Annotated in this window: 210 protein-coding genes and 1 tRNA gene (2 of these 211 running past the window's edge); 122 read left to right on the top strand and 89 right to left on the bottom strand. The window is 68.0% G+C overall.

What is annotated here, in order from left to right; all coding sequences use genetic code 11:
• From bioB to aceK, 9 genes are all read right to left on the bottom strand, one after another.
• On the bottom strand, window positions 1-818 hold the 5' portion of the coding sequence (gene bioB / locus KR541_RS15250; RefSeq protein ID WP_089488864.1) for a biotin synthase BioB. It extends 202 nt beyond the left edge of the window; 818 of the gene's 1020 nt are visible here — the first part of the coding sequence; it begins with the start codon at window positions 816-818; its stop codon lies beyond the left edge, outside the window.
• A 39-nt stretch (window positions 819-857) separates the two neighbouring features.
• Window positions 858-1580 carry a dethiobiotin synthase gene (bioD, locus tag KR541_RS15245; RefSeq protein WP_050017781.1) on the bottom strand — a complete coding sequence of 241 codons (723 nt, stop codon included), beginning with the start codon at window positions 1578-1580 and terminating at the stop codon, window positions 858-860.
• Entirely contained in the window at window positions 1577-2764 is a 1188-nt protein-coding gene (gene bioF / locus KR541_RS15240) for an 8-amino-7-oxononanoate synthase (RefSeq protein WP_216089604.1), read from the bottom strand. Before bioF ends, bioD begins: the two co-directional genes overlap by 4 nt.
• Window positions 2761-4107, bottom strand: coding sequence for an adenosylmethionine--8-amino-7-oxononanoate transaminase (bioA, locus tag KR541_RS15235; RefSeq protein ID WP_176016582.1), 1347 nt, complete (start codon window positions 4105-4107; stop codon window positions 2761-2763). Before bioA ends, bioF begins: the two co-directional genes overlap by 4 nt.
• A 512-nt stretch (window positions 4108-4619) precedes the next feature.
• On the bottom strand, window positions 4620-5891 hold the full coding sequence (locus KR541_RS15230; RefSeq protein ID WP_050017784.1) for a dienelactone hydrolase family protein: 1272 nt from the start codon (window positions 5889-5891) through the stop codon (window positions 4620-4622).
• A gap of 106 nt (window positions 5892-5997) precedes the next feature.
• Window positions 5998-6435, bottom strand: coding sequence for a YchJ family protein (locus tag KR541_RS15225; RefSeq protein WP_050017785.1), 438 nt, complete (start codon window positions 6433-6435; stop codon window positions 5998-6000).
• Between the two features lie 39 nt (window positions 6436-6474).
• Window positions 6475-7152 carry an SDR family oxidoreductase gene (locus KR541_RS15220; RefSeq protein ID WP_050017786.1) on the bottom strand — a complete coding sequence of 226 codons (678 nt, stop codon included), beginning with the start codon at window positions 7150-7152 and terminating at the stop codon, window positions 6475-6477.
• Between the two features lie 111 nt (window positions 7153-7263).
• Entirely contained in the window at window positions 7264-8031 is a 768-nt protein-coding gene (can, locus tag KR541_RS15215) for a carbonate dehydratase (RefSeq protein ID WP_050017787.1), read from the bottom strand.
• Window positions 8032-8087: 56 nt separating this feature from the next.
• Window positions 8088-9905: a bifunctional isocitrate dehydrogenase kinase/phosphatase gene (aceK, locus tag KR541_RS15210; protein WP_050017788.1), complete on the bottom strand. Its 1818-nt coding sequence runs from the start codon at window positions 9903-9905 to the stop codon at window positions 8088-8090.
• A gap of 303 nt (window positions 9906-10208) precedes the next feature.
• Here aceK and KR541_RS15205 point away from each other — a divergent pair, with 303 nt between their 5' ends.
• The 3 genes from KR541_RS15205 (at window position 10209) to KR541_RS15195 (ending at window position 13428) form a co-directional block, all read left to right on the top strand.
• Window positions 10209-11285 (top strand): MBL fold metallo-hydrolase, encoded by a 1077-nt coding sequence (locus KR541_RS15205; RefSeq protein ID WP_050017789.1) that lies wholly within the window; start codon window positions 10209-10211, stop codon window positions 11283-11285.
• Between the two features lie 76 nt (window positions 11286-11361).
• Window positions 11362-13149, top strand: a complete 1788-nt coding sequence (locus KR541_RS15200; RefSeq protein ID WP_050017790.1) for an SWIM zinc finger family protein — start codon at window positions 11362-11364, stop codon at window positions 13147-13149.
• A gap of 30 nt (window positions 13150-13179) precedes the next feature.
• On the top strand, window positions 13180-13428 hold the full coding sequence (locus tag KR541_RS15195; protein ID WP_176016579.1) for a DUF6429 family protein: 249 nt from the start codon (window positions 13180-13182) through the stop codon (window positions 13426-13428).
• Between the two features lie 13 nt (window positions 13429-13441).
• On the opposite strand, the gene KR541_RS15190 is transcribed toward KR541_RS15195, so the two are convergent.
• From KR541_RS15190 to argS, 6 genes are all read right to left on the bottom strand, one after another.
• Complete coding sequence (locus KR541_RS15190) at window positions 13442-15094, bottom strand: ABC-F family ATP-binding cassette domain-containing protein (protein ID WP_050017792.1); 1653 nt, start codon at window positions 15092-15094, stop codon at window positions 13442-13444.
• 192 nt (window positions 15095-15286) lie between these two features.
• The gene (locus KR541_RS15185; protein WP_089488859.1) at window positions 15287-16882 is read right to left on the bottom strand and encodes an ABC transporter substrate-binding protein; all 1596 of its coding nucleotides are present in this window, start codon (window positions 16880-16882) and stop codon (window positions 15287-15289) included.
• A gap of 421 nt (window positions 16883-17303) precedes the next feature.
• On the bottom strand, window positions 17304-18077 hold the full coding sequence (locus KR541_RS15180) for an SDR family oxidoreductase (protein WP_050017794.1): 774 nt from the start codon (window positions 18075-18077) through the stop codon (window positions 17304-17306).
• A 19-nt stretch (window positions 18078-18096) separates the two neighbouring features.
• Window positions 18097-18735 (bottom strand): thiol:disulfide interchange protein DsbA/DsbL, encoded by a 639-nt coding sequence (locus KR541_RS15175; RefSeq protein WP_011694426.1) that lies wholly within the window; start codon window positions 18733-18735, stop codon window positions 18097-18099.
• Between the two features lie 70 nt (window positions 18736-18805).
• Window positions 18806-19708 (bottom strand): SPOR domain-containing protein, encoded by a 903-nt coding sequence (locus KR541_RS15170; RefSeq protein ID WP_050017795.1) that lies wholly within the window; start codon window positions 19706-19708, stop codon window positions 18806-18808.
• A 121-nt stretch (window positions 19709-19829) separates the two neighbouring features.
• A complete protein-coding gene (argS, locus tag KR541_RS15165) occupies window positions 19830-21611 on the bottom strand; it encodes an arginine--tRNA ligase (RefSeq protein WP_050017796.1) in 1782 nt (593 codons plus the stop codon).
• Between the two features lie 200 nt (window positions 21612-21811).
• On the opposite strand from argS, the gene KR541_RS15160 reads away from it, so the two are divergent.
• Entirely contained in the window at window positions 21812-22135 is a 324-nt protein-coding gene (locus KR541_RS15160; protein ID WP_006489103.1) for a DUF1840 domain-containing protein, read from the top strand.
• Between the two features lie 94 nt (window positions 22136-22229).
• Here KR541_RS15160 and metH read toward each other — a convergent pair whose 3' ends face one another.
• From metH to KR541_RS15135, 5 genes are all read right to left on the bottom strand, one after another.
• Window positions 22230-24947 carry a methionine synthase gene (metH, locus tag KR541_RS15155; protein WP_050017797.1) on the bottom strand — a complete coding sequence of 906 codons (2718 nt, stop codon included), beginning with the start codon at window positions 24945-24947 and terminating at the stop codon, window positions 22230-22232.
• A gap of 41 nt (window positions 24948-24988) precedes the next feature.
• On the bottom strand, window positions 24989-26056 hold the full coding sequence (locus KR541_RS15150) for a homocysteine S-methyltransferase family protein (RefSeq protein ID WP_050017798.1): 1068 nt from the start codon (window positions 26054-26056) through the stop codon (window positions 24989-24991).
• Window positions 26057-26259: 203 nt separating this feature from the next.
• Window positions 26260-26517, bottom strand: a complete 258-nt coding sequence (locus KR541_RS15145) for a BTH_I0359 family protein (protein ID WP_006477667.1) — start codon at window positions 26515-26517, stop codon at window positions 26260-26262.
• Between the two features lie 247 nt (window positions 26518-26764).
• On the bottom strand, window positions 26765-28015 hold the full coding sequence (locus tag KR541_RS15140; RefSeq protein WP_050017799.1) for a DUF3108 domain-containing protein: 1251 nt from the start codon (window positions 28013-28015) through the stop codon (window positions 26765-26767).
• A 113-nt stretch (window positions 28016-28128) separates the two neighbouring features.
• Entirely contained in the window at window positions 28129-28995 is an 867-nt protein-coding gene (locus KR541_RS15135; RefSeq protein ID WP_050017800.1) for an IclR family transcriptional regulator, read from the bottom strand.
• A 129-nt stretch (window positions 28996-29124) separates the two neighbouring features.
• Here KR541_RS15135 and KR541_RS15130 point away from each other — a divergent pair, with 129 nt between their 5' ends.
• The 6 genes from KR541_RS15130 to rfaE2 all read left to right on the top strand — a co-directional run bounded on the left by KR541_RS15130 (window position 29125) and on the right by rfaE2 (window position 35160).
• Window positions 29125-30117 (top strand): fumarylacetoacetate hydrolase family protein, encoded by a 993-nt coding sequence (locus KR541_RS15130; RefSeq protein ID WP_050017801.1) that lies wholly within the window; start codon window positions 29125-29127, stop codon window positions 30115-30117.
• A 140-nt stretch (window positions 30118-30257) separates the two neighbouring features.
• On the top strand, window positions 30258-31085 hold the full coding sequence (locus KR541_RS15125) for an enoyl-CoA hydratase/isomerase family protein (RefSeq protein WP_089488857.1): 828 nt from the start codon (window positions 30258-30260) through the stop codon (window positions 31083-31085).
• A gap of 81 nt (window positions 31086-31166) precedes the next feature.
• Entirely contained in the window at window positions 31167-31907 is a 741-nt protein-coding gene (locus tag KR541_RS15120) for a PhaM family polyhydroxyalkanoate granule multifunctional regulatory protein (RefSeq protein ID WP_204383435.1), read from the top strand.
• A gap of 24 nt (window positions 31908-31931) precedes the next feature.
• The gene (locus tag KR541_RS15115; protein WP_050017804.1) at window positions 31932-33158 is read left to right on the top strand and encodes a patatin-like phospholipase family protein; all 1227 of its coding nucleotides are present in this window, start codon (window positions 31932-31934) and stop codon (window positions 33156-33158) included.
• Window positions 33159-33624: 466 nt separating this feature from the next.
• Entirely contained in the window at window positions 33625-34503 is an 879-nt protein-coding gene (locus KR541_RS15110) for a ferritin family protein (protein WP_011353352.1), read from the top strand.
• A gap of 171 nt (window positions 34504-34674) precedes the next feature.
• Window positions 34675-35160, top strand: coding sequence for a D-glycero-beta-D-manno-heptose 1-phosphate adenylyltransferase (gene rfaE2, locus KR541_RS15105; RefSeq protein WP_012329309.1), 486 nt, complete (start codon window positions 34675-34677; stop codon window positions 35158-35160).
• Window positions 35161-35176: 16 nt separating this feature from the next.
• Here rfaE2 and KR541_RS15100 read toward each other — a convergent pair whose 3' ends face one another.
• The 3 genes from KR541_RS15100 to KR541_RS15090 all read right to left on the bottom strand — a co-directional run bounded on the left by KR541_RS15100 (window position 35177) and on the right by KR541_RS15090 (window position 37334).
• Window positions 35177-35419 (bottom strand): hypothetical protein, encoded by a 243-nt coding sequence (locus KR541_RS15100; RefSeq protein WP_050018166.1) that lies wholly within the window; start codon window positions 35417-35419, stop codon window positions 35177-35179.
• Between the two features lie 197 nt (window positions 35420-35616).
• The gene (locus KR541_RS15095; protein ID WP_050018165.1) at window positions 35617-36417 is read right to left on the bottom strand and encodes a type III pantothenate kinase; all 801 of its coding nucleotides are present in this window, start codon (window positions 36415-36417) and stop codon (window positions 35617-35619) included.
• A complete protein-coding gene (locus tag KR541_RS15090; protein ID WP_050018164.1) occupies window positions 36414-37334 on the bottom strand; it encodes a biotin--[acetyl-CoA-carboxylase] ligase in 921 nt (306 codons plus the stop codon). Before KR541_RS15090 ends, KR541_RS15095 begins: the two co-directional genes overlap by 4 nt.
• Window positions 37335-37824: 490 nt before the next feature.
• On the opposite strand from KR541_RS15090, the gene KR541_RS15085 reads away from it, so the two are divergent.
• Window positions 37825-38430 (top strand): hypothetical protein, encoded by a 606-nt coding sequence (locus KR541_RS15085; protein ID WP_235356331.1) that lies wholly within the window; start codon window positions 37825-37827, stop codon window positions 38428-38430.
• Window positions 38412-39041, top strand: a complete 630-nt coding sequence (locus KR541_RS15080; protein ID WP_080334426.1) for a type VI secretion system amidase effector protein Tae4 — start codon at window positions 38412-38414, stop codon at window positions 39039-39041. Before KR541_RS15085 ends, KR541_RS15080 begins: the two co-directional genes overlap by 19 nt.
• 500 nt (window positions 39042-39541) lie before the next feature.
• Here the strand turns inward: KR541_RS15080 and KR541_RS15075 are convergent, their stop codons facing one another.
• Window positions 39542-40393, bottom strand: a complete 852-nt coding sequence (locus KR541_RS15075; RefSeq protein WP_050018163.1) for a tetratricopeptide repeat protein — start codon at window positions 40391-40393, stop codon at window positions 39542-39544.
• 8 nt (window positions 40394-40401) lie between these two features.
• Complete coding sequence (locus KR541_RS15070; RefSeq protein WP_050018162.1) at window positions 40402-42471, bottom strand: bifunctional 2',3'-cyclic-nucleotide 2'-phosphodiesterase/3'-nucleotidase; 2070 nt, start codon at window positions 42469-42471, stop codon at window positions 40402-40404.
• 292 nt (window positions 42472-42763) lie between these two features.
• Between KR541_RS15070 and KR541_RS15065 the strand changes: the two genes are divergently transcribed.
• From KR541_RS15065 to KR541_RS15020, 10 genes are all read left to right on the top strand, one after another.
• Window positions 42764-43888: an MlaE family ABC transporter permease gene (locus KR541_RS15065; RefSeq protein ID WP_050018161.1), complete on the top strand. Its 1125-nt coding sequence runs from the start codon at window positions 42764-42766 to the stop codon at window positions 43886-43888.
• Entirely contained in the window at window positions 43885-44784 is a 900-nt protein-coding gene (locus tag KR541_RS15060; protein WP_050018160.1) for an ABC transporter ATP-binding protein, read from the top strand. The genes KR541_RS15065 and KR541_RS15060 overlap by 4 nt, the downstream gene beginning before the upstream one ends.
• A gap of 17 nt (window positions 44785-44801) precedes the next feature.
• Window positions 44802-45731, top strand: coding sequence for an MlaD family protein (locus KR541_RS15055; protein WP_050018159.1), 930 nt, complete (start codon window positions 44802-44804; stop codon window positions 45729-45731).
• An 83-nt stretch (window positions 45732-45814) separates the two neighbouring features.
• Window positions 45815-46438 (top strand): ABC-type transport auxiliary lipoprotein family protein, encoded by a 624-nt coding sequence (locus tag KR541_RS15050; RefSeq protein WP_023478104.1) that lies wholly within the window; start codon window positions 45815-45817, stop codon window positions 46436-46438.
• A gap of 43 nt (window positions 46439-46481) precedes the next feature.
• Window positions 46482-47633: a VanZ family protein gene (locus tag KR541_RS15045; RefSeq protein WP_124593440.1), complete on the top strand. Its 1152-nt coding sequence runs from the start codon at window positions 46482-46484 to the stop codon at window positions 47631-47633.
• Window positions 47634-47787: 154 nt separating this feature from the next.
• Window positions 47788-48105 carry a (2Fe-2S) ferredoxin domain-containing protein gene (locus KR541_RS15040; protein WP_050018157.1) on the top strand — a complete coding sequence of 106 codons (318 nt, stop codon included), beginning with the start codon at window positions 47788-47790 and terminating at the stop codon, window positions 48103-48105.
• Window positions 48106-48118: 13 nt separating this feature from the next.
• Entirely contained in the window at window positions 48119-48763 is a 645-nt protein-coding gene (locus KR541_RS15035; RefSeq protein ID WP_124593439.1) for an alpha/beta hydrolase, read from the top strand.
• Window positions 48764-49260: 497 nt separating this feature from the next.
• The gene (locus tag KR541_RS15030; RefSeq protein WP_050018155.1) at window positions 49261-50571 is read left to right on the top strand and encodes a D-alanyl-D-alanine carboxypeptidase family protein; all 1311 of its coding nucleotides are present in this window, start codon (window positions 49261-49263) and stop codon (window positions 50569-50571) included.
• 48 nt (window positions 50572-50619) lie between these two features.
• Entirely contained in the window at window positions 50620-51546 is a 927-nt protein-coding gene (locus KR541_RS15025; protein WP_050018154.1) for a D-amino acid aminotransferase, read from the top strand.
• Complete coding sequence (locus tag KR541_RS15020) at window positions 51546-51854, top strand: HP0495 family protein (RefSeq protein ID WP_011546305.1); 309 nt, start codon at window positions 51546-51548, stop codon at window positions 51852-51854. Before KR541_RS15025 ends, KR541_RS15020 begins: the two co-directional genes overlap by 1 nt.
• Before the next feature lie 22 nt (window positions 51855-51876).
• Here KR541_RS15020 and KR541_RS15015 read toward each other — a convergent pair whose 3' ends face one another.
• Entirely contained in the window at window positions 51877-52866 is a 990-nt protein-coding gene (locus KR541_RS15015; protein ID WP_006485238.1) for a transcriptional regulator GcvA, read from the bottom strand.
• 102 nt (window positions 52867-52968) lie between these two features.
• Here KR541_RS15015 and KR541_RS15010 point away from each other — a divergent pair, with 102 nt between their 5' ends.
• The 6 genes from KR541_RS15010 to KR541_RS14985 all read left to right on the top strand — a co-directional run bounded on the left by KR541_RS15010 (window position 52969) and on the right by KR541_RS14985 (window position 58179).
• The gene (locus tag KR541_RS15010) at window positions 52969-53295 is read left to right on the top strand and encodes a DUF2917 domain-containing protein (protein WP_050018167.1); all 327 of its coding nucleotides are present in this window, start codon (window positions 52969-52971) and stop codon (window positions 53293-53295) included.
• A gap of 84 nt (window positions 53296-53379) precedes the next feature.
• Window positions 53380-54135 carry a lipoyl(octanoyl) transferase LipB gene (gene lipB, locus KR541_RS15005; RefSeq protein WP_050018153.1) on the top strand — a complete coding sequence of 252 codons (756 nt, stop codon included), beginning with the start codon at window positions 53380-53382 and terminating at the stop codon, window positions 54133-54135.
• Window positions 54128-55120, top strand: coding sequence for a lipoyl synthase (lipA, locus tag KR541_RS15000; RefSeq protein WP_012329293.1), 993 nt, complete (start codon window positions 54128-54130; stop codon window positions 55118-55120). Before lipB ends, lipA begins: the two co-directional genes overlap by 8 nt.
• 242 nt (window positions 55121-55362) lie before the next feature.
• Window positions 55363-56379, top strand: a complete 1017-nt coding sequence (gene tauA, locus KR541_RS14995) for a taurine ABC transporter substrate-binding protein (RefSeq protein WP_050014722.1) — start codon at window positions 55363-55365, stop codon at window positions 56377-56379.
• 40 nt (window positions 56380-56419) lie between these two features.
• Window positions 56420-57217: a taurine ABC transporter ATP-binding protein gene (locus KR541_RS14990; protein WP_050014724.1), complete on the top strand. Its 798-nt coding sequence runs from the start codon at window positions 56420-56422 to the stop codon at window positions 57215-57217.
• Window positions 57217-58179, top strand: coding sequence for an ABC transporter permease subunit (locus KR541_RS14985; protein ID WP_050014726.1), 963 nt, complete (start codon window positions 57217-57219; stop codon window positions 58177-58179). Before KR541_RS14990 ends, KR541_RS14985 begins: the two co-directional genes overlap by 1 nt.
• A 126-nt stretch (window positions 58180-58305) precedes the next feature.
• Here KR541_RS14985 and KR541_RS14980 read toward each other — a convergent pair whose 3' ends face one another.
• The 3 genes from KR541_RS14980 to KR541_RS14970 all read right to left on the bottom strand — a co-directional run bounded on the left by KR541_RS14980 (window position 58306) and on the right by KR541_RS14970 (window position 63376).
• On the bottom strand, window positions 58306-60105 hold the full coding sequence (locus KR541_RS14980) for a YadA family autotransporter adhesin (protein ID WP_080334294.1): 1800 nt from the start codon (window positions 60103-60105) through the stop codon (window positions 58306-58308).
• A gap of 346 nt (window positions 60106-60451) precedes the next feature.
• Complete coding sequence (gene ggt, locus KR541_RS14975) at window positions 60452-62326, bottom strand: gamma-glutamyltransferase (protein WP_050014727.1); 1875 nt, start codon at window positions 62324-62326, stop codon at window positions 60452-60454.
• An 87-nt stretch (window positions 62327-62413) separates the two neighbouring features.
• Complete coding sequence (locus KR541_RS14970) at window positions 62414-63376, bottom strand: LysR family transcriptional regulator (protein WP_050014728.1); 963 nt, start codon at window positions 63374-63376, stop codon at window positions 62414-62416.
• A 249-nt stretch (window positions 63377-63625) separates the two neighbouring features.
• Between KR541_RS14970 and KR541_RS14965 the strand changes: the two genes are divergently transcribed.
• From KR541_RS14965 to KR541_RS14925, 9 genes are all read left to right on the top strand, one after another.
• Window positions 63626-65761 (top strand): 3-hydroxyacyl-CoA dehydrogenase NAD-binding domain-containing protein, encoded by a 2136-nt coding sequence (locus tag KR541_RS14965; protein WP_050014730.1) that lies wholly within the window; start codon window positions 63626-63628, stop codon window positions 65759-65761.
• A gap of 29 nt (window positions 65762-65790) precedes the next feature.
• Window positions 65791-66999, top strand: a complete 1209-nt coding sequence (locus tag KR541_RS14960; RefSeq protein ID WP_050014732.1) for an acyl-CoA dehydrogenase family protein — start codon at window positions 65791-65793, stop codon at window positions 66997-66999.
• 13 nt (window positions 67000-67012) lie between these two features.
• Window positions 67013-68158: an acyl-CoA dehydrogenase family protein gene (locus KR541_RS14955; protein ID WP_089488847.1), complete on the top strand. Its 1146-nt coding sequence runs from the start codon at window positions 67013-67015 to the stop codon at window positions 68156-68158.
• Between the two features lie 30 nt (window positions 68159-68188).
• Complete coding sequence (locus KR541_RS14950; RefSeq protein WP_089488939.1) at window positions 68189-69394, top strand: CaiB/BaiF CoA transferase family protein; 1206 nt, start codon at window positions 68189-68191, stop codon at window positions 69392-69394.
• Window positions 69395-69489: 95 nt separating this feature from the next.
• Window positions 69490-69795 (top strand): DUF485 domain-containing protein, encoded by a 306-nt coding sequence (locus tag KR541_RS14945; protein WP_014895931.1) that lies wholly within the window; start codon window positions 69490-69492, stop codon window positions 69793-69795.
• Window positions 69796-69806: 11 nt separating this feature from the next.
• Entirely contained in the window at window positions 69807-71501 is a 1695-nt protein-coding gene (locus KR541_RS14940) for a cation acetate symporter (protein ID WP_050014739.1), read from the top strand.
• 353 nt (window positions 71502-71854) lie between these two features.
• Entirely contained in the window at window positions 71855-73147 is a 1293-nt protein-coding gene (locus tag KR541_RS14935) for a dicarboxylate/amino acid:cation symporter (protein WP_050014741.1), read from the top strand.
• 4 nt (window positions 73148-73151) lie between these two features.
• Window positions 73152-75161, top strand: coding sequence for a sensor histidine kinase (locus KR541_RS14930; protein WP_050014743.1), 2010 nt, complete (start codon window positions 73152-73154; stop codon window positions 75159-75161).
• A 97-nt stretch (window positions 75162-75258) separates the two neighbouring features.
• A complete protein-coding gene (locus KR541_RS14925; RefSeq protein WP_050014744.1) occupies window positions 75259-76611 on the top strand; it encodes a sigma-54-dependent transcriptional regulator in 1353 nt (450 codons plus the stop codon).
• A 79-nt stretch (window positions 76612-76690) separates the two neighbouring features.
• On the opposite strand, the gene KR541_RS14920 is transcribed toward KR541_RS14925, so the two are convergent.
• Window positions 76691-77227, bottom strand: coding sequence for a peroxiredoxin family protein (locus tag KR541_RS14920; protein WP_050014745.1), 537 nt, complete (start codon window positions 77225-77227; stop codon window positions 76691-76693).
• Between the two features lie 157 nt (window positions 77228-77384).
• Between KR541_RS14920 and KR541_RS14915 the strand changes: the two genes are divergently transcribed.
• On the top strand, window positions 77385-77957 hold the full coding sequence (locus tag KR541_RS14915) for a hypothetical protein (RefSeq protein ID WP_050014746.1): 573 nt from the start codon (window positions 77385-77387) through the stop codon (window positions 77955-77957).
• Window positions 77958-78290: 333 nt separating this feature from the next.
• On the opposite strand, the gene KR541_RS14910 is transcribed toward KR541_RS14915, so the two are convergent.
• Complete coding sequence (locus KR541_RS14910; protein ID WP_050014747.1) at window positions 78291-79895, bottom strand: YifB family Mg chelatase-like AAA ATPase; 1605 nt, start codon at window positions 79893-79895, stop codon at window positions 78291-78293.
• Window positions 79896-80167: 272 nt separating this feature from the next.
• Window positions 80168-80419 carry an accessory factor UbiK family protein gene (locus KR541_RS14905; protein WP_216089603.1) on the bottom strand — a complete coding sequence of 84 codons (252 nt, stop codon included), beginning with the start codon at window positions 80417-80419 and terminating at the stop codon, window positions 80168-80170.
• Window positions 80420-80775: 356 nt separating this feature from the next.
• Between KR541_RS14905 and KR541_RS14900 the strand changes: the two genes are divergently transcribed.
• The 7 genes from KR541_RS14900 (at window position 80776) to ptsP (KR541_RS14870) (ending at window position 88217) form a co-directional block, all read left to right on the top strand.
• On the top strand, window positions 80776-81114 hold the full coding sequence (locus KR541_RS14900) for a P-II family nitrogen regulator (RefSeq protein ID WP_006398175.1): 339 nt from the start codon (window positions 80776-80778) through the stop codon (window positions 81112-81114).
• Window positions 81115-81151: 37 nt separating this feature from the next.
• Window positions 81152-82675 carry an ammonium transporter gene (locus tag KR541_RS14895; protein WP_050014755.1) on the top strand — a complete coding sequence of 508 codons (1524 nt, stop codon included), beginning with the start codon at window positions 81152-81154 and terminating at the stop codon, window positions 82673-82675.
• Window positions 82676-82918: 243 nt separating this feature from the next.
• On the top strand, window positions 82919-84208 hold the full coding sequence (gene gshA, locus KR541_RS14890; RefSeq protein WP_050014757.1) for a glutamate--cysteine ligase: 1290 nt from the start codon (window positions 82919-82921) through the stop codon (window positions 84206-84208).
• A gap of 27 nt (window positions 84209-84235) precedes the next feature.
• On the top strand, window positions 84236-85192 hold the full coding sequence (gene gshB / locus KR541_RS14885) for a glutathione synthase (RefSeq protein WP_050014759.1): 957 nt from the start codon (window positions 84236-84238) through the stop codon (window positions 85190-85192).
• Between the two features lie 231 nt (window positions 85193-85423).
• Complete coding sequence (locus KR541_RS14880) at window positions 85424-85894, top strand: PTS sugar transporter subunit IIA (RefSeq protein WP_050014761.1); 471 nt, start codon at window positions 85424-85426, stop codon at window positions 85892-85894.
• 79 nt (window positions 85895-85973) lie between these two features.
• Entirely contained in the window at window positions 85974-86243 is a 270-nt protein-coding gene (locus KR541_RS14875) for an HPr family phosphocarrier protein (protein WP_006477716.1), read from the top strand.
• 201 nt (window positions 86244-86444) lie between these two features.
• Window positions 86445-88217 carry a phosphoenolpyruvate--protein phosphotransferase gene (ptsP, locus tag KR541_RS14870; protein WP_216089602.1) on the top strand — a complete coding sequence of 591 codons (1773 nt, stop codon included), beginning with the start codon at window positions 86445-86447 and terminating at the stop codon, window positions 88215-88217.
• 68 nt (window positions 88218-88285) lie between these two features.
• Here ptsP (KR541_RS14870) and KR541_RS14865 read toward each other — a convergent pair whose 3' ends face one another.
• The 3 genes from KR541_RS14865 to gpmA form a co-directional block, all read right to left on the bottom strand.
• Window positions 88286-89038 carry a HesA/MoeB/ThiF family protein gene (locus KR541_RS14865; RefSeq protein WP_050014775.1) on the bottom strand — a complete coding sequence of 251 codons (753 nt, stop codon included), beginning with the start codon at window positions 89036-89038 and terminating at the stop codon, window positions 88286-88288.
• A 104-nt stretch (window positions 89039-89142) separates the two neighbouring features.
• Complete coding sequence (locus KR541_RS14860; protein WP_050014777.1) at window positions 89143-90696, bottom strand: S41 family peptidase; 1554 nt, start codon at window positions 90694-90696, stop codon at window positions 89143-89145.
• 236 nt (window positions 90697-90932) lie between these two features.
• Window positions 90933-91679, bottom strand: a complete 747-nt coding sequence (gene gpmA, locus KR541_RS14855) for a 2,3-diphosphoglycerate-dependent phosphoglycerate mutase (protein ID WP_050014779.1) — start codon at window positions 91677-91679, stop codon at window positions 90933-90935.
• A gap of 136 nt (window positions 91680-91815) precedes the next feature.
• On the opposite strand from gpmA, the gene KR541_RS14850 reads away from it, so the two are divergent.
• From KR541_RS14850 to KR541_RS14830, 5 genes are all read left to right on the top strand, one after another.
• Entirely contained in the window at window positions 91816-92238 is a 423-nt protein-coding gene (locus KR541_RS14850; protein WP_050014781.1) for a rhodanese-like domain-containing protein, read from the top strand.
• Window positions 92235-92495, top strand: a complete 261-nt coding sequence (grxC, locus tag KR541_RS14845) for a glutaredoxin 3 (protein WP_006477722.1) — start codon at window positions 92235-92237, stop codon at window positions 92493-92495. Before KR541_RS14850 ends, grxC begins: the two co-directional genes overlap by 4 nt.
• 108 nt (window positions 92496-92603) lie before the next feature.
• Window positions 92604-93095 carry a protein-export chaperone SecB gene (gene secB / locus KR541_RS14840; protein WP_006481561.1) on the top strand — a complete coding sequence of 164 codons (492 nt, stop codon included), beginning with the start codon at window positions 92604-92606 and terminating at the stop codon, window positions 93093-93095.
• A gap of 25 nt (window positions 93096-93120) precedes the next feature.
• Window positions 93121-94119, top strand: a complete 999-nt coding sequence (locus tag KR541_RS14835) for an NAD(P)H-dependent glycerol-3-phosphate dehydrogenase (protein WP_050014785.1) — start codon at window positions 93121-93123, stop codon at window positions 94117-94119.
• A gap of 92 nt (window positions 94120-94211) precedes the next feature.
• Window positions 94212-94736 carry an O-acetyl-ADP-ribose deacetylase gene (locus tag KR541_RS14830; RefSeq protein WP_050014787.1) on the top strand — a complete coding sequence of 175 codons (525 nt, stop codon included), beginning with the start codon at window positions 94212-94214 and terminating at the stop codon, window positions 94734-94736.
• Window positions 94737-94770: 34 nt separating this feature from the next.
• On the opposite strand, the gene trmL is transcribed toward KR541_RS14830, so the two are convergent.
• Window positions 94771-95241 carry a tRNA (uridine(34)/cytosine(34)/5-carboxymethylaminomethyluridine(34)-2'-O)-methyltransferase TrmL gene (gene trmL, locus KR541_RS14825; protein WP_050014789.1) on the bottom strand — a complete coding sequence of 157 codons (471 nt, stop codon included), beginning with the start codon at window positions 95239-95241 and terminating at the stop codon, window positions 94771-94773.
• 100 nt (window positions 95242-95341) lie between these two features.
• The gene (locus KR541_RS14820; protein WP_050014792.1) at window positions 95342-96139 is read right to left on the bottom strand and encodes a ComF family protein; all 798 of its coding nucleotides are present in this window, start codon (window positions 96137-96139) and stop codon (window positions 95342-95344) included.
• Between the two features lie 81 nt (window positions 96140-96220).
• On the opposite strand from KR541_RS14820, the gene KR541_RS14815 reads away from it, so the two are divergent.
• The 8 genes from KR541_RS14815 to KR541_RS14780 all read left to right on the top strand — a co-directional run bounded on the left by KR541_RS14815 (window position 96221) and on the right by KR541_RS14780 (window position 103313).
• Complete coding sequence (locus KR541_RS14815; protein WP_050014794.1) at window positions 96221-97186, top strand: methyltransferase domain-containing protein; 966 nt, start codon at window positions 96221-96223, stop codon at window positions 97184-97186.
• Between the two features lie 195 nt (window positions 97187-97381).
• Window positions 97382-97906, top strand: a complete 525-nt coding sequence (locus tag KR541_RS14810; RefSeq protein WP_050014795.1) for a DUF2244 domain-containing protein — start codon at window positions 97382-97384, stop codon at window positions 97904-97906.
• Between the two features lie 55 nt (window positions 97907-97961).
• Window positions 97962-99560: a cytochrome c oxidase subunit II gene (coxB, locus tag KR541_RS14805; RefSeq protein ID WP_124556152.1), complete on the top strand. Its 1599-nt coding sequence runs from the start codon at window positions 97962-97964 to the stop codon at window positions 99558-99560.
• A gap of 43 nt (window positions 99561-99603) precedes the next feature.
• A complete protein-coding gene (ctaD, locus tag KR541_RS14800) occupies window positions 99604-101211 on the top strand; it encodes a cytochrome c oxidase subunit I (RefSeq protein ID WP_050014798.1) in 1608 nt (535 codons plus the stop codon).
• An 80-nt stretch (window positions 101212-101291) separates the two neighbouring features.
• Window positions 101292-101432: a cytochrome oxidase small assembly protein gene (locus KR541_RS14795; RefSeq protein WP_089435671.1), complete on the top strand. Its 141-nt coding sequence runs from the start codon at window positions 101292-101294 to the stop codon at window positions 101430-101432.
• Between the two features lie 35 nt (window positions 101433-101467).
• Complete coding sequence (locus tag KR541_RS14790; protein ID WP_050014800.1) at window positions 101468-102085, top strand: cytochrome c oxidase assembly protein; 618 nt, start codon at window positions 101468-101470, stop codon at window positions 102083-102085.
• A gap of 16 nt (window positions 102086-102101) precedes the next feature.
• A complete protein-coding gene (locus tag KR541_RS14785; protein ID WP_050014802.1) occupies window positions 102102-102302 on the top strand; it encodes a DUF2970 domain-containing protein in 201 nt (66 codons plus the stop codon).
• Window positions 102303-102455: 153 nt separating this feature from the next.
• Window positions 102456-103313 carry a cytochrome c oxidase subunit 3 gene (locus KR541_RS14780; protein ID WP_050014804.1) on the top strand — a complete coding sequence of 286 codons (858 nt, stop codon included), beginning with the start codon at window positions 102456-102458 and terminating at the stop codon, window positions 103311-103313.
• Window positions 103314-103487: 174 nt separating this feature from the next.
• On the opposite strand, the gene KR541_RS14775 is transcribed toward KR541_RS14780, so the two are convergent.
• Entirely contained in the window at window positions 103488-103697 is a 210-nt protein-coding gene (locus KR541_RS14775) for a twin transmembrane helix small protein (RefSeq protein WP_050014806.1), read from the bottom strand.
• An 84-nt stretch (window positions 103698-103781) separates the two neighbouring features.
• Between KR541_RS14775 and KR541_RS14770 the strand changes: the two genes are divergently transcribed.
• Genes KR541_RS14770 through KR541_RS14750 form a run of 5 tightly spaced genes read left to right on the top strand, consistent with a single transcriptional unit; the run spans window position 103782 to window position 107864 of the window.
• Window positions 103782-104492 (top strand): SURF1 family protein, encoded by a 711-nt coding sequence (locus tag KR541_RS14770; protein WP_050014808.1) that lies wholly within the window; start codon window positions 103782-103784, stop codon window positions 104490-104492.
• 60 nt (window positions 104493-104552) lie between these two features.
• The gene (locus KR541_RS14765; RefSeq protein WP_050014811.1) at window positions 104553-105179 is read left to right on the top strand and encodes an SCO family protein; all 627 of its coding nucleotides are present in this window, start codon (window positions 104553-104555) and stop codon (window positions 105177-105179) included.
• 25 nt (window positions 105180-105204) lie between these two features.
• Window positions 105205-106317 (top strand): COX15/CtaA family protein, encoded by a 1113-nt coding sequence (locus KR541_RS14760; RefSeq protein ID WP_050014814.1) that lies wholly within the window; start codon window positions 105205-105207, stop codon window positions 106315-106317.
• 8 nt (window positions 106318-106325) lie between these two features.
• Window positions 106326-107228: a heme o synthase gene (gene cyoE / locus KR541_RS14755; RefSeq protein WP_050014816.1), complete on the top strand. Its 903-nt coding sequence runs from the start codon at window positions 106326-106328 to the stop codon at window positions 107226-107228.
• Window positions 107229-107246: 18 nt separating this feature from the next.
• Window positions 107247-107864: an SCO family protein gene (locus tag KR541_RS14750; RefSeq protein ID WP_050014818.1), complete on the top strand. Its 618-nt coding sequence runs from the start codon at window positions 107247-107249 to the stop codon at window positions 107862-107864.
• Window positions 107865-108005: 141 nt separating this feature from the next.
• Here the strand turns inward: KR541_RS14750 and KR541_RS14745 are convergent, their stop codons facing one another.
• Window positions 108006-108296: a YciI family protein gene (locus KR541_RS14745; protein WP_050014820.1), complete on the bottom strand. Its 291-nt coding sequence runs from the start codon at window positions 108294-108296 to the stop codon at window positions 108006-108008.
• 239 nt (window positions 108297-108535) lie between these two features.
• Between KR541_RS14745 and KR541_RS14740 the strand changes: the two genes are divergently transcribed.
• The 4 genes from KR541_RS14740 to KR541_RS14725 all read left to right on the top strand — a co-directional run bounded on the left by KR541_RS14740 (window position 108536) and on the right by KR541_RS14725 (window position 112386).
• Window positions 108536-110176 carry a methyl-accepting chemotaxis protein gene (locus tag KR541_RS14740; protein ID WP_050014921.1) on the top strand — a complete coding sequence of 547 codons (1641 nt, stop codon included), beginning with the start codon at window positions 108536-108538 and terminating at the stop codon, window positions 110174-110176.
• A gap of 219 nt (window positions 110177-110395) precedes the next feature.
• Complete coding sequence (locus tag KR541_RS14735) at window positions 110396-111211, top strand: MetQ/NlpA family ABC transporter substrate-binding protein (RefSeq protein ID WP_050014823.1); 816 nt, start codon at window positions 110396-110398, stop codon at window positions 111209-111211.
• A gap of 393 nt (window positions 111212-111604) precedes the next feature.
• Window positions 111605-112060, top strand: coding sequence for an STM2901 family protein (locus KR541_RS14730; RefSeq protein WP_081083240.1), 456 nt, complete (start codon window positions 111605-111607; stop codon window positions 112058-112060).
• On the top strand, window positions 112054-112386 hold the full coding sequence (locus tag KR541_RS14725) for a DUF1493 family protein (protein WP_063772900.1): 333 nt from the start codon (window positions 112054-112056) through the stop codon (window positions 112384-112386). Before KR541_RS14730 ends, KR541_RS14725 begins: the two co-directional genes overlap by 7 nt.
• Before the next feature lie 126 nt (window positions 112387-112512).
• Here the strand turns inward: KR541_RS14725 and KR541_RS14720 are convergent, their stop codons facing one another.
• Window positions 112513-112821 carry a VF_A0006 family four-cysteine protein gene (locus KR541_RS14720; protein ID WP_050014825.1) on the bottom strand — a complete coding sequence of 103 codons (309 nt, stop codon included), beginning with the start codon at window positions 112819-112821 and terminating at the stop codon, window positions 112513-112515.
• Between the two features lie 208 nt (window positions 112822-113029).
• Here KR541_RS14720 and imuA point away from each other — a divergent pair, with 208 nt between their 5' ends.
• The 8 genes from imuA (at window position 113030) to nagE (ending at window position 126154) form a co-directional block, all read left to right on the top strand.
• Window positions 113030-113737: a translesion DNA synthesis-associated protein ImuA gene (imuA, locus tag KR541_RS14715; protein WP_050014827.1), complete on the top strand. Its 708-nt coding sequence runs from the start codon at window positions 113030-113032 to the stop codon at window positions 113735-113737.
• Window positions 113670-115166 carry a Y-family DNA polymerase gene (locus KR541_RS14710; protein WP_050014829.1) on the top strand — a complete coding sequence of 499 codons (1497 nt, stop codon included), beginning with the start codon at window positions 113670-113672 and terminating at the stop codon, window positions 115164-115166. The genes imuA and KR541_RS14710 overlap by 68 nt, the downstream gene beginning before the upstream one ends.
• A 6-nt stretch (window positions 115167-115172) precedes the next feature.
• Window positions 115173-118391: an error-prone DNA polymerase gene (locus KR541_RS14705; RefSeq protein ID WP_050014831.1), complete on the top strand. Its 3219-nt coding sequence runs from the start codon at window positions 115173-115175 to the stop codon at window positions 118389-118391.
• Between the two features lie 311 nt (window positions 118392-118702).
• Window positions 118703-119437 carry a GntR family transcriptional regulator gene (locus KR541_RS14700; RefSeq protein WP_050014833.1) on the top strand — a complete coding sequence of 245 codons (735 nt, stop codon included), beginning with the start codon at window positions 118703-118705 and terminating at the stop codon, window positions 119435-119437.
• Window positions 119438-119568: 131 nt separating this feature from the next.
• On the top strand, window positions 119569-120672 hold the full coding sequence (nagA, locus tag KR541_RS14695) for an N-acetylglucosamine-6-phosphate deacetylase (protein ID WP_050014925.1): 1104 nt from the start codon (window positions 119569-119571) through the stop codon (window positions 120670-120672).
• On the top strand, window positions 120665-121690 hold the full coding sequence (locus KR541_RS14690) for an SIS domain-containing protein (protein WP_089488839.1): 1026 nt from the start codon (window positions 120665-120667) through the stop codon (window positions 121688-121690). Before nagA ends, KR541_RS14690 begins: the two co-directional genes overlap by 8 nt.
• Before the next feature lie 15 nt (window positions 121691-121705).
• Window positions 121706-124303: a phosphoenolpyruvate--protein phosphotransferase gene (gene ptsP / locus KR541_RS14685; protein ID WP_089488838.1), complete on the top strand. Its 2598-nt coding sequence runs from the start codon at window positions 121706-121708 to the stop codon at window positions 124301-124303.
• 87 nt (window positions 124304-124390) lie between these two features.
• The gene (gene nagE, locus KR541_RS14680) at window positions 124391-126154 is read left to right on the top strand and encodes an N-acetylglucosamine-specific PTS transporter subunit IIBC (protein ID WP_050014838.1); all 1764 of its coding nucleotides are present in this window, start codon (window positions 124391-124393) and stop codon (window positions 126152-126154) included.
• A gap of 161 nt (window positions 126155-126315) precedes the next feature.
• Here nagE and KR541_RS14675 read toward each other — a convergent pair whose 3' ends face one another.
• The 6 genes from KR541_RS14675 to rpoH form a co-directional block, all read right to left on the bottom strand.
• The gene (locus KR541_RS14675; RefSeq protein ID WP_050014839.1) at window positions 126316-128802 is read right to left on the bottom strand and encodes a family 20 glycosylhydrolase; all 2487 of its coding nucleotides are present in this window, start codon (window positions 128800-128802) and stop codon (window positions 126316-126318) included.
• Between the two features lie 590 nt (window positions 128803-129392).
• Entirely contained in the window at window positions 129393-129515 is a 123-nt protein-coding gene (gene cydX, locus KR541_RS14670) for a cytochrome bd-I oxidase subunit CydX (protein ID WP_060733353.1), read from the bottom strand.
• A 61-nt stretch (window positions 129516-129576) separates the two neighbouring features.
• Window positions 129577-130713, bottom strand: a complete 1137-nt coding sequence (cydB, locus tag KR541_RS14665; RefSeq protein ID WP_216089601.1) for a cytochrome d ubiquinol oxidase subunit II — start codon at window positions 130711-130713, stop codon at window positions 129577-129579.
• Window positions 130714-130744: 31 nt separating this feature from the next.
• A complete protein-coding gene (locus KR541_RS14660; RefSeq protein ID WP_089488835.1) occupies window positions 130745-132325 on the bottom strand; it encodes a cytochrome ubiquinol oxidase subunit I in 1581 nt (526 codons plus the stop codon).
• On the bottom strand, window positions 132312-132596 hold the full coding sequence (gene cydP / locus KR541_RS14655) for a cytochrome oxidase putative small subunit CydP (protein ID WP_176016588.1): 285 nt from the start codon (window positions 132594-132596) through the stop codon (window positions 132312-132314). Before cydP ends, KR541_RS14660 begins: the two co-directional genes overlap by 14 nt.
• A gap of 359 nt (window positions 132597-132955) precedes the next feature.
• A complete protein-coding gene (gene rpoH, locus KR541_RS14650; protein WP_089488834.1) occupies window positions 132956-133891 on the bottom strand; it encodes an RNA polymerase sigma factor RpoH in 936 nt (311 codons plus the stop codon).
• A 359-nt stretch (window positions 133892-134250) separates the two neighbouring features.
• On the opposite strand from rpoH, the gene KR541_RS14645 reads away from it, so the two are divergent.
• Together KR541_RS14645 and KR541_RS14640 are read left to right on the top strand one after the other, a co-directional pair.
• Window positions 134251-134820 (top strand): acyloxyacyl hydrolase, encoded by a 570-nt coding sequence (locus KR541_RS14645; RefSeq protein WP_050014846.1) that lies wholly within the window; start codon window positions 134251-134253, stop codon window positions 134818-134820.
• Window positions 134821-134865: 45 nt separating this feature from the next.
• Complete coding sequence (locus tag KR541_RS14640) at window positions 134866-135249, top strand: nuclear transport factor 2 family protein (protein ID WP_011886076.1); 384 nt, start codon at window positions 134866-134868, stop codon at window positions 135247-135249.
• A gap of 132 nt (window positions 135250-135381) precedes the next feature.
• Here the strand turns inward: KR541_RS14640 and leuA are convergent, their stop codons facing one another.
• Window positions 135382-137028, bottom strand: coding sequence for a 2-isopropylmalate synthase (gene leuA / locus KR541_RS14635; RefSeq protein WP_089488833.1), 1647 nt, complete (start codon window positions 137026-137028; stop codon window positions 135382-135384).
• Window positions 137029-137405: 377 nt separating this feature from the next.
• On the bottom strand, window positions 137406-138380 hold the full coding sequence (gene ybiB, locus KR541_RS14630) for a DNA-binding protein YbiB (RefSeq protein ID WP_124593415.1): 975 nt from the start codon (window positions 138378-138380) through the stop codon (window positions 137406-137408).
• Window positions 138381-138561: 181 nt separating this feature from the next.
• Between ybiB and maiA the strand changes: the two genes are divergently transcribed.
• Window positions 138562-139206: a maleylacetoacetate isomerase gene (maiA, locus tag KR541_RS14625; RefSeq protein WP_050014852.1), complete on the top strand. Its 645-nt coding sequence runs from the start codon at window positions 138562-138564 to the stop codon at window positions 139204-139206.
• A 96-nt stretch (window positions 139207-139302) separates the two neighbouring features.
• Here maiA and ftsY read toward each other — a convergent pair whose 3' ends face one another.
• Complete coding sequence (gene ftsY / locus KR541_RS14620; protein WP_050014853.1) at window positions 139303-140463, bottom strand: signal recognition particle-docking protein FtsY; 1161 nt, start codon at window positions 140461-140463, stop codon at window positions 139303-139305.
• A 215-nt stretch (window positions 140464-140678) separates the two neighbouring features.
• On the opposite strand from ftsY, the gene rsmD reads away from it, so the two are divergent.
• The 3 genes from rsmD (at window position 140679) to KR541_RS14605 (ending at window position 142228) form a co-directional block, all read left to right on the top strand.
• The gene (rsmD, locus tag KR541_RS14615; protein ID WP_050014855.1) at window positions 140679-141293 is read left to right on the top strand and encodes a 16S rRNA (guanine(966)-N(2))-methyltransferase RsmD; all 615 of its coding nucleotides are present in this window, start codon (window positions 140679-140681) and stop codon (window positions 141291-141293) included.
• A 111-nt stretch (window positions 141294-141404) separates the two neighbouring features.
• Window positions 141405-141902 (top strand): pantetheine-phosphate adenylyltransferase, encoded by a 498-nt coding sequence (gene coaD, locus KR541_RS14610; RefSeq protein WP_044847476.1) that lies wholly within the window; start codon window positions 141405-141407, stop codon window positions 141900-141902.
• Between the two features lie 59 nt (window positions 141903-141961).
• Window positions 141962-142228: a YfhL family 4Fe-4S dicluster ferredoxin gene (locus KR541_RS14605; protein ID WP_213345791.1), complete on the top strand. Its 267-nt coding sequence runs from the start codon at window positions 141962-141964 to the stop codon at window positions 142226-142228.
• A gap of 82 nt (window positions 142229-142310) precedes the next feature.
• On the opposite strand, the gene hisC is transcribed toward KR541_RS14605, so the two are convergent.
• From hisC to KR541_RS14565, 8 genes are all read right to left on the bottom strand, one after another.
• A complete protein-coding gene (gene hisC, locus KR541_RS14600; protein ID WP_050014857.1) occupies window positions 142311-143378 on the bottom strand; it encodes a histidinol-phosphate transaminase in 1068 nt (355 codons plus the stop codon).
• Window positions 143379-143495: 117 nt separating this feature from the next.
• Entirely contained in the window at window positions 143496-144095 is a 600-nt protein-coding gene (gene pth, locus KR541_RS14595; RefSeq protein ID WP_050014859.1) for an aminoacyl-tRNA hydrolase, read from the bottom strand.
• Window positions 144096-144215: 120 nt separating this feature from the next.
• Entirely contained in the window at window positions 144216-144821 is a 606-nt protein-coding gene (locus KR541_RS14590) for a 50S ribosomal protein L25/general stress protein Ctc (RefSeq protein WP_011546248.1), read from the bottom strand.
• Between the two features lie 158 nt (window positions 144822-144979).
• On the bottom strand, window positions 144980-145942 hold the full coding sequence (locus KR541_RS14585; protein ID WP_050014861.1) for a ribose-phosphate pyrophosphokinase: 963 nt from the start codon (window positions 145940-145942) through the stop codon (window positions 144980-144982).
• A gap of 44 nt (window positions 145943-145986) precedes the next feature.
• A tRNA-Gln gene (locus KR541_RS14580) sits at window positions 145987-146063 on the bottom strand.
• 55 nt (window positions 146064-146118) lie between these two features.
• Complete coding sequence (gene ispE / locus KR541_RS14575) at window positions 146119-147000, bottom strand: 4-(cytidine 5'-diphospho)-2-C-methyl-D-erythritol kinase (protein WP_050014863.1); 882 nt, start codon at window positions 146998-147000, stop codon at window positions 146119-146121.
• A gap of 27 nt (window positions 147001-147027) precedes the next feature.
• The gene (lolB, locus tag KR541_RS14570) at window positions 147028-147648 is read right to left on the bottom strand and encodes a lipoprotein insertase outer membrane protein LolB (protein ID WP_050014865.1); all 621 of its coding nucleotides are present in this window, start codon (window positions 147646-147648) and stop codon (window positions 147028-147030) included.
• On the bottom strand, window positions 147648-149471 hold the full coding sequence (locus tag KR541_RS14565; RefSeq protein ID WP_050014867.1) for a tetratricopeptide repeat protein: 1824 nt from the start codon (window positions 149469-149471) through the stop codon (window positions 147648-147650). The genes lolB and KR541_RS14565 overlap by 1 nt, the downstream gene beginning before the upstream one ends.
• Window positions 149472-149717: 246 nt before the next feature.
• Here KR541_RS14565 and mutM point away from each other — a divergent pair, with 246 nt between their 5' ends.
• Window positions 149718-150545 carry a bifunctional DNA-formamidopyrimidine glycosylase/DNA-(apurinic or apyrimidinic site) lyase gene (gene mutM / locus KR541_RS14560; protein ID WP_050014869.1) on the top strand — a complete coding sequence of 276 codons (828 nt, stop codon included), beginning with the start codon at window positions 149718-149720 and terminating at the stop codon, window positions 150543-150545.
• 24 nt (window positions 150546-150569) lie between these two features.
• Window positions 150570-151676 carry an A/G-specific adenine glycosylase gene (gene mutY / locus KR541_RS14555; protein WP_216089600.1) on the top strand — a complete coding sequence of 369 codons (1107 nt, stop codon included), beginning with the start codon at window positions 150570-150572 and terminating at the stop codon, window positions 151674-151676.
• A gap of 104 nt (window positions 151677-151780) precedes the next feature.
• Here the strand turns inward: mutY and KR541_RS14550 are convergent, their stop codons facing one another.
• The 11 genes from KR541_RS14550 to kdsD form a co-directional block, all read right to left on the bottom strand.
• Window positions 151781-152416 (bottom strand): LON peptidase substrate-binding domain-containing protein, encoded by a 636-nt coding sequence (locus KR541_RS14550; RefSeq protein ID WP_050014873.1) that lies wholly within the window; start codon window positions 152414-152416, stop codon window positions 151781-151783.
• Between the two features lie 27 nt (window positions 152417-152443).
• Window positions 152444-153352, bottom strand: a complete 909-nt coding sequence (gene rapZ, locus KR541_RS14545; protein ID WP_050014875.1) for an RNase adapter RapZ — start codon at window positions 153350-153352, stop codon at window positions 152444-152446.
• A gap of 74 nt (window positions 153353-153426) precedes the next feature.
• Window positions 153427-154395: an HPr(Ser) kinase/phosphatase gene (gene hprK / locus KR541_RS14540; protein ID WP_006483133.1), complete on the bottom strand. Its 969-nt coding sequence runs from the start codon at window positions 154393-154395 to the stop codon at window positions 153427-153429.
• A gap of 129 nt (window positions 154396-154524) precedes the next feature.
• On the bottom strand, window positions 154525-155037 hold the full coding sequence (locus tag KR541_RS14535; protein ID WP_027806888.1) for a PTS sugar transporter subunit IIA: 513 nt from the start codon (window positions 155035-155037) through the stop codon (window positions 154525-154527).
• A 194-nt stretch (window positions 155038-155231) separates the two neighbouring features.
• Window positions 155232-155591 (bottom strand): ribosome hibernation-promoting factor, HPF/YfiA family, encoded by a 360-nt coding sequence (gene hpf, locus KR541_RS14530; protein WP_006477786.1) that lies wholly within the window; start codon window positions 155589-155591, stop codon window positions 155232-155234.
• Between the two features lie 159 nt (window positions 155592-155750).
• Window positions 155751-157256 carry an RNA polymerase factor sigma-54 gene (locus KR541_RS14525; protein ID WP_089488830.1) on the bottom strand — a complete coding sequence of 502 codons (1506 nt, stop codon included), beginning with the start codon at window positions 157254-157256 and terminating at the stop codon, window positions 155751-155753.
• Between the two features lie 172 nt (window positions 157257-157428).
• A complete protein-coding gene (gene lptB / locus KR541_RS14520) occupies window positions 157429-158205 on the bottom strand; it encodes an LPS export ABC transporter ATP-binding protein (protein ID WP_050014881.1) in 777 nt (258 codons plus the stop codon).
• On the bottom strand, window positions 158202-158867 hold the full coding sequence (gene lptA / locus KR541_RS14515; protein ID WP_050014883.1) for a lipopolysaccharide transport periplasmic protein LptA: 666 nt from the start codon (window positions 158865-158867) through the stop codon (window positions 158202-158204). The genes lptB and lptA overlap by 4 nt, the downstream gene beginning before the upstream one ends.
• A 20-nt stretch (window positions 158868-158887) precedes the next feature.
• Entirely contained in the window at window positions 158888-159502 is a 615-nt protein-coding gene (gene lptC / locus KR541_RS14510; protein WP_012329238.1) for an LPS export ABC transporter periplasmic protein LptC, read from the bottom strand.
• Window positions 159503-159505: 3 nt separating this feature from the next.
• A complete protein-coding gene (locus tag KR541_RS14505; protein WP_050014885.1) occupies window positions 159506-160042 on the bottom strand; it encodes a KdsC family phosphatase in 537 nt (178 codons plus the stop codon).
• Entirely contained in the window at window positions 160042-161025 is a 984-nt protein-coding gene (gene kdsD / locus KR541_RS14500; RefSeq protein WP_089488829.1) for an arabinose 5-phosphate isomerase KdsD, read from the bottom strand. Before kdsD ends, KR541_RS14505 begins: the two co-directional genes overlap by 1 nt.
• Before the next feature lie 126 nt (window positions 161026-161151).
• Between kdsD and KR541_RS14495 the strand changes: the two genes are divergently transcribed.
• The 5 genes from KR541_RS14495 to purU all read left to right on the top strand — a co-directional run bounded on the left by KR541_RS14495 (window position 161152) and on the right by purU (window position 166325).
• Entirely contained in the window at window positions 161152-163158 is a 2007-nt protein-coding gene (locus KR541_RS14495; RefSeq protein WP_050014889.1) for a monovalent cation:proton antiporter family protein, read from the top strand.
• A gap of 77 nt (window positions 163159-163235) precedes the next feature.
• Window positions 163236-163802 (top strand): adenine phosphoribosyltransferase, encoded by a 567-nt coding sequence (locus KR541_RS14490; RefSeq protein WP_050014891.1) that lies wholly within the window; start codon window positions 163236-163238, stop codon window positions 163800-163802.
• A 78-nt stretch (window positions 163803-163880) separates the two neighbouring features.
• The gene (locus tag KR541_RS14485; RefSeq protein ID WP_050014892.1) at window positions 163881-164495 is read left to right on the top strand and encodes a LysE family translocator; all 615 of its coding nucleotides are present in this window, start codon (window positions 163881-163883) and stop codon (window positions 164493-164495) included.
• A gap of 5 nt (window positions 164496-164500) precedes the next feature.
• Window positions 164501-165367: an NUDIX hydrolase gene (locus tag KR541_RS14480; protein WP_216089599.1), complete on the top strand. Its 867-nt coding sequence runs from the start codon at window positions 164501-164503 to the stop codon at window positions 165365-165367.
• Between the two features lie 73 nt (window positions 165368-165440).
• Complete coding sequence (gene purU, locus KR541_RS14475) at window positions 165441-166325, top strand: formyltetrahydrofolate deformylase (RefSeq protein WP_050014896.1); 885 nt, start codon at window positions 165441-165443, stop codon at window positions 166323-166325.
• A 93-nt stretch (window positions 166326-166418) separates the two neighbouring features.
• Here the strand turns inward: purU and KR541_RS14470 are convergent, their stop codons facing one another.
• Both KR541_RS14470 and uvrA read right to left on the bottom strand, forming a co-directional pair.
• Window positions 166419-167501: an AI-2E family transporter gene (locus KR541_RS14470; RefSeq protein ID WP_050014898.1), complete on the bottom strand. Its 1083-nt coding sequence runs from the start codon at window positions 167499-167501 to the stop codon at window positions 166419-166421.
• A gap of 239 nt (window positions 167502-167740) precedes the next feature.
• On the bottom strand, window positions 167741-170626 hold the full coding sequence (gene uvrA / locus KR541_RS14465; RefSeq protein WP_050014899.1) for an excinuclease ABC subunit UvrA: 2886 nt from the start codon (window positions 170624-170626) through the stop codon (window positions 167741-167743).
• A 263-nt stretch (window positions 170627-170889) separates the two neighbouring features.
• Between uvrA and KR541_RS14460 the strand changes: the two genes are divergently transcribed.
• The 9 genes from KR541_RS14460 to KR541_RS14420 all read left to right on the top strand — a co-directional run bounded on the left by KR541_RS14460 (window position 170890) and on the right by KR541_RS14420 (window position 178673).
• Entirely contained in the window at window positions 170890-172077 is a 1188-nt protein-coding gene (locus tag KR541_RS14460; RefSeq protein WP_021162585.1) for an MFS transporter, read from the top strand.
• Window positions 172078-172177: 100 nt separating this feature from the next.
• The gene (locus KR541_RS14455; RefSeq protein ID WP_050014902.1) at window positions 172178-172729 is read left to right on the top strand and encodes a single-stranded DNA-binding protein; all 552 of its coding nucleotides are present in this window, start codon (window positions 172178-172180) and stop codon (window positions 172727-172729) included.
• Between the two features lie 122 nt (window positions 172730-172851).
• Entirely contained in the window at window positions 172852-173382 is a 531-nt protein-coding gene (mug, locus tag KR541_RS14450) for a G/U mismatch-specific DNA glycosylase (RefSeq protein ID WP_089488822.1), read from the top strand.
• On the top strand, window positions 173369-173992 hold the full coding sequence (locus tag KR541_RS14445; RefSeq protein ID WP_050014905.1) for a DNA-3-methyladenine glycosylase: 624 nt from the start codon (window positions 173369-173371) through the stop codon (window positions 173990-173992). Before mug ends, KR541_RS14445 begins: the two co-directional genes overlap by 14 nt.
• A 113-nt stretch (window positions 173993-174105) precedes the next feature.
• On the top strand, window positions 174106-174870 hold the full coding sequence (locus KR541_RS14440; RefSeq protein ID WP_050014907.1) for a ParA family protein: 765 nt from the start codon (window positions 174106-174108) through the stop codon (window positions 174868-174870).
• 497 nt (window positions 174871-175367) lie between these two features.
• Window positions 175368-175952: a TIGR01841 family phasin gene (gene phaP, locus KR541_RS14435; protein WP_050014908.1), complete on the top strand. Its 585-nt coding sequence runs from the start codon at window positions 175368-175370 to the stop codon at window positions 175950-175952.
• A 263-nt stretch (window positions 175953-176215) separates the two neighbouring features.
• A complete protein-coding gene (locus tag KR541_RS14430; RefSeq protein ID WP_204383423.1) occupies window positions 176216-177397 on the top strand; it encodes an acetyl-CoA C-acetyltransferase in 1182 nt (393 codons plus the stop codon).
• A gap of 218 nt (window positions 177398-177615) precedes the next feature.
• Window positions 177616-178359: an acetoacetyl-CoA reductase gene (gene phbB, locus KR541_RS14425; RefSeq protein WP_089488821.1), complete on the top strand. Its 744-nt coding sequence runs from the start codon at window positions 177616-177618 to the stop codon at window positions 178357-178359.
• A 107-nt stretch (window positions 178360-178466) separates the two neighbouring features.
• Complete coding sequence (locus KR541_RS14420) at window positions 178467-178673, top strand: hypothetical protein (RefSeq protein WP_089488820.1); 207 nt, start codon at window positions 178467-178469, stop codon at window positions 178671-178673.
• A 91-nt stretch (window positions 178674-178764) separates the two neighbouring features.
• Here KR541_RS14420 and KR541_RS14415 read toward each other — a convergent pair whose 3' ends face one another.
• From KR541_RS14415 to KR541_RS14370, 10 genes are all read right to left on the bottom strand, one after another.
• Window positions 178765-179094 (bottom strand): hypothetical protein, encoded by a 330-nt coding sequence (locus KR541_RS14415; RefSeq protein ID WP_050016711.1) that lies wholly within the window; start codon window positions 179092-179094, stop codon window positions 178765-178767.
• Window positions 179091-179594 (bottom strand): hotdog family protein, encoded by a 504-nt coding sequence (locus KR541_RS14410; protein ID WP_050016710.1) that lies wholly within the window; start codon window positions 179592-179594, stop codon window positions 179091-179093. The genes KR541_RS14415 and KR541_RS14410 overlap by 4 nt, the downstream gene beginning before the upstream one ends.
• Window positions 179591-180409, bottom strand: coding sequence for a beta-ketoacyl synthase chain length factor (locus KR541_RS14405; protein ID WP_089488819.1), 819 nt, complete (start codon window positions 180407-180409; stop codon window positions 179591-179593). Before KR541_RS14405 ends, KR541_RS14410 begins: the two co-directional genes overlap by 4 nt.
• 8 nt (window positions 180410-180417) lie before the next feature.
• Complete coding sequence (locus tag KR541_RS14400; RefSeq protein ID WP_089488818.1) at window positions 180418-181641, bottom strand: beta-ketoacyl-[acyl-carrier-protein] synthase family protein; 1224 nt, start codon at window positions 181639-181641, stop codon at window positions 180418-180420.
• A gap of 63 nt (window positions 181642-181704) precedes the next feature.
• The gene (locus tag KR541_RS14395) at window positions 181705-182589 is read right to left on the bottom strand and encodes a polysaccharide deacetylase family protein (RefSeq protein ID WP_204383422.1); all 885 of its coding nucleotides are present in this window, start codon (window positions 182587-182589) and stop codon (window positions 181705-181707) included.
• Window positions 182586-185060 carry an MMPL family transporter gene (locus KR541_RS14390; RefSeq protein ID WP_216089598.1) on the bottom strand — a complete coding sequence of 825 codons (2475 nt, stop codon included), beginning with the start codon at window positions 185058-185060 and terminating at the stop codon, window positions 182586-182588. The genes KR541_RS14395 and KR541_RS14390 overlap by 4 nt, the downstream gene beginning before the upstream one ends.
• Window positions 185060-185704: a LolA family protein gene (locus KR541_RS14385; protein ID WP_124595587.1), complete on the bottom strand. Its 645-nt coding sequence runs from the start codon at window positions 185702-185704 to the stop codon at window positions 185060-185062. Before KR541_RS14385 ends, KR541_RS14390 begins: the two co-directional genes overlap by 1 nt.
• On the bottom strand, window positions 185701-186678 hold the full coding sequence (locus KR541_RS14380; protein ID WP_050016697.1) for a lysophospholipid acyltransferase family protein: 978 nt from the start codon (window positions 186676-186678) through the stop codon (window positions 185701-185703). The genes KR541_RS14385 and KR541_RS14380 overlap by 4 nt, the downstream gene beginning before the upstream one ends.
• Window positions 186675-188417 carry an acyl-CoA synthetase family protein gene (locus KR541_RS14375; RefSeq protein ID WP_050016695.1) on the bottom strand — a complete coding sequence of 581 codons (1743 nt, stop codon included), beginning with the start codon at window positions 188415-188417 and terminating at the stop codon, window positions 186675-186677. The genes KR541_RS14380 and KR541_RS14375 overlap by 4 nt, the downstream gene beginning before the upstream one ends.
• 59 nt (window positions 188418-188476) lie before the next feature.
• Entirely contained in the window at window positions 188477-189130 is a 654-nt protein-coding gene (locus KR541_RS14370; RefSeq protein WP_050016692.1) for a COG4648 family protein, read from the bottom strand.
• A 545-nt stretch (window positions 189131-189675) separates the two neighbouring features.
• Here KR541_RS14370 and KR541_RS14365 point away from each other — a divergent pair.
• The 5 genes from KR541_RS14365 to loiP all read left to right on the top strand — a co-directional run bounded on the left by KR541_RS14365 (window position 189676) and on the right by loiP (window position 193947).
• On the top strand, window positions 189676-189960 hold the full coding sequence (locus KR541_RS14365) for a phosphopantetheine-binding protein (protein WP_080334357.1): 285 nt from the start codon (window positions 189676-189678) through the stop codon (window positions 189958-189960).
• Between the two features lie 67 nt (window positions 189961-190027).
• Window positions 190028-190744: a 3-oxoacyl-ACP reductase FabG gene (fabG, locus tag KR541_RS14360; protein ID WP_089488813.1), complete on the top strand. Its 717-nt coding sequence runs from the start codon at window positions 190028-190030 to the stop codon at window positions 190742-190744.
• 37 nt (window positions 190745-190781) lie between these two features.
• The gene (locus tag KR541_RS14355; RefSeq protein ID WP_216089597.1) at window positions 190782-192074 is read left to right on the top strand and encodes a chorismate transformation FkbO/Hyg5 family protein; all 1293 of its coding nucleotides are present in this window, start codon (window positions 190782-190784) and stop codon (window positions 192072-192074) included.
• 125 nt (window positions 192075-192199) lie between these two features.
• Window positions 192200-192982 (top strand): glycosyltransferase family 2 protein, encoded by a 783-nt coding sequence (locus KR541_RS14350; RefSeq protein WP_050016685.1) that lies wholly within the window; start codon window positions 192200-192202, stop codon window positions 192980-192982.
• Between the two features lie 203 nt (window positions 192983-193185).
• Window positions 193186-193947: a metalloprotease LoiP gene (gene loiP / locus KR541_RS14345; protein ID WP_050016683.1), complete on the top strand. Its 762-nt coding sequence runs from the start codon at window positions 193186-193188 to the stop codon at window positions 193945-193947.
• A 112-nt stretch (window positions 193948-194059) separates the two neighbouring features.
• Here loiP and KR541_RS14340 read toward each other — a convergent pair whose 3' ends face one another.
• The 4 genes from KR541_RS14340 to KR541_RS14325 are packed head-to-tail and all read right to left on the bottom strand — an operon-like array spanning window position 194060 to window position 198772.
• Window positions 194060-195760 carry a lactate permease LctP family transporter gene (locus KR541_RS14340; protein ID WP_124681293.1) on the bottom strand — a complete coding sequence of 567 codons (1701 nt, stop codon included), beginning with the start codon at window positions 195758-195760 and terminating at the stop codon, window positions 194060-194062.
• A 50-nt stretch (window positions 195761-195810) separates the two neighbouring features.
• Window positions 195811-197256, bottom strand: a complete 1446-nt coding sequence (locus tag KR541_RS14335) for a LutB/LldF family L-lactate oxidation iron-sulfur protein (RefSeq protein WP_216089596.1) — start codon at window positions 197254-197256, stop codon at window positions 195811-195813.
• Window positions 197253-197978, bottom strand: coding sequence for a LutC/YkgG family protein (locus tag KR541_RS14330; protein ID WP_050016721.1), 726 nt, complete (start codon window positions 197976-197978; stop codon window positions 197253-197255). Before KR541_RS14330 ends, KR541_RS14335 begins: the two co-directional genes overlap by 4 nt.
• Window positions 197975-198772, bottom strand: a complete 798-nt coding sequence (locus KR541_RS14325; protein ID WP_050016677.1) for a (Fe-S)-binding protein — start codon at window positions 198770-198772, stop codon at window positions 197975-197977. Before KR541_RS14325 ends, KR541_RS14330 begins: the two co-directional genes overlap by 4 nt.
• A 128-nt stretch (window positions 198773-198900) precedes the next feature.
• On the opposite strand from KR541_RS14325, the gene KR541_RS14320 reads away from it, so the two are divergent.
• The 5 genes from KR541_RS14320 to KR541_RS14300 all read left to right on the top strand — a co-directional run bounded on the left by KR541_RS14320 (window position 198901) and on the right by KR541_RS14300 (window position 204215).
• Window positions 198901-199617 carry a FadR/GntR family transcriptional regulator gene (locus KR541_RS14320; protein ID WP_050016675.1) on the top strand — a complete coding sequence of 239 codons (717 nt, stop codon included), beginning with the start codon at window positions 198901-198903 and terminating at the stop codon, window positions 199615-199617.
• A gap of 148 nt (window positions 199618-199765) precedes the next feature.
• Window positions 199766-201388, top strand: a complete 1623-nt coding sequence (locus tag KR541_RS14315) for a phospholipase D family protein (RefSeq protein ID WP_050016719.1) — start codon at window positions 199766-199768, stop codon at window positions 201386-201388.
• Between the two features lie 237 nt (window positions 201389-201625).
• The gene (locus KR541_RS14310; protein ID WP_124557574.1) at window positions 201626-202399 is read left to right on the top strand and encodes a class II aldolase/adducin family protein; all 774 of its coding nucleotides are present in this window, start codon (window positions 201626-201628) and stop codon (window positions 202397-202399) included.
• Window positions 202400-202728: 329 nt separating this feature from the next.
• Window positions 202729-203163 (top strand): CHRD domain-containing protein, encoded by a 435-nt coding sequence (locus KR541_RS14305; RefSeq protein WP_124557573.1) that lies wholly within the window; start codon window positions 202729-202731, stop codon window positions 203161-203163.
• 89 nt (window positions 203164-203252) lie between these two features.
• On the top strand, window positions 203253-204215 hold the full coding sequence (locus KR541_RS14300) for an alpha/beta hydrolase (RefSeq protein ID WP_050016670.1): 963 nt from the start codon (window positions 203253-203255) through the stop codon (window positions 204213-204215).
• Here KR541_RS14300 and KR541_RS14295 read toward each other — a convergent pair.
• A complete protein-coding gene (locus KR541_RS14295) occupies window positions 204185-205027 on the bottom strand; it encodes an EcsC family protein (protein ID WP_050016668.1) in 843 nt (280 codons plus the stop codon). The genes KR541_RS14300 and KR541_RS14295 overlap by 31 nt on opposite strands.
• Window positions 205028-205134: 107 nt before the next feature.
• Between KR541_RS14295 and KR541_RS14290 the strand changes: the two genes are divergently transcribed.
• Together KR541_RS14290 and KR541_RS14285 are read left to right on the top strand one after the other, a co-directional pair.
• Complete coding sequence (locus tag KR541_RS14290) at window positions 205135-206730, top strand: MDR family MFS transporter (protein ID WP_050016666.1); 1596 nt, start codon at window positions 205135-205137, stop codon at window positions 206728-206730.
• A 54-nt stretch (window positions 206731-206784) separates the two neighbouring features.
• A complete protein-coding gene (locus KR541_RS14285) occupies window positions 206785-207231 on the top strand; it encodes a MarR family winged helix-turn-helix transcriptional regulator (protein WP_124557571.1) in 447 nt (148 codons plus the stop codon).
• A gap of 138 nt (window positions 207232-207369) precedes the next feature.
• On the opposite strand, the gene KR541_RS14280 is transcribed toward KR541_RS14285, so the two are convergent.
• Together KR541_RS14280 and KR541_RS14275 are read right to left on the bottom strand one after the other, a co-directional pair.
• A complete protein-coding gene (locus KR541_RS14280; protein ID WP_059580784.1) occupies window positions 207370-207951 on the bottom strand; it encodes a DJ-1/PfpI family protein in 582 nt (193 codons plus the stop codon).
• 157 nt (window positions 207952-208108) lie between these two features.
• The gene (locus KR541_RS14275; protein ID WP_124631942.1) at window positions 208109-209389 is read right to left on the bottom strand and encodes an amino acid deaminase; all 1281 of its coding nucleotides are present in this window, start codon (window positions 209387-209389) and stop codon (window positions 208109-208111) included.
• Between the two features lie 118 nt (window positions 209390-209507).
• On the opposite strand from KR541_RS14275, the gene KR541_RS14270 reads away from it, so the two are divergent.
• The 6 genes from KR541_RS14270 (at window position 209508) to KR541_RS14245 (ending at window position 214168) form a co-directional block, all read left to right on the top strand.
• Entirely contained in the window at window positions 209508-210446 is a 939-nt protein-coding gene (locus KR541_RS14270; protein WP_050016658.1) for a MurR/RpiR family transcriptional regulator, read from the top strand.
• Window positions 210447-210448: 2 nt separating this feature from the next.
• Window positions 210449-211930, top strand: coding sequence for an N-acyl-D-amino-acid deacylase family protein (locus tag KR541_RS14265; protein ID WP_050016657.1), 1482 nt, complete (start codon window positions 210449-210451; stop codon window positions 211928-211930).
• Between the two features lie 78 nt (window positions 211931-212008).
• Window positions 212009-212395: a RidA family protein gene (locus KR541_RS14260; RefSeq protein ID WP_050016655.1), complete on the top strand. Its 387-nt coding sequence runs from the start codon at window positions 212009-212011 to the stop codon at window positions 212393-212395.
• A 284-nt stretch (window positions 212396-212679) separates the two neighbouring features.
• On the top strand, window positions 212680-213033 hold the full coding sequence (locus tag KR541_RS14255) for a DUF1493 family protein (RefSeq protein WP_050016653.1): 354 nt from the start codon (window positions 212680-212682) through the stop codon (window positions 213031-213033).
• A 101-nt stretch (window positions 213034-213134) separates the two neighbouring features.
• On the top strand, window positions 213135-213737 hold the full coding sequence (locus KR541_RS14250) for a peptidoglycan recognition protein family protein (protein WP_080334356.1): 603 nt from the start codon (window positions 213135-213137) through the stop codon (window positions 213735-213737).
• Entirely contained in the window at window positions 213731-214168 is a 438-nt protein-coding gene (locus tag KR541_RS14245; RefSeq protein ID WP_124631943.1) for a hypothetical protein, read from the top strand. The genes KR541_RS14250 and KR541_RS14245 overlap by 7 nt, the downstream gene beginning before the upstream one ends.
• 62 nt (window positions 214169-214230) lie before the next feature.
• Here the strand turns inward: KR541_RS14245 and queF are convergent, their stop codons facing one another.
• Together queF and ilvA are read right to left on the bottom strand one after the other, a co-directional pair.
• Window positions 214231-215061, bottom strand: a complete 831-nt coding sequence (gene queF, locus KR541_RS14240; RefSeq protein WP_204383415.1) for an NADPH-dependent 7-cyano-7-deazaguanine reductase QueF — start codon at window positions 215059-215061, stop codon at window positions 214231-214233.
• 12 nt (window positions 215062-215073) lie between these two features.
• Window positions 215074-216597: a threonine ammonia-lyase, biosynthetic gene (gene ilvA / locus KR541_RS14235; protein WP_050016647.1), complete on the bottom strand. Its 1524-nt coding sequence runs from the start codon at window positions 216595-216597 to the stop codon at window positions 215074-215076.
• A gap of 597 nt (window positions 216598-217194) precedes the next feature.
• Here ilvA and KR541_RS14230 point away from each other — a divergent pair.
• From KR541_RS14230 to ubiB, 7 genes are all read left to right on the top strand, one after another.
• A complete protein-coding gene (locus tag KR541_RS14230; RefSeq protein WP_204383413.1) occupies window positions 217195-221220 on the top strand; it encodes a DUF3683 domain-containing protein in 4026 nt (1341 codons plus the stop codon).
• An 86-nt stretch (window positions 221221-221306) separates the two neighbouring features.
• On the top strand, window positions 221307-221750 hold the full coding sequence (locus tag KR541_RS14225; protein WP_011546191.1) for an HIT family protein: 444 nt from the start codon (window positions 221307-221309) through the stop codon (window positions 221748-221750).
• Window positions 221747-222160, top strand: a complete 414-nt coding sequence (locus tag KR541_RS14220; protein WP_050014701.1) for a gamma-butyrobetaine hydroxylase family protein — start codon at window positions 221747-221749, stop codon at window positions 222158-222160. Before KR541_RS14225 ends, KR541_RS14220 begins: the two co-directional genes overlap by 4 nt.
• A 52-nt stretch (window positions 222161-222212) precedes the next feature.
• On the top strand, window positions 222213-222944 hold the full coding sequence (gene ubiE / locus KR541_RS14215; RefSeq protein WP_006477837.1) for a bifunctional demethylmenaquinone methyltransferase/2-methoxy-6-polyprenyl-1,4-benzoquinol methylase UbiE: 732 nt from the start codon (window positions 222213-222215) through the stop codon (window positions 222942-222944).
• A 41-nt stretch (window positions 222945-222985) separates the two neighbouring features.
• Entirely contained in the window at window positions 222986-224020 is a 1035-nt protein-coding gene (locus KR541_RS14210) for a Tim44 domain-containing protein (RefSeq protein ID WP_050014698.1), read from the top strand.
• A gap of 163 nt (window positions 224021-224183) precedes the next feature.
• Complete coding sequence (locus KR541_RS14205; protein WP_027806086.1) at window positions 224184-224810, top strand: ubiquinone biosynthesis accessory factor UbiJ; 627 nt, start codon at window positions 224184-224186, stop codon at window positions 224808-224810.
• Between the two features lie 12 nt (window positions 224811-224822).
• Window positions 224823-225404 carry the 5' end (the start) of a ubiquinone biosynthesis regulatory protein kinase UbiB gene (gene ubiB, locus KR541_RS14200; protein ID WP_050014696.1) on the top strand. The gene runs 996 nt beyond the window's last position, so the window shows 582 of its 1578 coding nt (coding positions 1-582); its start codon is at window positions 224823-224825; its stop codon lies beyond the right edge, outside the window.

The following is a 225404-nucleotide window of genomic DNA, read 5'->3' as shown; positions in this document are numbered from 1 at the left end:
TTCGGCATCGTGATGCGCGCGACCGCGATCGTGCGCACGAACTCGAACGGGTCGAGCGGCGCGGTGCCTTCGAGCGGCGTGCCTTCGATCGCGACGAGGTTGTTGATCGGCACCGATTCCGGATACGGGTTCAGGTTCGCGAGCTGCGAGATCAGGCCCGCGCGTTCGCGGCGCGATTCGCCCATCCCGATGATGCCGCCGCAGCACACGTTGATGCCCGCGTCGCGCACGCGGTCGAGCGTGTCGAGGCGATCCTGGTACGTGCGCGTCGAGATCACCTGGCCGTAGAACTCCGGCGACGTGTCGAGGTTGTGGTTGTAGTAGTCGAGGCCCGCGTCGGCGAGCTGCCGAGCCTGTTCGTCTTCGAGCATGCCGAGCGTCATGCAGGTCTCGAGGCCGAGCTCCTTCACGCCGCGCACCATCTCGGTCAGCGCCGGCATGTGGCGCTCCTTCGGATTGCGCCACGCGGCGCCCATGCAGAAGCGGCTCGCGCCGTTCGCCTTCGCCGCGCGCGCGGCGTCGAGCACCGTGTCGACGTCCATCAGCTTCTCGGCCTTCAGGCCCGTGTCGTGATGCGACGACTGCGAGCAGTAGCCGCAATCTTCCTCGCAGCCGCCCGTCTTGATCGACAGCAGCGTCGACAGCTGCACCGCGTTCGCGTCGAAGTGCTCGCGATGCACCTGCTGCGCGCGGAACATCAGGTCGTTGAACGGCAGCGCGAACAGCGCGACGACGTCGGCGACGCGCCAGCGCTGCGGGGCCGGCGCAGCCACGGGAATCGCGTCGGGTTGCACGGTGGCGGTCTGGGCTTGGGTCATTTCGTTTTCCTGTCCTGGCGGGATGGGGGATCGGTTGGGTCAAGGCCGCGCGGTGCGCAGCGACTCGACGAGCGCGGCGATGTCGAGCATCGCCGCGGCGGATTCGGGGGCGGCCGGCGTCATGTGGGCGATGCGGCCGATGAGCGGCGCGCGGTGCTCGCGCGCGAGCCAGTCGCGAATCGTCGCGACGTTCTCGTCGGCGAACGACATGGCCGGGTCGACATGGTTCGCGACCCAGCCCGCGAGCGCGAGGCCGCGCTGGCGAATCGCATCGGCCGTCAGCAACGCGTGGCTGATGCAGCCGAGCCGGACGCCGACGACGAGCACGACGGGCAGGCCGAGCGCGACCGCGAGATCGGCGGTGTCCTGCGTGTCGTTCAGCGGCACGCGAAAGCCGCCGACGCCTTCGACGACGACGACGTCCGCGCGCGTCAGCGCTTCGCGATGGCACGCGACGATCGTGTCGAGGTCGAGCGTCACGCCTTCCTGCGCGGCGACGATATGCGGCGCGGCCGGCGCCTTCAGCAGGAACGGCGTGCGCAGCTCGGGCGGCAGCACGACGTTCGCGGCCGCGTCGAGCTGGTCCGCGTCCTCGTTGCGCCACACGCCGTCGCGTTCGTACGCGCCGGCCGCGACCGGCTTCAGCGCGGCCGCGCGCAGGCCATGCCGTGCGAAGCCGTGCAGCATCGCGGCCGACACGAAGGTCTTGCCGATTTCGGTGTCGGTGCCGGTGACGAAGACGGACAGCGGGGCGGCGGTCATGCCGCGGCCTCCTCGCTGGCCTGGATCAACGCGGCTTCGAGCCGAGCAAGATCGTCGAACGAATGCGCGGCCGACAGCGACACGCGCAGCCGCGACGTGCCGGCCGGCACCGTCGGCGGCCGGATCGCCGGCACCCACAGGCCGTGCGCGTCGAGCGCGCGCATCGCCGCGAGCGTCGCGTCGTTGCTGCCGACCACGAGCGGCTGCACGGCCGTGTGCGAATCGACCGGCTGCCAGCGCGTATTGCGCAGCAGCGCGCGCGTGCGGCCGATCAGCGCGGCGAGGTGCGCGCGGCGCGCGTCGCCTTCGTTGCCCGCGATCACCTTCAGGCTTGCCGATACCGCATGCGCGACGGCCGGCGGCGCGGCCGTCGTGAAGATGTAGCTGCGCGCGCGCTGGATCAGCCATTCGATCACGGTCTCATGCGCGATCACGAACGCGCCTGCGACACCGGCCGCCTTGCCGAGCGTGCCGACGTACACCAGATGCGGCGAACGCAGCGCGGCGGCCGCGAGCGCGCCGCGACCCTGCGGGCCGAGCACGCCGAAGCCGTGTGCGTCGTCGACGACGAGCCACGCGCCGTGGCGCTCGGCCAGCGCGACAAGCTCGGCAAGCGGCGCGAGGTCGCCGTCCATGCTGAATACGGTGTCGCTGACGATCAGCTTCGTTTCCGCATCCGATGCGTCGAGCAGCGCGGCGAGCGCGGCCATGTCCGCATGCGGATAGACCTGCACGTTCGCGCGCGACAGCCGCATGCCGTCGATCAGCGACGCGTGGTTCAGTGCGTCGGAGAAGATCGTCGCGCTCTTGCCGGCCAACGCCGTCATCGCCGCGAGGTTCGCCATGTAGCCGGTGCTGAAGTACAGCGCGCGCGGCGCATCGGAGAAGCCGCCCGCGAAGCCGGCGAGTTCGTCTTCCAGTTTGGCGTGCGCGCGCGAATGGCCGCCGAGCAGGTGCGAGCCGCCGCTGCCGGAGCCGTAGCGCTGCGCGCCTTCCGCGAACGCGGCGACGAGCGCCGGATGCGCGGCGAGGCCGAGGTAGTCGTTGCTCGCGAAGCCGACGATCTCGCGGCCGTTCACGGTCATGCGCGCGTCGCACGCGGTGTCGGCGATGCGGCGCACGCGGCGCAGCCCTTGCGCGTCGAGGTCGGCGAGGCCGCGTTGCAGGGTGTCGAGCAGGCTCATCGGCCGAGGTCCTCCAGCGTCGCGTCGAGCGTGTCGCGCGTGCGCTGCGCGAGCCACGCGATGTCGTCGTCATTCATCACGTACGGCGGCATCAGGTACACGGTCGTGCCGATCGGGCGCAGCAGCAGCTCGCGTTCGAGCGCGTGTTCGAAGAAGCGCCGCGAGAAGCCGCGCGCCGCGTCGCCGTCGAGCGCGACGTCGAACGCGAACAGCGTGCCGCGCTCGCGCAGATGGCGCACTTGGCGGTGCGCGTCGAGCGGCGCGAGCGCCGCGCGCAGCGTCGCCGATTTGCGCGCGTTGCTCGCGAGCACGTCGTCGCGCGCGAACAGGTCGAGCGTCGCGACTGCAGCGCGGCACGCGAGCGGATTGCCGGTGTACGAATGCGAGTGCAGGAAGCCGCGCGTCGTGTCGTCGTCGTAGAACGCCGCGAACACGTCGTCGCGCGTGAGCACCAGCGACAGCGGCAGGTAGCCGCCGCTGATCCCTTTCGACAGGCACATGAAATCGGGCCAGACGCCGGCCTGCTCGCACGCGAAGAAGGTGCCGGTGCGCCCGCACCCGACCGCGATCTCGTCGGCGATCAGGTGCACGCCGAATTCGTCGCACAGCGCGCGCAGCCCGCGCACGTACGACGGATCGTGCATCGCCATGCCGGCCGCGCACTGCACGAGCGGCTCGACGATCAGCGCGGCGATCCGGTCGCCGCGTTCGGCGAACAGGCGCCGCACGTCCGCGAGCGCGCGGCCCGCGACGTCGGCGGCCGTCTCGCCCGGCAGCGCGCCGCGCGCGTCGGGCGACGCGACCACGTGCGCGTGGCGGATCAGCGGGTCATACGCATCCTTGAACAGCGCGACGTCGGTCACGCCGAGCGCGCCGATCGTCTCGCCGTGATAGCTGTTCGCGACGCAGACGAATTCCTGCTTGTTCGCGCGGCCGCGGTTGCGCCACGCGTGGAAGCTCATCTTCAGCGCGATCTCGACGGCCGACGCGCCGTCCGACGCGAAGAACGCATGACCCAGCGTGCGCGCGGTCAGCGCATGCAGGCGTTCGGCGAGCTCGATCGCCGGTTCGTGCGTGCAGCCGGCGAGCATCGCGTGCTCGAGCGTGTCGAGCTGGTCCTTCAGCGCCGCGTTGATGTCCGGGTTCGCATGGCCGAACAGGTTGACCCACCACGAGCTGATCGCGTCGAAGTAACGGCGGCCGTCACGGTCGACCAGCCACACGCCCGCGCCGCGCGCGACGGGGACGAGCGGCAGGCGCTCGTGGTGCTTCATCTGGGTGCAGGGATGCCAGACCGCGCGCAGGCTGCGCGCGACCCAGTCGTCGGTGGCTGGCGTACTCAAGGCGACTCCGGGGGTAAAACGACCGCGCGGCATCGACGGGATGCCGCGCGGCGGGATACGAAACGCGCAGAGATTAGCGTGTTCCGCCGCGCGTTGCACTAGCGGTTACAAACGCCGCACAGCCTTGCTGGGCGGGAGTTAGACGCAGTTCGGAGGGGCTCGGAACGGAACGCGGCGGATCGGGCGAAATGCGCGCAGATGACGACGTTCGAGTGACGCCCCCGACAGAAAAAATCGCTGGGCGAGGGGCGGCCGGGTGGCGAAATATGGGGAACGATGATGGTGCGGGTTTGGCGGCGACGAGGGGCGGTCTTGCTTCGTGCATCGTCAGTTCGACAGGGGCGCGGAAGGCCCGGACGGCTGGACGAGATCTGGCGCGAATTCAAGTCGATTGCTCGTAAAAACGAGCATTACGCGGCGCGTGCTCGATTTGACGAGCATGCGGCGGAGCACCGCGATGATCTTGAATCGACGGTGCGCAAAGGGGAAGCGAGAGGAACGACAGCCGAGCGTCAGCGCGAAGCCAGCGCGCGCGTATCGGTATCGCGGGTGCGATCGTCGCCGTTGTCGGCCGTCTGCGTCGTGTTGGCGTTCCACACGACGCGGTCGTTGACCGCATACAGCCGGCACGCGCCGGCGCCTTGCTTCGCGCAGTTGTCGAGCGCGAGCGCCATCGGGTCGTCGCCGCCTTCGGCCCACGACCACGCGCCTTCCGACGACACCGCGAACGCGCGGCTCGGATGCTGGTTCAGGAAGCGGCGATAGCCTTCGCGGCCGGCTTCGTCGACGTACGGCACCGCGTTGACCGCATCGATCGACGCGTAGCCGGTGGCCTTCGGCTCGTGCGGGTCCGCGACCGCATAGCGCACCGCGGTCGGCAGGTTCAGTTCGGCGAGGAATGCGTTCACGGCCGGCCACCACACGGGCACGCCGTCGCGATCGACGATCAGCCGGTGCGCATCGTCCTTGTAGCGGCCGAAATCGATGAAGCGGGCCTGCGTGCCGTGCGACACGTATGCATCGTGCATCTGCGCGACCAGCGCGGGCGTCCACACCGAATCGTTGTCGCCGTACAGCCACAGCGACCGCACGGCCGTATGCGCGCCGTAGTGGTCGAACGCGTCGACGAGGTTGCGCTGCCAGCCGTCGCACAGGTCCTGGCGCAGCCCGCCGGAGAAGTTGATGATGCCGCGCACGCCGGCCGCGGCTTCGGTGCCGTACGCGACCGACGCGAGCCCGCCGTGCGACGTGCCGGCGACGACGATGCGCGACGCATCGACGTACGGCTGGCGCGACATGTAGCGCACCGTCGCATCGACGTCGGCGGCCTGCGCGAGGCCGTTCTTGCCGACGTTGCAGCCTTCCTGCTGGTACGTGCCGTCGGAACCGGCGAAGCCCTGGCGATTCGGCGCGATCACCGCATAGCCGCGGCGCACGAATTCGCGCGCGAACGCGAGCGGCCGGCTGCGCGGCTGCAGATGGAGATCGCCGGTATTTTTGCCGTGGTTGAAGACGACGAGCGGGAACGGGCCGGGGCCGTTCGGCTTGAACAGCGTGGCCTCGAGCGTGATGGCGCCCGACGCATCGGCCGGAATGCGAAGGATCTGCTCGTTGAGATCGGCGGCGACCTGCGGCAGGTTCGAGTCGGCGTAGTCGAAATGCTCGGCATGAGCGAGCGACCCGCTGGCGCCCGCACCCGTATTGGCGCTCGGCAGCGTACCGGCCTGAGCGGCCGACAGCGCACACGCCGCCATCCATCCCACCAATACCTTGCTGAACGCCATCCGTAAGCCCTGCCATGCAACATGACCAAGTCGAGCCCATCGTAGCCCGACAAAATCAGGTTGTGCAATGCGGGAATTACCCGGCGTCTGACATGGCAACTATTTGTCAGCGTTCACTTACTTCGCCGTCGACATAGCGCCAGAATCCCTGCTCGTCGCGCTCGAAACGGCTCGTCTCGTGCAGCCGGTAAGCGCGTCCGCCGACCTTGTAGCGCGCCACGAATTCGACCTCCGCGTGCCGGTCGTCGAGCGGTACGTGCCGTTTGACCGCGAGGCCGAGCCAGCGCGGCGCGTCCGGCGCGTCAGGGTCGGTGTCGAGATCGGGCGGGCAGGTGCGCGCGGCCCATGTCGCGCGCAGGTAATCGGTCGCGCCGAGCACGTACGCGCTGTACCGCGAGCGCATCAATTCGAGTGCGGTCGGGGCGGCTTCGCCGCCGTCGATGAAGCGGCCGCAGCAGGCCGCGTAGCGCGGTGCCGGCGCGTTGCCGGCGGGCGCGGGGGATGCGCCGCCGCACGGGCACGCGTCAGGTCGGTTCGAAATCATGCGCAATGTGAATTAACAACGCCCGGTTGCCGGCGCGGCTCACCAACTGAGCTCGATGCCGTCGTACTGGAAGAACCGGCCGTTCGCCTGAGACACGTCCGAACCGGATTCGGCGATCACGCGACGCATGCCGGTCACGCTCGTTTCCGGATCGATCGCGGCCTGCGCGCCGCCCATGTCGGTGCGCACCCAGCCGGGATGGAGCGCAATGCATGCGGCATGGCGCGTCTGCAGCGACGCGATGCGCAGCGCGTCGTTCAGCGCGGCCTTGCTCGCGCGGTACAGCCAGCCGGTCGTGCCGGTCGCCTCGGCGATGCTGCCCATCCGGCTCGACACGACGGCCAGCACGCCGCGCGCGTCCTCGACGAGCGGCAGCAGGATCGGCAGCAACTGCATCGGCCCGCGCACGTTCGTATGCATCACCGCGTCGAAATCCTCGGCGGTGATCGTCTCGACGCCTTCGGTGCGCGGCCCGTACACGCCCGACACGAGCACGGCCGCATCGAGCCGCTCGCCGTCGAGCTTCCAGCCGAGCGCCGCGATCTGCGCGGGCTGCGCGATATCGAGCGCATGCGGCTGCGCGCCCAGCGCACGCAACGCATCGAGCGACGCCGCGTCGCGCGCGGTGGCGATCACGTTCCAGCCGTCGCGCCGGTATTGCCGGACGAATTCGCGGCCGAGGCCGCGCGATGCGCCGACGATCAATACGGTTTTCATGCCGTCGCTCCTTGGGTAGGCGCCGCCGAGGCAGTGCCGGTGTCAGATTCGTTCGATGCGCGCCGCGCCCGCGTGGCAGCCGCCGTCAGGCGACTGGCGCGTCACTGCACGTTACTGCGCATCGTCGCACGGCTTCAGCGTGGCGGCGACCGCCTGCGCGACGTCTTCGAGCCGTGCCGCGTCCGCCGCGACCATGTCGTTGTCCGGCGCGTGCTGGCCGCGTGCGGTCAGCGCCGCCACGCAGCGCTTGTAGGTGGCGTCGAGCGCGTCGAAGTTCGACACGGACATCCCCAGGTTGCGCATCCGGCCGTCGTGCACGCCGTACACGAGCCCGTGCACGGTAAGCGACTGGCCGCGCGCCCACGCGTCGTTGACGATCGTGGTGCGGCACACGTTGACGACCTGTTCGATCGAATTCAGCTCGATCAGGCGGCGATACCGCGCTTCGCCGACCGGCCATTCGTCGAGCAGCGCCGCATGGCGCTCGCGCACGTCCTGCACATGATGCAGCCAGTTGTCGGCGAGGCCGACGCGGCGGTTGTGCAGCGCTGCGTTCACGCCCGAGCAGCCGTAGTGACCGACGACCATGATGTGCTTCACGCGCAGGATGTCGACCGCGAACTGGATCACCGACAGGCAGTTCAGATCGCTGTGCACGACCACGTTCGCGATGTTGCGGTGCACGAACACTTCGCCCGGCGGCAGGCCGATGATCTGGTTCGCCGGCACGCGCGAATCGGAGCAGCCGATCCACAGATATTCCGGCGCCTGCTGGTCGGCGAGCCGTGCGAAGAAATCGGGATCGTCGGCGAGCTGGCGCTTGACCCAGGCATCGTTATTGTCGAACAGATGTGAAAGCGGATTGTCTTGGGTAGTCATCGGTGTGGATTCCGTTGGCGGAAATCAAGTCGATATCGGATCGGGTGTTGCCGGCGTCAGGCGGCGCGCTGCGCGTCGCCTGCGCCGTCGTTGCGGCCCGTCGCGTCGAAGCGCGCGGGGTAGCGCACGCTGAAGCGCAGGGCCGTGTCGTACGGATAAAAATCGGGCAATTCGCCCTGCATCAGCTTGTCCTTGCTCGCCTGCCACAGCACGGGATCGAAAAAGTCCGCGTGATGCTTCATGAAGACGTCGCGCACGCGCGGGTCGCCGAGCAGGAACGGCCCGTAGGTCTCCGGAAAGATGTCGTGCGGGCCGACGGTATACCACGGTTCGCCGGACAGTTCGTCTTCCTCGTTGCGCGGCGGCGGCACGCGTCGTACGTTGCAGTCGGTCAGGTACTCGATCTCGTCGTAGTCGTAGAACACGACGCGGCCGTGGCGCGTGACGCCGAAGTTCTTGTACAGCATGTCGCCGGGGAAGATGTTCGCCTTCATCAGCTCCTTCACCGCGTTGCCGTATTCCTTCACGCCGTGCTCGACGTCCGCGTCGCTGCCGTTCTGCAGATACAGGTTCAGCGGCGTCATCCGGCGCTCGATGTACAGGTGCTCGATCACGAGCTTGTCGTCCTCGTACTCGAGCAGCGACGGCACTTCCTTCTCGAGTTCGCGCACGAGCGCATGATCGAGCCGCGCGAGCGGCAGCGCGACGCTCGAATACTCGAGCGTGTCGGCCATCCGCCCGAGGCGGTCATGGCGCTTCACGAGCTGGTACTTCTCCATGATCTGCGCGCGCGTCGTTTCCTTCGGCGGCGGGAAGTGATCCTTGATGATCTTGAACACGTACGGGAACGACGGCAGCGTGAACACGAGCATCACGAGGCCCTTGATCCCGGGCGCGATGATGAAGCGGTCGCTCGAATGCGACAGGTGGTGCAGCAGGTCGCGGTAGAACAGGTTCTTGCCCTGCTTTTGCAGCCCGACCGACGTGTAGATCTCGGCCTTCGGCTTGCCCGGCATGATCGTGCAGAGGAAATCCACGTACGCGGACGGCACGCCCATGTCGACGAGGAAGTACGAATGCGAGAAGCTGAAGATGATCTGCAGCAGGTCGCGGCGCAGCAGCACGGTGTCGAGCGCGAGCACGCCCGGGCGCACGTGGCGGATCGGCACCGCGAACGGCAGCACGCGGTCGGCGTTGATGATGCGGCCGACGATGTACGCGCTCTTGTTGCGGAAGAACAGCGACGACAGCACGTGGATCTGGAAATTCGGCGCTTCGTCGAAGCGGCCGAATTCGTCGTCGATCGCCTGCATCACGCAGCCGATGTCGCGCGAGAGATCCTCGAACGCCGGCTCGAGCTGGAAGTTCGTGACGATGCGCTCGAGCGTGACCGCGAGCCCGTCGGTGCCCGGATAGTACGCGCGGTAGGTCGGCTTCGCGGCCGGCTCGTCGTTCTCCAGATACTCGGTCGAGATCGCCGGGCGCACGAAGATGAAATCGTTGCTGAAATACGAGCGGTGCAGGATCTTGCAGCACACCGAATTGAAGAAGGTTTCCGCGCACTCGGGCTGGCGGTGCGACGTGAGCAGCCCGATGTAGTGCAGCTTGATCTGCTGCCACACTTCGTCGTCGATGTTCTCCGCGTCGTATTCGTCTTCCAGCACCTCGACGCATTCCTTCACGCGATCGTCGTACGACGTGATCCGCTCGCGCGCGAGCCGCTGCAGCCCGTGCCAGTCGCCGCGCTCGAACAGCGTCTTCGCATCGACCGCCGCTTCGCGGAAGATCCGGTAATGGCGATCGAAGTATTCGAGCATCGTCTGCGCGACGTCGAAACCGATCTGCGACGACAGCAGTTTGGGGAAGTGATTCATCGCGTGCAGGCTCGTTCAAGGGGCTGTAAGCACCCGCCATTTTAGCGCCCAAGTCGGCGTTTCAATGACTTTCGGGGTGACGCGCGAGCGGCCGTCAATCGGCGTGTTGTTCGCCGTTGGGCGCCGTTCGGTGCATCTTCGCGTAAAGATACGGGTACGGAGCCGATTCTGACACGAACTTTTTTGCGGCGGGCCGGCGGTCGTCGAGAACCTGTTTCGCGCGACGGCGATAGAATCGACGCACCGCCCGCCGCGCCTGCCGCCGGCGCGCATTCGCACCGATAACGACGAGACGCCCCACCGATGAACGCCCTGGAACACCAACTCGACTATCCCTTCGCCGATACGCTGCCCGCCGCGGGCGACACGTTCGAGGTCGCGCCCGGCGTGCGCTGGCTGCGCATGCCGCTGCCGTTCTCGCTCGACCACATCAATCTCTGGCTGCTGCGCGACGAAATCGACGGGCAGGCCGGCTGGACGATCGTCGATTGCGGGATCTCGTCCGACGCGATCCGCACGCACTGGGAGCAGATCTTCGACACGCAGCTCGACGGCCTGCCCGTGCTGCGCGTGCTCGTCACGCACTGCCACCCCGACCACTTCGGCCTCGCGAACTGGCTGTGCGAAGGCGGCGACAAGGGCCGCTGGAACGTGCGGCTGTGGATGACGCTCGGCGAATATCTGTTCGGCTGCCTGATGGCGGCCGGCAACGGTTCGAACGCGGGCGGCGCGGCGGCTGCCGAGCACTTCGCGCGCCACGGGCTGACCGATCCGGCCGCGCTCGACAAGCTGCGCAACCGCCGCGGCTATTACTCGGACCTCGTGCCGGCCGTGCCGCCGCGCTACCGGCGCCTGCGCGAAGGCGACGCGGTGACGATCGGCGCGCGCACGTGGCGCGTCGTCACCGGCTTCGGCCATTCGCCTGAACATTGCGCGCTCCACAGCGAAGCGGACGGCGTGCTGATTTCCGGCGACATGGTGCTGCCGCGCATCTCGACGAACGTGTCGGTGTTCGATCTCGAGCCGGAAGCGAACCCGCTCGCGCTGTACCTCGAATCGCTCGGCCGCTACGAGACGATGGCGCCCGACACGCTCGTGCTGCCGTCGCACGGCAAGCCGTTCCGCGGCGTGCGCACGCGCATCGCGCAACTGCGCGAACACCACGATGCGCGCCTGGCCGAAGTGCGCGTCGCGTGCGCGGAGCAGCCGATGAGCGCGGCCGATATCGTGCCGATCATGTTCCGCCGCCGCGAGCTCGACATCCACCAGATGACCTTCGCGCTCGGCGAGGCGCTCGCGCACCTGAACCTGCTGTGGCTCGCGGGCGAGCTCGTGCGCGAGCAGGGGGACGACGGCGTGATTCGCTTCGTGCGACCGTGAGCATGCGCATTGGCGCAGTTGCGCGGCGCGCTTTGGTGCGATTTCCAGATCCCGATCCGAATACCCGTAGCGATCCATGTCTCGCAATACCTCTCTAGCCGACGTCATCACGCTCGCGGAAATACGCGCATTGGCCGACCCGAAATCCTTCGAGCGCGGTACCGCGTACTACCACGACGGCGCCGTCTCGCGGCTGACCGAGCGCGACGGCGAGCTGTCGGCGACCGTGCGCGGCACGTATCGCTATCGCGTCGAATTGTCGGTGGGCGACGACGACACGCTCGGCTACACGTGTAATTGCCCGGTGGGCGGCGAAGGCGCGTTCTGCAAGCATGCGGTGGCCGTCGCGTTGTCGTGGCTCGAAAACAGCGGAGAGGAAGTCTTCCGTGAAGCGGAGCGCGAGCCGTCGTCGAAGCCGCGTCGCAAGCGCAAGACGCAGACGGAGCTGATTCGTGACTATCTGGAGACGCTCGACGAGCGCGCGTTGCGGCACTGGCTGCTCGATGCGGCCGAGCGCGACCGCTCGTTGCGAGACAGGCTGCTGTTCGACGCACGCAGCGCGAATGTCGATGATGTGGCGAGCCTGCGTGCCGCCGTCCGACAACTGGCGCGCGTGTCGCGGCCGCTCGGCTGGGACGAGGCGCACACCTACGGAGAAGGCCTGTTCGAGCTCGCCGACATGCTGCGGCGGCAACTGACGAGATCCCATGCCGCGCAGGTGGTCGAGCTGGCGGAACTGGCGATTGCCGAGGCCGAAGCGAGTCTCGAGCAGATCGACGACTCGGACGGCAGCGTGGCGCCGGGGATTGAGGAACTCGCGGCATTGCATCTCGACGCATGCATTCAGACGCGGCCGGATCCGGTGAAACTGGCCGAACGCCTGTTCCGCCTGCAGGCCGGCGGGCAGTGGGATACGTTTCGCGACGTGGTGCCGGCCTATGCGGAAGTATTGGGCGATGCGGGTCTGACCCATTATCGGGAACAGGTCGAGGCTCGTTGGGCCGAGTTGCCGCCGCTGCTGCCGGGGCGGGACGATCGGGGCTCGTACGAAACGGCGCGCCTGAATCTCGAGCATGCGCTGGAGTCGCTGGCGAGGCACGATGGTGACGTCGACGCGCTGATCGGCATCTGGTCGAAGGATCTGTCCGCTTCGTACCGGTATGCGCAGATCGCGGAACTGTGCGCGGAGCACCGTCGATTCGATGAAGGGCTGGCCTGGGCCGAACGCGGAATGCGCGAGATGAAGGACCGGCACGACGATCGGCTGATGGGCTTCTGCATCGACGAATATTTGCGCCGGCGTGCGTTCGATCGAGCAGACGCACTGGCGTGGGAGCGCTTCGCGGACCACCCGACGGCCGACGCATTCCGTGCATTGATGAAGGTCGCAAAGCGGACGGGGCGGGACGCTATCGTGAAGGCGCGCGCGATCTCGCATCTGCAGTCTGCTGCCCGCAAGCGCGAAGCGGCCGGGAGGCCCGGCAACGGCGCACGACGCTGGGAACCGCCGCCGCGCACCGAGCTGGTGAAGCTCTTGCTTGCGGAGCGGGACGACAACGCAGCGTGGGCCGCGTTCCAGGAGGGGCCGGTCGAAGCCCTCGTATGGCCGGCGGTGGCCGCTGCGCGGGCGAAGACGCATCCCGAGGACGCGATCGCGCTGTATCACCGCTATCTGCCGTTCGCGCTCGACCATGGCGCGGGCAGCGCACGATACGACGAGGCGTTCGGCGTCGTGCGCGAAATTCGCGCGCTGCGCGTTGCGCATCGCCAGCAGACGGTATTCGACGACGAACTCGAAGCGATTCGCAAGACCTACCGCGCGAAGCGCAATTTCATCAAGCTGCTCGGGAAGCTCGACGCGTGATCCGGCTGACAGGCACGGGAGGGCATGGAAATGAATATCGATCTGCAGGCAGTCGACGACACCGTCCTCGCGCTCTTGCGTCTGACGCTGCACGACGGCAATCGCGCATGGAAAGGCTTCGATTGGGATGTGCTGAATCGGTTGCATGAGCGCGGGTTGATCGGCGACTCGATCAACAAGGCGAAATCTGTCCTCCTGACGGAGGAAGGCCTGCGGGAATCGGAGCGTCTCTTCACGCAGAAATTCGTCGTTTCGGGCGGTGCGCGCACAGATAAGTGATCGTCAGCGCCAATCACGCGGCGGGTTCGTAGCGCCACCCGTCGCGATGCCATTGCATCGTGTGCGTCGGTTCGAGCGCCGCGAGAAACGCGGCGTCGTGCGACGCGACCACGATCGCGCCGGGGAAGCCGGCCAGCGCCGCTTCGATCGCGCGCACCGATTCGAGATCGAGGTGATTGGTCGGCTCGTCGAGCAGCAGCAATTGCGCGGGCGTGCCGCGCCACAACGCGCAGGCGAGCGCGGCCTTCAGCCGTTCGCCGCCGCTCAGTTGCCGCGCCGGTTGCGTCGCGCGCGTCGCGTCGAGCTGCAGCAGCGCGAGACGGCTGCGCAGATCGCCTTCGGCGAGCGGCGTATCGAGCAGGCCCAGTTGCTCGACGATCGAGCGCTCCGGGTCGAGCAGCGCGAGCCGCTGGTCGAGATACGCGGCGCTCACGTGCGTCGTGCAGGTACCTGAGCGCGGCGCGAGCTCGCCCGCGAGCATCCTCAGCAACGTCGATTTGCCGCAGCCGTTCGGGCCCGTCAGCGCGATGCGCACGGCGCCGCTCGCCGACCACGTGATCGCGTCGGCGTCGCCCGCGACGCGCCACGGCAATCGCGCGCGCTCGAGCGTGAACAGCTGGCGGCGCGCGCTGACTTCCGTGCCCGGCAGCGAGACGAGCACCGGCGCGTCGGCTTCGATGCGCGCGGCTGCCTCCTGCACGCGCGTGTCGAGTGTCGCCTTGAAGTCGCTCTGATGACGCCGGACCGACCCCATGATCGCGCGCGCCGCGCCCTTGCGGCTCTGGCGCGCCATCGACGACAGGTTGGCCGTCTTCGCGTCGCGCAGCGAGGCGGCCGCGTGGCGCTGGATCGTGTCGTGTTCCTGTTCGAGCCTGCGCCGCACGCGCCCGCGCTCGGTGCGCGCATGGTCGAGCGCCGCATGTGCGGCCTCCTGTTGCGCGTCGCGCTGCGCGCGGTAGAGCGCGTAATTGCCGCCATACGAGCGCGCGCCGTGCGGCGTCAACTCGACGATGCGCTGCACGCCGGCGAGCAGCGCACGGTCGTGGCTCACGATGACGACGCCGCCGCGCCAACCGTCGAGCGCCGCGCGCAGCCACGCGCGGCCCGGGGCGTCGAGATGGTTGGTCGGTTCGTCGAGCACGAGCAGGCCGGCGCCCGACAGCAGCGCGCCGATCAGCGCGACGCGCGCGAGCTGGCCGCCGCTCAGCGCATGCGCGGGCATGTCGGCGTGGACGTCGTGCAGGCCGGCCGCGTCGAGCGCCGTGCGCAGCCGCTCCGCGAGATCCCAGCGATCGCCGATCAGGTCGAAGTCGTGCGGCGTCGCACGACCGTCCGCGAGACGCGCGAGCGCGCCGAGCGGCGCATCGAGCGCCGCGATCTGCGCGACGGTCGGCGGGGCGGCGGCCGCGTCGTCGCGGTCGAGATCGTGCTGCTGGGCGACGTAGACGACGTGCGTATGTCGCTCGATCGTCCCCGCGCTCGGCGTGCGCCGCCCCGCGATCAGTTGCGCGAGCAGGCTCTTGCCGACGCCGTTGCGGCCGACGATGCCGGTCGGCGTGCGGTCGATGGACAGGTCGAGCGAATCGAACAGCGTGACGCCGTCGTCGAAGCGGAAGGAAACGTGATGAAGCGCGACGAGCGCGCCGGTGGGCGTGGCTGCAGCCATAAGCACCTCCAAAAATGCATGAAGACCTTCGCGCGCGGCGTGCGTGGCACGGGCGGCGAAAACATTTCGGGAAGGCTTAGTTGTTCACTTTGGCTGGCGTCCGGTATGAGGAATGAGCGCGCAGTGTAGCAAGCGCGGCGCGCGGGCCGCAAGCGAGCGGCGCGAACGCCGTCGCTTGCGCGCCACGCACGGTTACTGCACGGCGACCGTCGTGAAGTTCTGCCGGCCGAACGGACTCACGTGATAGCCGCTCACGTTCGTGCGCGTCAACGCGGCCGCGGTCGGGTAGCCGAGCGGAATCCACAGCGCCTGATCGTGGATGATCTTTTGCGCCGATTCGTACAGCTTCGCGCGCTTGGCCTGATCCGCGGTCGACTTGCCGTCGGCGATCAGCTTGTCGAGCTGCGCGTCGCAGAAGCGCGCGAAGTTGATGCCCGACTTCACCGCGTTGCAGCTGAACAGCGGCGACAGGTAGTTGTCCGGATCGCCGTTGTCGCCGGCCCAGCCCATGAACAGCATGTCATGCTGGCCGAGCTTCGCCTGCTTGATCAGCTCGCCCCATTCGATCACCTTCACCTCGGCCTTCACGCCGACCTTCGCGAGGTCGGCCTGCAGCAGTTCCGCGCCGACCTTCGGGTTCGGGTTCAGCACGCTGCCGGTCGGGCGCGTCCAGATGGTCGTCGAGAAGCCGTTCGGGAAGCCGGCCTGCGCGAGCAGCTGCTTCGCCTTCGCGGGATCGTACGCATACGGCGCGACGTCCTTCGCGTAGCTCCACGTGTTCGGCGGATACGGATTGTTCGCGGCCGTCGCGGTGTTGTCGAACACGACCTTCAGGTAGGTCGCGCGGTCGAACGCGAGGTTCAGCGCCTCGCGCACCTTGTCGTTGTCGAGCGGCTTCTTCTGCGTGTTCAGCGCGACGAACGCGGTCATGAACGCGGGCGTCTGCACGACCTTCAGCGCGCTTTCGCCCTTCGCGGCGAGCACGTCCTGCGGCTTCGGCGACAGCGCGATCTGGCATTCGCCGGCCTTCACCTTCTGCAGGCGCACCGACGGGTCGGGCGTGATCGCGTAGATCAGCCGGTCGACCTTCGGTTTCGTGCCCCAGTACGTCGGGTTCGCGTCGTAGCGGATCAGCGCGTCCTTCGTATAGCTCTTCAGCACGAACGGGCCGGTGCCGACCGGCTTCGCGTTCAGGTCGGCCTGCTTGCCGGCCTTCAGCAGCTGGTCCGCGTATTCGGCCGAGTAGATCGACGCGAAGCCCATCGTCAGGATCGGCACGAACGTCGCGTTCGGCTCGTTCAGCACGAATTTCACCGTGCTGTCGTCGACCTTCGTGACCGACTTCACGAGCTTCACGAGGCCCATCGACTGCGCATGCGGGAAGCCGCTCGCGCCGGCCACCTTGTGCCACGGATTCGCGTCGTCGAGCATCCGCGCGAACGTGAACACGACGTCGTCCGCATTGAGCGCGCGGCCCGGCTTGAAATAGTCGGTGGTCTGGAACGCGACGTTCGGGCGCAGGTGGAACGTGTACGTGAGGCCGTCGGCGCTCGCTTCCCATTTGTCCGCGAGCGCGGGTACGACTTTCTTCGCGGCTTCGTCGTAGGACACGAGCGTGTTGAAGATCACGTCGGCCGATGCGTTGGTCGTGACGAGCGAGTTGTACTGCACGACGTCGAAACCGTCCGGGCTCGATTCCGTGCAGACGGTAAGCGGCTTGGCGGCGGCGAGGCCGGGGGCGGCAAGGGCGACCGCGAGCGCGGCCACGGCGAACGGCTTGACGTGCATAGGATCTCCCACGTGGCGTGTGTTTTTCGCTGGATGACGGAGGCAGGCGCGGCCCGGAAGCGGGCGGGGCCGCGCGGCTGGCGAATAGGATACCGTCAAAGCGCGCGACGCGTGAAAAAAGGCGTCGGAACGCAGCGAATTGACCGAAAAACGGCTGCGTTCGCGACGGAACGGGTGTTGATGCGGCGGAGCGGGTAGTGCGAGCGCGGCGTGGGAGGCGACGTTCCGGGTCGGGGCGAGGCGGGCGGCTGCGAATGCGCGGCGGAAATGCGCGGCGCCGCGCGCTCAATGGAACCAACAGGTCGCCGCAGCGGTGCGACACGAGGGGAGAGATCCGCACGGATTCGCGCGGTATGGCGATGCAGATCAGGCTGCGGCGCGACAGCGATCCGGCGAGACGCGCGCCGGATCCGCGACGCACTCAGTGCGCGCCGGCCTTCGGCTTGCGCGGCGCCTTTTCGAACAGGCGATCGTACAGCCAGCGCGGCAGCACGTGCAGCACTTTCGCGACGACGCCCATCTGCCACGGAATCACGCGGAACGCGTGCTGCCGAGCGATCGCGCGCGCCGCACGCGCGGCGAAGCGGTCGGCGTCCATCAGGAACGGCATCTTGTACGGGTTGTGCGCGGTCATCGGCGTGCGAATGTAGCCGGGCGCGATCGTCACGACGCCGACGCCGGCCGGACGCAGCTCGACGCGCAACGCTTCCAGATACTTGATCGCGGCCGATTTCGACGCGCTGTACGCGCCGGAGCCGGGCAGCCCGCGCACGCCGGCGACGCTCGCGACGCCGACCAGCGTGCCGTGGCGGGCGGCCGTCATCGGGCCGACGAACGGCTCGAACGTCGCGACCATCCCGTAGTAGTTGATGTCCATCACGTCGCGGAACGTGGCGAGATCGCCCTGGCCCGTGACGGCGCCCTGGCTGATGCCCGCGTTCGCGATCACGACGTCGGGGCAGCCGTGCGCGGCGATGAACGACGCGGCGGCCGTCGCGAGCGCGTCGGCGTCGCGCACGTCGGCGGAATAGACGGAGATGGACAGCTTCGGGAACCGCCGCGCGAACGCATCGAGTGCATCGGTGCGCCGTGCGACGAGCGCGAGCGTGGCGCCCTGGCGGGCGTATTCCTCGGCCATCGCGAGGCCGAGGCCGCTCGACGCGCCGGTGATGAAGACCTTCAGCGGAGTAGTCATGCCGGCGCGCGGGTGGGGATCAGAGCTTCTTGTCCTGAACCTGCTTCACGAGGAAGTCGAGCACCTGCGCGGTACCCGGGATGCTGTTCGTGTAAGCGGGGCCCGTCTTGTACTTGCCCTGGACGACGACCGTCGGCACGCCGTCGATCGCGTAGTCCTTCAGCAGCTTGGCCGACTGGTTCACCTCGCCCTGCACGCTGAACGAGTTGTACGCGTCCATGAACTTCTTCTTGTCGACGCCTTGCGTGGCCAGGAAGTCGGCCTGCGCCTGCGGCGTGAGCAGATAGTTCTTCTGCTTGTGGATCGCGTTGAAGATCGCCGGCGTGACCTTCTCGGAAATGCCGAGCGCGGACACCGCGTAGAACAGCTTCGAGTGCGGCAGGAAATCGTCACGGAATGCGACCGGCACGCGCTTGAAGTCGATGTTGTTGCCCTGTTTCTTCACCCAGGCCTCGATCGTCGGCTCGAATTCGTAGCAATGCGGGCAGCCGTACCAGAAGAACTCGATGACCTCGACCTTGCCGGCCGGCGCGGACACCGGCTGCGGCGACTTCATCACCTCGAAGTCCTTGCCGGCGGCCGGCGCGGCAGGCGAAGCCTGCGCGAGGCCGGCGGCCAGGCCCAGGGACAGAAGGAGCGTGCTAAGTAGTTTTTTCATGTTGTGAACGTCGAATCAGTTGCTCGGGTTACGGAACGTAACGGGTTCTGCGTGGACGCGGCCGGTTGGCTTACTGCTTCGTGAAGCGGATCACCGCCGTGTCGACACCTGCATCGGACAGGCGCTGACGGGCCGAGTTCATATCCTCGAACTTCGAGAACGGGCCGACGCGCACGCGGAAGTAGGTCACGCCGCTGACGTCGCGCTTCGACACCTTCGACTCGAAGCCCTGGAAGCCGAGGCGCGCACGCTGCTGCTCGGCATCGCCTTCCGTCTTGTATGCACCGACCTGCAGGAAGTAGCCGGTGTTCGCGTCGTTCGCGGTCGGCGGCTTCGCCGTGGTTGCCGCGGCGGCTGCGGCCGACGACGTCGGCTTCGGCGTGTTCGCGGCCTGCTGCTGTTGCTGCTGCTGCTTTTGCGCGGCGGCCTGCTGCGCCTGCTTCTGCGCGGCGAAGCGTGCGAGGTCGTCCTCGCCACCTTGCTGCTGTTGCTGCTGCGCTTGCTGCGTCTTCTTCGGCGGCGGCGTGGTGTCGGCCGGCTTCGGTGCGACGGCGACGCCGTTGCCCGACGACGGATTGTTCGACGCGGCGGTGTTGTTCGAGCCGGTGGCGCCGTTCGTGTTGCCCGACGGCGGCACTTCGACAATCTGCGGCTCGGGCAGCAGGCCGTTCTGGGTCTGGTTCGCGGCCTGGCCGGGCGCGGTGTTGGGCGGCGCGGATTGCGCGGCCTGCGGCACCGGCTGGCCGGGCGTCTTGCCCTGCAGCGCGCGGTTCGGGTCGAACTGCTGCGGCTGGCTCGCGCCGTTGTCGGCCGGCGGCGGCGCGACCTTCGACACGAACGGCGACGGCGAACGCGTGATGTACAGCGCCACCACCACCGCGATCGCGAGGCCGACGATCAGGCCCAGCACGATTCCAAGAAATGTCCCTCCTGCTTGTTTCGATTGCTTCGAAGTTCGGCGTGGTTGTGCCATTGCTTGAGTCACCTGCAAAAAGAATCGTGAGAGGGCCGCGGCGGGCATCCGGGCGACGGGCATCCGTCGGCCGGTGCTGCCGCGGCCATTCGCGGCCCGGTTCGGGGCCGCGCTGACATCCTTACATCTTGGCGGGCGCGGATACGCCGAGCACCGCCAGGCCGTTCTCGAGCACCTGCCGGGTCGCGGCGAGCAGCGCGGCGCGCGCATTGCGCGGCGCTTCGTCGTCGACCAGCACGCGCTCCGCATTGTAGAACGAGTGGAATTCGCCAGCGAGATCGCGCAAGTAGAACGCGACCGCGTGCGGCGCCAGCTCGTTCGCCGCGTGCGTGAGCATGTCCGGATACTCGGCGAGCTTCTGCATCAGCGACGCCGCTTGCGCGCTCGTCAGTTGCGACAGGTCGGCGCCCGGCAGTTGCGCGACGTCGACGTTGTAGCGCGACTTCAGTTCGTTGAGCACCGAGCAGATCCGCGCATGCGCGTACTGGACGTAATAGACCGGGTTTTCGTCGTTCTGTTTCAGCGCGAGGTCGATGTCGAACACGAACTCGGTATCGGCCTTGCGCGAGATCAGGAAGAAACGCACCGCGTCGCGGCCGCGCGTGATGGTCGCCTCGTCGATCAGGTCGGGTGCCGCTTCCTGGCCCGCGGCCGCGCCGCCCGACCATTCGATCAGGTCGCGCACCGTCACGTAGCTGCCCGCGCGCTTCGAGATCTTCACTTCCTGGCCGTCGCGCATCACCGTGACCATCTTGTGCAGCACGTAGTCGGGATAGCCTTTCGGGATCCCGATGTGCAGCCCCTGCAGGCCGGCGCGCACGCGCGCGATCGTGCCGTGGTGGTCCGAACCCTGGATGTTGATCACCTTCGTGAAGCCGCGCTCCCACTTCGTCACGTGGTACGCGACGTCCGGCACGAAGTACGTGTACGTGCCGTCCGACTTGCGCATCACGCGATCCTTGTCGTCGCCTTCGTCGGTCGTGCGCAGCCACAGCGCGCCGTCCTGCTCGTAGGTCATGCCGGCCTTGACCAGCGCGTCGACCGTCTGCTCGACGCGGCCTTCGCTGTACAGCGACGACTCGAGGTAGTACTGGTCGAACTTCACGCCGAACGCCTGCAGGTCCATGTCCTGCTCGCGACGCAGGTACGTGACCGCGAACTTGCGGATCGCGTCGAGATCCTCGACGTCGCCCGCGCCCTTCACCGGCTCGCCGTCCGACGCGGCGACCGTTTCGCCGTTCAGGTAGTCGCGCGCGATGTCGGCGATGTACTCGCCGTTGTACGCGGCTTCCGGCCAGCCCGCGTCGCCCGGCTTCAGGCCGCGGGCGCGAGCCTGCGTCGAGATCGCCAGGTTGCCGATCTGCACGCCCGCGTCGTTGTAGTAGAACTCGCGGTGTACCGCATAGCCCTGACTCGCGATCACGTTCGCGAGCACGTCGCCGAGCGCGGCCTGGCGGCCGTGGCCGACGTGCAGCGGGCCGGTCGGGTTGGCCGACACGAATTCGAGCAGCACCTGCTTGCCTTTCTCGCGATCCGACGTGCCGAACGCGCGGCCCTGGTCGAACACGGCGGCGATCACCGCCTGTTTCGCGGCGGCCGACAGGCGCAGGTTGATGAAGCCGGGGCCGGCGATCTCGGCGGCTTCGACGAGGCCTTGCGCGGCCGGCTGCGCGGTCAGTGCGGCGACGATCTGCTCGGCGAGCTGGCGCGGGTTCGCGCCGAGCGGCTTCGCGAGCTGCATCGCGACGTTGCACGCGACGTCGCCGTGCGCGGCGACCTTCGGGCGCTCCAGCGTGATGGCGGGGGCGACGAACGCCGCGTCGGCGCCTTTCAGCGCGTGTGCGACCTGCTTGACGCTATCCGCGAGCAGGGCTTCGAGGGTCTGTTTGTGTGCTGGCAGCATGCTGGTAGAAGGCTTCGTTGGTGGCGGCCGGAAACGCGGGCCCGCCGGCGCGCTTTTTAAGCGCGCGTTTCAGGGATCGCAGAATTTTAACAGGTGCTAATATGCCGCTCAGGCGGTCCGCGTCCGCGAGGCCGGACGCCGGTCTGTCGGCGTTCCCCAACCGCGCCGCGCAGGCACAACAAGATGAAAAGGGAATTGTCATGATTACGTTCAAGAGCAAGGCGGCACAGGATCTCGACGTGCTGAAGGATTTCGCCGTGTATGTGCTGGGTCTCGTCGGCAAGCAGCTGGGCGAGCGCGGTGTCATTACGCACGACGAACTGGACCACGCGATCGCCAAGCTGGAAGGCGCGGTCGCGCAGGCGAAGCAGGAGCGCGCCGAGCACGCCGGCCATTTCCACGAGGACGAAGCCGACCACGCGCACCATGAAGTGCCGCCGAGCCTGGCCCAGCGCGTCGCGCCGTTCCTGACGATGCTGCGCGAAGCGAAGGCCGGCCAGGCCGACGTGCACTGGGGCTTCTGAGCGTCCTTGCCTGGCGGATCGAACGGTTCGCCCGACACGAAAAAAGCCCGCGTTCGAGCGGGCTTTCTCTTTTGTCTGATGAAATTTGCGTCGATCAGAGCTGCGGCGCGAGCGCGCGGCGCGCGTCGTCGAGCGACAGCGCCATACGTTGCGCGTAGTCCTCCAACTGATCCTGTCCGATTTTCCCGACCGAGAAGTAACGGCTGTCCGGATGTGCGAGGTAGAAGCCCGACACGCTCGCCGCCGGCAGCATCGCCAGCGAATCGGTCACGCTCATGCCGATCTCGTCCGCGTGCAGCACGTCGAACATGTCGCGCTTCACGAGGTGGTCGGGGCAGGCCGGGTAGCCGGGCGCCGGGCGGATGCCCGCATACTTCTCGGCGATCAGCGCGTCGTTGTCGAGCGTCTCGCCGCTCGCATAGCCCCACAGCTCGCGCCGCACGCGTGCGTGCATCGCTTCGGCGAACGCTTCCGCGAAGCGGTCGGCGAGCGCCTTCAGCATGATCGCGCTGTAGTCGTCGTGATCGGCTTCGAACTGCTTTTCCTTCACGTCGACGCCGAGGCCGGCCGTCACCGCGAACATCCCGATGTAGTCGGCCACACCCGACTCCTTCGGCGCGATGAAATCGGCGAGCGAACGGTTCGGCCGCATCACGCCGTCGACCACCGGGCGCACGCTCTGCTGGCGCAGATTGCGCCACGTGAGCAGCACTTCCGAGCGCGACTCGTCGCTGTAGATCTCGATGTCGTCGTCGTTGACCGTGTTGGCCGGCAGCAGCGCGATCACGCCGTTCGCGGTCAGCCAGCGGCCCTGGATCAGGCGCGCGAGCATCGACTTCGCGTCGGAGAACACGCGCCGCGCCGATTCGCCGACGATCTCGTCGTTCAGGATCGCCGGGTACGGGCCCGCGAGATCCCAGGTCTGGAAGAACGGGCCCCAGTCGATGTAGTTCGCGAGTTCGTTCAGGTCGTAGTTCCTGAACACGCGGCGGCCGATGAACTTCGGCTTCACCGGCTGGTAGCCGGCCCAGTCGATCTTCGTCTTGTTCGCGCGCGCGTCGGCGAGCGTGACCATCGGCTGCGCCTTGCGGTTCGCGTGCTGGTCGCGAATGCGTTCGTAATCGGACTTCAGCTCGTCGAGATACTTCGCCGCGCCTTCGTCCGACAGCAGGTTCGACGCGACCGACACCGAGCGCGACGCGTCCGGCACGTAGACGACCGGGCCTTCGTAGTGCGGCGCGATCTTCACGGCCGTGTGCACGCGCGACGTCGTCGCGCCGCCGATCAGCAGCGGAATCTTCTTCACGCGGAAGTAGTCGTCGCGCTGCATTTCGGACGCGACGTACGCCATTTCCTCGAGGCTCGGCGTGATGAGGCCCGACAGCCCGATGATGTCCGCGCCCTCGACCTTCGCCTTCGCGAGGATCTCGTTGCACGGGACCATCACGCCCATGTTGACGACTTCGAAGTTGTTGCACTGGAGCACGACCGACACGATGTTCTTGCCGATGTCGTGCACGTCGCCCTTCACGGTCGCGATCACGATCTTGCCCTTCGCGCGCACGTCGCCGCCCGCTTCCGCGAGCAGCCGCTTTTCTTCCTCGATGAACGGGATCAGGTGCGCGACCGCCTGCTTCATCACGCGCGCCGACTTCACGACCTGCGGCAGGAACATCTTGCCCTGGCCGAACAGGTCGCCGACGATGTTCATCCCGTCCATCAGCGGCCCTTCGATCACGTTGATCGGACGGCCGCCGGCCGCGGCGATCTTCGCGCGCACTTCTTCGGTATCCTCGACGATGAAGGTCGTGATGCCGTGCACGAGCGCATGCGAAAGCCGCTTCTCGACCGGCTGGTTGCGCCACTCGAGGTTCTCTTCCTTCTTCGCGCCGCCCGCCTTGAACTTGTCGGCGATTTCGAGCAGACGATCGGTGGAATCGTCGCGGCGGTTCAGGATCACGTCTTCCACGCGCTCGCGCAGCTCCGGGTCGAGATCGGCGTACACGCCGAGCTGGCCCGCGTTCACGATGCCCATGTCCATCCCCGCCTGGATCGCGTGGTACAGGAACACGGTGTGGATCGCCTCGCGCACCGGGTCGTTGCCGCGGAACGAGAACGACACGTTCGACACGCCGCCGCTCACCTTCGCGAACGGCAGGTTCTGCTTGATCCAGCGGGTCGCCTCGATGAAGTCGACCGCGTAGTTGTTGTGCTCCTCGATGCCGGTCGCGACCGCGAAGATGTTCGGGTCGAAGATGATGTCTTCCGGCGGGAAGCCGACTTCGTTCACGAGGAAGTCGTACGAGCGCTTGCAGATCTCGGTCTTGCGCGCGTACGTATCGGCCTGGCCGGTTTCGTCGAACGCCATCACGACCGCGGCCGCGCCGTAGCGGCGGATCAGGTTCGCGTGGTGGCGAAACGCGTCCTCGCCTTCCTTCAGCGAGATCGAGTTCACGATCGCCTTGCCCTGCACGCACTTGAGGCCGGCCTCGATCACGTCCCACTTCGACGAGTCGATCATGATCGGCACGCGCGCGATGTCCGGCTCCGACGCGATCAGGTTCAGGAAGCGCACCATCGCCGCCTTCGAGTCGAGCATCGCCTCGTCCATGTTGATGTCGATCACCTGCGCGCCGTTCTCTACCTGCTGGCGCGCGACGGCGAGCGCCTCGTCGAACTGGCCGTTGAGGATCATCCGTGCGAACGCCTTCGAGCCGGTGACGTTGGTGCGTTCGCCGACGTTGATGAAGAGCGTCCCGGGCGTGACGTTGAACGGCTCGAGGCCGGCAAGGCGCATCATGTGATCGGTCATGGCGGTGCGAATTCTTTTGATGATGGACGTGGGGCGGTCGGTCAGGCGTTGTCGCTGTACTGGTTCGGCCAGCGGCGCGGCTTCACGTCGGCGAGCGCCTTCGCGATCTCGGCGATGTGCTCGGGCGTCGTGCCGCAGCAGCCGCCCGCGAGGTTCACGAGCCCGGCCTGCGCGAATTCCTTCAAGAGGCCCGACGTGACGTCGGGCGTTTCGTCGAAACCGGTGTCGCTCATCGGGTTCGGCAGGCCCGCGTTCGGGTAGCACGACACGTAGGTGTCGCACAGCTTCGCGAGCTCGGCGATGTACGGGCGCATCAGCGCCGCGCCGAGCGCGCAGTTCAGCCCGAACGTGAGCGGCTTCGCGTGACGCAGCGAATTCCAGAACGCCTCGACCGTCTGGCCCGACAGGATCCGGCCCGACGCATCGGTGACGGTGCCCGAGATCATGATCGGCAGGCGCTCGCCGGTGTTCTCGAACAGTTCGTCGAGCGCGAACAGCGCGGCTTTCGCGTTCAGCGTGTCGAAGATCGTCTCGACGAGGAACAGGTCGACGCCGCCGTCGAGCAGCGCCTTCGCCTGCTGGTAGTACGACGTGCGCAGCTCGTCGAACGTGACGTTGCGTGCGCCCGGATCGTTGACGTCCGGCGAGATGCTGGCCGTCTTCGGCGTCGGTCCGATCGCGCCCGCGACGAAGCGCGGCTTGGTCGGCGTCGCGTATTTCGCGGCCGATTCGCGCGCAAGCTTCGCCGATTCGACGTTCATCTCGACGACGAGCGCTTCCATCCCGTAGTCGGCCTGGGCGACGGTCGTCGCGCCGAACGTGTTGGTTTCGACGATGTCGGCGCCGGCCGCGAAGTACTGGTCGTGGATCTCGCGGATGATCTGCGGCTGCGTGAGCGACAGCAGCTCGTTGTTGCCCTTGATGTCGCGCGGGAAATCCTTGAAGCGCTCGCCGCGATACGCGGCTTCGTCGAGCTTGTAGCGCTGGATCATCGTGCCCATCGCGCCGTCGAGGATCAGGATGCGCGATTTCAGCAGCGCGGGCAGGGCGGCGCCGCGCGTGTAGCGCGCGTCGAGCGGGACGGAAGCGGCGAGAGGAGTCGCGGACATGGGCGGAAAATCGGCGAAGACGGGAAAACCGTCATTGTAGCCGGTGCGTCAAGCGGTCGTCGGCCCTCGCCGCATGGGCCGGACGGGCCGCCAAAGGAAAGCCCCCGCCGGCGAGCCGGACGGGGGCAGGATCGGAGTGCACGCGGCGCCGCATCGATGCGCGGCGAATGGCCCGGCCGCGTGACGCGCCGGGCCGCGAGTCGTCAGTGCAGCACGACGGGCATCATCATCAGGCTGTCGAATTGTCCGAGGAATTCGTCGACCTCGTCGAGCGACGGTTCATCCTCGATCAGCTGCTTCACGTGCGCGCGGAATCGTTCGGCAAGTTCGCCGTCGATGAAGATTTCGCGCTGCGCGTTCTTGTCGACGATTTCGTATCCGCCGGCATTCATCAGGTGATGGCCGGCCTGCGGCGCAAATTCGACGACGCAGTAATTGGGGCTGTTGTAGATCATTTGCATGGCGGCACTCCTCTTCGCAGTGGCATCTGGCCTTGTTGTCCCCTAGGTGGGGCAAGCCTTGCCGGTTTCAAGGGGCTTGCGCTGCACACCCCGTTCTCCCGTTTGCGTGGGGTGTATCGGTTAGAAGCCGATGTCTATCAAACGTTTCTCATTGTGAGCCGGTGGACTGAAATAGTTGTTAAAGAATGTCATCGGCCATTTCCGGAAAAACTGTAATCGGTCGAAATTGCCGATTCATGTGCGTTTATCACTGTGTGACAGTCGACGCCGCCGGTGGTTGCATCGTCGCGGGCGGTGTCGATGGCGCCGGTTCCGCAGGCGGCGCAGGCGATGCATGGGGCGTCGACGCCGCGGTGGGCGCGTTCGTTGCGCCGCCGGGCGCTGCATCGGCAGGCACGTTCGGTGCGGCGAGGCGGCCGTGCCACAGCAGCTCGATCTGCGCACCGTTCGGCTCGGTCTGCACGAGCCGCGCGGGCAGCCAGCCGAGCGACGGCGCGAGCCACATGTCGATGCGGCGCGTGTCGCCGTCGCGGCGCGGCAGGCGCATGAAGTGGCGCGCGCCGACGATGCCGGCCTGCGTCTGCACCTGCTCGTCGCCGATCACGGTGATCGGCCAGGTCTCGCCACTGTTGTTGTCGATCACGAAGAACTGCTGCGTGACGCCAGGCTTGTAGGCGGCGGGATTGCCGCGCAGCAGCCCCGACAACTGCATCAGCATGCTGAAGCGGTCCTGCACGCCGTCGGGCAGCGGCGCGTTGTTCGGCGTGCGCGTGAACACCACCTGCCGGATCTCGCGGTTGAAGATCGCGATGTCTTCCGGCCGCTTGCCGCGCTTCTCGACGTAACGGTCGGGCGCGACGCCGAACGCGTCGATGCGGCCTTCGCTGCGATAGGTGAACGGGCCGACGAACGGCACCGGCATCGACACCGACAGGTCGTACGTGTGCCCGTCGGTGCGCCAGTGGATCGTGCCGATCATGTTCTGCATGCCGTTGTAGAACGTGTCGTATTGCAGGTCGCCGGATGGCGGCGCGGCGAACTTCACGCCGCTCGTGGCAGGCCCCGGCGTCGCGGCGCTGGTGCCCGCGGCCGACGCGGCTTGCGTGCCCGAAGCCCCCGATGCGCCGCTCGCCGCGGATGCGGCGGCCGCCGGCGGTTCGCCGTGCTCGGCCGTTTGCGTGGAGGTGAGGACCGGCTCGTGCGACGGCGCGGGTTTCGGCGGGGCGGCCTCCGGCGCGGCAGCCTTGGGTGCGGCCGGACGTTCGACCGGCTTCGGTTCCGGTGGCGCAGGCTGGCGCTCGATCGGCTGCGGTTTCAGCAGTTCGATCTGCACGGGGATCTCAGCGGACGGCGGCGGCGTGAACGATTCGCGGTTGCGCATCAGCCAGAATCCGGCAAGCGCGTGCAGTACCAGTACGGCGACCAGCGCGACGCCCACGCGCAGCCAGCGGCGGGGCAGGGCGTGACTCGGGCGAAGGTCGGCAGGCTGGTTGGGCATCGGAACAGGGTCGGGCGCGTGGGTGACGTCGGGCGCGCGGCGCGCGCCACAGGAATCGGACCGCCGGATGCGCTGCCCGTTCGCGAGGCGTGACGTCGCGTGAACCGGATGTGTCAGGCGTCGCGTGCGTCGGGACTATAGCCGAGTTCGTAAGACAGTTTCTGCGCGCATGCGCGCAGCGCGGTGTCGATCTCGCCGCCCCACGCGATGTCGAACGAGCCTTCCTGGCCGAGCGCGACGATCGCGAGCGCCAGTTCGCCGACTGCGTCGAACACGGGCATGCAGAACGCATGGATCGTCGGCAGCAGCATCCCTTCGACGCGCGCGGCCTGGTGCTCGCGCACGTCGGCGAGCACCGCGTCGACTTCGTCGAGCGTGCGCGGGCCGCCGTGGTGCGGCGAGCGGCGCGTATCGGCGAGTTCGCGCTCGAGCATCGCGGCGGTCTTGCTGCGCGGCAGGTACGCGGCGAATAGCAGGCCCGTCGCGGAGCCGAGCAGCGGCATCACGTCGCCGAGCTTCAGCGACGCCTTCGCCGGATGGCTCGATTCCATCCAGTGCACGATCGTCGGCCCCTGGTTGCCCCATACCGCGATGCCGACCGTCTGGTCGAGACGGTCGCGGAATTCGGTCAGCGCGATCCGCGCGAGCTTCACGCCGTCGACGCGTGCGAGCCGCGCGAGGCCCATCTGCAGCGCGAAGCCGCCGAGCTCGTAGCGGCCCGAGACGGGGTCCTGCGACACGACGCCGAGCCGCGAGAAGCTGACCAGGTAGCGGTGCGCCTTCGCCGGGCTCATGCCCGCGCGCTGCGCGAGATCGCGCAGCATCATCGCGCGCGGCTCGCTCGTCAGCACGTCGAGCAGGCGGAAGCCGACCTCGATCGACTGGATGCCGGAACGGACCTTCTCGCCGTGTTCGCCGGAAGCGGCGTCGTCGGTATCGGAGTCGACGAGATCGTCGTCGGGGAGCGGGCTGGCGGGCATGGGCAACGGGTGCGCGAAAATGCGACAGGAAACGGGGCGAAAACGGCGTGCGCGATCATGGCGCGCCGCAGGGATTCACCATCGTAAAATAGATTCCCTCCATCGTCACTACAACGGCAGATCCTCCCTATGAAACTTGCTTCGCTGAAGGACGGCACGCGCGACGGCCAGCTGATCGTCGTGTCGCGCGACCTGCACACCGCGGCGATTGCCGATGCGATCGCGCCGACGCTGCAGCGGGTCCTCGACGACTGGGCGTTCTACGCGCCGCAGCTGCGCGACCTGTACGACGCGCTGAACCACGGCCGCGCGCGCAATTCCTTCGCGTTCGATCCGGCCAACTGCATGGCGCCGCTGCCGCGCGCGTTCCAGTGGGCCGACGGCTCCGCGTACGTGAACCACGTCGAGCTCGTGCGCCGCGCGCGCGGCGCCGAGATGCCGCCCGAGTTCTGGACCGATCCGCTGATGTACCAGGGCGGCAGCGACGATTTCCTGGGGCCGCGCGACGACGTCGTATGCCCGTCCGAGGAATGGGGCATCGATTTCGAGGCGGAAGTCGCGGTGATCACCGGCGACGTGCCGATGAGCGCGTCGCCCGACGACGCGCTGAAGGCCGTGCGGCTCGTCACGCTCGTGAACGACGTGTCGCTGCGCAACCTGATTCCGGCCGAACTCGCGAAGGGCTTCGGCTTCTTCCAGAGCAAGCCGGCCACCGCGTTCGCGCCGGTCGCCGTCACGCCCGACGAGCTCGGCGACGAATGGCGCGAGGGCCGCGTGCACCGCCCGATGATCGTCCACTGGAACGGCAAGAAGGTCGGCCAGCCCGACGCCGGCACCGACATGGTGTTCCACTTCGGCCAGTTGATCGCGCACGCGGCGAAGACACGCAACCTGCGCGCCGGCTCGATCGTCGGCTCCGGTACGGTATCGAACAAGGACGCGAAGCGCGGCTACTGCTGCATCGCCGAGAAGCGCTGCCTCGAGACGATCGAGCACGGCGCGCCGCAGACCGAGTTCATGCGCCATGGCGACACCGTGCGCATCGAGATGTTCGACGCGGCCGGCAAGTCGATCTTCGGCGCGATCGAGCAGTCGGTTTCCCCGCCCGACGGCGCGGCATAAGCGGCGCGGTACGTAACGCAACGCGACGCGACGGCGAACCCCGGCTTCGGCCCGCGCGCCGGGTTTCGCCCGATGTTTGACCGCGCGGGCTTGGCTACACTCGATTCAAGCGTTCGAGCACCTCGAACAAGGAGCAGCAGATGGCCGATCTCGCCGCGTACGGCGGTTACGAAGCACTGAAGGTGACGCGCCGCGACCATGGGGTGCTCGACATCGTGATGAGCGGCGAGGGCGCGAACCGCAGCGGCCTCGCGACCGCGAACGCGCGCATGCATCGCGAACTCGCCGACATCTGGCGCGACGTCGATCGCGATCCCGACACGCGCGTCGCGGTGATCCGCGGCGAAGGCAAGGGCTTTTCGGCGGGCGGCGATCTCGCGCTCGTCGAGGACATGGCGAACGATTTCGACGTGCGCGCCCGCGTGTGGCGCGAGGCGCGCGACCTCGTCTACAACGTGATCAACTGCAGCAAGCCGATCGTGTCGGCGATGCACGGGCCGGCCGTCGGCGCGGGGCTCGTCGCCGGGCTGCTCGCCGACATCTCGATCGCCGCGAAGGATGCGCGCATCATCGACGGCCATACGCGGCTCGGCGTCGCGGCCGGCGACCACGCGGCGATCGTGTGGCCGCTGCTGTGCGGGATGGCGAAGGCGAAGTACTACCTGATGCTGTGCGAGCCCGTGAGCGGCGAGGAGGCCGAGCGGATCGGGCTGGTCTCGCTCGCGGTCGCGCCGGCCGACCTGCTGCCGAAGGCATACGAAGTGGCCGAGCGGCTCGCGCACGGTTCGCAGTCGGCGATCCGCTGGACCAAGTACGCGCTGAACAACTGGCTGCGCACGGCCGGGCCGACCTTCGATACGTCGCTCGCGCTCGAATTCATGGGTTTTTCGGGGCCCGACGTGCAGGAAGGCATCCGCTCGCTGCGCGAACGGCGCCCGCCCGCGTTCCCCGGCGACGCGCCGTTCTGACGTGCGCGCTATGATCGAATCACGCGCGGCTGCGCGACGCTCGGCGGCCGCCTCGTTCCCCCAGTCAACCAGGATGCCCGTATGACGACCGATGCCTCCGGCGCCAACCCTTTCGCCGGCTTTGCCGGGTTCCAGCCCGCCGACATGATGGACCGGATGTGGGACATGATGCGGATGTCGCCGTTCGGCGGGATGGCGCCGTTTCCGGGCGCCACGCACGGGCTGCCGCCGTCGCTGTCGAGCATGTCCGACATGATGTCGCCGCTCACGAACGTCGAGGAACTCGACAAGCGGATCACCGATCTGCGCGCGGTCGAGCAGTGGCTGAAGCTCAATCTCGGGATGCTGCAGTCCGCGATCCAGGCGCTCGAGGTGCAGCGCGCGACGCTCGCGACGCTGCGCGCGTTCGGCGCGTTCGCGCAAAGCTCGATGTCGGCGGCCGAGGAAGCGGCCGTGGCCGCCGCGCAGGCCGCGAAACCCGCGTCAGCGGGCGAGGCCGCGCCCGCGGCCGATGCGGCCGATGCGGCGGAAGACGACCCCGCGCAGCAGCCGTTCGACCCGTCCGGCTGGTGGAACCTGCTGCAGACGCAATTCAACCAGCTCGCGAGCCTCGCGATGGCGCAACCGGGCATGCAGCCTGCGGCGCCGGACGCCGCGCCGCCGGAGGCCGCCGCCGCGCCCGGGCCCGGGCCCGCGACGAAGTCCGCCGCGGCCGCGCCGCGCAAGCCCGCCGCGAAGCGCGCGAAGCCGTCCGGTTCGGCCGCGGCGCGCGCGGCGGCCGCTTCGTCGCCCGAAACGCGTCCGCCGAAGCGCTCGACGTGATGCGGCGCAGCTAGGCGGTCGATCATGCGACTCGCGCTCGTTCTGATGGGAGGCGGCGCGCGCGCCGCATACCAGGTCGGCGTGCTGAAGGCGCTGGCCGAAATCGCGCGCGAGGCCGATCCGCAGCGGCATACGGTGCCGTTCGCGGTGATCTGCGGTTCGTCGGCCGGCGCGATCAACGCGACGTCGATCGCGAGCCACGCGGACGACTTTTCCCACGGCGTGCGGCGCCTGCTCGAATTCTGGGAGCCGCTGCGCGCCGATTACGTGTATCGCACCGACTGGCTCGGCATCGCGGGCGCCGGCGCGCGCTGGCTCGCGACGATGACGTTCGGCTGGGCGGCCCGCCGCTCGCCGCGCGGGCTGCTCGACAACACGCCGCTTGCGCACCTGCTGCAGCGCGAGCTGAGCTTCCACCGGATCGAGCAGATGCTCGAGGCGCGTCTGCTGCACGCGCTCGCGGTCACCGCGCTCAGCTATTCGAGCGGCCGGCACCTCACGTTCTACCAGGCCGCCGAGCCGATCCAGGCGTGGCGGCGCGCGCAGCGCACCGCGCGGCTCGTCGACCTGTCGGCGTCGCACCTGCTCGCGTCGTCGGCCATTCCGTTCGTGTTTCCCGCCGTGCCGCTCGTGCTCGACGGACAGGTCGAGTACTTCGGCGACGGCTCGATCCGGCAGATCGCGCCGCTGTCGCCGGCGATCCACTTCGGCGCGGACCGGATCGTCGTCGTCGGTGCGGCCGATCCGCGGCCCGAGATCCCGGCCGCGAACGGCACGGGACGGGCCCGTGGCTACCCGACGCTCGCGCAGATCGGCCAGCAGGTGCTCGCGAGCGTGTTTCTCGACTCGATCGGCTCGGACATCGAACGGATCGAGCACATCAACCAGATGATCGAGCACCTGCCGCACCAGGTCGAGATCGACAGCGGCTGGCGGCACGTCGACGTGCTCGCGATCGCGCCGTCCGAGCGCATCGAGCTGATCGCCGCGAAACACCTGAAGCAGATGCCGGCGACGATGCGCGGGCTGCTCGGCGCGATCGGCGGCAGCCAGCCGACCGGCGCATCGTTCGCCAGCTACCTGCTGTTCGAGGAAGCGTTCACGCGCGAGCTGATCGAGCTCGGCTACCGCGACGGCCGGGCCCAGCGGGAGACGCTCGCCGGCTGGATTGCCGGGGCGGACGGCGGCAGCGCGCCGGCGGCCGGCACGCCGCCGGAAGACGGCCTCGCGACCGGCGAAATACGGGTCTGACACGCGAAGGCGCACTGTAAGGTTGCGTTTTCGCGACGGTGGGCCGCGACCGATCGCCGCACCGAGGTAGGCGGCGCGCGACCGGCCGGGCGTCTCGGAACCGTCATGCACGCGTGCTATCATGGCCGCCGCTGTATACACCATATCGAGCAGCCCGCCGATCCGGCATCCGCACGGGGACCTTTCGGGGAACCCGCCTGGGGCAGGGGACGGGCGCGCCAACGAGCCGGCCAGCGCCGGCCCCCACTCAGGCAAGCGCGGCCGGCTTCGTCCGAACGGAGCGGGTTGCGGCATGCCCAACGGCGGCAACGCGGCCGCCTGGCTGCCGGACGAGGAATCGACGTCCGGCGGGCCGGTTTCCCGCGTAAAATTACAGTCTTGGCTGCAAAAAGCGCGCGTGGCGCGCTTGCGCGGCAACAGTCACGTTTAGAGAAGTCGCATTGCGCAGAACAGGGGTGGGACCATCATGAACACCATGCTTTATCCGGAACTTTACAGGTCGCTCGAAGCTGTCCGCTGGGACATGGAGAAGGACATTCCGTGGGACAAGTTCGACGCTTCGCTGCTCACCGACGAGCAGGCGAAGACGATCAAGATGAACGCGATCACCGAATGGTCGGCGCTGCCCGCGACGGAGATGTTCCTGCGCGACAACCAGCACGACAGCGATTTTTCCGCGTTCATGAGCGTGTGGTTCTTCGAGGAGCAGAAGCATTCGCTCGTGCTGATGGAATACCTGCGCCGCTTCAAGCCGGAGATGGTGCCGACCGAAGAGGAACTGCACGCGGTGCGCTTCCAGTTCGATCCGGCGCCGCCGCTCGAGACGCTGATGCTGCACTTCTGCGGCGAAATCCGCCTGAACCACTGGTACCGTTGCGCGGCCGACTGGCACACCGAGCCCGTCATCAAGCAGATCTACGAAACGATTTCGCGCGATGAAGCGCGTCACGGCGGCGCGTACCTGCGCTATATGAAGAAAGCGCTGAACAACTGCGGCGACGTCGCCCGCGCCGCATTCGCGAAGATCGGCGTGCTGATGGCGTCGGCGCGCCGCACCGAGAAGCCGCTGCACCCGACCAACCTGCACGTGAACCAGGCGCTGTTCCCGCGCGACACCGTGCAGTCGCGCCTGCCCGATCCGGAATGGCTCGAGCGCTGGCTCGACGAGCAGATCCGTTTCGACGGCGAGTGGGAGAAGAAGGTCGTCGAGCGGATCCTGCACAACCTGTCGATCCTGTTCGAGCGCACGTTCGCGACCGCGCAGGAACTGAACCGCTACCGCAAGGAAGTCACCGGTCGCCTGCAGGCCGAAAGCGGCCCGTCGTCGGCCGCGCAGCCGGCCTGAGGCTGGCCGGCGCCGCCGGCGCAAGTCGGGTCCGATTCGCACCCGATTCGCGCGCGGCTCACGGCACACCGTGTCGCGTTCGTTGCATGAAGCCCGCCCGGCCGGTCCGGCGGGCTTTTTATCGGGCGCCGCCGTCGCGCGCGCCGTCGTTCATTCCGTCCGATCTCCATCATGTCCGCCACCTTCGAACGCAAGCTGATCACCCGTGATGCCCTCGTTGCACTGCGCGCGTCGCTGCCGTCGCCCGTCGTGTTCACCAACGGCGTGTTCGACATCCTGCATCGCGGTCACGTCACGTATCTCGCCGATGCGAAAGCGCTCGGCGCGTGCCTGATCGTCGGCGTGAACAGCGATGCGTCGGTGCGCATGCTCGGCAAGGGCGACGACCGGCCGATCAACCGCGAAGAGGATCGTGCGGCATTGCTGGCGGCGCTGGAAAGCGTCGACTGGGTCGTGACGTTCGGGGAAAAGACGCCCGTGTCGCTGATCGAGGCCGTCCGTCCGGACATCCTCGTGAAGGGCGGCGATTACGACATGGACGCGCTGCCGGAATCCGCGCTCGTGCGCGGCTGGGGCGGCCGGGCGCTCGCGATTCCGTTCGAGCACGACCGCTCGACCACTGCGTTGCTGAAGAAGGTGCGCGCGCAACAGTCCTGAGCGCGGCCCGGCGCCGTCACGGGGTCGATGCCGCGAGCGGTGCGGTCGTGACGGCCGGCGCGGCGATCGGGCCGCCGACGACGGGCTGGTCGGTTGCCCGCGCGAGCGGGGTCACGCGCAATGCGTCGGGCTGCACCTGCCGCGACAGCACGCCGGGCTCGCGCGGGCCGGCCGCCGGCAGCGGCCCGAACACGCCGCGCGCCACCACGAACGCGAGCATGTTGGCGAGAAAGAGAACAGCGATCAGCCAGCGCAGCATCGTCGAAACTCCTTGTCGTCATCGACGTGGTTGACGTCGTTCAGTCGAGCCGGCCGCATGGCCGGCTTCTTTCATGGCTTCTGTCGACCATGCGTGCGGGCCGCTGGTGCGGCACCGCGCGTATTGCATCGTCGGCGTGACGTGGGCCCGCTTCGGTCTGCGTCGCCACGCGCCGCCGGGATGCCGGCGCCTTTACATCAATCCTGCGCCGTCGCCGGGCCGGCCGCGTCCGTTGCGATCAGCGCGAGCCCGGACAGGATCAGCGTGTCATGCCGCGTATGCGGGACCGTCAGCGCACGCGCGACGTCGTCCGCCGCACCGCCGGCCAGCACGAGCCGCACCGGCGCCTGCCACGCGGCGACGAGATCGCGCCACGCGCGTTCGATCAGCCCGGCCTGTGCGTACAGGCAGCCGGCCGACAACGAGCGCGGCGTATCGACCTGGAACGGTTCGGCCTGCGCGCCCGCAAGCAGGCCGCTGGCGATATCGGTGGTCAGCGTCGGCAACTGCGCGGTGTGCGTGCCGAGCGCGCGCATCATCAGCGCCCAGCCCGGCGCGATCAGGCCGCCGGTGAAGCGGCCGTCCGCGCGCAGTGCCTCGAGCGTCGTCGCGGTGCCGAACGTCGCGATCAGCAGATGCTCGCCCGGAAACGCCGCATGCGCGCCGATTAGGCCGGCCCACCGGTCGCTGCCGAGTTGGTCGGGCGTCGTATAGCCGTTCGTCACGCCGCATTGCGCGGGGCGCGAGCGGATCGTCGTGCGCGGCACGCCCGGCCAGCGCGCGTCGAGCAGCGCGTCGAGCCGTGCGGCCACGTCGGCGCCCGCGACGTTCGAGATCCACGCGCCGCGCGGTCGCGGCAGCATCGACCAGTCGGGATCGGCGCCGCCGTCGCGCGTGTGGCCGAACGCACCCGTGTCGACGAGCGTGCGCCGCGCGTCGGTGAGCGCCCACTTGATCCGGCTGTTGCCGGCGTCGATCAGCAGGTGCGGTTCGCTCATTGCGCTTCGCGCAGCGATACGTCGCCGGCTGCGATCGTTTGTACGCCGCTCGGCGTGTCGAGCAGCAGCTGCCCGGTCGTGTCGATGCCCGTCGCGATGCCGCGCGCGCGTTCGACGCCCTGTTCGAGCAGCACGACTTCGCGGCCCGCGTACGCGTGCAGTGCGTGCCAGCGTGGCAGGAACGGTGCGAGGCCGTCGGTGCCGAACTGCGCGAGCGCGGGCGTGAGCGCGTTCAGCGACGCGGCGAGCGTATCGGTGAGGTTCGCCGACGCGCACGCGATCGACAGCGCGGCGGGCGGTAGCCCGCTCGCGAGCGTGGCTTCGCGCGCGCGCAGCGCGTCGACCTGCGCGGCGACGGCTTCTGCGCCGCGCACGTTGATGCCGAAGCCGATCACGACGGCGGTGGCGTCGGCGGTGGTCCAGACGGTTTCGATCAGGATCCCGGCGAGCTTGCCGACGATGCGCGGCGCGCCGTCGTCGTCGGCCGTCAGCAGCAGGTCGTTCGGCCATTTGAGCGCGACGCGCATGCGGGCGTCGAGCGGCAGCGTGGCCAGCCCTTCGGCGAGCGCGACGCCGATCGCGATGCTGAGGCCGCCGAGCGCATCGACGGCGCGCGGCACGATGCAGCCGACCGAGCACAGCAGCGCATTGCCGGGCTGCGCGAACCACGGGCGGCCCTGCCGGCCGCGGCCGGCCGTCTGTTCGAACGCGACGCGTACGAGCGGCGCGGGCAGCGCGTTCGCCTTGCGCGGCAGCGCCTTGAGCCGCGTCGCGACGTCGGCGTTGGTCGAGCCGGTGGCGGCGACGATGTCGAGCGGCCACGCACGCGGCGCGGCGTCCAGGTGCGCCTCGAGCCGGTTGCGCGCGATGTGCGCGTCGCCGGAATCGGGCGTGTCGGAGGAGGTGGGGGCGTTCATGGCGCCTATTGTAGCGACAGGGGGCGTGGGCGCGTCGGCAAGTGGGGCGACGGTCATTTCCTCGGGCGGCAGGGGCCGATTGATGTGCGACGCTTCGCGCGAATGTGCTCGTACCGAATCGGGAGAAGTGGCACGCAGGTAGTCGCGTGCATATGAGCTGGAATCAATGTAGCGCCGACATTCCGGTTGATCGATTGACGAAACGTCGTCGACCGATATCGATTGATCGGGATTTCGAATTCGTATGATGGATTTCCTTGTGCCGGTCGTGCATTTTGGTGCGATGAGATTTGCGCTGATAGCGACGAGAGGGAATCCGGATGAATGATGGCCAGCAATGGTTACTCGAGTCTTCGTTGGCTGTTGTCGGCCGGTTGATGGCTAGTGGCGGCCGGTATGCGGCTGGCAGGCCGACCGTCGTCGAATGTGCGGCGCCCGGTACTTTCGCAGATGAGCGTTGCTCGGGCGCGATGAGCCGAGGTGGCGCCGCATGATTCGCTATTTCCTCGCCAAGGGTGATCGGGGCGGCAGCGCGACGATCACCGAGGGACTGGAATACGTCACGTGTTCCAATCCGCCGCCGCGTGTGCAGATCGCCACGCTCTACATGAAAACCTACTGCACGGCTTGCGAGCAGGTTGGGTTTGTCGCGCCGAAAGGTCCGCGCTTGCCTGGCAGGGCACCGAATGGTCAGGGATGGGCGTTGAGTGGGGATATCAATGCATGCGGGTGCAATCCGCCGCCGGTGTTCTATGCCGAGCGGGGCATGAGGATGATCCTGACTTCGCATGAGGCGACTGAGCTTCTGGAGAATAGACACACTCCAACGCCCGAGGACGAAGCGCCGGTTGCGACGGCGAGAGCGGATATCACGCTCGATTACGACGAACAGGTACGTGTCGGCATCGGCACGACGTTGCCGCAAAGCTATCCCTATTTGATCGAAATGACCGACGGACGCACGTATGCGGGGCGTGTCGGTACGAATGGCCAACTGCCACGCATCGGTACCGAGCCCGCTGGCAGTTATACGATCTATTGGGGCGAAGATGCGCTCGCCCACCCAGACTGGACGCCATGCCCAACAGACCGATAACGGTGAGAGCGAATACGATCCCTCGATCCACCAAGGTAGTACAGCTTCACGCGGTGACATTCAAATCGTTGTGGGATGCCTATCCATCAGGGAATCCATACAACGATCCGGCCTATACGAATCAGTGCGCTATTCGTATAAGTGTCGCCTTGCACCGTGTTGGTGTCGACATGAAGTCATTTTCATCGAGGCTCGTCAGGCCTCTCGGCGGTCAACGTAGTATTGGGCGAATTCTGTTGAATGGAAAGGCAACGGCCACGCGCGCCAATGAACTCGGCTCGTGGCTCAACCTGCAGCCATTTGCCGGTCTCGGAAGGGCGGAGGTGATTACCGGAGCGGACTGGGAGGCGAAAATAAAAGGGCGTACTGGTATTGTGATGTTCGATGGTTACTGGGCGCGTGCAGGCGAGTCGGAATTGAATGCGAGCGGCGGTCACATTGATCTTTGGAATGGCTCTCGAATGACGATGAATGGTTTCTGGGGTGCGGCGTCGACGATAGGGCGATATATCGGGATGGTGTCGTTTCGGCAAGGAGCGAATGTCTTCCCAAGTCTCAGCTATTCCGATCTCGGGAAATCGAATTCAGTCTTGTTTTGGGAGATCAAGTGAAGCGGTTTGCGATTGCGCTTTTGGGGGGGCTTGGTGGTTTGCTGTTAACTTGGCTTTACCTCTACGTTTACAGCCATATCAATTGGCCGAAACTTGCAGGCACACCGGCTCGCGGTTGTTACGAGATCGACAAGTGCCCGACCTCATGGTGGCAGGGAGTATTGTTTCTGGCGTACTTGCTGGGGCCTGCCTTGTTTTTCTGCGTCGTCAATGTACTGGCGTATAGACGCTGGTCATGCAAGAGATGGAGCACCACGCTCAGCATTGGAACCATACTCGCGGGCCTGTTCTACCTTGAGCCCTATGTTTCCCGGCTGCTTAAGTGGCGTACCGGATGAACAGACGATCCTTCACCGGTCGAACGGTTGGTGCGCCACTGCCGTCGCGCAGGCCGATTCCGGTTGCGGGGATCGATACCAATGCGCGGTGCGAGGATGACGCATGCGAAGCAATCACCGTTCGGCCGGGTCACGCCCACGCGCCCCCCGGCCGAACGGCCGTCACGGCGCAACCACCGGGTGCTTCAGCGCGTGCGCGGTCTCGATCCACTGCGCGTGGAATTCGTCCGCATCGGGCCGAAGCCCGAGTTCGCCGTTGCGATAGGCCATCGCGAGCGTCTGCACGGCTTCCGGCAGCTCGTGCTCGGCGGCGCGGCGATACAGCGCGAGCGCGCGCGCGTCGTCGCGCGGCACGCCGCTGCCGTCGCGGTACGCGTTCGCGAGCATGAAGTCGGCGGCCGGGATGTCCGCGCGCGACGCGATGTCGAACCAGTGCGCGGCTTGCACCGGGTCGGCCGCGATGCCGTAGCCGCTGCGGTAGATCAGCCCGAGGTAATACGCGGCGGCCGGGTCGCCGTCCGAGGCCGCTGCACCGAGCAGCGTCCGGGCGCGCGCATAGTCTTTCGGGAGATCGCCGCTGCCGAGCAGCAACGCCTTGCCGAGCGCGAGCTGCGCGCGCCGCGCAGCCGGCGCGTCGGCCGTGTCGGCCTTGTCCGCCGCCGCGGCCGTTTCCAGCCAGCCGCGCCCCTCGTCGCGCAGCCCCGGTTCATGCGCATCGACGAGCGCGATGCCGAGCGCCGCCTGCGCGGCGCCCGAGCCGCGGCGCGCGAGCGTGCGCAACTGCGCCAGCGCATGCGGCTCGGTCGCCTGCGTGACCATCGCCTGCCATTCGTCGAGCTGCGCGGCGCTCGGCGCGGGGCCGGCGCCGCGCAGGCCGGTCGCCGCGACGACGGCCGCGACGGTCACGGCCGCCGTCGCGAGCAGCGCGGCGGGCGGGAGTTTCGCGCGCAGCACGCGCCGCGCGGCGGCGGCGAAGCCGGTTTCGGCGGGCCGCATCGTCCGGATCGGTTGCATCGTGTGTCTCATTGCGTGAGGTCGATCTCGTAGGTCGCGAGGTTCTTGCCCGAGCCGTCGTCGGCCGCGACCTGCGTGATGCCGGTCAGGCCGGCCGCCGCCGCGTCGCCGAGGCGGTTCGGCGCGGACGCGAACCGCACGTGCGCGACCGAGCTCGCGAGCTTCGTGAAGCGCCAGCTGCGCTGCGCGCCGTCGGCCGCGCGCGTGATCGCGCCGCGCTTCTTGATGAACGCGATCAGCACGTCGCGGTTCGCGTCGGGCGACGCGAAGATCGTCTTGCTGCCGTCGAGGCCCGGGAAATTGCCGCCGCCGCTCGCGCGGTAGTTGTTGGTCGCGACGATGAACTGCGCGTTCGGGTCGATCGGCGCGCCCTTGTACGTCAGGTTCCGGATCCGGCTGCCGACCGGCTGCGTGACGTCGATTTCATACGCGAGATCGGCCGACGTGAACATGTCGAAGTTGTAGCCGGGGAAGGTGCTGACGAGCGGCTGCACGGTGGCCTTGGTCGGGTCGATCGTGTTGAAGCGCTTCGCGGCCGTCTCGAGCCAGTTCTTCACGTCGGCGCCGCTCACCTTCACCGCGTACACGGTGTTCGGATACAGGTACAGGTCGGCCGCGTTGTTGATCGCGAGCGCGCCCGGCGCGACGTCGGTGTAGTCGGTGCCGCCGCCGAAGCCGCTCTTGAACGGCGCGCTGACCGACAGCACCGGCAGCGACGCGTACTGCGGCAGGTTCGCCTGCACGTAGGTCTTCACGTAGTCGGCCTGCGCCTCGTTGACGATCTGGATCGCGCCCGGATCGCCGACGTCCGCGAAGTACGAGTTCATCCGGTAGTCGGTCGAGCCGATCGGCGTCTTCACGTAGTCGATCGTCGCCTGGTGCTCGGCCGCGATCGCGGCGGAGACCGACGGGTCGGCCGCGACGTAGCTCTTGTCGGCGTTCTGGATCGGCCGCGCCTCGACGGTCGTTAGCGACTTGTCGACGATCCACGTCTTGCCGTCGAACTTAAGGCCAAGCTTGATCACGCCGAGGTGCTTGCCCCAGTAGTTGGCCATCACGGTCGGCACGCCGTTGACGGTGCCCTTGACCTTGTCGACGCCCGGCAGGTTGAACTGCGCGACGGTGCTGTTCGCGTCCGGAAACACCTGGTGCGAGTGGCCGATCAGCATCGCGTCGATGCCGGACACCTTCGACAGCCACCAGCTGCCGTTTTCCATCGTCGGCGAGTACGCGGAATTGTCGAGGCCGCCGTGCGAGATCGCGACGACGAGATCGGCGCCCTTCGCGCGCATCTCCGGAATGTACTTCTCGGCCGCTTCCTTCAGCCCGGTCGTATAGACCTTGCCGTCGAGCCAGCGCTTGTCCCAGTTCATGATCGCGGGCGGCGTGAAGCCGATGATGCCGATCTTCACGGGCGCGCTGACCGTCTTGCCGTCCGGCGTCGTGGCCGTCACCGTGCGCGTCAGGATCGTGTACGGCGTGAACAGCGGCGCATTGGTCTTCGCGCTGATCACGTTCGCGAGCACCTGCGGGAAGTTCGGGCCCGCGCACTTCTTCTGCTGGGCGGGCGCGGGCAGGCCGTCGACCTCGAACGTGTTGCCGGTCACCTGCGACAGGTACGGCAGCCCGTAGTTGAACTCGTGGTTGCCGATCCCGCCGCCGTCGAATTTCGCGGCGTTCATCACCTTGTAGATCGCGAGCGTCTGGTCGCAGCCGACCGGCTTAACCAGCGCCTGGTAGTCCGACAGCGCGGTGCCCTGGATCGTGTCGCCGTTGTCGAGCAGCAGCGTGTTCGGGTACTGCTTGCGCGCCTGCGCGATCAGCGTCGACACGCGCTCGAAGCCGAGCGAATTGTCGGCGGCGAGCTTGAAATAGTCGTACGACAGCACGTTGGTGTGCAGGTCGGTCGTCTCGAGCAGCGCGAGCGTGGCCGTCGTGCCGACGGGCGCCTGGGCCTCGGGCTGCGACGGCGGCGTGGCGGTGACGTCGTCGCCGCCGCAGCCGGCGAGGACGAAGGCGAGGCTGGCGAGCGCGGCGGCGGCCGGCACGTGGCGGCGGGAAAGCGGGGGGAGACGCATCGGTTGTCCTGTTCGGTGTTCTGTTTTATGAAACGCGAGGTACGCACGAATGGCGGCGCGGCGCGCCGACGGCCTGAGGTGCGGCGCGTGAGAGTATCGAAAGGAAACGTGACGGAACAATGAAAGGTCGCGACGCCGGCCGCTGGCCGAGGCCCACGGCGGCTTCGGGCCGGTCCCGGCCGGCATGCCCGGCCCGGCGCCGCGGCCGGGCATGCCGGCCGTAATCCTCACGTCGCGGCGCCGGGCGGTTCGCTACAATGGCCGCTGTCATCCTTTTGCAAACAACCCGCCCTTGGACTTCGAGACTCCTCCCGGCCTGTCGGTCGACGCCGGCGGCCAGGGCCAGACGGTGCGCCTGACCGGCCAGTGGACCGCGCTGTCGCTCGCGCGCAACCGCGGCGCGGTGGCGCGCCGCATCGCGACCCTCGCCAGCGGGCGCGTGAGCGAATGGGATCTGTCCGGCATCGAGCGGCTCGACCACGTCGGCGGCCAGGCGCTGTGGCGCGTGTGGGGCCGCAAGCTGCCGGCCGGCGTCGCGCTGAGCGCCACGCAGCGCACGATCTTCGAGCGCATCGAACGGCTCGACAGCCAGCGCGAGGCGCCCGAGCGCATCGTGCGGTTCGATCCCGTCACGCGGCTCGGCCTGGCGATCTTCGCGTTCGGCGAACACCTGCAGGGCGGCATCGCGATGTTCGGCCGCGTGATCCTCGACGCGCTGTCGGTGCTGCGCCGCCCGCGGACGATGCCGTGGAAGGAGACCTCGGCGAACATCTACAGCGCCGGCGCGCAGGCGCTGCCGATCACCGCGCTCGTCGCGTTCCTGATCGGCATCGTGCTCAGCTACCTGTCCGCGCAGCAGTTGCAGATGTTCGGCGCGAACCGCTATATCGTGAACATTCTCGGGCTGTCGGTGATCCGCGAGCTCGGTCCCGTGCTGTCGGCGATCCTCGTCGCGGGCCGCTCGGGCTCGGCGATCACCGCGCAGATCGGCGTGATGCGCGTGACCGAGGAGCTCGACGCGATGCGCGTGATGGGCATCCCGCACGGGCTGCGGCTGATCCTGCCGCGCGTGCTCGCGCTCGGCGTCGCGATGCCGCTGCTCGTGATGTGGACCAACATCATCGCGCTGACGGGCGGCGCGCTCGCCGCGAAGCTGGTGCTCGGCATCGACATCAACTATTTCGTGCGCTCGCTGCCGGGCGTCGTGCCGATCGCGAACCTGTACATCGGCGTCGGCAAGGGCGTCGTGTTCGGCATGCTGATCGCACTGGTCGCGTGCCATTTCGGCTTCCGGATCAAGGCGAACTCGCAGAGCCTCGGCGAAGGCACGACCACGTCGGTCGTGTCGTCGATCACGGTCGTGATCCTCGCCGACGCGGTGTTCGCGATCCTGTTCCAGAACGTGGGGCTCGGATGAACGCATCGAACGACACGACCGCGCATGCCGCGGCGATCGGCGCCGGGCCGGACGCGGCCGCCGACGCCGGCGACCTCGTGATCGAGGTGCGCAACCTGACCAAGCGCTACGGGCGCAACGTCGTTCACCAGAAGCTCGATTTCGACGTGCGGCGCGGCGAGATCGTGTCGATCGTCGGCGGGTCGGGCTCCGGCAAGACGACGCTCGTGCGCCAGATCCTCGGCCTCGAGCGGCCGACGTCGGGCACGATCAAGGTGTTCGGCGAGGATACGGCGACGATCGACGACGCGACCGCGCGGATGATGCGCACGCGTTCGGGGATGCTGTTCCAGCAGGGCGCGCTGTTCTCGTCGATGACGGTGTTCGACAACGTCGCGCAGCCGCTGCGCGAGCTCGGCCGCGTGCCGCCGGACCTGCTGCACGACATCGTGATGCTGAAGCTCGAGATGGTCGGGCTGCCGTGCAAGCACGCGTCGAAGATGCCGGCCGCGCTGTCGGGCGGGATGGTGAAGCGGGTCGGCATCGCGCGCGCGATCGCGCTGGAGCCCGAGCTGCTGTTCCTCGACGAGCCGACGGCCGGCCTCGATCCGCAGGCGTCCGACGAATTCGTCGAGCTGATCGCGACGCTGCACCGCACGCTCGGGCTGACCGTCGTGATGGTGACGCACGACCTCGACACGATGGTCGCGCTGTCGACGCGCGTCGCGGTGCTGGCCGATCGCAAGGTGCTGGTCGCCGCGCCCGTCGAGGAGGCCGCGAACGTCGACCATCCGTTCATCCACGAATATTTCCTGGGGCTGCGCGGGCGCCGCGCATTGCAGGCGCTGCCGCCCGAGCGGCGCGCGAAGCTGCCGAAGGCGGCCCTCGAACCGGCGCTGTCGAGCGTCGAGCTGTAGAAGCAAGGAACCCGCGAATGGAAAACAAATCACATGCGTTCTGGGCCGGCCTGTTCACGATCGCGCTGACGCTCGCGATCGCGGGCACTGTGTTCTGGTTCAACGTCGACCGCACCGTGCGCGTGCCGTACGACCTGCTCGCGCGCACCAACGTGACCGGGCTGTTCCCGGACGCGGCCGTGCGCTTTCGCGGCCTCGACGTCGGCAAGGTGCAGTCGATCGGCTTCGATCGCACGCATCCGGGCCAGATCCGGATCCGCATTCTCGTCGATCACGACGCGCCGATCACGCAGTCGACCTACGGCAGCCTCGGCTTCCAGGGCGTGACCGGCATCGCGTTCGTGCAGCTCGAGGATACGGGGCGCGATCTGTCGCCGCTGCCGTCGTCGCCGAAGGCGATCGCGCAGATCCCGATGCGGCCGAGCCTGTTCGACCAGATCCAGGAGCGCGGCGACGTGCTGCTGCGGCAGCTCGAACTGGCCGCGAAGAGCGCGAACGCGCTGATGTCGCCCGAGATGCGCGAGCAGTTGCGCGCGACCGCCGAAAGCCTGCAGCACGCGGCCGACGGCGCCGCGACGCTGACCAGGCAGCTCGGCCCGGCAGTCACCGCGCTGCCGGAGACGATGCACGAGGTGAACCGCGCGATGGCGTCGGCGAACACGCTGCTGCAGCCGAACGGGCCGCTCGTGTCGAACCTGAACAAGGCCGGCACGGCCGCCGAGCAGGTCGGCGTCGCGCTGAACGGCCTCAACGCGCGCGTGCAGTACGACACGCTGCCGCGCTTCAATGCGCTGGCCGACAGCGTCGGCGACGCGTCGCGGCAATTGAAGGACGTCGCCGGTGAACTTGGCCGCAACCCGCGCAGTCTGTTGTTCGGCTCGCCCGGCGCGGCCCCGGGGCCCGGCGAGGCGGGCTTCGTCTGGCCGGGTGCGACGGCCGGGAAGTGAAGCGCAAACCCATCGAGGGTCCAGCCGGAAACGGCCGGGTCATGACGCCCATCGAAACCGGAAACTTCATGCAGGAATACGCCATGCCACGAATCCTTGACCGCGCGCTGCGCCCGGCCGCGGCCGCGCTGGCCGTGCTGACGCTCGCACTGGCGGCCGGCTGCGCCGGCAACGACGCGGTGCTGTCCAATATCCGCTACGACCTCGGGCCCGCGTCGTCGGTGACGACCACCGGTTCGGGCCCCGCGCTGAAGGTGCTCGACGTCGCCGCGCCGGACGCGCTCGATTCCGACAAGTTCGCGTACCGCCTCGCGTATGCCGATGCGCAGCACGTGGCCGTCTATCGCGACAGCCGCTGGACCGCGCCGCCCGCGCAACTGCTCACGCAGCGGCTGCGCGGCGCGCTGTCGTCGCGCGGGACGGTGCTCGAAGGCGCCGACGGCGTGCGCGCGCCGACGCTCAAGGTCGACCTGAGCGAATTCGAACAGGTTTTCGATGGGCAGTCGCAAAGCCACGGCGCGGTGACCGCGCGCGCGACGCTGATGCAGGACGGCAAGGTGCTCGGCCAGCGCACGTTCGTCGCGCGCGCGCCGTCGAGCACGCCCGACGCGGCCGGCGGCGCGCGTGCGCTCGCGGCGGCCAGCGACGAACTCGTGTCGCAGATCGCCGCGTGGGTCGGCGTGCAGGCGTACGCGGGCACGCCGTGACGGCCGACGTGCAGCCGCGATTGCATCCGCGATTGCATCCGCGATGAACGTGCCGGGCACGCATCGCGCGTCACCGCTCGCGCGGCAGGCGTTTGCCGCTTACGCGGCGCTGATCGTCTATGCGTCGCTGTATCCGTTCGAAGGCTGGGTGGCGCTCGGCATCGGCCCGTTCGATTACCTGTTCGCGCCGATGCAGCGCTACGTGACGACGTTCGACGTGGCCACGAACGTGCTCGGCTATCTGCCGTTCGGCGCGCTCGGCGTGCTCGCGCTGCACCCGCGCTGGCGCGGCGTGGCCGCGACGCTGATCGCGGGCGGGCTCGGCGTGCTGCTGTCGGGCGCGATGGAGGCGCTGCAGACCTACCTGCCGACGCGCGTCGCGTCGAATCTCGACCTTGGCGCCAACGCGCTCGGCGCGCTGCTGGGCGCGGCGCTCGCCGCGCCGGCCACCGGCGCGCTGCTCGACCGCGGCGCGCTGCGCCGGCTGCGCTTCGCGTGGCTGGAGGCCGACGGTTCGACGCCGCTGCTGCTCGCCGCGCTGTGGCCGTTCGCGATCGTGTTTCCGTCGCCGTTCCTGTTCGGCATCGGCGACTGGCCGGCCGCGCTGTGGGAGCGCGCCGACGCGTCGATGCAGGACGCGCTGCTCGCGTGGCTGCCGGCCGCGTGGCGCGTTAGCGAATGGCCCGAGCGGGTCGACGGCTGGCTGTCCGATTCCGCGTGGGAAGCCGTGCTCGGCGGGCTGATGCTGTTCGCCGCGCTGGCGATCGCGTCGCTCGCGATGCGCCCGCGCGCGCCGCGCATCCGGCTGCTGATCGCGCTGGTGGTCGCCACGCTGGTGCTGAAGGCGGCCGCAACGTTCATGCAGTCGGCTACCGGCCTCGTCGTCGTGTGGGCGACGCCCGGCGCGCGGCTCGGCATCGAGCTCGGCTTCGCGGCGGCGCTCGTCGCGTTGCGCGTGCCGGCGACGTGGCGCGCGATGCTCGCGGCGCTCGCGCTGCTGGCCGGCGTCGCGCTCGTGAACCTGCTGCCGGTCAACCCGTTCTTCGACTTCACGCTATCGGGGTGGCGGCAGGGCCGCTACGTGCACTTCAACAGCCTCGCGCGCTGGCTCGCGTGGATCTGGCCCTACGCGGCGCTGATCTGGCTCGGCCAGCGCGTCGAGCACGCGTGGCTGCCGGCCGCGCTGCGCCGCTGACGCGGCAGCCCGGGCCGCGCAGCGGCGGCCGTGCCGCGGGCAGCCGCGTGCGCCGGTCGCTATAATCGTCGGCATCCTCCGTTGCCGCCTTGCGCAACGGCAATTCATCGCCCTTCTTTGCGCACGGCCTCGTGCCGGGCCGCTCGTCACCATCATGGATTCCTACTACCAGCACCACGTCTTCTTCTGCCTGAACCAGCGCGATCCGGGCGCCGAGCGCCCGAGCTGCGCGCAATGCAATGCGCAGACCATGCAGGAATACGCGAAAAAGCGCGTGAAGGAACTCGGTCTCGCGGGGCCCGGCAAGGTGCGCATCAACAAGGCCGGCTGCCTCGACCGCTGCGAGGAAGGGCCGGTGATGGTCGTGTATCCGGAAGGCACGTGGTACACGTACGTCGACCAGGCCGACATCGACGAGATCGTCGAGTCGCACCTGCGCGACGGCAACGTCGTCGACCGCCTGAAGATCTGAGCGGGCCGGCCGAATGAACGTTCATACGCAGAAATCGCTGATCGCGGGCCCGATCGGCCAGATCGAAATCGCGGTCGACCTGCCCGACGCCGTGCGCGAAAGCGGCGCCGCGCCGCGCGGCATCGCGCTCGTCGCGCACCCGCATCCGCTGTTCGGCGGCACGATGGACAACAAGGTCGCGCAGACGCTCGCGCGCACGCTCGTGCAACTGAACTATGTCGTCTACCGGTCGAACTTCCGTGGCGTCGGCGCGACCGAAGGCGTGCACGACAACGGCGCGGGCGAGGCCGACGATCTTCTCGCGGTGCTCGCGCACATGCGCGCGCAGCCCGCGTATGCGGACCTGCCGCTCGTGCTCGCGGGCTTCTCGTTCGGCACCTTCGTGCTGTCGCACGTCGCGAAGCGCCTGCGCGACGCGGGCGAGACGATCGAGCGGATGGTGTTCGTCGGCACGGCCGCGAGCCGCTGGCAGGTGGCCGACGTGCCCGAGAACACGCTCGTGATCCACGGCGAAACCGACGACACGGTGCCGATCGCGTCGGTGTACGACTGGGCGCGGCCGCAGGAGCTGCCGGTCGTCGTGATCCCCGGCGCCGAGCATTTCCTCCATCGCAAGCTGCACGTGCTGAAGCGCATCATCGTCGACGCGTGGCGCTAGCCTGCATGCGGGCGTCGGCGCAAGCGCCAGCGTCCGTACCGCGCACCGGCGCCCGTCCGGACGATGCGCGACCCTTCCCGAAACTTCACGCGACATCGCGCCGCGCCCCGCCTGCTGCATGGCGCCGCAACCCGGCTTGCACGCCGCCTGCGCACGCCTTTCGCGCGGCTTCGAGCACGCGTGCCCGCCGCATTCCCGTGCGATGGTCGCGCAACGGGGTTGCGGACGTCCGCTGCCCGGTTCGCGAAAACGCCGTTCGCGGCCACGTATAATGGCCGCTTTCGCGTTGCCCGCGGCCCGGCTGGGCCCATGCGGCGCTCGTTTCGCCGCCTGTCCGCCCGCTCGCGACGGCCGCGAACCGAACGCGCCCGCACGAGTCCAACCGGCGCGTTTCGCGTCGCCCGACGGTGTCGGGCGAGCGCCCGACACGCCCGCCGCCTTGCCGTTCAACCCTGCGCGTTTCGCACCGCACTTTCTGCCATCAGCCTGAATCGATCATGCGTCTGTCTTCCCAAGGCCTCAAGTCCCTCGCTTCCTCCATCGCCTTCAGCACCGCCGCGCGCAACGTCGCGCTCGGCGTGATGCTGCCCGTCGCGCTCGCATCGACGATCGTCGTCGCCGAGGCGAAGCCGGCCGCCAAGGCCAAGGCCGCGCATGCGGCGCCGGCCGCCGAGCAGTTCACCGGCGCGCCCGCGACCTACATGCCGGGCGCGGTGCCGCCGCCGGGCGTGAACGCGCGCTCGTGGGTGCTCGTCGACGCGACGAGCAACACGGTGCTCGCATCGGGCAATGCGGACGAACGCGTCGAGCCGGCGTCGCTGACGAAGCTGATGACGGCCTACCTCGTGTTCGAGGCGCTCGACAAGAAGAAGATCTCGATGGAGCAGATCGTCACGCCGAGCGAAGCCGTGCGCCGCGTCGGCCGCGACGAGTCGCGCATGTTCATCGAGGCGAACAAGCCGGTGTCCGTGCACGACCTCGTGTACGGGATGATCATCCAGTCGGGCAATGACGCTGCGATCGCGCTGGCCGAACTCGTCGGCGGCAGCGAAGGGCAGTTCGTCACGCTGATGAACGACGAGGCCGCGCGCCTCGGCATGAAGGGCACGCATTTCGCTGACGTGAACGGCATGCCCGACCCGAACCACTACACGACGGCCGGCGATCTCGCGAAGCTGTCGGCTCACCTGATCCGCGATTTTCCGCAGTACTACGGCATCTTCTCGGAGAAGGAATTCAAGTACAACAACATCCGCCAGGGCAACCGCAACCGTCTGTTGTGGCTCGACCCGACGGTCGACGGCCTGAAGACGGGCCACACGCAGGCGGCCGGTTACTGCCTGATCGCATCGGCGAAGCGCGCGATCCCGGGCGTCGACGGCCAGCGCCGCCTCGTGTCGGTGATGATGGGCGAGCAGAAGGAAAGCGACCGTACGCAGGACAGCATGAAGATGCTGAACTACGGCTACAGCGCGTTCGATTCGGTGCGCCTGTTCAAGGGCGGCCAGGCGATCTCGACGCCGCGCGTCTACAAGGGCAAGGACAACACCGTGCAGGTCGGCGTGAAGAGCGACCAGTGGGCGACCGTGCCGCGCGGCCTCGGCGACAAGGTCAAGACCGAGGTCGACGTCAACGCGCCGCTGATCGCGCCGCTCGCGGCAGGCCAGCAGGTCGGCACCGTGAAGATCGTCGCCGACGGCAAGACGCTGTCCGAATTCCCGGTCGTCGCGCTGCAGGCGGTGCCGGAAGCGGGTATCTTCGGACGTATCTGGGACTCGATCCTGCTGATGTTCAGCAAGAAGAAGTAAGCACGACGGGCCTTTGTTTTCACGACTTCATCCCCATCTGTCAAAGCTATGAGCCAAGCCGAATTCGAACCGATCGTCTACCTCAGCGTCTCGGCGCAGGAGGAACTGGTGCCGCTGTCCGAAGCCCGTGTGCCGGTGCTCGACCGCGGGTTCATCTTCGGCGACGGCGTGTATGAAGTCGTCCCCGTCTATGCGCACGACGGCGCGCACGTGCCGTTCCGGATCGAACAGCATCTGGACCGGCTCGCGCGCAGCCTGAAGAAGATCGGCATCGACAACCCGCACGATGCGGCGGGCTGGCGCGCGCTGATCGAGCGGGTCGTCGCGGCGAACGCCGAAGGCCTCGCCGACGGCAACGCGCTCGTCTACCTGCAGGTGACGCGCGGCGTCGCGAAGCGCGGCCATGCGTTCCCGGCGAACGCGGTGCCGACGGTGTTCGCGATGACGAGCCCGCTGCGCCTGCCGTCCGAAGCGGAGCGCGCGAAGGGCGTGCGCTGCGTGACGGCCGAGGATCGCCGCTGGCTGCATTGCGACATCAAGTCGATCTCGCTGCTCGGCAACGTGTTGATGGCGCAGCATGCGGCCGAACGCGATGCGTTCGAGACGATTCAGCTGCGCGACGACAACGTGACCGAAGGCTCGTCGTCGAACGTGTGGATCGTGAAGAACGGCGAGCTGTTCGCGCCGCCGCGCAGCAACAAGATCCTCGAAGGGATCCGCTACGCGCTGGTCGAGCAGCTGGCCGAAGAATGCGGGATCCGGTTCGTCGCGCGCGAGATCAGCGAGGTCGAGCTGCGCTCGGCCGACGAGATCATGCTGACGTCGGCCACCAAGGAAATCCTGCCTGTGACGTCGCTCGACGATCTGCCCGTGCAGGGCGGCAAGCCGGGCCCCGTGTTCGCGGCGCTGTATGACGCGTACCAGCGTGCGAAGGCACGCGAGTTTGAACAGTTTGACCTAACCCGGAGAAAATGATGAGCGAACCGACCAAAACCGTCGAGGTCACCGGCGCAATCGAGACCCGGAAGGAGTCGCTGCTGGAGTTTCCGTGCGATTTCCCGATCAAGATCATGGGCAAGGCGCACCCCGAGTTCAAGGACACGATCTTCAAGGTCGTGGCCGTTCACGACAACGAGATCGACGTCGAGAAAATCGAGGAGCGCGCGTCGAGCGGCGGCAATTACACGGGCCTCACGATCACCGTGCGCGCGACGAGCCAGGAACAGCTCGACAACATCTACCGTGCGCTGACCGGCCATCCGATGGTCAAGGTCGTGCTTTAAGCGCCCGTTCCGGCGTCCGGGGTCAGCGCAAACGGCCGCTGATCCCTTTCCATCCTCCCTCCAGCGCGCACTCGGCGGGGCATTTTCCCGCCGCGCGCCGCGCGTCCAGCTCGTCGCACAGCCGCTTGTATTCGGCCACTTCCTCGAACAGCCAGGTCCTGAACGCCTGCACGCGCGGCGTGTTCAAGAGCGGCGGCGGACACACGAAAAAATAGTGCCACGGGCTCGGCCCGTCGATGTCGAACAGGCGCACGATGCGCCCGTCGAGCAGGTCGTGCACCGCGAGCGAGCGGCGCACCAGCGCGATGCCCTGGCCTTCGATCGCGGCCAGCAGCAGGTTCGACGAATCCTGGTACAGGATCCCCCGCTTGGGCTCGGTCAGCGTATCGAGCCCGGCCGCGTCGAACCACGGCCGCCACAGCTCGTCGTCCGAGCGCAGCAGCGGGTAGTGCACGAGATCGGCGGGCGTCTGCGGCAGCTTGCCGCCGTTCAGCGTCGGCGCGCACGCCGGAAAGAACACCTCCTCGAACAGCGGCTCCACGTGCAGCCCCGGATAGCTGCCGAAGCCGAAGCGGATCGCCAGATCGACGTCGTCGCGCGCGAAATCGGTGAGCGAGTTGGTCGACTGCAGCTCGACGTCGATTTCCGGATGCCGCTCGATGAACGTGCCGATGCGCGGCGTGATGAAGCGCGCGGCGAACGACGACAGCATCGACACCACCAGCCGCCGGTCGCGGTCGCTCGCGCGCACGTCGCGCGTCGCGTCGGCGATCACCATCAGCGCGGTACGGATCTGCTGCGCGTAGCGCATGCCGGCGTCGGTCAGGCACAGCCGCTTGCCGTTGCGCGTGAACAGCTGCACGCCGAGCTCTTCCTCGAGCGCGCGCACCTGGTGGCTGACCGCGCCGTGCGTGACGAACAGCTCGTCGGCGGCGCGCGAGAAGTTCTCGTGGCGGGCGGCGGCTTCGAACGCGCGAATCGCGTTCAGCGCCGGCAGCTGGCGGAGGTCCATTTGCTAATTTTCCTCACATCGACGTGAAAATTGGTCGTTTGGTCGGACACCTTCAAGTGACTAGGATTGTAGTCATCGAAGCACTTATTGGCGGAGTCGATCATGCAAGAAATCTCTTCAAGCATCACCTTCGAAATTCCCCCGGGCGAGACCGTACCGATGAAGGTGCAACGCAGCACGCGGCTGATTGTCCAGTGCGGGCCGGTCTGGGCGACGCGCAGCAACGACGTCGACGACTACTTTCTGGCCGACGGCGAGACGCTGAAGCTGCGCCGCGGCGAGCGGCTGTGGCTCAGCGCGGAAGGCCGCGAGGGCGCATGCGTCGCGTTCTCGGTGTCGCGCCCGCCGCGGGAAGTCGCGCTCGGCGGGCTGTCCCGGCTGCGCGAACGCGTCAACGCGCTGCTGCACGACGGCTGGCGTACCGTCTGACCATCGTTTCATCCGACGGATACCGGCGATCCGTCCCCGTCCCCAGGCCGGCGAGACCCACGGGTTTTCGGTAAACTACCGCCCATGTCCGTTTCGCCGGTTTCCATCGTGTCCACGCCTGTCGCCGTTTCCGCATCGCCCGCCGGAGTCCCGGCTCAGCCGGCCCAGCCGGTCACCGTGCGATGGCGGGGCCGCGAGGCGTACGACGCGAGCTTCGACGCGATGCGCGCGTTCACCGACACGCGCACGGCCGACACCGGCGACGAAATCTGGGTGGTCGAGCATCCGCCCGTCTACACGCTCGGCCAGGCCGGCGACCCGGCGCACCTGCTGGTGGCCGACAGCGGCGTGCCGCTCGTCAAGGTCGACCGCGGCGGACAAATCACCTACCACGGCCCCGGCCAGATCGTCGTCTACCTGCTGCTGGACCTGCGCCGGCGCAAGCTGATGGTGCGCACGCTCGTGACGAAGATCGAGGAGGCCGTGATCGAAACCCTCGCGGCGTATAATCTCGCTTCGGTCCGCAAGGCGGGCGCGCCGGGGATCTACGTGGCATCCGGCCTGCACGAGGGCGCGAAAATCGCGGCCCTCGGCCTGAAGATCCGCAACGGCTGCAGCTATCACGGGCTGAGCCTGAACGTGAAGATGGATCTGCGCCCGTTTCTTGCGATCAACCCGTGCGGCTATGCCGGACTGGAAACCGTCGACATGGCGAGCCTCGCGGTTGCCGCCGACTGGAACGACGTCGCCCACACGCTGGTGGGCCGTCTGATCGCCAACCTCGACGGCGCATCCGCGGCCGCCGACAAGCCGCACGCACTGGAACAATCGAATGACTGACGTTACCGCTTCTCCCGCACCGGCCGATTCGGCCGCGACCCCGGCCTACGATCCGACCGCCAAGCAGAAGGCGCAGGCGAAGACGGCGCGCATCCCGATCAAGGTCATTCCGATCGAAAAGCTGAAGAAGCCCGAGTGGATCCGCGTGAAGGCGGCCACCGGCAGCTCGCGCTTCAACGAGATCAAGACGATCCTGCGCGAGCACAACCTGCACACCGTGTGCGAGGAAGCGAGCTGCCCGAACATCGGCGAATGCTTCGGCAAGGGCACCGCGACGTTCATGATCATGGGCGACAAGTGCACGCGCCGCTGCCCGTTCTGCGACGTCGGCCACGGCCGTCCCGATCCGCTCGATGCGGATGAACCGAAGAACCTCGCGCGCACGATCGCCGCGCTCAAGCTCAAGTACGTGGTGATCACGAGCGTCGACCGCGACGACCTGCGCGACGGCGGCGCCGCCCACTTCGTCGAGTGCATTCGCGAAACGCGTGCGCAGTCGCCGGACACGCGCATCGAGATCCTGACGCCGGATTTCCGCGGCCGTCTCGACCGCGCGATCTCGATCCTGAACGCGGCGCCGCCCGACGTGATGAACCACAACCTCGAAACGGTGCCGCGCCTGTACAAGGAAGCGCGCCCGGGTTCGGACTATGCGCACTCGCTGAAGCTGCTGAAGGACTTCAAGGCGCTGCATCCGGACGTCGCGACGAAGTCGGGCCTGATGGTCGGCCTCGGCGAGACCGAAGAGGAAATCCTGCAGGTGATGCGCGACCTGCGCGCGCACGACGTCGACATGCTGACGATCGGCCAGTACCTGCAGCCGTCCGAGCACCACCTGCCGGTGCGGGCGTACGTGCATCCGGATACGTTCAAGATGTACGAGGAAGAGGCGTACAAGATGGGCTTCACGCACGCGGCCGTCGGCGCGATGGTGCGGTCGAGCTATCATGCCGACCTGCAGGCGCATGGGGCGGGGGTGGTCTGAGCGTCGCGTTTGCAGCAGCAGTCCCGAAAGCCCGCAGCGATGCGGGTTTTTTCGTTGGCGCGGCGATGATCCGCGCATGCGCACGGCAATCGCCACCCGACCGGACGCGCGATCCAATCCAGCGCGAAAAGCAAAGCTGAAACATCATCGATAGCTTCGCAGGATAAGTTCGCTCCCGCCGCACGCAAAGCCCGTAAAGTCGGCTCTCCCGCAGCAATGCCCGCATTCCGAAGGAGAGCCGCATGTCCCGTTTCAGCTTCATCCGCCGCGCCGTCGTCGCGCTGACCGCCTTTGCCGCGCTTGGCGCGGCGCACGCCGAATCGCGCGAAGTCGTGATCGCGTACCAGGACATGGTCGTGCCGTGGCGCTATGCGCAAGCGAGCGGTGAAGTCGAAAAGGCGACCGGCTACAAGGTCAGGTTCCGCAAGCTCGACAGCGGCGCCGACGTGATCCGCGCGCTCGCGTCCGGCTCCGTGCAGCTCGGCGAGGCCGGGTCGAGCCCGATCGCGGCCGGCCTGTCGCAGGGGCTCGACATCTCGCTGTTCTGGGTGCTCGACAACATCAACGACGCCGAGGCGCTCGTCGCGCGCAACGGTTCGGGCGTCACGAACGTCGCGGCGCTGAAGGGCAGGAAGATCGGCGTGCCGTTCGTGTCGACGTCGCATTTCCACACGCTCGTCGCGCTGCAGGCCGCGGGCGTCAATCCGAACGACGTGAAGATCGTCAACCTGCGTCCGCCCGAGGTCGCGGCTGCGTGGGCGCGCGGCGACATCGACGCGACCTACATCTGGGATCCGGTGCTCGCGAAGGTCAAGCAGTCGGGCACCGTGCTGACGACGTCCGGCCAGGTTGCGAAGGAAAGCGGCAAGTCGACCTTCGACGGCTTCGTCGTGAGCCGCAAGTTCGCGCGCGAGAACCCCGAGTTCGTCGCGCGCTTCGTGAAGGTGCTCGCGGCGGCTGACGCCGACTACCGCGCGCATGCGGCGGCGTGGAAGGTCGGCTCGCCGCAGGTCGCGGCGGTCGCGAAGGTGTCCGGCGCGAATGCGCAGGACGTGCCGGCCAGCCTCGCCCTCTACGCGTTCCCGACGGCGGCCGAACAGGCTTCGCCGACGTGGCTCGGCGGCGGCGCGCAATCGGGCGCCGCGAAGTCGCTCGCGGCCACGGCTGCATTCCTCAAATCGCAAGGCACGATCCAGACGGTGCTCGCCGACTATTCGGTCGGCGTCGATCCGCAATTCGTGCAGAAGGCCGCGCGCTGAGCGCGGCCCCTCAGCCCACTCATCGCGGAGCCCTTCGATCATGAGCACGCTGGAAGTCCGTCAGGTATCGGTCGCCTATCCGGGCGAACGCGGCAGGCCGACGGCGCAGGCGCTCGCGCAGGTCGACCTGCGCATCGATGCCGGTGAATTCGTCGTCGCGCTCGGCGCATCCGGGTGCGGCAAGACCACGCTGCTGAACTGCATGGCCGGCTTCGTCGCGCCGACGACCGGCGACGTATGCGTCGACGGCGTGCCGGTCACGGGCCCCGGCGCGGATCGTGGCGTCGTGTTCCAGAAATACGCGCTGCTGCCGTGGCTCGATGTGCTCGACAACGTCGCGCTCGGGTTGCGCTTCGCGCGCGTGTCGAAAGCCGAGCGTGAAGCGCGGGCAACAGAAATGCTGGCGCTCGTCGGTCTCGAGCGCCATGCGCATGCGCGTGTGTACGAGCTGTCGGGCGGGATGCAGCAGCGGGTCGGCATCGCGCGTGCGCTCGCGAGCGACCCGCGCGTGCTGCTGATGGACGAGCCGATGGGCGCGCTCGACGCGATGACGCGCGGCACGATGCAGGCGCTCGTGCTCGACGTATGGGCGCGCACCGGCAAGACGGTGTTTTTCATTACGCACGACGTCGAGGAGGCGCTGTTCCTCGCGACGCGTCTCGTCGTGATGACGCCCGGCCCCGGCCGGATCGCGGAAACCTTCGAACTGCCGTTCGCGCGGCGCTACGTCGAATCGCGCGATGCGCGCGCGGTGAAGTCGTCACCGGAATTCATCGCGTGGCGCGAGCGGCTGATCGCGTATCTGCATCGCGACGAGGCAGCCGAGGCGGCCGCGTGATGCACGAACTCGCGCGACAGGGCGCGTCGGTCGGACGCGGTCGGATCAGCACTTTGCACAGGCAGGACAGCATGAGCACGCAGGATTCGTGGACGGCCGGCGGGACGGTCGCAGGTTTCGAGCAGGACGATCGCACGCGGACTCAGGCAGCCGCGCGTCGTGCGCCGTCGTCGCACCGCTACCGGTTGCCGGGGGAGGGGAAGACGGCGGCCTTGAGCGCGGCGACGGTTGCAGCGCTGGCCGTGCTGTGGTGGGTCGCCACGCATCGCCAGTGGCTGCCGCCGCTGTTCCTGCCCGCGCCGGAAGCCGTGTGGGTGGCATTCGTCGACGCCTGGCATGGCCGCATCCAGGGTGGCCTGCCGCTGTCCGAGCATTTGCTGTGGAGCGCCGCGCGCGTGTTCGGCGCGTTCCTGCTCGCCACCGCGATCGGCGTGCCGGCCGGCATCCTGATGGGCGTGAGCCGCCTTGCACGCGGCGTGCTCGATCCGCTGCTGGAGTTCTACCGGCCGCTGCCGCCGCTCGCATACCTGCCGCTCGTCGTGATCTGGTTCGGCATCGACGAAACGGCGAAGCTCGTCGTGATCTTCCTCGCGTGCTTCGCGCCGATCGCGATGGCCGCGCGCGCCGGCGTGCGCGCCGCGACGGTCGAGCAGATCAACGCCGCGTATTCGCTCGGCGGCAGCTTCGCGCAGATCGTGCGGCATGTGGTGCTGCCGGCCGCGCTGCCGGAGATCCTCACCGGGCTGCGGATCGCGATCGGGTTCGGCTGGACGACGCTCGTCGCGGCCGAGATGGTCGCCGCGACGGCCGGGCTCGGGCAGATGGTGCTCAACGCATCGAGCTTCCTGCGCACGGATATCGTCGTGATGGGGATCCTGATCATCGGCGCGATCGCGTGGCTGTTTGATCTCGCGATGCGATGGATCGAGCGGCGGGTGGTGCCGTGGAAGGGGCGGGGATAGGTCGGGGGGCGCGACGGGGCGTGACGCGGGCAGTCGCTCTGCGCTGCAGGCGGAAAGAGGGCCGGGCTTCGCGTCGAGCGAAGCCCGGCCCTTGTCGCGTGATACCGGTGGCCGAGTGGCGACGGCTTACCAGCGATAACCGGCGCCGGCGCCGACCGCGACCGTGCCGCGCGTATTGGTGGAGCCGGACGCCTTGACCACCCAGCGCCCGTTGCGCGTGGCGGTGGACAGGCCGAACGCGACGGCCGACTGCCCGCTGTAAGTGCCGCCGGCGATCGAGACCATGCTTTCGCCTGCCAGCGATGCCTGCGGCAGGTTTGCGATGGCGACGGCGGACGCGATGCCGCCGCTTGCGTCGCGACGATAGTGGTCAATGTCGTTACGCACGCTGCCGATCTGGTCGCGCAATTGTTGCACGTTCACGGCATCGGTCGGTGCGGTGCCGGCCTTGACGTTGGTGATCTGCCGCTCCTGACCGGGCGCGCCGACGGAGACCGTGTCGTCGCGGTCGGCGACGGAGTTGTTGCCGAGCGCGACCGAGTTGTTGCCCGATGCCGTCGCGTTGTTCCCGATCGCAAGGCTATCGTCGCCGGACGCAGTCGAGCCCTTGCCGAGCGCCATCGAATTCGAGCCGGTCGCGCCCGAGCCGTCGCCGAGCTGCGCAAAGTCGTTGCCATGGTTGCCCGCCGGCGGCGTAACGGCGGGGCCGTTCTTCTCGATGTCCGACAGGCGCGTGTTCAGCGAATCGAAGCGGCTGTCGAATTGCTGCTGCATCGTGAAGAGCTGCCCGCCGTTGACGGCCTGCATGCCGCCCGCGACGATCGCACCGGGCCGCACATTGTCGAGCAGCGTGCCGCCGACACCGCCGAGCGTCGCGCGGCCGAGCGACAGGTCGTCGTACACGAGCGCACTGAGCGGCTTGCCGTCCGGGTCGACCAGGCCGGTTGCCTTCAACTGCGCGATCGTCACGGCGTCGGTGTCGCTCACGCCGTTCGACAGGCCGGTCAGCGTACGCGTGCCATCCGTGCCTGCGAGGCTCACCGACGCGCCGCCCTTGTCGGCGCCGATCGAGATCGCGAGGCTCGCAGGATCCTGGCGCACGAGGCCGGTGGTGCCGTTGTTGACGCGCGTGCCAAGATCGTCGACATCGACGCGGATGGATTTGACGTCGCCTTCGACGTTCGTGACGCGGCCGTCGAGCATCGTGATCGATTGCGTGTTGGCTTTGGCTCGATCGTCCAGACTCGTCAGCGCGCTGCCGACATCGTTGAACGACTTTCCGTCGACCGTATAGTTCGGACTGCGTACGCTTCCGTCCGCGTTGATCGCGGCTTCGCCGCCGAGCGCCTCGACGACCGGCTTGAGCTGCGACAGGTTGACTGCGTCGGTGTCGTTCGTACCGGCGCGAAGATTGACGAGCTGCCGCTCGTTGCCGGTTTTGCCGATCGACACGGTGTTGCCTCGGTCGGCGACGCTGCCTTGCCCGAGCGCGACCGCGTCGTGCGCGGTGACCACCGCATCCGCGCCGAGTGCGAGCGCGCGGTTCGCGTTGATGTTCGACCCGACCCCGAGCGCGCTCGAGCGATCGCCGTGAACGTTCGTTCCTTCGCCGATGGCGATCGTGGATCGCCCGTCGGCGATTGCTGCTCCGCCAATCGCGATTGCCGAGTAATCACCGCCGTCTTCTCCTTTTGCCTGCGCGCCGGGACCAAGGGCGATCGAACCTGCGCCCGTTGCGCTGGGTGGCGGGGTTGCGCCGGCCTTGACGACAAGGTTGTCGAGGACCAGATCGGGCTGCGCGGCATGGCTGTAGCCCGACGCGAGCGCGACGAGCGAGAAGGCGAGTGCGGACAGGCGCGGCCGGTGCGTCGCAATGCGCGAGCGGGCACGCGCGTTGTCGGGTGGTGGGGTGACGGGGTGGAACATGAATCGGACTCCTGATCGTTCAATTTCGCGCACGCTGCCGGAAATGGCGACGATACGCATCGACTGCAGCGGAGCGCATCGCCGTTGCGAACGGGATGAGCGAATAAGGCGGCTGCGGTTTGAGCGGACGACTATACGGAGCGACTTATAGGCCGTCGATCAGACGAATACGAAATTTGAGGCGATAGGTATGAGACGCGATATTAGGCGCGAAGTGCGACATCGCGGTCAGACCGGGTCGAAAGGCAGGACGCGCGCAGCGCCCGTAAGACGAGTCCGTATGTCGGCACAGATGGGCCGTGGAATGGGTTCGCGCGGCGCGGTGCGCCGCCGCGCACGGGCCCGCTCAATCCCCCATCGCCACCCCTTCCCGCCGCGGATCCGCGCCGCCGAACCACACCGTCTGCCCCTGCACGTTCAGCCGCTGGATCCCCTGCAGCCCCGAGTTCATCTCGACGACCCGTACGTCGTGTCCGCGGCCCTTCAGCCCGTCGGCGAGCGCGTCCGACACACGGCCGCGTTCGAGCTGCGTCGGCCCGTTCATCGACCCGAAGTTCGGCAGCGCGATCGCCTGCTGCATCGTCATCCCCCAGTCGAGCACGCCGACCAGCGTCTTCGCGACGTGATTGATGATCGCGGGGCCGCCGGCCGAGCCGACGATCATCGTCACCTGCTTCGTCTTCTTGTCGAACACGAGCTCCGGCGACATCGCCGAGCGCGGCCGCTTGCCGGGCTGCACGCGGTTCGCGACCGGCCGGCCGTTGTCGTTCGACACGAACGAGAAATCGGTGAGCTGGTTGTTCAGCATGAAGCCGCGCACCATCAGCCGCGAACCGAACGCATCCTCGATGCTGGTCGTCATCGACAGCGCCTGGCCGTAGCGGTCGACGATCGCGATGTCGGACGTCGACGGCAGCTCGGGGCTGCGGTCGTCGGCCATCGCGAGCGCCGCGCCCTGCGGCGTGCCGGCCTGCGCGACGCCCATGCTGCTGTCGCCGATCAGGTGCGCGCGCTGCGCGAGATAGGTCTTGTCGGTGAGGCTCGCCCAGCTGCCGCCCGGCAGCGGCACGAAATCGGGATCGGCGACATAGCGCGCGCGGTCCGCATACGCGAGGCGCCCGGCTTCGCTGAACAGGTGGGCGGCGAACGGTGTCGGCTCGTAGCCGACGTCGTTGCGCACCGGCTTCTGCGCGCCGATCTGCTGCCAGTCGGGCATCGCTTCGAGGATGCCGAGCATCTGCGCGATCGCGAGGCCGCCCGACGACGGCGGCGGCATCCCGCACACGACCGAGCGCCGGTAATCGGTACACAGCGGCGCACGCACCTTTGCCTTGTAGCGTGCGAGATCCTGCAGCGACAGCAGGCCCGGGTTGGTCGGATGCTTGCGCACCTTCGCGACGATGTCGCGCGCGATCGCACCGGTGTAGAACGCATTCGCGCCGTGGTCGGCGACCTGGCGCAGCACGGTCGCGAGCGCGGGGTTCTTCAGCACCGTGCCGGCCGCCTTCGGCGAGCCGTCCTTGTTGTAGAAGTACGCACGCGCGGCCGGATCGCTGCTCAGGTACTTGTCGTTCGCGATCAGCATCGCGAGGCGCGGGCTGATCGTGAAGCCGCGCTCGGCGAGCCGGATGGCCGGCTGGAACAGCCGGCGCCACGGCAGCTTGCCGTGTGCGCGGTGCGCGGCGTCGAGCATGCGCAGCACGCCCGGCGTGCCCACCGAACGCCCGCCGACGACACCTTCGTAAAAGCTCATCGGCTGGCCGGTCGGGCCGTAGAACAGCCGGTCGGTCGCGGCGGCCGGTGCGGTTTCGCGGCCGTCGTACGCCTGCGTCGACTTGCCGTCGAAATACAGCATGAAGGCGCCGCCGCCGAGCCCCGACGATTGCGGCTCGACCAGCGCGAGCACCATCTGCGTCGCGATCGCCGCGTCGATCGCGGTGCCGCCGGCCTTCAGCATGTCGTAGCCGGCTTGCGTCGCGAGCGGGTTCGCGGCCGCGATCATGAAGTGCTGCGAGGTCCAGCCCGGCTTGTCGGTCCAGCCGGACGACAGTTCGGGCGCATGAACGCCGGGCAGCGGGACGGCCGCGCCCGATGCGGCGGCGACCGGGACGACGGCGCCCGACCGCGCGGACGGGGACGTGCAGCCGGCGTTCAACGCGACGAGCGCGACGGCGGCGAGCAGCGTCCAGGGACGCGAATGCGGACGAATCCGGTCGAACATGGAACCCTCGGCAGCAGTGAATTCGAAGGAGAGCGGCGTTGACGTTGACATCGGTGCGGGCGCAACGGCGCTGCCCGCCCCGGCGCGCTATTGTCGCCGTGCGCCCGGCGGCTTGTCATCCGACAGGAAACCCTGACGCATCCCGCCGGGCCCGCCCCGGCCGGTCTTTCCGGCCTGTTCGAGGATGAACTCTATGAACGTCGACGTCGCGCGCGTGTGGTGGCGGTTCGGCATGTAGAGCATGTACATGTGGGTGCCGAAGATGCTCAGCCGGTACGCATCGAGCGACGTGACGACGGCGCCGTGCCGCAGGTCGTCCTGCATCACGTAGTCGGGCACGATGCCGACGCCGATCCCCGCGAGGATCGCCTGGCGCAGGAACAGGAAGTTCTCCGAAATCAGCGTCGGTTCGAGCAGCACCTCGTGGCGCTCGTCGCCGAGATACGCGGCGATCCGCAACTGCCGGCCCAGCACCGTCGCGGTGACGACGGGAGCTGCGGCCAGCGCACCGAGGCTCGCGGGCATCCCGTGCGCGGCCGCGAACGAGGGCGACGCGCATGCGACGTAGCGCACCGCGCCCATGTCGCGCGCGACGAGGTTCTGCGGCGGCTCGGACATCACGCGGATCGCGATGTCGACTTCGTCGCGCATCAGGTCTTCCACGCGATTCTCGAACACCACGTCGAGCACGATGCCCGGATGGAGCCGCTTGAACGCGAGCAGCCAGTCGGACATCACCATCTGCCCGTAGCCGCTCGGCACCGACAGCCGCACGCGGCCCTGCAGGTCCTGGCCGAGCGTCGTCACCGATTCCTGCGCGGCGAGCAGTTCGTTGCGGATGCGCCGGCCGTGCTCGTACAGCGTCAGCCCGATCTCGGTCGGCTCCATGCGCCGCGTCGTGCGGCGCACGAGCTGCTGGCCGATCGAGCGTTCGAGCTGGTTCAAGCGGTAGCTGACGTTCGCGCGGCTCATCTTGAGTCGCTGCGCGGCTTTGCTGAGATTGCCGGCGTCGAGGATCTCGACGAGCAGCGTCAGCGCGTTCAGGTCCATGCGGGTGTCTCCTGATCCGTCCCGTTTAACGCACAGAAACGGTCCGGAAGCATTCAGTGTCAAGTCAGACTTGACAGCTTGTAAAGGCGTGCGGAAATTGTCAATGAATCTCGATCAATCGAGAATCGAGTCATGCCCGGCAACCATGCCGGACGGTTTCCCGCGCCGCCGGGACCGGCTCGCGCACCGGCCCTGCTAGCCGGCCCGACCGGTTCCTGCCGCCCGGCGCACCGCACCACTGGAGACACGATGAATGCCACCGCTTCCCCTGCCAGCCCGATGGCCGGCACCGTCACGCGCGAACGGCGCGACAAGGTGCTCGTCGTCACGATCGACCATCCGCCCGTCAACGCGCTGTCCGCCGACGTGCGGCGCGGCCTCGCCGACGCGATCGACGCCGCGCAGGCCGACGACGCGATCCGCGCGGTGCTGATCGTCGGCGCCGGCCGCAACTTCATCGCGGGCGCCGACATCCGTGAATTCGGCAAGCCGCCCGTGCCGCCGTCGCTGCCCGACGTGTGCGAGCGGATCGAATCGGGTGCCAAGCCGGTCGTGGTCGCGCTGCACGGCGCGACGCTCGGCGGCGGCCTCGAAGTCGCGCTGGCCGCCCATTACCGGCTCGCCGTGCCCGGCGCGAAGCTCGGGCTGCCCGAAGTGACGCTCGGCCTGCTGCCCGGCGCGGGCGGCACGCAGCGCGCGCCGCGCCTGATCGGCGCGAAGGCCGCGCTCGACCTGATGCTGACGGGCCGCCATGCGAGCGCCGACGAAGCGCTCGTGCTCGGCCTCGTCGATCGCATCGCGCACAGCGACGACACGCTCGCCGAAGGGCTCGCCTATGCGCAGGAACTCGTGTCGCTCGGCGCGCCGGTGCGCCGCACGCGCGACGCGCAGGGCCTGGCCGACCGCGCGGCCGCGCAGGCCGCGATCGACGCGGCGCGCGCGGAATTGCCGAAGAAGTCGCGCGGGCTCTTCTCGCCGGCGAAGATCGTCGACGCGGTCGAGGCCGCGCTCACGCAGTCGTTCGACGCCGGGATGAAGTACGAACGCAGCCTGTTCCTGCAATGCATCGACAGCCCGCAGCGTGCGGGCCTCATGCATGCGTTCTTCGCGGAGCGCGAAGCGGCGAAGGCGCCCGAGGCGCGGCGCGCGAGCGCGCGGCCGGTCGAACGGATCGGCGTGGTCGGCGGCGGCACGATGGGTGCGGGCATCGCGGTCGCGGCGCTCGACGCCGGGCTGCCGGTGACGATGATCGAACGCGACGAAGCGTCGCTCGAGCGCGGCCGTGCGCACGTCGAGAAGGTGTACGACGGCCTCGTCGCGAAAGGACGGATGACGCCGGCCGCGCACGCGGCGCGGCTCGCGCGCTTCAAGGGCAGTACGTCGTACGACGCGCTCGCGCAGGCCGACGTCGTGATCGAGGCCGTGTTCGAGGACATGGCCGTGAAGCAGGCCGTGTTCGCCGAGCTTGCGCGCGTGTGCAAGCCAGGGGCGGTACTCGCGACCAACACGTCGTATCTCGACATCGACGAACTGGCCGCGAGCATCGACCGGCCGGCCGACGTGATCGGCCTGCATTTCTTCTCGCCGGCCAACGTGATGAAGCTGCTCGAGATCGTCGTGCCGGCGCGCGTGAGCGCGGACGTCGTCGCGACCGCGTTCGCGCTGGCGAAGCAACTGAAGAAGACGCCGGTGCGCGCGGGCGTGTGCGACGGCTTCATCGGCAACCGGATCCTCGCCGTCTATCGCACTGCCGCCGACACCCTGATGGAAGACGGCGCGTCGCCGTACCAGATCGATCGCGCGGTGCGCGAATTCGGCTTCCCGATGGGCCCGTTTCAGGTGGTCGATCTCGCGGGCGGCGACATCGGCTGGGCGACCCGCAAGCGCCGCGCGGCGACGCGCGATCCGAACGCGCGCTACGTGGAGATTTCCGACCGGCTGTGCGAGCGCGGCTGGTTCGGGCAGAAGACCGGCCGCGGCTACTACCTGTATCCGGACGGCGCGCGCGTCGGCACGCCCGACCCGGAAGTCGACGCGATCGTCGCGGCAGAGCGTGCGAAGAAGGGCGTCACGCCGCGCACGTTCACCGATGACGAGATCCTGCGCCGCTACCTCGCCGCGATGATCAACGAAGGCGCGAACGTCGTGCACGAGAAGATCGCGCTGCGTCCGCTCGATGTCGACGCGGTGTTCCTGTACGGCTACGGCTTCCCGCGCTATCGCGGCGGCCCGATGCACTATGCGGACACGGTCGGCCTCGCGAACGTGCTCGCCGATATCCGCGCGTTCGCGAACGAAGATCCGCTGTTCTGGAAGCCGTCGCCGCTGCTCGTCGATCTCGTCGCGCGCGGCGCGGATTTCGCGAGCCTGAACCGCATCGACTGAACGCCCACCGCATTCGCCACGGACCCACGATGGACCTTAATTTCACTCCCGAAGAGGAAGCGTTCCGCACGGAAGTGCAGCGCTTCCTGCAAGCCGAACTGCCGGAGCGCATCGCGCGCAAGGTGAAGGGCGGCCTGCACCTGACGCGCGACGACATGCGCAAATGGCATGCGATCCTCAACGCGCGCGGCTGGCTCGCGAGTCACTGGCCGCGCGAATACGGCGGCCCCGGCTGGAGCGTCGCGCAGAAGTTCCTGTTCGACAACGAATGCGCGCTCGCCGGTGCGCCGCGCATCGTGCCGTTCGGCGTGAACATGCTCGGCCCCGTGCTGATCAAGTACGGCAGCGAAGCGCAGAAGCGCCACTGGCTGCCGCGCATCCTCGACGGTACCGACTGGTGGTGCCAGGGCTATTCGGAGCCGGGCGCCGGTTCCGACCTCGCGGCGGTGAAGACGAGCGCGGTGCGGGGTGTGGACGCGCAGGGCGATCACTACGTCGTGAACGGCCAGAAGACATGGACCACGCTCGGCCACTACGCGAACATGATCTTCTGCCTCGTGCGCACCGCGACCGACGTGCGCAAGCAGGAAGGCATCAGCTTCCTGCTGATCGACATGAACACGCCGGGCGTCGAAGTGCGCCCGATCATCACGCTCGACGGCGAGCACGAGGTGAACGAGGTGTTCTTCACCGACGTGCGCGTGCCCGTGGAGAACCTCGTCGGCGAAGAGAACCGCGGCTGGACCTACGCGAAATACCTGCTCACGTACGAGCGCACCAACATCGCCGGGATCGGCTTCTCGACCGCGGCCCTCGACCGGCTGCGCGCGGTCGCCGCGAAGGTCACGAAGAACGGCCGGCCGCTCGCCGACGATCCGTTCTTCGCGGCACGCGTCGCGCGCGTCGAGATCGAGCTCGAAAACATGCGCACGACCAACCTGCGCGTGCTGGCCGCGGTCGCGGGCGGCGGCGTGCCGGGCGCGGAAAGTTCGATGCTGAAGATCCGCGGCACGCAGATCCGCCAGGAGATCACCGCGCTGATGCGCCGCGCGATGGGGCCGTACGCGCAGCCGTTCGTCGACGACGCGCTCGACGCCGATTATGCCGGCGAACCGGTCGGCCCCGATGAAGCCGCGAGCGCCGCGCAGCAGTATTTCAACAACCGCAAGCTGTCGATCTTCGGCGGCTCGAACGAGATCCAGAAGAACATCATCGCGAAGATGATGCTCGGGCTGTAAGAGGGACGCGACGATGGATTTCCAGCACACAGAAGACCGCCGGATGCTGGCGGACACGTTGAACCGCTTCATCGCCGAACAGTACGCGTTCCCGGTGCGCGACCGCATCGCGCAGTCGGCCGAAGGCTTCGACCGCGCGATGTGGCAGCGCTTCGCCGAACTCGGCACGGTCGGCGCGCTGTTTGCCGAAGCCGACGGCGGCTTCGGCGGCGCGGGCTTCGACATCGCCGTGGTGTTCGAATGCCTCGGACGCGGGCTCGTCGTCGAGCCGTTCCTCGGCGCGCTGCTCGCGGGCCGTGCGCTGGCGCTCGCCGGCGGCGATGCGCATCGCGAGCGGCTCGCCGCGCTGATCGACGGCAGCGCGAGCGCCGCATTCGCGCACGACGAACCGGGCTCGCACTACGAACTGACGACGGTGCGCACGCGCGCCGAACGGTCGGGCGACGGCTGGGTGCTGACGGGCGCGAAGGGCGTCGTCGACCAGGCCGCGCAGGCGGCGTTCTTCGTCGTCAGCGCGCGCGTGTCGGGCAACGACGACGACGCGGCCGGCATCGGCCTGTTCGTCGTGCCGGCCGATGCGCCGGGCGTGTCGCTGCGCGATTACAGGAAGATCGACGGCGGTCGCGCGGCCGAAGTGCGCTTCGAGCGTGTCGCGCTGCCGGCCGATGCCGCGCTCGGCGCGCCGGATGCACTCGACGGCGAAGCGGGCGCCGAACTGCTCGAACGCGTGCTCGGCTACGGGCTGCTCGCGCTGTCGGCGGAAGCGCTCGGCGCGATGGACGTCGCAAAGGCGCACACGCTCGACTACCTGCGCACGCGCAAGCAGTTCGGATTGCCGATCGGCAGCTTCCAGGCGCTGCAGCACCGGATGGCCGACCTGCTGCTCGAAGTCGAGCAGGCGCGCTCGGCGGTGATCAACGCGGCCGCGCAGCTCGATGCGCCGCGCGCGGTGCGCGAGCGCGCGCTCTCGGCGGCGAAATACAGCATCGGCCGGATCGGCACGCTGGTCGCGGAAGAAAGCATCCAGTTGCATGGCGGGATCGGGATGACGTGGGAGCTGCCGCTGTCGCATTACGCGAAGCGTCTCGTGATGATCGATCATCAGCTCGGCGACGAGGATCACCACCTCGCGCGCTACATCGCGCTGTCGAAACAATAAGCGCGGAAAACGCGAATGGAGGAGACGACGATGACGAACGACACGCGCGCGCTGCCGCTGGCCGGCGTGAAAGTGCTCGATTTCTCGCGCGTGCTCGCGGGCCCGTGGTGCGCGATGGTGCTCGCCGATTTCGGCGCGGAAGTGATCAAGGTCGAGCATCCGGCGCGCGGCGACGATACGCGCGACTGGGGGCTGCGGATCGGCGACACCGAGACCACCTATTTCAACAGCGTGAATCGCAGCAAACGGTCGATCTGCGTCGACCTGCAGACGGAAGCCGGCCAGCGCATCGCGCGCGAGCTGGCCGCGCAGGCCGACGTGGTGCTCCACAACTTCAAGTGCGGCGGCGCGGAGAAGCTCGGGCTCGGCTACGACGCGCTGGCCGAACTGAATCCGCGGCTCGTGCATTGCGCGATCTCCGGCTACGACCGCTCGGGCCCGGAGGCCGCGCGGCCCGGCTACGACCTCGTCGTGCAGGGCGAGGCCGGGCTGATGGCGCTGAACGGCGAGGCTGGCCAGCCGCCGCTGAAGTTCGGCGTCGCGGCGGTCGACCTGTTCACCGGCATGTATTCGGCGCAGGCGATCCTCGCCGCGTTGTACGAGCGCCACGCGACCGGGCGCGGGCGGCGCATCGAGATGGCGCTGTTCGACTGCGGGCTGATGATCACCGCGTACTACGGGCTCGACGCGCTGCTGATGGGTGAGGACCCGCCCCGCTACGGCAACGCGCATCCGTCGATCGTGCCGTACGGCGTGTTCGACGCGGCCGACGGCCCGCTCGTGATCACGGTCGGCAACAACACGCAGTTCGCGCGTTTCTGCGATGCGATCGGGCGGCCCGATCTCGCCGCGGACGAACGCTACAGGACCAACCTTGGCCGCTCGGAGAATCGCGCCTGCCTGCTGCCCGAGATTCGCGGCGAACTCGCGCGCCGCTCGCGCGCGACGCTGCTGGCGGCGCTCGCCGAGGCGGGCATTCCGTGCGGCGAAGTGCTCGGATTGCACGAAGCGCTGACGTCCGAACGCGCGACCCGCGCCGGGCTCGTCACGCGGCAGCCGCATCCGGTCGCGGGCGGCGTCGACGTGCTCGCGCCGCCGTACCGCTTCGACGGCGCGCGGCTGCCGGTGCGCGGTGCGCCGCCGGTGCTTGGCGCGGATACGGACGCGGTGCTCGGCGGCTGGCTCGGGATGTCGGCGGAGGACGTCGCGCGGCTGCGGGCGGATCGCGTCGTGTAGATCGCTTGTTCCGCCGCGGCGCGGGCGGTGAGTCGACGCGCGCCGACCATGCCACGCAACACCGCTCGCCATGACGAGCCGGAAATGGAGACACCATGGAGCTTTCCGTCATCGAATCGGTCACGGCGCGCCGCGACTACCAGCAGCTCGTGCGGGCCCGGCGCCGCTTCAGCTTCACGCTGACGGCGCTGATGATCGCCACGTACTACGGCTTCATCCTGCTCGTCGCGCTCGCGCCGCACGTGCTCGCCGCGCCGCTGTACCGCGGCGCGACGACGACGGTCGGGATCGCCGCGGGCGTCGCGATCATCCTGGTCGCGATCGGCCTGACCGCGTGCTACGTGCTGCGCGCGAACCGTGCGTTCGACCGCCGCGTCGACGCGATCCTGCAACGTTCGTGACGGAGCCCGACATGCGATGCATTTCGAGCGCGCCCGGCGCGCTGGCCATCCTCGTTTCCCTCGTTTCCTCCACCGCCCATGCGACCGGCGTTGCCGGCCCGATGCCCGACAAGGTCGAGCTGAACCCCGTCGCGATCGGGATGTTCTTCGCGTTCGTGTTCGCGACGCTCGCGCTCACGCGCTGGGCCGCGCGCCGCACGCGCTCGACGCGCGACTTCTACACGGCCGGCGGCGGCATCACCGGGTTGCAGAACGGGCTCGCGATCGCCGGCGACTACATGTCGGCCGCGTCGTTCCTCGGGCTGTCCGGCATGGTATTCATGTTCGGCTTCGACGGGCTGATCTACTCGATCGGCTTCCTGGTCGGCTGGCCGTTCGTGATGTTCCTGATCGCCGAACCGCTGCGCAACCTCGGCAAGTTCACGTTCGTCGACGTCGTCGCGTACCGCTTCGCGCAGCGGCCGATCCGGCTGCTGACCTCGGCGAACGCGCTGACGATCGTCGTGCTGTACCTGGTCGTGCAGATGGTCGGCGCGGGCAAGCTGATCCAGCTGCTGTTCGGGCTGTCGTACGGCACGGCCGAGCTGATCGTCGGCGTGCTGATGGTCGTCTACGTGTTCTTCGGCGGGATGACCGCGACCACCTGGGTGCAGGTGATCAAGGCCGTGCTGCTGCTGTGCGGCGCGACGCTGCTCGCATTGCTCGCGCTCGGCGAATTCGGCTTCAGCATCGACGCGATGTTCCGTCGCGCGGTGGCCGTGCATCCGGGCGCGCTGTCGATCATGGGGCCCGGCAAGCTGATCCGCGACCCGGCCAACGCGCTGTCGCTCGGCATCGCGCTGATGTTCGGCACGGCCGGCTTCCCGCACATCCTGATGCGCTTCTTCACGGTGCCGAACGCGAGGGAGGCGCGCAAGTCGGTGCTCTACGCGACCGGATTCATCGGCTACTTCTACCTGCTGACCTTCGTGATCGGCTTCTCCGCGATCGTGCTGCTCGCGCAGCATCCGGAATTCTTCCGGCTCGGCGCGAACGGCACGTTCAACCTGACGCACGACCTGCTCGGCGGCTCGAACATGGTCGCGGTGAAGCTCGCGCAGGCGGTGGGCGGCAACTGGTTCTACGGGTTCATCGCGGCCGTCACGTTCGCGACGATCCTCGCGGTGGTCGCGGGGCTGACGCTCGCCGGCGCGACGACGATCTCGCACGACCTGTATGCGCAGATGTGGGCGCGCGGCAAGCCCGACGAACGGCTCGAGATGCGCATCTCTCGCGCGGCGACGATCGGGCTGTCGGCCATTGCGATCGCGCTGTCGATCCTGTTCGAGCACGTGAACGTCGCGTTCATGGTCGGGCTCGTCGCGGCGGTGGCCGCGAGCGCCAATTTCCCGGTGCTCGCGATGTCGATCTTCTGGCGCGGGATGACCACGCGCGGCGCGGTGCTCGGCGGCGGCCTCGGCCTCGTGTCGGCGGTCGCGCTCACGGTGCTGTCGAAGTCGGTGTGGGTCGACGTGCTGCACCATGCGCATGCGCCGGTGTTCCTCGACAACCCGGCGCTGGTGTCGGTGCCGCTCGCGTTCGTCGGGATCGTGGTCGGCTCGCTCGCGGATCGCGGCGAACGCGCACGCCGCGAGCGCGACGCGTTCGCTCGGCAGGAGTTCTATGCGCAGACGGGCGTGCTCGCGAGCCGCGCCGTCCACCATTGATTCATCCGATGAAACGATGCATCCGTCCGGATCGCCGGACGGATATTTTCCGGAAATCCGGAATACCGGATTTCCTTGCCTGCCGCATTATGGGAAATACAATGAAAACAACGGCTTGAGGGGTTCCGGAAACCTGGCATCGACCTTGCGATATAAAGCGCACGGCCATCCCCCGGCCGAACTACTACAGCAAGCAAGGAGACAACCGATGACCACTGCCTTCCTCCCCCTCGGGATGTCCTGAGGCATCGCTTGTTGCGGCACGGCAGCCGCGCGGGCGAGTGACTCCCCTGACATTCGTCCGCGCGCGTGACGCCGTTTCCATCGGCTCATCTACTTCAGCAGGAACCATCGTGAAGAAGAAACCCTTCTACAAAGTGCTCTATGTGCAGGTGATCTTCGCCATCATCGTCGGCGTGATCCTCGGCCACTACTACCCGGCGCTCGCCACCGACATGAAGCCGCTCGGCGACGGCTTCATCAAGCTGATCAAGATGGTGATCGGTCCGATCATCTTCTGTACGGTCGTCACCGGCATCGCCGGCATGGAGGACATGAAGAAGGTGGGCCGCGTCGGCGGCAAGGCGCTGCTGTACTTCGAGATCGTGTCGACCTTCGCGCTGCTGCTCGGCCTCGCGGCCACGCACATCCTGCGTCCGGGCGTCGGCTTCAACATCGATCCGGCGACGCTCGACGGCAAGGCCGTCGCGTCGTACGCGGCGAAGGCGCACGGGCAGTCGACGGTCGACTTCCTGATGCACATCATCCCGAACACGATGGTCGACGCGTTCGCGCAGGGTGAAATCCTGCAGATCCTGCTGATCGCGCTGCTGTTCGGCAGCGTGCTCGCGCACCTCGGCGAGCGCGGCAAGGTCGTGACCGACTTCATCGACGGCCTGACGCGCGTGCTGTTCGGCATCGTGCACATCGTCACGAAGCTGGCCCCGATCGGCGCGTTCGGCGCGATGGCGTTCACGATCGGCAAGTACGGTGTCGGCTCGCTGGTGCCGCTGCTCAAGCTGATCGGCACGTTCTACCTGACGTCGGTCGTGTTCGTGCTGGTCGTGCTCGGCGGGATCGCGCGCGCCACCGGCTTCTCGATCATTCGCTTCGTGTCGTACATCAAGGAAGAGCTGCTGATCGTGCTCGGCACGAGCTCGTCGGAAGCCGCACTGCCGCAGCTGATGGAAAAGCTCGAGAAGGCCGGCTGCTCGCGTTCGGTCGTCGGCCTCGTCGTGCCCACCGGTTATTCGTTCAACCTCGACGGCACCAACATCTACATGACGATGGCCGTGCTGTTCATCGCGCAGGCGACCAACATCGAGCTGACGTGGATGCAGCAGCTCACGCTGCTGGCCGTCGCGATGCTCACGTCGAAGGGCGCGAGCGGCGTGACGGGGGCGGGCTTCATCACGCTCGCCGCGACGCTGGCCGTCGTGCCGACGATCCCGCTGTCGGGCATGGTGCTGATCCTCGGCATCGACCGCTTCATGAGCGAATGCCGTGCGCTGACCAACATCGTCGGCAACGGCGTGGCGACCGTCGTCGTGTCGGCATGGGAGAAGGAGCTCGACCGCAACAAGCTGCGCCAGGCGCTGAAGGGCGGCGGCGAAGTCGCGCCGACCGAGAAGACGGCCGGCGTCTGACCCGATGAACGAGCAGGCGGCGGCACCGCCCGCCGGCCGTGCGGCCCGCGGCGGCCGGGGTATCGATGCGCAGGCCTATGACACAATAGGCGATCCGCATCGCCAGGAAGCCTCGACCGTGACGCGCCGCCTGCTCATCCTCGTCGTGCTCGCCGCCGCGCTCGTCGCGGCATGCGCGCTCACGTGGGCGATCACCTGGCAGCGCGGCGTCGCCGAGCTGCAGCGCAATGCCGCGGTGCGCGTCGATCGCACCACCAACGCGCTCAAGAGCACGCTCGACCGCTACGAATCGCTGCCTTATCTGCTCGGCAGCCATCCGTACGTGCAGGATCTGCTCGCCGAGCCGAAGCGCGGCGACTACACCGCCCGCGTCAACCGCTATCTCGAAGACCTCAACGAACACGCGCACGCGACCGTCACCTACGTGATCGGCGCGGACGGCCTGTGCGTCGCCGCCAGCAACTGGCGCGCGCCCGACAGCTTCGTCGGGATCGAATACCGTTTCCGCCCGTATTTCCTCGACGCGATGAACGGCCGGGTCGGCCGCTTCTTCGGTATCGGCACGATCTCGCGCGATCCCGGCTACTACATCTCGCAGCCCGTGTGGCACGACGGCAAGATCGCGGGCGTCGTCGTCGTGAAGCTCAACCTCGAATGGTTCCAGGGCGCCGATGCGTCCGAGCCGCTCGTCGTCGTGGACGATCACGGTGTCGTGTTCCTGTCGTCGGTGCCCGCGTGGAAGTACCATACGCTGCGCCCGCTCACGGGGCCTGTGGCCGCATCGATCTACGAAACGCGCCAGTACGCGCAGCAACCGGTCACGCCGCTGCCGCTGCGCGTCGAGCAGACGCTCGGCGCCGATGCGGAAATCGTGCGCCTGGGCGCCGGCCGGCGCGCGCCGCGCTTTCTCGCCAGCAAGCGTCGGATCGGCGAGCCCGACTGGCAGCTCGTCACGCTCGCGCCGATCGCGCCGATCGATGCCGATGCGCGCAACGCGACGATCGTCACCGGCTTCGGCTTCGTGTCGGTCGCGCTGCTCGCGTTCTACTGGCGGATGCGCCGCGCCCGCGTGCGCGAGATGATCCGCGGCCGTGCGCTGCTGCAACAGGCGTACGCGGAGCTGAACCGGCGCGTCGAGGAGCGTACGGCCGATTTGTCTGAAGCGAACGAGCAGTTGCAGAAGGAAGTCGGCGACCGGATCCGCGCGGAGCAGGAGCTGCGCGCCGCGCACGACGAACTGATCCAGGCGAGCAAGCTCGCCGCGCTCGGCCAGATGGCGGCCGGCATCACGCATGAACTGAACCAGCCGCTCGCGGCGCTGCGCAGCTTCTCGGACAACACGCGCGTGCTGCTCGATCGCGGCGAACAGGCCGCCGCGCGCGAGAATCTCGAGGCGATCGCCGCGCTCACCGAGCGGATGGGCAAGATCACGAACCAGTTGAAGCTGTTCGTCGGCCGCGCGAAGCCGCGCAACGAGCAGGCGCTCGTCGTGCGCGCGCTGCGCAGCGTGCTGTCGCTGCTCGACGAGCGCCTGCGCGGCGTCGCGCTCACGCTGACGCTGCAGGACGCGACCGTGTCGCCCGCGCAGGACGCGTCGCTCGATCTGGCGCGCGACTATCCGGAACTCGTCGCGCGCTGCGAGGACCTGCGCCTCGAACAGGTGCTGATCAACCTGCTCGGCAACGCGCTCGACGCGGTCGCCGGCGTCGCGGCGCCGGCCATCGAGGTGACGATCGCGGTGTCGGCCGCGACGCTCGCGGTCGAGGTGCGCGACAACGGCTCCGGCATCGCGCCCGATCTGCTGCCGCGCCTGTTCGAGCCGTTCTTCACGACCAAGGAAATGGGGCGCGGGCTCGGGCTGGGCCTTGCGATCTCGTCGTCGATCGCGAGCGACGCGGGCGGCGCGCTGACCGCACGCAACGCCCCGTCGGGCGGCGCGCTGTTCGTCTTGACGCTGCGTCGCGCCCGCACGCATCATCCGGACTCCGTGTCCGAGCCGGCGGGCTCGCATTAGCGCGAGCCCGCCGTAGGCCGCAGACCCGGTCGGCGAACGACCGGCATCAACGAGCGCCGCGCGCGAGCGCTGCGCCTGTCAGGAGCAAGTGACCAAGATGGCCAACCGGCTGCAAGTGATCTATATCGAGGACGATGCGCTCGTGCGCCGGGCGAGCGTGCAGAGCCTTCAACTGGCGGGCTTCGACGTCGCCGGCTTCGAATCGGCCGAGGCGGCCGAGAAGGCGATCGTCGCGGGTACCGCCGGCGCGATCGTCAGCGACATCCGGCTGCCCGGCGCGAGCGGGCTCGACGTGCTCGCGCAGTGCCGCGAGCGCGTGCCGGACGTGCCGGTGATCCTCGTCACCGGGCACGGCGACATCTCGATGGCCGTGCAGGCGATGCGCGACGGCGCGTACGACTTCATCGAAAAGCCGTTCGCGGCCGAGCGCCTGATCGAGACCGTGCGCCGTGCGCTCGAGCGCCGCGAGCTCGTGCTCGAGAACCACGCGCTGCGACGCGAGCTGGCTGGACAGAACGTCGTCGCGCCGCGCATCATCGGCCGCAGCCCCGCGATCGAGCAGGTGCGCAAGCTGATCGCGAACGTCGCGCCGACCGACGCGTCGGTGCTGATCAACGGCGACACGGGCGCCGGCAAGGAGCTGATCGCGCGCAGCCTGCACGAGCTGTCGCCGCGCCACGACAAGCCGTTCATTGCGGTGAATTGCGGCGCGCTGCCCGAGCCGATGTTCGAATCGGAGATGTTCGGCTACGAGCCCGGTGCGTTTACCGGCGCCGCGAAGCGGCGCGTCGGCAAGCTCGAATACGCGTCCGGTGGCACGCTGTTCCTCGACGAAATCGAAAGCATGCCGCTCGCGCTGCAGGTGAAGCTCTTGCGCGTGCTGCAGGACGGCGTGCTCGAGCGGCTCGGCTCGAACCAGCCGATCCGCGTGAACTGCCGCGTGGTCGCAGCCGCGAAGGGCGACATGAGCGAGCTCGTCGCGGCCGGCACGTTCCGGCGCGACCTGCTGTACCGGCTCAACGTCGTGACGATCGCGCTGCCGCCGCTTGCCGAGCGCCGCGAGGACATCGTGCCGCTGTTCGAGCACTTCATGCTCGATGCGGCCGTGCGCTACGGGCGGCCCGCGCCGGTGCTCACCGACCGGCAGCGCGCGAGCCTGATGCAGCGCGACTGGCCGGGCAACGTGCGCGAGCTGCGCAACGCGGCCGACCGCTTCGTGCTCGGCGTGGCCGACATGCCGCCGGAAACGGGCGCCGGCGACGACGCCGACAACGACCAGACGCTGAAGGAGCGCATCGAGCAGTTCGAGCGCGCGGTGATCGCCGAGGCGCTGAACCAGACGGGCGGCGCGGTCGCCGCGACGGCCGACCGGCTGCATGTGGGCAAGGCGACGCTGTACGAGAAGATGAAGCGCTACGGGCTGTCGGCGAAAGGCGAAACCGAGCGCTGAAAAGCAAACGGACCGCAGTGCGGTCCGTTTCGCGGAGCAGGGCGCGGCGTGCGGCCCTGCGAGTCCTGTCGTGCGGCGCTCAGGCCGCGTTGCCGTCGAGCGCCTTCTTGAGCAGCGCGTCGAGTTCCGCGAATTGCGGCGCGCCGACGTAGCGCTTCAGGATCTTGCCGTCCTTGTCGACGACGAAGGTCGTCGGCGTGAGCTGCACGTTGCCGAACTGCTTCGCGACGCTGCCGTCGTCGAGCGCGACCTTGAACGGCAACTGACGCGTCTGCGCGTAGTTCGCGACGTACATCGGCGGATCGTAGTTCATCGCGACCGCGACGAATTCGAGCCCCTGACCCTTGAAGCGATTGTAGGTATCGACCATCTGCGGCATTTCCTGCATGCAGGTCGCGCAGCTCGTCGCCCAGAAGTTCACGAGATAGACCTTGCCTTTCAGGTCGCCGCCGGTCGAGACCTTCTGGCCCGACAGCAGCGTGAAGGTCGCGTCCGGCACGCTGGACTTGCCGTTGAACGCGAAGAAGCCGGCGACGGCGATCGCCGCGACGACGGCGGCCGCGACGAGGTAGCGAACGGGGCCGGTGCTGCGGCGGGCGGGAGGCGTGGTGTTCATCTTGGTGCTCTCGGGGTCGATGACGCGGATCGATGCAAAGGACGTCGAAATTCGGCGCTTATTTTAGCGCGAATGCGGCGTGTGCATCGGCGGCGGCCGCGCATCCCCGTTTCAGGTTCGGTGGATAATCGCCGTTTTGCCTGCCGCGATCCATGCCATGCCGAAGGACGTCACCGATTCGTTGCGCCCCCTTTTTCGCCCGCTGCGGCACTTCGCCGCGCTCGCCTGCGTGAGCGCCGCGCTGGCCGCGTGCTCGCCGTCGTACGACTGGCGCACGCTGCACAACGACGCCGGCTACACGATCGACCTGCCGGCGAAGCCGACCGTCGAGGAGCAGCCGGTCGCGCTCGGCGGCAAGTCGATGCCGATGCGGATGCAGGCCGCGCACGTCGACGGCGCGGTATTCGCGGTCGGCACGCTGACGTTGCCGGACGATCGCGACGACACACGGCGCGCGGCGCTCGACTTCCTGCGCGCGGGACTGTCGCGCAACCTCGAAGGCACGCCGCAGACGGCGTCGGTGCCGGTGCCGCTCGCAGCCGGCGGCGCGGTGAACGGGCTCGAACTGCGCATCGCGGGCGCGGCCGCCGGCGGCGATCGCGCGCGCAAGACGATCGTCGCGCGGCTTGCCGTGCGCGGCCGGCACGCGTACCAGGCCGTCGTGATCGCCGACGGGCCGCTCGCGCAGGAGCAGCTCGACCAGTTTTTCGGCTCGTTCAAACTCGATTGACGGTGGCCGGCGAGGGCGCTCAGACACGCGGTGACAACTGAAAGTTCATTCGCAGCTTTCGACGCTAATCGCCGGATTTTGCGAGAGTTTTTCGACTATCCACAGCGCATGTGGATAACTTTGTTGAAAAGTCGCGCGTATTTCCCGCAAAGCCGCGCCGGACGGCCTTCCGGCTCGTTTGGTCGCCCGTTCGACGTTTGAGAAAAATCAATTAAAACAACAGGATACGAATTCGGTCCGGCAAAGGCCGCGGCGAGCCGCGATCCGGGGCCGGATGAGTGGAATTGTGTATAAGTCAAGTCTTGACAGCCTGATTTTGTCCTCCTCGCGCGCTCACAGTGCCGTCAGCGCACGCCGGTAGCGAATCGCCTCGGCGATCTGCGCGGCCGTCGGCAGCGGGTCGCCGGCCAGGTCGGCGATCGTCCGAGCGACTTTCAGCACGCGGAAATACGCGCGCGCCGACCAGCCGAAGCGCTCGCCGGCCTCGCGCAGCAGCCGCTCGCCCTCGTCGGTCGGCCGGCACAGGTCGTCGGTTTCGCGGCCGCTCAGCATGTGATTCGTCTTGCCCTGCCGCTCGAGTTGCAGCGCCCGCGCCTGTGCGACGCGGGCGGCGACCGCCGCGCTCGGCTCGCCGGGCGCCGTCGCGCGGGTCGCGAGTTCGGCCGGCGACAGCGCGGGCAGGTCGATCTGGATGTCGATGCGGTCGAGCAGCGGCCCCGACAGCTTGCGCAGATAGCGCGCGGCCACGTCCGGCGAGCAGCGGCAGCGCCCGGACGGATCGCCGTGCCAGCCGCACGGGCACGGGTTCATCGCGGCGATCAGCTGGCACGCGGCAGGGAAGTCGGCCTGCTGCGCCGCGCGCGAGATCGTGATGCGGCCGGCTTCGAGCGGCTCACGCAGCATTTCCAGCACGTGCCGGTCGAATTCCGGCAGTTCGTCGAGAAACAGTACGCCGAGGTGCGCGAGCGTGATTTCGCCCGGCTGCGGCGGATTGCGGCCGCCCACCAACGCGGCAGCGCTCGACGAGTGATGCGGCGAACGGAACGGCCGGCGGCGCCACTGCGCGGGCGAGAAGCCGAGCCGGCTCGCGGACAGCAGCGCGGCCGAGGTCAGCGCCTCGTCATCGGTCAGCGGCGGCAGCAGCCCGGCGAGGCGCGCGGCCAGCATCGACTTGCCGGCCCCGGGTGGGCCGACCATCAGCATGTGATGCCCGCCCGCGGCCGCGACTTCCAGCGCACGCCGCGCGCCGCGCTGGCCGACGACGTCCGCGAGGTCGGGCGCGGCGGGCGCCGGCAGGCCGTCGAGACAGGGCGCCGCGACCGGCGTGAGCCGTCCGTCCGGCGCATCGGCGAGGTGCGCGCACAGCGCGGGCAGGTCGCGCGCACCGAATACGGTCACGCCCGGCACGAGCGCGGCCTCGGCGGCGCTGTCGAGCGGCAGGTACAGCTCGGGCGGACGCGATGCCGCGACGGAATCGCGCGGTGCGCCGGCATTCAGGCCCGCGCCGCCGACGACGCCCGCGCCGCATGCGTCCGCCCGCCAGTCCCGCGCGGCGCCGCACGCCATCGCGAACGCGCCGCGCATCGGCCGCAGCGCGCCGGTCAGCGACAGCTCGCCCGCGAATTCGCGGCCGGCCAGCGCGTCGGCCGGGATCTGGCCGTTCGCGGCGAGGATGCCGAGCGCGATCGGCAGGTCGAAGCGGCCGGATTCCTTCGGCAGGTCGGCCGGCGCGAGATTGACGGTGATACGGCGCACCGGGAATTCGAATCCGCAGTTCTGCAGCGCGGCGCGTACGCGCTCGCGGCTTTCGCGGACTTCGAGATCGGGCAGCCCGACGATCGAGAACGACGGCAACCCGTTGGCGAGATGGACTTCGACGGTGACGTCCGGCGCGCGGCCGGAAGCGGGCGCGCGACTGCGCACCACGGCGAGCGACATGGCGAGGCTCCTGCATGACAGGCGGCGACGGCCGTTCGGGGCCGCATGCCGCGGGAATCGGAGAAATCGGTGCGCGCTTGCCGGCGTGGCGCGGGGAAAGAACGAGGTGTTGCGAACGACGAACAGCGATGGACTGCGAAGAGCGATGGACTACGAAGAGCGGAGGGTGCAGCGAAGAACGACGGACGACGAAGCGGGGCGGAACGGCTTCGGGTGGCGGGCGCAGGCCGCACGACGCGGCCCGCGCCCGGACCTTGCGGCCGGGTGGGGCGTCAGGCCTGCGGGGCGGCGAGCCTCTGCTCGAGTTCCGCGACGCGCTTTTCGAGTTCCTCGAGCCGCACGCGGGTGCGGGCGAGCACCTGTGCTTGGGTGTCGAATTCCTCGCGCGTGACGAGGTCGAGCTTCGAGAAGCCTTGCGACAGCATGGCCTTCGCGTTGCGCTCGACGTCCTTGGCCGGCGAGTTTTTCAGCAAATCGCTGACGCGCGACTGCAGATCGTTGAAAACGTCGCTGGGTTGCTTCATGTGATTCCCCTTCCTTGCACAAAAAATGTGCATCTTCAGTTGCGTACGTGCCCATGATGCACGCATGACCGGAAATGGTGCGCGCGGGGCGCGAATTCCGGGCATGGCGCCCGCATGGGTGAATGGCCCGGCGATCCGGGACGTGCGTGCACTCTAGCAACGATCCTTTCGCCGCGCCAGCAAACCGGCCGATGTTGGCCATTCGGCCGGGCTTCGGCGCCTTACACCGCGGGATATGACCCCGTTCCGGAGCCCTTCGAGACGGTGTTCGGGCCAACATGGCATGCGAGTTGCTGAGAAGAGTCCGTTACAACATTCCAACTCTATTCGACGGGACAACCCAGCGAGAGGACTTCATGAAACTCATTACCGCAATCATCAAGCCGTTCAAGCTCGATGAGACGCGCGAGGCGCTGTCGGCGCTTGGCGTCTCCGGCATCACGGTGACGGAGGTGAAAGGGTTCGGGCGCCAGAAGGGGCATACCGAGCTGTACCGCGGCGCCGAATACGTGGTCGATTTCCTGCCGAAGATGAAGATCGAGGCGGCCGTGTCCGACGATCTCGTCGACCAGGCGGTGGAAGCGATCGAGCGGGCCGCGCGCACGGGCAAGATCGGCGACGGCAAGATCTTCGTCACGCCGATCGAACAAGTGATCCGGATTCGCACCGGGGAGACAGGCGCGGACGCGCTGTAACAGAACAGACAAGACAAGCGACAAGAGGAAACCCAAGATGCGCAAACTTCTGATGTCCCTGCTGATGGCCGGCTCGCTGATCGCGGCCGGCGTCGGTTCCGCGCTCGCGGACGACGCGGCGTCCGCCGCGGCTGGTTCCACCGCGGCTGCTTCGGCACCCGCCGCCACGGCTTCCGACGCATCGGCTGCCGCAGCCCCGGCCGCTTCGGCGCCGGCCGCCGACGCATCCGCCACCGCCGCTGCCGCACCGGCTTCGGGCGCGACCGACGCATCGGCTGCCGCCGCCGCGTCCGCGCCGGCCGCCCCGGCTGCGCCCACCGCCCCGTTCTCTGTCGATTCGTCGAAGATCAGCGCGGGCGACACCGCGTGGATGCTGACGTCCACCGCGCTCGTGCTGTTCATGACGATCCCCGGCCTCGCGCTGTTCTACGCGGGCATGGTCCGCAAGAAGAACGTGCTGGCAACCGTGATGCAGAGCTTCGCGATCACCGCGGTGATCACGGTGCTGTGGACGGTGGTCGGCTACAGCCTCGCGTTCACGCCGGGCAACGGCTTCATTGGCGGCCTGTCGCGCGTGTTCCTGCACGGCATGAACTACATCAAGGGCGACAAGGCGACCACGCTGACCGTCAGCCACCTCGCGTCGACGATTCCGGAATCGGTCTACTTCGTCTACCAGATGACGTTCGCGATCATCACGCCGGCGCTGATCTGCGGCGCGTTCGCCGACCGGATGAAGTTCTCGGCGATGCTCGTGTTCATGACGCTCTGGTCGCTGATCGTCTATGTGCCGATCGCGCACATGGTGTGGGAGCCGACCGGCTGGCTGTCGGCCGACGGCGTGCTCGACTTCGCGGGCGGCACGGTGGTGCACATCAACGCCGGTATCGCGGGCCTCGTGTCGTGCCTCGTGCTCGGCAAGCGCGTTGGCTACGGCCGCGAATCGATGGCGCCGCACAACCTGGTGCTGACGATGATCGGCGGCTCGATGCTGTGGGTCGGCTGGTTCGGCTTCAACGCGGGTTCCGCGGTCGCGGCCGACGGCCGTGCCGGCTTCGCGATGCTGACGACGCAAGTCGCCACCGCGTGCGCGGCGCTCGGCTGGATGTTCGCCGAGTGGATCGCCAAGGGCAAGCCGTCGGTGCTCGGCATCGTGTCGGGCGCGGTCGCGGGTCTCGTGGCGATCACGCCGGCAGCCGGCTTCGTCGGCGTACCGGGTGCGCTCGTGATCGGCATCGCGGCGGGCGTGATCTGCTTCTGGTCGGCGACGTGGCTCAAGTCGAAGCTCGGCTACGACGATTCGCTCGACGCGTTCGGCGTGCACGGCATCGGCGGGATTCTCGGCGCACTGCTGACCGGCGTATTCGCGGTCAAGGACATCGGCGGCTTCGACGGCAGCCTGCTGCTGCAGGCGAAGGGCGTGCTGATCACGCTGGTCTACAGCGGCGTGCTGAGCTTCGTGCTGCTGAAGCTGATCGACCTGACGATCGGCCTGCGCGTGACGGAAGAGGAAGAGCGCGAAGGTCTCGACGTGATCCTGCACGGCGAGCACGTGGAATAAGTCACACGAATCCATGGCGGGCCGCCGCGCAGACGGCGCCCGCCCCGAATGAGCGCAGCGACTTCGACCCGCCCACCCGGCGGGTTTTTTTTCTCCTGTCACCCACTGCCGTAGCGGATAACCCTTCACGCTATCGGGTCAATAGCCGAAAACTTCCTCGTAACCCTTGCGAAGCCGGGAACAATCCCCAAATGGGCAAGGCAATTGCTCTACAATCTTCATTCTCCCGCTCGCGAGTGATTCATGGTTCCCCACCTCGTTACCGCGTTGAACGGTCCGCTGCTCGAACTCGAGCAGAAGATCCTCGACGCGACGCCTGCGATCGAACGCTGGTTCAGGCTCGAATGGCAGGAACACACGCCGCCGTTCTATTGTTCGGTGGACCTGCGCAATGCCGGCTTCAAGCTGGCGCCCGTCGACGCGAACCTGTTTCCCGGCGCGTTCAACAATCTGCCGTCCGAAGTGCTGCCGCTCGCCGTGCAGGCCGCGATGGCCGCGATCGAGAAGATCTGCCCGGACGCGAAGAATCTGCTCGTGATTCCCGAGCTCCCGACCCGCAACGCGTTCTACCTGGAAAACGTCGCGCGGCTCGCGACGATCATGCGCCAGGCCGGCCTGCACGTGCGCTTCGGTTCGCTCGACCCCGGCATCACCGACATGACGCCGATCACGCTGGCCGACGGCCAGAAGATCGTGCTCGAACCGCTCGAGCGTTCGCAGCGCCGCCTCGGCCTGAAGAATTTCGATCCGTGCTCGATCCTGCTGAACAACGACCTGTCGGCCGGCATCCCGGCCGTGCTGGAAAACCTGCACGAGCAATATCTGCTGCCGCCGCTGCACGCGGGTTGGGCCGTGCGCCGCAAGTCGACGCACTTCGCGTGCTACGACGACGTCGCGAAGAAGTTCGCGAAGATGGTCGGCGTCGATCCGTGGATGGTGAATCCGTATTTCGCGCACGTGGAAGGCGTCGACTGGCAGGCGCATGAAGGCGAGCAGGCGCTCGCCGACGCGATCGACGGCGTGCTGAAGAAGATCGCGCGCAAGTATCGCGAATACGGGATCAGCGAGAAGCCGTACGTCGTCGTGAAGGCCGACGCGGGCACCGCGGGCCGCGGCGTAATGACCGTGCACGACGCGGCCGAGATCGGCCGCATGACGAAGGCCGAGCGCGCGCAGATGGCCGAATCGAAGGCCGGCCTCGCGGTGCGCGACGTGATCGTGCAGGAAGGCGTCTACACGTTCGAGCGCGTCGGCGACGAAGTGGCCGAGCCGGTTGTGTACATGATCGACCGCTACGTGGTCGGCGGCTTCTACCGCACGCACGGCGGCCGCGAGCGCGACCAGAACCTGAACGCGCCCGGCATGCATTACGTGCCGCTCGGCTTCGAGCACACCGCGCTGCCGGATGCAGGCGCCAAGCCGGGCGCCGCGCCGCCGAACCGTTTCTACATGTATGGCGTGGTCGCGCGGCTGTCGCTGATCGCGTCGTCGATCGAACTGGAAAAGACCGACCCCGAAGCCATCCAGGTGTAACGGACCTTCGCTACGTACAGGACCCGCATGGACATTCTTTTTATCGCCGACCCGCTCGAGCGTTTCAAGATCTACAAGGATTCGACCTACGCGATGATGGCGGAGGCCGCCCGGCGCGGGCATGCGGTGTACGCGTGCGAACCGCGCCATCTCGCGTGGACGGGCTCGGCGGTCGAGGCCGACGTGCGGCGCATCACGTTCGTCGGGGAACTGGACGACCTGCATCGCGACACCTGGTTCGAAGCCGGCGCGGTCGACGCGCGCCGTCTCGAATCGTTCGGCGCGGTGCTGATGCGCAAGGATCCGCCGTTCGACATGGAATACGTGACGTCGACGTGGCTGCTCGAGCTGGCCGAGCGCGCCGGCGCACGCGTGTTCAACAAGGCGCAGTCGATCCGCGATCATTCGGAGAAGCTCGCGATCGGCGAGTTTCCGCAGTTCGTCGCGCCGACGCTCGTCACGCGCGACGCGCAGCGTCTGCGCGCGTTCCACGCCGAGCACGGCGACGTGATCCTGAAGCCGCTCGACGGGATGGGCGGGATGGGCGTGTTCCGCGTGAAGCCGGACGGCATGAACCTCGGCTCGATCGTCGAGATGCTGAGCCACGACGGCACGCGCTCGGTGATGGCGCAGAAGTTCATTCCCGAGATCAAGGCCGGCGACAAGCGCATCCTGCTGATCGGCGGCGAGCCGGTGCCGTATTCGCTCGCGCGGATTCCGCAGGGCAGCGAGGTGCGCGGCAATCTGGCCGCGGGCGGGCTCGGCGTCGCGCAGCCGCTCACATCGCGCGATCGCGCGATCGCCGACACGCTGGGGCCGGTGCTCGCGTCGCGCGGGCTGCTGCTGGTCGGGCTCGACGCGATCGGCGACTGGCTGACCGAGGTGAACGTCACGAGCCCGACGTGCTTCCGCGAGATCATGGAGCAGACGGGCTTCGACGTCGCCGCGATGTTCATCGACGCGCTGGAGCGTGCGGCCGCGTAGGCCGCCTCCCGCGCAACTCCGGCGGCGGCCGCGCAGGTCCCCCGTCGCCGGAGCAGCTTGATCGGCCTGCTACAATGCCCGCTTGCCCGGTGCCGTGATCGGCGCACCGAAGGCCCGGCGGTCGGGCCGACACTGTTGCAAGGCTGAACATGAAACGTTCCCCATACTCGCTACGCTCATTGCCCCGCCGCGGGGTATCGGCCCGCCAGGGGCGGCCGGGAGCGATTTGACATGGCCGGGATCCTGATCATCGCGCACGCGCCGCTCGCCACCGCGCTGCGGGACTGCATCGCGCACATCTACGGCGGCGTGCCCGCCCGCATCGGCTGCATCGACGTGATGGCCGACAGCGATCCGGCCCAGGTGATGGCGTTCGCGCACGCGGAACTTGCGCGGCTGCGCGAAGAGAACGGCGTGGTCGTGCTGACCGACATGTACGGCGCGACGCCCGCGAACATCGCGGGCCAGCTCGCGAAGCTCGACAACGTGCGCGTGCTGGCCGGCGTGAACCTGCCGATGCTCGTGCGGGCCGTCTGCTACCGCACCGTGCCGCTCGACAAGCTGGTCGACAAGGCGCTGTCCGGCGGCGCGAAGGGCGTCCACGAGGTGTCGTCCGGCACGCCGCCGCCGCCGAGCGAAACCGGCTGCGGCCAGTGCGCGCCGATTCCGCCCGAACCGCAGCCACGCACCGAATCGCCCTGAGCCTCCGTCTCCGTTTTTCGTTTTAGACCGACCCGCCTGCGCGCGCCGCCGGCGGTCCCGACCGATCCGACCGAGAATCATGCTTCAACAAGAAACCACCATCGTCAATAAATTGGGGCTCCATGCGCGCGCATCGGCCAAGCTTACGCAACTGGCCGGCAACTTCCAGTCGGAAGTCTGGATGACACGCAACGGGCGCAAGATCAATGCGAAGAGCATCATGGGCGTGATGATGCTGGCGGCCGGCATCGGCAGCACCGTGACGATCGAGACCGAAGGTCCCGACGAGCGGGAAGCGATGGACGCGCTGCTGAAGCTGATCGCCGACAAGTTCGGCGAAGGCCAGTGATCGCGACGCGCGATCGTTGCCGTTTCCAGTCGGAATGCCGCGGATGTCGCGGCATTTTTTTCGTCGGAAGCATTGATGCGAAATGCGCAATGCTGCGCTGCATGCAGTCAACAGGGAGTCGCGGAATTTATAATCGCTAACCGGGGTCATAAGCGCATCGCAGCAGTGTGCCGCGGCTTTACTTGTACAGAGGAGGTGCGCGTGTCCTTCACGCTGCATGGCATTCCCGTCTCACGAGGTATCGCGATCGGGCGAGCGTACCTGATCGCGCCGGCGGCGCTCGACGTCGCCCATTACCTGATCGAGGTCAACCAGACCGACGCCGAGGTCGAGCGGTTCCGCACGGCGCTCGACGTCGTGCGTCGCGAGCTCGGAGCGCTGCGCGCCGACCTGACCGACGACACGCCGAGCGAAGTCGGCGCATTCATCGACGTCCACACGATGATCCTGAGCGACGAGATGCTCGTGCAGGAAACCATCGACCTGATCCGCACGCGCCGCTACAACGTCGAATGGGCGCTGACCGAGCAGCTCGAACTGCTCACGCGCCATTTCGACGACATCGAGGACGAATACCTGCGCGAGCGCAAGGCTGACATCGAGCAGGTGGTCGAGCGTGTGCTGAAGGCGCTCGCCGGCGCGCCGTCCGCGTCGCAGGCGCTCGATCGCGCGGCCCGCAACGGCACGAACGAGATGATCGTCGTCGCGCACGACATCGCGCCGGCCGACATGATGCAGTTCAAGACGCAGTCGTTCCAGGCGTTCGTCACCGATCTCGGCGGCCGCACGTCGCACACGGCGATCGTCGCGCGCAGCCTCGGCATTCCGGCCGCGGTCGGCGTCCAGCATGCGAGTTCGCTGATCCGCCAGGACGACCTGATCATCGTCGATGGCGACCAGGGCATCGTGATCGTCGATCCGGCGCCGATCGTCCTCGAGGAATACTCGTATCGCCAGTCCGAGAAGCTCCTCGAGCAACGCAAGCTGCAGCGCCTGAAGTTTTCGCCGACGCAAACCTTGTGCGGCACGAAGATCGACCTGTACGCGAACATCGAGTTGCCCGACGACGCGAAGGCGGCCGTCGAGGCCGGCGCGGTCGGCGTTGGTCTGTTTCGCTCCGAGTTCCTGTTCATGCATCAGAAGGCGATGCCGGAAGAGGAGGAGCAGTTCGCCGCATACAAGCGCGCCGTCGAGTGGATGAAGGGCATGCCGGTGACGATCCGCACGATCGACGTCGGCGCCGACAAACCGCTCGAGGCGCTCGACGAAGGCTACGAAACGGCGCCGAACCCGGCGCTCGGGCTGCGCGCGATCCGCTGGAGCCTGTCCGAGCCGCAGATGTTCCTCACGCAGTTGCGCGCGATCCTGCGCGCGTCCGCGTTCGGCCAGGTGAAGATCCTGATCCCGATGCTCGCGCATGCGCAGGAGATCGACCAGACGCTCGACCTGATCCGCGAGGCGAAACGCCAGCTCGACGACGCGGGGCTCGCATACGATCCGAACGTGCGCCTCGGCGCGATGATCGAGATTCCGGCCGCGGCGATCGCGCTGCCGCTGTTCCTGAAGCGCTTCGATTTCCTGTCGATCGGCACGAACGACCTGATCCAGTACACGCTCGCGATCGATCGCGCCGACAACGCGGTCGCGCACCTGTACGACCCGCTGCATCCGGCCGTGCTGCACCTGATCGCGTACACGTTGCGCGAGGCGAAGCGCGCGGGCGTGTCGGTGTCGGTGTGCGGGGAGATGGCGGGCGACCCGGCGCTCACGCGCCTGTTGCTCGGGATGGGGCTCACCGAGTTCTCGATGCACCCGAGCCAGTTGCTCGTCGTGAAGCAGGAGATCCTCCGCGCGCACCTGAAGGCGCTCGAGAAGCCGACGGCCGACGTGCTGGCCGCGTTCGAGCCGGAAGAAGTGCAGGCGGCGCTGCAGCGGCTATCGGTCGCCGAGCCGCGCGCGGATGCGGCCGCGTAGGCGTTTTCGCCGCCGCTAACGGTAGAGAAGTGTCACGCATGCGCGCTCTGGCGCATGCCCGTCGCGCGTCAGTGCCGGCCCCCGCACACGGGGCAGTCGGCCTGGCGCGCGATCTTCATCGTCGTCCATTCCATTCGCAGCGAATCGAGCATCATCAGCCGCCCGCTGAGCGTCTTGCCGATGCCGCCGATCACGCGCAGCGCCTCGGCCGCCTGCATCGCGCCGATGATCCCGACGGTCGGCGCGAACACGCCCATCGTCGCGCACGCGACTTCCTCGAACGGCTGGTCTTCCGGGAACACGCACGCATAGCAGGGCGCGGCTGCGTCGCGGAAATCGAACGTGCTGATCTGGCCGTCGAAGCGCAGGGCGGCGCCCGACACGAGCGGCACGCCGTGCGCGACGCATGCGCGGTTGATCGCATGCCGCGTCGCGAAGTTGTCGGTGCAGTCGAGCACGACGCTCGCGTGCGGCACGTGCGCATCGAGCCACGCGTCGTCGACGCGCGCCGCGACCGCGTTCACCGTCACCTCGGGATTCAGCTGCGCGAGCGCGTCGCGCCCCGATTCGACCTTGCTGCGGCCGACCGACGCCGTCCCGTGCAGGATCTGCCGCTGCAGGTTCGTGAGGTCGACCGTATCGGCGTCGACGAGCGTGAGCGTGCCGACCCCCGACGCCGCGAGATACATCGCGGCCGGCGAGCCGAGGCCGCCCGCGCCGACGACGATCGCATGCGCATCGAGAAAGCGCTGTTGCGCATCGATGCCGATTTCGTCGACGAGGATGTGGCGGGAATAGCGAAGGAGTTGATCGTCGTTCATGGGGAATCGTGAGCGAGGCGGGCGGACGTTCGTTATTTTAGGCGCGCATGAAAAACGGGCCATCGCGGTCTTCCCGCGATGGCCCGTTGGATGCCGCCCGGCGCTTACTGCGGCGCCGACGCGGGCTTCGGTGCGGAAGCCGGCTTCGCGGCGCTCGCGCCCGATGCCTTCGCCGCCGTGGCGGCCTTGGCGGCCGGGCCCTTCGTCGTGCTCTCGGCGAGCAGCGACTTCGACGCCTGGACCGGCTTGCCTTCGAGCTTGTTGAGCGCCTGCTGCATCATGAAGTCGTCGGCGCTGCCGAACTCGATCGGCTTGCGATCGCGATCCTTCTGGCGTTGCTCCGGCGTCTTCTTGTCGTTCTGCTCCTCGAGAATGCGCAGCTGATCCAGCCGGCGCTGCTCGCGCTCTTCCTGTTCCTTCTTCTCGTTCGGGTCCTGCGTGTTCGCGAGGTGGTTCGTGTAGTCGACCTCGCGCGTCACGAGCACGTCGTCCGGATCGCCGTCCGCGTACTGATCGACCGGCACGTCCGGCGTGATGCCCTTGTTCTGGATCGAACGGCCGCTCGGCGTGTAGTAGTACGCGGTGGTCAGGCGCAGCGCGGTGTCGGCCGTCATCGGGCGGACCGTCTGCACCGAACCCTTGCCGAACGTCGTCTTGCCCATGATCTGCGCGCGCTTCGAATCCTGCAGCGCACCGGCGACGATTTCCGACGCGGACGCCGAATACGCGTTCGTCAGCACGATCATCGGCACGGTCTTGAAGACCGGCGGCAGGTTCTTCAGCGGATCGCCGTCGAAGGACGGCAGGCGATAGTTGTCGTACGTATCGCGGTAGACCTGCTTCGAATCGGGGATCTGGCCGTTGGTCGACACGACGACCGAGTCGGGCGGCAGGAACGCGCCGGCCACGCCGACCGCGCTCTGCAGCAGGCCGCCGCCGTTGTTGCGCAGGTCGAGGATCAGGCCCTTCAGGTTCGGCTGCTGGCGCGCGATGTCCTGCAGCTTCTGCGCGAGATCGGGTGTCGTGCGCTCCTGGAAGCTCGTGATGCGGACGTACGCGTAGCCCGGATCGAGCATCTTCATCTTCACGCTCTGGACCTTGATGATCGCGCGCGTGACGGTGACCGGGAACGTGCGGTCGTCGCTCTTGCGGAAGATCGTCAGCGTGACCTTGGTGCCCGGCTCGCCGCGCATCTGCTTGACGGCCTTGTCGAGCGTCATGCCGCGCACCGGCTTGTCGTTGATGCGCGTGATCAGGTCGCCCGGACGGATGCCGGCGCGGAACGCGGGCGTATCCTCGATCGGCGAGATCACCTTGACGAGGCCGTCTTCCTGCGAGATCTCGATGCCGAGGCCCGCGAAGCGGCCCTTCGTCTGCTCCTGCAGTTCGTCATAGTCGGTCTTGTCGAGGAACGACGAGTGCGGGTCGAGGCTCGACACCATGCCCTTGATCGCGGCCGTCAGCAGCTTCTTGTCGTCGACCGGTTCGACGTACTCGCGCTTGATCTGCCCGAATACTTCCGCGAACAGGCGGAGCTGGTCGAGGGGAAGCGGCGCCGTGGCGGTCTGCTCGGCCGATGCGGAAACCTGCAGCGTGGCGAACACGCCCGTGGCGAGGCCCGCGGCAATCAGGCCGATGTTCTTCAAATTCATTCGCATAGAGAGTCTGGTGCGGTCGGGAAGCGCGTGGCGGTAGCGGGGATGTAGCGGACAAGTATAACTGTTCGTCCGATTACTCAGTGGAACGGCGCGAAAAGCGTCGAAAAGGCCGCTGAGGGCCCGGCCGGGGCGCCGCCGGGCGCGCTGCGGGGTTCGAAAGCGGATTCGACCGCGGCAGGGCCGGGAAGGTTCGCGCGGCGTGCGGGCCGAGGCCGGGCCCGGCGCCGCGCCGGGCGTCAGCCCGCCTTGCCCTGCTTCGCGACGGCGGCCTGCGCCTGCGCGATCGCGTCCGCGTCGCCGAGGTAGTAGTGCTTGATCGGCTTCAGGTTCTCGTCGAGTTCATACACGAGCGGTACGCCGTTCGGGATGTTCAGGCCGACGATGTCGCTGTCCGAGATGCCGTCGAGGTACTTGATCAGCGCGCGCAGCGAGTTGCCGTGCGCGGCGATCAGCACTTGCTTGCCGGCGCGCACCGCCGGCGCGATCGACTCGTTCCACAGCGGCAGCACGCGCGCGACCGTGTCCTTCAGGCATTCGGTGAGCGGCAGCTGCTCGCGCGGCACCTTCGCGTAGCGCGGATCGTTGAACGGCGCGCGCTCGTCGGTCGGCTCGAGCGCGGGCGGCGGCGTGTCGTAGCTGCGGCGCCACACGAGCACCTGCTCGTCGCCGAACTTCGCGGCCGTTTCCGCCTTGTTGAGGCCCGACAGCGCGCCGTAGTGGCGCTCGTTCAGGCGCCACGAATGGACGACCGGCAGGTACATCAGGTCCATCTTGTCCTGCACGTGCCACAGCGTGCGGATCGCGCGCTTGAGCACCGACGTGTACGCGATGTCGAACGTGTAGCCGGCCTCCTTGAGCAATTCGCCGGCCTGGTAGGCCTCGTTGCGACCCTGTTCGGTCAGGTCGACGTCGACCCAGCCGGTGAAGCGGTTTTCCTTGTTCCACGTCGATTCGCCGTGGCGGATGAGAACGAGTTTGTACATGGATCTTGCGGTCGGTAGTGAGAGGGAAGCGGGGCGCGTCGCGCGGCGCCCGGACCGGGCCCGCCATCGCGCAAGGCGGTTATTTTATAATGGCCGGATTGTCCTCATCCGATTTCTCTTTTTCCGGCGACATTCCGTGACGTTCTTTACCAATTACACGAACCTGGCCCTTATCGCGATCCTGCTGGTTTCCGGCGGCCTGCTGGCATGGCCGGCCCTGCGCCGTGGCCGCGGCGGCCTGTCGGCCGCGGAGGCGACGCAGCTCATCAATCGCCGCAACGCGGTCGTGATCGACCTGCGCACCGCGTCCGATTTCGCCGCCGGCCATCTGCCGTCGGCGCGTCAGGTCGCGGCGGGCGAGATCGGCGCGAAAATTGCGCAGGTCGCGAAGAACAAGAGCACCCCGGTGCTGCTCGTCTGCCAGAACGGCCAGCAGTCGCAGAAGGCGGCGCGCGAGGTCGAGGCGGCGGGTTACGCCGAGGTGCACGTGCTCGAGGGCGGCGTGGCCGCCTGGCAGCAGGCCGGGATGCCGGTCGTCAAACAAGGAGTGGCGAAGTGAACAAGGTTTTGATGTACAGCACGCAGGTGTGTCCGTATTGCATGCAGGCCGAGCGCCTGCTGAAGCTGCGCGGCGTCGAGCAGATCGAGAAGGTGCTGATCGATCGCGATCCGGCCCGCCGCGAGGAAATGATGACGCGCACGGGGCGCCGCACGGTGCCGCAGATCTATATCGGCGACACGCACGTCGGCGGTTACGACGATCTGTCGAAGCTCGACCGCGAAGGCGGCCTCGTGCCGCTTCTGCAAGCGGCCTGATTAGGGCAGAATGGCCGCCGGCCGCGCCGCGGGCTTGGGCGCGCAGGATTCATCCGTGGCGGCCGGCGAACAGCCGGGCCGCCCCGTCACCACTTTTAGGGAAACACCATGTCCGACGTCGAAAACCAACCGTTCTTCAACATCCAGCGCGTCTACCTGAAGGATATGTCGCTCGAGCAGCCGAATTCGCCGGCGATCTTCCTCGAGCAGGACATGCCGTCGGTTGAAGTCGAAGTCGACGTCAAGGCCGACCGCCTCGCGGAAAGCGTGTTCGAAGTCGTCGTGTCGGGTACCGTCACCGCGAAGGTGAAGGACAAGGTCGCGTTCCTGATCGAAGCGAAGCAGGCGGGCATTTTCGACATCCGCAACATTCCGGACGAACAGCTCGATCCGCTCGTCGGCATCGCGTGCCCGACGATCCTGTTCCCGTACCTGCGCTCGAACATCGCCGACGCGATCACGCGCGCCGGCTTCCCGCCGATCCACCTCGCGGAAATCAACTTCCAGGCGCTGTACGAGCAGCGTCTCGCGCAGCTTCAGCAGCAGGCCGGCGCGGCAGGTGCACCGAACGGCGCGCCGAATGGCACGACGCTGAACTGACGTTTCGCTCGGACCGGTGCTGGGTATGAAAGTAGCCGTTCTCGGCGCCGGTGCCTGGGGCACCGCGCTCGCGGGCCATCTGGCCGCGCGGCACGATACGCTTCTGTGGGCGCGCGACGCCGCGCTCATCGCCGGGCTGCAGGCCCGGCACGAAAATTCCCGCTATCTCGACGGCATCGCGCTGCCCGACGCGCTGCGCTACGACGCCGATCTCGGCGCCGCGCTCGCGCATGGCGCCGCGGACGACGCGCTGTGCGTGATCGCCGCGCCGGTGGCCGGGCTGCGCACGCTGTGTCACGCGATGCGCGACGCGGGCTGCGTGCCCGCGCACGTCGTCTGGGTCTGCAAGGGCTTCGAGGCCGACACGCATCTGCTGCCGCATCAGGTGATCGCGGCCGAGCTGCCCGAACAGCAGAGCAACGGCGTGCTGTCGGGGCCGAGCTTCGCGCGCGAGGTCGGTCAGTCGCTGCCCGTCGCGTTGACGGTGGCGAGCGCGTCGGCCGAATGCCGCGAGCGCACGCTTGCCGCGTTCCATCACGGCGCGATGCGGATCTATACGGGCGACGACGTGGTCGGCGTCGAGGTCGGCGGCGCGGTGAAGAACGTGCTGGCGATCGCGACCGGCATTTCCGACGGCCTCGGCCTCGGGCTGAACGCGCGCGCCGCGCTGATCACGCGCGGCCTCGCGGAAATGTCGCGGCTCGGCGTGGCGCTCGGCGGCCGCGCGGAAACCTTCACGGGCCTCACGGGCCTCGGCGACCTGATCCTGACCGCGACGGGCGACCTGTCGCGCAACCGCACGGTGGGCCTGCAACTGGCGGCCGGCCGCACGCTGAACGACGTCCTCGGCGCGCTCGGCCACGTGGCCGAAGGCGTGCGCTGCGCGCAGGCCGTGCTGGCGCTCGCGCGCGCGCAGTCGATCGACATGCCGATCACGCAAGCCGTGTGCGGCGTGCTGTTCGACGGGATCGCGCCGCGCGACGCCGTCAGCGGCCTGCTGCGCCGCGACGCGCGCGCCGAGTAGCACGGGCCGCGATCGCCCGGCACGATTGCGCCGGGCGCGCGGCGCCAAAGCGGACTACGCTTGAATCGTCTCCGGCGTTCCGCGAGGGTGTCATGCTGCAGATCCATTCCACCACGCTCGATGCGCAACGCGTCGACATCACGACGCTCGACGTCGATGCGATCGTCAACGCGGCGAACGGCTCGCTGCTCGGCGGGGGCGGCGTCGACGGCGCGATCCACCGCGCGGCCGGCCCCGGCCTGCTCGCCGAGTGCCGCACGCTCGGCGGCTGCGACACCGGCGACGCGAAGCTCACGCGCGGCCACGGGTTGCCTGCGCGCTACGTGATCCACGCGGTGGGGCCGGTCTGGTACGGCGGCGCACGCGGCGAAGCCGATCTGCTCGCGTCGTGCTACCGGCGCGCGATCGAACTGGCCGAAGAAGTCGCCGCGACGTCGATCGCGTTTCCGGCGATCAGTTGCGGTATTTATCGCTATCCGGCCGGCGAGGCCGTCGACATTGCAGTCGGCACCGTCGCCGAAATGCTGCCGCAGGCGCCGAGCCTCGCACGCGTGATATTCGCGTGCTTTTCCCCCGACATTTACGACCTGTACTGCGCGCGGCTCGCGCGAACCTGACGCCTTCAGCGCCGCGGGGCGCGTCCGGCGCGCGTCAGGCGCCGCCCTCGAAGCCGGCCTGGCGCCACGCCTCGAACACGACCACCGCGACCGTGTTCGACAGGTTCAGGCTGCGGTTGTCCGGCCGCATCGGCAGGCGCACGCGCTGTTCGTTCGGGAAGCGTTCGAGCAGCTCGGCGGGCAGGCCGCGCGTTTCCGAGCCGAACACGAACCAGTCGCCGGGCAGGAACGCGTGATCGTGGAAGCGGCCCGAGCCGCGCGTCGTGAACGCAAATATCCGCGCGGGATCGGGCACTTCGGCGGCGACGAACGCGTCCCAGTCGCGGTGCACGCGCATCTGCGCATACTCGTGATAGTCGAGGCCGGCGCGACGCATCCGCGCGTCGTCGAGCGGAAAGCCGAGCGGCTCGATCAGGTGCAGGTGCGCGCCGGTGTTCGCGCACAGGCGGATCACGTTGCCGGTGTTCGGCGGAATTTCGGGGGCGACGAGGACGACGTTGAACATGTTTCGGTTTGGCTGGGCCGACGGGGCCGCGCGATGCGCGCGGGTTCCCGGCCGGCCGGTTCGTGACGGCCGCCTGCGGGCGGCCGGCCTCTCTATCTAATTAATCCCTGGCGGTGCGCAGCGCAACCAGATTCGTCACGCGCACGGCGCCCGCCGCCTTCAGCGCCTGCGCGGCCGCCGCGAGCGTCGCGCCGGACGTCATCACGTCGTCGACGAGCGCGACGTGGCGGCCGGCGACGCCGCCTGCCACCGCGAAAGCCGCCATCACGTTGTCGCGCCGTGCGTGCCGGTCGAGCCGCGACTGCGGCGCGGTGTCGGCGACGCGCGCGAGCAAGGCTGCGTCCGCCGGCACGCGGAGCCGGCGCGCGAGCGGACGCGCGATCGCCCACGCCTGGTTGTAGCCGCGCGCGACGAGTCGCCGGTGCGACAACGGCACCGGCGCGACGAGATCGAAGCCGCTCGCGCCGCGCGTATCGTCGACCAGCCGCGCCAGCCGGGCCGCGAATTCGCCGCCGAGCGCGAGCCGTGCGTGAAACTTCAGGCCGCGCGCGAGTTCGTCGAGCGGCGCGCGGTAATCGGCGAGCGCGAGCGTCGCGTCGAACGGCGGTGGCGCGGTGCAGCACGTTTCGCACCGGTACGCGGACGTGCTACCGACGCCGCTGCGACCGCCGCCGCGTGACCGCGCGTGCCCGACACCGAGCGGCACCGCGCAAACCTCGCAGCGCAGCCGCGCTTCATTCCAGTACGCGGCATCGCAGGCGCCGCAAATCACCGCGTGTGACAAATTGCCGCACAATGCACAGCGATTCGGCAGCGTGACCGCGGCGACGCGCACGACCAGCGCGCGAACCTGCGACAAAACGACGCGCATCGTGCGCTCGGCGGAACCGCGGACCATCGCAACACTCCTGGCATGCCGCCTCAATGAAGCTTGCGAGGCGAGCGAGTATACTTCGGGCTCTTCGCCAGTGTGCCCGACATGTCCCCAGCTTCGACTTCCACCGGCCGTCCGGCCAATGACGCCAGGCGCCTGCGGCGGATCTTCGACCGCCGTGCCGCCACGTTCGACGCGGTTGCGTTCCTGCCGCGCGAGATCGCGCAGCGGATGAACGAGCGCCTCGAATACATCAAGGTGAGCCCCGCGGCCGTGCTGGACGCGGGCTGCGGCCCGGGCGACGACCTGCCGGCGCTGCGCGCGCGCTTTCCGGAAGCGCCGGTGTTCGGCGTGGACCTGTCCGGCGCGATGCTCGCGCGGGCCGGTCAGCGCGAGGTCGAGCAGACCACCTGGCGCCGCTGGCTGCCGGCGTCGCTCGGCCGGGCGCTGGGCCAGCGCGGCCCGCGCGTCGCGCAGGCCGACTTCGCCGCGCTGCCGTTTGCCGGCGGCGCGTTCGACCTGATCTGGTCGAATCTCGCGCTCCACTGGCATTCGCGTCCCGATACCGTCTTCCCCGAATGGCAGCGCGTGCTGCGCGTCAATGGGCTGCTGATGTTCAGCACGCTCGGCCCCGACACGCTGCGCGAGCTGCGCGCGGCCTGCGCGGACGCCGAAGCGGCGCTCGGCGTCGCGCCGCCCGCCGCGCGCGTGATCGATTTCGTCGACATGCACGACCTCGGCGACATGCTCGTCGAGAGCGGCTTCGAAATTCCCGTGATGGACCAGGAAGTGCTGACCGTCACCTACCAATCCCCCGATACGCTGCTCGCCGACGTGCGCCGCTGGGGCGCCTATCCGTTCGAGCGCACGGCGCCGCAGCATGCGACGCGGCGCTTTCGCGCGGCGCTCGGCGATGCGCTCGACGCGCGCCGGCGCGAGGACGGCACGATCCCGCTCACGTTCGAGGTGATCTACGGCCACGCATGGAAGGCCGTGCCGCGCACGACCGCGGAAGGGCACGGGATCGTGCGCATCGAGGACATCGGCAAGGGGCGTCCGAAGAATCGGTAAAGCGGTAAAGAGGGGTTTTGTTATGTCCGAAATTAGCGGCGCAAAGCGGGGTCGAATTGGCGGCAAAAACGGCCGGAAAGCTTGTCGCACTTGGCTTGGCGGGCGATAGGCGCTTGCTTGTGGATGCCATTGAACCCGCCTATAATGCGTCAGCTTGTCGTCCCGGGGTCCCCGCAATACGGGGCGACGAGTCCGATGCAGGCATGCATCGCATGCCATTCGCGTGAGGCGGCGATGGAAGCAGCGAGCGTTTTGGCGAAGACGGCGGACAGCGAACCGGTCCTCGAAGACTGGCTGATGAAACGCAACTGTTCGGTGTCGCCACGCCAGTTCGTGCTGTTTTATGCGTCGCTCGCGGGCTTCTCGCTGGCGATCGCGGCGTTGCTGATGTGGAGAGGGGCCTGGCTCGTCATGCCCTTCACCGGCATCGAGCTGCTGGCGGTGGGTGTCGCATTTGCGATCTATGCTCGCCATGCGGTCGATTACGAGCGCATCAGGCTGTTTCCGCACCGGCTCGTGATCGAGCGGATGGATGCGGAGCGGCTCACGCAGATCGAATTCAACCCGCGCTGGGTGCGGGTCGAGCCGGGTGCGACGCCACGCGATCCGATTCGACTGGTATCGCGCGGGCAGACCGTCGTAATCGGGCAGCATCTCGCGCAGTACAAGCGTGCGCAGTTCGCCGACGAACTGCGCGTGTCGCTCAGGCGCTGCGGCTGACGAGGCGCAGTCATCGGCCGGAACGGGCCGGTGCTTGCGACGGGGGAGGGTTTGAATGGAAATTTTGGGTAAGGATGCTATGAAAACAATCAAGCGAGCCCTCGCGGGCGTGCTGGCATGCAGCGGATTGCTCTTTGCCGGTGCGGCCCTGGCGGTCGGTGATAGCCCGGGCGGCCCCCGTGTCAACGAGATCAACTTTCAGCCGCCTGTCACGAAGATCGCCGAGGAGCTCTACGATCTCCACACGATGATGCTGATCCTGTGTACGGTGATCTTCGTCGGCGTGTTCGGCGTGATGTTCTATTCGATCTTCGCGCACCGCAAATCCAAGGGCCACAAGGCCGCCAATTTCCATGAAAGCACGACCGTCGAGATCATCTGGACGATCGTGCCGTTCGTCATCGTCGTGCTGATGGCGCTGCCGGCGACGAAGGCCGTCGTCGCGATGAAGGACACGACGAACGCCGATCTCACGATCAAGGTCACCGGCTACCAGTGGAAGTGGGGCTACGACTACGTGAAGGGCCCGGGCGAGGGCATCGGCTTCCTGTCGACGCTGACCACCCCGCGCGACGAAGTGATGGGCAAGAAGCCGATCACCGACACCTATCTGCAGGAAGTCGACAATCCGCTCGTCGTGCCGGTCAACAAGAAGATCCGCATCATCACGACCGCGAACGACGTCGTCCACTCGTGGTACGTGCCCGCGTTCGGCGTGAAGCAGGATGCGATCCCCGGCTTCGTGCGCGACACGTGGTTCAAGGCCGACAAGGTCGGCACGTTCCGCGGTTTCTGTACCGAGCTGTGCGGCAAGGAACACGCGTACATGCCGGTCGTAGTCGAAGTCCTGTCGGACGACGACTACGCGAAGTGGGTCACCGCGCAGAAGGCGAAGCTGGCCGGCGCGGCGGTCGATCCGAACAAGGTCTACACGATGGCCGAACTCGTCGCGCACGGCGAGGAAGTCTACAAGGCGAACTGCGCGGCCTGCCACCAGGTGAACGGCAAGGGCCTCGGCGCATTCCCGGCGATGGACGGCAGCCCGATCGTGAACGGCCCGATCGCCGCGCACGTCGAGCGCGTGCTGCACGGCAAGGGCGCGATGCCGTCGTGGGCGTCGCTGTCGGACCTCGACATCGCTTCGGTCGTCACGTACGAACGCAACTCGTGGGGCAACCACAAGAACGACCTGCTGCAGCCGAAGCAAGTGGCCGACGCACGCAACGGCAAGCTGCCGGAAGACACGGCAGGCGCGGCGACGGCAACGGCCCCGGCCGAAGCGGCTTCGGCGCCGGCGCAAGCCGCGTCGGGCGCCGAGCAGCCGGCGGCAGCGGCATCGGCCGCGCTGTCGACGATCTACTTCGAGACGGGCAAGAGCGTGCTGCCGGCCGACGCGAAGGCGGCGATCGCCGCCGCGGCCGACTATGCGAAGGCGCATCCGGACGCGAAGCTCGCACTGTCGGGCTTCACCGACAAGACGGGCTCGGCCGACGCGAACGCCGAACTGGCGAAGCATCGGGCGCAGGCCGTGCGCGATGCGCTGAAGGCAGCAGGCGTGGCGGAAGACCACATTATTCTCAAAAAGCCGGAAACGATCACGGGCGGGGCTGACGCGAAGGAAGCCCGGCGTGTCGAGATCGGCCCGGCGGCTTGACGTGTCGCTGAGTTAGTCGACGTATTCGCATTAGGAGATTCTCATGTCTAGCATCGGGCACGACGTAGCCGCGGACCACGCGCACGACGACCACGCGCACGAAGCCCCGCACGGCTGGCGTCGCTGGCTGTTCGCCACCAACCACAAGGACATCGGTACGCTGTACCTGCTGTTCTCGTTCATCATGTTCCTGTCGGGCGGCGTGATGGCGCTCGGCATCCGTGCCGAGCTGTTCGAGCCGGGCCTGCAGATCATGCGTCCGGAGTTCTTCAACGAACTCACGACGATGCACGGCCTGATCATGGTGTTCGGCGCGATCATGCCGGCGTTCGTCGGCTTCGCGAACTGGATGATTCCGCTGCAGATCGGCGCATCCGACATGGCGTTCGCGCGGATGAACAACTTCAGCTTCTGGCTGCTGCCGGTCGCGGCCGTGCTGCTGGTCGGCTCGTTCTTCGCGCCGGGCGGCGCGACGGCCGCCGGCTGGACGCTGTACGCACCGCTGTCGACGCAGATGGGCCCGGGCATGGACTTCGCGATCTTCGCGGTCCACATCATGGGCGCGTCGTCGATCATGGGCGGGATCAACATCGTCGTGACGATCCTGAACATGCGCGCACCGGGCATGACGCTGATGAAGATGCCGATGTTCGCGTGGACGTGGCTGATCACCGCGTACCTGCTGATCGCCGTGATGCCGGTTCTGGCAGGCGCGATCACGATGGTGCTGTTCGACCGCCACTTCGGCACGTCGTTCTTCAACGCGGCAGGCGGCGGCGACCCGGTGATGTACCAGCACATCTTCTGGTTCTTCGGCCACCCCGAGGTGTACATCATGATTCTGCCGGCGTTCGGGATCGTGTCGCAGGTGATCCCGGCGTTCGCACGCAAGACGCTGTTCGGCTATAGCTCGATGGTGTACGCGACGGCGTCGATCGCGATCCTGTCGTTCATGGTCTGGGCGCACCACATGTTCGCGACGGGCATGCCGGTCACCGGCCAGCTGTTCTTCATGTACGCGACGATGCTGATCGCGGTGCCGACGGGCGTGAAGGTGTTCAACTGGCTCGCGACGATGTGGCGCGGCTCGATGACGTTCGAAACCCCGATGCTGTTCGCGATCGGCTTCCTGTTCGTGTTCACGTTCGGCGGCCTGACGGGCCTGATGCTCGCGATGGCGCCGCTCGACATCCAGTATCACGGCACCTACTTCGTGGTCGCGCACTTCCACTACGTGCTGGTGGCCGGTTCGCTGTTCGCGCTGTTCTCGGGCTGGTACTACTGGGCGCCGAAGTGGACGGGCTGGATGTACAACGAGACGCGCGGCAAGATCCACTTCTGGGCGTCGATGATCTTCTTCAACCTGACGTTCTTCCCGATGCACTTCGTCGGTCTCGCGGGCATGCCGCGCCGCTATGCGGACTACCCGGCGCAGTTCACGGACTTCAACCAGGTGGCGACGATCGGCGCATTCGGCTTCGGCCTCGCACAGGTGTACTTCCTGTTCGCGGTCGCGCTGCCGGCCTACCGCGGCGGCGGCGACCTGGAAAAGGCGTCGGACAAGCCGTGGGATGGCGCGACGGGCCTCGAGTGGACGGTGCCGAGCCCGGCTCCGTTCCACACGTTCGAGCAACCGCCGCACGTCGAGTAAGTTTCACCGAGCGTTTCGCCGCTGCCTGCCGCGCAGGCAGGCGCGGCGGGCGCGGAACGGAAGTTTCAGCGAAGTTTCAGATGACCCGGAATCCATCAGAAAGACGAACGCCCGAGCAGATTCGCGCGGGCAACAAGCGGCTCGGCCTCACCCTGCTCGTCATCGCCGCCGTTTTTTTCGTGGGTGTCGTGATCAAGCAGTGGTGGCTGTCCACCCACTGATGCAGCAACTGACGCAGTAGCGAGGAAGTCGTCGTATGTCGAAGCCGGAAGAGCCGGAAGCGGGCGCCGTGGATCGCGCGTTCAATCGTTCGATGCTGGTGAAGCTCTTCGTCGTGGCCGGGCTGATGTTCGGTTTCGGCTTCGCGCTGATCCCGATGTATCGGGCGATTTGCCAGATCACCGGCATCAACAACCTGGTGCAGCGCGATGTCAGCGAGCGCGAGGTGAAGAACTCGCAGGTCGACACCAGCCGCACGGTGTCGGTCGAGTTCGATGCGAACGCACGCGGGCCGCTCGGGTTCAAGCCGGAGCACAACAGCCTCGACGTGCATCCGGGCGAACTGACGACGATCGTGTACGACGTGACGAACGGGCAGGGCCGGCCGGTCGTCGCGCAGGCGATTCCGAGCTACGCGCCGAAGCAGGCGACCGAGTTCTTCAAGAAGATCGAATGCTTTTGCTTCACGCAGCAGACGCTGACCGCGAACGAGTCGCGCAAGATGCCGGTGGTGTTCGTGATCGACCCGAAATTGCCGAAGGACGTGAAGACGATCACGTTGTCGTACACGTTCTTCGAGCTGAATACCCCGGCCACGCCGGCGCCGGCGCAGCGCAGTACGGCGGCGCAGGGTGCGGCGAAGCCGGACGCATGACGAAGGAGACGGGGCGATGACGGAAACCAAGCGGAGCGGGACGTTCGGTCAGGCGCTGAAAGCGGTGCTGTGGTCGTTCTTCGGGGTGCGCAAGCGGCGCGACCTGGAGGCCGATGCGACGCAGCTCAATCCGCTGCACGTGCTGATCGTCGCGTTGCTCGCGGCCGGCGTGTTCATCGGCGTGCTGATCCTGATCGTGCGTGCGGTCGTGGGCTGAAGGCGCGCGGCTAGCGGCCCGCGGCCTCGAAAGAATGCAGTGCGCGGCGCCACGGCGCGGCGTGCAGGGAAGAGCGGTGGCGGTCTCGCCGCGCAAGAAATAAAGCCGGAGCGGTTTCCGGTACACAAATTGGACTGAAGTGGAGAATCAAGCATGAGCGGTCAAAACCAGACCCCGTACTATTTCGTGCCGCATCCGTCGCAGCATCCGATCAGCGCGGCCATCGGCCTGCTGGTCATGCTCGGGTCGACAGCGCTGTGGATCAACGGTCACGACTGGGCGCCGTATGCGGCGCTGCTCGGCCTGCTGTGGTTGCTCTTCACGCTGTATCACTGGTTCGGCGACGCGATCGCCGAATCGGAAGGCGGTCAATACGGCAAGAACGTCGACAAGTCGTACCGCTGGAGCATGAGCTGGTTCATCTTCTCGGAAGTGATGTTCTTCGGCGCATTCTTCGGCGCGCTGTTCTATGCGCGTGAAATCGCGCTGCACCAGCTCGGCAGCCTCGACTACAAGCTGATCTGGCCGGACTTCTCCGCCGTGTGGCCGAACGAAGGCCCCGCCGCGCTCGCCGGTCACTTCAAGACGATGGGCCCGTGGCCGATCCCGACGCTGAACACCGCGTTCCTGCTGTCGTCGGGCGTGACGCTGACGATCTCGCACCACGCGCTGCGCGACGATCATCGCAAGAAGGCGATCGCGTGGCTCGCCGCGACGCTCGTGTTCGGTGTCTGCTTCCTGTTCCTGCAGGGCTTCGAGTACTACCACGCATACAACGAACTGAACCTGACGCTGAACTCGGGCGTGTACGGTTCGACGTTCTTCCTGCTGACCGGCTTCCACGGCTTCCACGTGTTCCTCGGTGGCACGATGCTCGCGGTGGTGCTGGTGCGGATGATCCGCGGCCACTTCAAGCCCGATCATCACTTCGCATTCGAAGGCGCCGCGTGGTACTGGCACTTCGTCGACGTCGTCTGGCTCGGCCTGTACGTCGTCGTCTACTGGCTGTAAATGGAAAAACGGCCCGCGCAGCGATGCGCGGGCCGTTTTCATTGGTGTCGCGGGCGCGGCGGCGACGCTGCGCGCGACACCACCCTGGCGCCGCCGCGACTCAGTCAGGCGGCGCTTTTACTTGGTGGCGCGGCCGTGCGGCTAATTGTCACAGCGGTCGGCGCGGCGACGGCATCAACGTCCGACCGGCAAACCGGTCGAATGGATCCAGCCCATCCAGTTCGCGAACAGGATGAGCAGGAACAGCGACACCGACAGCCCGACGCGGGTGGCGAGCGACCAGACCATGCGCTTCGTATGGCCGCGGTCGTGCATCATGAAGTAGAGCGCCGAGCCCATGCTGGCAATGATGAGGACGAAGGCGATGGGAACGAGTATGTGCATGACGCGAACCGGACGACGGCAATTCGAAAGGAAGAGGATAATTATCGCACTTCGCTTTCGCGAACGCGCCGGGCGGGCCGCCCGATGAAGATTCGCTGGCTGCCTGCGCTGTTGATCCTCGTCGTCGTCGCCGTCACGATCCGGCTCGGTTTCTGGCAGCGCGACCGCGCGCACCAGAAGGAAGCGCTGCAGGCGAGCATCGCGCGCTACGAGCAGGCGGCGCCGGTCGAGCTCGGCGCGCGGCCGGTGCCGCTCGCGTCGATCGAGTTTCATCGCGTACGGGCAAAGGGCCGTTTCCTGCCCGAGCAGGCGGTGTTTCTCGACAATCGGCCGTATAACGACCAGCCGGGTTTTTACGTCGTGATGCCGTTTAAACTCACGGGCGGCGGCGTCGTGCTCGTGAACCGCGGCTGGCTGCCGCGCAACATCGCCGATCGCACGGCGATCGAGCCGTTCGCGACGCCGGCGGGCGACGTCGAGATCGTCGGCATCGCGCGCGCGGATGCGTCGCGGGCGTTCGAGCTCGGCGAAGGCGGGTCGGCCGCGCACCAGAAGATCCGGCAGAACCTCGACGTCGCCGCGTATGCGAAGGAAACCGGGCTGCCGCTGCAGCCGTTCGTGATCCAGCAGACGAGCGACGACGGCGACAAGCTCGTGCGCGACTGGCCGGCGGCGACGACCGGCGTCGAGCGCAATTACGGTTACATGTTTCAGTGGTGGGCGATGGCGGCGGCCGCGCTCGGCTTCGGCCTGTACGCCGCGCGGCGTGCGGCGAAGAAGTCGGCCGGCGCGTGAGCGTCATGCCAGGACGCGGCGCCGGCGCCGCGGGTTCGTTTCGAGAGGTCTGATTTGTCCATGCAATCTTCCCGTCAGGGTCCGGCCGCTGCGCCGATGTCGCCTGCGGCCCGCAAGCGCGGCCGCTGGATGCTCGTGCTGCTCGGTCTCGTGTGCGCGGCGCCGATGATCGCGTCGTACTTCACCTATTACGTAATCAAGCCGAAGGGCGGATCGACGAACTACGGCACGCTGATCGAGCCGCAGCGCCCGATCCCGGCGGATCTGCAGGTCACCGACGAAACCGGCAAGACGGTGCCGCTGTCGTCGCTGCGCGGGGTCTGGCTGTTCGTGATGACCGACCGCAGCGCGTGCGACGACGCGTGTGCGCAGAAGCTCTATTTCATGCGCCAGATCCGCGTCACGCAGGCGGGCGAGCGGCACCGGATCACGATGGTGTGGCTGCGCAGCGATGCGGGCGCGACGCCGCAGAAGGTGCTGGACGCGTATCCGGACACGCGCCGGCTCGTCGCCGATCCGGCCGCGGTGGCCGCGTGGCTGCCGGCCGATGCCGGCACGAAGGACAGCGACCACATCTACATGGTCGACCCGAACGGCAACCTGATGATGCGTTTCCCGAAAGACCCGAATCCCAGCAAGATCAAGTCGGACGTGACGAAGCTGCTGAAGTGGTCGAGCATCGGTTAAGGCGAGAGAACGAGGCACCATTCCGATGTCGTATCTACTGCAACTCGGCCTGATCGGCGCGTGCATCGCGCTGCTGCCGCTGTCGTACGTGTGGGTGAAGGCCGACGACGACAAGTTCCGCAAGCTCGTGTGGATCACCACGTTCCTGACGCTCGATCTCGTGATGTTCGGCGGCTTCACGCGGCTGACCGATTCGGGGCTCGGCTGCCCCGACTGGCCCGGCTGCTACGGCACGTCGTCGCCGTTCATCGCGCACGCCGCGATCACGGCCGCGCACCAGGCGATGCCGACCGGGCCCGTCAGCATGACGAAGGCGTGGATCGAGATGATCCACCGCTATTTCGCGATGGCGATCGGCGTGCTGATCATCGCGCAGGTGGCGATCGCGTGGGCCGCGCGGCTGCGCCGCCGCCCGCTGCACGTGTCGCCGTGGTGGCCGACGAGCCTGCTGCTGCTGATACTCGTGCAGGGTGCGTTCGGCGCATGGACGGTCACGATGAAGCTGCAACCGGTGATCGTCACGATCCACCTGCTGCTCGGCCTCACGCTGCTCGGCACGCTCGGCTGGCTCGCGGCGCGGCAGACGCCGCTGCCGTCGCATGACCCGGAGGCCGGCCGCTACCGCGCGGCCGCGCTCGCGGCGCTCGTGCTGCTGGTCGTGCAGATCGCGCTCGGCGGCTGGGTGAGCACCAACTACGCGGTGCTCGCGTGCACCGACTTCCCGACCTGCAACGGCCAGTGGATTCCGCCGATGGACTTCCAGCACGGCTTCCACCTGTGGCGCGCGCTCGGGATGACGAAGGACGGCGACGCGATCACGCAGGACGCGCTGGTCGCGATCCACTGGACGCACCGCACGTTCGCGTTCGTCGTGGTCGCTTATCTGGTCGCGTTCGCGCTGAAGATGCGCCGCTTCGAATCGCTGCGGCGGCCCGCGAACGGCGTGCTGCTGGTCGTGCTGCTGCAGTTCGTGACGGGCCTGACCAACATCGTGCTGCAGTGGCCGCTGCCCGTCGCCGTCGCGCACAACGGCGGGGCCGCGATCCTGCTGCTGCTCGTCGTCATGTTAAACTTTCGCATCCTTTCAAGCCGCCCCGGCCGTGTCGCGCAGCCTGCGCGCGACGTCGCCCCGGCGTGACCGTCCCCATGCAAAGCACCCTCTCCCAATCGCCCGGTAGCCGCTTTTCCCAGTACATGGCGCTGACGAAGCCGCGTGTCACGCAGCTCGCGGTGTTCTGCGCGGTGATCGGCATGTTCCTCGCGACGCCGGGCATGGTGCCGTGGCACGTGCTGATCGGCGGCACCGTCGGCATCTGGCTGCTGGCCGGCGCCGCGTTCGCGATCAACTGCCTTGTCGAACAGAAGATCGACGCGATGATGCGCCGCACCGCGTGGCGTCCGTCCGCGCGCGGCGAGATCACGACGCCGCAGATCCTGCTGTTCTCGGCGGTGCTCGGCAGCGTCGGCGCATGGACGCTCTACACGTTCACGAATCCGCTGACGATGTGGCTGACGATCGCGACGTTCGTCGGCTACGCGGTGGTCTACACGCTGCTGCTCAAGCCGATGACGCCGCAGAACATCGTGATCGGCGGCGCGTCGGGCGCGATGCCGCCGGCGCTCGGCTGGGCGGCCGTCACCGGCGCGGTGCCGGGCGACGCGTGGATCCTCGTGCTGATCATCTTCGTGTGGACGCCGCCGCATTTCTGGGTGCTCGCGCTCTATCGCCGCAAGGATTACGAGAATGCCGGGCTGCCGATGCTGCCCGTCACGCACGGCGAGAAGTTCACGCGGCTGCACATCCTGCTGTATACGGTGATCCTGTTCGCGGTCACGATGATGCCGTTCATTTCCGGGATGAGCGGGGCCGTCTACCTGACGAGCGCGGTGCTGCTCGGCGCGGTCTTCCTCGCGTATGCGTGGAAGATCCATCGCGACTATTCGGACGCACTCGCCCGCAAGGCCTTCCGCTACTCGATCGTCTATCTGTCGCTGCTGTTTGTCGCGCTGCTCGTCGATCACTATGCACGCCCGCTGCTCGGCGTGTAACCGCACGGTTTGAACGCAATGCTCCCATCACGGTTCGGGCGCCGCGCGCGCCAAGGCTGGATGCTCGCGTGCGCATTCACGGCAGCGCTGCTGCTCGCCGGATGCGACAACGCGCCGAAATTCCAGAATCTCGACATCACCGGCAACACGCAGTTCGGCAGCGACTTCTCGCTGCCCGATACGACCGGCAAGGTCCGCACGCTCGCCGACTTCAAGGGCAAAGCCGTCGTGATGTTCTTCGGCTATACGCACTGCCCGGACGTGTGCCCGACCACGATGGCCGAGCTGTCCGAAGCGCTGAAGCAGCTCGGGCCCGATGCCGCGAAGCGCGTGCAGGTGCTGTTCGTGACCGTCGATCCGGAACGCGACACGCCGGCGCTGCTCGGCCAGTACGTGCCCGCGTTCGATCCGTCGTTCATCGGCCTGCGGCCGGCCGACGAAGCGGCGCTGAAGAAGGTCACGAAGGATTTCCGCGTGTACTACGCGAAGGTGCCCGGCAAGACGCCCGGCAGCTACACGATGGACCATACGGCCGCGAGCTACGTGTTCGACCGCGACGGCAAGCTGCGCCTGTTCGTGCGTGACGGCCAGGGCCCGGCGCCGTGGGTCCACGACCTGAAGCTGCTGGTCGACTGACCGGCAGCCGCCGGGCGCGCGGCCCGGCGTTTCGCGTGACGGCCGTTTCGCGCCGTCACGTTTTCCCGCTCGCTTCGTCGTGCGCATGCGCTGCCCGCCGGGCGGCGCGTCGGCATGTGCGCGTATTGCGCCGAAGCCGCGTTACGGCAGCGCCGGCACGTTGAAGCCGGACGCGGCGCGCGTGATCCGGAATTCCGTCACGCGATAGGTGGCGAGCCCCTCGGTGACGAACGGGTCGGTTTCGAGGATCGCGTCGAGTTCGTCGCGATCGATGCGGGCCGCGAGGATCATGCCGCCTGAGCGCGGCACCTTCGGCCCCGCCGCGATGAAGATGCCCTTGTCGAACTGCGGCTGCAGATACGCGCGGTGGCGTTCGAGCGCGTCGTCGATGCGCTCGAGCGACGCGGTGTAGTGGATGTCGATGACGTACATGGATGGCCCTGGAATGATGCCGGCGCTTTGCGCGCCGGCCGCCGGTCTTTTTAGCACAGCGGACGCGGGCTGTCGCGCCGGCGCCGGCGCGTGACGGACGGCGTGCCTGTCGATCGCCGGTTCGCCGCGCCGGCGCGTATTCAAGATGTAAGCCTCGGTGCCGTAAATGAAAGAGCAACCGTTTGCGCGCGGCAGGCCGTTCGCGCGCCGGATGCATCGACATCGACAGAGGCACGCAGATGAGCAGAATGAGTTTGAACCGCAAGCTGTGGCTCGCGCTTGCGCTGGTATGGATCGGTCTTCTGGGCGTCGGCGCATGGAGCGCCTACGAGACGCGCGCGACGATGCTCGCCGAACGCAAGGCCGGCATCGCGAATCTCGTCGACTCGGCGGCGGGCATCGTGAAGGCCTATCACGCGCTCGCGCAGAGCGGCACGATGCCCGAGGCCGACGCGAAGCGCGACGCGCTCGCGCGCCTCGCCGCGATGCGCTACGGCGATTCGGGCTATGTGTTCGTGATGGATTCGAAGCCGGTCGTGCTGATGCACCCGACGCTGCCGAAGCTCGTCGACACGCAGGTCGGCGACTATCTCGATCCGGACGGCAAGCCGCTGTTCGTGACGATCCTGAACGCGGCGAAGGCGACCGGCAGCGGGTTCGCCGAATATCGCGGGCGGCTGCCGCACAGCGAGACGGCCGTGCCGAAGATCAGCTACGTCACGCGGTTCGCGCCATGGGACTGGAACATTTCGAGCGGCGTGTTCCTGAAGGACATCGACACCGTCTATTACCGGACGCTGCTCGGCCATCTGGCCGTGGTGTTCGTGATCGGCTTCGTGATCAGCGCGGCGATGCTGGTGATCATCCGCAACGTGCGCGGCAGCCTCGGCGGCGAGCCGGACGAAGCGGCCGCGCTCGCGACGCGCATCGCGCAGGGCGACCTCACGCAGCCGGTGCCGGTGCGCGCCGGCGACCGCACGAGCATGATGGCCGCGATGCACGACATGCAGGCGCGGCTGCAGGCGACGATCGGCGGGATTCGCCAGTCGGCCGAAGCGATCGCGTCGGCGAGCCGCCAGATCTCGGCCGGCAACGACGACCTGTCGCAGCGCACCGAGGAGCAGGCCGCATCGCTCGAGGAAACGGCCGCGAGCATGGAGCAACTGACCGCGACGGTGAAGCAGAACGCGGACAACGCGCGGCAGGCGAGCGGGCTCGCGAACAACGCGTCGGACATCGCGCGCACCGGCAGCGACGTCGTGAACCGCGTGATCGGCACGATGGGCGAGATCGACGACAGCTCGCGCAAGATCGCCGACATCATCGGCGTGATCGAGGGCATCGCGTTCCAGACCAACATCCTCGCGCTGAACGCGGCAGTCGAGGCCGCGCGCGCGGGCGAGCAGGGCCGCGGCTTCGCGGTGGTCGCGGGCGAGGTGCGTTCGCTCGCGCAGCGCAGCGCGACGGCCGCGAAGGAGATCCGCGCGCTGATCGTCGATTCGGTCGAGCGCGTGCGCAACGGCTCGACGCTGGTCGGCCAGGCCGGCACGACGATGGGCGAGATCCTGCAGGCGGTCGCGCGCGTGACCGACATCATGGGCGAGATCGCGGCCGCGTCCGAGGAGCAGGCGAGCGGCATCACGCAGGTCGGGCGCGCCGTCACGCAGATGGACCAGGTGACGCAGCAGAACGCGGCGCTGGTCGAGGAAGCGGCGGCGGCGGCCGCGTCGCTGCAGGAACAGGCCGCGCGGCTGCGCGATGCGGTCGGTTCGTTCCGGGTCGGCAATACCGGCGGCCCGTCGGCGCGCGAGGCCGGCGGCAGGGCGGCCGAACCGGCATTCGGCGGCGCGGAGGCGGTTGACGAGGTGGTGGCGGCGTGACGGGTGTCGGCCGATGGGCTGATGAGCCGATGCATCGACGAAAAAGTGCAACTAACGGCCGAATCGGGCATCGGCCGCCGGCACTGCGCTGGTGCATACCCATATGAGCGGGATGTATTTCACTTCCCGCCGATCCTGTGACACCATTTGCCCCTTCCTGCGAGTCCGGGCATACCCGTATCGCGCCCCATTTCAAGTAAGCAAGAAAGCGAGAAACAGATGAAGCGTCGCAGTCTCCTGAAGGTATTTTCCGTGCTGGCCACCGGCGCCGCGCTGACGCTGTCGGCAGGCGCGCATGCCGAAGACAAGGTGATCAAGGTCGGTACGGTCGCCGGCCCGGATGCGCAAGTGTGGCAAGTCGTGCAGAAGGTCGCGAAGGAGAAGGAAGGCCTGAACGTGAAGGTCATCGAGTTCAACGACTACGTGCAGCCGAACGCGGCGCTCGATTCGGGCGACCTCGACGCGAACAGCTTCCAGCATCAGCCCTACCTCGACAGCCAGGTGAAGCAGCGCGGCTACAAGATCGTCAGCGCGGGTCTGACCTACATTTCGCCGATCGGCGTGTATTCGAAGAAGTTCAAGTCGCTGAAGGATCTGCCGCAGGGCGCGAAGCTCGCGGTGCCGAACGATCCGTCGAACGAGAACCGTGCGCTGCTGCTGTTGCAGACGCAAGGCGTGATCAAGCTGAAGGCCGGCGCCGGCACGGGCGGCAACAACGCGACGGTGCTCGACATCGCCGAGAACCCGAAGAAGCTGAAGATCTCCGAACTCGACGCCGCGCAACTGCCGCGCGTGCTGTCGGACGTCGACGCGGCCGTGATCAACACGAACTACGCGCTGGCCGCGAACCTGCAGCCGACCAAGGACGCGATCGCGCTCGAAGCGCTGACGAGCCCGTACGCGAACCTGATCGCCGTGCGTGCGAAGGACAAGGATCAGCCGTGGGTGAAGAAGCTGGTGAAGGCGTACCAGTCGACGGAAGTGAAGGAATTCATCAAGAAGCAGTTCAAGGGCTCGATGGTCGCGTCGTTCTGAGCGCGATCGGTTGATCGAACGAAGGCCTGCACGTGTGCAGGCCTTTTTTTCGTGTGCGAGCGGAATGCTTTCGAGATGCAGGAGTAGCGTGAAGATTACACGCCGCAATTGCATTGACGTTCATGGATAAAGCCGTTTGGTAACGGTTCGACACGTTGGTATGAAACATGTGCGAGACCGCTCGAATTCGGAATCGCTATGCACTTTCTCTCTCCGGCGTCCCGTTGCGCCCGTCATTGCTCGCGTCGAGCAGAATGACGATTTATTCCGCGTGAGATTCCACCGTCGTTGCGGTGCGATCGGTCAACAGATCGGCCGGGCTTGTCGGCACGGTAACCGTACGTCTTCGTTAGACTAAAAAACATTTTTAAAAATTACGAACGAGGACGCTGAATGAGTGCTGTCGAGAAATTGAGTGCGGCTTACCATTACTATGGGATGGTCAATCTGACTGCGGGAGAATTGTTCTTCTGGATCATGGTTGACGAAACGATGAATCAGTTGGGCGTCGATGATGCCGTGTCGGTTGGTATGATCTTGCTGGGTAGAAGTAATTTGCCGACCAGGGCAAAGCCGATCGACGCGATACAGGGGACTTCGCTTGCAAGCAAATACTCAAGAAGGGTTTTTCAAAAGGCTCAATTCCCGTTTGGTTGGAAATTGCCAACACTGGTAGGCGGACCGGTGCGAAATTTGAAAATCAGGCTGGTTAGAAACATCGGAACCTTCGTAGGAAGAACGATCCCCGTGCTTGGTTGGGTGATTCTTGCAAGGGATATTTCTATTATTGCCGGCAAGACGGTGGCTCACTACAATAGAGTTGCAAGGGAGGGGGATAGGTTATGGTAGATCTTGAAAAAAGGGTGATTGAGTTTGTAAGGAAAAAGTCCGGATTCTCTATATCATTCATGGCCGATGAGATAACGGAAAGTACCGATTTGGATCTGGACTTGCGTTTTGATGATTGTGAGGTCGAGGATCTGATGCGGGAGTATTCGGCGAAATTTAATGTTGATATAAGTGGGTTCGATATTAAAAAATATTATCCGGAAGACGATTCTTCGTTTCTTGACTTGATCAATCCGTTTAAGAAAAAAGTGATCCATCGTGTTCCGGATCTGAATGTTCGAATGCTGATCGCATCGGCAAAAGCGGGGCGCTGGCTCTACGACTGACCGCTCACCGAGTTTGTCTACGACCTGACGGGGGGCGCTGTCCGGCGTTGCTGCAAACATCGCGCAGCCCCTTTTTCATATCGGTGCGCGTAAAGGAGGGCCGACAGCGTGGCGTTCAGCGCGCGCTCACATCTCCCCACGCCGCGAGCAGATCGACATGATCTGCTGGATCGCATAGTTGTCGCGCACGCCCGGCAGCGACTGCACCACGCACTCGTGAAAGCGCCGTTCGCGCGGCAGCAGCATCGCGTTGTTGCGGTACAGCGCATCGCATGAGCGCTGGATCAGCTGCGCGGCGGCGCCATTGCGGCTCTCGCGCAGCGCATTGAGCATGCAGTCGTCGTATTGCGCGCTGCCGTCGGTCAGCGCGAAGGCTGCTCCCGGCAGCGCCAGCGCGACGGCCACCCATGCGATCGCACGAATCGTTCGTTTCAAGTCCCCTCCGATGGTGTGGGTCGGGTCGGCGGACAGCATAACGTAAAGTGGTCGACGCGGCTGACGCGTTGCGGGCCGGCGCGCCGTGGCATGACGGGCGCGCCGGCTTCTCCCCGATTTCTTCCGACGAAAACCGGTTTTACACCGCTGCTGTGCGGCGCGGACGCATTGCCATATACTGTATATCCATACAGTTGTGGGTGGCATCATGCTCGCATCCTCCATTTCTCCCGAGTCCCTTCATCCGTCGCTGTGGCGCGGCTCGCAGCTCGCGCGCGGCGGTCCGCGCACGATCGAGACCGGCTTCGCGCCGCTGTCGGCCGAGCTGCCGGGCGGCGGCTGGCCGGTCGGCGGCCTCGTCGAACTGCTGGCCGCGCAGCCGGGCTGCGGCGAGATGCGGCTGCTCGCACCCGCGCTCGCCCGCGCCGTCAGCGCGCGGCGGCCGCTCGCGCTCGTCGCGCCGCCGCAGTCGCCGCATGCCACCGCGCTCGCCAGCCTCGGCGTGCCGGCCGACGCGCTGCTGTGGTTGCGCGCCGGTAGCCGCACCGATGCGCTGTGGGCCGCCGAGCAGGCGCTCAAGACCGGCTGTTGCGGCGCGCTGCTGCTCTGGCAGGACGCGCGGCCCGATGCGCTGCGGCGCCTGCATCTCGCGGCCGCGCGCACCGGCGACACGCTGTTCGTGATGCTGCGCCCGCTGTCGGCCGCGCGGCAGCCGTCGCCGGCCGTGCTGCGCGTCGCGCTGCATCCGGTGCCGGGCGGCGTGTCGCTCGACATCGTCAAGCGTCGCGGGCCCGCGCGCAGCGAGCCGCTCGTGCTCGATTTGCCGTCGCCCATCGTGGAGAGCCGCTATGCGCGTCTTGCTCGGCATCCATCTGCCGCGCCTGCCGCTCGACGTGTGCGCCCCGCCGCCGTCTGACGCAGCGGCCGGCGAGGCCGGCGACGCAGGCTGCGCGGTGCTCGAGCAGGGTGTCGTGCTGATCGCCGATGCGGCCGCGCGCCGACAGGGCGTGCGCGCGGGCATGAAGCGCGGCGGCGTGCTGACGCTCGCGCCCGCGACGCAGCTCGTCGAACGCGATCCCGCCCGCGAAGCCGATGCGCTGCGCGCGGTCGCGCTCGCGCTGCTGCGCTTCTCGCCGTGCGTCGCGCTCGACGACGAAGCCACGCTGATCGTCGACGTCGGCCCGAGCCTGCGCCTGTTCGGCGGGCTGCCGTCGCTGTGCCGCCAGGTGCGCGCGACGCTCGCGGCGCTCGGCTATGCGGCGCGCCTGTCCGCCGCGCCGACCGGGCGCGGCGCGTGGCTGCTCGCGCGCACGTCGGCGCGCTCGCGCATGCGGCGCCGCGTCGCGCGTCACGCGTCGCTCGTCCGCACGCTCGACCGGCTGCCCTGCGTGCTGCTGCCCGACGCGCGTCCGTATGCGGGCTGGTTCGACGGCCTCGGCTGTCGCACGCTTGCCGATCTGCGCCGCCTGCCGCGCGCGGGGCTGCAGCGGCGTTGCGGTCCCGCGCTGCTGGCCGCGCTCGATCGGGCGTACGGCGAAGCGGTCGAGCCGCTCGCGTGGATGGCGGTGCCGCCCGTGTTCGACGTGCGGCTCGAATTGCCGGAGCGCGTCGACTACGCGGAAGCCGTGCTGTTCGCCGCACGGCGGCTCGTCGTGCAGCTGTGCGGCTGGCTGGCCGCGCGGCAACTGTCGCTGGCCGCGATGACGTTCGAGCTCGAGCACGAGCGCGGCCGCCAGGCCGTGCCGCCGACCCCGCTCGAACTCGCGTTCGCGGCGCCCGTGCGCGACGAAGCGCATTTCATGCGGCTGCTCGGTGAGCGGCTCGCGCGCGTCGAGCTGCCGGCCGCGGTGATCGCGGTGCGGCTGAAGGCCACGCGCGTCGAACCGGTCGCGCCGCCGGCCGACGATCTTTTTCCCGAGCCGGGCGGTACGCGGGAAACCCGCGAGCGGTTGCTCGAGCTGCTGGTCGCGCGGCTCGGCACGGACAACGTATTGCGCGCGGCGCCTGTCGCCGATCATCGTCCCGAGGTCGCGAACCGCTGGTTGCCGCTCGATGCGCAAGCGGGCAAGCCTGTTGCCGGTCCGCCCGCCGCGCCGCCGCGTCCCGCGTGGCTGCTCGCCGAACCGCTGCCGCTTCTGATGCGCGGCGAGCGGCCGGTATTTCATACGCCACTCCGGATGATGTCGTCGGCCGAGCGGATCGAGGCCGGGTGGTTCGACGGACAGTTGATCGCACGCGATTACCACGTCGCGCAGGACGAAGAGGGCGCGTGCTACTGGGTATTCATGGAGCGGACGAGCAGTCAGGCTGCCCCGCGCTGGTTCCTGCACGGTTTGTTCGGGTGAGCGGAGATGGCTGCGGAATTCAGTTTGCTGCCCGATTACGCGGAGTTGTTCTGCCGCTCGAACTTTTCGTTCCTGCATGGCGCGTCGCATGCGGACGAACTGGTCGAGCGTGCGGCGGAACTCGGCTATCGCGGGATCGCGATCACCGACGAATGCTCGCTCGCCGGCGCGCCGCGCATGCATGTCGCCGCGAAGGCGAAAGGGCTGCCGCTTGTCATCGGTTCGTATTTCGACGTCACGCCGGATGAAGTCGCGCCCGGCCAGGATCCGGGCCCCGGTGCGTTCGGGCTCGTGTTGCTCGCGCAGAACCGCGAAGGGTACGGCAACCTGTCCGAGTTGATTTCGTGGCGGCGGATGGAGTCGCCGAAGGGAACTTACCGGCTGACGTCGCGAATGTTGTCGAGGCCGCCTGAGAAATTCGCCCATCTGCGCGGCATGCCCGACTGCTTCGCGATTCTCGTGCCGACGTATCCGGTGCGGGCGGCCGTGCTCGATGCGCAGGTCGCATGGTTCCGCGCGACCTTCGGCGAGCGTGCGCGGCTCGGGCTCGTGCAGTTGCAGCGTGCGCTGGATGGTGCGCAGCGCGACGAGATTCGCGAGGCCGGCAAACGGCGCGGCGTGCGCATCGTCGCGCTTGGCGACGTGACGATGCATAAACGCTCCTGCAAACCGCTGCAGGACGTGATGACGGCGATTCGCGTCGGGATGCCGGTTTCTGAATGCGGCTATGCGCTCGCGCCGAATGCGGAGCAGCATCTGCGTTGGCGGAAGCGAATCGCAGAACTGTTTTCGCCGAACGAGATGGCGGAGACGTGCGCGATTCTCGATGCATGCGACGTCGATCTCGGCAAGCTGCGCTACGAGTATCCCGACGAGATCGTGCCGAAGGGGCTCACGCCGACGCGCTATCTGGAACAGGAAACCTTCGCGGGAGCGGCCGGGCGTTATCCGAACGGCATCCCGGAAAAAGTAGAGCAGCAGATCCGGTACGAACTCGATCTGATCGCCCGGCTGAAATACGAGCCGTTCTTCCTGACCGTCTACGACATCGTAAAATACGCGCGCAGCCAGAACATCCTGTGCCAGGGCCGCGGCTCAGCCGCGAATTCGGTGGTCTGCTATTGCCTCGGCATCACCGAAGTGAATCCCGAGCAAAGCACGATGCTGTTCGAGCGCTTCATCAGCGCGGAACGCGGCGAGCCGCCCGACATCGACGTCGATTTCGAGCATCAGCGCCGGGAAGAAGTGATCCAGCACATCTACAAAAAATACGGGCACGACCGCGCCGCGCTCGCGGCCGCCGTTTCGACGTATCGTCCGCGCGGCGTGCTGCGCGAAACCGGCAAGGCGCTCGGCGTCGACCCGATGCTGGTCGATCGGGTCGCGAAGGGGCATCGCTGGTTCGACGGCAGCCGCGATCTGCTGCAGCAATTCGCGTCGACCGGGCTCGATCCCGAAACGCCGCTGATTCGCACATGGGCCGAACTGGCGGGGCGCTTGCTCAACTTCCCGCGTCACCTGTCGCAGCATTCGGGCGGCTTCGTGATCAGCCGCGGCAAGCTCACGCGGCTCGTGCCGGTCGAGAACGCGGCGATGGACGGGCGGCGCGTGATCCAGTGGGACAAGGACGATCTCGAGGCGCTCGGGCTGATGAAGGTCGACGTGCTCGCGCTCGGCATGCTGTCGGCGCTGCATCGCGCGTTCGACCTGCGCACCGCGTGGCGCGGGCCGCCGGAGCCGGACGGCGAACCGTTTACGCTGAAACACATTCCGCAGGATGACAAAGCAACCTACGACATGATCTGCCGCGCCGATACCGTCGGTGTGTTCCAGATCGAATCGCGTGCGCAGATGTCGATGCTGCCGCGGCTGCGGCCGCGCCACTATTACGATCTCGTGGTCCAGGTGTCGATCGTGCGGCCCGGCCCGATTCAGGGCGGCGCGGTGCATCCGTATTTGCAGCGGCGCAGGATCGTGGCCGGCGAAGAGGAGGGTGAGGTCACGTATCCGAGCGACGCGCTCAAGGAAGTGCTCATTCGCACGCTGGGTGTGCCGATCTTCCAGGAACAGGTGATGCAGATCGCGATCGTCGCCGCAGGTTTTACGCCTGGCGAAGCGGACGACTTGCGTCGCGCGATGGCCGCATGGAAGCGCAAGGGCAATCTCGAGAAATATCAGGACAAGATCATCAGCGGGATGCTCGAACGCAACTACACGCGCGAATTCGCCGAGCAGATCTTCGAGCAGATCAAGGGCTTCGGCGAATACGGTTTTCCCGAAAGCCATGCGGCCAGTTTCGCGAAACTCGCGTACGCGAGCAGCTGGCTCAAGTGCCACGAACCGGCGATCTTCCTCGCCGCGCTGCTGAACAGCCAGCCGATGGGCTTCTACCCGCCGTCGCAGCTCGTGCAGGACGCGAAGCGTCATCGCGTGAAGGTGCTGCCGATCGACGTCACGCAAAGCAACTGGGAGGCCGCGCTCGAAGCGCTGCCCGATCAGCCGCCGCCACACGGCCAGCCGGCCGTGCGGCTCGGCCTGTCGCTCGTGCGCGGTCTTGGCGAAGCCGCTGCGCGCCGCATCGAAGCCGCCCGCGCCGCCGGCCCGTTCGACAACGTCGACAGCCTCGCCCGGCGCGCGCAGCTCGAACGGCGCGATCTCGAAGCGCTCGCCGCCGCGAACGCGCTCGCGACGCTCGCCGGCCATCGCCGCGATGCGCTGTGGCAGGCCGTCGCCGCGGCGCCTGAGCGCGACCTGCTCGCCGCCGCGCCGATCGACGAGGTGGAGCAGCCCGCGCTCGGCGCACCGTCGGAAGCCGACGACATCCTCGCCGACTATCACACCACCGGCCTCACGCTGAATCGCCACCCGGTCGCGCTGCTGCGGCCGGCGCTGCGCGCGCAGCGGCTGTCGTCCGCGGCCGAGCTGCGCGATCGCCTCGACGGCCGGCTCGCACGCGCATGCGGGCTCGTGATCGCGCGGCAGATGCCGGGCACCGCGAAGGGCGTGATGTTCATGACGCTCGAAGACGAAACGGGTTGCGTGAACGTGATCGTCCGGCCCGAACTGCTCGCGCGGCAGCGTCGCGAAACGCTCGATTCGCGGCTGCTCGCGGCGTCCGGCGTGTGGCAGGTCGTCAGCGACGTGCGGCACCTCGTCGCGCAGCATTTCGAGGATCTGACGCCGCTGCTCGGCGGCCTGCGCACGTCGAGCCGCGAATTCCACTGACGCCTGCATCGCGCCGGCCTGCTCGGCAGGTGCATACCAGTTGGCCAAATTGGTTCTATTCCGGTCTCATATTCGCACCCGAAATCCCGCCGAACCGGGCGCCTGAACCGTCCCTTTGCATACCACTTCGGGTAAATCCCTATGCCGCACTGCGTTGTAAACAAAGGCTTTGCTGGCACTAAAACGCTTGCCGCGCAAGGCTTTCGGCGATTTCCGCAGCGCTAATACCAGTTCGTTGACTGGTATTATGGTGGTTATATAATGCGTTCACTTTCGACGGTCCGAGATCGTCGTCCGACACCCGGAGGCACATGGAAACCGGCTGGTCCGAACTGGCGCCCGATCCCCTCGACGACACGCCGCTCTATCTGCAGCTCGCCCGCAACCTGGCGAGCGCGATTCACGCCGGCGCGTGGCGGGCCGGCGAGGCGCTGCCGTCGGAACGGCTGCTCTCGGTGTCGGTCGGCGTGTCGCGGATCACCGCGCGACGTGCGCTCGCGCTGCTGGTCGAGCAGGGCCTGATCAAGCGGGCGCGCGGCGCGGGCAGCTTCATCACGCCGCGCGTCGCCGATCCGCTGTCGCGTCTCGTCGGCTTCACCGCGAAGATGCAGCAGCGCGGCTTCGTGCCCGATTCGGTGTGGCTGGCGCGCACGCTGCGCACCGCGAGCCGCGACGAGCTCACGCATCTCGGCCTCGCGCCCGGCGCGACGGTCGCGCGGCTGGAGCGGCTGCGCCGCGCGGACGGCATCGTGATGGCGGTCGAGCATTCGACGCTGCCGGCCGCGGTGGTGCCCGATCCGCAGGCGCTCGGCGCGTCGCTGTACGAATACCTCGAGGCGCGCGGCATGACCGTCGTGCGCGCGTTGCAGCACTTTCGCGCCGCGAACGCGACGCACGCGATCGCGAAATGGATGGCGGTGAAGCCGGGCTCGGCGCTGCTGGTGATCACGCGGATCGGCTACGGCGCCGACCAGCGCGCGATCGAAGTGACCGAAACGTATTGCCGCGACGACTACTACGACTTCGTCGCCGAACTGAAACGCTGACGCGCGAGACTGCCCACACACCTCGCACCCTCCGCGCAATCGCGATGGAACGCAATCGCGCGCAATGAATCGCAACGGATTGGCCAATCACGACGCGGATGCCCGCGTCACCCGATCATCAAGAGAACGTCATGCTGACTGGCAACATCCTCACCTCCGACGGCTGGATTCTCGGTTCGCTCGATAGCGAGAACGGCCGCATCACCACGCTCGACGGCACGCCCGTCGATCCCGCGACGAACGACGCGCCTTACATCCTGCCCGGCTTCATCGACCTGCACGTGCATGGCGGCGGCGGCGCCGACGTGATGGAAGGCGGCGATGCGATCGAAACGATCGCTCGCACGCACGCGCAATTCGGCACGACGAGCCTGCTCGCGACGACGATGACCGCGCCGCGCGACGAACTGATGGAGGTCGTCGCGAACCTCGGCATCGTCGCCCGCACCCGCACGCCCGGCGGCGCGCGCGTGCTCGGCGTGCATCTCGAAGGCCCGTACATCAACCCCGGCAAGCTCGGCGCGCAGCCGGACGCGGCCGTGTCGGCCGTGCTCGACGAGGTGCTGAAGTACCTGTCGATCGCGCCGATCCGCGTCGTCACGCTCGCGCCGGAAATCGCCGGCCACATCGAGATCATCGGCGAGATGGCCGCGCGCGGCGTACGCGTGCAGCTCGGCCACTCGCTCGCGACCTACGACGACGCGGTCGCCGCGCTCAAGCACGGCGCGTGCGGTTTCACGCACCTGTTCAACGCGATGTCGCCGCTGCATCACCGCAACCCGGGCCTCGTCGGCGCGGCGCTCGCGCACGCCGAGTACGCGGAAATCATCCCCGATCTGCTGCACGTCCACCCCGGTGCGATCCGTGCGGCGCTGCGCGCGATCCCGCGCCTGTACGTCGTGACCGACAGCACGTCCGCGACCGGCATGCCCGACGGCGAATACCGGCTCGGCAGCCAGCACGTGACGAAGTGCCTCGGCGGCGTGCGGCTCGCCGACGGCACGCTCGCCGGCAGCACGCTGACGATGGACCAGGCGCTGCGCAACCTCGTGTCGCTCGGCCTGCCGATCGCCGACGTGTCGAACCGCATGTCGCGCTACGCGGCCGACTACCTCGGCATCGCCGATCGCGGCCGCCTCGAGCGCGGCGCATGGGCCGACCTCGCGGTGTTCGATCGCGACCTGAACCTCACCGCGACCTACGTCGAAGGAGAATCGATTGTCGAATATGCTTAAGGAAGCGCGCGAGTCCGCCCAGGTCGTCGCCGCGCAACTCGCCGACACCGCGCGCGTCGAAGCGCTCGCCGGCCAATTGCTCGATCACCCGCCGGCCGTCGCGCTGACGGTCGCGCGCGGCAGCTCGGATCACGCCGCCAGCTATTTCGCGAGCCTGACGATGAGCCGCCTCGGCGTGCCGGTCGCGTCGCTGCCGATGTCGGTCGCGACGCTGCAGCAGGCGCCGCTGAAGGTGCAGGACCAGCTCGCGCTCGCGTTCTCGCAGTCGGGCAAGAGCCCCGATCTCGTCAACACGATGGCCGCGCTGCGCGAAGCCGGCGCGCGCACCGTCGCCGCCGTCAACGTGCTGCCGTCGCCGCTCGCCGACGCGTGCGAGCACCAGCTGCCGCTGTTGGCCGGCCCCGAACTGTCGGTCGCCGCGACGAAGAGCTATATCGCGATGCTGTCGCTGTCCGCGCAGATCGTCGCGTACTGGCAGCGCGACGCCGCGCTGATCACCGCATTGCGCGGCCTGCCCGACGTGCTCGCGCAAGCCGGCCGGCTCGACTGGTCGCAGGCCGTCGCCGCGCTCGCGGGGGTCGAGCGGATGATCGTGATCGGTCGCGGCCTCGGCCTCGCGATCGCGCAGGAAGCCGCGCTGAAGCTGAAGGAAACCTCCGGCATCCAGGCCGAGGCATTCTCGAGCGCCGAAGTCCGCCACGGCCCGATGGAGCTGATCGATCGCGACTATCCGCTGCTCGTGTTCGCGCCGCCGGGGCCCGAGCAGGCCGGCCTGCTGCAGCTTGCCGCGGACATGCGCGCACGCGGCGCCGCCGTGCTGCTCGCGGCGCCAGCCGGCACGCCCGGCACATCCGACGCAAAGGGCACCGTGCTGTCGCTCGCGCAGTCGGCCCATTCGGCGCTCGACCCGATCGCCGCCATTCTTTCGTTCTACGTGATGGCGGCGGATCTGGCCGTCGCGCGCGGCCGCAATCCCGACACGCCGCGCCACCTGAATAAAGTCACCGAAACGCACTGACAGTCGAGAAAGCCGATGAGACGCGCCGAGGAATCCCAGTTGAAGAGCCCTAACCCCGATCAGATCGTCCTGCTTAGCCCGTTGACGGGGCCGATCGTTCCGCTGGCCGACGTGCCCGATCCGGTGTTCTCCGGCGGGATGTTCGGCGACGGCATCGGCATCGACCCGCTCGAAGGCCGGCTCGTCGCGCCGTGCGCGGGCGTCGTGTCGCATCTCGCACGCACCGGCCACGCGGTGACGATCACGACGCCGCAAGGCGCGGAAGTGCTGCTGCACATCGGCATCGACACCGTCGAGCTGAACGGGCAGGGCTTCGTCGCGCACGTCGAAGCCGGCGCGCGCGTCGAAGCGGGCGCGTTGTTGATCGAGTTCGACCAGGACGCGGTCGCGCGAAACGCGCATTCGCTGGTGTCGGTGATCGCGATCGCGAATTCCGACGCGTTCGAGGTCGTCGATCGCGCGAGCGGTTTCGCGACGGCCGGCGAGACGCCGTTGCTCGCGCTGCGCGGCAAGGGCGAAGCCGCCGCGCAGGCGGCGCAGGCCGGCGCGGCCGCGCACAACGAAGTGCGCCGCGAAATCGTGCTCGCGCAGCCGGGCGGCCTGCATGCGCGGCCGGCCGCACGGGCGCGGGAAGCCGCGCGCGGGCTCGACGCGAGCGTCGACGTGCTGTTCGACGGCCGCAAGGCGTCGATCGCGAGCGTCGTCGGCCTGCTCGGTCTCGGCGCTGGCGAAGGCGCGACGGTCGAGCTGGTCGGCCGCGGCGCGCACGCGCAGCAGGCCGTCGATGCGGTCGAGCGCGAGCTGCTGCGCGAAGCGCACGGCGAAGTGGAGGAAAAGCCGGCGCGGCTGAAGTCGCCCGCGCCGCAGACGGTCGCACGCCACGCCGGCGCGCCGCGCGATGGCGCGCCCATTGACCCGAACACGCTCGCCGGCGTGTGCGCCGCGCCCGGCATCGCGGTCGGCACGCTGGTGCGTCTCGACGATGCGGACATCGTGCCGACCGAGCAGGCGACCGGCACGCCGGCCGCGGAAAGCCGCCGCCTCGACCAGGCGCTGAAGGCGGTCGACGCCGAACTCGGCGAAACGGTGCGCAACGCATCGGCGCGCGGCGCGGTCGGCGAAGCGGGCATCTTCGCGGTGCATCGCGTGCTGCTGGAAGATCCGACGCTCGTCGATGCGGCGCGCGACCTGATCAGCCTCGGCAAGGGCGCGGGCTTCGCGTGGCGCGCGACGATCCGCACGCAGATCGACACGCTGTCGAAGCTCGACGATGCGCTGCTCGCCGAACGCGCGGCCGACCTGCGCGACATCGAGAAGCGCGTGCTGCGCGCGCTCGGCCACACGAACGGCGCCGCGCGCGCGCTGCCCGACGAGGCCGTGCTCGCGGCCGACGAATTCACGCCGTCCGACCTGTCGTCGCTCGATCGCGAACGCGTGACCGCGCTCGTGATGGCGCGCGGCGGCGCGACGTCGCACGCGGCGATCATCGCGCGGCAGCTCGGCATCCCGGCGCTGGTGGCGGTCGGCGATGCGCTGTACGCGATTCCGGACGGCACGCAGGTCGTCGTCGATGCGAGCTCGGGCCGGCTCGAACACGCGCCGACCGCGCTCGACGTCGAGCGCGCGCGGCACGAACGCCAGCGCCTGGACGGCGTGCGCGACGCGAACCGGCAACTGGCAGGTGTGGCGGCCGCGACGGTCGACGGCCGCGCGATCGAGGTCGCCGCGAACATCGCGACGCTCGACGACGCGAACACCGCGGTCGACAACGGCGCGGACGCGGTCGGCCTGCTGCGCACCGAACTGATGTTCATCCATCGTCAGGCCGCGCCGACGGCGGTCGAGCACCAGCAGAGCTACCAGTCGATCGTCGACGCGTTGCAGGGCCGCACGGCGATCATCCGCACGCTCGACGTCGGCGCGGACAAGGAAGTCGACTACCTGACGCTGCCGCCCGAACCGAACCCGGCGCTCGGCCTGCGCGGCATCCGTCTCGCGCAGGTGCGCCCCGATCTGCTCGACGATCAGTTGCAGGGCCTGCTCGCGGTGAAGCCGTTCGGCGCGGTGCGCATCCTGCTGCCGATGGTGACCGACGCAGGCGAACTCGTGCGGCTGAAAAAGCGCATCGACGAATTCGCGCGCGCGCAGGGCCGCACCGAGCCGATCGAGGTCGGCGTGATGATCGAGGTGCCGTCGGCCGCGCTGCTGGCCGACCAGCTCGCGCAGCACGCGGATTTCCTGTCGATCGGCACTAACGACCTCACGCAATACACGCTCGCGATGGACCGCTGCCAGGCCGATCTCGCCGCGCAGTCCGACGGCCTGCATCCGGCCGTGCTGCGCCTGATCGACATCGCGGTGCGCGGCGCGGAAAAGCACGGCAAGTGGGTCGGCGTATGCGGCGCGCTCGGCGGCGATCCGCTCGCGGTGCCGGTCCTGGTGGGCCTCGGCGTGACCGAACTGTCGGTCGATCCGGTGTCGGTGCCGGGCATCAAGGCGCGTGTGCGCCGTCTCGATTACCAGTTGTGCCGTCAGCGCGCGCAGGATCTGCTCGCGCTCGATTCGGCACAGGCGGTAAGGGCAGCAAGCCGCGAGGTCTGGCCGCTCGACTGAACGTCGGCGGCAGGCGCGCGACCCGTATCACTACCAAAGCAATCACCTCAACGACGATTCATGACGAGACAAGGATTGGAGGACTGAATGAACGGGAATCCGTTTCTGAAAATACAGGGTCTAGGCCGCGCGCTGATGCTGCCGATCGCGGTATTGCCGGTCGCCGGCATCCTGCTGCGGCTCGGCCAGCCGGACGTGTTCAACATCAAGATGATCGCCGACGCCGGCGGCGCGATCTTCGACAACCTGCCGCTGTTGTTCGCGATCGGCGTGGCGGTCGGCTTCGCGAAGGACAACAACGGCGTGGCGGCGCTCGCGGGCGCGATCGGTTACCTGATCGAAACCGCGATCATGAAGGACATCGATCCCAAGCTGAACATGGGCGTGCTGTCCGGGATCATCGCGGGTGTCGTCGCGGGCCTGCTGTACAACCGCTATAAAGACATCAAGCTGCCGGACTACCTCGCGTTCTTCGGCGGCAAGCGGTTCGTGCCGATCATCACGGGGCTGGTGTGCGTGGTACTCGGGATCGTATTCGGGTACGTGTGGCAGCCGGTCCAGCATGCGATCGACGCGGCCGGCCAGTGGCTGACGACGGCGGGCGCGATCGGTGCGTTCGTGTTCGGCTTCCTGAACCGCCTGCTGCTCGTCACCGGCCTGCACCACATCATCAACTCGCTCGCATGGTTCGTGTTCGGCAACTTCACGCCGCCGGCCGGCGGCGAGATCGTGCACGGCGACCTGCACCGCTTCTTCGCGGGCGACCCGACCGCGGGCACCTTCATGGCCGGCTTCTTCCCGATCATGATGTTCGGCCTGCCGGCGGCGTGTCTCGCGATGCTGCACGAAGCGCCGAAGGAGCGCCGCGCGATGGTCGGCGGCCTGCTGTTCTCGATGGCGCTGACGTCGTTCCTGACCGGCGTGACCGAGCCGATCGAATTCAGCTTCATGTTCCTCGCGCCGGTGCTGTACGTGATCCATGCGTTGCTGACGGGGCTGTCGCTCGCGATCTGCCAGATCCTCGGCGTGAAGCTCGGCTTCACGTTCTCGGCCGGCGCGATCGACTACGTGCTGAACTACGGGCTGTCGACGAAGGGCTGGATCGCGATTCCGCTCGGTATCGCGTACGGCGTCGCGTACTACGGGCTGTTCCGCTTCTTCATCCGCAAGTTCAACATGGCCACGCCGGGCCGTGAGCCGGCATCGACCGATGCGGCCACGGAATCGTACGCGTCGGGCGGCTTCGTCGCACCGGGCGCGGCGGCAACGGCTGCCGCACCGCGTGCGCAACGCTACATCGCCGCGCTGGGCGGGGCGGCCAACCTGTCGGTCGTCGACGCATGCACGACGCGCCTGCGCCTGACCGTCGTCGATCCGGAGAAGGTATCGGAGCCGGAACTGAAGTCGATCGGCGCACGCGGCGTGCTCAAGCGCGGCGGCAACAGCGTGCAGGTGATCATCGGGCCCGAGGCCGACATCATCGCCGACGAAATGCGTGCCGCGATCGGCAGCGGCGCGACCGGCGCGGCAGCAACGGCGCCGGCCGCCGCCGCGCAGCCCGTCACCGGCGCGGCCGCCGGCCCGCTCGATCCGGAGCCGACCCGCTGGCTCGCGGTGTTCGGCGGCGCGACCAACGTCGTGTCGCTCGATGCGGTGGCCACCACGCGCCTGCGCGTGGTCGTGCGCGATCCGTCGGCGGTCGATCGCGAGCGTCTCGGCACGCTCGACGTCGCATGGGTGTCGCTCGACACGTTCCACATCGTCTGCGGCAACGCGGCGGCGCGCTATGCCGAACAGCTCGGCGCGCGCCTGCCGCCGTCGGGCGGCGGGGCGGCTGCACAACCGGCGTGATGCGGTGAAGCCGGTGTGAGCGATCCGCGCGGCGGATCCGGGCCGGTGGTCAAAAGAACAACGGCTTGCGACGTACGCGTCGCAAGCCGTTTTCTTTTGGGGCGGGCGATGCGCGATGCGTTTGCCCGCCTCGCGCATCGCCAGATGCCTTCTTCAGCCGTTCACGGATTCGTCAGCGTGAAGGTCGGCTTCCGGTAGCCGACGCCGGCGCGCTCGAGCTTCGGCAATTCGCGTTGCGTGAGCAGCGTCGCGAAGCCGGCCCAGTCGCGCTGCAGCGCGGCGACGTCGACGTGATGCGTGTCGCCGCGCTTGAAGCGCACGCCGGCCGCATACGGCAGCTCCCAGTCGGCCCGGTGCCACGCGCGCTCGGCGAGCGCGAGCAGCCGCGGGTAGGTCATGTATTCGAGGAAGGTGTCGTTGCGCATCACCTCGCCCCACGCCTGGCCCTGCATGCCTTCGATGCGTGGCGCCGGGCCCGTGCCCGTCACCTCGAACGCGTTGCCGTCGCGGTCGCCCATCACTTCGGCGTTCTGCGGCAGGTTCTCCGGCGCGAGCGAGAACACCTTGTACTCGTCGGTCGCGTGCGAGCCCCAGTAGTAGCCGCGCTCGCGCGGATTGAGCGTGTACGGGAAGTCGAAGTACAGGTAGTCGGGCAGCGCGAGCACCGTCTGGTAGCCCTTGCCGCTCAGGTCGCGCGCGCTGTCCGACGCGCCCCAGAAGATCGTGTCCCACAGCGACACCATCACGTGGCGCGTGCTGAAATCCTGCGGCCCGTTCGCGTGCTTGATGCCGTCCTGCCACGCGGCCATCGTGCCGATCCCGTTCGCGTCGACGGCCGCGCTCACCTGTTTCGCGAAACGCGTCGGCAGCTCGTCGATCGACTTGATCTCGCCGCGCTGGAGCAGCGCCGTGCACGCGGGCGACCGCGCCCACGGCTTGTCCTGCGCGGCCAGGTCGATGCGCCCCTTGTTCGGATCGGTGCCGTTCAGCGGCTGGAAGCCGCCGCCGAGGAAGATGTTCTTCGCTTCGTCGCCGCCGTAGTGCCAGGTTTGCAGCGGCGCCTGCGCGTCCGCGTGCATCGCCGCGATCTCGCGGATCACCTTAGACGCGAAGTTGAGTGCGCCCGGCACGCACGGGTTCAGGTCGCTGCGCCGGTCGTAGAACTGCACCGTCGTCAGGTTCGTCGTGTCCTGCGGGTCGAGCAGCCGATACGCGTTCGCTTCCTGCTCGCGGCCGGCCGCGTGCAGCCGCCGGTAGCGCGCCTCCATCGTCACGACGGCCGCGCGGGCGTGCGCGGGCATGTCGATCTCGGGGATGATCTGCACGAAGCGCGCGGCCGCGTAGCGCACGAGCGCCACGTAGTCGTCGCGCGTCAGGTAGCCGCCGCCCGAGCGGTTGTCGGGGCCGGAGCCGAGCTGCGGCAGCAGGCAGCGCGTCTCGCCCGGGTCGTGACAGCGGCGCGAGCCGATCTCGGTCAGCTCGGGCAGGCCGGGAATCTCGATGCGCCAGCCTTCGTCGTCGGACAGATGCAGGTGCAGGCGGTTGAGCTTGTACGCGCTCATCTGGTCGATCAGGCGGCGCAGCGTCGCCGGCTGCTTGAAGTTGCGCGCGAGGTCGACGTGCATCCCGCGATGCGTGAAGCGCGGCGCATCCTCGACCAGCATCGCCGGGATCGCGCCGCCGCCGGCCGGCGCGAGCGAATAGAGCGTCTGCACGCCGTAGTAGAGGCCCGCGCGGTCGTAGCCTTCGATCAGCACGCCGCGCGGCCCGATCGCGAGCCGGTAGCCGCCCGGTGTCGCGAGGTCGGCCGGCAGCCGGCGCGGCGCGACGAAGCCGCGCACCGGCACGCGTGCGCCGTCGAGCCCGAGGGTCGTCGCGCGCTCGCGCAGCGCCGCGACCTGCGCGTCAGGCAGGTCCGGCAGCGCGAGTTCGACGCCGCGCAGCTCGAGCGTGCCGGGCAGCGGCAATTCGCGCTTCACGCTCGGCAGCGCGCGGGCCGGATCGGGCCGTGCGGCCACCGGCGGCGCGTTGCCGGTCGAGTTGTTCTGCGCGTCGGCCGGCAGCGATTCGACGTAGCGCAGCTCGTTGTCGGTGTCGTTGTAGCGCAGCACGGCCGGCGGCGCGCCGTCGACGACGACGTACGGGCGCGGAATCACGTCGCTGTAGCGCAGCAGCCAGTATTCGGCGACGAACGGCAGCTCGATGCGCTCGCCGGGCGCGAGCCGCACCGAGCCCGGCTGCGGCGTCAGTTCGTACAGGTCGCCGGTGAGCCGCCGCAGCGCGAAGCCGGGGCGATCGATCCGCAGCAGGCGGCGGATGCTGTGCAGGTAGAGCTTCCAGCCGCCGTCGGCGATCGCCTGGTGGCCGCGGTTTTGCAGGATCAGGCGGCCCGTCGCGCAGGCCGCGCCGTCTGCGCCGAGATCGGCGCACGGCACGCCGGCCGCGGCCGCGTGGTTGTTGTCGACGGCGACGCGCAACGCGAGGCCGTTCGACAGCTGCGTCGCGAGGCTGGCTGCCTGGGCGGCGGCCGCTTGCGCGCTGCCGGCGGTCGCGCCGGCGGCGGCCGACGCCGGCAGCGCCGAGATCGCAGCGGGCGACAGCACCGCGATCAGCAGACCGGCAATGAGGGATGGCAAGGTACGCTTCAATTCGAACTCCTGAGAAAAAGAGGGCGTGGCGGCGCCGTGACTCGACGTCGCTGCGATCGGGTCTTTCAGTGGAGCTGCGGGAGATACCAGCACGCGGGGCGATGCGGCAGCCCCGCGCACAATCGGCACGCGGGGGCGTGCGTTACGGAACGGGAGGCGGGCATGCGTGCCGATCGGATCGGCGCGGCGGCGTGCGCGGATTCATCGGCGGTCCATGACGTTCGCCGCGGCGACGAGGCGGCCGCGGCCGGCGGCGCCCGGTTGGCCGCGCACGAGCATGAGCACGACGACGGCGCGCGCCGTGGAACACGGACGTCGACACGGCGCGCAGGCGCACGCCACACACGGGAATCGCATGTCTCCCCCACCCAGAAGGAATCGGCCTGTCAGCGGCCGTGTCCAACGATCTTATGAAACCTTTTATTGGTATTCAAGTGGTATCAATCTGGCGCTAAATTGGCATCGATGCACGACGTGTGCCCGCGCGGCCAGGGCGAAAAAAAACCTCGCGCGAAGCGAGGTTCTTTCTCTTCCGGACGGCGGCGCGCGATCGATCGGCCGCGCGCGCCACCCGTCAGTGCATCGGTGCGTCAGTCGCGGCGCGCCCGCACGGACGCTTCCTGCGTCTTCTGCCGCGCTTCGAGCCACATCGCGTTGACGATGCCGAACGACAGCGCGACGCCGATACCGAGAATCCAGCTGAAATACCACATGGTCAGACTCCTTGCGAAACGGTAGGCGAGGGCGCCTGCGCGCCCCGGCCGGTTCAATGCATCAATACATCGAGTGCTTGTTTTCTTCGAGCATCTGGTGCGTGACCTTGCCGCGCATCACGCGATACACCCAGCCCGTGTAGATCAGCACGATCGGGAGGAACACGATCACCGCGAACAGCATCACCTGCAGCGTCATGTGGCTCGACGTCGAATCCCACACGGTCAGGCTGCTGCGCGGGTCGAGCGACGACGGCATGATGAACGGGAACATCGAGAAGCCCGCGGTCAGGATCACGCCGGCGATCATCAGGCCCGTGCAGAAGAACGCCGTCTTTTCCTGCTTCGAGCCGGCGAGCAGCAGCGCGAGCACGCCGCCCGCGATCCCGACGACGGGCGCGGCGATCATCCACGGATAGTCGCCGTAGTTCGCGAGCCACAGGCCCGCGCCGGCGGCGACGTCCTTGAGCAGCGGGTTCGCGACGGTGTCCGTCGGCGCGGCGTGGGTAATGTGGAAGCCGCCGATATACGAGGCCACCAGCACGCCGGCCAGCACGAACAGCACGACCGCGAGGAACGACGCGACACGCAGCGCGATCGACGCACGGCGCGCGATCACGCCGTCGGTCTTCATCTTGATGAACGCGGCGCCGTGCGCGACGAGCATCGTGAGGCTGACGAGCCCGCACAGCAGCGCGAACGGGTTCAAGAGCGCCCAGAAGCCGCCGTAGTAGGTCACGCGCAGGTCGCTGTCGAACTTGAACGGCACGCCCTGCAGCAGGTTGCCGAACGCGACGCCGAACACGAGCGCCGGCACGAAGCCGCCAGCGAACAGGCCCCAGTCCCAGCCCGCGCGCCAGCGCGGGTCCGGCCGCTTGCTGCGATAGTCGAAGCCCACCGGCCGGAAGAACAGCGCGAACAGCACGAGCAGCATCGCGAAGTAGAAGCCGGAGAACGACGCCGCGTAGACGAGCGGCCAGGCCGCGAACATCGCGCCGCCGGCCGTGATCAGCCACACCTGGTTGCCTTCCCACGTCGCGCCGACCGTGTTGACGATGATGCGGCGCTCCTCGTCGGTCTTGCCGAGGAATGGCAGCAGCGCGGTCGCGCCCATGTCGAAGCCGTCGGTGACGGCGAAGCCGATCAGCAGCACGCCGACGAGCACCCACCAGATCAGCTTGAGAGTTGCATAGTCCATAGCGATTCCTTGTTCCGTTGCGAGTGCGTGCTCAGACGGCGGCCCGCTCGCCGGCAGCGACGAGTTCGTGGTGATAGCGGCCGGTATGCAGCGACGACGGGCCGAGGCGCGCGTACTTGAACATCAGCTTGATCTCGATGACGAACAGCGCGGTGTAGAACAGGATGAACCCGGCGAGACTCAGGTACAGGTCGCTCGGCTGCAGGCTCGACGCGGACAGGTGCGTCGGCAGCACGCCGGCGATCGTCCACGGCTGGCGGCCGAGCTCGGCGACGATCCAGCCGAATTCGATCGCGATCCACGGCAGCGGGATCGCCCACACCGCGTAGCGCAGGAACCAGCGGCGGTTGTCCTGCAGCAGCTGCCGCCGCGCGCAGAACCAGAACGCGGCAACGAACGTCGCGACGAACAGGAAGCCGAGGAACACCATGATCCGGAACGAGAAGAACACGGGTGCGACGGGCGGAATCGTCTTCTTCGCGGCGGCCTTGATCTGCTCGGGCGTCGCGTCGGTCACGTTCGGCGTGAACTGCTTGAGCATCAGCCCGTAGCCGAGATACTGCTTGTGCTGGTCGAACAGCGCGCGGGTCGCGTCGCTCGTGTCGCCCTGCTTGAGCTTCTGCAGCGCGCCGTATGCGATCATCCCGCTCTGGATGTGCTCCTCGCTGTGCTTCGCGAGGTCGCGCAGGCCGATCACCGGTTCGTCGATCGAGCGCGTCGCGATCAGGCCGAGCGCGTACGGAATCTTGATCGCATAGTCGGTGCGCTGTTCCGCCTGGTTCGGAATGCCGATCAGCGTGAACGACGCGGGCGCCGGCTGGGTTTCCCATTCCGATTCGATCGCGGCGAGCTTCATCTTCTGCACTTCGCCGGTCGTGTAGCCCGATTCGTCGCCGAGCACGATCACGCACAGCGTCGCCGCGAGGCCGAAGCCGGCCGCGACCGCGAACGAGCGCAGCGCGAAGTCGACGTCGCGCTTCTTCAGCAGATACCACGACGACACGCCGAGCACGAACATCGCCGCCGACACGTAGCCGGCCGACACCGTGTGCACGAACTTCACCTGCGCGACCGGGTTGAACAGCACGTCGAACAGGCTCGTCATCTCCATGCGCATCGTCTGGTAGTTGAACTCGGCGCCGACCGGATTGTTCATCCAGCCGTTCGCGACGAGGATCCACAGCGCGGACAGGTTCGAGCCCAGCGCGACGAGGAACGTGACGATCAGGTGCTTGACCTTCGACAGGCGGTTCCAGCCGAAGAAGAACAGGCCGACGAACGTCGATTCGAGGAAGAACGCCATCAGGCCTTCGACCGCGAGCGGCACGCCGAAGATGTCGCCGACGTAGTGCGAGTAGTACGACCAGTTCGTGCCGAACTGGAATTCGAGCGTGATGCCGGTCGTCACGCCCATTGCGAAATTGATGCCGAACAGCTTGCCCCAGAACTGGGTCATGTCCTTGTAGACCTGTTTGCCGGTCATCACGTAGACGGCTTCCATGATGACGAGCAGCCAGGACAGGCCGAGCGTCAACGGCACGAACAGGAAGTGGTAGAGCGCCGTGATGCCGAACTGTAGACGTGACAGATCGACGACTTCACTGCTTATCATGATGGTCTCCCTCGGTAGTTGCAGGCGCCGGTACCGAGAGTAGCTTCTCGGCCACGACGGCAGGCGGCAACGACATGTGCTCGGCCTGCGGATGATTGAAGAATGCGTATTTGAGCGACATCAGGAGGATCAGCTTGACGATCAGCACCAGGGTGATGTCGCGGGCGAGGGTGGGACCGCGTGCCCATGCGGCGATGCGCGCACGCCAGCCGATCGTGCCGGCCGGCCGCGAAGGCGGCGCAGGCTCTTTATTGATCGAGATCAAGGCGATTATCCTGAATCGATTTACGTCGGATTGGGGGCGACTTTACGTCGGATTTATGACGGCCGTGAAGCTGTTTTAATCCTTTTGCGCCTGACATGCCAATTTTAAAAGGACTGCTTTCCGATGCCGAGTGCTGCGATGCGGCAGACCGTCGCGAAACAGGGGGTAAAAATTGAGATGGATCAAGGTTATGCGGAAGGGCGCCGCACATGGCGTAATGCCTGATGAATCAGTTCAATTAATCGACGCAAAAACGGAGAGCGAAACGGCTGCAAAGCAGAGGAAAAGCTGCGGAAACCGGACGAAAAAAAACCGCTGCCGGTCGGGCAGCGGTTTTCGATGAGGCGCTTTGGATCGCCGCGGATTTACGCGTATTCGGCGAGGGCGGTGCGCATCTTTTTCATGGCGCTCGCCTCGATCTGGCGGATGCGTTCCGCCGACACGCCGAATTCGGCAGCGAGATCGTGCAGCGTCGAGCCGCCCGAGCCGTCGTCGTCGACCTGCAGCCAGCGCGCCTCGATGATGCGGCGGCTGCGCGCATCGAGCGCGTCGAGCGCCTGCGCGATGCCGTCCGTCTGCAGCATGTCGCGTTGGCGCGCGGCGAGCACGGCGGTCGGCTCGTTGTGCGAGTCGGCCAGGTAGGCGATCGGCGCGTACGATTCCTCGCCGTCTTCCACCTGGCCCTCGAGCGCGATGTCGCCGCCCGACAGGCGCGTTTCCATCTCGGTGACTTCTTCGCGCTTGACGTTGAGCTCCTGCGCGAGGCCGTCGATTTCCTCGGGCGTCATCGCCTGCATGCTCTTCTTGTGGCTGCGCAGGTTGAAGAACAGCTTGCGCTGCGCCTTCGTCGTCGCGACCTTCACCATGCGCCAGTTGCGCAGGATGTACTCGTGGATCTCGGCCTTGATCCAGTGAATCGCATACGACACCAGGCGCACGTTTTGCGACGGGTCGAATCGCTTCACCGCTTTCATCAGGCCGATGTTGCCTTCCTGGATCAGATCGCCGTGCGGCAGGCCGTAGCCGAGATAGTTGCGCGCGATCGACACGACGAGACGCAGGTGCGACAGCACGAGGCGGCGCGCCGAGTCGAGGTCGTTGTTTTCGCGGAATTCGGTTGCATACCGGCGTTCCTCCTCGGCGGTCAGCAGCGGAATGCGGTTGACGGCCTGGATGTACGCGTCGATGTTGCCGAGCTGGCCCGGCAACATCGATTGGGCTGCGAGCGCCAACGAGCCTGCCGATTCGGCCTTGGCCGGCGTCGGGCTCAGGGTGTTCGGAAGGGTCAGGGCGTGGCTCACTAAAAACTCCTTTGGAATCAGGGACAAACCGTTGGTCTCGGATGAGATTCCGGAGCCCATCTTAGCACTCCCACAATCCGAGTGCTAATTCCTTAGAGGCCACGGGGGCATCCAAGTTCCCGGTTTTCTATCGAGTCGTTCGAGTCGATAGTCTAATTTGCGACCGCGCTGGTCGTACGAAGTTCCGTAAGTGCTTGTTTTCGATAGTAATCAGTAGACGTTTTCGATTTTTGTAGTTTTGGAAGCAAACAATTTCGCTTCGCGATGCCGATCCGAAAAGTCCTTTACCATACCATTCAGTTCGCTCGGGCCGGCCGCTGCGGCAAGGCTCCATTCAACCCATAAAGTTGGAGTGTCAGATGAACAATAAGAAGAACCGCCGGCCCCGAAACCGGCTTGCGCTGCATGCGCTGCTGGCCGCGTCGCTGCTGGGCGGATCGGGCGCCGCGTTCGCGGACCGGTGGGGGATCCAGGCGGGCGGCGGATTTTCCGATCGCCACGGGATCGACAAGGCCGATCTCGGCGTGGTCTGGGATCCGGGCTGGAACTGGTGGGAAATCGGCGGCTGGCACTTCGCGTTCGTGATGGAAGGCCATGTCGGCTACTGGCACACCGGCGGCAACGTGCATGCCAACATCGGTGAATTCGGCGCGACGCCGATGTTCCGTTTCATCAAGAGCGCGGGCCAGGTTCGCCCGTTCGTCGAAGCCGGCGCCGGCATCCGGTTCCTCACGCATCCGACGATCTCGAACAATCTGTCGCTGTCGACATCGTTCCAGTTCGCGGACGTCGTCGGCGTCGGCGCGCAGTTCGGCGAACGGCAACAGTATCAGGTGGGTTACCGTTTCCAACATGTGTCTAACGCGGGTATCAAAGAGCCGAATCCTGGTATAAATTTCCACCAGTTCTACGTGCAGTACAACTTCTGATCCGCACGCCGGCGCACGGCGGGCGCGTTGCCGAGGAGTCAGGCGATGGCGAAGGTGGTCGATGCGATTCGCGCGCTCGAGCGCGATCGGTTCCGGGCGATGGTCGACGGGGACGGCGAGGCGCTCGACGCGCAATTGTCGGACAAGGTGTTCTTCGTGCACACCAACGGCAAACGCGAAACCAAGCAGCAATTCATCGACGCCATCGTCGCCGGCCGCCGCCGCTATCGTCAGATCGAGATCCAGTCGCAGGACCTGCTGCCCGTCGGCGATGCCACCTGCGTCGTGACCGGGCGCGCGTTGATCGAGATGGAAACGAACAACGGCGGCCTCGTGTTTCCGATCGCCTACACGGCCGTGCACACGCACGAGCACGGGCAGTGGCGGTTGCTCGCATGGCAGGCGACGCGGTGCGCGACCGAGACGTGAGCGCGGGTGGCGCTCGTTTTCATGTCCCGACCGAAGCGGCCTTCTGAGCCGCTTTTTGCTGTCTCGTGCGGCGCGGATCGCGCGGCGCACGGGCGGTCACGCACCGCTCGCTGACGTTTCAACCCTGAGCGGTCAGGCCGCCGCGCGGTGGTCCGCGCAGTGCCATGCCGAGCGGTTGATCGCGCTGACGACCGCATCGAGCGCCGCGACCGCCGCGTCGGCGTGCACGCCGACCCCATGCCGCAGCGGCGCGTCGCCGACCCGGCAGCCGACCGATACCGCGATCCGGCCGTCCGCGGTGCGCGTGTGCTCGCACGACGCGACGTCGATCGCGGCGCCAGCGGCCCCTGCCAATGCCGCGGCGAAATGTCGCGCGGCGTCGTCGGGTGTCGCATCGGCGGCGGGCGCCACCGCGATCTCGCGGTTTTGCCAGCGCGCGCCGCTGCCGTGGCGCGCGGCCGGGCCGTCGGTCTCGAAGAATTCGCGCGCGAACAGCGCGCAGATCGCGTCGCCCGTCACTTCCTCGCCCGAGGCGTCGGCGAGCGTCTGCACCGCGTGGCTGAACTCGATCTGGACGCGGCGCGTCGGCGTGAAACCCATTCCGCGTTCGAGCAGGAACGTCGCGCCGCCCTTGCCGGACTGGCTGTTCACGCGGATCACCGCGTCATAGCTGCGGCCGAGATCCGCCGGGTCGATCGGCAGGTACGGCACTTCCCAGATCGCGTCGGGGCGCTGCTGCGCGAAGCCCTTGCGGATCGCGTCCTGGTGCGAGCCCGAGAACGCGGTGAACACGAGGTCGCCCGCGTACGGATGGCGCGGATGCACGGGAATCTGGTTGCAGCGCTCGACGACGCGGCGCACCGCGTCGATGTCGGAGAAGTCGAGGCCCGGGTCGATGCCTTGCGTGTAGAGGTTCAGCGCGAGCGTGACGAGATCGACGTTGCCGGTGCGCTCGCCGTTGCCGAACAGGCAGCCTTCGATGCGGTCGGCGCCCGCGAGCAGCGCGAGTTCGGCCGCTGCGACCGCGGTGCCGCGATCGTTGTGCGGATGCACGGACAGCACGATGCTGTCGCGATACGCGAGGTTGCGGTCCATCCATTCGATCTGGTCGGCGAACACGTTCGGGGTCGCGGCCTCGACGGTGGCCGGCAGGTTGACGATCATCTTGTGGTCGCGGGTCGGGCGCCAGGTCTGCGCGACCGCGTCGCAGATCTCGCGCGCGAACGTCAGCTCGGCCATGCTGAAGGTTTCCGGCGAGTACTGGAAGGTCCAGTGCGTATCGGGGCGCGCGGCCGCGTGTGCCTTGATGATGCGCGTGCCGTCGATCGCGAGCGCCTTCACGTCGTCCTTCGACATCCCGAACACGATGCGGCGGAACGACGGGCAGACCGCGTTGTACAGGTGCACGATCGCGCGCGGCACGCCTTCGAGCGCATCGAACGTGCGCGCGATCAGGTCTTCGCGCGACTGCACGAGCACTTCGATCGTCACGTCGTCGGGAATCCGCTTGTCGTCGATCAGCTTGCGGACGAAATCGAAGTCGGTTTGCGACGCCGACGGAAAACCGACTTCGATCTCCTTGAAACCGATCGCGACCAGCATGTCGAAGAACTCGAGCTTCTGCTCGATGCTCATCGGCTCGATCAGCGACTGGTTGCCGTCGCGCAGGTCGGTGCTCATCCACACGGGCGCACGCTCGATGGTGCGGGCCGGCCAGCGGCGGCCATTGAGGCGGACGGGCTCGAACGGACGGTACTTGTCTTGCGGATTGCGCATCATCTTCTGGACCTCGGGTCTCAAGTCGCGAGCGAAGACGCGCGGCACGGGCGCCGGTTGGCGCTGCCTCGCACCCGGCGCGCGATGGCGCCGCGGATGCGGATGATCTTCGCGAATCGGCCGACGGATGGACGGACGAATGCTGACGACTTCGGGTTGTAAAAACTGCGAGAGGGGTACGGCGAGGAACTGCTGGGAGGACCGTGCGAACAGCACACGGCGCTACGACAGCCTTAGGCTAGTCGTAGCGATAGCGGCCGCGCTAGGCGGCCGGAGGTAATTCGGAGGGTGTTCGGAAAGGAACGCATGACGGCCACTCTATGCCAGGATGCGCTCGCGTGTCAAATGTCGGGATAAAGGGGCAGGTCGCCGCCGCGCCGTCAGCGCGCGACGCGGACGATCTGCACGATCGTCGCGACCTGTCGCGCGACCGTGTCGGGCACCGGCACCTCGCCGCGCAGCACCGCGTCCGTCCACGCGGCCGTGGTCGCCGCATCGCGCGACTCGGGCAGCGCGACGGGCGGCGCGTCGGTCGACGAACGCTCGGCGTCGATCAGCGTGTCGCACACGCCGTCGTGCAGCCAGTCGACCTGCACCTGGCGCCGCGTGTCGGCCACCGCTTCGCCTTCGGTGCCGCGTGCGAGCAGCGCGCCGCCCCGCGCGGCGTCCGGATGGTCGCGGAACAGCTGCGCGAGGCTATCGCGGTACGGCGGATGCGTGTAGTTGACGAGCCGCAGCCCGGCCGGCGCGAACGGCTGCAGGATCTTCACGAGCGTATGCGTCGAGTTGCGCACGCCGAGCACGCCGCGCATCGACAGCAGGTGCGCGATGCGCGGCGCCAGCACGTCGATCGGCGCGAATGCGACGCGGCGCTCGGCGAGCGTGTCCTCGATCGCATCGTGCGACGTCGACGGCGCGAGCGACAGCGCCGAGAAGATCTCGGCGCTCGTCACGCGGCCCGGATCGCGCTCCACCCCGTGCACCAGCACCGGTACGCCTTCGCGCGCGAGCAGCAGCGCGAGCAGCGGCACGAGATTCGGCTGCTTGCGCGCGCCGTTGTAGCTCGGGATCGACACCGGGCGGAACGCGGCGTCCTGTACGTGCACGGGCTCGAACGACGCTTGCGCGGCGGCGAGCATCGCGGCCAGTTCGTCGGCGGATTCGCCTTTCAGCCGATAGGCGATCAGGATCGCGCCGAGTTCGACGTCCGACACGCGCGCATCGAGCATCGCGCGATAAAGCTCGAACGTGTCTTCGGCGGACAGGGCGCGCGCGCCGTTGGGGCCGCGGCCGATTTCCTTGATGAAGCGGGCGCAAGGGAACGGAGCGGCGGCGGGATCGTGGGAAGCGGTCATCGGAACGTGGGGCGGGCGGCCGGCATCGGGCCGCGCGGTGAGCGGTGAGGAATGCCCCGAGTATCGCACGGGCGCGGCTGCGCACCGTGCCGCGCTACACTCTGGTTCCCGGCGGCGTACGCACCCGCTGCGCCGCGCCCGTGCCGCCGCCGGCCGAATACGACCAAAAGAGAGACATCCCATGAAGCTCTACAGCTATTTCCGCAGTTCCGCGTCGTACCGCGTGCGGATCGCCCTGAACCTGAAGCGGCTGCCGTTCGACTATGCGCCCGTGCACATGCTGCGCGACGGCGGGGAGCAACTGAAGGACGCATACCGCGCGCTGAATCCGGATGGGGTCGTGCCGACGCTGGTCGATGGCGACGCGACGCTGCAGCAGTCGCTCGCGATCATCGAATATCTCGACGAAACCCATCCCGAGCCGGCGTTGCTGCCGAAGCAGCCGGTCGATCGCGCGTACGTGCGGTCGGTGGCGCTGCAGATCGCGTGCGAAATCCACCCGCTCAACAACCTGCGCGTGCTCAAGTACCTGAAGCACACGCTGAATGTGCCCGAAGACGCAAAGAACGCGTGGTACCGGCACTGGATCGAGGCGGGCTTCGACACGCTCGAGGCGCGTCTCGCGAACGATCCGCGCACCGGCAAGCTGTGCTTCGGCGACACGCCGACGCTCGCCGACGTGTGCCTCGTGCCGCAGGTGTTCAACGCGAACCGCTTTGCGATCGACACCACGCGTTTCCCGACGATCCACCGGATCGCCGACCATGCGGCGACGCTCGATGCATTCAAGGCCGCCGAGCCGGGCGTGCAGCCCGACGCCGAATAAGCGCCGAACGAGTGTGGCGGCCCCGCGGCGAGCAGGATCGGGCGCGCATGAAAAAGGGCGCCCGAAGGCGCCCCGTGCGATGCGAGCCGGCGGCGTTCAGCCGAGCAGCGCGTCCGCGAATTCCACCGCGCTGAACGGCTGCAGGTCCTCGACCTTCTCGCCGACGCCGATGAAGTAGACGGGCACCGGCCGTTGCCGCGCGATCGCGGCGAGAATCCCGCCCTTCGCGGTGCCGTCGAGCTTCGTGACGATCAGGCCGGTCAGGCCCAGCGCGTCGTCGAATGCCTTCACCTGCGTGAGCGCGTTCTGGCCGGTGTTCGCGTCGATCACCAGCAGCACCTCGTGCGGCGCGCCGTCGTGCGCCTTCGCGATCACGCGCTTCACCTTCTTCAGCTCTTCCATCAGGTGCAGCTGCGTCGGCAGGCGGCCGGCCGTGTCGGCCATCATCACGTCGATCTTGCGCGCGCGCGCGGCGCTGACCGCATCGAAGATCACCGCGGCCGGATCGCCGCTTTCCTGCTGCACGACCGTCACGTTGTTGCGCTCGCCCCAGACCGCCAGCTGCTCGCGCGCGGCCGCGCGGAACGTGTCGCCGGCGGCCAGCAGCACCGACTGGTCAAAGCTCTGCAGATGCTTCGCGAGCTTGCCGATGCTGGTCGTCTTGCCCGCGCCGTTCACGCCGGCGATCATCATTACGAGCGGCTGCGCGCGGCCGAGCATCAGCGATTTCTCGAGCGGCGTCAGCAGTTCGACGAGCAGGTCGTGCAGCGCATCCTTCACCTGCTGCGGATCGGTCAGCCGGCCCGCGCGCACCTTCTCGCGCAGCGCGTCGAGCAGGTACTCGGTCGCGTCGACGCCCGCGTCGGACATCAGCAGCGCGGTTTCGAGCTCCTCGTACAGGTCCTCGTCGATCTTCGTGTTGACGAAGACGCCGGTGATGCTCGAGCCCGTCTTCGCGAGCCCCGTTTTCAGGCGCGCGAGCCACGACTTCTTCGCGGACGCGTCCTGCAGCGGCGGCGGGACGATCTCGACCGTCTCGACCACTTCGTCGCGGCCGTCGTTGGTCGGCGTGACCGTCACCACGACGGCCGGCGCGGCCGCTTGCGCGCTCGCCTGCGGCACGTCGGCCGCGGGCGGCGCCTCCGGCGCGGGCGCGTCGGCGTCGGACGCTTCGTCCGCTTGCTGCGCGTCGGCCGATTGCGATTCCGCCGGATCGGGCTCCTGCGTTTTCTTGAATCGTTTGAAGAAACTGAACATGGTCTGGCGTCGGGAAGAGGGCGGGCCGCCGCCGAGGGCGGGGCGCCGGACGGGCCGTTCTGCGTTCGCGCGGGCGCGGCGCTCGGCGGCCGAAACCGTGCATTTTATCAGTGCGGCGCGGCGCTCGCGTCAGTGCGCGTCGCCGCTGTGGTAACGTGCGCCTGTTTGGCGGCGCCCCTCGCGCGCGCCCGGTCCCTCCGTTGTCGATATCCCGTATGTCCCGTTCCTCTTCCGGCCGCCCCGCGGCCCCTTCCAGTCGCGGCAAGCCGCACGCGGTCCGCATCATCGGCGGCGACTGGAAACGCACGCCGCTCGCGGTGCTCGATCTCGACGGCCTGCGCCCGACGCCCGATCGCGTACGCGAGACGCTGTTCAACTGGCTCGGCCAGGATCTCGACGGTTGGCGCTGTCTCGACCTGTTCGCGGGCACCGGCGCGCTCGGCTTCGAGGCCGCGTCGCGCGGCGCGGCGAGCGTCGTGATGGTCGAGCGCCATCCGCGCGCCGCGCAGCAACTGCGTGCGATCAAGGACAAGCTCGGCGCCCGGTCGGTCGAGATCGCCGAAGCCGATGCGCTGCGGCTCGCGGCCGGGCTCACGCCGGGCGCGTTCGACGTGGTGTTCCTCGATCCGCCGTTCGACGACCTGGCCGCGCTCGAGCGCGCGATCGTGCTCGCGGCGCCGCTCGTCGCGGCGGGCGGCGCGCTGTACGTCGAAACGGGGGCGGAACTCGACCCGGCCGCGCACGACGCGCTCGCGGGCTGGCAGGTGGTGAAGCACGGCAAGGCCGGTGCGGTTCACTATCATTTGCTGCGGCGCGAAAATGATGAATAATGCGCGTTCCATACGAGGCGGCGCGCCGCAAAGGCGACGCATGCCCATCTCGGCAGCGGCGCGTGCATCGCACGGCTGCCATCCCGTTTGCGTGATGACAGGAGGAGCGACATGGTAGTCGCCGTGTATCCCGGTACGTTCGATCCGCTGACGCGCGGGCACGAAGACCTCGTGCGGCGTGCGTCGAGCATTTTTGATACGCTGGTGGTGGGCGTTGCCGACAGCCGCGCGAAGAAACCGTTTTTCTCGCTCGAAGAACGTCTGACGATTGCGAACGAGGTGCTCGGCCATTATCCGAACGTGAAGGTGATGAGTTTCACCGGCCTCCTGAAGGATTTCGTCCGCATCAACAACGCGCGCGTGATCGTGCGCGGCCTGCGCGCCGTGTCCGATTTCGAATACGAGTTCCAGATGGCGGGGATGAACCGCTACCTGCTGCCCGACGTCGAGACGATGTTCATGACGCCGTCCGACCAGTACCAGTTCATCTCGGGGACGATCGTGCGCGAAATCGCGCAATTGGGCGGCGATGTCAGCAAATTCGTGTTTCCGTCCGTCGAGAAGTGGCTGACCGAGAAAGTCACGGCGATGGGAGGCCCTGCCGCGTGACGCGGCGCCGGCCGGTTTCGTTGCGAAGCCGGCCGCCGGCCTGAAGAAGTGAGATCAGTATGGCTTTGATGATTACCGACGAGTGCATCAATTGCGACGTGTGCGAGCCCGAGTGCCCGAACGGCGCGATTTCGATGGGCCCGGATATCTACGTGATCGACCCGAACAAGTGCACCGAGTGCGTCGGCCATTTCGACGAACCGCAGTGCCAGCAGGTGTGTCCGGTCGAATGCATTCCGCGCGATCCGCAGCATGACGAGTCGCACGCGCAATTGATGGAGAAGTACCACGCGTTGATCGCCGTGAAGGGCGACGACGCGGCGTGACCCTGCGCTGACGCACGCACGCCGATTGGCGAGCGCGCGTCGCGCTTTCAGATCGACGCCGCCCGGCGCCGGTTCTTCCGTGTCAGCCCAGCAGCTCGCGCAGCGCGGCGACGAGCGCATCGCATTCGGCGTCGGTGCCGACGGTGATGCGCAGATGCTGGTCGATCCGCGGCAGCCGGAAGTGCCGCACGAAAATTTCCCGTTCCTTCAGCTTCGCCGCGATCGCGCCCCCGTCGTGCGCCGGATGGCGCGCGAACACGAAATTCGCGGCCGACGGCACGATCTCGAAGCCGAGCGCGTCGAGCGCATGCGTGAGCCGCGCGCGGCTGTCGATCACGCGCCGGCAAGTCGCGTTGAAATGGTCGGTGTCTTCGTACGCGGCCTGCGCGGCGACTTGCGCGAGCCGGTCGAGCGGATACGAGTTGAAGCTGTCCTTCACGCGGTTCAGCGCGTCGATCAGCGCCGCATCGCCGAACGCGAAGCCGACGCGCATGCCCGCGAGCGAGCGCGCCTTCGACGTCGTATGCACGACGAGCAGGTTCGGGTGGCGGTCGATCAGCGTAATCGCCGACTGCGCGCCGAAATCGACGTACGCTTCGTCGATCACGACGACCGACGACGGGTTCGCGGCCGCGATTCGCTCGACGTCCGCGAGCGGCAGCGCGCGCCCAGTCGGCGCATTCGGGTTCGGAAACAGCACGCCGCCGGCGTCGTCGAGATAGTCGTCGACGCGGATCGAGAAATCGTCCGCGAGCGGCACGACCGTGGTCTCGACGCCGTACAGGCGCGCGTAGGTCGGATAGAAGCTGTACGTGATGTCGGGAAAGCGCAGCGGCCGGTCGTGCTTGAGCAGCGCCTGGAACGCGTGCGCGAGCACCTCGTCGGAGCCGTTGCCGACGAACACCTGGTCGGGCTGGATGCGGTGATGGGCCGCGACCGTCTCGCGCAGCGCGCGTGCGACCGGGTCGGGATAGCGGCGCAGCGTATCGCCGGTGTCGCCGAGTTCGCGTGCGATCGCCGCGACGACGCGCGGCGACGGCGGATAGGGATTCTCGTTGGTGTTCAGCTTGACGGGGTGCGCGAGCGCGGGCTGTTCGCCCGGCACGTAAGGCACGAGTTGCTGAACGACGTCGCTCCAGTAACGGCTCACCGCTTGGCTCCTGTCGGGCAAAACGTCCAGATTACCGCATGTGCGCGTCGCGGTGGGGCAGGCGAGGCCGCCGGATTGCGTCGGACGGCCGATGCACCGGGCCGGTGCGCGGTGCGGTCAGTTGCGATGCAGCTGCATCGTCGCGCGATCGAGTTCGCCCTTGACGACCATCGGCATCACGGCGAGCGCGCGTTCGATCGATGCGTCGATCACGTCCTGCTCGTCGCGGCGCGGCGGTTTCAGCACGAAGTTCGCGACGTCGGGCTTCGCGCCGGCGCGCGCGCTTTCCGGAATCAGGTCGCGCGGATGGCCGATGCCGATCCGCAGCCGCCAGTATTGCTGCGACGACAGGTGCGCGGTGATGTCCTTCAGGCCGTTGTGGCCGCCGCTGCCGCCGCCGAGCTTCAGCTTCACGGTGCCGGGCGGCAGGTCGAGTTCGTCGTGCGCGACGAGGATCTGGTCGGGCAGGATCTTGAAGAATTGCGCGAGCGCGACGACCGACTGGCCGGAGCGGTTCATGTAGGTCTGCGGCTCAAGCAGATGGACTTCCTCGCCGTGCAGGCGCGCTTTCGCGTAGAAGCCGTGGAAGCGGCGCTCGTCGCGCAGCGTCGTGCCGGCTTCGCGGGCGAGCTGGTCGATCAGCCAGAAACCGGCGTTGTGGCGCGTCGCGGTGTATTCCGCCCCGGGATTGCCGAGGCCGACGATCAGTTTGATCATGACGTTTCGAAGGCGGCGGCCGCCGCCTGGGCGCAAAAAAAGAAAAACCCGCCGGGCAAGCCGCGGCGGGTTGCGTCGACCGTTTCGTGAAACGGATCGATGGGGCGTGCAGGCAGCCGCTTAGGCAGCCGGCGTTTCGCCTTCTGCTGCGTCCGACACGGCACCCGCCGGGACCGTCGCCGAAGCGATGACCGGGTTTTCCGCGTCGACGTGCGCGACCAGCGCGACGCCCTTCGGCAGCGCGATGTCCTTCGCGTGCAGCGATTGACCGGCTTCGATCTTCGACAGGTCGACTTCGAGGAACTCCGGCAGGTCAGCCGGCAGGCACTCGATTTCGATTTCCGTCGCGACGTGCGAAACGATCGCGCTCGACAGCTTCACGGCCGGGCTGACTTCTGCGTTCAGGAAGTGCAGCGGTGCCTTCGTGTGCAGCTTCTTCTTCGCGTCGACGCGTTGGAAGTCCACGTGCAGCACGAGTTGCTTGAACGGGTGATATTGCACGTCGCGCAGCAGAACCTGTTGCGACTGGCCAGCGACTTCCAGGTCGAGGATCGACGAGTGGAAGGCTTCCTTCTTCAGTGCATGCCACAGCGCGTTGTGATCCAGTTCGATCTTTTGCGGGGCTGCTTCGCCACCGTAGACGATACCCGTGGTCTTACCGGCGTTGCGCAGGCGGCGGCTCGCACCCGTACCTTGCTGTTGGCGCTCGAAAGCGACGACTTTCATGTGATTCTCCATGTGCTGCCCGCGACCAGGCAGTAAAACGGGGCCATCAAGCGGCCCCCGATGAAACGGCCGGGGTTTCGTCTATCCCGTCCGATTGTGCAAAAAGCGAAGCGTTGCCGCTTCGCTTTCCGCGCATGCTTTGTTCCGTCGATTCGCGATCAGGATTCCGCGAACAGCGACATCACCGAATCGCCGCGGCGAATCCGCGAGAACGTCTCGGCCAGCAGGCTCGCGCTCGTCAGCGAGCGGATCTTCGAGCATGCCAGCGATTCGGCCGACAGCGGGATCGTATCGGTGACGACCAGCTCGTCGAGTGCCGATGCGGCGATGCGATCTGCGGCGCCGCCCGACAGCACCGGATGCGTCGCGTAGGCAAAAACCTGCTTCGCGCCGCGATCCTTCAGCACTTGGGCGGCCTTGCACAGCGTGCCGGCCGTATCGACCATGTCGTCCATGATCACGCAGGTGCGGCCTTCGACTTCACCGATGATGTTCATCACTTCGGCGACGTTCGCCTTCGGACGACGCTTGTCGATGATCGCGAGATCGCAGTTCAGCTGCTTCGCGAGCGCCCGGGCACGCACCACGCCGCCGACGTCCGGCGACACGACGAGCAGATCCGAATAGTTCTGCTTGCGCAGGTCGCCCAGCAGGATCGGCGTCGCGTAGATGTTGTCGACCGGGATGTCGAAGAAGCCCTGAATCTGGTCGGCGTGCAGATCCATCGTGATGATCCGCTCGACGCCGGCGATTTCCAGCATGTTCGCGACGATCTTCGCCGAGATCGCGACGCGCGCCGAACGCGGGCGGCGATCTTGACGGGCATAGCCGAAGTAGGGGATGGCAGCGGTGATCCGGCCGGCGGATGCGCGCTTGAGCGCATCGACCATGATCATCAGTTCCATCAGATTGTCGTTCGCCGGTGCGCACGTGGATTGCAGGACGAAGACGTCCTTGCCGCGCACGTTTTCCTGGATCTCGACCTGGATCTCGCCGTCGGAGAAACGGCTGACCATCGCTTTGCCGAGGGGAATACCAAGGATACTGACGACTTCCTGGGCGAGCGCGGGATTCGCGTTGCCAGTAAAGACCATCAGGCCATCATGGCTGTGGCTGCTCATCGTGCACCTGCTTCAGGCTTGGGCGGGAAATGCGGGAAAATTTTTGGCAGGGGAGGAAGGACTCGAACCCTCGCATGCCGGAATCAAAATCCGGTGCCTTGACCAACTTGGCGACTCCCCTACACTTAACTGATAACTTCACCGAACTTGTGTAGGCCGTTCGGCAAAGTAAAACTTCATGACGCGAAAGCGAAGAGCGGATGCTCGTTCAGACTCTCGGCAACTGCGCCGTTCCAACTGGCGGGCAGCTTGGCTTTCGCCGCTTCTGCCTCGTGCTTGCTGTGAAACGCTGCAAACACGCTTGCTCCGGAGCCGGTCATCCTCGCGGGGGTCACATCATACAACCATTTGACCACCTGCGCAACTTCCGCGTACTTCCTTGTTACAACTTCCTGCATATCGTTCCGGCCGAAGCTGTCTGGCCATTCCGCATCGCTGGTTTGCTGTGCAAGAAAGTCAGCAATTGTGACGGGCTTTGTATCTCTTGTCAACAACTCATCTGAAAATATTTCAGCGGTCGGGACATGAACGCGTGGCGTCACAACCAAGAACCAGCGAGTCGGCAATTGTACCTCAGCTAATTCTTCTCCGATACCCTCTGCGAACGCATTTTTTCCGAAAATAAAAAACGGGACGTCGGCGCCGAGTTTGACCGCGAGCGACTGGAGTTCGGCGCGCGGCACATCGAGTTGCCACAGGCGGTTCAGCGCGAGCAGCGTCGTCGCCGCGTCGGAACTGCCGCCGCCGAGGCCGGCGCCCATCGGCAGGATCTTGTCGATCTCGATGTCGACGCCGTGCGCGGTGCCCGTATGCGCTTTCAGCAGGTTCGCCGCGCGCACGACGAGATCGCTTTCCTCGGGCACGCCGGGCACGTCGGTGACGCGTGCGACGCGGCCGTCGTCGCGCCGCGTGAAGTGCAGCGTATCGCCCCAGTTCAGCAGCTGGAATACGCTCTGCAGATCGTGATAGCCGTTCGGACGACGGCCGGTGATGTGCAGGAACAGGTTGAGTTTCGCGGGCGCCAGGCAGTTGCGCAGCGAGCGGGTCGAATCGGTCATGCGGGTATCGGGGCTAGGCGCGCGTGCTCACTGATCGAGCACGAGCTTGATGTCGAGCGGCGGCGTCGCGCGCACGAGGTTGACGCGTTTGACGCCCGTGGCCGGGGCATCCGCGTAGGCAAGGTAGTCGATCGTCCAGCCGTCCTGGTGCAACTGCTTGATGCGCGTGCCGTCGGCCGGGTCGCGCACGGTTTCCGCGGGCGTCGCGGGCGCGGCGGTCGGCAGCAGCCAATAGCGCAGGCCCGCGAGCGGCAGCTCGAAGCCGAGCGTTTTCTGCATCAGGTCGCCGACGTCGGGCGCATATTGGGTCGGGCGGTTCGGCAATTCGAGCGACGCCGCGCGCGGGGACGATTTCACGACCGCGAGCGTCTGGCCGAGCGGGCTGCGCAGCTCGAGCGACACGTCGTCGCCGTGCTCCTGCCAGTCGAAGTTGCCGTACACGTTCTGCGGGTTGCCGAGACGATCGTCGTACCGCACCGCGAAGCGGCCATGGTACGCATGCGTCGCCGCTGTCTGCAGCGCGGCGCCCGTCGGCGCGTTGGCCGACGGCGGCGTGCTCGCGCAGCCGGCGAGCGCAAGCGCCGCGCCGGCCGCGGCCAGCATGCGCTGCGCGCGGGAGAACCGGGAAAACATCGGGAGCATCCGCATCAGAGGCCGTTGATCTGCAGGCGTTTGAGCGTCTGCACGAGCGTTTCGTTGTCGGGCTCGAGCTTCTGCGCGGCACGCAACGCGTTGCGCGCGTCGTCCTGCGCGCCGCTCTTCCACAGCACTTCGCCGAGATGCGCGCCGATCTCGGCGTTCGGCTGCAGTTCGTATGCGCGCTGCAGCACCTTCGTCGCGCCGGCCGTGTCGCCCATCCGGTACTTCACCCAGCCGAGGCTGTCCATGATGTACGCGTCGTTCGGCGCGAGCGTCATCGCCTTGTCGATCAGCTTGCTGGCCTCGGGCAGCCGCTGGTTGCGGTCGGCGAGCGAATAGCCGAGCGCGTTGTAGGCCTGCGGGTTGTCGGGCTGCGTACGGATCAGCTCGCGCAACTGCTTTTCCATCGTCGCGTAGTGGCCGGTCTTTTCGGCCGCCATCGCGTAGTCGTAGCGCAGGTCGGGATCGTCCGGGAAGTCCTGGACCGCTTGCCCGAGCCGCGCTTCCGCTTCCGGATAGCGCTTCGCGGTGAACAGGATCGACGCATCGGTGCGCGCGACCACGGCCGCGTCGCGCGGATCGGAGATCGGCAGGTTGTCGAGCACCTTGCGCGCCTCGTCGGTCTTGCCCTGTTTCTGCAGCAGTTGCGCACGCGTGATCTGCGCGGGCAGGTAGTGCTGGCTCGTCTGGTCGACCTTGTCGAGCCATTGCGACGCCTGCGCGTCGTTGTTCTGGTCGATCGCGATCTGCGCGAGGTAGATGTAGCCCTGGCCGACGTCGAGGTTCGGCTGCTTGTCGCCGAGCTGCACGTACTGCTTCAGGTAGCCGGTCGCCTCGTCGAGTTTCTTCTGCTGGATCTTGATCAGCGCGAGCGCCATCAGCGGCGTCGGATCCTTCGCGTCGAGCTTGCGCATCGTCTCGAACTGCTTCTGCGCGTCGTCGAGGCGATCGTCGGCGAGATAGAGCTGCGACAGCGCGAGCCGCGCGTCGCGCGACTTCGGATTCTGCTGAACATACTTCTCGAACGACGCGATGCCCGCCGCGCGCTCCGCCGGCCCCATCTGCGACAGCATCAGCGCCGCCGGCAGGTAGTCGGGGCGGATCTGCAGCGCCTGCTTCAGCGATTGCGCGGCGCCGTCCTTGTCGTCGACCGCGAGCTGCTGCCGCGCGATCGCGAGCTGCGCCTCGGGGCGATTCATGTCGTTCTTCAGCATGTCCTTCAGCACCGCGAGGCCGCCGACGCGGTCGGGGCCGCGCACGAGCAGCGCCTGCAGCGCGAGGATCGCCGGGCCGCGCGTGTCGCCGGTCGCGCGGGCCAGCTCGCGCGCGAGCATGGGCTGCGCGTCGGCCGGCTTGCCGGCGAGCACCAGCAGCGCGGCGTCGACCTGCGACGCGCGGTTCGAATCCGGCGCGTACTGACGCCACAGGTTCGCGGCGGACAGTGCGTCGGCCGGGCTCTGCGCGCCGAGCGCGATTTCGGTCGCGCGCTGCGCCATGCGCGGATCGCGCGTGTCGCGGGCCAGCGCGAGGTAGGTCTGGTACGCCGGTGCCGGCTGGTTGCGCTGGAGCGCGACCTCGGCCGCGAGCACCTGATAGACGATCTGGCTCGTCAGCGGCACGCCGGGGAGATTCTTCTGCTCGTCCGGCATCACATGCTCGAACGCACCCTGCGGCTCCGCGTCGTCCGATGCCGGAGCCTGCGCGTGGGCCGGAAAGGCGGTGAGGGTCCAGGCGGCAAACAGCGCGGCACCGAGTGCACGGCGGACCGGGAAGGCGCGCGCGCCGCGCACGGCGGCGGGGCGCTTCTGAAGCAGCTTCGAGGGCAGAGTCATGGAAATCCGTTCGATGTTTCAACCGATTGTAACGCGCTCGCTACAATACACGCACGATCGTGATAGGGTCCGCTTACCTGCGGAATCCCCATGCGAATGCCCGAAATCGCCCGCCTCGCGTGCTGCCAGGCCGGCGATTTCGGGCATTCCCGTGTTTAATTCGGGGTCGCCGCGAGAACGGCCGTTCTCGCGGCGGCGCATGCGTGTTCCCCATGTAAGCAGACCGTAGCCTCAGACCCGCAAAACATGCCAGAGTTGCCAGAAGTCGAAGTCACGCGCCGGGGCATCGAGCCCTTTGTCGCGGGCCGCCGCGTCGAGCGTGTCGACGTCCGTACCGCGATGCTGCGCTGGCCCGTGCCGGCGGGGCTCGCCGAGCAGTTGCGCGCGCGCGAGGTGCTCGCCGTCGAGCGCCGCGGCAAGTACCTGCTGTTCGAAGTCGATGCCGGCTGGTTCATCGTCCATCTCGGGATGACCGGCACGCTGCGCGTGCTGCCCGCGGCCGGCGTGCCGGTCGCCGCGAAGCACGATCACATCGACTGGATCTTCGACGAATTCGTGCTGCGGTTCCGCGATCCGCGCCGCTTCGGCGCCGTGCTGTGGCACCCGCGCGAAGCCGGCGACGTGCATGCGCATCCGCTGCTCGCGAGCCTCGGCGTCGAGCCGTTCTCGCCGGCGTTCACCGGCGCGCTGCTGCATGCGCGCACGCGCGGCCGCACGGTGTCGGTCAAGCAGGCGCTGCTCGCGGGCGACATGGTCGTCGGCGTCGGCAACATCTATGCGTCGGAGAGCCTGTTTCGCGCCGGCATCCGGCCGACGACGGCCGCCGGCAAGGTGTCGCTGCCGCGCTACGAGCGGCTGGCCGATGCGGTGCGCGCGACGCTCGCCGACGCGATCGAGCGCGGCGGCAGCACGTTGCGCGATTTCGTCGGCAGCAACGGCGAAAGCGGCTACTTCCAGCTCGACTGCTTCGTCTACGATCGCGCCGGCCAGCCGTGCCGCGTCTGCGGCACATCGATCCGCCAGATCGTGCAGGGCCAGCGGTCGACCTATTTCTGCCCGACGTGCCAGCGTTGAAACCCTTTTCCACGATCAGACAACTTGAAGCCGCCCCGCATCGCCCCCGCTCCGTTCCCCGTCACGCCGCTGCACCGCACGTTCGCCACGCGTCTCGTCGCGTGGCAGCGCGAGCATGGCCGCCATGACCTGCCCTGGCAGAACACCCGCGATCCGTACCGGATCTGGCTGTCGGAAATCATGCTGCAGCAGACGCAGGTGTCGACCGTCATCCCGTATTACACGCGTTTTCTCGACCGCTACCCCGACGTCGCCGCGCTCGCGGCCGCGCCGACCGACGACGTGATGGCGCTGTGGGCGGGGCTCGGCTACTACTCGCGCGCGCGCAACCTGCACCGCTGCGCGCAGGTCGTCGTCGCCGAGCACGGCGGCGCGTTTCCGGCGACGCCCGACGCGCTGGCCGAACTGCCCGGCATCGGCCGCTCGACGGCTGCCGCGATCGCGTCGTTTGCATACGGCGCGCGCGCGACGATCCTCGACGGCAACGTGAAGCGCGTGCTCGCGCGGGTATTCGGCGTCGAGGGCTTTCCGGGCGAGAAGCGGGTCGAGAACGACATGTGGGCGCTCGCCGAATCGCTGCTGCCCGATGCCGCGAACGCGGCCGACGTGAGCGCGTACACGCAGGGGCTGATGGATCTGGGCGCGACGCTGTGCGTGCGCGGCAAGCCCGACTGCGCGCGCTGCCCGTTCGCGGGCGACTGCGTCGCGCAATCGACCGGCCGCCAGCGCGCACTGCCGGCCGCGCGGCCGAAGAAGGCCGTGCCGACGCGCAAGACGTGGATGCTCGTGCTGCGCGACGGCGACGCCGTGCTGCTCGAGCGACGGCCGCCGACCGGCATCTGGGGCGGCCTGTGGAGCCTGCCGCAAGCGGACGGCGATGCCGCGCTCGCGGATCTCGCGCGCGGCTTCGGCGGCGGCGGCACGGTGCCGCTCGCGCCGCTCACGCATACGTTCACGCATTTCCGGCTCGAGATCGAGCCGCGGCTGAGCGATCTGGCGGACGGCGGCGGCCTGCCGTCGCAGGCGCGGGACGCGGACACAGCGTGGGTGCCGCTGAGCCGGCTCGACGCGTACGGCGTGCCGGCGCCCGTGCGCAAGCTGCTCGATGCGCTGAGCGGGCCGCTGCTGTAACGAACGGGGAAGGGCGCGGCGCGGGCCGCGTTCGGGAAGGCGCGGCGTTGCCGCACGCAGGAAAGCCCTTCGGGTGGGCGCGACGCGCGATGCGCGAGCGGTCGCTACAGCCAGCCGTGCCGGTCGAGCACGTGGTGCACGGCGTCGATGCGCGCGCCGACGTCCGGAAACTCCATCAGCTTCTGCCGCGCGCGCAGGTCGAGCGGCAGCAGTTCCGCGAGGCGATTCGCTACCCAGCTCGGATCGTCGAGGCGGAACGGTTCGCCGAACGGCATTTTCTGCGGATCGGATTTCTTCAGCGCGTCGATGATGCGCTCGAGCACCTCGGCGCACGAGCCGAACTGCGCGAGCGCCTGTTCGCCTTCGAGCGGGATGTCGTCGGGCAGCGGCTCCGCGATGCCGACCAGCAGCCCGTTGCCTTCGACGCGATACGACAGCAGCTCGAAACGCTGCGTACCGACCGCCTGCAGATACAGCATCCCGAATTCGCCGGTATCGCACTCGGTGATGCGGGCCATGCAGCCGATGGTCTCGGGCACCGACACCGCGCCATCCTGCGCGACTTCGGGCCCGCTCTTGAGCAGGCACACGCCGAACGGTGCGTCGTCGCGCAGGCAGGCGCGCGACATGTCGAGATAGCGCGCCTCGAACACCTTGAGCGGGAGCAGCCCTCCGGGAAACAGCACCGTGTGCAGCGGAAACAGCGGCAGGTCGATCAGGGTGGTCGATAGGGAGGACATGGCGCGCGGGCGTGGGGGCGGGTGTCGCTAGGGTCGGTCGACCTCGGAGACGAGCCGCGACGACGCGTCGACATCCACTGGCGCGTCACGATGCCGCACGATCACGTTCGCGTCGCGCGCGAGGCGCGCGGCGAGCGTTTCCGCGATGAACACCGAGCGATGCTGGCCGCCCGTGCAGCCGATGGCGACGGTCAGATAGCTGCGGTTGTCGTCGCGGAAGTGCGGCAGCCATTTCATCAGGAACGCATGGATGTCGTCGATCATCTGGTGGACGATCGGCAGTGCGTCGAGAAAGGCGATGACCGGCTGGTCGAGCCCGGTGAGCGGGCGCAGCTCGTGGTCGTAGTACGGGTTCGGCAGCGCGCGCACGTCGAACATCAGGTCGGCGTCGAGCGGCACGCCGCGCTTGAAGCCGAACGATTCGAACATCACCATCAGGTCGTTGTTCTTCTGCTCGATGAAGCGCTTGACCCAGGTGCGCAGCGCGTTCGCGCGCAGCGTGCTGGTGTCGATCTGATGGCCGAATTCGGCGAGCGGCGCGACGAGCTCGCGCTCGCGCTCGATCGCTTCCTCGAGCGACGACAGCAGGCCGACGTCCGCATCGTGCGACCGCGAGCCGGACAGCGGATGGCGGCGGCGCGTTTCGGAGAAGCGCTGGATCAGCGCCTGGGTGCTCGCGTTGAGGAACAGCACGCGCACGTCGTGCTCGCGGGACAGCTCGCGGATCAGGCCGGGCATTTCGTCGAGCGACGCGCTCGAGCGCGCGTCGATCGCGACCGCGAGCCGGCGCTGGCCGTCCTGCGCGAGGTAGCGGGCGAGTTCGGGGAGCACGTGCGGCGGCAGGTTGTCGACGCAGTAATAGCCTGCGTCTTCGAGCGCGTTCAGCGCGACGGACTTGCCTGAGCCGGAGATGCCGGTGATGAGGACGATGCGCATGGGAACAGAGAATCCTGACGTTTCATCATAGCACCGGCTCGACGCGTCGGCGTTGCGCGGCCGGCGCGTGCGGGTTACACCAGTTTGCCGGGGAACTGACTGTCGGGGTCCTGCATCGCGAGTCGTTGCCGATCCATGAAATCGCGCAACGTGTCGATTCCGCGCAACTGCAGGATCGTGTTCCGGACGGCCGCCTCGACGAGCACCGCGAGGTTGCGGCCGGCCGCCACCTGGATCGTGACCTTGCTGATCGGCAAGCCGAGCACGTCGACGGTCTGGCTTTCGAGCGGCAGGCGCTGGAATTCGCCGTCGGGGCGCCGCACCAGCTGGACGATCAGCTTCAGCTTCATTTTCCGCCGTACCGCGGTTTCGCCGAAGATCGTCTTGATGTCGAGCAGGCCGAGGCCGCGCACTTCGAGCAGGTTCTGCAGCAGCGGCGGGCAGCGCCCTTCGACGAAATCGGGGCCAAGACGGACGAAATCGACCGCGTCGTCGGCGACGAGGCCATGGCCGCGGCTGATCAGCTCGAGGCCGAGCTCGCTCTTGCCGAGACCCGAATCGCCGGTCAGCAGCACGCCCATCCCGAGGATGTCGAGGAACACGCCGTGCAGCGTCGCGCGCGGCGCGAGGATGCGCGACATGTAGAGCCGCAGGCTGTCGATCACCGCGGCGGCCGACATCGGCGTCGTGAACAGCGGCGTGGACGAGCGCGTGCAGCGCAGCACCAGCTCGGGCGGCGCCGCGGCGCCGCCGGCGACGACGAGGAACGGCGGTTCGAGTGCGATCAGCTCGGCCATGTGGCGCGAGCGGTCTTCGTCGGTCTGGCGCTGGTAGTAGTCGATTTCGGCTTCGCCGAGCACCTGGATCCGGTTCGGGTGGATCAGGTTCAGGTGGCCGACGAGGTCGGCGCTGGACGTTGCGTTGCCGACCGTGTCGGCCGAAAAGCCGCGTTCCCAGCCTTCATGCCCCGTCAGCCAGCTCAGTTTCAGCGTCGCTGCGTTGTCGTCGAAGATGCTCTGGGCGTTGATGCTGGACGTATCCATGACTCTCGTCACTCCAATGGGCCGGCGCGGGCGCGCGGCGACGGACGTCGCCATGCCGGGCCGGCGCCGGGCGGCCCTGGACGGCGGCGCGTGCCGCCTCGTACGGGGAAATATTCCGCCCGGAACAACTCAAGGTTGCCACTGAGTGAGCAGGCGATGCAACTCGGCGATATCCGTTTCGTTGTGCAGACGCTCGCGCGCGTCGCGATCGGACAGCAGTTGCGCGATTTCCGACAGGATCTCGAGGTGCTGCTGGGTGGCTTGCTCGGGGACGAGCAGGAAGATCAGGAGGCCGACAGGCTGGCCGTCGGGCGCTTCGAACGGGATCGCATCGGCGAGGCGGACGAACGCGGCGAGCGGATGCTTGAGGCCCTTGATGCGGCCGTGCGGAATCGCGACACCTTCGCCGAGCCCGGTCGAACCGAGGCGCTCGCGCGCGAACAGGTTGTCCGTGACGGTGCTGCGACCGATGCCGTTCTGATTCTCGAACATCAGCCCGGCTTGTTCGAAGACGCGTTTCTTGCTGGTGACCGAGAGGTCGATGACGACGTTCTCTATGGGCAGGATTTTGGCTAGGCGATTCATGTTGGCAGGCGATTGGGCGGCCTGGGGTCTCCTTGCGGCGGCGGACTGATTTTCCATGTTCGGCGATATCAAGGCATGTGGCATGGCAACCTGCAACGCCGCTACCGCATCCAACACCCCCCGGCGATAACCGGAACATTATAGAGCACAGCCGCGTGCGTGGCGCAGCACGGACGGACCGGTTGCACCTGTGCTCGGCGTGGCAAAAAAAACGCCCGGCGAACCGGGCGGCGTGCGTGTTGCGGTGACGGTTATTGCGGCGGCAGTTCGATCTGGTCGATCGACGGCTGCAGCTTGATCGGATCGTGCGCATGCGTTTGCAGGCGCTCCATGTGCTTGACGACCTGGCGATCCAGCTTGTCGATCAACAGATCGATCGCGGCATACAGATTGCCGTTCGCGCTTTCGACGAAGATGTCCTTGCCCTTCAGGTGCAGGTTGATTTCCGCGCGCTGCTGCTTGTCCTTTTCCTTGTGGTTGTCGACCGAGAGGATCACAGTGCCATCGATCACCTGATCGCTATGCCGTAGCACCCGGTCCAGCTTGGTGATCACGTATTCGCGAATGGCAGGCGTGACTTCGAGATGATGTCCACTGATCTTCAGGTTCATAGTGCTTCTCCAAGCGAGTGACCACCCGGCCGCATCGAGGCGGCGCTCCGGTCGACTTGCCCGTGCCGCACGAAGGCGGCGTATCGCGGACAGGTCGCCCGGCCTGTTCCCCGTGTGCGCGGTGGTCGGGACACGCCTGCCGCCGGGCAGGCAGCAGGCTTAAAGAGACTTGCGCAGATTCACTGCCGGGATCTTGAGGGCTTCGCGATATTTCGCAACCGTGCGGCGCGCGACCACGAAACCCTGTTCTGCCAGCAGCTCGGCAATGCGGCTGTCCGAAAGTGGCGATTTTGGGTCTTCAGCTCCTATCAGTTGCTTGATGAGGGCTCGGATGGCGGTCGACGACGCGGCGCCACCGGTGTCGGTCGAGACGTGAGATCCGAAGAAGTACTTAAATTCAAGCGTCCCGAACGGGGTCAGCATGTACTTCCCGGTTGTCACACGGCTGACAGTCGACTCGTGTAGGCCCAGCGTATCAGCTATTTCCCGCAAAACCAAGGGGCGCATGGCAATTTCACCGTGCGCAAAGAAGTTCTTTTGACGCTCGACAATAGCCTGCGCGACACGCAGGATCGTGTCGAATCGCTGCTGGATATTCTTGATCAGCCAGCGCGCTTCCTGGAGCTGCTGTTTCAGCGATCCGGCCGACGGATCGCCGCGGCTGTTGCGCAGGATGTTCGCGTACAGGTTGTTGATCCGCAGGCGCGGCACGACCTCCGGATTGAGCTCCGCGAGCCAGCCCTGGCCGGCCTTCTTCACGATGATGTCGGGCACGACGTAGTCGGCCTCGGCCTTGCCGTACGCGGCGCCGGGGAACGGCTCCAGCGAGCGGATCAGCGCGTGCGCGTCGCGCAGCGCATCGTCGCTCGCCTTCAGGTGCTTGCGCAACCGGGTGAAGTCGCGTGCGGCGAGCAGTTCGAGATGCTGCGACACGATCTCGAGCGCGAGCGTGCGCGTGGGGGACGGATCGAGGCGCAGCAGCTGCAGCTTCAGGCATTCGGACGCCGAGCGCGCGCCGACGCCGGCCGGGTCGAAGCTGTGCAGCAGCGCGAGCGCCGCGTTCAGTTCGTCGCAGTCGATTTCCAGTTCGGGCGGCAGGTCGGCGAGCACTTCGTCGAGCGTGGCGGTCAGGTAGCCGTCGTCGTCGAGCGATTCGATCAGGAACATCACGAGCGCGCGATCGCGCGGGCCGGCTTGCGTGACGCGCAATTGCGCGGCGAGGTGGTCGCGCAGCGACGTCGCGGCTTCCTGCACCTGCAGCGGCGGCAGGTCGTCGTCGTCGGACGCGCCGCTCGAGCGGCCGTATTCGTCGAGGTTCCACTGCGGGCCGTCGTTGCCGTCGCCGGACCCGTAACCGTCGTATTCGTCGGCGCCGGCCGGCTCGTCGCGCTCGGCGCGGTCGCTGGACGTGCTGCTGCCGTTCGTCGCGGCCGGCTCGGTGTTCTGTGCGGGCGGCGTCTGCGCGATCAGCGATCCGTCCGCCGCGACGCGCAGCGGGCTGGCGATCCATTCGTCGTCGTTCTCGAGCAGCGGATTCTGCGCGACGGCCATCGCGACTTCCTGCTGCAATTCGAGCGTCGACAACTGCAGGAGCCGGATCGACTGCTGCAGCTGAGGCGTCAGCGCAAGATGTTGCGACAGGCGGAGTTGAAGGCTGGCTTTCATGGCAAGGAGGGAGTCATACCGGCAGTTTGCCACGACCCAGGCGCATTGAGCCATCCGCGATTACGCGCGGCGCGCCGCCCGGCCGCGGGCAGGGCCGCGGGCGTGGATGCAAAGCGGGGCGCAGCCCCGCGCGGCGATGCCGGGCGGGGTGCAGCCAGCCACGAGGAGGACGTTACATGCGGAAGTGTTCGCCGAGGTACACGCGGCGCACGCTTTCGTTTTCGATGATTTCGCTCGGCGCGCCGGCGGCCAGCACCGACCCGTCGCTGATGATGTACGCGTGGTCGCAGATGCCGAGCGTTTCGCGGACGTTGTGGTCCGTGATCAGCACGCCGATGTTGCGCTGCTTCAGGAACTTGACGATCTTCTGGATCTCGAGCACCGCGATCGGGTCGACGCCGGCGAACGGTTCGTCGAGCAGGATGAAGTTCGGGTTGGTCGCGAGCGCGCGTGCGATTTCGACGCGGCGCCGTTCGCCGCCCGACAGCGACAGCGCGGGGTTTTCGCGCAGGTGGCCGATCTGCAGCTCGTCGAGCAGCGCTTCGGTGCGCGACGAAATCGCGTCCTTCGACAGGCGCTTGCCGTCTTCGCCGTACTGCAGCTCGAGCACCGCGCGGATGTTTTCCTCGACGGTCAGCTTGCGGAACACGGACGCTTCCTGCGGCAGGTACGACAGGCCGAGCGATGCGCGCTTGTGGATCGGCAGCAGGCCGATCGAGCTGCCGTTCAGCGAGATCTCGCCCGCGTCCGTCGGCACGAGGCCGACGATCATGTAGAACGACGTGGTCTTGCCGGCGCCGTTCGGGCCGAGCAGGCCGACGACTTCGCCGCTCTTCACGTCGAGCGACACGTCCTTCACGACCGTGCGCGAGCCATAGCGCTTCTTCAGGTTGCGGACGACGAGCGAACTCGTCGTGCCGGCCGGCTGGCGGTTCGGAAGCGCGTTCATTGGCCCGGTGCTCCCTGGATCGTGGTCGACGGCGACAGCTTGGCCGGCGCGCCGTTCAGCGGCGCGGGGCCGCCGTTCTTCGGCGACAGCATCGCGCGCACGCGGCCGTTCGGGTTGCCCGGCGCCGCGACGTCCTTGCCGCCCTTCGCGGTGTAGAAGTCGCGCTGGCCGTCGTACGTGATCACGCTGCCGTGCACGGTGTCGGCGACCGTCGACGTGCCCTGCAGGCGGCGCACGGTCGCGGCGGTGGTCAGCGTGGTCAGGTCCTGCTTGCCGTCGTAGTCGATGCGCTCGGCGTCGCCGTCGATGTATTCGTCGAGGCCTTCGCGCTTCTGGCGGAACGTCGCGTGCTTCTTGCCGCTGCCGAACGACGTCGCGTACTGATAGCCTTCCGGGTCCTGGCGCACTTCGACGCGATCGCCCTTGATGATGATCGTGCCCTTCGTGATCACGACGTTGCCGGTCGCGACCGTGACCTGCTTCAGGTCGTCGTAGGTCAGGTTGTCGGCCTCGACGTTGATCGGCTTGTTCTGGTCGGCCTTCTCGGCATGGGCGAGCGGCGCCAGCCCGACGAGCGGGAGCGCCACGAGCGTCGCGGCGAGCGCGGCGCGGACGGCGCGCGCAGCGCCGCCGGAAATCAGTCGAGGGAACGGTTCGTTCATGCAGTCACGTGAGGGATGCGTCACTTGGGTTGACCTTTCGAGCCGCCGGACGTGTCCGCCGCGGCAATCGTGCCGCGCACGTTGCCGTAAAGCTCGATGACCCGGGTGACGTTGTTGTACTTCATGCCGTCGGTCGCGTTGACGAGCGACAGGCCGCGCTGAAGTTTAACCGGCTTTTCGGTCTGGATCACATCGTCATTGACGAAGATCCGGAAATGCTGCGAATCGGCCTGCATCTGCGGATCGCCGCCGCCGGCCGCGCGCAGGATGCGTGCATCGTCGTACAAATCGACGATCGACACGTCGCCGTTGACGGTGCCGCGCTTCGCGGTGGTCGTCACGACCGGCTTGCCGGGCTGGAACGCGCGCATGGCCGGATCGGTCAGGTCGCTGCCTTCCGTGTCTTCGTAATGAACCAGCTTCGCGGCCGTCAGCCGGTACTGGGTCGTGCCGGTCTGGTCGAGCTCGGTGACCGAGAAGTTGTCCGCGAAATAGTCGGGCGTGTGGCGTTTCGGCTGCGCGACGCCCTCGCCGGGCGGCGGCAGCGTGGCCTGCAGCAGCCACCAGGTGACGCCCGCGAGCGCAGCGACCGCGGCGAGCGGCAGCATCTGGGTCCAGCGGAAATGCGTGCTCATCGGTCAGGCTCCGCAGGCGGCGGCGAGCAGCGCGTCGTAGCGGCGCTGCGCGCGCAGGATCGCATCGCAGACCTCGCGCACGGCGCCGTGGCCGCCGCGGGCCTCGGCGACCCAGTGCGCGCGGGCGATCACCTCGGGGTGCGCGTTCGCGGGGGCCGTCGCGAAGCCGCAGCGCAGCAGCACCGGCAGGTCGGGCCAGTCGTCGCCCATGTAGCCGCATGCGTCGGCCGTCAGGCCGAGCGACGCGATCAGGTCGGCGAACACGGCGAGCTTGTTCTCGACGCCCTGGAACAGGTGCGCGATCTTCATTTCCTTCGCGCGCGCCGCGACGATCTCCGAGCGGCGGCCCGTGATGATCGCGGTCGCGATGCCGGCTTCGCCGAGCAGCTTCACGCCGTGGCCGTCGAGCGAATTGAACGACTTCATCGCGTCGCCGGCCGCGGTAAACAGCAGGCCGCCGTCGGTCAGCACGCCGTCGACGTCGAAAATCATCAGCTTCACGCGGCTCGCGCGTTCGGCCGCAGTCAGCGCTGCGCTCATCAGATCACCTTCTTCGAAAACAGGTCGTGCATGTTCAGCGCGCCGATCAGCGCGCCGTCGGCATCGACGACCAGCATCTGGTTGATCCGGTGGCGCTCCATCAGTTCCACGGCCTCGACGGCCAGATGATCCGGCGCGATCGTGCGCGGGTTGCGCGTCATCACTTCGGTGATCGGCAGCGTGCGGAAGTCGCCGTCGCGGGCGAGCACGCGGCGCAGGTCGCCGTCGGTGAAGATGCCGGCGACCTTGCCGTCGGCGTCGACCACGGCCGTCATGCCGAGGCGCTTCGCGGTGATCTGGAACAGCGCGTCCGACAGCGTCGCATCGAGCCCGACGGACGGGACGTCGTCGCCCGAGCGCATCACGTCGCGTACGTAGGTGAGCAGGCGCCGGCCGAGCGCGCCGCCCGGATGCGAGCGCGCGAAATCTTCCGAACCGAAGCCGCGCGCGTCGAGCACGGCGACGGCGAGTGCGTCGCCGAGCGCGAGCGCGGCGGTCGTGCTCGCGGTGGGCGCGAGGTTCAGCGGGCACGCTTCCTTCGACACCGCGGCGTTCAGGTGCACGTCGGCGAGCGTGCCGAGGCTCGACCCCGCGCGGCCCGTGATCGCGATCAGCTTCGCGCCGATCCGCTTCACGAGCGGCAGGATCGCGACGAGTTCTTCCGATTCGCCGGAATAGGAGATGCCGATGAAGACGTCGTCGGAGGTGACCATCCCGAGGTCGCCGTGGCTGGCCTCGGCAGGGTGGACAAAGAAGGCCGGCGTACCGGTGCTGGCCAGCGTGGCTGCGATCTTGCGGGCGATATGCCCCGATTTGCCGATCCCGGAGACCACGACGCGGCCGCGGCAGCCGAGCAGCAGCGCCACGGCCTCGACGAAGCCGCCGTCGAGCTGGTCGCGCAGCGCGCGCACGGCGTCCGCCTCGATGTCGAGCACGTCGCGGGCGAGCGCGAGCGCCCGATCATCATTGATTTTCGCTATCATGCGCGGAGTATAGCAAAGGCGTTTGTTCGCCGCGCCGCGCCTTCGGACTCGTCCGAAGCAGCCTGTCCACCGCCACCACCCCGCGCCCGCATTGCCGTGGCCCCGACGAACGAGGACGCTTCGCCCGTGATTTCCCCGCTCGAAATGACCCTGCTGCTGCTGCTGGCCTCGGTGGTGGGCGTCGTCGTATTCCGCTCGTTGAACCTGCCGCCGATGCTCGGCTACCTGACCGTCGGCATTCTGGTCGGCCCGCACGCGCTTGGCATCACGGCGGATCTCGAACGGGCCGAGCACCTCGCGGAATTCGGCGTGGTGTTCCTGATGTTCTCGATCGGCCTCGAATTCTCGCTGGCGAAGCTGAGGTCGATGCAGCGGCTCGTGTTCGGGCTCGGGCTGCTGCAGGTCGTCGCGACGCTGGTACTCGCGCTCGCGCTCGGCGCGCTGTTCGAGCGCTGGGAGCATCTCACATGGCAGGGCAGCATCGCGCTCGGCGGCGCGCTCGCGATGTCGTCGACGGCGATCGTGTCGAAGATGCTTGCCGAGCGGCTCGAGATCGAGACCGAGCACGGCCGCAACATCTTCGGCGTGCTGCTGTTCCAGGATCTCGCGGTCGTGCCGCTGCTGATCGTGATCGCCGCGTTCGGCGCCGAATCGTCGAAGGACCTCGCGCTCACGCTCGGCGTCGCGGCGGTCAAGATCGTGATCGCGCTCGCGCTGCTGCTCGTCATCGGCCAGCGCTTCATGACGCGCTGGCTCAACGTCGTCGCGCGGCGCCGCTCGCAGGAGCTGTTCGTGCTGAACCTGCTGCTCGTCACGCTGGGCGCCGCGTTCATCACCGACAAGTTCGGCCTGTCGCTCGCGCTCGGCGCGTTCATCGCGGGGATGCTCATTTCCGAGACGCCGTTCCGCCATCAGGTGGAGGAGGACATCAAGCCGTTCCGCGACGTGCTGCTCGGCCTGTTCTTCGTGACGACGGGGATGCTGCTCGATCCGCGCGTGATCTGGGAGCATCCGTTGATCGTGCTCGGCTTCTTCGTCGGGCAGATCCTGTTCAAGGCGACGATGATCGCCGGGCTCGCGCGGCTGTTCGGCGCGACGCCGGGCGTCGCGATGCGCACGGGGATCGGCCTCGCGCAGGCCGGCGAATTCGGCTTCGTGCTGCTGAACCTGATCCTCGACCGGCATCTCGTCGATTCGACGCTGCTGCAGGCGATCCTCGCATCGATGCTGCTGTCGATGCTCGCCGCGCCGTTCCTGATTCAGAACGCCGACCGCATCGTGATGCGGCTGTCGTCGACCGAATGGATGCAGCAGTCGCTGCAGATGACGCGGATCGCGACGCAAAGCCTGAAGCAGCGCGGCCACGTGATCATCTGCGGCTACGGTCGTGCCGGGCAGAACCTCGCGCGCATGCTCGAGCAGGAAGGTATTTCGTACGTCGCGCTCGACCTCGACCCCGATCGCGTGAGCGCGGCCGCGACGGCCGGCGAATCGGTCGTGTTTGGCGACGCCGCGCGCCGTGAATCGCTGCTCGCGGCCGGTATCCATCGGGCGGCGGCCGTCGCGATCACCTACGCGAATACGCCGTCCGCGCTGCGCGTGCTGCATCACGTGCACGAGCTGGAGCCGACGCTGCCGGCGATCGTGCGCACCGTCGACGACGCCGATCTCGAGAAGCTGCTCGCGGCCGGCGCGACCGAGGTGATTCCGGAAATCGTCGAGGGCAGCCTGATGCTCGCGTCGCACACGCTGGTGCTGGTCGGCGTGCCGATGCGCAAGGTCGTGCGGCGCGTCGAGGAGATGCGCGACGAGCGCTACAGCCTGCTGCGCGGCTATTTCCGCGGCGCGGACGATGCGGACGACGACGACCACGAGCAGGTGCGGCTACAATCGGTGCCGGTCGATGCGCGTGCGGACGCAGTCGGGCGTTCGCTGGAAGAACTCGGGCTGTACGCGCTCGGGCTGGAAGTCACGGCGATCCGCCGGCACGGCATCCGCGGCGTCGAACCCGATCCGCAGACCAAGCTGCGCGCGAGCGACATCGTGGTGCTGCGCGGGCTGCCCGAGGCACTCGCGCTCGCGGAGGAGCGGTTGTCGCGCCATCGGCGCGATCCGCCGGCCGCGGCCGCATGAGCCGCGATTCACAACCTGACCCGTATTGATCAGAAACGGTGCCCGATCTTCGCGCACCGTTTTTTTCGGAGAGTTTCATGCCGCATTCGTCGTCGGGCGCACCGCTCGATCCGGTCGCCTTCATCCACAGCCAGATCCGCACGGTGCCCGACTGGCCGCAGCCGGGCGTGCAGTTCCGCGACATCACGACGCTGCTGCAGAGCCCGAAGGCGCTGCGCATCCTGGTCGACCTGTTCGTCGAACGCTATGTCGACGCGAAGCTCGACTACGTCGCGGGCCTCGACGCGCGCGGCTTCATCATCGCGCCGATCGTCGCGTACGAGCTGAGCGTCGGCTTCGTGCCGATCCGCAAGGTCGGCAAGCTGCCGTACAAGACGCGCTCGGAATCGTACGACCTCGAATACGGCAGCGCGACGGTCGAGATCCACGTAGATGCGTGCAAGCCCGGCGACCGCGTGATCATCATGGACGACCTGATCGCGACCGGCGGCACGATGATGGCGGGGCGCAACCTGCTGCAGCGGCTCGGCGCGGTGGTCGTCGAAGGCGCGGCGATCATCGACCTGCCCGATCTCGGCGGCTCGACGCTGCTGCGCGACGCCGGACTGCCGGTCTATACCGTTACCGAATTCGCCGGCCACTGAACGCCGGTCCGCTCCCGGGGCCAGCCGCGCCGGCTTGCCCCGGTTCACGCTTGGTTCACCTTCCGCAGCGAGGTCACGATGCCCAACTTCATGCTGTTTCTCGCCACGTCGGTCGCGATCACGTTCGCGCCGGGTCCCGACAACCTGCAGGTGCTCGCACGCGGCATCTCGCAGGGCCGCGCGGCCGGCTTCGTCGCCGCGCTCGGCTTCACGGCCGGGATCCTGTTCCACACGACGCTCGCGGCGCTCGGCGTCGCGGCCGTGCTGCGTTCGTCGCCGGTCGCGTTCCAGATCCTGAAGCTCGCGGGCGCCGCGTACCTCGTGTGGATCGGCATCAAGGCGCTGCGCAGCCAGGGCCTCGCGAACGCGCATGCGCGCCCGCCGCAGCCGCTCGCCACGATCTTCCGGCAGAGCGTGATCGGCAACCTGATGAACCCGAAGGTCACGCTGTTCTTCGTCGTGTTCCTGCCGCAGTTCGTCGATCCGCACGGCGCGCAAAGCGTGACGCTGCAGATGTTCGAGCTCGGCGCGCTGTTCATGCTGCAGACGGCCGCCGTTTTCTCGCTGTTCGGCGTCGGCGCGGGCATGATCGGCGCGTGGCTGAAGCGCCGCCCGAAGGCCGGCGTGTGGCTCGACCGGATCGCCGGCGCGACGTTCATCGCGATCGGCATCCGCGTCGCGCTGAAGGACTGAGCGCGATGACGTTTCCGTGCATCGCGGCCGCGCGCCGCTTCGATCCGGCCGCGCACCTGCGTTTCGAGATCGCCGGCCAGGCGGTCGGCTGGGTGCGCCGCCAGGACGTCGCGAAGCTCGCGCGCTGGCCCGACGTGTTCGAGCTGACCGCCGAGCGGGTCGTGCTGTCGGCGCGCTACGATTCGGTCGACGCGCGCAGCATGGCGCTGGCCAGCGCGATCGGCGCGCTCGCCGCCGAAGGCGCGATTCCCGGCTGGCGCGACGAGATCTACGCGATCCGCAACCGCTTCGACGATCCGCCGCTCGCGTACATCGAGCGCGCCGCGTCGCGCTTCTTCGGCACGCAGACCTATGCGGTGCACGTGAACGGCATCGTAGAATATGCGGTTACGCCGGGCGAGCCGCCTGCGGCGGCCGCGCCGAAGATGTGGCTCGGCCGTCGCAGCGAGACCAAGGCGACCGACCCCGGCATGCTCGACAACGTCGTCGCCGGCGGGATCGGCTGGGGGCTCGGCGTTCACGAGACGCTCGCGAAGGAATGCTGGGAAGAAGCCGGGATTCCGGCCGACCTGGCGGCGCGCGCGATCGCGGGCCGTGCGGTGCAGGTGCTGAACTCGCTGCCGGAAGGCACGCAGTCGGAACTGATCTTCGTGTACGACCTGCCGCTGCCGCACGACTTCGCGCCGCGCAACCAGGACGGCGAAGTGGCCGAGCACCTGCTGGCCGGGGTTCCCGAGGTGATCGGCTGGCTGCGCGAAGGCCGCGCGACGATGGATGCGAGTCTCGCGACGCTCGACACGCTGCTGCGTCATCGCTGGATTGCGGCGGCCGACGCGGCCGGCATCGACGCGCTGTTCGTGCCGGGCGCGTGACGCGCGCTGCGCGCGCAGCCGGGCGGCGCAAGCGGGCAATTTGACGAATACGGAAACAATGGGAGTAGCGGTCATGCCGACCGATCACAGCTTTATCTTGAAACTGTCGTGCCCCGACCGGCACGGCATCGTCCATGCGGTCTCGGGCTTCCTGTTCGAGCGCAGCAACAACATCCTCGATTCCGCGCAGTTCGGCGACAGCCGCACCAGCGAGTTCTTCATGCGCGTGCACTTCGAGCAGGACGGCGGCGGCGAGGATGCCGCGTCGGCGCTCGACACGCTTCGCAAGGAATTCGCGCCGCTCGCCGAACAGTTCTCGATGCGCTGGGAGCTGCACGATGCGGCCGTGAAGCCGCGCGTCGTGATCATGGTGTCGAAGATCGGCCACTGCCTGAACGACCTGCTGTTCCGCTATCGCACCGGCCAGTTGCCGATCGAGATTCCGGCGATCGTGTCGAATCACAAGGAGTTCTACCAGCTCGCGGCGAGCTACAACATTCCGTTCCATCACTTCCCGCTGATCGGCGGTTCGTCCGATGCCGCGAAGGCCGCGCAGGAAGCGCGCGTGCTGGAAGTGATCGACGAGCACCAGGCCGATCTGGTCGTGCTCGCGCGCTACATGCAGATCCTGTCGCCGAACATGTGCGCGCAGCTCGCCGGGCGCGCGATCAACATCCACCATTCGTTCCTGCCGAGCTTCAAGGGCGCGAAGCCTTACTACCAGGCGTTCGACCGCGGCGTGAAGCTGATCGGCGCGACCGCGCACTACGTGACGACCGATCTCGACGAAGGCCCGATCATCGAGCAGGAAGTCGAGCGCGTCGACCACAGCATGACGCCCGACCAGTTGACCGCGATCGGCCGCGACGTCGAGTGCGTGACGCTCGCGCGGGCGGTGAAGTGGCACGTGGAGCACCGGATCGTGCTGAACGGGACGAAGACGGTCGTGTTCCGCTGATCCGTCGGCCGCGAAAGGCCGGCTGCGCAAGCGAAAACGCCGCGCCCTTCACGGGGCGCGGCGTTTTTGTTTGCCGTGCGCGAGCGGGCGGCTTCAGATCAGCCGCAGCAGGTACAGCTCGCGTTTCAGGTACGCATAGAAGATCGGCGCGGCGACCACGCCCGGCAGCCCGAACGCGGCTTCCATGATCAGCATCGCGAGCAGCAGCTCCCATGCGCGCGACTCGATCTGGCCGCCGATGATCTTCGCGTTCAGGAAGTATTCGAGCTTGTGGATGACCACGAGGAACGCGAGCGACGCGATCGCGGTGCCCATGCTGACCGACAGCGACACCGCGACGATCAGCGTGTTCGAGATCAGGTTGCCGATCACGGGCAGCAGGCCGACGATGAACGTGACGAGCACGAGGGTTTTCGACAGCGGCAGCCGCTGATGGAAGATCGGCAGCGCGACGAGCAGGTAGATGCCGGTGAATGCCGCGTTGATCGCCGAGATCTTGATCTGCGCGAACACGATGCGGCGGAACGCGTCGGCGAAGCGCGACACGCGCGTGACGAGCGCGGTGGACAGCGGCCGGCGCACCTTGCCCTGCTCGACGCCGATCGCGATCATCGCGCCGATGATCATCCCGAACAGCACGTGGCCGAAGCCGCGCGCGACGCTCTTGCCGCTTTGCTGGAGCTGGTCCATGTGCGAGTGCATCAGCACGGCCGCCTTCGTCTTCATCTGCTCGACGTCGACGGGCAGCAGATTGGCGATCCAGGCCGGCGTGCGTGCGCGGGTCTGCTCGACGATCTGCATCAGCTGGCCGAGCAGGCTCTGCAGGTTCGGCACCGTGTGCTCGAAATGCTCGATGATCGCGAGCGTCAGGCCGGTGAGCGCGCCGACGATCGCGATCGACAGCAGCACGACCGCGACCCAGCGCGCGCGCATGCTGGTGGTATGGCGCTCGATCACGGGTGCGATCGTGTGGATCAGCTGATAGACGAGCAGGCCGGCCAGCATCCCGCCGAGCAGCTTGAGCTCGAGGACGAGCCACATCATGACGAGCGCGAAGAGATAGCTGCCGATCTCGAGCGCCGACAGCTTCGGCAGGCTCAAGTCGCTCGTCAGCCGCACGCTGCGCAGGTGCGGCTCGCGGTTCTGCGTGTCGCGCGACTCTTGTTGCTTCTCCATCGTGGATTCCTGTTGTCCCTGTGTCGTGCCGCGGAGCACGCGGCAGAGCGCGGGTCGCCCGGCGCCGCACCGGATTGGTGCGGATGGCGAACCTTACGACCGTAAAGTATAGCTGCCATTATGGGCCGCAAACGGGCGGTTTGGCGCGTGGTGTAAACGCAGAAGGGAAAACGAGGGGGCGCGGCCGCCCTCGACGCGCGCGCGGCCGGGCGGCCGCGCGCGGGAAGGGCGGAACGGCGTCAGCCGGCCGCGACTTTGCGGGTCGGACGCTTGAGCAGCGGCGCGAGGTACTTGCCGGTGAAGCTCGCCTTGGTCTTCGCGACCTGCTCGGGCGTGCCCTGCGCGATGATCTGGCCGCCGCCGGCGCCGCCTTCGGGGCCGAGGTCGATCACCCAGTCGGCCGTCTTGATCACGTCGAGGTTGTGCTCGATGATCACGACCGTGTTGCCCTGGTCGCGCAGCCGGTGGATCACTTCGAGCAGCAGTGCGATGTCGTGGAAGTGCAGGCCGGTGGTCGGCTCGTCGAGGATGTACAGCGTGCGGCCGGTGTCGCGCTTCGACAGCTCCAGCGACAGCTTCACGCGCTGCGCCTCGCCGCCCGACAGCGTCGTGGCCGACTGGCCGAGGCGGATGTAGCCGAGGCCGACGTCGAGCAGCGTCTTCAGCTTGCGCGCGATGACCGGCACCGCGCTGAAGAACGCGTACGCGTGCTCGACCGTCATGTCGAGCACTTCGCTGATGTTCTTGCCCTTGTACTGCACTTCGAGCGTTTCGCGGTTGTAGCGCTTGCCGTGGCACACGTCGCACGGCACGTACACGTCCGGCAAAAAGTGCATCTCGACCTTCAGCACGCCGTCGCCCTGGCACGATTCGCAGCGGCCGCCCTTCACGTTGAACGAGAAGCGGCCCGGATCGTAGCCGCGCTCCTTCGACGTCGGCACGCCCGAGAACAGCTCGCGGATCGGCGTGAACAGGCCCGTGTACGTGGCCGGGTTCGAGCGCGGCGTGCGGCCGATCGGCGACTGGTCGACGTTGATCACCTTGTCGAAGTGCTCGAGGCCCTCGATCGCCTCGTGCGCCGCCGGCTCGGCCGACGAGCCGTACAGGTGGCGCGCGACTGCGTGATACAGCGTGTCGTTGATCAGCGTCGACTTGCCGGAGCCCGACACGCCGGTGATGCAGGTCAAGAGGCTGACCGGCAGCTCGAGATCGACGTGCTTCAGGTTGTTGCCGTGCGCGTCGACGATGCGCAGCATCCGCTCGGGGTCGGGCGACATGCGCTCGTCCGGATACTCGATCACGCGCTTGCCGACGAGGTACTGGCCGGTCAGCGACTGCGGGTTCGACTGCACCTGCTTCGGCGTGCCTTCGGCCACCACGACGCCGCCGTGCTCGCCCGCGCCCGGGCCCATGTCGACGACGTAGTCGGCCGTGCGGATCATGTCCTCGTCGTGCTCGACGACGATTACCGAGTTGCCGAGGTCGCGCAGATGCTTGAGCGTCGCGATCAGACGGTCGTTGTCGCGCTGGTGCAGGCCGATCGACGGCTCGTCGAGCACGTACATCACGCCGGTGAGGCCCGAGCCGATCTGCGACGCGAGCCGGATGCGCTGCGCCTCGCCGCCCGACAAGGTCTCGGCGCTGCGCTCGAGCGACAGGTAGTCGAGGCCGACGTTGTTCAGGAAGGTCAGACGCGCGACGATTTCCTTGATCACCTTGTCGGCGATCTCGCGCTTCGCGCCGTCGAGCGTCAGCCCGTCGAAATAGCCGAGCGCGTCGCGCAGCGGCCAGCCGCTGATTTCATAGATGCCGCGGGCATGGTCGCCGGTGCCGATCCGCACGTGGCGCGCCTCGCGGCGCAGGCGCGTGCCGTCGCACGACGGGCACGGCTGGTTGTTCTGGTACTTCGACAGCTCTTCGCGCACCGCGACCGAATCGGTCTCGCGATAGCGGCGTTCGAGGTTCGGGATGATCCCTTCGAACACGTGCTCGCGGATCGTCGTGCGGCCGCGCTCGTTGATGTACGAGAACGGGATCGTCTGCTTGCCCGAGCCGAACAGCAGCACCTTGCGGATCTTTTCGGGCAGATCCTCGAACGCGGCGTCGATGTCGAATTCGTAGAACGCCGCGAGGCTCTGCAGCATCTGGAAATAGAACTGGTTGCGGCGGTCCCAGCCCTTCACCGCACCGGCGGCCAGCGACAGCGACGGGTGCGCGACGACCCGCTTCGGGTCGAAGAACGTGATCTGGCCGAGGCCGTCGCATTCCGGGCACGCGCCCATCGGGTTGTTGAACGAGAACAGCCGCGGCTCGAGTTCCTGCAGCGAGTACGAGCAGATCGGGCACGCAAACTTCGAGCTGAACAGGTGTTCGCGGTCGGTATCCATCTCGAGCGCGATCGCGCGGCCGTCGGCGAGGCGCAGCGCCGTCTCGAACGATTCGGCGAGCCGCTGCTTCATGTCCGGACGCACCTTCAGGCGATCGACGACGACGTCGATCGTGTGCTTGTCGTTCTTCTTCAGCTTCGGCAGCGACTCGACCTCGTAGATCTTCGCGACGCCTTCGTTCGCGGCGCCGCCGCCCGAGCGCACGCGAAAGCGCACGAAGCCCTGCGCCTGCATCTCCTCGAACAGCTCGGCGTGCTCGCCCTTGCGGTTCGCGACGACGGGCGCGAGGATCATCAGCTTGGTTTCCTCGGGCAGCGCGAGCGCCGCGTCGACCATCTGCGACACGCTCTGCGCCTCGAGCGGGATGTCGTGGTCGGGGCAGTACGGCGTGCCGACCCGTGCGTACAAAAGTCGCAGGTAGTCGTGGATTTCCGTGACCGTGCCGACGGTCGAACGCGGGTTGTGGGACGTTGCCTTCTGCTCGATCGAGATCGCCGGCGACAGCCCCTCGATCAGGTCGACGTCGGGCTTCTCCATCAGCTGCAGGAACTGGCGGGCGTACGCGGACAGGCTTTCCACGTAGCGGCGCTGGCCCTCGGCATAAAGGGTGTCGAACGCGAGCGACGACTTGCCCGACCCGGACAACCCGGTAATCACGACCAGCTTGTGGCGCGGCAGGTCGAGATTGACGTTTTTCAGGTTGTGGGTGCGTGCCCCACGGATACGGATCTGTTCCATGAACCTGGCGAAAATGGAGGGAACCAAACCTGCTACTATAACGGCTTTTCGAGACCGTCGTTTACGGCCCCCAGCCTTTACAGCAGGTGGCAGCAAGGCGACACCTGCGCCGGGAAAAGCGGTCGCGCCGCACGTTCCGCGCGGCCCGCAGGCCGCCTGCATCCGGCCCCGACGTGTCGTCCGAAAGGCCGCCAGGCCGCCGGTCCTGATCTTCCGCCGCCCGCCGCCGGGCGGACATTCCGATCATTCGAAATTCATTCCCGATGTCCAATCCGTCTGCCACGTCTTCCCGCATGACTGCGCCCGAACTGCGCGCGACCACGTCGCTCGCGGCGATCTTCGCGTTGCGCATGCTCGGCCTGTTCATGATCATGCCGGTGTTCTCGGTCTACGCGAAAACCATCCCGGGCGGCGACAACGTGCTGCTCGTCGGGATCGCGCTCGGGGCCTACGGCGTCACGCAGTCGCTGTTCTATATCTTCTACGGCTGGGCGTCCGACAAGTTCGGCCGCAAGCCGGTGATCGCCACCGGCCTCGTGATCTTCGCGCTCGGCAGCTTCGTCGCCGCGTTCGCGCACGACATCACGTGGATCATCGTCGGCCGCGTGATCCAGGGGATGGGCGCCGTGTCGTCGGCGGTGCTCGCGTTCATCGCCGACCTGACCTCCGAGCAGAACCGCACGAAGGCGATGGCGATGGTCGGCGGCTCGATCGGCGTGTCGTTCGCGGTCGCGATCGTCGGCGCGCCGATCGTGTTCCACTGGGTCGGGATGAGCGGGCTGTTCGCGATCGTCGGCGTGCTGTCGATCCTCGCGATCGGCGTCGTGCTGTGGATCGTGCCCGACGCGGCGAAGCCCGTGCACGTGCCCGCGCCGTTCGCCGAGGTGCTGCACAACGTCGAGCTGCTGCGCCTGAACTTCGGCGTGCTGGTGCTGCATGCGACGCAGACGGCGCTGTTCCTCGTCGTGCCGCGCCTCTTGGTGGACGGCGGGCTGCCGGTCGCCGCGCACTGGAAGGTCTACCTGCCGGTGATGGGGCTCGCGTTCGTGATGATGGTGCCGGCGATCATCGTCGCGGAAAAACGGGGCAAGATGAAGCCGGTGCTGCTCGGCGGCATTCTGGCTATCCTGATCGGCCAATTGTTGCTCGGCAGCGCACCGCATACCATTCTGATTGTGGCGGCGATCCTGTTCGTGTACTTCCTCGGGTTCAACATCCTGGAAGCGTCGCAGCCGTCGCTCGTGTCGAAGCTCGCGCCGGGTTCGCGCAAGGGCGCGGCCACGGGTGTCTACAACACCACGCAGTCGATCGGGCTCGCGCTCGGCGGCATCGTGGGCGGCTGGCTGCTGAAGCACGGCGGCGCGAACACGGTGTTTTATACGTGCTCGGGGCTCGTTGCCGCGTGGCTTATAATCGCGGCCAGCATGAAAGCGCCGCCGCGCAAGGCCTGAATCTTGTTTCGGGCAGGCATCGGCCGCGCGCCGGCCTGTCCGGCGGGCCGTTCCGGCGATACGCGCGGGCGGCCCGGCATCGAATTTACTGGAGAAACACATGGCATCCGTCAACAAGGTCATCCTCGTCGGCAATCTCGGCGCCGATCCTGAAGTCCGTTACCTGCCGAGCGGCGACGCGGTTGCGAACATCCGTCTCGCGACGACCGACCGCTACAAGGACAAGGCAAGCGGCGATTTCAAGGAAATGACCGAGTGGCATCGCGTCGCGTTCTTCGGCCGTCTGGCGGAGATCGTCAGCGAATACCTGAAGAAGGGGTCGTCGGTCTATATCGAAGGCCGCATCCGTACGCGCAAGTGGCAGGGCCAGGACGGCCAGGACCGTTACTCGACCGAAATCGTCGCCGAACAGATGCAGATGCTCGGCGGCCGCGGCGGTTCGGGCGGCGGCGGTGGCAGCGGTGACGAAGGCGGTTATGGCGGCGGCTACGGTGGTGGTGGCGGCGGTCGCGGCGAGCAGGCAGAGCGTGGTGGCGGCGGTGGCCGTGCCGGCGGCGCAGCGCGCGGTGGTGCGGGTGGCGGCGGCCAGAGCCGTCCGAGCGCGCCGGCAGGCGGCGGCTTCGACGAGATGGACGACGATATTCCGTTCTGATCGCCGGTCGCACCCTCGCATCACGATGGGCCCGAACGTCCGAGTCAAGCCAGTCGCTTGGCCCGGGTTTTCGGGCCTTGCTTCGTTTACGTCGTGCCTGCACGCCGCTCTCCGGATCAAACGTGGCTGACGCACTCGCCGACCTCATCGCACCCCATCTCGACGTCCTGTTCTGCGGGATCAATCCCGGCCTGCTCGCGGCCGCGACCGGCCATCACTTCGCGGGGCGAAACAACCGCTTCCGGCGCGTGATCCATCTCGCGGGCTTCACGCCGACGGAACTTTCGCCGCAGGACGATCGCGCGATACTCGGTTACGGCTGCGGGCTGACGGCCGTGGTGTCGCGGCCGACCGCGAGCGCCGATCAACTGTCGCGCGCGGAATTCGCGGCCGCGGGCGCCGGGTTCGAGCAGAAGGTCGCGCAGCATGCGCCGCGCTTCGTCGCGTTTCTCGGCAAGGCCGCGTATTCGGCGCTGTCGGGGCAACGCGAGGTCGCGTGGGGATTGCAGCCGGCCCGCATCGGGCATGCACGCGTGTGGGTGCTGCCGAACCCCAGCGGCAGAAACCTCGCATTCGGGCTCGACGATCTGGTCGACGCGTATCGCGAGCTTCATCTCGCGGCGATGACGGAGCGGCACGATGCGACGCGGTAAGCCGCCGGCGCCATGGCCGGGCGCCATCGTCCCGCGCGCATTCTTCAACCGCATGGCCACCGAGGTGGCGCCGCAATTGCTCAACAAGATCCTCGCGTCCGCGGACGGCCGGGCCGGCCGCATCGTCGAAGTGGAAGCGTATGCGGGCGCGCTCGATCCGGCCGCGCACACCTATCGCGGCAAGACGCCGCGCAACGCGACGATGTTCGGGCCGCCCGGGCACTTCTACGTGTATTTCACGTACGGGATGCACTGGTGCTGCAACTGCGTGTGCGGCCCGGACGGTGCGGGAACGGGCGTGCTGATCCGTGCGCTGGAGCCGCTGCACGGGCTCGACCAGATGCGGGCGGCGCGGCCGCCGCGCACGCGCGATCGCGACCTGTGCCGCGGGCCGGCCCGGCTGACGCAGGCGATGGGGATCGGCGGCGCGCAGGATGGCGTCGACCTGGTCGGCGCGCGCGACGGGTTCGCGATCGTCGACGACGGGATGGCGCCGCCCGCCGATCTGGCGGGCGGGCCGCGCATCGGCATTCGCGTCGGCCAGGATCTGCCGTGGCGGTGGAGCGTGCCCGGCAACCGGTACGTGTCGGGCGCCGTGCCGCGCGTCTGACACATCGCGCGTCCAAGTCGCGTACTCGTCGCGTCCAATTCGACCTGCGTCACGCGGTCGCCATTATTGATCGGCTAAGCTGGCCGTTTCGACGTTTCGATCGAGGAGGCACCATGCGGCGGGTCGTATTCAACCAGAAGGGCGGCGTGGGCAAGTCGACGATCGTCTGCAACCTCGCGGCGATCAGCGCGAGCGAAGGGTTGCGCACGCTCGTCATCGATCTCGATGCGCAGGCGAACTCGACGCGCTACCTGCTCGGCGACGCCGCGGACGATGCGCAACCGGGCGTCGCCGGCTTCTTCGAAACCGCGCTGACCTTCAACTTCCGTCCGGTCGACGTCGCGTCGTTCATTCACGCGACCCCGTTCGACGGGCTCGACGTGATGCCCGCGCATCCGGATCTCGACACGCTGCACGGCAAGCTCGAATCGCGCTACAAGATCTACAAGCTGCGCGACGCGCTGAACGAACTCGACATGTACGACGCCGTGTACATCGACACGCCGCCCGCGCTGAATTTCTATACGCGCTCGGCGCTGATCGCGGTCGAGCGCTGCCTGATCCCGTTCGACTGCGACGATTTCTCGCGCCGCGCGCTGTACACGCTGCTCGAGAACGTGAAGGAAATCCAGCAGGACCACAACGCGGCGCTCGAGGTAGAAGGGATCGTCATCAACCAGTTCCAGCCGCGCGCGAGCCTGCCGCAACGGCTGGTCGACGAGCTCGTCGACGAAGGGCTGCCGGTGCTCGCGTCGCGGTTGTCCGCCTCGGTGAAGATCCGCGAATCGCATCAGCAGTCGACGCCGGTGATCCATCTCGAGCCGGCGCACAAGCTCGCGCAGGAGTTCCGCGCGCTGCATCGCGAACTGGCCGGCTGATCCCGCGTGCGACCGCATCGACCGAGGCCGCTTCGAGCGGCCTTTTTTGTCGCGACCGGCCATTCATCCGATTATTGATTTCGTCATTAATAATCAAGAAAACGATTTCACAACAAATCGAGAAAAAATATTACATAAATGATTGCTCCATTTTCAATGGGTGCCGGTTTTCTAATAAGCGGAATAATGAATTGGCAAATATTGCGCCACGTCATGATGCGCTATGCTGCAAAAAGGTAAAAACGCATGGCGGGCCGCTGAGGGTGGCGTCTTGTCTGAGATTTCGCCGCGCCTGCGGCTTCGGCTGCTGGTCAAAAGGGTAATAAGGGTTTATACCTAGTATTAATGCCATTTAATTGACAATTAATCGATCTAGAATGACTTCCTTCCACTGCCCGTGCTCAAACAGGTGCGGGCTGTCAATAAGGAAGCAGCGGTCGATCAAGCTTCCGTTTTTCTTTACGTCGTCTCTCGCATTGCCAACAGGAGCGTGCCCGATGTCCGTATTTGCCCCCGAAAAACTCGCCGCCGATTATCAATCCGGTATCGCCGCGTGGTTTGCGATCGCCCGTCCGGCGATCCACGGTTTCGAGGCTGTCGTCGAACTCAACCTGCAAGCGGCCCGGACGGCGCTCGAGGAATACGAGGACAAGCTGAAGAACGCGTTCAGCAGCAACAACCCGGCCGCGGGCTTCGTGCAGCAGGTCGCGGTGCCGCAGGACGCGGCCGGCAAGGTCGTGTCGTACGGCCGCCATCTGTTCGACATCGCGGTGTCGACGCAGTCCGAATGGGCGAAGGTCGCACAGGCGCAGTACGAACAGAACGACAAACGCCTGAAGGACGTGCTCGGCGAACTGTCGAAGCACGCGCCGGCCGGCTCGGCTCCGGTGGTGGCCGCGCTGAATTCGGCGCTGTCCGCGGCGAGCGCCGCGGCCGACTCCGTGCGCGCAGCGACGGGGCAGGCGATCGAGGCGGCGCAGAGCGGCTTCGATGCGGTCAGCGAAACGGCCACGCGCGGCGCGAAGCAGACGGCGGCGGCCGCCCGCAAGGACGCGGCGGCTGCGCGCGACGCGGCTGCGTAACCGCGTGAGTGCGTGTCGCGTGCGAGCGCGACAAGATTGATCGGCGCCGGATGGCGCCGGCCGCCGCGTGTGCCACGCGCGGTCCGGCAAACATCCGGTTCGCCGCCAGACGCCCGTGCACGGTTGCCCGTGCGGCGGTGTGCCGTGCCGCCGTTGCGGACGGAAGCTGCCCGCCAATACGGCGGCGGGCGGCGCCATCGCCATGTGCGACCGTCTCGTGCCGGCGTCGCCACGACGAACTGATTTCGATGCAGGAACTGAACATGACGGATGTAGTGATCGTATCGGCCGCGCGGACCGCGGTCGGCAAATTCGGCGGCTCGCTCGCGAAGATTGCGGCGCCGGAACTGGGCGCGACGGTGATCCGCGCGGTGCTGGAGCGTGCGGGCGTGAAGCCCGACCAGGTCAGCGAAGTGATCATGGGCCAGGTGCTGACGGCCGGCTCCGGGCAGAACCCGGCGCGGCAGTCGGTGATCAAGGCGGGGCTGCCGAGCGCGGTGCCGGGCATGACGATCAACAAGGTGTGCGGCTCGGGCCTGAAGGCCGTGATGTTGGCGGCGAATGCGATCGTCGCGGGCGACGCGGAGATCGTGATCGCGGGCGGCCAGGAGAACATGAGCGCGGCGCCGCACGTGCTGCCGGGCTCGCGCGACGGCTTCCGGATGGGCGACGCGAAGCTGGTCGACACGATGATCGTCGACGGGCTGTGGGACGTGTACAACCAGTACCACATGGGCATCACGGCGGAGAACGTCGCGAAGGAATACGGGATCACGCGCGAAGAGCAGGACGCGTTCGCGGCGCTGTCGCAGAACAAGGCGGAAGCTGCGCAGAAGGCCGGGCGCTTCGACGACGAGATCGTGCCGGTGTCGATCCCGCAACGCAAGGGCGAGCCGCTGCAGTTCGCGACCGACGAGTTCGTGCGTCACGGCGTGACGGCGGAGTCGCTGGCCGGGCTGAAGCCGGCGTTCGCGAAGGACGGCTCGGTGACGGCGGCGAACGCGTCGGGGCTGAACGACGGCGCGGCGGCGGTGCTGGTGATGTCGGCGCAGAAGGCGGCGGCGCTGGGCCTGACGCCGCTGGCGCGGATCAAGGCGTATGCGAACGCGGGCGTGGATCCGAGCGTGATGGGCATGGGGCCGGTGCCGGCGTCGCGCCGGGCGCTGGAGCGCGCGGGCTGGACGCCGGGCGACCTGGACCTGATGGAGATCAACGAAGCGTTCGCGGCGCAGGCGCTGGCGGTGCACAAGCAGATGGGCTGGGACACGTCGAAGGTGAACGTGAACGGCGGGGCGATCGCGATCGGCCACCCGATCGGCGCGTCGGGCTGCCGGATCCTGGTGACGCTGCTGCACGAGATGGTCAAGCGCGACGCGAAGCGCGGGCTGGCGTCGCTGTGCATCGGCGGCGGCATGGGCGTCGCGCTTGCGGTCGAGCGCGTCTGAGCAGCGGCTGACGATACGGTCCGCTCGCGGCGCGAATCGGCGTCGCGGGCGAGCCAGGCGGTTTTCGCGCAACACAGGCAGTCAACAACACGCGCGAGGTACCGGTGCGTGCCGCGCCCGCGACGCGGGCGGACGCGCATCGAAGCGGTGGGGCAGCAGCGTGTGCGAGGCCGCCGCCCCGCCTTTCATCGATTACTTTTTTGTCGGTAATTCATAGTATGACTAAGCGAATCGCAGTTGTGACAGGTGGGATGGGCGGCCTCGGCGAGGCGGTCAGCATCCGGTTGAACGACGCGGGTCACCGGGTAGTCGTCACGTATTCGCCGAACAACGCCGGCTCGGACCGCTGGCTGACCGAGATGCATGCGGCCGGCCGGGCATTCCATGCGTACCCGGTGGACGTGGCCGATCACGACTCGTGCCAGCAATGCATCGAGAAGATCATGCAGGACGTCGGCCCGGTCGACATTCTCGTGAACAACGCGGGCATCACGCGCGACATGACGCTGCGCAAGCTCGACAAGGTCAACTGGGACGCGGTGATCCGCACGAACCTCGATTCCGTGTTCAACATGACGAAGCCGGTCTGCGACGGCATGGTCGAGCGCGGCTGGGGCCGCATCGTCAACATCTCGTCGGTGAACGGCTCGAAGGGCTCGGTCGGCCAGACCAACTACGCGGCCGCGAAAGCCGGCATGCACGGCTTCACGAAATCGCTCGCGCTCGAGGTCGCGCGCAAGGGCGTGACGGTGAACACGGTGTCGCCGGGCTACCTGGCGACGAAGATGGTCACTGCGATCCCGCAGGACATCCTTGACACGAAGATCCTCCCGCAGATCCCGGCGGGCCGGCTCGGCAAGCCCGAGGAAGTTGCGGCGCTGGTCGCTTACCTGTGCTCGGAGGAGGCCGGCTTCGTGACGGGCTCCAACATCGCGATCAACGGCGGTCAGCACATGCAGTGACGTGCGGCGGCCCGCACGGCGTTCGCGTCCGTGCGGGCCGCGTTCCCCCTATCCCGCGCCGGAGCGGCGGCAGGCGCGCCGCTTCGGCCTCGCATTCCGGAGAACGCATGGGCGACACCTGGATCGGACTGGTGATCGGCGGCTCGGCGCTGGCCATCGCACTGACGATGGCGATCTCGCTCTACTGGCTCGAGCGGCGCCGCGCGCGGCTGCTGCGGAACTTCGATCATCGCGATTGCCGGTTCGTCGCGTACGGCAAGTGTTTCGCGCGCAGGCCGGAAAGGTCGCTGTGCCGCATGCGCCGGGCGCGCTGACGGCAAAGCCGGTCGCGTCGCAAGCGGTGAACGATCGGCGAGCGGTTACGCCCCGAGCGCATGCAGTCGGCAATGCGCGCGGGATGCGCGATCAGTCGTTCCTTTCGCCCTTTCCAGCCGACTCGCCCGCGTCGTTCTTGTGGAAGATTCGCTTCGTCGTGCGCTTGGTGGCTTCCCAGCCTTCGCGCGACGCATGCGCGACGCCGTGCCCGACCGCCTTCGCGGCGCTTGCGGTCGCGTGGCCGAAGCTGCGTGCGGCCTCGCCGGTCTTGTGCGCGGCTTCCTTCGAATCGCGCTTGATGTCCTGCTTCACTTCCGACATGTCCGCGTGTGCGAGCGGGCTGAGCAGCGCCAGAACGAGCGCTGCGCCAATGAACTGACGAACTTTCACGACCGGTTTCCTTGAGGTAAGCCTCGTCATCGAGGATTCGTGTTGCCGGCAGGCGCCGGTTGAAGCGCGCCGGCGGCCGATGCGTCGAGCATCACCGCCGCGCGGCCGGACAGCAGCACGCGCTCGCCGCAGCGCAGCGCGAAGCCGTACAGCACCGAGCGGCCGTCGCCGCTGACGCGTTGCGCGTCGACGGTGAGCGGCGCTTCGAACGTGTCGAGCCGGTCGACGAACGCGTCGACGTTGCGCACGCTCGCGAGATAGCCGACGCGCGGACGCGCTTCGTGCGCGCCGAGCAGCACGCCGTGCACGGCCATCGCCTGCGCCGCATATTCGATGCCGCAAACCGACGCGAGCCGCCCGTGCGCGCGCAGCGGGTTGTGCGGATCGCGGTGGCTCGTCGCGGTGCAGCGGATTCGTTCGGCATCCCATGCATCGACCGAATCGAGCACGCACATCGCGCCGGCATGCGGAATGTGCGCGGCAATCCACGCATGGTCGAGCGGCGGGGGCAATCCGACCGGTGCGGTCATCGCGCGCGCTCCGCACAGGATTCGGAGATCGCGACGTCGACTTGCACGCGCGTATCGTCCAGGTAGTCGAGCACGACGCGCGTCGAGCACCGCGCGGCGAGCGCATCGAGCAGCGGCAGCGCGCGGGCGGCCGGATTGCCGGCCCGCAGCGCGTCGAGTCCGGCATGCGCGAGCGTCGTCGCGGGCGCATCGGTGAGCTGCACGTCGATGCGGGCGAGCGCGCGTTCGCTCGCTTCCGGCGCGAACACGAGCGCGACGCCGAATGCGTCGCCGATCGGCCGCACCGTGCGCAGCGGTTCCGGATAATCGGTGTCGTACGCGATCAGCAGGCTCGGCACACGATCGACGACGACCTGGCACAGGCTGTCGAGCAGGCCGGCGGCAAAGCTGCCGTCGTGCGCGCACAGCACGTTCGACGTCGCCGTCGCGCGGGTCGCGATGCTCCAGTAGCCGGCCGGCGCGTTGTGCACCGAATTGTGGAAGCGGGTCGGCGACAGCTGGCGATCGTCGTCGGCCAGCGTTTCGCAGATCGCGTGGCAGTTCTGGCCGTCGCCGCCGGACGCGCTGAACACGGTCGCGAGCGTCGCGGCGTCGCGGCCGCTCGCGGCCACCGCTTCGTGGCCGACCGCGAGCGCGGTGCGCACGACCGGGCCCGTGCGGCGCCGTTCGGCGGACGGCAGCCCGGCCGGCGGCGGCAGCTCGGTGCGGGCAGGCACGTAGGGCGCGCGGCCCGCGAGCACGTCGGCCGCGTGCGGCCAGTCGTTCAATCCCGGCCCGACGAGGCCGATGCTTTCGATGAAGGCGGTGAGCGTCATGGCGGGCCTCAACGGCGAGCGCGACCGGCCGCATGCTGGGTGCGACCGAAGATCAGGCTGCAATTCGTGCCGCCGAAGCCGAACGAATTGGAGAGGACGGCGCGCACGCGCGTGTCGCGGCTCGCGAGCACGTAATCGGCTGCGAGCGCCGGGTCGGGCTGCGTCGTGTTGACGCCGGCCGGCACGAACTGCTCGCGCAGCGCGAGCGCCGCGACGATCGCCTCCAGCGCGCCGGCCGCGCCGAGCGTGTGGCCGGTCGCGCCCTTCGTCGAACTGCACGGCGTGCGGGCGAACAGCGCGCCGAGCGCGCGGCTTTCCGCCGCATCGTTGCTCGGCGTCGCGGTGCCGTGCAGGTTCACGTAGTCGATGTCGTGCGCGCCGAGGCTGGCGGAAGCGAGCGCCTGCTCGATCGCCGCGCGCGCGCCGAGCCCTTCAGGATGCGGCGACGACATGTGGTGCGCGTCGCTCGATTCGCCGATGCCGAGCAGCAGGATCGCGTCGCCGTCGAGCGCGGCGGGCGCGGCAGGGACGCGTTCGACGAGCGCGAACGCGGCGGCTTCGCCGATCGAGATGCCGTCGCGCGCGACGTCGAACGGCCGGCACGGCTCGCGCGACAGCAGTTCGAGCGAGTTGAAGCCGTACAGCGTGGTCAGGCACAGCGAATCGACGCCGCCGACGACGGCCGCGTCGATCAGCCCGGCCTCGATCATGCGGCGCGCGGAGCCGAACACCTTCGCACCCGACGAGCACGCAGACGAGATCGCCATCGCCGGTCCGCGCAGCGCGAAATACGCGCGCACGAACGCGGCCGGCGAATACGGGTTGTGCGTGTGCGCGTAGCGGAAATCGGCCGGCAGCGCGCCGCCGGCCGGGTCGCGGCGCTGATACGCGCGTTCGGTTTCGAGGATGCCGGCCGTGCTCGTGCCGACGAACACGCCGACGCGTGCGGCGCCGTAGCGTGCGACCGCCGCCGCGACGCGCGCGTCGAAGCCGTCCTGCGTCAGGCCGAGTTGCGCGAGGCGGTTGTTGCGGCATTCGAAGTCGGCGAGATCGGCGCGCACGGGCTGCTCATCGACGCCGTCCACCGCGCCGATCCACGTGTCGAGATCCGCACGCTCGAAATTGCACGGCACGAGCCCGCCGCGGGCGTCGCGCAACGCATCGAGGGTCGCGTCGAGGCCGCGGCCGATGCAGCTGGTGGCGGTGAAGTGCGAGAGCAGGAGAGGGTTCACGAGGGTCGCATCCGGTGGCCGGAACGGGCGCTGCAGCAGGGCTGGCACGCGCGCCGTTCGAGGTCAGATTTTATCAAATGGGGGTGCCGGGACGCCCGGCTGGCCGGGTGGTTCGGGCGCCAGCGCCGCGCGCAGCGTGGTCCAGTGCAGCTGCGCGTCGGCGGCTGCGCGCAGCACCGCGGGCAGCACGTCGAGCACGACCGGTTCGCCGCGCGCATCGCGCGCCGCGTGACCATCGTGCACGAGCAGGATGTCGCGCGCGTCGAGCCCGTGCAGCAGGCGGCGCGTAACGGTCGCGGCGTCGTGCGCCCGCGTGTCGAAGCCGCGCCGCGTCCAGCTCGCCAGTTGCAGGCCGAATTCGCACAGCACCGGTTCGAGAAACGGATTGCGCAGGCCGGCCGGCGCGCGGAAGAACAGCGGGCGCGTGCCGGCGAGGTCGGTCAGCGTCTGCTGCGCGGCCGCGATCTCGCGGCGCAGCGCGGCCGGCCCCGACAGCGAGAACGTATGGCGGTGCCGCTGGCTGTGGTTCTCGACCGCATGGCCGCGCGCGACGATCGCCTCGATCCAGTGAGGATGGCGGCGCGCGAGATCGCCGATGCAGAAGAACGTCGCACGCGCGTCGTAACGGTCGAGCAGGTCGAGCACGCGCGGCGTGACGTCCGGGTCCGGGCCGTCGTCGATCGTCAGCGCGATGCGGCGGCCCGCGCCGGCCGGCAGGCGTGTCCAGTTCGGGCCGAGCAGCGTGCTGCGCGGCCACAGGCCGGCCGCGGTCAGCGCGAGATGCGACGCGACCACGCCGCCGACGGCCCACGGCCACGTGGCCGGTTGCGCGATCGCGGCCGCGGCCGCGCCCGCGTGCAATGCGGCGGCGCCGGCGATCAGCGGCGTGGGTTTCCAGCGCCGTGCGTCGCCGACATCGCGCGGCGGAATGAGCGGTGGCACGTTCATGCGCGGCCTCCTCGTTCACGATTGCCGAGCGCCGCCGTGCCCGCTGCGCGCGGCGCGAGAATCGCCGCGAACGCGAGCGCGAGCATCGCGCCGGGGCCGACGGTCAGCCCGAAGGTTTCGAGCAGCGGCACGCGCGACAGCGCGAGCAGCCCGAAGCCGGCGACCGTCGCGAGGTTCGCGATCAGGAGCGACACGAGCGTGTACGGCGTGACGGGCTGCGCGTCGTCGCGCCGGCAGAAGAACAGCGCGTAATTCGAGCCGACCGCGACGATCAGCAGCATCCCGACGAGGTGCAGGATCGTCAGTGGCACGCCGGCGAGCGCGAAGCCGGCCGTCACGACCAGCACGGCCGCGACGAGCGGGGCGAGTGCGCGGGCGGCGCGGCGCGGCGAGCGCAGCGCGATCAGCAGCAGCATGGCGATCGCGGCGAATCCTGCGAGCGACAGCCGGATGTCCTCGTGCACGTAGCTCACGTACAGGCGATCGGCTTCGGCCTTCATGTCGACGAATAGCGCATCGGGCACGCCCGCGCGCGCGACGGCGGCGCGAATCGGCGCGGCGTCGAGGCTCGATGTGGGCTGCTTCGCGCGCGTAGCGTCCGGCGCCCGCAGCGGCAGCATCGCGTTCCAGCGACCGTCGCGCTCGGTCAGCAGGGCATCGACGGCGAGCGCCATCGACGTGCCGCGCAGGTCCGCGCGCGTGAGCAGCGGCGCGTGGCGCGCGGCATCGACGTCGGCGAGGAACGGCGCGAACAGGTCGGGCTTTACCGCGATCGGCTGGTGCGCGACGGCCGAGCGCATCCGTGCGGCGAGCGCGTCCGCATCGGGCAGGCTCGCCTGGCGCGCGCGCTGCGCGACATCGCTCGGCAGGTAGCGTGCGGGGTTTTCGAAACCGCCGAGCGCGCCCCGGTCGACGAGCGGCTGCAACTGCGCGGCGACTTTTTCTGCACCTTCGAGCGCGGCCTGTTCGGTCGGCGCGGCGATCACGACGAGGTAGCGCACGTCGGGTGCGCCGACATCGGCGCGCAGCCGCGCGTCGAGCGCCTGCGCCGGCGCGGGCACCGGGCTGAGCGCGGCGAGCTCGCGGCTCCACAGGCCGTCGCGATGCAGCGCGAGCGTCGCGCACGCGGCGACCACGAGCACCGCGAGCGGCCAGCGCAGCCGCGGCGCGGCGCCGGCCGCGCGCGCGAGCACGGCGCCGACGCGCGAGACGTCGCGGATCGCGACACGCTCGCCGCGCAGGTGCGGCAGTACGAAGCGCGTGACGAGCGCGGCGGCCGTCAGCCCGACGATCGAATAGAGCCCGAGTTGCACGAGGCCCGGGAAGCCGGAGAACAGCATCGACGCGAAGCCGCACACGGACGTCAGCATGCCGAGCCGGATCGTCGGCCAGTACGCGGCGACCCATGCGCGCGTCGCGTCGGCCGGGCGCGCGGCGCCGCGCGTGCCGGCCCGCGCCGATTGCACGAACAGGTAGATCGAATAGTCGACGGCTTCGCCGAGCAGCGTCGTCCCGAACCCGAGCGTCAGCCCGTGGACGGTGCCGAACGCGACGCCGACCGCCGCGATCCCGGCCGCGACGCCGGTCAGCACCGGCAGCAGGCCGAGCGCGAGCGTGCGCGGCGAACGGTACAGCGTGAGCAGCAGCGCGACGATCAGCACGATGCTCGCCGCCGACAACCGTTCGACGTCGTGCCGGATCGTGTCGCGCGTGTCGACCGAGAACACGCCGGGGCCCGCCATCGCGAGCGTCGCGGCGTGCGCGTTCGGCACGGCCTGCGTCGCGGCCGCGAACGCGCGGCGCACGGCGTCGATCGCGCGGGCCTGCGCGTCGGTATCGGAGCCGGCGGCGGCCGTCTGCACGACCAGCACCGCGCGTGTGCCGTCGCGCGACGCCCACACGCCGTCGCGGCTCGCCGGTTCGGCCGCGCTGTCGAGCCCGTCGACGAGCGCGGCGACTTCGCCGGTCGGGTCGCGCGGCAGCATCGCCTTCGCGACGAGGCCGGCCGACGAACCCAGCAGATCGAGGCTGTCGCCGAGCGCCTGGTGCAGGCCGTCGGCGCTGAAGCGCTGCGGCGTGACGGCCGGGCTCAGCAGATAGCGATGGTCGAAGATGAATTGCCGGTCGCGCGCGTCGTTCGCGGCTTCGCCGTTGTGCACGGCCGCGAACTGCGGATCGGTGCGCAGCGTGCCGGCCACACGCCGCGACAGCGCGGCGCGCGTGCGCGCGTCGCCGCCGTCGATCGCGACGAGGATCAGGCGCGACACGATGCCGTCGCGCAACTGGTCGACGAGCACGCGTTGCCCGGCGCTCGGCGCATTCGGCAGGAACGCGGACAGGTCGGCCGTGAAGTGCGCGCGCCCGATCGCGATGCCGCACGCGACGAGCGCGAGCAGCCATACGAGCACCGCGCGCTGCCGCCATGCGGGCACGCGGCGGGCGATGGGGGACGGGCGCGTACGATCGTCCATCAGTTCGCGTCCGCCGCGACGGGTTGCAGGCGCATCACCGAACGATCGCCGTCGGCCTGCCGGATCGCGACGCTGCGCAACACGTCGCGCGTGCCGTCGAGCGTGATCGTGCTGACGACCTTCAGCATCCGCGAATCGAGCGGCGTGAGCGTCAGCGTCCAGTCGTCGCCGCGTCCGGACAGCGCGACCTTGTACACCTGTTCGAGCGCGAAGCGGTTGCCGGCCAGCGTCGCGCGGATGCTGTCGATGAACGCGCCGAGTTCCGGATAGCGCGCGAGCGCAAGCGTGTACTTGCGGTTGTTGCGTTCGACGGTGAGCATGTCGCCGTCGACGACGAGGTGTTCGGGCTTCGGGCTCAGCGTGTGCTTTTCCAGATGGTCGGGTGCGACGAACATCAGTTCACCCGACGATTCGATCGGCTGCGCGGCGATCGACAGGGTCTTCGTCTCGGTGAAGGTCGCGCGGCCCGACTTGTGCTGCGCGAGCGTCGACATCAGCCGGTCGAGGGTCCACGCCGAGCCGGCATCGGCTGCGTGTGCGGGCATGGCCAGCACGATCGCGGTGGCCGTGGCGGCGAGCACGCGCGCCACGCGGACGATGCGGTGCGACGAGAACGGGAACGGGCGGCGGCGAACGGCGGTCATGCGTCGGAATCCCTCGTGGCGGGCAGGTCGGCGCCGGCGTGCACCGTCTCGCGGCGCGCAGCCGCGGCATCGCCGCCCTTCCAGAAATCGAAATAGTTGAACCAGTTGTACGGCGCCGCGCGGCAGTACTTGTCGAGCAGCGCGACGTAGCGCGCGAGCGCCGCATCGACCGCCGCCGTGCGCGTATCGCGCCGCACGTCGGAGAAATCGGCGAGCGTTTCGAAGTGCACATCGTAGCGGTTGCCGTCGCGATAGAGGCCCGTCATGAAGATCACCGGGCGCTTCAGCATCGCGGCCATGTAAAGCGGCCCGAGCGGAAACGCGGCCGGTGCGCCGAGCAGCGTCACGCGCCGCAGCGACGCGGCCGCGTCGTCGAGCAGCGTGCGATCGGCGAGCATGCCGACCATGCAGTTCGCGTCGAGGCGCTCGCGCACCTTCAGCATCGAGTCGACCTGCCCGAGCGGAATCACCTCCGGCTGCGCGGCCGGATTCACCGCGGCGAGCGTCGCATTGATCTTGCGCGCGTTCTGCTCGTACATCGTGACGGCCACGCGCAGGTCCGGACGCGTGCGGCCGATCGCGCGCACGACCTCGAAGCTGCCGAGGTGCGCGCCCATCAGGAACGCGCCGCGCCCATCCGCGAGCGCGGCGTCGACGAGCGTTTCGCCGTGCAGCCGGATGTCGAACAGGTCGAAGCGCCCGTTCATCAGGTAGACGCGATCGTGAATCGTCGCCGCGAACGTGAACACGTGCCGGTACACGTCGCGCCAGCGCGCGGGGCGGCCGAGCACGCGGCGCAGGTAGTCGCGCGACGCCGCGCACGCGGCCGGCGAGAACAGCACGAAATACGTCGCGATCAGGTGCAGCACGATGCGCGCGCGCTGTCGGCCGAAGCGCAGCGAGATCCACGTCATCGCGCGCAGCAGGCTCGCATTGCTGCGCTCCTGGCGCTCGGCCCATGCGGTGCGCTTCATCGCTGCGCGCCGTCCTGCGCGGCCGGCGGTGCGGACAGCACGCCGGTCGCGACCTCGCGCGACCCGGCGCGCACCGTGAAGCGGATCGCGCCGCTGGCCGCGGCGTCGTACGCGAGCGCGAGCGGTTCGCCGGGCGCGACCGGGCTCAGGAATTTCGCGGACCCGAGCCGCCACGTGTGCAGCGGACGGTTCAGCGCCGCACCGATCGTATGGATCGCGTGATCGAGCAGCACGACGCCCGGCACGACCGGATGGCCGGGGAAGTGGCCGGGCAGCGCGGGATGGTCGGCGGCGATCGTGAACGCGAGCGCGGGTGGGCCGGCCGGGTCGTGCTCGGCCGGCGGCGCGGCCGTCGCGCGTGCATGTTGCGCGACGAGCGCGGCCAGCACGTCGCGCGGCAGCTTGCCCGTTTCGTTGCGCGGCAGCGCATCGACGAACACGAGCGGGCGCGGCATGAACGCGGGATCGATCCGCTCGCGCAGCGCGCGCTGCAGATCGGCGGGCGCGAGCGTCGGCGCGACGACGAGCGCGACGAGCCGCGTGACCGGTTCGAGCGCCGTGTCCCCGTGCACCGGCGCCGCTTCGTCGGGCATGAAGAACACGCCGTCGACCACTTGCGGGATCGCGTTGAGCTGATGGTTCAGGTACGCGAGCGACGTGCGCTTGCCGGCGATGTTGACGAGGTCGGCCTTGCGGCCGTGCAGCAGGAACCGGCCGTCGCCGAGCAGTTCGAGCGCATCGCCCATCGGCACCGGCGCCTCGACGTGGCCGCCCGATACCCACACGGTCGGCCCGCTGTCGTCGCCGCCCGGTGCGTCGCGCGCGTCGAGCCGGATGTCCGGGAACAGTTCCCACGCCGCGCCTTGCGACGTGCGACGGGTCGCGATCTGGCCGGTCTCGGTGCTGCCGTAGATCTCGACGAGCGGCGCGCCGAGCGCGGCCTCGGCCTCGCACGCGAGCTTTTCCGACAGCGGCGCGGTGGCCGACAGCACGAGCGCCGCGCGCGGCAGCGCATGGCCGGCCGACAGCAGCGCACGCAGGTGGATCGGCGACGTGACGAGCACGCGCGGCTGCGGGATCGCGTCGAGTTCGTCGCGAATGTCGCTCGGGTAGAACGGCTGGCGGTTGCTGAGCGCGAGGCCGCCGAGCAGCGCGAGCAGCACCGTCGACTCGAAGCCGTACATGTGCTGCGCGGGCACCGTGCCGATCAGCGTGGCCGCGCGGCCGTCGAGCAGGCCGAGGCGATCGGCCGCCGCGCGCACGCAGCCGACCAGGAAGCCCCAGGTCTTGCGGTGCGGCACCGGCTCGCCGGTCGAGCCGGACGTGAACACATAGGCCATGATCCGCGCCGCATCGATCTGCGGGACGGCGAACGGCGCGTCGCTCGCCGGTTCGCCGGGCGCGGCGTCGGGATACGCGAAGCGCGGCAGGTCGATCGTGCAATCGGGCGCGTCGTGCAGGCAGAACGCGTCGGGTGCGAACGACGCGAGCTGGCGAACCATTTCCGGCGTGTGCGTCGACGGCAGCAGGCTGATCCTGCCGGCGACGAGCGCCGCGCACAGGCTGACCGCGAAGCGATAGCGGTCGCGGCACACGTTGAACACGTGGCCGCCGGCGGGCAGCGCGGCGGCCACGCGCGCGACGTCGGCGACGAACGCGCGCACGGTGACGGGCGCGCCGTCGCGCCAGGCGATCGTCTGGTCCGGCGAGGAATGGAATACCAGCGGGTGAGTCGGCATAAATCGGTCAAGACGGAAACGAAGGCCGGCGCGGCCGCGGGGCCGCGCCGGTCATGAATTCATCGCGAGCCCTGCGATGCGTGGGTCGACGCGCGATACGCGCGCACCGCGTCGACCATCCGCGGCCGCGGCTCGTGCGGCAGCGCGAAACGCCGGCACGCATGCTCGGCCGCGAACATCACGGCGACGAGCGGCAGCGACAGATAGTTCGCGAAGGTCGACCACGTGACGATCGACGCGGTCGCGAACAGCAGTGTCGACACGGCGGCGATCGCGACGAAGAACAGCGTCCACGCGAGCGTGATCCGCCGCGTGTAGCGCGCGACGGCCGGCGTGACCGTGCCGTGGATCATCGCCGCGAAGCGCGTGCACAGCGGCACCTCGCCGGCCACGAGGGTGCGGCCGAACAGCAGCGCCATCGCGACGTTGAAGCTCGCGTGCTCCAGATACAGGCCCCATTCGAAGTGCCGCGCGAGCGGCGCGCGCGCGGCCCACAGCGCGGCGGCAACCAGCAGCCAGGCCGGCACGAACCACGCGCGCCGTGGCGAGCGCAGCGCCGCGCCCAGCGCGAGCAGCAGCGGCGGCACGAGCGCCATCGCGAGACCGAAGCCGTGCGCGCCGGGTGTCGCGCTCGCGTAGTGCGCGCCGGCCTGGTAGGCGGCCACGGCGCCGACTGCGGCGACACCGCGCACGACGGCCAGCAGCCGGCTCATCGGCGGCCTCCGGGCGCGCGGCGCGCGCGGCGGTCGGCGGCCGGGCTGCAGCGGCTGACGGGCGGGCGAACCGGAACGGCGCGCAAGGGCGGATGCGGCATGACTGGAAACATCGGGCGGATCGTGGACGGACGCGGGGCGGGCCGTCAAACATCATATGAATGGTGGCCGGGACGCGGGTCCGGGCCGCTGGTCGGGCACGCTCATTTTAGGGCCGCTGCCGCGCGGGTTCGGGGCGGCGGCGACCGGGTTTTGTAACGGATTGTATGGCACCGGACGAACGATTTCGCGGGGTCGGTCCATTTCCATCCAAAGCGGCTCAAGCGTCTCGTGCGTTCGCGCCCGAAACGGGCCGCGGCGATGGCTCGCCAGTCTTGTAACCATTCGCGGTATACGACCCGATACCCTTCCTCTAGAATCCGCGTAACTTTTACAAACGATCCCCAACGACGCAGGCGGGGAAGCCGGCAGACGCCGGAGGGACGGAGATTTCGCACGCGCCGGGCGTGCCCGACGGTTGCCGTTTCCGTGCACCTCCCGCTGCCATGGGCCGCCTGCACGCACCCATGATGAACGCACTGGAACAAGAGCTCGCCACGCTGATCATCGGCGAATTGAATCTCGACGACGTCCCGCTCGACACAGTGACGGCCGACATGCCGCTGTATGGCGAAGGTTTCGGGCTCGACTCCATCGACATCCTGGAAATCGCGCTGCTGATTTCGAAGAAATACGGCTTCGAACTGCGCTCGGACAATCCGGACAACCAAAAGATCTTTGCGACGCTCGGTGCGCTGGCGGCCTACGTCGCCGCGCATCGCACGAAGTGACGACGGCGCTCGACGGACGACGCGGCCGCGTCGATCGAGGTGACAACGCGATGAACGGAGCCATTCGATGCGGGCGCTCGTGACGGGCGGCAGCGGCGCACTCGGGCAGGCAATCTGCACGGCGCTCGCGCAGGCCGGCCATGAAGTGTGGGTGCAGGCGAACCGCCATCTCGCGCAGGCGGAGGCCGTCGCGCAGCAGATCGTCGCGGCCGGTGGCGCCGCGCACGCGATCGCGTTCGACGTGACCGATGCCGATGCGACGCTCGCCGCGCTGCAGCCGTTCATCGACGATGCGCCGGTGCAGATCCTCGTCAACAACGCGGGCATTCACGACGACGCGCCGATGGCCGGCATGTCGCGCCGGCAATGGCACAGCGTGATCGACGTGACGCTCAACGGCTTTTTCAACGTCACGCAGCCGCTGCTGCTGCCGATGATCCGTACGCGGCGCGGCCGAATCGTCAACATCGCGTCGGTGGCCGGCGTGACCGGCAATCGCGGGCAGGCCAACTACGCGGCCGCGAAGGCGGGGCTGATCGGCGCGACGAAGTCGCTGTCGCTGGAGCTCGCGTCGCGTGGCATTACCGTGAACGCGGTGGCGCCCGGCATCATCGCGTCGCCGATGGCCGAGCACGCGTTTCCCACCGAACGCATCAAGCAGCTCGTGCCCGCGCAGCGCGCGGGCCGGCCCGACGAAGTCGCGGCGATGGTCGCGTACCTGGTGTCCGACGCCGCGGCCTATGTGACGGGGCAGGTGTTGTCGGTCAACGGCGGGCTCGCGTGACGAAGCGCGCCGCGTTGGCCTGACGTAACGCAACGCGGTGCAGTGCCGCGTGGTCGCGCGGCCTGCGCCGCATAGTGAGGAAATCGAAGTGTCCGTGCATCCAGCCCACGCCGAACGGCGCCCAAGTTCGCCGTTGCCCGTCGCCCCGGCGTTCGCGCACGTCGGCGGCCGCGCACTGCGGCTCGTCCAGATGAGCGATGCGCGGCTCGTCGCGCTGCTGCACGACGCGCGCAGCCGGGGCGACGGACTCGATCGCGTGTTTCCCGGCGCGCTGGGTGCGGTGTGCATCGGCGCACCGGGCGCGCAGCACGCGTCGCGCGCGCAGGCGCTGGCGCGGATGCTGACCGATGCCGCGCCCGACCTGCCGGTCGCCCCGGTGCAGATGACGCTGCTCGGTGCCGAAGCCGCACCGGGCGATGCCGTCTGCGAACTGTGGCAATGCGATGCGCACGACCTGCGCAGCGAACGGCGCGGTGCGCTGCACTACCGCTACAGCGAAACGGCGGGGCTCGTGTTCGGCAGCCTCGTCGTGCACGAGACGGACGCGGCGTACGACGCGCCGCACGACGGCGGCACGCCGCTCGAACGCGCGACATTCGACGCGTACCGCGCGCTGTTCGACCTGCTCGATACGCTCGGCACGCCGCATCCGCTGCGGATCTGGAACACCGTGCCGGCGATCAACGCGGTGCAGCGCGGGATCGAGCGCTATCGTCAGTTCAATATCGGTCGTCAGCGTGCGTTCGATGCGTGCCGACGCGCGCTCACGGGCAGCGTGCCGGCCGCGTGCGCGCTCGGTTCGGTCATGCCGGTCGCGGGCGAAGCATCGCCGGCCGCGCCGCTCGCGATTCATTTCCTCGCGAGCCGCACGCCGTCCGATTCCATCGAGAATCCGCGTCAGGTCAGCGCGTATCACTATCCGGCGCAGTACGGCCCGCGTGCGCCGACGTTCGCGCGCGCGGCCGCGTGGGCCGCCGACCATGCGGCGCCGGTGCTGTTCGTCTCGGGCACCGCGAGCATCGTCGGGCACCGTACCGTGCATCGCGGCGACGTCGTCGCGCAGACGCGCGAGACGGTCGCGAATCTCGCGGCCGTGCTCGAGCAGGCCGCGCGGCAGGGGCACGGCCCGTTCTCGCTCGCCGACCTGAACTATCGCGTCTACGTGCGCGACGCCGGCGACACCGCGGCGCTGGCCGCGATCGATCGCGTGCTGCGCGACACGGCCGGTCCTCACGTTCGGCCGCTGTTCGTGCATGCGGACGTGTGTCGCGACGACCTGCTGGTCGAGATCGAGGCCAGCGCCGGTCATGCGATGGAGTGGCTGTCATGAAGCGCGAGCGCCTCGCGATCGGGCAGCCGGCCGGGCCTGCGGCCGGCGTCGACGACGCGTGCCGGCGTTCGTCGGCAAGTCATACACTTTTGTCAGGCTCCCCGTCTTCCCCATCGGCTGTTCCCATGTCCAAGCTGCACGCGTCGTCCACCCATCTCGTCCTGATTCCGAGCTACAACCCGGGCGCCAAGGTCGACACGACCGTGCGCAATGCCCGCGCGCAATGGAATCCGGTGTGGGTCGTCGTCGACGGCAGCACCGACGGCAGCGCCGAACGGCTGCAGGCGATGGCCGGGCGCGATCCCGGCCTGCGCGTGATCGTGCTGCCGGAGAATCGCGGCAAGGGCGCCGCGGTGCTCGCGGGGCTCGACGCGGCGGCCGCGAGCGGCTTCACGCACGTGCTGACGATGGATTCCGACGGCCAGCATCCGGCCGACCTGATTCCCGCGTTCATGGCGGCGTCGCAGGCCGCTCCCGACGCGATGGTGCTCGGCGTGCCGAAGTTCGACGCCAGCGCGCCGCAGTTGCGCGTGCAGGGGCGCCGGCTGTCGAACGCGTGGGCCGACCTCGAGACGCTGTGGGCCGGGATCGGCGATTCGCTGTACGGCTTCCGCGTGTATCCGGTCGCCCCGCTGGCGGCGATCATGCGGCGCCAGCCGTGGATGCGCGGCTTCGACTTCGATCCCGAAGCGGCCGTGCGGCTGTGCTGGGCCGGCGTGCGCCCGATCCGCATCGACGCGCCGGTGCGCTATTTCGGCCGCCACGAAGGCGGCGTGTCGCATTTTCACTACGGCCGTGACAACGCGCTGCTTGCGTGGATGCACCTGCGCCTGTTCGCCGGCTTCGCGATGCGGCTGCCGATGCTGGTCGCGCGCCGCCTGACGCGGCGCCGCGACCGGACGGCCTGAGCGAAGGCCGGTCCGCTTTCGTTGCCGGCCGCCACGCCGGGCGCGGCGATTGCCATGCTTTTCGTCGTCAATCCGGGGCTGGATCGCCGCGTCATGTCAATCTGCTGAGTAATGAGCGTGTCATCCGATGTAAACAACTGGTAATTTTCTGCCGGATTATGCAAAATCGCCGCTCCCAAATACAACTATCGAGGGATTCCGGGATGCAACTCAAGAAAGCGGTGGCGGCGTGTGGCGTGGCGTTTCTGTTGAGCGCGTGCGGCGGGGTGCAGAGCCTTGACGCGAACAGCCTGACGTCGGCGGGGACCAACCTGTACAAGGCGGCGACGCTGTCGGACAGCGACATCGCCGCGCTGTCGAACGAGTCGTGCAAGTCGAGCGACGCCGAATCGAAGATCGCCGCGCCGAACAGCGCGTACGCGAAGCGCCTGACGAAGGTGATGAAGGGCTTCGGCGACATGACGCTGAACGGCCAGAAGATCAACTACAAGGTCTACATGACCAAGGACGTCAACGCGTGGGCGATGGGCAACGGTTGCGTGCGCGTGTACAGCGGCCTGATGGACATGATGAACGACGACGAGCTGCGCGGCGTGATCGGCCATGAAATGGGCCACGTCGCACTCGGTCACTCGAAGAAGGCGATGCAGACGGCGTACGCGGTGAGCGCAGCGCGCACCGCGGCCGGCGCGGCATCGCCGGGCGTGGCGGCGCTGACGAGCTCGCAACTCGGCGACATCACCGAGAAGTTCATCAACGCGCAGTTCTCGCAGACGCAGGAAAGCGCGGCCGACGACTACTCGTTCGACCTGATGAAGCAGAAGAGCATGAACCAGAAGGGTCTCGTCACCGCGTTCCAGAAGCTCGCGCAGCTGGACGGCGGCAAGAGCTCGATGATGAGCTCGCACCCGTCGTCGTCGAGCCGTGCGCAGCACATCCAGGATCGCATCGCGAAGGGCAGCTGATCGCACGACGAATCGCCGGCCGTCCGCGCCGGCGATCGGCAAGCGACATGAAAAACCCCACGCCCGTTGTTCGGGCGTGGGGTTTTGTCTTTGGGGCCTGCCTGCGCGCCGCTTACGGCACCATCCCCGGCAGCACGTACGCCTGCACGAGCGTGATCAGCCCGACGATCACCGCGAACAGCAGGCTGTGCCGCACCGTGAAGCGGAACAGCTCCGATTCCTTGCCGACGAGGCCCGTCGCCGCGCACGCGACCGCGATCGATTGCGGCGAGATCATCTTCGCGGTCACGCCGCCCGTCGTGTTCGCGGCGACCGCGAGCGTTTCGGGCACGCCGAGCTGATGCGCGGTGGCCTGCTGCAGCGAGCAGAACAGCGCGTTCGACGACGTGTCCGAGCCGGTCAGGAACACGCCGAGCCAGCCGAGGAACGGCGAGAAGAACGGGAACGCGCCGCCGGTCGCGGCCAGCATCAGCGCGAGCGTCGACGACATCCCCGAGTAGTTCGCGACGAACGCGAACGCGAGCACGAGGCCGATCGACAGGATCGGGCGCGTCAGTTCCTTCAGCGTCTCGCCGAACGTGACGAGCGCGTCGCGCGGCTTCATCCGCAACAGCGCCATCGAGATCAGCGCGGTCACGAGGATCGCGCTGCCGACCGCCGACACGAGATCGAGCTTCAGCACCGCGTCGAGCGCCTTCGGCGTCGCGGCGATCGGCGCGGTCTTCACGACGAGCTGGTCGAGCCCGGCCACGTGAAACTTCAGCACGGTCGACGCGAGCGCGCCGTGCGCGGCGAACAGCGCCTTGAACGGCGCGATGCTCCACACGGTGACGACGGCCGTCAGGATCAGGAACGGCGACCACGCGCGCACGGTTTGCGCGAGCGTGTACGGCGACGCCTGGCGGCTCGTGCCCGCTCCGTTGCCGCCCGCGCCGAATCCGGCGAGCGCCGCGCCGCCGCCGGACGCGACCATGCCGCCGGCCGTCTGCTTCGCGCTGCTCGGCTGCCAGACCTTCAGGAACGCGGCGAGCGACACGAGGCTGACGAGCGACGACGTGATGTCCGGCAGCTCGGGCCCGATGTGGTTCGACGTGAAGTACTGCGTGACCGCGAAGCTGCCGCCCGCGACGAGTGCGGCCGGCCACGTCTGCCGTACGCCGCGCAGCCCGTCCATCATGAACACGAGCCAGAACGGCACCGCGAGCGACAGCAGCGGCAGCTGACGGCCGGCCATCGCGCCGATGTGGAACGCGTCGATGCCCGTCACCTGCCCGGCGACGATGATCGGAATGCCCATCGCGCCGAACGCGACCGGCGCGGTGTTTGCAATCAGACACAGTCCGGCCGCATGCAGCGGCTTGAAGCCGAGGCCGACCAGCAGCGCGGCCGTGATCGCGACGGGCGCGCCGAAGCCGGCCGCGCCTTCGAGAAACGCACCGAACGAGAAGCCGATCAGCAGCATCTGCAGCCGCTGGTCGTCGGTGATCGACAGCACCGACGCGCGGATGACGTCGAACTGGCCGGTCTTCACGACGATCTTGTACAGGAACACCGCCGCGACGATGATCCACGCGATCGGCCACAGGCCGTACGCGAAGCCGAAGCCGGCCGCCGCGAGCGCCTGCGGCACGGGCATGCCGTACGCGACGATCGCGACGCCGAGCGCCAGCAGCAGCGTGATCGCGGCCGCGACGTGGCCCTTCATCCGCAACGCGGCGAGCGCGACGAAAAAGAAGATGATCGGAATCGCGGCGACGAGCGCCGACAGCCCGAGGCTGCCGAGCGGGGTGTAGATCTGGTGCCAAACCTGCATGGTTGTCTCCTCCATGGATTTATCGGGGTACGGGTTTGAAAGCGGATGCGCTATTCGGGCTGGCCGCGGGCGCGCAGCAGGTCGGACAGGCTGCGCGGCGCCGGTTCGAGTGGCGTGCGGTGCTGCGTCCAGCCCAGTTGTTTCGCGGGCGTGATCGCCCGCAGGCGCGTCGCGGCCCAGCGGAACGCGCGGTACGCGCGCGGATGCGCGAACGCGCCCGACCAGAAGCGCCACACGAGTTCTTCCGTGCGGTGGTAGTTCGCGCCCTGGCCGCGCAACGGATGCGCGACCGGTTCGTCGGGCTTGCGGTTCGCTTCGGTGCGCAGCCGCACGAGCAATTGCGGGATCGGGATGCGCACCGGGCACACCTCGCCGCATGCGCCGCACAGCGTCGATGCGGTCGGCAGGTCGGCCGTCGCGTCGAGGCCGAGCAGGTGTGGCGAGATGATCTTGCCGATCGGGCCCGGGTAGGTCGTGCCGTATGCGTGGCCGCCGATGCGCGTATAGACGGGGCAGTGATTCATGCACGCGCCGCAGCGGATGCATTGCAGCGTCGCGCGCAACTGTTCATCCGCGTACGCCTGCGTGCGGCCGTTGTCGAGCAGCACGAGATGCAGCTCGCGCGGGCCGTCGCGTTCGCCGTCGCGGCGCGGGCCCGAGATCAGGTTGAAGTAGGTCGTGATCGCCTGGCCGGTGGCCGAGCGCGTGAGCAGGCTCGACAGCGGCACGATGTGCTCGAGTTTCTCGACGACCTTCTCGATCCCCATGATCGCCACGTGCGTGTCGGGCACCGTCGTCGACAGGCGGCCGTTGCCTTCGTTCTCGACGAGCCACAGCGTGCCCGTGTCGGCCGCCGCGAAATTGACGCCGGACAGGCCGATGTCCGCTTCCGCGAACGCGCGGCGCAGCGCGCGCCGGCCGGTCTGGATCAGCTCGTCGACGTCTTCCGTGTAGCGCGCGCCGGGGAGGTGCGCCTCGAACAGTTCGGCGATGTCGCCGCGGGTCTTGTGGATCGCCGGCATCACGATGTGCGACGGCTTCTCGCCCGCGAGCTGCACGATGAATTCGCCCATGTCGGATTCGATGCAGTCGACCCCGTGCTCCGCGAGGTAATGATTCAGCTCGATTTCCTCGCTCGCCATCGACTTGCCCTTGATCACGCGGCGCGCCTTCTTCGCCTGCGCGATGCCGAGCACGATCGCGTTCGCATCGGCGGCCGTCTCGGCCCAGTGCACGTGCACGCCGGCTGCGGCGAGCTTCGTCTCCAGCCGTTCGAGCAGCGCGGGCAGTTGCGCGAGCGCGTGCTGCCGGACGGCTTCGCCGAGATCGCGCAGCTGCTGCAGCTCGGTGTCGTCGGGGAATTGCGTCGCGCGCTTGCCCTGCAGGAAGTCCATCGCGCCGCGAAAGCTCCGGCGCAGCGCCGGATCGTCGAGCGCGGCGCGCGCACGGGTCTTGAAGTCGCCGGGGGCGACGAATTGCAGCGGGTGGTCGCTCATCGCGGCAGGTCCTCGCAAGCGGGGGCGGCCGGCGGCGCGGCCGAATCGGTGACGATCACGACCCACAGGCGGCGCGGGCCGTGCGCGCCATAGGCGAGCGTCTGCTGGATGTCGGACGTCTTCGACGGGCCCGATACCAGCACGAGGTTGGTCGGCATGCCGGCTGGCCAGCGCTCCGCGTGCACGGCGGCGTGCAGGTCCGCATGCAGTGTGTTCGCATGGACGAGCGCGACGTGCAGCGGCGGCACCAGCGACACCGTACGCGGCGTGCCGGCATCGGGCGCGAGCACCAGGGTGCCGGTCGCCGCGATGCCCGAGCGCGCGACGGTGAAGCCCGCGTCGATCGTGTCGAACAGTTCGGTTTTCCACGCGTCGATCGGCCGGTCGAACGGCACGGGCGCGACCGTCTCGGGCAGCGCGCGGGCAAGCGCCGCGGATTCGGCGCGGGCCGCGTCGAGCAGCAGGCGGCGCACGCCGGCGTCGGCCAGACGTGCGGCGAGCTGCGCGGGCCATGCGTCGGCGGTTGCGCACCAGACTTCGGCGTGCGACGCGGCAAGTGCCGTCTGCATCGCCCGCACGCGTGCATCGGCGGCGGGGCCGGCCGATGCACGGCGCGTGTCGTAATGCGCGTCGATGCGTGCATCGAGCGCCGGCGCGGCGTTCGTCGCGACGCCCGGTGCGGCGGCGCGCAGCCGCGCGAGGATCGCGTCGCGCGCGCTCATTTCGATGCTCCGCGCAGCGAGCCGGCGCCAGCCGTGCGGCGCCACAGGAAGCTCGCGAGATGTTCGACGGGCAGCGCCGCGCCGGCCTTGGCCGCGGCGTGGCCGATGTTCAGCAGGCAGCCGCAGTCGGCCGACACGAGCCGGTCGCAGCCGGTCGCGCACGCCGACGCGACCTTGTCGCGCACCATCGCGCCGGAGATGTCCGGATGCTTCAGCGAGAACGTGCCGCCGAAGCCGCAGCATTCGGATTCGCGTTCGTGTTCGATGCGCGTCACGCCCGGCAGCGCGTCGACGAGCGCGACGCCGTGCACGCGCGTGCCCATCTCGCGCCGTGCCGCGCACGACGTGTGCAGCACGACGCGTTCGTCGGGTCCGGCGTCGGCCATGACCGCGTCGAGCTGCACGTCGAGCACATGGATGAGGAATTCGGCGAGTTCGTAGGTCCGCTCCGCGATCGCGCGTGCTTTCGGGCCGTGAACGGGATCGTCGGCGAACAGCGCCGGCCAGTGGTGCCGGATCATGCCCGCGCACGAGCCGGATGGCACGATCACCGGCCACGGTTGCGCGAACAGGTCGAGCTGCGCGGCCGCGACGCGGCGCGCCTCGTCGGGATTGCCGCTGCTGTAGGCCGGCTGCCCGCAACAGCTCTGGCCGCGCGGATAGTGGACCGTCAGGCCCTCGCGTTCCAGCAGGCGGACCGCGTCGAGCCCCGCTTCGGGGACGAACAGGTCGACCAGGCAGGTCGCGAACAGATAGACGTGCGCGGGGGCGGTGGGGTACGGCCGTGGGTTCATGTCTCGCTCCAGAGGCGACGACCCGGCGTGCGGAGCGTCGATTTCGCTGCATAATTCCCCCGTCCGCGCCGCAGCTCAAATTGGTTGGGCCAATCGGGGCGGCATGCATTCCGCGGGGAGACGCGACGATGGCGGCGATGACGGCACGGGGCCGGACCGAAGTGGTGATGCGCAAGATCGAGACGGCACTGCTCGACGGCACGTGGCCGGCCGGCGCGCGGCTGCCGGCCGAGCGCGTGCTCGCGCAGCAGTACGGCGTCGCGCGCAATACGGTGCGCGAGGCGACCCAGCGGCTCGTCGCGCGCGGGCTGCTGCAGAGCCGGCGCGGCGCGGGCGTCTACGTGACCGACCAGTTGCGCGCCGGCATCGCGTCGCCGTGGGGCCAACTGGTCGCCGATCATCCGGCGCTGCGCGACGACATCCTCGAATTCCGCCGCGTGCTGGAAGGCGCGACCGCCTATTTCGCCGCGCTGCGCGCCGATGCGAACGACCGGCGCCGGATTCGCGCGCTGCTGCGCGAGCTCGAAACCGCGCACGCGAACGACGATGCGGCCGTCGAAGCCGCGACCGATGCGAAGCTGCACGAGGCGATCGCGCTCGCGTCGCACAACACGATGTTCCTGCACCTGCATACGAGCGTGATCGGAATGTTGCGCGAGCACATTTCGATCAACGTGGCCGGGATGACGACGGAGGACGAGCAGGCATCCGAGTTGCTGTTGTTGCAGCACCGGGTGGTGTGCGACGCGATTTGCGCGCACCGCCCCGAAGAGGCGCGCACCGCGATGCAGACGCATATCGACTACGTGCGCAGCCATTTCGAGCGCAGCGGCGATGCGTCATGAGATTGGTCGGACCAGCGGCTGCGATGGCCTGCGGGGCCGGCCCAATTGACCGGTTCGTCGGGCGCCCACTAGAATCGATCGCAACCCCTTGTCAGCCGCGCGCCGCGGCGATGACGTGCCCATTGATCCGACTGTCGAGGAAGCTTTCGTGCTCACGTCCCTGATCCGGCGCGCACCGGCCACGCCGTCGTGGCGCGCCGCATGCCGCCAGGCCCGCGCGCTGATCGTCTGCGCGCTGCTGCCGCTCGCCGCGTGCGCGACGCATCCGCCCGCCACCTCGCTCGATCGCCCCGTCTCGCACGCGTTGTCGGCCGATACCGCGACACCGTTGCACGCTGCGCTGGCCGCGCCGGAAGCCGCGCATCCGGGGCAGTCGGGCTTCCGGCTGCTGGCCGACGGCGCCACCGCGTTGCAGATGCGCATCGCGCTCGCGCGGGCGGCGACGAAGACGCTCGACATGCAGTACTACATCGCGACCGAGGATACGACCGGCAAGCTGCTGCTCGGCGCGGCGCTGTACGCGGCCGATCGCGGCGTGCGCGTGCGGATGCTGGTCGACGACCTGAACTTCGACGATATCGACCGCGTGATGGCTGCGCTCAATACGCACCAGAACATCGAGATCCGCGTGTTCAACCCGTTCGGCGCATCGCAGCGCGGCGTGGTCGAGCGCACGGCCAACTTCTTCACGCGGATCGACAGCTTCACGCGCCGGATGCACAACAAGGCGATGATCGCGGACAACCAGCTCGCGATCGTCGGCGGCCGCAATCTCGGCGACGAATACTTCAGTGCGAGCCCGACGCTCCAGTTCCGCGATCTCGACGTGCTGGCGGCCGGCCCCGTGACCCACGACATCTCGAAGAGCTTCGACGAATACTGGGCGAGCGCGAGCAGCTATCCGTTGCGGGTGCTCAATCATCAGAAGTTCGATCCGAAGGATCTCGACGCGATGCGCGACGAGTTGCGCGACCACTGGCGCAAGAATGCCGATCCGTACAACGCGAAGCCGCTGAACGCGACGCCGCTCGCACGGCAGATCGCACGCGACGAACTCGAACTCGTGTGGGCGCCGGCCGAATTCAAGGTCGATGCGCCGACCAAGGTCGCGCGGCCGACCGGCACCTACGTGAGCCCGCCGATGCAGCGCCTGGCGGAGCTGACGCGCGGCGCGCAGAAGGAATTCCTCGCGTTTTCGCCGTACTTCGTGCCGCACGACGCCGGCGTGAAGATCCTCGGCGATACGGCCGCGCGCGGCGTGCGCGTCGCGATCGTCACGAATTCGCTCGCGGCGACCGATGCGGTCGCGGTGCAGGCCGGCTATGCGCCGTACCGCGTGCCGCTGCTGCAGCGCGGCGTCGAGCTGTACGAATTCAAGTCGCAGCCCGACCAGCAGCCCGCGCGGCTGTTCGGGTCGCGCTCGCGTGCGAGCCTGCATGCGAAGGCGTACGTGATCGACCGGCAAATCCTCGTGATCGGCTCGCTGAACCTCGACCCGCGTTCCGCGTACCTGAACACCGAGCTCGCGCTCGTGATCCACAGCCCGGTGCTCGCGCAGCAGGCCGAGGCGATCTTCGCGCGCGTGACGCAGCCGGACGAAAGCTACCGCGTAACGCTCGCGAAGCGGACCGACGGCAGCCCGCCCGCGCTCGAATGGACGGGCACCGAAGGCGGCCAGACGACCACCTATCACGTCGACCCGCATGCGGGGCTGCTGCGCAACGTGATGACGGGCATCTTCACGCTGCTGCCGGTCGACGACCAGTTGTAAGGGCGGGAACGGCTCCGGCAAAACCCGCGATACCGGTGCGCGGGGAAAGATGATATGGTTGTGCGCGCAACGATATGGGTATCGTGAAGCGCGCCGGCGGATCGCACAATGCGGGCCGGAACGGTGCGCCGCACCTGCGCGATACGCGGCGCACGCATCGCTTGCGGCGCCGGCAGACGAGGACGATGCGCGGCGCCGCTCGCCGCGGCCGCGCGTCGCCCGCAACCGGAGTTCCCCATGCAACGTGTACCGAACCAGCCGTTCACGCGCCCCGCGCGCTTCTCCGAAGCCGAATGGCAGGCGCGTGTGCAGCTCGCGGCCGCCTACCGCATCTTCGATCACCTCGGCTGGACCGAGCTGATCTACAACCATATCTCGCTGCGCGTGCCGGGCGAGGACGGTCATTTCCTGATCAACCCGTTCGGGCTTCATTACCGCGAGGTGTGCGCGTCGAACCTCGTGAAGATCGACATCGACGGCAACGTGATCGGCCATTCCGACTGGCCGATCAATCCGGCCGGCTTCACGTTCCACAGCGCGATCCATGCGGCGCTGCCCGATGCGCACTGCGTGATGCACGTGCACACGACGCCGACGATGGCCGTGTGCTGTTCGCGCGACGGGCTGTCGTTCTCGAATTTCTATTCGGCGCAGCTGTACGGGAAGATCGCGTATCACGACTTCGAGGGCATCACCGTGCATCTCGAGGAAGGCCGGCGCATCGTCGACAGCGCGGGCGGGCGGCCCGTGCTGCTGCTGCGCAACCACGGGCCCGTGACGATCGGCGCGACGCTCGCGCAGACGTTTTCGCTGATGTGGCTGCTCAACCGTGCGTGCGAGGTGCAGGTCGCGACGCAGGCGATCGGCGATGCGCTGCCGATTGCGCCGCCCGTGCTCGAAGGGTGCGTGCGCGATTCGCTGAATTTCGACCCGAAGCATGGCGCGGGACAGGACGCGTTCGACGCGCTGCAGCGGATCGTCGACCGGATCGATCCCGGCTATCGTGCATGAGGCGCGGCGCATGCAAAAAAAACGCGGCCGGGTGGCCGCGTGAATACTCGCAGACTCCTTCGGACGAAGGAAACAAGCAACTGTGGAACGAAGTGTAGCGAAAGGCCGCGCATGGATTCAGCCGTCAGGCTGCAAAGGTCTGTTCCAGCGTGACGCAGACTGGCGCGAGCGGCGTCGCGCAGGATCGTCGGCCGTGCGCGGTGCGCCGACAGGCGGTGCGGCGATTCGCAGCATGGCCGTTCGGCGGACTGTCGGCGCGGCGGCGATCGACTACCATCATGCGTAGCGCCCCCGTTCCGGCGGCGTACCACGTCGTACAAGGAGAATCCATGCTCAAGCTGCGTTTGCTCCAGGTCGCGTTATTCGCGGGTGTGCTGGCCGCCGGCAGCGCCGCTGCCGAGACGGTGCGCCTGTCCGCCAACCTTCAGCCGTCGAGCGAAGTGCCGCCGACGGCAACCAAGGGCTCGGGCGCCGTCGCCGCCACCTACGACACCGCCACCCGCCTGCTGCAGTGGACGGTCACGTACGAACACCTCACGGGGCCGGCCACGGCCGCGCATTTCCACGGGCCCGCGCCGGTCGGCCAGAACGCCGGCGTGCAGGTGCCGATCCCGAAGGACGAGCTGGCGAGCCCGATCAAGGGTTCGAAGGCGCTCACCGACGAGCAGGTCACCGACCTGATGGGCGGCAGGTGGTACTTCAACATTCATACGAAGGAACACCCGTCGGGCGAGATCCGCGGGCAGATGATGCCGGCGAACTGAACGTCGGCGTTTGGCGTAGAGGCACCTGTCGAGCGACGCGGGAGCGTTCGCACGTACCATCGTCACATTGCGATGACGGAGTGCGTCCGATGAGTTGGCAAAGCAAGTTCGCCTGCTGGTTGCTGCGCTGGCAGTTTCGTCCGGAAACGACGCGCGAGGTGCTCGACCCCGCGCGTGCCCGGCGCTTTACCGACCTGCGGATGATCGTGCCGCGCCGGGCGCCGTCGGGCTACCGGCTGCGCCAGTGTTACGGCCCGGGCGACGCGCCGCTGCGCGGCGAATGGCTCGAGCGCACCGACTCGAGCGCGGCGCGCGGGCCCGGCCGCACGCTGCTGTATTTCCATGGCGGCGGCTACTACTTCTGTTCGACGAAAACCCACCGGCCGCTGGTGTTCGGGCTGACGAAGCGCGCGGGCGTGCGTTCTTTCTCGCTCGACTACCGGCTCGCGCCCGAAAACCGCTTCCCGGCCGCGCTCGACGATGCGCTCGCCGCGTACCGGCAACTGCTGGCGCTCGGCACGCCGCCCGAGTCGATCGTGTTCGGCGGCGATTCCGCGGGCGGCGGCCTCGCGCTCGCGACGCTCGTCGCGCTGCGCGATCGCGGCGAGCCGCTGCCGGCCGGCGCGATCCTGTTCTCGCCGTGGACGGACCTGGCCGGCACCGGCGACACGATGCGCAGCAACGACGGCCGCGACCCGATGTTCGCGGCCGCCGCGCTGCCGAAGGCCGCGAAGCTGTATCTCGGCGACGCGCCGGCGACGCATCCGTACGCGTCGCCGCTCCATGCGGACTTCGCGGGCTTGCCGCCGCTATACATCCAGGTCGGCAGCACCGAAGTGCTGCTCGACGATTCGCGCCGCGTCGCCGACAAGGCGAAGGCGGCCGGCGTTCAGGTGGAAATCGAGGTGTGGCCCGACATGCCGCACGTGTGGCAGCTGTACGCGCCGATGGTGCCGGAAGCGCGCGATGCGCTCGACCGCGCGGCCGCGTTCGTGCGCCGCGTCGCGGTCGCGCGCGCGGTTCAGCGTGCGGGCGAGGCGTCGATCGTCTGATAGGCGGCCTTGACGGCCACCGAACCGTACTTGCGTTCGAGCCGGCGCACGGTGAAGTGGCCGTGCGCCATCTGCTGGAAGTGGTCGATGAACAGCGTGTTGACGGTCGCGCCGAGCACGGCGCCGATCGCCGGGATCGACTTCGCGGCCATCTGCTCGGTCACCTGCACCGAGAAGCGCGACGCCACCGTCTGCACGAGCTTGAATACGGCCGCCGAGCTGTGCGCGGCGATGCCTTTGGCCGTGATGTCCGACGACGCCTTCGAGATCGCCTGCGCGAGCGCGCCGCGCAGCACGAAATAGCCGAGATCGGCGTCCTCCTCCTGCTTGTCCGGGTTGCCGCCCATGCCGAGCACGGCCAGGCATTGCAGCTGCGTATCGACCGACGTCAGGTCCTCGCCTTCGCTGCGTGCGATGTCGCAAACCGAGCGGAAGATCAGCGTGGTCGTCACCGGCAGCTCGACCGGCAGCGCGAGAAAGCCGAACGCGCCGCCCGCCGCGCCGGTCGTCGCGACCGCGAGCTTGTGCAGCAGGTTGCTCGGCTTCTCGGGTTCGGCGTCCGGCGCCTGCGGCTTGCCGAGCGTGCGCAGCGCGATGTTCAGGCACTTGCGCAGCGCGAGCTGCGTCGCATCGTTGATCTTGCCGGTCGCGAAGTCCGGCAGCCGCGCGATCATTTTCTCGACCGGCGCGCCGAGCACGCCCGTCAGCTTCATCGTCAGCGACGGGCTTTCCAGCACCTGCTTCGCGCGCCGCAGCGCGTCCCGGTCCTCCGGCGACAGCGTCGCGGAGGGGGAAATTGAAATCGGTTCCATCTCTCTCCTTGGCATGAACGGGCCCTGAACCCGTCGCCAGCCTAGATTACTCCGGCGTGCTAGAATTTTGAGATTCTTTGACTCGGCAAAAGTTGCATCGACAAAAAATGGCCGTCCACACTGCCGCCCACCATTCGAGCGGGCAAGTCCTGCCGTTCCGCGAATCGCTGCTCGCGATGATCGGGATCTCGTTCGTCACCATGCTGGTCGCGCTGGACCAGACGGTCGTCGGCACCGCGCTGCCGACCATCGTCGCCGAACTCCGCGGCTTCGACCTGTATGCGTGGGTCGCGACCTCGTATCTGCTCAGTTCCGTGATCACGGTGCCGATCTTCGGCCGGCTCGGCGACTATTACGGCCGCAAGCCGTTCGTGATCGCGTCGATCGTCGTGTTCACCGGCGCGTCGGTGCTGTGCGGGATGGCCAACGACATGCTGTCCCTCGTGCTCGCGCGGGGGCTGCAGGGAATCGGCGGCGGGATGCTGGTCGGCACCGCGTTCGCGTGCATTCCCGATCTGTTCCCCGATTCCGTCGTGCGGCTGCGCTGGCAGGTGCTGATGAGCTCGGCGTTCGGCATCGCGAACGCGGTGGGCCCGTCGCTCGGCGGCTTCCTGACCCAGTCGTTCGGCTGGCGTTCGGTGTTCTACGTGAACCTGCCGATCGGCATCCTGTCGTTGATCTTCGTGTGGCGCTACCTGCCGCATCTGCGCCACGTCGAGCATGATCGCAAGATGCGGCTCGACTGGCCGGGCGCGCTCCTGATCGCGCTGTCGCTCGGTGCGCTGCAGCTGTTCGTCGAATGGCTGCCGAAGTACGGCGTCGCGAGCTGGGCGTCGCTGCTGCTCGTCGTGGCGGTCGCGGCGGGCATCGGCCTGTGGCACTGGGAGAAGCGCTGCGCGCAGCCGATTCTGCCGTTCGACATGTTCGGCAACCGCGCGCTGTCCGCGCTGTTCGTGCTCGCGATCCTCGCCGGTTTCTCGATGTTCTCGCTGCTGTTCTACGCGCCGCTGCTGTTCCAGGGCGGCTTCGGGATGTCGCCGAAGGAGGCGGGGCTCGTGATCACGCCGCTCGTCGTGTTCATCACGATCGGCAGCATCATGAACGGTCGCGTCATCACGCGCATTCGCAACCCGAACACGATGCTGCACGTCGGCTTCGTGCTGTTCGCGCTCGCGTGCGCGGGCATCGTCGTGTCCACCCACGCGACGCCGGCCTGGATGCTGATGGCGCTGATGGTCGCGGGCGGCATCGGGCTTGGCTTCGTGCTGCCGAACCTGACCGTGTTCGCACAGCAGACGGCCGGCCGCGAGCATCTCGGCATCGCGACGGCGCTCTTGCAATCGTTGCGGATGGTCGGCGGGATGCTGGGCACCGCGCTCACCGGCACGCTCGTCAATCAGATGTATTCGGGCGGCGTGCGCAATGCGCTGTCGGCCGACCAGGCGATGCAGTGGCACGCGCGGCTCGCCGATCCGCAGATCCTGATCGATCGCGCGGCGCAGGGCGGTCTCGTCGCGGAGTTGACGCGTGCCGGGCATAATGGCGCGCTGCTGCTGGAAGCGGCCCGCGAATCGCTGGTCGGCGCGATTCACCTGGGCGTCGCGATGGCGGCGGTCGTCGCCGTGGTGTCGGTGTGGCAGTGCCGTCGCGTGCCGCCGATCGCGCTGCGGCGCAAGATCGAACCGCACGTCGCGGCCGATTGACCGATCGGGCGAGCGATTCGACGACTCAACGATTCACCGGAACGAAATCAGCGCATGGAAGAACAGGACCGCGTCGCGATCTTGCAGCAATTCGGACGCACGTATCGCGCCTTCATGACCGCGTTCGAAGCGCACGTCGGGCAGCCGATGCCGCGCTGGCGCATCATGGTCGCGCTGCACACGATGGACGGGCATGCGTCGCAGAAGAAGCTCGTCGAGGTGCTGCGCATCGATCCGGGCGCGCTCACGCGCCAGTTGAAGTCGCTCGACGCGCTCGGCTGGATCGAGCGCGAATCGGACGCGCGCGACAACCGCGTGACCAACGTCACGCTGACGGACGCAGGGCGCGCCGCGTTCGACGCATGCCTGCCGCGCCGCAAGGCGTTTCTCGAACAGACGATGGCGCAGCTGCCGGACGACGTGCTGAATGCGCTGTCGGGCGCGCTCGCGATGCTGGAGTCGCGGATCGCGGACGTCGGATCGACGCCGGCGTCTCCCTGAAGGGTAGGCAGGGAAGCCGCAACAAGCATCGGGAGGCGGCACGAAAGGCGCGCGCCCCGGCGATCGTGGCCGGCGCGGCAAGCGGGTCGAACGTGCCCGCCGCCGGCCGGCTTTTCACTTCAACTCATCTCACGTCGTTCACAGCTCGATGCGCGTGCCGAGCAACGCGAGGAACTGCGCGAGCCACGCCGGATGCGCGGGCCACGCGGGCGCGGTGACGAACGGCGCGTCGGTGACGGCCGCGTCGACCGGGATGTCCGCGTATTCGCCGCCCGCGAGCTTCACCTCCGGCGCGCAGGCCGGGTACGCCGAAATGCGCTTGCCGCGGATCACGTCGGCGGCCGCGAGCAGTTGCGCCGCGTGGCAGATCGCCGCGATCGGCTTGCCGGCTTCGGCGAACGCGCGCACGAGCGAAATCACCTTCGGATCGAGTCGCAGGTATTCGGGCGCACGGCCGCCCGCGATCGCGAGCGCGTCGTAGCGCGCCGCATCGACGTCGTCGAACGCCGCGTTCAGCGTGAAGTTGTGGCCGGGCTTCTCGGTGTAGGTCTGGTCGCCTTCGAAATCGTGGATCGCAGTCTTGATCTTGTCGCCCGCGCGCTTGCCCGGGCAGACTGCATCGACGTGGTGGCCGACGGCCTGCAGCGCCTGGAACGGCACCATCGTTTCGTAGTCTTCGGCGAAATCGCCGGTCAGGAACAGGATCTTCTTCGCGGCCATGGCTTTCTCCAGTGAAGCAGCGTTGAAGGCCCGGTCGCGCCGTGCATGACGGCCGCGACGGGCCCCGAGGACGAAAGCGCAGTGTACTCCGGCCGATTGAAGCGCGCGTGACGGCCGCCGCGCGCGAGCGGCGGGGCGGCATCGCGCGCAGCGTGCGTCAGAAGAAGGTTTCGACGACTTCCGTCACGCGGAACTGCGGATCGAGCACGAGCACCTGGCGCCACTTGTCGAACGTCAGGCACGGGTGCGAGATGTCGAACGCGACCATGTCGCCGACCTTCACGTCCGCGCCCGGCGGGATCTGCAGGTACGCGTGCTGGTCCATCATCCCGGTGACGGCCCAGCCTTCGGCGGCGGCGACGTCGCGCGGCGCGGTGTCGCGGCCCGGCCGGAAGTGGCGCGCCGGTTCGGGCAGGCCCGCGTCGAACGCCGCATCGCGCTTGCCGAGTGCGACGATCGCGCGGTCGGCTTCCGGCACCGACTGCACGTACGCCCACAGCTGCAGCGCCGGCAGCAGCCCTTCGCCCATCGAGCGGGCGATCGGGTTGCGCGCGAACACGTCGGTCTGCGCTTTCTTGTAGATGCCGACGTCGTGCGTCAGGTAGCAGCCCGGACGCAGCACGACTTCCGCGAAGCCCGCGTCGGATGCCTTCCTGAATTCTTCCGCGACCACGTCGTACCACGCCGAACCGGCGCCGGACAGGATCGCCGGCGTGCGCGCGAAGCGGCCGGCTTCGGCCAGCTCGCGCGTGAGCGCGACCGCCTGCTGCAGGAACGCGCGGATCTCGCCTTCCTCTTTCAGCACGCCTTCATAGAGCTCGATGCCGGCCAGCTTCAGCGTGTCCGGATAGCGCGCGATCGCGGCCAGCACGGCCTCGCGCTGCGCGGCGTCGCGCACGCCGGCGCGGCCGCCCGGCACGCCAAGCTCGATCAGCACGTTCAGCGATTTCTTCGCGTCGCCGAAGAAGCGGCCGAGCTGGTCGACGCTGTCCGCGGAATCGACCAGACAGAAGAACTCGAAATCGGGATCGGACAGCAGCCCCGCGATGATCGTCATGTTCTGGCGGCCGACCAGCTGGTTTGCGAGCAGCACGCGCCGCACGCCGCCGTGATACGCGGCCTGCGTCTGGTGCGCGGTCGCGAGCGTGATGCCCCACGCGCCGGCGTCGAGCTGGCGGCGGAACAGTTGCGGCGCCATCGTCGTCTTGCCGTGCGGCGCGAACTTGACGCCGTATTGCTGCACGAACGCCTGCATCCAGTTCAGGTTGTGCTCGACGCGATCCTCGTAAAGCACGGCGGCCGGCAGGCTGACGTCTTCCGCGAGCAGGTTCCATTCGAGCCGGCCGGCGTCGCCGAGCGGCACGCTCGCGCTCGGCACATTGCCCAGGCCCTTGCCGAACGGATCGATCGTCGCTTCCTGATAGTTTGTAACTTTCATGTCATCCCGCTCCATCATCACTATGCATTGCACTGAAGTTGACATGCAGATGGTACAGAAAGTAGCATCGGCGCGGTGATGTTATTTAATAACATCAAGTTCCGCACCCTTTCCGTCGATGAACGCGCCCGCTTCCCCGTCCGCTCCGCTTGCCGCCGAGTCTCATCCCGCGCTGGCCGCCCCGCCGGTCCTCGACATCGTCGCGCGGATCGCCGAGTGCGCGCCCGAGCTGCGCGAAGCCGAGCGCAAGGTCGCCGCGTTCATCCTCGCCGATCTGGCGCGCGCCGCGCATGCGAGCATCGGCGCGCTCGCGCGGGATGCGGAGGTCAGCGTCGCGACGGTCACGCGCTTCGCGAAGGCCGTCGGCTGCCGCGACGTGCGCGAACTGAAGGTGCTCGTCGCGCAGGCGGCGGCCGTCGGCCAGCGCTTCCTGGTGCCGTCCGACGACGCGCCGGCCGACGACGCGAGCCCCGCGTCGATGGTCTACGACGAGATTCGCGTGGCGCTCGCGCACAACCACCAGCTGCTGCGCAACACGTCGTTCGATGCGGCGGCCGACCTGCTCGCCGGCGCGAAGATGACCTACGTGTACGGGCAGGGCGGCGGCTCGACCGCGCTGGCCGACGAGCTGCGCTTCCGGCTCGTGCGTTTCGGCCGGCCGGTCGCGAGCTACCAGGACAGCCTGCTGCAGCGGATGGTGGCCGCGACGCTGTCGAGCGACACCGCCGTCGTCGCGTTGTCGGTGAGCGGGCGCGTGCCCGAGCTGCTCGAAAGCTGCCGGCTCGCGAAGCGCTACGGCGCGAAGCTGATCGCGATCACCGCGCCGGCGTCGCCGCTCGCGAAGCTCGCCGACCACCTGATTCCCGTCGTCGCGTTCGAAACCGATTTCATCTACAAGCCGTCGACCTCGCGCTACGCGATGATGATGGCGATCGACGTGCTCGTCACCGGCGTCGCGTTGCGGCTCGGCGATGCGGGCCGGGAATCGCTGCGCCGCATCAAACACGCGCTCGATGCGCACCGCGGCGGCGGCGACCGTCAACCGGTAGGAGACTGACCATGCATTCGCATCCCGAAGCGGCCGATACGCTGATCGTCGGCGCGCAGCTGTACGACGGCACCGGCGCGCCGCCCGTCACGCGCGACGTCGCGATCCGCAACGGCCTGATCGCGGCGATCGGCAACCTGTCGAACTGGCTCGCCGAAAACGTCGTCGACGCGAACGGCCGTGCGCTCGCGCCGGGTTTCGTCGACGTGCACACGCACGACGACACGCACGTGATCCGTGCGCCGGAGATGATCCCGAAGATCTCGCAGGGCGTGACGACCGTGATCGTCGGCAACTGCGGGATCAGCGCATCGCCGGTGACGCTTGCCGGCGATCCGCCCGACCCGATGAACCTGCTCGGCGAGCGCGGTGCGTTCCGGTACCCGACCTTCGCCGCTTACGTCGCGGCCGTGAACGACGCGCGTCCGGCCGTGAACGTCGCGGCGCTCGTCGGCCATACGGCGCTGCGCAACAACCAGATGGACCGCCTCGACCGCGCGGCGACCGACGGCGAGATCGCCGGCATGCGCGCGCAGCTCGAGGAGGCGCTCGCGAACGGCGCGCTCGGCCTGTCGTCGGGCCTCGCGTACGGCTCCGCGTTCGCGGCGCCGACCGAGGAAGTGATGGCGCTCGCCGAGCCGCTCGCCCAGGCCGGCGCGCTGTACACGACGCACATGCGCACCGAGTTCGACGCGATCCTCGACGCGATGGACGAGGCCTATCGCGTCGGCCGCCACGCGCAGGTGCCGGTCGTGATATCGCACCTGAAGTGCGCGGGCCCGTCGAACTGGGGGCGCAGCACCGAGGTGCTCGCGTCGCTCGAAGGCGCGCGCCGCTACCAGCCGGTCGGCTGCGACTGCTATCCGTACAGCCGCAGTTCGTCGACGCTCGACCTGAAGCAGGTGACCGGTGACATCGACATCACGATCACGTGGTCGGAGCCGCATCCGGAAGTCGCGGGCAAGCTGCTGAAGGCGATCGCGGCCGACTGGGGCATGACCGAGCAGGAAGCCGCGCAGCGCATTCGCCCGGCGGGCGCCGTGTACCACAACATGTCCGAGGACGACGTGCGCCGGATTCTGTCGCATCCGGCGACGATGGTGGGCTCGGACGGCCTGCCGAACGATCCGCTGCCGCATCCGCGGCTGTGGGGCGCATTTCCGCGCGTGCTCGGCCATTACGTACGCGAGACCAACTTGCTGCCGCTCGAGGAGGCGATCCGCAAGATGACGTCGCTGTCCGCGCGCCGCTACGGGATCGCGAAGCGCGGCGAAGTGCACGTCGGCTACCACGCCGATCTCGTGCTGTTCGACCCGGCGCGTGTGATCGACGCCGCGACGTTCGAGCAGCCGCAACAGCCCGCGCACGGGATCGACGCCGTGTGGGTGAATGGCGTGCTGACCTACGAAAACGGCCAGCCGACCGGCGAGCGCGCCGGCGGTTTCGTCGCACGCGGCGAGCGTGTGCCGGCCAGCGCCGACGCGGCGTTCTGAACGCGGCGTGTGTTCCGATCTTCCGCGTGTGCCCAAGCCGGCGCGCGCATCCGTAACCGAAATGTGAGGAGTGAAACGATGAAGCGATATGGCGTAGGCGAAGCGAAGGGGACCGGCGGCCAGGTGATGCCGTTTGCACGCGCGGTCGAAGCCGACGGCTGGCTGTACGTGTCGGGCCAGACGCCGATGGTGAACGGCGAGGTCGTCGAAGGCGGGATCGTCACGCAGTCGAAGCAGACGATCGAGAACGTGATCGCGATCCTGAAGGAAGCCGGCTACGGCCTCGAGCACGTCGTGCGCTGCGGCGTGTGGCTCGACGACGCGCGCGATTTCGCGTCGTTCAACAAGGTGTTCGTGTCGTACTTCGGCGAGAACCCGCCGGCGCGGGCCTGCGTGCAGTCGAGCATGGTCATCGACTGCAAGGTCGAGGTCGATTGCATCGCTTACAAGCCGCCGGTGAAGTAACGCGGCGAGGGCGGAAGCTGTACAACAAGGCCGGTGCATGGACGTGCACCGGCCTTTTGCATTTGGCGAGATCGATGCGAGGGCGAGCAGATGAGCGGAGGGCGTTCAAATACAACTCGGTTGAAGTAGGTGCGAGCGGCCCGGAACTTTGCATTGTGTGACGAAGTTTTTCCAACGGGCCTCGACGTGACACCTGTCTGAGCGGACTGCGACAGCGAGCCGCGGATGCATGGCGCGATTCGCCGGCTACAACCGCCTTTCAATCCAGAGGGCGAGGTGTTTTGATGGAAAGCGTGCGTTGGGATGAGATCGAGGTCTTCGTCAGAGCAGAGGTAGGGCTTGGCAAATCGACGCCGTTGTTCGCCGCCACGAGGCTTTGGGAGGATCTTGGCCAGACCGGCGACGAAGCCGACGATTTCATGGGTCGCTTTTTCGAGCGTTTTTCCGTGGATGCCGGCGACTTCGATTTTCACCGGTATTTCCTGATGGAGGGCGAAGGGGGCTTCTATTCGTTGTTCCGTCGATGGGTGCTCCGAAAACCGCACGCTCTCGAACGGGAACCGATCACGCTGGCGATGCTGTACCGCGCAGCGGTTGAACGGAAATGGGATGCGCGACAACTGACCGAGCTATCGTGAGGAGTCGAGTGAGCAGGTGCGCATGACTTCCGGAGGGCTGAGCGTAAGAGATAGGCGGGAAGGTCAGGGTGATATGCCGTAATCTAACCGGAGGGTATTGGATGTTGTCGATTGATTCCAGTGGGATGGTTGTGACTCCGCGCGTAGTGCGAGCCAGAAAAATCCAAATTGAGCGCGGTGCGATGCAGAGGATTAGTGGGATTGTCGTCCATCAAACAGGTGGTTCGACTGCGGCTTCTGCGCTCAGCAGCTATCGGAATGCGTCGGCCACTGGCGCGCATTTTCTGATTGAAAAAGACGGAACGATTTATCAGACGGCGTCTTTGAAGAAGCAGACTTGGCATGTTGGTCGAATCAAGGCGCGCTGTGTTGCCGAAATGCGTTGCACGCCCGTCGAACTGGAGCAACTTCGACGTTTTGATCCGCGTGGGGAAGACCGGCGGGAGATGCGCAAGGCGGTCCCGGACCGTTACCCGTCCAATACGGACAGCATTGGCGTGGAATTGGTCGGTGAAGCTCTGCCACTGAATGAGCCCAACCCTGATCGACGAACCTACGTCGCGGCGCCGGCTGCTCAGAACGATTCGTTGCGATGGCTTATCCACGCCCTTTCGGTAACGCTACGTGTTCCGGTGACAGAGGTTTTCCGTCACCCGGTAGTATCGCGGAAGAACCGGACGGAGGCGGCGAGAGTGCAATGGTGATTCGGATCGCAGTTTTGATGTTGGCGCTCGCGCTCAGCTACAGCGCGGCTGCGGGCACGCTGCCCAATAGGGTATCGCCTGGCGGCGCGGCACCCGCCGTTGTGCCGGAGTCAGTCGAAATCGTCAGGAACGGTGCGTGGTCGGCTGACATCAGCGGGGACGAAACGGCGGATATGTGTCGCACGTTCGTGCTTCGGCGTGCGGATGTCAGCGCATTTTTCAAGCGTGCGGACCGCGTAACAGAACGGGCGTACAGCCATGACCTGGACGCCGCGCGTTGCTATGCCGAAGGCGAAGCGCGTCTGGCAGGTGGTGGCGCGGCGAAATGGAGGATAGACCAGGCAAGGCGAGGCTTCATTTCCCTGCCCGATGGTCGAACAATCTACCTGTATTGTCCGAAGTGCCGGGCCGACGTATTCGCACCGAATTAGAGAAGCGCGCCTTCCGCAAGCGGGCAGTGTTGGCGGACCGAAATGTCCGCCAGCTCACGCATTTACTGCCGCGCCGTCCGCGCGTTATCCGGCATCGGCTGATTGTAATTCGTGCGGAACGGGTTGATGTCGAGCCCGCCGCGGCGCGTGTAACGCGCATACACCGCCAACTTCACCGGTTTGCACGCATGCAGGATGTCGAGGAAGATCCGCTCGACGCATTGCTCGTGAAAGCCCGTGTGATTGCGGAACGAGATGATGTAGCGCAGCAGCCCCGCGTGATCGATTTGCGGCCCGACGTAATGGATCTGCACGCTGCCCCAGTCGGGCTGCCCCGTGACCGGGCAGTTCGAGCGCAGCAGGTCGGACACGAGCGTCTCTTCGACCGGCGCCTCGTTCTCGCCGTCGGCCGCCGACAGCAGCGACGGGTCGGGTTCGTACACGTCGGTGTCGAGGTCGAGCCGGTCGAGCGACAGCCCGTCGAGCTCGTCCATCTCCAGCTTGCGGAAATCGTGCGCCGACACCAGCTGCACCGATACGCTCGCGCTGCACGCGGCCGATACGTCGCGCTTCAGCACGTCGCGCACCGTGTCGACCGAGTCGAACTTCGACTGCGCGAACGAACCGAGATACAGCTTGAACGACTTCGATTCGACGATGTTCGGCGATTCGGCCGGCACGTAGAACGTCGCGATCGCGACTTGCGGCTTGCCGCGCGCGTTGAGCCACGACAGCTCGTACGCGTTCCAGATGTCGGTGCCGAAGAACGGCAGCGCCGACGTGATGCCGAGCTGCTCGCGCGCGCCGGCGCGCGGGATCGGGAACAGCAGCGACGCGTCGTACTGCGCCGCGTAGACGGTGGCCTTGCCGAGCGGGGAATGTTCGGGATTCATCGTGTGACGCCTTTACGACAGGAAGAGGCGGTAAGCCGGGTTGGCGCTCTCTTCGACATACGGATAGCCGAGCGCCGCGAGGAAGCGTTCGAATTCGGCACGATCGGCCTGCGGCACCTGCAGCCCGACGAGGATCGAGCTGTAGTCCGCGCCCTGGTTGCGGTAGTGGAACAGGCTGATGTTCCAGTCCGGCGCCATCGACGACAGGAACTTCATCAGCGCGCCCGGCCGTTCCGGGAATTCGAAGCGGAACAGGCGCTCGTCGAGCGCGAGCGGCGAGCGGCCGCCGACCATGTAGCGGATGTGTTCCTTCGACAGCTCGTCGTGCGTCAGGTCGACGCTCTTGAAGCCGTGCGACTCGAAGTTCGCGGCGATCTCCGCCGATTCGCCGCGGCGCCTGATCTGCACGCCGACGAAGATGTGCGCGGATTGCGCATCGGCGATCCGGTAGTTGAACTCGGTGACGTTGCGATCGCCGACGAGCGAGCAGAAGCGCTTGAAGCTGCCGCGTTCCTCGGGGATCGTGACCGCGAACACCGCTTCGCGCGCCTCGCCGACCTCCGCGCGCTCGGCGACGAAGCGCATCCGGTCGAAATTCATGTTCGCGCCGGACGTGACCGCGACGAGCGTCTGGTTTTCGATACCTTCGCGTTCCGCGTACAGCTTCGCCCCCGCGACCGCGAGCGCGCCGGACGGCTCGAGCACGCTGCGCGTGTCCTGGAACACGTCCTTGATCGCCGCGCATAGCGCGTCGGTGTTGACCGTCACGACGCCGTCGAGGAATTCGCGGCACAGCCGGAAGGTTTCCTCGCCGACGAGCTTCACCGCGGTGCCGTCCGCGAACAGGCCGACTTCGCTCAGCTCGATGCGCTCGCCCGCGTCCAGCGACTGCGCCATCGCGCACGAATCCTCGGCCTGCACGCCGATCACCTTGATCTCCGGGCGCACCGCCTTCACGTACGCGGCGACGCCGGACGCGAGCCCGCCGCCGCCGATCGGCACGAAGATCGCGTGGATCGGACCCTGGTGCTGACGCAGGATCTCCATCGCGATCGTGCCTTGGCCGGCGATCACGTACGGATCGTCGAACGGGTGGACGAACGTGAGGTCGCGCTCCTGCTGGACCTTGACCGCGTGCGCGTACGCATCGCTGTACGATTCGCCCGCCTGGATCACCTCGACGCTCGGGCCGCCGTGCGCGCGCACCGCGTCGACCTTCACCTGCGGCGTCGTGACCGGGACGACGATCACGGCCTTGACGCCCATCCGGGCCGCCGAGAATGCGACGCCCTGCGCGTGGTTGCCGGCCGACGCCGTAATCACGCCGCGCGCGAGCGCGTCCGTCGGAATGTGCGCCATCTTGTTGTACGCGCCGCGCAGCTTGAACGAGAACACCGGCTGGTTGTCCTCGCGCTTCAGGTAAACGGCGTTGCGCAGCCGGGCCGACAGGTTGCGGGCCGGTTCGAGTTCCGTCTCGATCGCGACGTCGTAGACGCGCGCGGTGAGGATTTTCTTCAGGTAATCGTGGGATGCCATGGGCGCTCGCGTGCAGTGCGGATGCAGACGGTAAAGGGTCAATGATAGCGCCAAGGGTCCGCCCGCACGCAAGCGGCATGCCGGGCGGGCGGCTGCGGGCGGCCGTGTGTGCGTGCAGGCAGCGGATGCGCGCCGCCGGGCGCAGCATTTTGCCGGCGCTCTTTACCGTTTAACCGCATGGTTACCGACCGGACGGACGGCGAATGGTCGGACGAAACCGCGCCGAAGCCCGCCCGGCGCGGCTCGCGGCGATAGCCCCACGACCTGTCCGGCGTGTCACGGGCTGCCCGATCATGGGTTAGAATTCCGTTTTGAATCAAGGATTCGGAAGATGCAGAGGCACCCACGGATCGCACCGTTGAAGCCGACGCCGCGCGCAGCCAGCCCCGCGGCCGAACGGCATGCGCGCCGCGCGCGATCGTGCTGATGGTCCCGAGTGCCGCCAGGCCCTGTCGCCGGCCAGGAGGGGCGAGTCGCCCGCTCCGGCCCCATGAAGGACAGCCGCGCGCCTGGTAACAGAACAGATTTCCCCAAGATTGCGCCCACGCGCTTGCCGACGCCCGTGCACGGGATATCGGCCCTCCGAGTCGTCCGAACATGAACGCACCACAAGTTTTCGATCCGCATGGCGCGGCCGCCGCCGTCGCCGCCGACCCCGCGCCCCGCTTGCGCGAGATTCCCTACAACTACACGTCCTTCTCGGATCGCGAGATCGTGATCCGCCTGCTCGGCGAAGAGGCGTGGGCGGTGCTCGACGAACTGCGCGCCGAGCGCCGCACGGGCCGCTCGGCACGGATGCTGTATGAAGTGCTCGGCGACATCTGGGTCGTGCGCCGCAACCCCTATTTGCAGGACGACCTGCTCGACAACCCGAAACGCCGCGCGCTGCTGATCGAGGCGCTGAACCACCGCCTGACCGAGATCGGCAAGCGCCGCAGCGCCGATCTCACCGCGCACCGCGACGACGCCGGCCGGGAACGCGCGTCGCGCGTCGAGATGCTCGAAACCGCCGCGCAGCGCGCGGTCGACGAATTCGCCGACGAATTCGACAAGATGGCCGAGCTGCGCCGCCGCGCGACCAAGGCGCTCGGCCGCTGCACGCAGAAGGACAACATCCGCTTCGACGGGCTGTCGCGCGTGTCGCACGTGACGGACGCGACCGACTGGCGCGTCGAATACCCGTTCGTCGTGCTGACGCCGGACACCGAAGCCGAGATCGCCGCGCTGATCAAGGCGTGCTTCGAGCTCGGCCTGACCGTGATCCCGCGCGGCGGCGGCACCGGCTACACGGGCGGCGCGGTGCCGCTCACGCCGTTCTCCGCGGTGATCAACACCGAGAAGCTCGAACAGCTCGGCGCGGTCGAACTGACCGAGCTGCCGGGCGTCGCGCACAAGGTGCCGACGATCTTCTCCGGCGCGGGCGTCGTCACGCGCCGCGTGACCGAGGCGGCCGAAGCGGCCGGCTACGTGTTCGCGGTCGATCCGACCTCGCTCGACGCGTCGTGCATCGGCGGCAACGTCGCGATGAACGCGGGCGGCAAGAAGGCCGTGCTGTGGGGCACCGCGCTGGACAACCTCGCGTGGTGGCGAATGGTCGACCCGGACGGCAACTGGCTCGAAGTCACGCGCCACGAGCACAACCAGGGCAAGATCCACGACATCGCGGTCGCGCGCTTCGAGCTGAAGTGGTTCGACGGCGCATACGCGCCCGGCGAGAAGCTGCTCAAGACCGAGATGCTCGAGATCGAGGGTCGCCGGTTCCGCAAGGAAGGGCTCGGCAAGGACGTGACCGACAAGTTCCTCGCCGGCCTGCCGGGCGTGCAGAAGGAAGGCTGCGACGGGCTCATCACGTCCGCGCGCTGGGTGCTGCACAAGATGCCCGCGCATACGCGCACCGTCTGCCTCGAATTCTTCGGCCAGGCGCGCGAGGCGATCCCGAGCATCGTCGAGATCAAGGACTACCTGTTCGAGACGTCGAAGCAGGGCGGCGCGATCCTCGCGGGCCTCGAGCACCTCGACGAGCGCTACCTGCGCGCGGTCGGCTACGCGACCAAGAGCAAGCGCAACGCGTTCCCGAAGATGGTGCTGATCGGCGACATCGTCGGCGACGACGCCGATGCGGTCGCGCAGGCGACGTCCGAAGTGATCCGGATGGCGAACGGCAAGAGCGGCGAAGGCTTCGTCGCGGTCAGCGCGGAGGCGCGCAAGCGCTTCTGGCTCGACCGCAGCCGCACGGCCGCGATCGCGAAGCACACGAACGCGTTCAAGATCAACGAGGACGTCGTGATCCCGCTGAACCGGATGGGCGAGTACACCGACGGCATCGAGCGGATCAACATCGAGCTGTCGCTGAAGAACAAGCTGCAGCTGGTCGACGCGCTCGAGGCGTTCTTCAAGGGCGGCAACCTGCCGCTCGGCAAGACCGACGACGCGAACGAGATCCCGAGCGCCGAGCTGCTGGAAGACCGCGTGCAGCAGGCGCTGGAGCTGCTCAAGCGCGTGCGCGCGCGCTGGGAATTCGTGCGCGACCGGCTCGACCAGCCGCTGCGCGAGGCGCAGCACTACCTGGTGCAGCTCGGCTACGAGGCGCTCGCCGAGAAGTTCGCCGATCGCGCGGACGCGCAACCGGGCGCGACCGTGTTCCACGTCACGCAGGACCGCACGGTCCGCATCTCGTGGAAGCAGGAGATCCGCGCGGAGCTGCGCGCGATCTTCAACGGCGGCGCGTTCAAGCCGATCCTCGACGAAGCGCAGGCGATCCACAAGCGCGTGCTGCGCGGCCGTGTGTTCGTCGCGCTGCACATGCATGCGGGCGACGGCAACGTCCACACCAACATCCCGGTCAACTCCGACAACTACGAGATGCTGCAGGACGCGCACGCGTCGGTGGCCCGCATCATGACGCTGGCGCGTTCGCTCGACGGCGTGATCTCCGGCGAACACGGGATCGGCATCACGAAGCTCGAGTTCCTGACCGACGACGAGATCGCCGAATTCCGCGCGTACAAGCAGCGCGTCGACCCGAACGGCCGTTTCAACAAGGGCAAGCTGCTCGACGGCGCCGATCTGCGCAACGCGTACACGCCCAGCTTCGGGCTGATGGGCTACGAGTCGCTGATCATGCAGCAGTCCGACATCGGCGCGATCGCCGATTCGGTGAAGGACTGCCTGCGCTGCGGCAAGTGCAAGCCGGTGTGCGCGACCCACGTGCCGCGCGCGAACCTGCTGTACAGCCCGCGCAACAAGATCCTCGCGACGTCGCTGCTGGTCGAGGCGTTCCTGTACGAGGAGCAGACGCGCCGCGGCGTGTCGATCAAGCACTGGGACGAGTTCAACGACGTGGCCGACCACTGCACGGTGTGCCACAAGTGCGCGACGCCGTGCCCGGTGAAGATCGACTTCGGCGACGTGACGATGAACATGCGCAACCTGTTGCGCAAGATGGGCAAGAAGAAGTTCAACGCGGGCAACGCGGCGGGGATGTTCTTCCTGAACGCGACCAATCCGCAGACGATCAACCTCGCGCGCGGCGTGATGATGGGGGTGGGCTACAAGGTGCAGCGCTTCGCGAACGACATGCTGAAGAAGGTCGTGACGAAGCAGACGCAGCACCCGCCGGCGACGACGGGCAAGCCGCCGGCGGTCGAGCAGGTGATCCACTTCGTGAACAAGAAGATGCCGGGCAACCTGCCGAAGAAGACGGCGCGGGCGCTGCTGGACATCGAGGACAACAAGATCGTGCCGATCATCCGCAACCCGAAGTCGACGACCGTCGATTCGGAAGCGGTGTTCTACTTCCCGGGCTGCGGCTCCGAACGGCTGTTCTCGCAGGTGGGGCTGGCCACGCAGGCGATGCTGTGGGAAGCGGGCGTGCAGACGGTGCTGCCGCCGGGCTACCTGTGCTGCGGCTATCCGCAGCGCGGCTCGGGGCAGTACGACAAGGCCGAGAAGATCGTCACGGACAACCGCGTGCTGTTCCACCGGGTCGCGAACACGCTGAACTATCTGGACATCAAGACGGTGGTGGTGTCGTGCGGCACGTGCTACGACCAGCTGGCGGGGTATGAATTCGACAAGATCTTCCCGGGGTGCCGGATCATCGACATCCACGAGTTCCTGCTCGAGAAGGGGATGAAGCTCGACGGGGTGACGGGCACGCGCTACATGTATCACGACCCGTGCCATACGCCGATCAAGACGATCGACCCGGTGAAGCTCGTCAACGAGCTGATGGGCGCGGAGAAGGACGGCTACAGGATCGAGAAGAACGATCGCTGCTGCGGGGAGTCGGGCACGCTGGCGGTCACGCGGCCGGACGTGTCGACGCAGGTGCGCTTCCGCAAGGAAGAGGAGATCCGCAAGGGTGCGGCGAAGCTGCGTGCGATTCCGGTGGTGGCGGGCGATGCGCCGGCGCCGGCCGCCGCGGGCGCGAACGGCCCGGACGTGAAGATCCTGACGAGCTGCCCGTCGTGCCTGCAGGGGCTGTCGCGCTACAACGAGGATGCGAACCTCGAGGCCGACTACATCGTGGTCGAAATCGCGCGCCAGGTGCTCGGCGAGAACTGGATGGCCGATTATGTCGCACGGGCGAACCATGGCGGGATCGAGCGCGTGCTGGTCTAATGCGGGCATGACGACCGCCCGGCGGGACTAGGATGAGAGCGGGCGCCGGCGCTGATGTGCCGGCGCCCGTCCACATGGGAGCGACGATGGAATGCGTGTTTTGCCGTGAAGACGGCGGCGAGGTGCTCTGGCAGGACGATGCGCTGCGTGTCGTGCTGGCCACCGGCGAGCACGACTACCCGGGCTTCTGCCGGGTGATCTGGGGTGCGCACGTGGCCGAGTTCTCCGATCTCGGCGAGCCCGAGCGGGCACATCTGATGCGCGTGGTCTACGCGGTCGAGCGGGCCGTGCGGCGCGTGATGCAGCCGAACAAGGTGAATCTCGCGAGCCTCGGCAACATGGTGCCGCACGTGCACTGGCACGTGATTCCGCGCTTTTCCAACGATGCCCATTTCCCGCAGCCCGTGTGGGCGCCGCGCCAGCGCAGCGTGTCCGAGGCGCTGCTGCGCTCGCGCGCGGCGCAGGCCTCGCTGCTGCACAATGCGGTGCGCGAGGAAATTCAACGCATGACCGATTCGAGGCAAGCATGAGCGGTTTGACTTCCACGACGCCGATTCCGTCCGGCGTCGTCGTGCACGCGGTGTCGCGCGTGCTCGAATTGCAGTACCCGAACGGCGAGAGTTACCGGATTCCGTTCGAGCTGATGCGCGTCTATTCGCCGTCGGCCGAGGTGCGCGGCCACGGGCCCGGCCAGGAGACGTTGCAGACCGGCAAGCGCGAAGTGACGATCACCGCGCTCGAGGGCGTCGGCAACTACGCGCTGCAGCCGACGTTCTCCGACGGCCATTCGACCGGCATCTACTCGTGGGACCTGCTGTACGAACTGGCGACGCAGCAGGACGCGCTGTGGCGCGACTATTTCGACAAACTGAAGGCGGCGGGCGTCGAGCGCGACGCGCCGATGCCGGCAGCCGCAGCGCCGCACGGCCACTGCCACTGAAATCGACGGCGCCCGCTCGGCGCCGTCTTGCCATTTACTGAGGATCAACGCGATGAGCAAAACCCACTTCGGCTTCGAAAGCGTCGAGGAAAACGAAAAAGCGAAGAAAGTGGCGGGCGTGTTTCATTCGGTCGCGAGCAACTACGATCTGATGAACGACCTGATGTCGGCGGGCATGCACCGCGCGTGGAAGGCGTTCACGATCGCGCAGGCGAACGTGCGCCCCGGCTTCAAGGTGCTCGACATCGCGGCCGGCACCGGCGACTTGACCAAGTCGTTCGCGAAGGCGGCCGGGCCGACGGGCGAGGTCTGGCATACCGACATCAACGAATCGATGCTGCGCGTCGGCCGCGACCGGCTGCTCGACAAGGGCGTCGTGACGCCGTCGCTGCTGTGCGACGCCGAGAAAATTCCGTTTCCGGACAACTACTTCGACGTGGTCACGGTCGCGTTCGGGCTGCGCAACATGACGCACAAGGATGCCGCGCTCGCCGAGATGCGCCGCGTGACGAAGCCCGGCGGCCGCGTGATGGTGCTGGAATTCTCGAAAGTCTGGGATCCGCTTAAAAAAGCGTACGACCTGTATTCTTTCAAAGTATTACCGTGGCTTGGCGACAAGTTCGCGAAAGATGCTGAAAGTTATCGGTATCTTGCTGAATCTATCCGGATGCACCCCGATCAGGACACGCTGAAGACGATGATGGAACAAGCGGGCCTCGATGCCGTCAAATATTACAATTTGTCAGGTGGCGTGGTAGCTTTACACCTAGGGACCAAGTACTAAGGGGTTCTTTCCCTACATTCGTCTTACATTCGGAGAAGCTGATGTCTGAATCGCGTTCGTTGTTCAACCGTAGCAAGCCGTCGAAGCCGTGGGCTCGACGGGTCGGCACGCTGCTGATGGTCGGCCTGCTCACGGCCGGCACGTTCGCATCGCTCGACGCCGAAGCGAAGCGCATGGGCGGCGGGCGCAGCATCGGCCGCCAGAGCTCCACCGTCACGCAGCGCCAGGCCACGCCGCCCGCGCAGCAGCCGATGCAGCAGGCCGCGCCGTCGCAGGCGCAGCGTACGAACCCGGCCGCGCCCACGCCGGCCGCGCAGCCCAACCGCTCGCGCTGGCTCGGGCCGATCGCCGGTCTCGCGGCCGGTCTCGGCATCGCGGCGCTGCTGTCGCACTTCGGCCTCGGTGGCGCGTTCGCGAGCATGATGGCGAACGTCATCGTGATCGCGTTGCTCGCGATGGTCGGCATCTGGCTGGTCCGCAAGTTCATGAACCGCCGTCGCCCGCAGGAGCCGGCATATTCGGTCGGCGGCGCTTCGTCGTCGTCGGGCGGCTATTCGCAAAGCCCCTCGTTCCAGCAGGGCAACACCGGCGGCAACTACGCGGGCAGCGGCAGCAGCTATGCCAATGAAGCGCAGGGCGTGTTCGGCGGCGGTGCGGCGGCCGCCGGCGCGGCAGGCGCGATGGCGGCTGCGCCGCTTCAAGTGCCGGCCGGCTTCGACACCGAAGCGTTTCTGCGCAGCGCGAAAGTCTATTTCGTGCGCCTGCAGGCCGCGTGGGACCAGGGCAACCTGGCCGACATCCGCGAGTTCACGACGCCCGAAATGTTCGCCGAGATCAAGATCGACCTCGATTCGCGCGGCAACGACGCGAACCAGACCGACGTCGTGCAGCTCGACGCGGAACTGGTCGCGATCGAGGATCGCGGCATCGAGCAGTCGGCGAGCGTGCGCTTCCATGGCCTGATCCGCGAATCGGCGAATACGTCGGCCGCACCGTTCGACGAGGTGTGGAACCTGTCGAAGTCGGGCAGCCAGGGCTGGCTGCTCGCGGGTATCCAGCAGATCAACACGCACTGAGCGTGGCCGGCGGCCCGCGCCGCCGGGCACCCGGGCGACGGCCGCCGCACTGCGACCGCTTGCCGCCCGGGTGTACGGTCAGGCACGGTCTGCCATCGATCCGACGTTACAATAGAAACCCGCGTGGGCGCCCGGCCTGCGCGGGTTTTTTCTTTCCCAGCCGATGACCTTTGCCGCCAAGCCTTTTGCTGCTGCCGTCAATCACCTGCTCGCGCGCGAATCGTGGGCGCGCGACCGCCTGATTCCCTATGCGGGCAAGACTGCCCGGATCGACGTGCCTCCCGTCACGCTCACGCTGCTGGTGCAGCCCGACGGCTATCTGTCGGCTGTCGACGCACACGATGCGCAACAGGTCGACGTGTCGATCGCGCTCGCCGGCGATACGGTCGCCGCGTTCCTGCAGGGCGGCCAGGCCGCCGTGATGAAGCACGTGAAGATCGAGGGCGACGCGGAATTCGCGACGCAGATCGCGAAACTGGCCGAGCATCTGCGCTGGGAACCGGAAGAAGATCTCGCGAAGCTGGTCGGCGACGCGGCGGCGTACCGGATCGCGACGGTCGTGCGCGATGCCGGCGCGCGCGCGCGCCGCACCGGACGCAACGTGCTCGACTCCGTCGCCGAATACTGGCTCGACGAGAACCCGCAAGTCGTCCGGCGTGCGTCGCTCGGCGGCTTCGACGCCGAACTGGCGCGCGCACGCGATGCGCTCGCGCGGGTCGAAAAGCGGGTCGAGCGACTCGAACAAAAAATCGGCGCGCGCACGGGTTCCAGCCCGCGCGGCGCGCACTGAGGGCCGCAGGGCATGCGCATTTTCCGTTTCATCAAGATTGTCTACACCGTCATCCGCTTTGGTCTCGACGAAGTGATGCTGTCCCGGATCGACGACCGGCGCGTGAAGCTGCTGCTGCGGATCACGACGATCGGTCGCCGTTACTCCGATCCGCCCGCCGTGCGGCTGCGCCACGCGCTCGAAAGCCTCGGCCCGATCTTCGTGAAGTTCGGCCAGGTGTTGTCGACGCGCCGCGACCTGCTGTCGGTCGATTTCGCGAACGAACTCGCGAAGCTGCAGGATCAGGTGCCGCCGTTCGATTCGGCCGTCGCGATCGCGATCATCGAGAAGTCGCTCGGCGCGCCGGTCGACGAGCTGTTCGACGAATTCGAGCGCGAGCCGATCGCGAGCGCATCGATCGCGCAGGTGCATTTCGCGAAGCTGAAGCAGGGCGTGCACGCGGGCAAGGCCGTCGCCGTCAAGGTGCTGCGGCCGAACATGCTGCCGGTGATCGATTCCGACCTCGCGCTGATGCGCGACATCGCGACGTGGACCGAACGCATGTGGGCCGACGGCCGGCGCCTGAAGCCGCGCGAGGTCGTCGCCGAATTCGAC

Source organism: Burkholderia sola, from assembly GCF_905400185.1.
Lineage (GTDB): Bacteria > Pseudomonadota > Gammaproteobacteria > Burkholderiales > Burkholderiaceae > Burkholderia > Burkholderia sola.
This window is presented reverse-complemented; position numbering and strand designations above follow the sequence as displayed.

What these genes read in the sequence shown, in the direction of transcription:
- bioD (WP_050017781.1), bottom strand. Translation starts at nt 1,580, where the DNA reads ATGACCGCCGCCCCGCTGTCCGTCTTCGTCACCGGCACCGACACCGAA.
- bioF (WP_216089604.1), bottom strand. Translation starts at nt 2,764, where the DNA reads ATGAGCCTGCTCGACACCCTGCAACGCGGCCTCGCCGACCTCGACGCG.
- KR541_RS15230 (WP_050017784.1), bottom strand. Translation starts at nt 5,891, where the DNA reads ATGGCGTTCAGCAAGGTATTGGTGGGATGGATGGCGGCGTGTGCGCTG.
- KR541_RS15225 (WP_050017785.1), bottom strand. Translation starts at nt 6,435, where the DNA reads ATGATTTCGAACCGACCTGACGCGTGCCCGTGCGGCGGCGCATCCCCC.
- KR541_RS15220 (WP_050017786.1), bottom strand. Translation starts at nt 7,152, where the DNA reads ATGAAAACCGTATTGATCGTCGGCGCATCGCGCGGCCTCGGCCGCGAA.
- can (WP_050017787.1), bottom strand. Translation starts at nt 8,031, where the DNA reads ATGACTACCCAAGACAATCCGCTTTCACATCTGTTCGACAATAACGAT.
- aceK (WP_050017788.1), bottom strand. Translation starts at nt 9,905, where the DNA reads ATGAATCACTTCCCCAAACTGCTGTCGTCGCAGATCGGTTTCGACGTC.
- KR541_RS15205 (WP_050017789.1), top strand. Translation starts at nt 10,209, where the DNA reads ATGAACGCCCTGGAACACCAACTCGACTATCCCTTCGCCGATACGCTG.
- KR541_RS15200 (WP_050017790.1), top strand. Translation starts at nt 11,362, where the DNA reads ATGTCTCGCAATACCTCTCTAGCCGACGTCATCACGCTCGCGGAAATA.
- KR541_RS15195 (WP_176016579.1), top strand. Translation starts at nt 13,180, where the DNA reads ATGAATATCGATCTGCAGGCAGTCGACGACACCGTCCTCGCGCTCTTG.
- KR541_RS15190 (WP_050017792.1), bottom strand. Translation starts at nt 15,094, where the DNA reads ATGGCTGCAGCCACGCCCACCGGCGCGCTCGTCGCGCTTCATCACGTT.
- KR541_RS15185 (WP_089488859.1), bottom strand. Translation starts at nt 16,882, where the DNA reads ATGCACGTCAAGCCGTTCGCCGTGGCCGCGCTCGCGGTCGCCCTTGCC.
- KR541_RS15180 (WP_050017794.1), bottom strand. Translation starts at nt 18,077, where the DNA reads ATGACTACTCCGCTGAAGGTCTTCATCACCGGCGCGTCGAGCGGCCTC.
- KR541_RS15175 (WP_011694426.1), bottom strand. Translation starts at nt 18,735, where the DNA reads ATGAAAAAACTACTTAGCACGCTCCTTCTGTCCCTGGGCCTGGCCGCC.
- KR541_RS15170 (WP_050017795.1), bottom strand. Translation starts at nt 19,708, where the DNA reads ATGGCACAACCACGCCGAACTTCGAAGCAATCGAAACAAGCAGGAGGG.
- argS (WP_050017796.1), bottom strand. Translation starts at nt 21,611, where the DNA reads ATGCTGCCAGCACACAAACAGACCCTCGAAGCCCTGCTCGCGGATAGC.
- KR541_RS15160 (WP_006489103.1), top strand. Translation starts at nt 21,812, where the DNA reads ATGATTACGTTCAAGAGCAAGGCGGCACAGGATCTCGACGTGCTGAAG.
- metH (WP_050017797.1), bottom strand. Translation starts at nt 24,947, where the DNA reads ATGACCGATCACATGATGCGCCTTGCCGGCCTCGAGCCGTTCAACGTC.
- KR541_RS15150 (WP_050017798.1), bottom strand. Translation starts at nt 26,056, where the DNA reads ATGTCCGCGACTCCTCTCGCCGCTTCCGTCCCGCTCGACGCGCGCTAC.
- KR541_RS15145 (WP_006477667.1), bottom strand. Translation starts at nt 26,517, where the DNA reads ATGCAAATGATCTACAACAGCCCCAATTACTGCGTCGTCGAATTTGCG.
- KR541_RS15140 (WP_050017799.1), bottom strand. Translation starts at nt 28,015, where the DNA reads ATGCCCAACCAGCCTGCCGACCTTCGCCCGAGTCACGCCCTGCCCCGC.
- KR541_RS15135 (WP_050017800.1), bottom strand. Translation starts at nt 28,995, where the DNA reads ATGCCCGCCAGCCCGCTCCCCGACGACGATCTCGTCGACTCCGATACC.
- KR541_RS15130 (WP_050017801.1), top strand. Translation starts at nt 29,125, where the DNA reads ATGAAACTTGCTTCGCTGAAGGACGGCACGCGCGACGGCCAGCTGATC.
- KR541_RS15125 (WP_089488857.1), top strand. Translation starts at nt 30,258, where the DNA reads ATGGCCGATCTCGCCGCGTACGGCGGTTACGAAGCACTGAAGGTGACG.
- KR541_RS15120 (WP_204383435.1), top strand. Translation starts at nt 31,167, where the DNA reads ATGACGACCGATGCCTCCGGCGCCAACCCTTTCGCCGGCTTTGCCGGG.
- KR541_RS15115 (WP_050017804.1), top strand. Translation starts at nt 31,932, where the DNA reads ATGCGACTCGCGCTCGTTCTGATGGGAGGCGGCGCGCGCGCCGCATAC.
- KR541_RS15110 (WP_011353352.1), top strand. Translation starts at nt 33,625, where the DNA reads ATGAACACCATGCTTTATCCGGAACTTTACAGGTCGCTCGAAGCTGTC.
- rfaE2 (WP_012329309.1), top strand. Translation starts at nt 34,675, where the DNA reads ATGTCCGCCACCTTCGAACGCAAGCTGATCACCCGTGATGCCCTCGTT.
- KR541_RS15100 (WP_050018166.1), bottom strand. Translation starts at nt 35,419, where the DNA reads ATGCTGCGCTGGCTGATCGCTGTTCTCTTTCTCGCCAACATGCTCGCG.
- KR541_RS15095 (WP_050018165.1), bottom strand. Translation starts at nt 36,417, where the DNA reads ATGAGCGAACCGCACCTGCTGATCGACGCCGGCAACAGCCGGATCAAG.
- KR541_RS15090 (WP_050018164.1), bottom strand. Translation starts at nt 37,334, where the DNA reads ATGAACGCCCCCACCTCCTCCGACACGCCCGATTCCGGCGACGCGCAC.
- KR541_RS15085 (WP_235356331.1), top strand. Translation starts at nt 37,825, where the DNA reads ATGATTCGCTATTTCCTCGCCAAGGGTGATCGGGGCGGCAGCGCGACG.
- KR541_RS15080 (WP_080334426.1), top strand. Translation starts at nt 38,412, where the DNA reads ATGCCCAACAGACCGATAACGGTGAGAGCGAATACGATCCCTCGATCC.
- KR541_RS15075 (WP_050018163.1), bottom strand. Translation starts at nt 40,393, where the DNA reads ATGCAACCGATCCGGACGATGCGGCCCGCCGAAACCGGCTTCGCCGCC.
- KR541_RS15070 (WP_050018162.1), bottom strand. Translation starts at nt 42,471, where the DNA reads ATGCGTCTCCCCCCGCTTTCCCGCCGCCACGTGCCGGCCGCCGCCGCG.
- KR541_RS15060 (WP_050018160.1), top strand. Translation starts at nt 43,885, where the DNA reads ATGAACGCATCGAACGACACGACCGCGCATGCCGCGGCGATCGGCGCC.
- KR541_RS15055 (WP_050018159.1), top strand. Translation starts at nt 44,802, where the DNA reads ATGGAAAACAAATCACATGCGTTCTGGGCCGGCCTGTTCACGATCGCG.
- KR541_RS15050 (WP_023478104.1), top strand. Translation starts at nt 45,815, where the DNA reads ATGCCACGAATCCTTGACCGCGCGCTGCGCCCGGCCGCGGCCGCGCTG.
- KR541_RS15045 (WP_124593440.1), top strand. Translation starts at nt 46,482, where the DNA reads ATGAACGTGCCGGGCACGCATCGCGCGTCACCGCTCGCGCGGCAGGCG.
- KR541_RS15040 (WP_050018157.1), top strand. Translation starts at nt 47,788, where the DNA reads ATGGATTCCTACTACCAGCACCACGTCTTCTTCTGCCTGAACCAGCGC.
- KR541_RS15035 (WP_124593439.1), top strand. Translation starts at nt 48,119, where the DNA reads ATGAACGTTCATACGCAGAAATCGCTGATCGCGGGCCCGATCGGCCAG.
- KR541_RS15030 (WP_050018155.1), top strand. Translation starts at nt 49,261, where the DNA reads ATGCGTCTGTCTTCCCAAGGCCTCAAGTCCCTCGCTTCCTCCATCGCC.
- KR541_RS15025 (WP_050018154.1), top strand. Translation starts at nt 50,620, where the DNA reads ATGAGCCAAGCCGAATTCGAACCGATCGTCTACCTCAGCGTCTCGGCG.
- KR541_RS15020 (WP_011546305.1), top strand. Translation starts at nt 51,546, where the DNA reads ATGAGCGAACCGACCAAAACCGTCGAGGTCACCGGCGCAATCGAGACC.
- KR541_RS15015 (WP_006485238.1), bottom strand. Translation starts at nt 52,866, where the DNA reads ATGGACCTCCGCCAGCTGCCGGCGCTGAACGCGATTCGCGCGTTCGAA.
- KR541_RS15010 (WP_050018167.1), top strand. Translation starts at nt 52,969, where the DNA reads ATGCAAGAAATCTCTTCAAGCATCACCTTCGAAATTCCCCCGGGCGAG.
- lipB (WP_050018153.1), top strand. Translation starts at nt 53,380, where the DNA reads ATGTCCGTTTCGCCGGTTTCCATCGTGTCCACGCCTGTCGCCGTTTCC.
- lipA (WP_012329293.1), top strand. Translation starts at nt 54,128, where the DNA reads ATGACTGACGTTACCGCTTCTCCCGCACCGGCCGATTCGGCCGCGACC.
- tauA (WP_050014722.1), top strand. Translation starts at nt 55,363, where the DNA reads ATGTCCCGTTTCAGCTTCATCCGCCGCGCCGTCGTCGCGCTGACCGCC.
- KR541_RS14990 (WP_050014724.1), top strand. Translation starts at nt 56,420, where the DNA reads ATGAGCACGCTGGAAGTCCGTCAGGTATCGGTCGCCTATCCGGGCGAA.
- KR541_RS14985 (WP_050014726.1), top strand. Translation starts at nt 57,217, where the DNA reads ATGCACGAACTCGCGCGACAGGGCGCGTCGGTCGGACGCGGTCGGATC.
- KR541_RS14980 (WP_080334294.1), bottom strand. Translation starts at nt 60,105, where the DNA reads ATGTTCCACCCCGTCACCCCACCACCCGACAACGCGCGTGCCCGCTCG.
- ggt (WP_050014727.1), bottom strand. Translation starts at nt 62,326, where the DNA reads ATGTTCGACCGGATTCGTCCGCATTCGCGTCCCTGGACGCTGCTCGCC.
- KR541_RS14970 (WP_050014728.1), bottom strand. Translation starts at nt 63,376, where the DNA reads ATGGACCTGAACGCGCTGACGCTGCTCGTCGAGATCCTCGACGCCGGC.
- KR541_RS14965 (WP_050014730.1), top strand. Translation starts at nt 63,626, where the DNA reads ATGAATGCCACCGCTTCCCCTGCCAGCCCGATGGCCGGCACCGTCACG.
- KR541_RS14960 (WP_050014732.1), top strand. Translation starts at nt 65,791, where the DNA reads ATGGACCTTAATTTCACTCCCGAAGAGGAAGCGTTCCGCACGGAAGTG.
- KR541_RS14955 (WP_089488847.1), top strand. Translation starts at nt 67,013, where the DNA reads ATGGATTTCCAGCACACAGAAGACCGCCGGATGCTGGCGGACACGTTG.
- KR541_RS14950 (WP_089488939.1), top strand. Translation starts at nt 68,189, where the DNA reads ATGACGAACGACACGCGCGCGCTGCCGCTGGCCGGCGTGAAAGTGCTC.
- KR541_RS14945 (WP_014895931.1), top strand. Translation starts at nt 69,490, where the DNA reads ATGGAGCTTTCCGTCATCGAATCGGTCACGGCGCGCCGCGACTACCAG.
- KR541_RS14940 (WP_050014739.1), top strand. Translation starts at nt 69,807, where the DNA reads ATGCGATGCATTTCGAGCGCGCCCGGCGCGCTGGCCATCCTCGTTTCC.
- KR541_RS14930 (WP_050014743.1), top strand. Translation starts at nt 73,152, where the DNA reads ATGAACGAGCAGGCGGCGGCACCGCCCGCCGGCCGTGCGGCCCGCGGC.
- KR541_RS14925 (WP_050014744.1), top strand. Translation starts at nt 75,259, where the DNA reads ATGGCCAACCGGCTGCAAGTGATCTATATCGAGGACGATGCGCTCGTG.
- KR541_RS14920 (WP_050014745.1), bottom strand. Translation starts at nt 77,227, where the DNA reads ATGAACACCACGCCTCCCGCCCGCCGCAGCACCGGCCCCGTTCGCTAC.
- KR541_RS14915 (WP_050014746.1), top strand. Translation starts at nt 77,385, where the DNA reads ATGCCGAAGGACGTCACCGATTCGTTGCGCCCCCTTTTTCGCCCGCTG.
- KR541_RS14910 (WP_050014747.1), bottom strand. Translation starts at nt 79,895, where the DNA reads ATGTCGCTCGCCGTGGTGCGCAGTCGCGCGCCCGCTTCCGGCCGCGCG.
- KR541_RS14905 (WP_216089603.1), bottom strand. Translation starts at nt 80,419, where the DNA reads ATGAAGCAACCCAGCGACGTTTTCAACGATCTGCAGTCGCGCGTCAGC.
- KR541_RS14900 (WP_006398175.1), top strand. Translation starts at nt 80,776, where the DNA reads ATGAAACTCATTACCGCAATCATCAAGCCGTTCAAGCTCGATGAGACG.
- KR541_RS14895 (WP_050014755.1), top strand. Translation starts at nt 81,152, where the DNA reads ATGCGCAAACTTCTGATGTCCCTGCTGATGGCCGGCTCGCTGATCGCG.
- gshA (WP_050014757.1), top strand. Translation starts at nt 82,919, where the DNA reads ATGGTTCCCCACCTCGTTACCGCGTTGAACGGTCCGCTGCTCGAACTC.
- gshB (WP_050014759.1), top strand. Translation starts at nt 84,236, where the DNA reads ATGGACATTCTTTTTATCGCCGACCCGCTCGAGCGTTTCAAGATCTAC.
- KR541_RS14880 (WP_050014761.1), top strand. Translation starts at nt 85,424, where the DNA reads ATGGCCGGGATCCTGATCATCGCGCACGCGCCGCTCGCCACCGCGCTG.
- KR541_RS14875 (WP_006477716.1), top strand. Translation starts at nt 85,974, where the DNA reads ATGCTTCAACAAGAAACCACCATCGTCAATAAATTGGGGCTCCATGCG.
- KR541_RS14865 (WP_050014775.1), bottom strand. Translation starts at nt 89,038, where the DNA reads ATGAACGACGATCAACTCCTTCGCTATTCCCGCCACATCCTCGTCGAC.
- KR541_RS14860 (WP_050014777.1), bottom strand. Translation starts at nt 90,696, where the DNA reads ATGCGAATGAATTTGAAGAACATCGGCCTGATTGCCGCGGGCCTCGCC.
- gpmA (WP_050014779.1), bottom strand. Translation starts at nt 91,679, where the DNA reads ATGTACAAACTCGTTCTCATCCGCCACGGCGAATCGACGTGGAACAAG.
- secB (WP_006481561.1), top strand. Translation starts at nt 92,604, where the DNA reads ATGTCCGACGTCGAAAACCAACCGTTCTTCAACATCCAGCGCGTCTAC.
- KR541_RS14835 (WP_050014785.1), top strand. Translation starts at nt 93,121, where the DNA reads ATGAAAGTAGCCGTTCTCGGCGCCGGTGCCTGGGGCACCGCGCTCGCG.
- KR541_RS14830 (WP_050014787.1), top strand. Translation starts at nt 94,212, where the DNA reads ATGCTGCAGATCCATTCCACCACGCTCGATGCGCAACGCGTCGACATC.
- trmL (WP_050014789.1), bottom strand. Translation starts at nt 95,241, where the DNA reads ATGTTCAACGTCGTCCTCGTCGCCCCCGAAATTCCGCCGAACACCGGC.
- KR541_RS14820 (WP_050014792.1), bottom strand. Translation starts at nt 96,139, where the DNA reads ATGGTCCGCGGTTCCGCCGAGCGCACGATGCGCGTCGTTTTGTCGCAG.
- KR541_RS14815 (WP_050014794.1), top strand. Translation starts at nt 96,221, where the DNA reads ATGTCCCCAGCTTCGACTTCCACCGGCCGTCCGGCCAATGACGCCAGG.
- KR541_RS14810 (WP_050014795.1), top strand. Translation starts at nt 97,382, where the DNA reads ATGCAGGCATGCATCGCATGCCATTCGCGTGAGGCGGCGATGGAAGCA.
- coxB (WP_124556152.1), top strand. Translation starts at nt 97,962, where the DNA reads ATGGAAATTTTGGGTAAGGATGCTATGAAAACAATCAAGCGAGCCCTC.
- ctaD (WP_050014798.1), top strand. Translation starts at nt 99,604, where the DNA reads ATGTCTAGCATCGGGCACGACGTAGCCGCGGACCACGCGCACGACGAC.
- KR541_RS14795 (WP_089435671.1), top strand. Translation starts at nt 101,292, where the DNA reads ATGACCCGGAATCCATCAGAAAGACGAACGCCCGAGCAGATTCGCGCG.
- KR541_RS14790 (WP_050014800.1), top strand. Translation starts at nt 101,468, where the DNA reads ATGTCGAAGCCGGAAGAGCCGGAAGCGGGCGCCGTGGATCGCGCGTTC.
- KR541_RS14785 (WP_050014802.1), top strand. Translation starts at nt 102,102, where the DNA reads ATGACGGAAACCAAGCGGAGCGGGACGTTCGGTCAGGCGCTGAAAGCG.
- KR541_RS14780 (WP_050014804.1), top strand. Translation starts at nt 102,456, where the DNA reads ATGAGCGGTCAAAACCAGACCCCGTACTATTTCGTGCCGCATCCGTCG.
- KR541_RS14775 (WP_050014806.1), bottom strand. Translation starts at nt 103,697, where the DNA reads ATGCACATACTCGTTCCCATCGCCTTCGTCCTCATCATTGCCAGCATG.
- KR541_RS14770 (WP_050014808.1), top strand. Translation starts at nt 103,782, where the DNA reads ATGAAGATTCGCTGGCTGCCTGCGCTGTTGATCCTCGTCGTCGTCGCC.
- KR541_RS14765 (WP_050014811.1), top strand. Translation starts at nt 104,553, where the DNA reads ATGCAATCTTCCCGTCAGGGTCCGGCCGCTGCGCCGATGTCGCCTGCG.
- KR541_RS14760 (WP_050014814.1), top strand. Translation starts at nt 105,205, where the DNA reads ATGTCGTATCTACTGCAACTCGGCCTGATCGGCGCGTGCATCGCGCTG.
- cyoE (WP_050014816.1), top strand. Translation starts at nt 106,326, where the DNA reads ATGCAAAGCACCCTCTCCCAATCGCCCGGTAGCCGCTTTTCCCAGTAC.
- KR541_RS14750 (WP_050014818.1), top strand. Translation starts at nt 107,247, where the DNA reads ATGCTCCCATCACGGTTCGGGCGCCGCGCGCGCCAAGGCTGGATGCTC.
- KR541_RS14745 (WP_050014820.1), bottom strand. Translation starts at nt 108,296, where the DNA reads ATGTACGTCATCGACATCCACTACACCGCGTCGCTCGAGCGCATCGAC.
- KR541_RS14740 (WP_050014921.1), top strand. Translation starts at nt 108,536, where the DNA reads ATGAGCAGAATGAGTTTGAACCGCAAGCTGTGGCTCGCGCTTGCGCTG.
- KR541_RS14735 (WP_050014823.1), top strand. Translation starts at nt 110,396, where the DNA reads ATGAAGCGTCGCAGTCTCCTGAAGGTATTTTCCGTGCTGGCCACCGGC.
- KR541_RS14730 (WP_081083240.1), top strand. Translation starts at nt 111,605, where the DNA reads ATGAGTGCTGTCGAGAAATTGAGTGCGGCTTACCATTACTATGGGATG.
- KR541_RS14725 (WP_063772900.1), top strand. Translation starts at nt 112,054, where the DNA reads ATGGTAGATCTTGAAAAAAGGGTGATTGAGTTTGTAAGGAAAAAGTCC.
- imuA (WP_050014827.1), top strand. Translation starts at nt 113,030, where the DNA reads ATGCTCGCATCCTCCATTTCTCCCGAGTCCCTTCATCCGTCGCTGTGG.
- KR541_RS14710 (WP_050014829.1), top strand. Translation starts at nt 113,670, where the DNA reads ATGCGCGTCTTGCTCGGCATCCATCTGCCGCGCCTGCCGCTCGACGTG.
- KR541_RS14705 (WP_050014831.1), top strand. Translation starts at nt 115,173, where the DNA reads ATGGCTGCGGAATTCAGTTTGCTGCCCGATTACGCGGAGTTGTTCTGC.
- KR541_RS14700 (WP_050014833.1), top strand. Translation starts at nt 118,703, where the DNA reads ATGGAAACCGGCTGGTCCGAACTGGCGCCCGATCCCCTCGACGACACG.
- nagA (WP_050014925.1), top strand. Translation starts at nt 119,569, where the DNA reads ATGCTGACTGGCAACATCCTCACCTCCGACGGCTGGATTCTCGGTTCG.
- KR541_RS14690 (WP_089488839.1), top strand. Translation starts at nt 120,665, where the DNA reads ATGCTTAAGGAAGCGCGCGAGTCCGCCCAGGTCGTCGCCGCGCAACTC.
- ptsP (WP_089488838.1), top strand. Translation starts at nt 121,706, where the DNA reads ATGAGACGCGCCGAGGAATCCCAGTTGAAGAGCCCTAACCCCGATCAG.
- nagE (WP_050014838.1), top strand. Translation starts at nt 124,391, where the DNA reads ATGAACGGGAATCCGTTTCTGAAAATACAGGGTCTAGGCCGCGCGCTG.
- cydX (WP_060733353.1), bottom strand. Translation starts at nt 129,515, where the DNA reads ATGTGGTATTTCAGCTGGATTCTCGGTATCGGCGTCGCGCTGTCGTTC.
- cydB (WP_216089601.1), bottom strand. Translation starts at nt 130,713, where the DNA reads ATGGACTATGCAACTCTCAAGCTGATCTGGTGGGTGCTCGTCGGCGTG.
- KR541_RS14660 (WP_089488835.1), bottom strand. Translation starts at nt 132,325, where the DNA reads ATGATAAGCAGTGAAGTCGTCGATCTGTCACGTCTACAGTTCGGCATC.
- KR541_RS14645 (WP_050014846.1), top strand. Translation starts at nt 134,251, where the DNA reads ATGAACAATAAGAAGAACCGCCGGCCCCGAAACCGGCTTGCGCTGCAT.
- KR541_RS14640 (WP_011886076.1), top strand. Translation starts at nt 134,866, where the DNA reads ATGGCGAAGGTGGTCGATGCGATTCGCGCGCTCGAGCGCGATCGGTTC.
- leuA (WP_089488833.1), bottom strand. Translation starts at nt 137,028, where the DNA reads ATGATGCGCAATCCGCAAGACAAGTACCGTCCGTTCGAGCCCGTCCGC.
- ybiB (WP_124593415.1), bottom strand. Translation starts at nt 138,380, where the DNA reads ATGACCGCTTCCCACGATCCCGCCGCCGCTCCGTTCCCTTGCGCCCGC.
- maiA (WP_050014852.1), top strand. Translation starts at nt 138,562, where the DNA reads ATGAAGCTCTACAGCTATTTCCGCAGTTCCGCGTCGTACCGCGTGCGG.
- ftsY (WP_050014853.1), bottom strand. Translation starts at nt 140,463, where the DNA reads ATGTTCAGTTTCTTCAAACGATTCAAGAAAACGCAGGAGCCCGATCCG.
- rsmD (WP_050014855.1), top strand. Translation starts at nt 140,679, where the DNA reads ATGTCCCGTTCCTCTTCCGGCCGCCCCGCGGCCCCTTCCAGTCGCGGC.
- coaD (WP_044847476.1), top strand. Translation starts at nt 141,405, where the DNA reads ATGGTAGTCGCCGTGTATCCCGGTACGTTCGATCCGCTGACGCGCGGG.
- KR541_RS14605 (WP_213345791.1), top strand. Translation starts at nt 141,962, where the DNA reads ATGGCTTTGATGATTACCGACGAGTGCATCAATTGCGACGTGTGCGAG.
- pth (WP_050014859.1), bottom strand. Translation starts at nt 144,095, where the DNA reads ATGATCAAACTGATCGTCGGCCTCGGCAATCCCGGGGCGGAATACACC.
- KR541_RS14590 (WP_011546248.1), bottom strand. Translation starts at nt 144,821, where the DNA reads ATGAAAGTCGTCGCTTTCGAGCGCCAACAGCAAGGTACGGGTGCGAGC.
- KR541_RS14585 (WP_050014861.1), bottom strand. Translation starts at nt 145,942, where the DNA reads ATGAGCAGCCACAGCCATGATGGCCTGATGGTCTTTACTGGCAACGCG.
- ispE (WP_050014863.1), bottom strand. Translation starts at nt 147,000, where the DNA reads ATGACCGATTCGACCCGCTCGCTGCGCAACTGCCTGGCGCCCGCGAAA.
- lolB (WP_050014865.1), bottom strand. Translation starts at nt 147,648, where the DNA reads ATGCGGATGCTCCCGATGTTTTCCCGGTTCTCCCGCGCGCAGCGCATG.
- KR541_RS14565 (WP_050014867.1), bottom strand. Translation starts at nt 149,471, where the DNA reads ATGACTCTGCCCTCGAAGCTGCTTCAGAAGCGCCCCGCCGCCGTGCGC.
- mutM (WP_050014869.1), top strand. Translation starts at nt 149,718, where the DNA reads ATGCCAGAGTTGCCAGAAGTCGAAGTCACGCGCCGGGGCATCGAGCCC.
- KR541_RS14550 (WP_050014873.1), bottom strand. Translation starts at nt 152,416, where the DNA reads ATGTCCTCCCTATCGACCACCCTGATCGACCTGCCGCTGTTTCCGCTG.
- rapZ (WP_050014875.1), bottom strand. Translation starts at nt 153,352, where the DNA reads ATGCGCATCGTCCTCATCACCGGCATCTCCGGCTCAGGCAAGTCCGTC.
- hprK (WP_006483133.1), bottom strand. Translation starts at nt 154,395, where the DNA reads ATGGATACGTCCAGCATCAACGCCCAGAGCATCTTCGACGACAACGCA.
- KR541_RS14535 (WP_027806888.1), bottom strand. Translation starts at nt 155,037, where the DNA reads ATGGAAAATCAGTCCGCCGCCGCAAGGAGACCCCAGGCCGCCCAATCG.
- hpf (WP_006477786.1), bottom strand. Translation starts at nt 155,591, where the DNA reads ATGAACCTGAAGATCAGTGGACATCATCTCGAAGTCACGCCTGCCATT.
- KR541_RS14525 (WP_089488830.1), bottom strand. Translation starts at nt 157,256, where the DNA reads ATGAAAGCCAGCCTTCAACTCCGCCTGTCGCAACATCTTGCGCTGACG.
- lptB (WP_050014881.1), bottom strand. Translation starts at nt 158,205, where the DNA reads ATGAACGCGCTTCCGAACCGCCAGCCGGCCGGCACGACGAGTTCGCTC.
- lptA (WP_050014883.1), bottom strand. Translation starts at nt 158,867, where the DNA reads ATGAACGAACCGTTCCCTCGACTGATTTCCGGCGGCGCTGCGCGCGCC.
- lptC (WP_012329238.1), bottom strand. Translation starts at nt 159,502, where the DNA reads ATGAGCACGCATTTCCGCTGGACCCAGATGCTGCCGCTCGCCGCGGTC.
- KR541_RS14505 (WP_050014885.1), bottom strand. Translation starts at nt 160,042, where the DNA reads ATGAGCGCAGCGCTGACTGCGGCCGAACGCGCGAGCCGCGTGAAGCTG.
- kdsD (WP_089488829.1), bottom strand. Translation starts at nt 161,025, where the DNA reads ATGATAGCGAAAATCAATGATGATCGGGCGCTCGCGCTCGCCCGCGAC.
- KR541_RS14490 (WP_050014891.1), top strand. Translation starts at nt 163,236, where the DNA reads ATGCCGCATTCGTCGTCGGGCGCACCGCTCGATCCGGTCGCCTTCATC.
- KR541_RS14485 (WP_050014892.1), top strand. Translation starts at nt 163,881, where the DNA reads ATGCCCAACTTCATGCTGTTTCTCGCCACGTCGGTCGCGATCACGTTC.
- KR541_RS14480 (WP_216089599.1), top strand. Translation starts at nt 164,501, where the DNA reads ATGACGTTTCCGTGCATCGCGGCCGCGCGCCGCTTCGATCCGGCCGCG.
- purU (WP_050014896.1), top strand. Translation starts at nt 165,441, where the DNA reads ATGCCGACCGATCACAGCTTTATCTTGAAACTGTCGTGCCCCGACCGG.
- KR541_RS14470 (WP_050014898.1), bottom strand. Translation starts at nt 167,501, where the DNA reads ATGGAGAAGCAACAAGAGTCGCGCGACACGCAGAACCGCGAGCCGCAC.
- uvrA (WP_050014899.1), bottom strand. Translation starts at nt 170,626, where the DNA reads ATGGAACAGATCCGTATCCGTGGGGCACGCACCCACAACCTGAAAAAC.
- KR541_RS14460 (WP_021162585.1), top strand. Translation starts at nt 170,890, where the DNA reads ATGTCCAATCCGTCTGCCACGTCTTCCCGCATGACTGCGCCCGAACTG.
- KR541_RS14455 (WP_050014902.1), top strand. Translation starts at nt 172,178, where the DNA reads ATGGCATCCGTCAACAAGGTCATCCTCGTCGGCAATCTCGGCGCCGAT.
- KR541_RS14445 (WP_050014905.1), top strand. Translation starts at nt 173,369, where the DNA reads ATGCGACGCGGTAAGCCGCCGGCGCCATGGCCGGGCGCCATCGTCCCG.
- KR541_RS14440 (WP_050014907.1), top strand. Translation starts at nt 174,106, where the DNA reads ATGCGGCGGGTCGTATTCAACCAGAAGGGCGGCGTGGGCAAGTCGACG.
- phaP (WP_050014908.1), top strand. Translation starts at nt 175,368, where the DNA reads ATGTCCGTATTTGCCCCCGAAAAACTCGCCGCCGATTATCAATCCGGT.
- KR541_RS14430 (WP_204383423.1), top strand. Translation starts at nt 176,216, where the DNA reads ATGACGGATGTAGTGATCGTATCGGCCGCGCGGACCGCGGTCGGCAAA.
- phbB (WP_089488821.1), top strand. Translation starts at nt 177,616, where the DNA reads ATGACTAAGCGAATCGCAGTTGTGACAGGTGGGATGGGCGGCCTCGGC.
- KR541_RS14420 (WP_089488820.1), top strand. Translation starts at nt 178,467, where the DNA reads ATGGGCGACACCTGGATCGGACTGGTGATCGGCGGCTCGGCGCTGGCC.
- KR541_RS14415 (WP_050016711.1), bottom strand. Translation starts at nt 179,094, where the DNA reads ATGACGAGGCTTACCTCAAGGAAACCGGTCGTGAAAGTTCGTCAGTTC.
- KR541_RS14410 (WP_050016710.1), bottom strand. Translation starts at nt 179,594, where the DNA reads ATGACCGCACCGGTCGGATTGCCCCCGCCGCTCGACCATGCGTGGATT.
- KR541_RS14405 (WP_089488819.1), bottom strand. Translation starts at nt 180,409, where the DNA reads ATGACGCTCACCGCCTTCATCGAAAGCATCGGCCTCGTCGGGCCGGGA.
- KR541_RS14395 (WP_204383422.1), bottom strand. Translation starts at nt 182,589, where the DNA reads ATGAACGTGCCACCGCTCATTCCGCCGCGCGATGTCGGCGACGCACGG.
- KR541_RS14390 (WP_216089598.1), bottom strand. Translation starts at nt 185,060, where the DNA reads ATGGACGATCGTACGCGCCCGTCCCCCATCGCCCGCCGCGTGCCCGCA.
- KR541_RS14385 (WP_124595587.1), bottom strand. Translation starts at nt 185,704, where the DNA reads ATGACCGCCGTTCGCCGCCGCCCGTTCCCGTTCTCGTCGCACCGCATC.
- KR541_RS14380 (WP_050016697.1), bottom strand. Translation starts at nt 186,678, where the DNA reads ATGAAGCGCACCGCATGGGCCGAGCGCCAGGAGCGCAGCAATGCGAGC.
- KR541_RS14375 (WP_050016695.1), bottom strand. Translation starts at nt 188,417, where the DNA reads ATGCCGACTCACCCGCTGGTATTCCATTCCTCGCCGGACCAGACGATC.
- KR541_RS14370 (WP_050016692.1), bottom strand. Translation starts at nt 189,130, where the DNA reads ATGAGCCGGCTGCTGGCCGTCGTGCGCGGTGTCGCCGCAGTCGGCGCC.
- KR541_RS14365 (WP_080334357.1), top strand. Translation starts at nt 189,676, where the DNA reads ATGGGCCGCCTGCACGCACCCATGATGAACGCACTGGAACAAGAGCTC.
- fabG (WP_089488813.1), top strand. Translation starts at nt 190,028, where the DNA reads ATGCGGGCGCTCGTGACGGGCGGCAGCGGCGCACTCGGGCAGGCAATC.
- KR541_RS14350 (WP_050016685.1), top strand. Translation starts at nt 192,200, where the DNA reads ATGTCCAAGCTGCACGCGTCGTCCACCCATCTCGTCCTGATTCCGAGC.
- loiP (WP_050016683.1), top strand. Translation starts at nt 193,186, where the DNA reads ATGCAACTCAAGAAAGCGGTGGCGGCGTGTGGCGTGGCGTTTCTGTTG.
- KR541_RS14340 (WP_124681293.1), bottom strand. Translation starts at nt 195,760, where the DNA reads ATGCAGGTTTGGCACCAGATCTACACCCCGCTCGGCAGCCTCGGGCTG.
- KR541_RS14335 (WP_216089596.1), bottom strand. Translation starts at nt 197,256, where the DNA reads ATGAGCGACCACCCGCTGCAATTCGTCGCCCCCGGCGACTTCAAGACC.
- KR541_RS14330 (WP_050016721.1), bottom strand. Translation starts at nt 197,978, where the DNA reads ATGAGCGCGCGCGACGCGATCCTCGCGCGGCTGCGCGCCGCCGCACCG.
- KR541_RS14325 (WP_050016677.1), bottom strand. Translation starts at nt 198,772, where the DNA reads ATGAACCCACGGCCGTACCCCACCGCCCCCGCGCACGTCTATCTGTTC.
- KR541_RS14320 (WP_050016675.1), top strand. Translation starts at nt 198,901, where the DNA reads ATGGCGGCGATGACGGCACGGGGCCGGACCGAAGTGGTGATGCGCAAG.
- KR541_RS14310 (WP_124557574.1), top strand. Translation starts at nt 201,626, where the DNA reads ATGCAACGTGTACCGAACCAGCCGTTCACGCGCCCCGCGCGCTTCTCC.
- KR541_RS14305 (WP_124557573.1), top strand. Translation starts at nt 202,729, where the DNA reads ATGCTCAAGCTGCGTTTGCTCCAGGTCGCGTTATTCGCGGGTGTGCTG.
- KR541_RS14300 (WP_050016670.1), top strand. Translation starts at nt 203,253, where the DNA reads ATGAGTTGGCAAAGCAAGTTCGCCTGCTGGTTGCTGCGCTGGCAGTTT.
- KR541_RS14295 (WP_050016668.1), bottom strand. Translation starts at nt 205,027, where the DNA reads ATGGAACCGATTTCAATTTCCCCCTCCGCGACGCTGTCGCCGGAGGAC.
- KR541_RS14290 (WP_050016666.1), top strand. Translation starts at nt 205,135, where the DNA reads ATGGCCGTCCACACTGCCGCCCACCATTCGAGCGGGCAAGTCCTGCCG.
- KR541_RS14285 (WP_124557571.1), top strand. Translation starts at nt 206,785, where the DNA reads ATGGAAGAACAGGACCGCGTCGCGATCTTGCAGCAATTCGGACGCACG.
- KR541_RS14280 (WP_059580784.1), bottom strand. Translation starts at nt 207,951, where the DNA reads ATGGCCGCGAAGAAGATCCTGTTCCTGACCGGCGATTTCGCCGAAGAC.
- KR541_RS14275 (WP_124631942.1), bottom strand. Translation starts at nt 209,389, where the DNA reads ATGAAAGTTACAAACTATCAGGAAGCGACGATCGATCCGTTCGGCAAG.
- KR541_RS14270 (WP_050016658.1), top strand. Translation starts at nt 209,508, where the DNA reads ATGAACGCGCCCGCTTCCCCGTCCGCTCCGCTTGCCGCCGAGTCTCAT.
- KR541_RS14265 (WP_050016657.1), top strand. Translation starts at nt 210,449, where the DNA reads ATGCATTCGCATCCCGAAGCGGCCGATACGCTGATCGTCGGCGCGCAG.
- KR541_RS14260 (WP_050016655.1), top strand. Translation starts at nt 212,009, where the DNA reads ATGAAGCGATATGGCGTAGGCGAAGCGAAGGGGACCGGCGGCCAGGTG.
- KR541_RS14255 (WP_050016653.1), top strand. Translation starts at nt 212,680, where the DNA reads ATGGAAAGCGTGCGTTGGGATGAGATCGAGGTCTTCGTCAGAGCAGAG.
- KR541_RS14250 (WP_080334356.1), top strand. Translation starts at nt 213,135, where the DNA reads ATGTTGTCGATTGATTCCAGTGGGATGGTTGTGACTCCGCGCGTAGTG.
- KR541_RS14245 (WP_124631943.1), top strand. Translation starts at nt 213,731, where the DNA reads ATGGTGATTCGGATCGCAGTTTTGATGTTGGCGCTCGCGCTCAGCTAC.
- queF (WP_204383415.1), bottom strand. Translation starts at nt 215,061, where the DNA reads ATGAATCCCGAACATTCCCCGCTCGGCAAGGCCACCGTCTACGCGGCG.
- ilvA (WP_050016647.1), bottom strand. Translation starts at nt 216,597, where the DNA reads ATGGCATCCCACGATTACCTGAAGAAAATCCTCACCGCGCGCGTCTAC.
- KR541_RS14230 (WP_204383413.1), top strand. Translation starts at nt 217,195, where the DNA reads ATGAACGCACCACAAGTTTTCGATCCGCATGGCGCGGCCGCCGCCGTC.
- KR541_RS14225 (WP_011546191.1), top strand. Translation starts at nt 221,307, where the DNA reads ATGGAATGCGTGTTTTGCCGTGAAGACGGCGGCGAGGTGCTCTGGCAG.
- KR541_RS14220 (WP_050014701.1), top strand. Translation starts at nt 221,747, where the DNA reads ATGAGCGGTTTGACTTCCACGACGCCGATTCCGTCCGGCGTCGTCGTG.
- ubiE (WP_006477837.1), top strand. Translation starts at nt 222,213, where the DNA reads ATGAGCAAAACCCACTTCGGCTTCGAAAGCGTCGAGGAAAACGAAAAA.
- KR541_RS14210 (WP_050014698.1), top strand. Translation starts at nt 222,986, where the DNA reads ATGTCTGAATCGCGTTCGTTGTTCAACCGTAGCAAGCCGTCGAAGCCG.
- KR541_RS14205 (WP_027806086.1), top strand. Translation starts at nt 224,184, where the DNA reads ATGACCTTTGCCGCCAAGCCTTTTGCTGCTGCCGTCAATCACCTGCTC.